This is a genomic window from Xanthomonas sp. WHRI 6108 (assembly GCF_040202385.2).
In the GTDB taxonomy this organism is placed as follows: Bacteria; Pseudomonadota; Gammaproteobacteria; order Xanthomonadales; family Xanthomonadaceae; genus Xanthomonas; species Xanthomonas arboricola.
The window spans coordinates 2053217-2283902 of sequence record NZ_CP168198.1; the positions used below are offsets into that span (position 1 = coordinate 2053217).

Consider the following 230686-nt stretch of genomic DNA (forward strand, 5'->3'; position numbering starts at 1 on the left):
CTCGCTGGTTACATCGGTCCTGTTGGCCGTCGCGTCTCAGACGGTATCGCCCGCCAGGCTGCGCAGCGCCGCGTAATCCAGGATCTGCACCAGATGCAATTGCGGCAGCGCGATCAGCTGCTGTTGCCGCAGCTTGGTGAAGGTGCGGCTCACCGTTTCCACGGTCAGCCCGAGGTGGTCGGCGATATCGCTGCGGCTCATCGGCAGGGCGACGGTGTCGCCGCTGGCGCCGGGCTGGGTGGAGCGGGCGGCCAGTCGCAGCAGGAAGTGCGCCAGCCGTTCGCCCGGTTGCAGGCGCGCCAGCAGCAGGCCGGTGTCCTGCGCGGCGGCCAGCTCCATGCTGGCACGCTGCAGCAGCTTGCGTTCCAGCTGCGGGTAGCGCTCGCGCAACTGGCGCATCTGTGCCAGCGGCGTGCGGCAGACCCGGCTGTCGATGATGGCTTCGATATCGTGGCGGTGCTGCGGGGTTTCGGTCAGCCCCACGTAATCGCCCGGCAGCACGAAGCCGGTGACCTGGCGGCGGCCGTCGGCCAGCGTGCGCACCATGCGCAGCGCACCGGAGGTCAGCGTATAGACGTGGTGGCGGGTGTCACCGGCGCGCACCAGGGTGCTGCCGGGCGCGTACGACTGGGCGCTGGTGGCCTGGTCGAGTGCGTCCATTTCCTGCGGCGACAGCGCCGCGCAGATGGCCCGGCCGCGGACCGCACACTGTGCGCAGTCGGAGCCGCGCGCATCGGTGCGCGTGGCCGCGCCGGGCGCCGGGCAGGTCGTGCTGGGGTCTGGAAGCTGCCGGTACATGAGTCACGCACTGCTGGAATGCGTGTGAATGATACGCCATGCGGTCAGCGCGGCCGGCAGCCGGTAGAATTGCGCGTTCGCCACATTGCCCTGCAGGAGTTTCGCTCGTGATCAAGCCCCGTACGCCGCCCGGCATCATGGAATTGCTGCCGCGCGAGCAGATCGCGTTCCAGCGCATGCTGGACGTCATCCGCCGCAACTACGAGCGGTTCGGGTTCCTGCCGGTCGAAACCCCGGTGTTCGAGCTGTCCGATGTGTTGCTGACCAAGTCCGGCGGCGAGACCGAGCGCCAGGTCTACTTCGTGCAGTCCACCGGCGCGCTGGCCAATGCCGCCGCGGCGGCAGACGAGGGCGGCGAGGGCGGCCTGCCGGAGCTGGCACTGCGTTTCGACCTGACCGTGCCGCTGGCCCGCTACGTGGCCGAGCACGAGCACGACTTGAGCTTCCCGTTCCGCCGCTACCAGATGCAGCGCGTGTATCGCGGCGAGCGTGCCCAGCGCGGGCGGTTCCGCGAGTTCTACCAGTGCGACATCGACGTGATCGGCAAGGATGCGTTGAGCATCCGCTACGACGCCGAAGTGCTGGCGGTGATCCACGCGGTGTTCGCCGAGCTGGGCATCGGCGCGTTCAAGGTGCAGTTGAACAACCGCAAGCTGTTGCGCGGCTTCTTCGAAAGCCTGGGCGTGGCCGAGGGCGAGCTGCAGCTGGCGGTGTTGCGCGAGGTCGACAAGATCGACAAGCGCGGCGCCGATTACGTGCGCGACACGCTGGTGGGCGAAGGCTTCGGCATCGCCGCCGCGCAGGTCGACAAGATCCTGGCCTTCGTGGCGGTGCGCTCGAACGGGCATGCCGATGCGCTGGCGCAGCTGCAGGCGCTGGAGGCCTCGGTCGCTGCGAGCGCGACGCTGGGCGAGGGCATCGCCGAGCTGCGCGAGGTGCTGGAACTGGTCAAGGCGCTGGGCGTGCCCGAGAGCGCGTACTGCCTGAACTTCTCGATCGCGCGCGGGCTGGACTATTACACCGGCACGGTCTACGAGACCACGCTGACCGACCACCCGCAGATCGGCTCGATCTGCTCGGGCGGCCGTTACGAAAGCCTGGCCAGCCACTACACCAAGTCCAAGTTGCCCGGCGTTGGCATCTCGATCGGCCTGACCCGGCTGTTCTGGCAGCTGCGCGAGGCCGGCCTGATCCAGGGCATTGCCGAGAGCAGCGTGCACGCGATGGTCGCGCTGATGGACGAGTCGCGCCTGGACGATGCGCTGGATATCGCGCGCCGGCTGCGCATCGGCGGCATCAATACCGAAGTGCAGATGGAGCCGAAGAAGATCGGCAAGCAGTTCCAGTACGCCGCACGCGCGGGCATCCGCTTCGTGGTGCTGGCCGGCGACGACGAGCTGGCGCGCGGGGTGGTGGCGGTCAAGGACCTGGTGCGCGAGCAGCAGTTCGACGTGGCCCGCGACGAGCTGGCCAGCACCTTGCTGGTGGAGTTGGAGCAGGCCAGGGCAATGCTGGTGGCCGGTAACGTCAACGGCGATTGACGCCTCCGGAAGCAGCGCGATGGCGCCGCCAGGGTGGTAAAGACGGGTAGCGGCGCTCACGCCTGCCAAAGCGTGCACAGGCCCACTGGCACCTTGGTGTCGGTGGGTCTGTCGTTTCTGGTCCGCCGCCACGGTCCGGGACTTCTCTGAACGCTTCGCCCATCGGGCTTGTCTCAGGGACTGCCTTTGCGTTAATGTGCTAACACGCTATTACATTAACGCAATGAAACAACGACCTGCCCCCCGTGAAAGTGCCGATGCCGCCGCCTCCCTCAAGATGCTGGCCGATGCGCTGGCGTGCCTGAAGGAACCCGGCGCGGTCGAGGCCTTTCTGCGCGATCTGTGCACGCCCGCCGAGCTGGAGGCCATGTCCGACCGCTGGCGGGTGGTGCCCTTGTTGATCAAGGGCGTGCCGTATCGCGAGATCCACGAGCTGACCCAGGTCAGCGTGACCACCATCGGGCGCGTTGCGCGCACCCTGGAACATGGCGCCGGCGGCTATGCCGAGGCCCTGCGCGAGCAATCGTCGCGCCCTGTCGAATCCCACTGAGAGAACAAGATGAGTGCTTCCACGGCAGCACCGGCACGTGACCGGTTGCGTATCGCCATCCAGAAGAGCGGCCGCCTGGCCGAACCGGCGCGCAGCCTGCTGGCGGCCTGCGGGCTGAGCTGGCGGCAGAGCCGCGACAAGCTGTTCTGCTACGGCGAATCGCTGCCGGTGGACCTGCTGCTGGTGCGCGATGACGACATCCCCGGCCTGATCGCCGATGGCGTCTGCGATCTGGGCATCGTTGGCCAGAACGAACTCGAAGAGCAGGCATCCGAGCGCCGCCGCAGCGGCCTGCCGGCCGCGTATCACGCGGTGCGCGGAGTCGGTTTCGGCCAGTGCCGGTTGATGCTCGCGGTGCCGGAAGAGTGGGACTGGCAGGGCGTGGCGCAACTGGCCGGCAAGCGCATCGCCACCAGCTACCCGTCAATCCTGGCCGACTGGCTGGAGCGCCAGGGCATCGACGCGGCGGTGGTGGAGCTGTCCGGCTCGGTGGAGATCGCCCCGCGCCTGGGCACCGCCGATTTGATTTGCGATCTGGTTTCCAGCGGCGCCACCCTGGCCGCCAACCAGCTCAAGCCGGTCGAGCTGGTGATGGAGAGCGAAGCAGTGCTGGCCGGTGCGGTGCGCGAGCCGGCCGACGCACGCGCCGCGCTGCTGGCGATGCTGTTGCGGCGCATGGACGGCGTGCTCAAGCTGCGCGACAGCAAGCTGCTGATGTTCCGCGCTGAACACGGCAACGTGGATGCGCTGCGCCGTCTGCTGCCCGATGCAGAGCCGCTGGTGCAGTTGCCCGACGATGGCAACGGCGCGTTGCGCCTGCAGACCATGTGTCATGGCGCGGTGACCTGGCAACGCTTGGAAGAACTCGAACGCGCAGGTGCGCAAGGTCTGATGGTGTTGACGGTGGAGCGCTCGCTGGCATGAATATTCTCGATTGGTCGCAACTGGACGCCGCTGCACGGACGCAGGCATTGACCCGCCCGGTGCAGACCGTGGCCACGCAGACGCGCGACGCGGTGGCTGCATTGATTGCCGATGTGCGCACACGCGGCGATGCCGCCTTGCGCGAGATCACCGCGCGTTTCGATGGCGTGGCGCTGGACAGCTTTGCCGTGAGCGAGTCCGAATTCGCTGCCGCCGAAGCGGCCGTGGCGCCGGAACTGCGTCAGGCCATGCAGGATGCGGTGGCGCGCATCGACACCTTCCACCGCGCCGGCATGAGCGACGGCTATGCGGTGGAGACCGCGCCGGGCGTGGTGTGCGAAAAGATCGTGCGGCCGATCGGCCGGGTCGGCCTGTACGTGCCGGCCGGCAGTGCGCCGTTGCCGTCGACTGCGTTGATGCTGGGCGTGCCGGCCCGTCTGGCCGGGTGCCGCGAGGTGGTGTTGTGCACGCCGCCACGCAAGGACGGCAGCGTGGATCCGGCGGTGCTGGTCGCCGCGCAGCTGACCGGCGTGCGCCGGGTGTTCAAGCTCGGCGGTGCGCAGGCGATTGCGGCAATGGCGTATGGCAGCGAATCGGTTCCGAGTTGCGACAAGCTGTTCGGCCCGGGCAACAGCTTCGTCACCGAGGCCAAGCAGCAGGTGGCGCAGTCCGGCGCGGCGGCCATCGACATGCCGGCCGGTCCGTCCGAAGTGCTGGTGATCGCCGATGCCGGTGCGCAGCCGGCCTTCGTTGCCGCCGATCTGCTGTCGCAGGCCGAACACGGCCCGGACTCGCAGGTGCTGCTGCTGTCCGACAGCGATGCGCTGATCGCAGCGGTGCAGGTGGAACTCGATGCCCAGCTGGCGCAACTGTCGCGCGCCGGGATCGCACGCCAGGCGCTGGCGCAATCGCGCCTGATCAAGGTGCAGACCCTGGACGAGGCGTTTGCGATCAGCAACCGCTATGCACCGGAACATTTGATTCTCGCGCTGCGCGAGCCGCGTGCGTGGCTGAGCCAAGTCGAAGCGGCCGGCTCGGTGTTTCTCGGCGATTACACGCCCGAAGCATTGGGCGATTACTGCAGCGGCACCAACCATGTGTTGCCGACCAGCGGCGCGGCGCGCGCCTACAGCGGCGTGAGCGTGGCCAGCTTCCAGAATATGGTCAGCGTGCAGGCCGCCAGCAAGGCCGGCATCGACGGCATCGGCGCATGCGCGCTGATTCTGGCGCGCGCCGAAGGCCTGGATGCGCACGCCAATGCAGTGGCATTGCGCATGGGAGTGGCAGCATGAGCACGTCATCGATTCTGGATCTGGTGCGCGAGGACCTGCGTGCGTTCGCCGGCTATTCGTCGGCACGCACCAGCGCCGTGCAGGGCGATGTGTGGCTCAACGCCAACGAGTCGGCCTGGGGCAATCCGGCCGACCCGGGCGCAAGCACGCGGCGGTATCCGGATCCGCAACCCAAGGGTTTACGCAGTGCACTGGCGGCGCTGTACGGCTGCGCGCCCGAGCAGCTGTTGATCGGCCGCGGCAGCGACGAGGCGATCGATCTGCTGGTGCGCGGCCTGTGCGCCCCCGGGCGCGATGCGGTGGTGGTGACGCCGCCGGTGTTCGGCATGTACGCGGTGTGCGCGCGCCTGCAGAACGCACCCCTGGTCGAGGTGCCGCTGGTGGACGGGCCTGCGGGTTTCCACGCGGATATCCCGGCGATCGTCGCGGCAGCGCTGGCCTCGCAGGCCAAGCTGGTGTTCCTGTGTTCGCCGTCCAACCCGGCGGGCTCGGCGATTGCCCTGGACGCGATCGAAACCGCCGTGCAGGCCCTGCAGGGCAAAGCGCTGGTGGTGGTCGACGAGGCCTACGGCGAATTCTCCGATGTGCCATCGGCTGTGAGCCTGCTTGCGCGCTACGACAATCTGGCGGTGTTGCGCACGCTGTCCAAGGCGCATGCGCTGGCAGCGGCGCGCATCGGCAGCCTGATCGCCAACGCCGAGCTGATCGCCCTGCTGCGGCGCTGCCAGGCGCCGTACCCGGTGCCGACGCCGTGCGCGGCAATGGCCGAGCAGGCCTTGTCGGCGCCTGCGCTGGAGGTCACGCGTCGGCGCATCGCCGAGGTGCGCAGCGAGCGCACGCGCGTGCACCAGGCGCTCGAGCAGCTTGCCGGTGTGCGTCAGGTGTATCCCTCGCAGGGCAACTTCCTGCTGGTGCGCTTCGACGATGCCGAGGCGGCGTTCCAGGCGCTGCTGGAGGCCGGTGTGGTGGTACGCGACCAACGCGCGGTTGCGCAGCTGTCCGACGCGCTGCGCATCACCCTGGGCACGCCCGAACAGAACGAGCGCGTGCTGAGCGCGCTGCAACGCAAGCAGGAGGCCGCCGCATGACCCCGATTCTTTTCGTCGACCGCGACGGCACGCTGATCACCGAGCCGGCCGATTACCAGATCGACGCCTATGAAAAACTGCGCCTGGTCGACAACGTGATTCCGGCGATGCTGAAGTTGCGCGATGCCGGCTATCAGTTCGTCATCGTCAGTAACCAGGACGGGCTGGGCAGCGACAGCTATCCGCGCGCGTCCTTCGATGGCCCCAACAACCTGATGCTGCAGATCTTCGCCAGCCAGGGCATCGTGTTCCGCGAAGTGTTGATTGATTGCAGCTGGCCGGCCGACAACGCGCCCACGCGCAAACCCGGGGTCGGCCTGATGGTGCCTTACCTGCAGGACCGCACGATCGACTGGGCACGCTCGGCAATGGTGGGCGACCGCATCACCGACATCCAGTTCGCGCAGAACCTCAATATCCGTGGCTTCCAGTTGCGCACCGACGAGTTCGGTGGCGAGTGGGACTGGCCCGGCATCGCGCACGAGCTGGCCGATGCGCCAAGGCGTGCGGTGGTTCAACGCAACACCAAGGAAACAAAGATCCGCGTCGAACTGGATCTGGACCGCGTGGCCGAGCCGAAGACCGCCACCGGCCTGCCGTTCTTCGATCACATGCTGGAACAGATCGGCAAGCACGGCGGCTTTGCGCTGGACATCCGTGCCGAAGGCGACCTGCACATCGACGAGCACCACACCATCGAAGACACCGGTCTGGCGCTGGGCCAAGCCTTGCGCGAGGCGCTGGGCGACAAGCGCGGCATCGGCCGTTACGGCTTCGATCCCGACGACAGCCCGTGGCGCGTGGCCGGCGACACCGCGCAGCATGGCTTCACGCTGCCAATGGACGAAACCATCGCCAGTGCCGCGCTGGATTTCAGTGGCCGGCCGTACTTCGTGTTCGAAGGCGAGTTCAAACGCGAACGTGTGGGCGACATGCCGACCGAACTGGTGCCGCATTTCTTCCGTTCGATCTGCGACGCCTCGGGTTTGAACCTGCACCTGAGCGTGCGCGGTGAGAACGATCACCACAAGGTCGAAGCCTGCTTCAAGGCCCTGGCGCGTGCGTTGCGCCAGGCGATCCGTCGCGAAGGCACCGCGTTGCCCACCACCAAGGGTGCGCTATGACCGATGTCGCGTTGATCGATGCCGGCGGCGCCAACCTGGGCTCGGTGCGCTACGCGTTGGAGCGGCTGGGCGTGGAAGCGCGCCTGGTACGCGATGCAGCCGGGTTGCAGGGCGCGCAGCGGGTGATCCTGCCTGGCGTCGGCGCTGCGCCCGAAGCGATGTCGCGCCTGCACGCACAGGGCCTGGTCGAGCCGTTGCGACAACTGCAGGTGCCACTGATCGGCATCTGCTTAGGCATGCAGTTGCTGTTCGAGCATTCCGAAGAAGGCGATGTCGATTGCCTGGGTCTGCTGCCGGGCATCGTGCGTCACATGACGCCGGCGCTCGGCATTCGCGTACCGCATATGGGTTGGAATCAGCTGGTGCCGATGCGCGCGTCCGCGCTGCTGGACGGCCTGCCGGAGCGTGCCAGTGCGTATTTCGTGCATGGTTATGCCGCGCCGGTGACGGCCAACACCGTGGCCGCCTGCGATCACGGTGGCCTGTTCACGGCGGTGGTGCAGCAAGGCCTGCGCTGCGGCGCGCAGTTCCACCCCGAGCGTTCGGCCGAAACCGGTGCACGCATCCTGCGCAATTTTCTTGAGATGAGCTTCCCATGAGTTTCACCGTTTACCCGGCCCTGGATATCCGCAACGGCCGCGTGGTGCGCCTGCTGCAAGGCGACTACGCACGCGAGACGCAGTACGGAGACGATGTGCTGCCGCGCGCGCAGGCGTTTGCCGATGCCGGCGCGCAGTGGATGCATCTGGTCGATCTGGATGCGGCAAAGGCCGGTGGTTACACCCTGGCCACCACACTGGGCGAGATCGCACGTGCCACCGGCTTGCGGGTGCAGACCGGTGGTGGCGTCCGCTCGCGCGAGGACGTGGCGCGTATCCTCGATGCCGGCGCCGCACGCGTGGTGATCGGCTCGTTGGCGGTGCGCCAGGCCGACAGCGTTATCGAATGGCTACAGGAATTTGGCGCCGATCGGCTGACCATCGCGCTGGACACGCGCCAGGACGCCGACGGCGTATGGCAGTTGCCGGTGCACGGCTGGACCGAGCCCGCCGAGGCCACGCTGGATCAGTTGGCCGTACGTTACGCGCAGGCCGGCCTGCAGCATCTGCTGTGCACCGACATCGCGCGCGACGGCATGCTGTCCGGCCCGAATATGGATTTGTACGCGCACCTGCGCACGCTGGCGCCGCAGTTGCAGGTGCAGGTGTCCGGCGGTGCGCGCAACCTGGCCGATGTCGCGGCCTCCAAGGCTGCCGGCTGCGCCGGTATCGTGCTCGGCAAGGCCTTGCTGGAAGGGCATCTGGCGTTGAAGGAGGCACTGGCATGCTGAGCCGCCGTATCATTCCGTGCCTGGACGTGCGCGACGGGCGCGTGGTCAAGGGCGTCAAGTTCCGCGACCACATCGACATGGGCGACATCGTCGAACTGGCGCTGCGCTACCGCGACCAGGGCGCAGACGAACTGGTGTTCTACGACATCGGTGCCAGCCCGGAAGGGCGCTCGGTCGACTACACCTGGGTCGAGCGGGTGGCGCGGCTGATCGATATCCCATTCTGCGTGGCCGGCGGCATCGGCAATGTGGAAACCGCGCGCGCGGTGCTGCATGCCGGTGCTGACAAGATTTCGATCAACTCGCCCGCGCTTGGCCGCCCGCAGTTGATCTCCGAGCTGGCCGATGCCTTCGGCGTGCAGTGCGTGGTGGTCGGTGTCGACTCGATTCGTGAGGACGATGGGCAGTGGAGGGTGCGTCGCTATACCGGCGACCCGAGCAAGACCCAGGCCTTGCCGATGCGCACGCTGGACTGGGTGGCCGAAGCGCAGCGCCTGGGTGCGGGCGAGATCGTGCTCAACTGCATGGACAACGACGGCGTGCGGCGCGGTTACGACATCGCGCAATTGCGTCAGGTGCGTGCACTCTGCAGCGTGCCCTTGATCGCCTCCGGCGGTGCTGGCGAGATGCAGCATTTTGCCGATGTGTTCGACCAGGCCGATGTCGATGGCGCGCTGGCGGCAAGTGTGTTTCACAGCGGCGCGATTCCGATCCCGGCACTCAAGCAATTCCTGCGCGCGCAACAGATCGAGGTACGTGATGGGCAGTAATGAGATGACAGCGGGCGACGCGCTCGCCGCGCTGGACTGGAGCAAGGGCGAGGGCCTGTTGCCGGTGGTCGTGCAGGACGCCGACAACCTGCGCGTGCTGATGCTGGGCTACATGAACGCCGAAGCGCTGGCGGTGACGCAGCAGTGTGGCGAAGTGACCTTCTTCAGCCGCAGCAAGCAGCGCCTGTGGACCAAGGGCGAGAGCTCGGGCAACGTGTTGCGGGTGGTGTCGATCGAGACCGATTGCGATGCCGACACGCTGCTGGTGCAGGCGCGCCCGCACGGGCCGACCTGCCATCTGGGCCGCACCAGCTGTTTCCCGGGCGCGCCCGGCCAGTTCCTCGGCAGCCTGGATGCCTTGATCGCCACGCGCGAGCAGGAGCGCCCGCACGGCAGCTACACCACCAAGCTGTTCGAGCAGGGCATCCGCCGCATTGCGCAGAAGGTGGGCGAGGAGGGCGTGGAAACCGCGCTGGCCGGCGTGGTGCAGGGCGATGCCGAGTTGCTCGGCGAGTCTGCCGATCTGCTGTATCACCTGATCGTGCTGCTGCGCGCGCGCGGCCTGGGCCTGGGCGACGCGGTGGCGTTGCTGGAGTCGCGGCACAAGTAACGTAGTCATGTAGGAGCGCACCCGGGCGCGACGGGCGTTATCGGTAATGCCCGTCGCGCCCGGGTGCGCTCCTACGGAAAGTGTCGGCGTCTCTTTCGCGCCGTGCGCCTGGCGAGGGCGGGTACAATTTCCGCTGATCTTCGCGCGGGAAAACGCATGCAGCTTCGCTTTGCTCTGTTGGCCCTGGGTGTGCTCGCGGGAAGCGCCTACGCGCGCGATGCCGTGGTCGATGGCACCGTCTACGAAGAACGCGACGGGCGCGCCGGGCGCAGCGCCGATGAGCCCGGCATTGCCGATGTAGCGGTCTCCAACGGCGAGCAACTGGTGCGTACCGACGCGCAAGGCCGCTATCGCCTGCCGGTGCGTGACGGGCAGACGGTGTTCGTGATCAAACCGGGCGAGCGCAGCTTCGTGCCAGCCGCCGACGGACTGCCGGGTTTCTGGCGTCACTACGCGCCCAAGGGCTCGGCCAAGCGCAAGTATCCAGGCATCGCCGCAACCGGGCGCAATACGCAGCACTGGGATTTTGCGCTGACCCCGCGCGCCAGTGCCGGCAAGGAAGGCTTCCAGATGCTGGTGTTTGCCGACAGCCAGACCGCCAGCCTGACCGACGTGGGCTACTACCAGCGCGATATCGTGGCACCGATCGTCGGCAAGACCTCGGCCAGGCTGGGCACCACGTTGGGCGATATCGTCAGCGACGATCTGAGCCTGTACCCGGCCCTGAACAAGGTGACCACCCAGCTCGGCGTGCCGTGGTTCCATGTGCCGGGCAATCACGATCTCAACGTCGACGCGGGCGACGATGCGCATTCGCTCGACAGCTGGCGTGCCGTCTATGGCCCGGACACCTATGCGGTGGAAGAGGTCAACGCCAGCTTCGTGTTTCTGGACGATGTGATCTATACGCCAGGCGGCAAACCGGCCTATGTGGGCGGCCTGCGCGAGGATCAGTTCACGTTCCTGCAGGCCTATCTGGCGCAGCTGCCGCGCGAGCGGCTGCTGGTGCTGGGCATGCATATTCCGTTGTTCGACGCGGCGCCGGGGCAGGAGACCTTTCGGCATGCCGATCGTCGCCGCCTGTTCGCCTTGTTGAAGGATTTTCCGCATGTGCTGGTGCTCAGCGCACACAGCCATACCCAGCGACAGGTCGATCACGGCGCTGACGAAGGTTGGCAGGGCGCCCGCCCGCTGCACGAATACAACGTCGGCGCGGCCTGCGGGGCGTTCTGGTCCGGTGCCAAGGATGCCGACGGCATTCCAGACGCGACGATGAGCGACGGCACGCCGAACGGGTACGCGGTGCTGCGGGTCGCGCCCGGCGGCGACTACACGCTGGCCTATCACGTCGCGCGTTCGGTCGATGATGCGCAACTGCTGCTGCACGCGCCCAAGGTGCTGCGCCAGGGTGCGTATGCGGCCTGGGGGATCTACGCCAATGTCTTCATGGGCCAGGACGACACCCTCGTCGAGATGCGCATCGACAATGGCGCATGGCAACCGATGAAGCGGGTGGAGCGCGCCGATCCGCGCCTGCTGGCCGAGAACGTGCGTGACGATGCGGCCGAGCAATTGCGCGGCTACGACCGCTCGCCCGAGGCAACGCCGTCCACGCATCTATGGCGTGGTGCGCTGCCGACCACGCTGGAAGTGGGCGAGCACGCGGTCGACGTACGCGCATCGCTGCCGACCGGGCAGTACAGCGCACGCACGGTGTATCGCTTGCAGCGCGCCGATCCCTGAAGAGGAGGCGTGTGTGGGGCGGGGGTTCTGGTGTGGAGCCCGTCGCGCATCAATGCGCTCCTACGGTGATTGGTTGTTGGTTCGTTGACGCTTGAACCCTATCGCCGGAAACACAAGCGCCTCCACGAGGGAGGCGTTTTGGGATCCGGGCTGGCAGGCGATGGCGCGCTGGCGGGGATCGATGCTGGCTGGCGTGAGCTGGCTGGCCGGGCGAGTGTAGCGAGGCTGCGCCAGCGCTGACGAAATGAGAATTAGTCTCAGTGCGTGGCAATCTTCATGGCGTCGCGGGTGGCGGCACGGGCGACGGTTTGCGCGGGCTGGCCGGTGCGGCCGGCACCTTAATCTTGGTCGGGTCGTCCAGCGACCTGCTATCGGGATCGGATTCCGGATCCTGGTCCTGCCCGGCGTCCGGGGCGGTCTCCAGCGGCGGATACGGGTAGGCTACGGCCGCGCCTGCATGTAGCCCTGCACGCCAGCGTGCCAGCACCGGCGCGATGCGCTTGCCGAGCGATTGCTGCGGCAACGACGGCAGTTCGCCTTCCTGCTTCTCACGCGCAGTGATCGCCGTCCTGGCCATATCGAACGCGGCCAGCGGGTCGTCGCTGCGGTTCATCGCATCGATCAGCCAGGCCTGGCCGAAGTAGGTTGCATTGGAGGTGTTGCCGCAGCCGAACGAGGTTCGGTCCGCGCGCGCGGCGGTGAGGATCAGCGTGTCGGGCGAACGCAGCGCCGGAATGAAGCCACCCGAGTAGCACGCCGACAGCACGATGATGCGATTGCCGATGCCAGCATCGTCCAATGCCTGGCGCAGATCCTGCGGGCTGATGAAGTCTTCCTCGTCCTGGTCCACCTGCACGTACAGCGTGTGGTCTTCGGTGCCATGGGTGGTGACGAACAGCAGCAGCGCGTCTTCCTTGCGATCCATGCGCTTGCCGATTGCGGCGAGCGTGTCGTACAGGTTGTCATAGGTTGCCAGCGGTGCGTACGGCTGCTCGCCCAGATTGTCGGGGTTGTTGACCAGCGTCACCACGCGGCCGCGCGCAGCGAAGCGTTGTTCGAACAGCTGCCTGAGGTAGAGCGTCTCGTTGCGAAACACATCGTCGCTGGCATCGCCGGCGAAGCCGACCACATACAGGTCGGTCACCCCAGGACGCTGTGGCTGCAGCGCGTTCAATGCCTGCGCAAGCGCCGCCTGGTCGACCGGGTCGACCTCATCCTTGCCTGCCGCCGCCTGCTTGGGCAGTGCGGCACCGGCATCGGGATGACAGCCGGCCATCAAGGCCACGATGACGATCAACAAGGAGAGTCGCCGCAGCAAGGCGTTCGGTCCAAAGGGGGAATGCAGCGACATGACAAACGCCGAGGTCTGGGAGGACGGGTGGAGCGCGGGGGCGCAGTGATCGCAACGCAGGCCATGACGTTGCACAACGTCCATCGATCCGCTTCAAGCACATCTTGCAGAACACGTTGCCTGCAGCAGGCCTGCCAAGTCTCGCCACTGCGCAGCGACAAGGTCGGCTGAGCCACGCCTGCAACCGCGCCGCGAGCCTGCCGTCAGGCGGGTGCGCACGGCGCGCTTGAACCGCAATGCATCAGGAGCGCATGCAACGCGGAGTAACGACTGCGCTCACCCGAGGATGAGCGCAGCGGACTTGCCGATCGCGCTTACAGCGCCAGCTCGGTGAAACTTTCCACGCGCTGGTGGCTGCCGATCTCGTCGGCCGAGCGTGGGGAGGGGTAATCCTCAAGGCGGTCCAGCAACGCGGTACGCATGCCGGCACGCTTGGCGGCGTCCAGCTCTTCGATCACGTCCGACAGGAACAGGATCTCGCCCGGCGGCACGCCGATGCGTTCGGCGATGCGGCGGTAGCTGGCGCTCTCGCGCTTGGGGCCGACCTCGGTATCGAACCAGTCGCTGATCAGCCCGCTCAGGTCGCCGGCATCGCTATGCGCGAAGAACAGCTTTTGCGCCGGCACCGAGCCGGACGAATACACATATAGCTGAATGCCGGCCGCATGCCAGGCCTGCAGCTGGATCGCCGCATCGGCATAGATGTGCGCGGTGAAGTCGGCGGTCTTGTAGCCGTCGCTCCAGATCATTCCCTGCAGCGCCTTGAGTGCGGTGTGCTTGCGATCCTCGTCGATCCAGGTCTGCAGGGTGCTGACCAGGACTTCGTCCGGCACGTCCTCGCCGATCTCGTCGGCCACCTGGTTGAGCCAGTGCCGCACCTGCGGGTGACCGCCGTGCTCCTGCACGTAAGCCGGCATGGCGCGGCGCGCATACGGAAACAACACGTCCTTGACGAACGAGATGCTGCTGGTGGTGCCTTCGATATCGGTGAGGATCGCTTGCGGTCGTGTCATCGTCAGCTGGCCTTTGGAGGTTTCTCGGGGGCGTAGCGGGGGAATTGTTGGGCGATTTCGGTGCCGGTGAAGTGGCCGACCCAGCCATCGGGCTCGGTGAAGAAGCGGATCGCCACGAAGTGCGGCTCCGGCCCCATGTCGAACCAGTGCAGGGTGCTGTCGGGCACGGCGATCAGGTCGTCCTTCACGCATTCGATCTCGTAGACCTTGTTGTCCACGTGCAGCGTGAACTGGCCCGAGCCGGCGACGAAGAAGCGCACCTCGTCTTCCTTGTGGAAGTGCTCGTCCAGGAACTTGGCGCGCATTTCCTCGCGCTTGGGATTGTCCGGCGCGATGCTGACCACATCGACGGTCTTCAGGCCGCGCTCGGCGCTGAGCCGCTCGATATCCTCGCGGTAGGCTGCCATCACCTGCTCGGGTGATGCGCCCGGCTCGATCGGCTGATTGGCCTTCCAGCGCTCGAAGGTCACGCCGATCTTGCTCAGCTCGGCGGCAATCTGCTCGCCGTCGCGGCTATCGAGCTGTGGCAGGTTGGGATCGGAATCGTTGTAGATGCGAAGTCGGCTCATGGCGATCTGGCTCACAAGGAAGGGGGGAGGTGGCGAGGACTCAGCGCGGGCCGCGCAGCTTCAGCAGTTCGAGTTCGCAATGCAGCAGGAATTCGAAGGCCTCCAGGTGACGGCGCGCCTCGGCCATGTTGCGGCCCCAGGCATACAGACCGTGTCCTTCGATGAGATACCCCCACAGGCTCTGTTTGTCCAGCAGGGCCTCGACCTGCGCGGCCAGCACCTGCATGTCCTGCGTATTGGCGAACACCGGCACGTCCACTGCCGTTTCATGTGTGGTGTTGCCTTCGAAGGCTTTCAACAGCTCATAGCCCTCCAGCCGGATCATGCCGCTGCCGGCGTACAGTCGCGAGGCAATGGTCTGCACCGGCGAATGCGTGTGCAGCACGCAGCCAATCTCGGGGAAGCGGCGATACAGCTGGGTGTGCAGCAGCGTTTCCGCAGACGGGCGCAACGGACGGCCAACCGCCAGGCCATCGAAGTCCACCACCATGATGTCTTCTTCGACCAGGCGGCCCTTGTCGCGGCCGGACACGGTGATCGCCGCGTGCTGTTCGTCCAGGCGATGGGAGAAATTGCTGCTGGTGGCCGGCGTCCAGCCGGCCTGGGCCAGCTCGCGGATATTGCCGATCAGCAGGTGCGCCAGCTCGTGCAGACGCGCGGCGCTATAGGGCAGGGGGGCAGTGGTCGCATTCATGGACCTATTCTACTGCCCCGCCGGATTACGGTCAGGTGCAGCGCAGCAGGGTTTTGTTCCTGCCAGGCCCGTACCCAGATCGGCCTACTAAACGTGAGGAGCGCGCGCCTGGCAGAGGTCAAATGCCTAGCTGGTCGGGAGCGCGGTGCCCTCACCACTTGCGGGACACGCCGTGAATCCGTCCATGGAGGCTCCTTGGCGGCATCCATGCCGCCAAGGGTCCCGCAACCGGCGAGGGCACCGCACCAGGAAGCTGATCGGTGGTCGTATGAAAAGCCGCTTGTCGCCCCCGTGTCGCACCTCAAGCCGGCGCACCAGTGTCGAACAACGCGCACTACGCACGGCGGTTACTGCTCTTCAACTGTGCATACCGCTCATCCCGATTGGTCCTTGCCCGCCCACCGTCGCGGGACCTTACGCGGCATGGATGCCGCGTAAGAGCCTACGAGGACGTACTTGCGGCGTGTCCCGCGCCGGTGGGCGGGCAAGGGCCCTGCAGCCAGGCCGCAGACCAGCACCCACCAACCAAGCTACAGATCAGCCCGCCCAGATCAGCCGCTCTGCGATAGACCGGCGCGCAGGCGTTCTATCAGCCGCTCTCAGCCCATGCGTGTGATCAACGACCGTCGCGCAGACGGCTGTGGCGGTAACCGTAGCCGAAATAGACCACCAGCCCGACCAGCGTCCACACCCCCATCAGCATCCAGTTGTGCAGGGTCATCGCCGACAGCAGCGCCAGGCAGCTCAACACGCCGGCGCTGCAGATCAGCCAGGCCACCGGCATGCGGAACGGACGCGGCAGTTCCGGGTGGGTACGGCGCAGGATCAGCACGCCGGCGCACACCGCGGCGAAGGCGATCAGCGTGCCCATCGAGGTCAGCTCGCCCAGCACATCCAGCGGGAACACCGCTGCCAGCAGGGCGATGCCCACGCCGGTGATCACGGTATTGACGTGCGGGGTGCGGTACTTGGGATGGATGCGGGTGAAGATCGACGGCAGCAGCCCGTCGCGCGCGATGATCATGAAGATGCGTGGCTGGCCGATGATCATCACCAGCACCACCGACGACAGCCCGATCAGCGCGCCGACTTCCACCACCACGCGCAACCAGGCCAGCTGCGGATGCGCCGCCACCGCGGTCACCACCGGCTCGTCGGTGCCGAGCAGGGTGTAGGGCACCAGGCCGGTCATCACCGCCGCCATGGCGATGTACAGCACGGTGCAGATGACCAGCGACAGGATCATGCCGATCGGCAGGTCGCGTTGCGGGCGGTGCGACTCCTGTGCCGCCACCGACACTGCCTCGAAGCCGATATAGGCGAAGAACACCATCGCCGCGCCGCGCAGCACGCCTTCCATGCCGTACTTGCCCGGACCTTCGTTGGCCGGAATGAACGGGTGCCAGTTGGCGGTATCCACGTACTTCCAGCCCACCGCGATCACCAGCAGGATCAGCCCGGTCTTGAGGATCACCATCGCCATGTTCATCGCTGACGACTTGCGGATGCCCACGTAGCACAGCCAGGTCAGCAGCAGCACGATACCGGCGGCAGGCAGGTTGGCGATTGCGCCGGTGCGCTGCAGCTTGCCGTCCAGCGGCGCGCTGACCAGGGCGGCCGGCAGGTGAATGTTGAAATGTTCCAGCAGGCTGAGGAAATAGCCGGTCCAGCTGACCGCCACCGCCGAGGCGGACACGCCGTACTCCAGCACCAGCATCCAGCCGATGAACCAGGCCGCCAGTTCGCCGAAGGTGGCATAGGTATAGGTGTAGGCGCTGCCGGATACCGGCACCATCGCCGCGAACTCGGCGTAGGCCATTGCGCAGAACGCGCAGCACACCGCGGCCAGCACGAACGACAGCATGATCGCCGGGCCGGCGTGGTCGGCCGCGGCCTGGCCGGTGATGACGAAGATGCCGCCGCCGATCACCGCCCCGATGCCCAGGGCGGTCAGCCCCCACGGCCCGAGTGCGCGTTGCAGGCCCAGCCCGTCGGCCGCCTCGTGGCTGGCGTGCGGGTGCTTGGTGGCCCAGAGTTGCTTGAACATGCAGCGGTTCCTGTTGAATCCCTGCACATGGCGGTGCGGGCGTGTGCGAGATGTGCGGGCTGTTGCGAGGGACTCGTGTCGTCAAATCCCCGCACACGGATGTGCGGGCTCTTGCGAGGGACTCGCAATCAAACCTTGCGGGCCAGCCGGCTATGGCGAATGCCATAACCGAAATAGATGACCAGGCCGATCATGGTCCAGCCCACGAACACCTTCCAGTGTTCCTGGAAGGCCTGGAAGAACAGGAACAGGCAGGCCAGCGCGCCCAGCGGGCAGATCAGCATCGCCAGCGGCACCCGGAACGGGCGCGGCAGATCCGGCTTGGTGAAACGCAGCACCATCACCCCGGCGCACACGGTGGCAAAGGCGAGCAGGGTGCCCATCGACACCAGTTCGCCCAGCACGCTGAGCGGGATCAACCCTGCCAGCAGCGCCGCGACCACGCCGACGAAGATCGTCCCGACATAGGGGGTATGGAACTTCGGATGCACCTTGCCGAACAGTCGGGGCATCAACCCATCCTTGGCCATGGTGTAGAAGATGCGCGGCTGCGCCATCAGCATCACCAGCACCACCGAGGACAGGCCGGCGATCGCGCCGATCTCCACCGCGGTCTTGAGCCAGGTCAGTTGCGGGTGCGCTTCCAGCGCGGTGGCTACCGGCTTGGCGGTGCCGAGCTGGGTATAGGGCAGCAGGCCGGTCAGCACCGCGCAGACGATGATGTAGATGACGGTGCAGACCGCCAGCGATACCAGAATGCCGATCGGCATGTTCTTCTGCGGATCCTTGGTCTCGCCAGCGGAGGTGGAGACCGCGTCAAAGCCGATATACGAGAAGAACACGATGGACGCGGCGCGGAACACGCCGTCCCAGCCGAACTGGCCCGGCCCGGTGTTCTCCGGGATGAAGGGATGCCAGTTGGCCGGGTCGATGTAGGCGATACCGAAGCCGACGAACAGGCAGATCACCACCACCTTGATCGCCACCACGATGGCGTTGGCGAACGCCGACTGGGTGACGCCCACGTAGCACAGCATGCTCACCGCAGCCACGATCAGCACGGCCGGCAGGTTGATGAGGTTGCCGGAGCTGACAAAGTTGTGGCCGTCCCAGGCCAGTGGCGCGCCGGCCAGCTCGGCCGGGAACGGCAATCCAAGCGTTCCGGTCAGGAAACTGATCAGGTAGGCGGACCAGCCGACCGCAACGCTGGAGCCGGCGAACAGGTATTCCAGCACCAGGCACCAGCCGATGAACCAGGCGATGCCCTCGCCGAGGGTGGCATATGAATACGAGTAGGCGCTGCCGGAGACCGGCATCATCGCCGCGAACTCCGCGTAGCACAGGCCGGCGAACGCACAGGCGATGCCGGCGAAGACGAAGGACAGCATCACCGCCGGGCCGGCATGGTTGGCAGCGGCCTGGCCGGTCAGCACGAAGATGCCGGCACCGATCACCGCACCGATTCCCAACATGATCAGGTGCTTGGCGGTCAGGGTGCGTTGCAGGGTGGCTTCGCCTTGCAGGCTGCCTTCGACCGGTTCGCCCCCGTCGACATGTCCAGCGGGCTCGATCGGTTTGACCCTCAACAGAGACTTCAGCATTCGGTACATCCCTAAGTGGCAACTAAGGCGCGCGCGCCTGGGCGAAGGTGGTGCGCCGCGTCCCGGTGGGACAGGCAAGCGGCCTACCTTGCCAAAGCTACACGCTCACGACAAGCGCGTACGCAGCATGAATGGCGATAATGGCCGCCTGGCCCGCAACGGGCGACCGGGAACGACAGATGGTGGATGCAACCCTGCAACAGCGATTGGCCGACTACCGCGCACGCTGGCCGGACGAAGCGGAGCTGGCCGAGCAGTTCGCTCAGCTGCTGGACGATGCCACCAACCCGTTCCTGCGCGAGCGTGTCGAAGGTCATTTCACCGGCTCGGCGTGGGTGGTCAGTGCCGATGGCACGCGCACGTTGCTGACCCATCACCGCAAGCTGCAACGCTGGCTGCAGCTGGGGGGGCACGCCGACGGCGACCGCGACCTGGCGCAGGTGGCCTTGCGCGAGGCGCAGGAGGAGTCCGGATTGACCGGCTTGCGCCTGGCTGACGCGGCCATCTTCGACCTGGACCGGCACTGGATTCCCGCGCGCGGCGAGGTGGCCGGGCACTGGCATTACGATGCGCGCTATGTGGTGGTGGCGGGAGCGGAAGAGGCATTCGAAGTCAGCGAGGAATCGCTGGCCCTGGCGTGGCGCCCGGTCGCCGAACTGCTTGCCGATCCGCAGCTGGATCCGTCGATGCGGCGCATGGCCGAGAAGTGGGTGGCGCGCGCGCATTGAGCAGCTTCTTAGCGCCCCTTTCGTCGGGGTAATAAGGCGCTGCTTGCGCGCCACTGGCGCTCGCGCCGCAAGCGCGGGCACTGCGCTTGTTAGTTGCCGGCTTCGGTGGGTGGCAGCAGCGCGGCCAGCGATCGGCTGCCCGGCTCGGTCAGACATCCTGTCTGACTCGCCGCCGCGGCACATCCGTGTGCCGCTCTCCGCCAATCCCCGGCCACGCTACTGCCTCGGCCATTCGCTGTCATGGCCTTGGAAGCATTGAGTGAGTGACGAGACGTTGTCTGACGCTTAGGTCTGCGAATCAAAGCCCTTCTCCCGTCGGGGCGAGCAGGCACAGCTTGCGCGCCACAAGCGCGGCCTGGCCTGTCGCTTAGCGGCTTCGGTGGGTGGCAGCAGCGCGGCCGGCGATCGGCTGCTCGGCTCGGTCAGACATCCTGTCTGACTCGCCGCCGCGGCACGTCCCTGTGCCGCTCTCCGCCAATCCCCGGCCACGCTGCTGCCTCGGCCATTCGCTGTCATGGCCTTGGAAGCAGTGGGTGAGTGATGAGACGTTTTTTCGTGCTCAGGTCTGCGAAAGCCCCTCTCCCGTCGAGACGAGCAGGCACAGCTCGCGCGCCACAAGCGCGGCCTGGCCTGTCGCTTAGCGGCTTCGGTAGGTGGCAGCAGCGCGGCCGGCGATCGGCTGCTCGGCTCGGTCAGACATCCTGTCTGACTCGCCGCCGCGGCACATCCGTGTGCCGCTCTCCGCCAATCCCCGGCCACGCTGCTGCCTCGGCCATTCGCTGTCATGGCCTTGGAAGCAGTGGGTGAGTGATGAGACGTTTTTTCATGCTCAGGTCTGCGAAAGCCCCCTCCAGTCGGGGCGAGCAAGCACAGCTTGCGCGCCGCCTTTGATCGCCCGCGCCGCAAGCGCGGGAGGGCCGCGGAGCGGAGGTTCGGGGTGAGGGAACGGGTGGCTAGAGTTCTCGAGTCACCCGTACCCTCATCCGGCCCTTCGGGCCACCTTCTCCCGATGGGAGAAGGAAAGGCTGCGCAGTTTTGTGCTGGCTTCCTTATTGGCGCGGGGCGACGCGTTTGCCATGGCAGACGCGTCGAAGTTGGCCGCAGCGCCCCTCTTCGGGCCACCTTCTTCCGTTGGAGAAGGGATCACCTCAGTACAAAGTCCGCTCAGTACAAAATGCGCGTCCGCAAGGTCCCTTCGATCAAGGCCAGGCCTTCCTTCAATGCGGTGGCCTGCGCCTCGCTGGCGCTGACGTCGATCACCACGTAGCCCACCTTGGGATCGGTGCGCAGGAACTGGCCGTCGATGTTGACGTTGTGGCGCGAGAACAGTTCGTTGATCTTGGACAGCACGCCGGGCACATTGCGGTGGATATGCAGCAGACGCAGGCTGTCGGGGTGCTCGGGCAGGGTGACCTCGGGGAAGTTCACCGCCGACAGCGTGCTGCCGTTGTCGCTGTAGCGCACCAGCTTGGCGGCCACTTCGATGCCGATATTGTCCTGCGCTTCCAGCGTGCTGCCACCCACGTGCGGGGTCAGGATCACGTTGTCGTGTGCGGTCAACTTTGATTCGAACGCATCGCCATTGCCCTTGGGCTCGATCGGGAACACGTCCACCGCCGCGCCGCCGATCTGGCCCGAGCTCAGCGCCGCGTCCAGTGCGTCGATGTCGATCACGGTGCCGCGCGAGGCATTGATCAGATGCGCGCCGTGCTTCATGCGCGCGATTTCCGCCGCGCCGATCATGTCCTTGGTCGACGGCGTCTCCGGCACATGCAGGGTCACCACGTCCGCGCGTGCCAGCAGGTCGTCCAGATCGATCGCCGCGCGCGCGTTGCCCAGCGATAGCTTGGTTTCGATGTCGTGGAAGATCACCTGCATGCCAAGCGACTCGGCCAGCACGCCGACCTGGGTGCCGATATGCCCGTAACCGACGATGCCCAGCACCTTGCCGCGCGTTTCGTGGCTGCCGGCGGCCGACTTGGACCACCCGCCGCGATGGCACTCGGCGTTCTTCTGCGGGATGCCGCGCAACAGGAGGATCGCCTCGGCGATGACCAGCTCGGCCACGCTGCGGGTATTGGAGTAGGGCGCGTTGAACACCGGGATGCCGGCCAGCTCGGCCGCGTCCAGATCGACCTGGTTGGTGCCGATGCAGAAGCAGCCCACTGCGATCAGCCGCTTGGCATGCGCCAGCACCTCGGCGCTCAACTGCGTGCGCGAGCGGATGCCGACGATATGCGCCTCGGCGATGCGCGCGATGAGCTCGTCTTCCGGCAAAGACTTGGCGTGCAGTTCGATCTGCGAATAACCGGCGGCGCGGAACACATCCACGGCCGTCTGGCTGATGCCTTCCAATAACAGGACGCGGATGTCCTGCTTGGGAAACGAGGTTCTCTTCGGCGACATGGGGGAGCGCATTGCAGCAATCGGGTCGGCAACTATGCCAGATGGGCCGCGCGATGGGGCGCCCGCAACGCAGTGTTTGCGCAGGCTAAGTCCTTGCGGTGCAACGGTTTCAGCTGAATCCAACGCCGTGGCGCCACCACGCCGTGCAACTGGACGCGCCTGGCGCGCACTGGCACGCTGTGCGGTTCCTACCGCAGCGCCGTGTGCCATGACCGATCCCCGCATCCTTTCGTTGCAACAGGCCGTGCCCGCGTTGCGTTTGAAGACCGAGCCGGCCGACCTGGAACACTACGGCCGCGACTGGACGCGGCGCTGGACGCCCAACCCGCTGGCGATCGCCTTGCCCGGTGCGGTGGACGAGGTGCAGGCGGTGCTGCGCTGGGCCAATGCGAACGCGGTTGCAGTGGTGCCCTCGGGTGGGCGCACCGGCTTGTCCGGCGGTGCGGTGGCTGCCAACGGCGAGCTGGTGCTGAGCCTGGAGCGCCTGAACAAGCCGCTGGAGTTCAATGCGGTGGATCGCACGCTCACCGTCCAGGCCGGCATGCCGCTGGAAGCGGTGCACAATGCCGCGCGCGAGCATGGGCTGGTGTATCCAGTGGATTTCGCCGCGCGCGGCTCGTGTTCGATCGGCGGCAATATCGCCACCAATGCCGGCGGCATCCGCGTGATCCGCTACGGCAATACCCGCGACTGGGTGGCCGGCCTGAAGGTGGTCACCGGTGCCGGCGAACTGCTGGAGCTCAACAACGCGCTGGTGAAGAATTCCAGCGGCTACGATTTCCGCCATCTGATGATCGGCTCCGAGGGCACGCTCGGCGTGGTGGTCGAAGCGACATTGCGACTGACCGACCCGCCGCCGCCCAGCAACGTGATGCTGCTCGCGCTGCCTTCGTTCGAGGTGCTGATGCAGGTGTTTGCCGCCTTCCGCGCGCAGCTGAGGCTGGAGGCGTTCGAATTCTTCACCGACCGCGCGCTCGAACACGTGCTGGCGCACGGCGCGCAGGCGCCGTTTGCGCAGGTGCATCCGTATTACGTGGTCACCGAATTCGCCGCCGGCGACGAGGCGCAGGAAGCCGCAGCGATGGCGGCATTCGAGACCTGCATGGAGCAGGGCTGGGTCAGCGACGGGGTGATCAGCCAGAGCGATGCGCAGGCCGCGCAACTGTGGCGGCTGCGCGAAGGCATCACCGAAGCGCTGGCGCGCTACACGCCGTACAAGAACGACGTGTCGGTGCGCATCTCGGCGATGCCGGCGTTCCTGGCCGAAACCCAGGCGTTGCTGCACGATGCGTACCCGCATTTCGATGTGGTGTGGTTCGGCCATATCGGCGACGGCAACCTGCATATCAACGTGCTCAAGCCCGATGGGACCAGCCAGGCTGATTTCGTGGCGGCCTGCGATCAGGTGACCAAGTTGCTGGCGCAGGCCTTGCAGCGTTTTGGCGGCAGCATCTCTGCCGAACACGGCATCGGCCTGGTCAAGAAGGCCTACCTGTGGAGTACCCGCTCGGCCGAGGAGATCGCCTTGATGCGCGGGATCAAACATGTGCTCGATCCTCATCTTTTGCTGAATCCCGGCAAGCTGTTCGAGATGGACGACGCGCCTGCCGCCACGCGTGCCGGTTAGTCTTTCACCACCTTCACATGGAATCGATACGCCAATGATGCGCTCCCTCGTGTTTTGCGCTTTGACGCTGCTGCCGCTGGCGGCCTTCGCATCCAGCCTGGCCGGAACCTCGGCGGGTGCATCGTCGGCCGGTTCGTCCAATTCCTCCGGCAGCAGTTCCGGCGACGACAAGGTGGTGGCCGACGCACGCGAAGATGCCGCCGGCTTCGTCGCCAGCGATGGCGCGATCCGCGGGGCGCGGCTGGAAGCGGCGCTGCTGCAGTTGCGCAGCCGTAGCGATGCGGCGCGGCTGTCCAGCGACCTGGAGCTGGCGCAGTCCATTCTGGCCCAGTGAGTTTTCCTCGCCGGTGCTGGTGGCTGTGGCTGGCCGCAGCGATCGCACCGGCGGCGCAGGCCGAATTACGCATCGATGTCGATCCGCAGGGCCTGTCTGCGGCGCAGATCGACGCCACGCACGCATTGGTGGAACAGGTGGCGCAGCGTCTGCCGCCTGCCTGGATGCAGCGCATCGACGCACCGATCCAGCTGCAATGGCGCACGGATTTGCCGGCACACGTGCACGGCCGCGCGATCGGCCGGCGCATCCTGCTCGATCGTGCGCTGCTGGATGCCTGGAGCGCGCAGGCGACGGCCACGCAGACTGACCCCGAGGCACCGGCCACGCGCGCGGCGATGGCCGCCGTGGTGCATGAACTGGCGCATGTGCTGGACCGCGGTGCGCACGGCGGCCTGTCGCGCGACCCGCGGCTGCGCGATCTGGCCGGCTGGCAGGTGCGTCCCTGGCGGATCGGGCGCGGCGCAAACCGGTTCAGCGATCGCAGCCCCGACGATTACGAGCGGCGCAGCCCAGCCGAATTCGTCGCGGTGAATCTCGAACACTACGTGCTCGATACCGACTATCACTGCCGGCGTCCGGCGCTGGCGGCCTGGTTCGCCGAGCAGGTCGGTGGCATGCCCGGTGCAACGCATTGCGAGACGACGCTACCGTACCTGCAGGCCGACAACGATGCCGGCGCGATGTCGCTGCTGGCACTGGATCCAGCGCGTGTGTACGCGGTGGACTACCTGCTGGCCGAGGGCAATGCGCAGCCGATGAGCCGCTGGGGCCACAGCATGCTGCGTCTGGTGATCTGTGCCCCTGGCCGCGCGCCCGGTCCCGATTGCCGTCTGGATCTGCAGTATCACCGCGTGCTGTCGTTCCGCGCCTTCGTCGGCGATGTGCAGATTTCCAGCTGGCGCGGGCTGACCGGTTCGTATCCCTCGCGGCTGTTCGTATTGCCGTTGAATCAGGTCGTGGACGAATACACCAAGGTGGAGCTGCGCGCGCTGTCGTCGGTGCCGCTGACACTGGCGCCCGGGGAGATCGCCGCGCTGCTCGCACGCGCAGCGCAGGTGCATTGGAGTTACGACGGGCGCTACTACTTCATCGGCAACAACTGCGCGGTGGAGACCTTCAAGCTCCTGCACGACGGCGTGCCGCGGCTGGCCGCGGCCCGGCTGTCGTCGATCACCCCGCGCGGCGTGAGGCAGCGCTTGCAGCGCGCCGGAATCGCCGACATGCAGGTGCTGGACGACCCTGCGCAGGCGATTCGCCAGGGCTATTACTTCGAGTCGGCGGCGGCGCATTACCAGACCATGTTCGAGGTGATCCGCCGCGGCCTGCCGGTGCCGCAGAGCAGCGTGGAGCAATGGCTGGACGCGCGCGCGGACGCGCGTGCGCAGTGGTTCGACCGCGGCGGTCTGCGCGAGACCGCTGCAGCGTTGTTGCTGGAACAGGCCGCGTTGCGCCGCCAGGAGTTGCTGGCACGCGATGCGCTCAAGCGCCTGCTGACACCCGGCGCGGCCGGGCGTGACTCGGTGCAGGGTCAGCTGCAGTCGCTGTTCGCGCGGCAGGCCCGGCTCAGTCATCCGGCCACGCTGTTGGGCAGCGCCGGCTACGGACTGCCGCAAGCAGACGAGCGGCAGGACCTGAGCGCGCGCGTGGCGCAGGAAACCGGCGTACTGGTCGACGGCTGGAAACAGCTACAGGCGCTGGGGCGGCAGCAACTGCCGGCCGACGTCCGCACTGGATTGGAGCAGGGCGAGGCGAATGTGCAGCGCCTGCGCGCACGCCTGCGCGAGCTAGCGCGCGGTGATGCGGCCGACGACAAACGCCTGCAGCGGTAAGTCCCAGTTCCCGGTGCTCCGGCCAGGGACGACGCATTGCACCAGCTGGCACCTGTCACACCAGCCGGCGCACCTCAGCCAGCCGGTTGCAGATCCGCCTGCACCGAATACTTGCGCAGCCAGTCGCTGACCTGCGCGTTGTTGCGGTACTGCTGCATCAGCTTTGCAAGCCGTGCTGGTGCCGGCGTGCAGAATTGCGCGATCGCCACTTCGATCTCGTGGCGACGATCGGCGTCGTACGGGTCCTCGCCCGCGAAGTGCTCGCAGGTGTCGTAATCCTCCACCAGCGTGCGTACGTCCTCCGGCATGCCGCACAGGCCGGGCGGATGTTGCAGCCACTCCTCGTCCACCTTGGCATCGGTGCAGGCCACCGGCGCAGGTGCGGGCGTGGCTGTCGGTGCCGGGGCTGGTTGCGCCGTGCAGGCGCCCAGCAGCCCCAGCGTCACCACAACGACCAGCTTGCGCATCAGTCGGCGCGGCCCGCGAATTCGCCGGTGGTGGTGTTGACCAGCACGCGCTCACCGTTGGTGATGTACTCGGGCACCATGATTTCCAGGCCGGTATTGAGCTTGGCCGGCTTGGGCCGCTTGGTGGCGGTGCCGCCCTTGAGTTCGGGCGGGGTTTCGACCACTTCCAGCGTCACCGTCTGCGGCAGTTGCACGGCCACCGGCTGATCGTCGATCACCTGCACGTAGATGCCGGTCAGCCCGTCGATGATGTAGCCGGCATCGGTGCCGATCACGTCCGCATCCAGCGTGTAGGGTGTGAAGTCCTCGTCGTCCATGAACACGAACGCCTCGCCATCCTTGTATGAGAACGTCGACAGGCGACGCAGCAACTCCACTTCCGGCAGGTTGTCGTCGGCGTCGAAGCTGGCGTCCAGCTTGGCGCCACCGGGTACGCTGTACATGATGAAGCGGAAGCGCACGTTGCCACCGCGGCCCTGCGGCGAGCTGCGCTCGATGTCGCGGATCTGGTAAATGCCGCCGTTGTATTCGACGACGTTGCCTTTCTTGATGTCGTTAGCTTTCATGGGAATCGGGAGTTGGGAATGGGGAATCGAAAAAGCCGGGGCCGGGGTGCTGAGAGTAGGGCGCCGTTACGATTCCCCATTCCCGATTCCCCATTCCCCGCTACTTGGGCGCCAAGCGCACGCCGCCGTCCAGGCGAATCACGTCGCCGTTGAGGTAGCGATTGCGCAGGATGAAGGCGACGGTGTCGGCGTATTCGTCGGGTTGGCCCAGACGCGAGGGGAACGGGATCGCCGCGGCCAGCGATTGCTGCACCGCCTCGGGCATGCCGTCCACCATCGGGGTCCAGAACACGCCCGGTGCGATCGTCATCACGCGGATGCCGAAGCGGGCCAGCTCGCGCGCCATCGGCAAGGTCATGCCGACCACACCCCCCTTGCTGGCGGCATAGGCGGCCTGGCCGATCTGGCCTTCGTAGGCGGCCACCGACGCGGTGTTGATGATCACGCCGCGCTCGCCGTCGTCGCCGGCGCTGTTGTGCTGCATCACGTCGGCCGCGGCCTTGGCGACATTGAAGCTGCCGACCAGGTTGACCAGCACGGTGGTGCGGAAGGTTGCCAGCGGCATCGGCGCTTCCTTGCCGAGCACGCGGCCCGAGCCCAGGATGCCGGCGCAGTTCACCGCCAGGTTGAGCCCGCCCAGCGCCTGCGCGGCCTGCGCCACGTTGGCGGCGACCTGCGCCTCGTCGGTGACGTCGGTGGCGAAATACTGCGCGTTGCCGTCACCGAGCAGCGCCAGCGCCGCCTCGGCCTTGTCGGCGTTGACGTCGAACAGGGCGACCTTGCCGCCGTCGGCCACGATGCGCTGCGCCACGGCCAGGCCCAGGCCGGAAACGCCGCCGGTGACGATGGCAAGAACAGAAGAAGACTGCATGCGGTGGTTCCTTGGAAATCCTGGAAGCCGGTGGATGCCGGCAGGCGAACGGGTGACGACGCAGCCGGCGATTCTAGCCGAAGCGTCCGTGTGACCGCCCTGGAAGATGCGCGGGCGTGGCGGCGTGCGGGGACTGAAATCTCAGCCGGCCGCCGCCAAGGCCTTGCCGACCTTGCTGCCGGTCTCGCGGCCCAGCAACTGCGCCAGCCAGCGGCCGGTACGGGCGAGGGCAGGCAGGTCGATGCCGGTCGACATGCCCAGCCCATGCAGCAGATACACCACGTCTTCGCTAGCCACATTGCCGCTGGCGCCCTTGGCGTAGGGGCAGCCGCCGGCACCGGACACCGCCGCATCGACCACGCGCACGCCTTGCTCCAGGCAGGCGGCGATGTTGGCCAGCGCCTGGCCGTAGGTGTCGTGGAAGTGCACGGCCAATGCCGGCATCGGGACCGCCTGCGCCACCGCGGCCAGCATCTGGCGTGCCTTGGCCGGCGTACCGACGCCGATGGTGTCGCCCAGCGAAATCTCGTAGCAGCCCAGTGCGTACAGCCGTTGCGCGACATCGACCACGTCGGCCACCGGCACCTCGCCCTGATACGGGCAGCCCAGCACGGTGGAGACGTAACCGCGCACGCGCACGCCGTCGAGCGCGGCCTGCTCCAGGATCGGCCGAAAGCGCGCGATCGATTCGTCGATGCCGGCGTTGGTATTGGTGCGATTGAAGGCCTCCGACGCCGCGGTGAACACCGCCACCTCTTGCGCACCGGCGGCGCGTGCGCGCGCATAGCCCTGCAGGTTCGGCACCAGCACCGGATAGGCGATGCCCGACGCCTGGGTGATGCCGGCGAACACCTCGGCCGCATCGGCCAGCTGCGGCACCCAGCGCGGGCTGACGAAGCTGGTCGCCTCGATGCTGCGCAGCCCGGTCGCGGAGAGTTGATCGATCAAGGCGATCTTGTCGGCGGTGGCGATCGGCGTCGCTTCGTTCTGCAGGCCATCGCGCGGGCCGACCTCGACAATGCGGACGAAGTCGCTCACGCCGCGCCCTCTGGCACCCAGGCCGGGCTGCGCTTGTCGAGGAAGGCGCCCAGGCCTTCCTGGCCTTCCGCGGAAACGCGCAGGCGCGCGATCCACGCGGCATTGGCAGCGTCGATGGCGTCGCGGTCGATCGGTGGCAGCACCGCGCGCACCAGCGCCTTGGCGCTGGCCGCGGCCAATGGGGCGGCCGCCAGCAACAGGCGGACCTGGCGCTCCACCGCGATATCCAATTGGTCGGCGGCGACCAGTTGATGCAACAGGCCCAGCAGCTGCGCGGTGGCCGCATCGAAGATCTCGGCAGTGGCGAACCAGCGCCGTGCCTGGCGCGCGCCGATCGCGGCGATCACATACGGTGAAATCACCGCCGGCAGCAGGCCGAGCTTGCTCTCGGTCAGGCCGAAGCGCGCCTCGGTGCAGCCGATGGCGATATCACAGCACGCCACCAGGCCCACGCCGCCGCCGAACGCCGCGCCGTTGACGCGCGCGATGGTCGGCTTGGGCAACTCGTCCAGCGTGCGCATCAAGCGCGCCAGGGCGAGCGCATCGGCCGCGTTGTCGGCCTCGCTGGCACCGGCCATGCCGCGCATCCAGTTCAGGTCGGCGCCCGCAGAGAACGCAGCGCCGGCACCGGTGATCACGACGACGCGGATCTGCGCTGCCCGGCCGGCCTGCTGCAAGGCGTCGGTGAGCGCGCCGATCAAGGTCGCATCGAAGGCGTTGTGCACCGCCGGGCGGTGCAGTCGCAACGTGCGGACCGCTCCCTGGTCCTCCACGATCAAGCCGGTGTCCTGCATTGCGTCAACGTCCATGAATGGGATGCGAACCATGATAGCGGCACGGGTCGGCTGAGCCATGACGCGGTGCGTCGATGCTAGAATTGAGAACCATTCCTAACAATCAGGCCGTCTTTGTGACGCTGTCCGACATGCCCTTGCATCGCGCCGCCATCGTGGATTCCGTGGAGGATCGCCTCCCCAACGACACGATCGCCCGGCGTCTGCGCGAACTGGGTTTTGTCGCCGGCGAAGAAGTCACGGTGCTGGCGACTGGGCCGGTCGGGCGCGAACCGCTGCTGGTACAGGTCGGTTACACCCGGTTCGCCCTGCGCCGCAGCGAGGCCGCACGCGTGCAGGTGCGCGTCGATGGAGCACAGGCATGAGCGCGGCAAGCGTTCCGTTGCGGCTGGCGCTGGTGGGCAATCCCAACAGCGGCAAGACCGCACTGTTCAATCAGCTGACCGGCAGCCGGCAGAAGGTCGCCAACTACACCGGCGTCACCGTCGAACGCAAGGAAGGGCAGTTCCGTGCGCCATCCGGGCGCGACTTCGCGGTGCTGGATCTGCCCGGCGCCTATAGCCTGCAGCCGGCCAGCCTGGACGAGGCGATCACCCGCGACCTGTGCCGTGGCTTCTATCCCGGCGAACCAGCACCGGACGTGCTGGTCTGCGTGATGGATGCGACCAACCTGCGCCTGCACCTGCGCTTTGCGCTGGAGCTGCGCGAGCTGGGTCGGCCGATGATCGTGGCCTTGAACATGGTCGACGCCGCGCAACGACGCGGCATCGTCATCGACCTGCCTGCGCTGGAACAGGCGCTCGGGGTACCGGTGGTGGAAACGGTGGCGGTACGCCGCGGCGGTGCCAGGGCGCTGGTCGAGCGCATCGACGCGCAGGCCGCGCGCCTGGCGGCACCGAGCGCCACGCCGCCTGCCGATGGCAACTACCATGCGCAGGTGCGACAGATCCTGAGTGCGGCTGTGACCATGCCGACGCGGACCTCGCGCGTGGACGATGCGCTGGACCGCTGGCTGCTGCACCCGCTCTGGGGGCTGGTCACGCTGGCGGTGGTGATGTTCCTGATCTTCCAGGCGGTGTATGCCTGGGCCAACCCAGTGATGGACCTGATCGATGCCGGCACTGCGATGCTGGGCGATTGGGCAGGCACCACGCTGCCGGAGGGCCCGCTCAACAGCCTGCTCAAGGACGGCATCATCACCGGCCTGGGCGGGGTGATCAAATTCCTGCCGCAGATCCTGATCCTGTTCGCCTTCATCCTGGCGCTGGAGGAGTCCGGCTACCTGCCGCGCGCGGCCTTCCTGCTCGACCGCATGATGTCTGCCGCCGGCTTGTCCGGGCGCTCGTTCATCCCGTTGCTGTCGAGCTTTGCCTGTGCGGTGCCGGGCATCATGTCCACCCGCAGCATCCAGGACCCGCGCGACCGGCTCGCCACCATCATGGTCGCGCCATTGATGACGTGTTCGGCGCGCCTGCCGGTGTATGCCTTGCTGATCGGCGCCTTCATCCCGCAGAAGACCGTGTGGGGCATCTTCAACCAGCAGGGCCTGATCCTGTTCGGGTTGTATGCCGCGGCCATCGTCAGTGCGCTGCTGGTGTCGTGGACAATGAAGAAGTGGCGCCGCGACAAGAGCGAGCATCCGCTGATGCTGGAGCTGCCTTCCTATCGCCTGCCGCATCTGCCCGACCTGGCGCTGGGGCTGTGGGAGCGTGCGCTGATCTTCCTCAAGCGCGTCGGCGGCATCATTCTGGCCCTGACCATCCTGCTGTGGTTCCTGCTGTCGTTCCCGGCCGCGCCGGCCGACGCCACCTTGCCGGCGATCGATTACAGCTTCGCCGGGCGCATCGGCCATGCGATGGCGATCTTCTTCGCGCCGCTGGGCTTCAACTGGCAGATCTGCATCGCGCTGATCCCCGGCCTGGCCGCGCGCGAAGTGGCGGTGGCCTCGCTGGCAACCGTCTACGCGCTGTCGGCTGCCGACGACGATGCCGCGGCGCAGGCCTTGTCGCCGCTGATCAGTGATGGCTGGTCGCTGGCCACCGCGCTGTCGCTGCTGGTCTGGTACATCTACGCGCCGATGTGCATCTCCACGCTGGCCACGATCAAGCGCGAAACCAACTCGTGGAAGCAAATGACGGTCAGCGCGGTGTACCTGTTCGCGCTGGCCTACCTGGCCTCGCTGGTGACCTACCAGCTGGCCGTGCTGCTGGGAGCCGGCTGAAGTGGATCTGTCGCTTACGCTGCAATACCTGGTCATCGCGCTGGCGGTGTTGCTCAGCCTGTGGGTGGTGATGAAGAAGCAATTTCCCGGCACGCTGCGGCGTCTGCGCGGCGCAGTGGCGATCGGCCTGCTGCGCGATGGGCGGCCTGCGTGGATGCGGGCGCTGGGCCGCCGCGTGGCGCCGCCGGCCGCGCAGAACGCCGCAGCCTGCGGTGGCTGCGACAGCTGCGGTCCGACCCCGCCACGTCGTCACTGACGCACCGCAGTTCTTCGGTAGCGCCACCGCAACCCAGGCGTGTGTCGTGACGCGTGGCGATGGTTGGCGCAGCGGCGATACCGCCACTGGACGGGTTGCGTCGTCGACGCTGCAGTGCACAGCGCGTCGGCCACTGGCCTTCGCTATGCTTGCGCGATGACGACCTCCTTTCAGATATCCCGACGTGCGCAGGCGCTGACCAGTTCGGCGATTCGCGAAATCCTCAAGGTGACCGAGCGGCCGGAGGTGATTTCCTTCGCCGGCGGGCTGCCGTCGCCGGCCACCTTTCCGGTGGAGCGCATGCGCGCGGCCAGCGATCAGGTGCTGCGCGATGCGCCGCAGGCCGCGCTGCAATACGGCCCCACCGAAGGCCATGCGCCGCTGCGCGAATGGGTGGCCGCACGCCTGAGCCGCGACGGCGCCAACATCCGGCCCAGCCAAGTGTTGATCACCACCGGCTCGCAGCAGGGCCTGGACCTGCTCGGCAAGGTCTTCATCGACGAAGGCAGCAAGGTGCTGGTGGAAACGCCGAGCTACCTGGGCGCGCTGCAGGCGTTCTCGCTGTTCCAGCCGAGCTTTGTCGGCATGCCCTCGGACGAGGACGGAGTGGTGGTGGACGCGCTGGATCCTGCAGTGCTGGCCGATGCGCGCTTTCTGTATTGCCTGCCGAATTTCCAGAACCCCACCGGTCGCCGGCTGCCGCTGGCGCGCCGTCAGGCCCTGGTGGCGCGCGCGGCGGAGGCGGGCGTGCCGATCGTCGAAGACGATCCGTATGGCGAGCTGTATTACAGCGGCCAGCCGCTGCCGAGCCTGCTGTCGCTCAACCCGGAGGGGGTCATCTACATGGGCTCGTTCTCCAAAGTGCTCGCGCCCGGGTTGCGGCTGGGCTACGTGGTCGCGCCCGAAGCGGTGCTGGGCAAGCTGATCCAGGCCAAGCAGGCGGCCGATCTACATACGCCCTCGTTCACCCAGCGCGTGGTCCACCAGACGTTGCAGGACGATTTCCTGGACGCGCATATCCCGCAGATCCGCGCGCTGTATGCGCGTCAATGCAGCCTGATGCTGGAGGCACTGGATCGGCATTTCCCGCCCCAGGTGCAATGGAATCGCCCCGAAGGCGGCATGTTCCTGTGGGTGACCCTGCCACCCGGGCTGGACGGCACCGCGCTGCTGGCGCGGGCGATCGCGCGCAATGTCGCGTTCGTGCCGGGCGCGCCGTTCTACGCCACCTTGCCGCAGGTCAATACCTTGCGGCTGTCGTTCGTCACCGTACCTGGCGACAGGATCGACGCCGGCATCCAGGTCCTGGGCGAGGTGCTGCGCGAGGCGCTGGCCGAATTGCCCGGGCAAGGCGCGTGAGCACGCAGACCGCTGGCGTGCAGGCGCCTGCGCTTGCGACCACCATCGACAGCGTCGCGATCGGCATCGCACGCGACTTCACCCGGCCCGGTAGCCGCAGCGCGATCGACAAGCGGGCGGTGGACGGCAGGGTGCACGTCGGTTCCGACGGTCTGCACGGCGACGAGCAGGGCGACCGGCGTGTGCATGGCGGGCCGGACAAGGCGATCCATCACTATCCACGCGATCACTATGCCGCCTGGCAGGCCGAGCTCGGTGCGCATGCGTTGCTGGAGACGGCCGGCGCATTCGGCGAGAACCTGAGCAGCCTCGGCCTTACCGAAGCCGAGGTCTGCCTGGGCGATCGCTTTGCATTGGGTACGGCGGTGGTGGAGGTGTCGCAACTGCGTCAGCCATGCTGGAAGCTGTCCGACCGTTTCGGCCTGCGCGACATGGCGCGCCGCGTGCAGGACACCGGCCGCACCGGCTGGTATTACCGCGTGCTGCAGCCCGGCGACGTTGCGGCCGGCGACATGCTGACACTGCAGCAGCGACCGCATCCACACTGGACGCTGTCGCGCCTGCAACAGCTGCTGTATGCGCGCGATGTCGATGTCGCCGCCATTACCGAGGTGCTGCAACTGCCGCTGGTGCCGTCATGGCAGGCGCTGTTCGAACGCCGCCTGCAACGCCGCGAAATAGAGAGCTGGAGCAAGCGCCTGCACGGCGCAGGCGACTGAGAGCCGCCAACACCATCGCGCGCGATCAAAGGCCGCAGCCGTGCTAGCTGCAGGGCTGAGATTCGGGAGTCGGGATTGGGGAATCGCGGTCACGAAGTCGGCAAACGCCACCTTCCAGGCGCCGCCATGATGGCCGTATGCCATGCGTCCTCATCGTCCTTACCAACGTACAGTGGCGCAGCCTTTACCAAGCCATGGCCGCTCGCGACGTTGTATGCCAACCACCACGCGCACCCCACGGACGCCACCAAGCCAAAGCGCCACAGCACGTAAAACGCGCACACCCGCATCCGCTCTCACGAGTCCCTGATCCCGATTCCCGGCTTTAACGACTCCCCAATCCCGACTCCCCAATCCCAGCTTTTACGATTCCCGATTCCCGATTCCCAGCTATCTTGTACAACCCCATCGCCCAGCTAGGCCTGCCGCCATGACACCGTCTCCTGTGAAAGTTCTGATCCACGGCGCCTCCGGGCGGATGGGCAAGGCATTGCTGCGCCTGGCTGCCGAAGACGAGGCGCTGCACGTCGTCGGTGCGGTGGTGGGGCGCTCGCCTTCGCAGCGCGTGGTGGACGGCGTGCCGTACTTTGCCGCCAGCGAACTCGGCGGTGCGCCGGCCTTCGATGTGGCAATCGACTTCAGCCTGCCGCAGGGCTTCGCACCGATCCTGGCGCTGTGCGCGCAGCGCGGCAAACCGCTGGTGTCCGGCACCACCGGTCTGGATGAGGCGCAGCGCGCCGCGTTGCTGGAGGCCGCGCAACAGATCCCGTTGGTGTGGGCGTCCAACTTCAGCCTGGGCGTTGCGGTGCTGACCGAACTGGTGGAGCGTGCCGCCGGCAGCCTGCCGGGCTGGGATTGCGACATCATCGAGGCGCATCACGTGCACAAGCAGGACGCACCCTCCGGAACCGCACTGACGCTGGGGGAGGCGGCCACCGGCAGCGGCGCGCAGCCGCGCTTTGCCAGCTTGCGCGCCGGCGACATCGTCGGCGAGCACACGGTGCAGTTCACCGGGCTGGGCGAGCGGGTGGAGCTGGTGCACCGCGCCACCAACCGCGACATCTTCGCGCGCGGTGCCCTGCATGCGGCCAAGCGGCTGCTCGGCAAGCCGGCCGGCAGCTATCGCGTGCGCGATCTGGTGCTGTAAGCCGGCGCATCGCCGCGCATGAATGGCGAGTGATCGCGGTGGCGCATTCATCCCGCCATTGCGGTGGCACTGCGGCGACTGGTGTTCTCCAGGCTGGCATGCCGGGGCACTTGCCTTTACAATTCTCGCTTGCCCGAACCAGCGTCGGACCGGTCCTCAGCACCGCGTCCGCGCTTTGCTGCAACCGGAATTTGGCCGGAAGCGCATCGGAGTCCCAGGCAGCCAGAGCGAGACCCCCACGTGACCCAACCCGCAATCCTTGTCCTCGAAGACGGCACCGTGTTCGAGGGCGAATCCGTAGGCGCCAACGGGCTTTCCGTCGGCGAAGTGGTGTTCAACACCGCCATGACCGGTTACCAGGAAGTCCTGACCGATCCCTCCTACGCCCGCCAGATGGTCACGCTGACCTATCCGCATATCGGCAACACCGGCTTTACCGATCAGGATGACGAGGCCAGCAAGATCTGGGCCGCCGGCCTGATCGTGCGTGACGTGCCGCGTCGCCCCAGCAGCTGGCGCAGCGAAGTCGCACTGCCGGAGTGGCTGCAGGCCCGCGGTGTGGTGGCCATTTCCGGCATCGACACCCGCAAGCTGACCCGCCTGTTGCGGCAGAAGGGCGCCCAGAACGGCGCACTGATGGCCGGCGAGATCGATGTCGCCAAGGCGCTGGAAGCCGCGCGCAGCTTCCCCGGCCTGAAGGGCATGGACCTGGCCAAGGTGGTTTCCACCGAGACCAGTTACAGCTGGCAGGAAGGCTCGCTGGATCTGAATTCCGACACCTTCGTGCGCGCCGAGTTGAAGCACAAGGTTGTTGCTTACGATTACGGCGTCAAGCTCAACATCCTGCGCATGCTGGCCGACCGTGGGTGCGACGTCACCGTGGTGCCGGCACGCACGCCGGTGGCCGAGGTGCTGGCGATGAATCCGGACGGCGTGTTCCTGTCCAACGGCCCGGGCGATCCGGAACCCTGCGATTACGCCATCAGCGCCATCCAGGAACTGATCGCCAGGCAGGTGCCCACCTTCGGCATCTGTCTGGGCCATCAGCTGCTGGCGCTGGCCGCCGGCGCCAGCACGGTCAAGATGACCACCGGCCATCACGGCGCCAACCATCCGGTGCAGGATCTGGACGGCGGGCGGGTGATGATCACCTCGCAGAACCATGGCTTTGCGGTCGACGAAAGCACGCTGCCGGCCAATGTGCGGGTGACCCATCGGTCGCTGTTCGATGGCACCAATCAGGGCATCGCGCTGACCGACGCACCGGCGTTCTCGTTCCAGGGCCACCCGGAAGCCTCGCCGGGCCCGCGCGATGTGGGGCCGTTGTTCGACCGGTTCGTGGAGTTGATGGCCAAGGATGCCAAGCGCGCATGAGCGCTCGTTTGATGGGTGTGCTGATCGTGCTGATGGGCGTTGCGCTGACATATTGGGGCGTGTGGATGCCGCTGGAGCAGGCACGCGCTGGCGCACAGTCGATCACGCTGCACGGCGGAATGAAGCTGGCCTTGCTGGTGCCGATGTGCTTCGTTTTCGGTGTCGGCTATGTGGTTGGAGGGGGATCCTTTCACCACCGCATGCAGAACACCGACCCGGACAAGGTACGCCGTTGGGGCAAGACCTCCGGGATCGGCTGGCTGCTGATCCTGGGCAGCTTTGCCGCGTCCTTCGGGCTGTATCAATGGATGCAGCACACCCTGCGCGCCCTCGGCTATGGATCTGCCGGATGAACCCGGCATTCGGCTCTGCCGAGCCGATGCACTATCACGCCGCGTCGCGATGCGATCGCCGCGGCCACTCTTCCGCACCTGCGGCTTGCCGCATGTTCCTAATCGAGTAAAGAAATGCCAAAGCGCACCGACCTAAAAACCATCCTGATCATCGGCGCCGGCCCGATCGTCATCGGCCAGGCCTGCGAGTTCGATTACTCCGGCGCGCAGGCGTGCAAGGCGCTGCGCGACGAGGGCTATCGCGTGGTGCTGGTCAACAGCAATCCGGCCACGATCATGACCGACCCGGACATGGCCGATGCGGTGTACATCGAGCCGATCAACTGGCAGACGGTCGAGAAGATCATCGCCAAGGAAAAGCCCGATGCCCTGCTGCCGACCATGGGCGGGCAGACCGCGCTGAACTGTGCGCTGGATCTGGCCGACCACGGCGTGCTGGAGAAGTACAACGTCGAGCTGATCGGTGCCAAGCGCGAAGCCATCCGTATGGCCGAAGACCGCGAGCTGTTCCGCGTGGCGATGGGCGAGATCGGCCTGGATTGCCCCCGCGCCGAAGTGGCGCACACGCTGGAAGAGGCGCTGGATATCCAGACCCGGGTCGGCTACCCGACCATCATCCGTCCCAGCTTCACCCTGGGCGGCAGCGGCGGCGGCATCGCCTACAACCGCGAAGAGCTGATCGAGATCGTCGGCCGTGGCCTGGAACTGTCGCCGACCACCGAAGTGCTGGTGGAAGAATCGGTGCTGGGCTGGAAGGAATTCGAGATGGAAGTGGTCCGCGACACCGCGGACAACTGCATCATCGTCTGCGCGATCGAAAACCTCGACCCGATGGGCGTGCATACCGGCGACTCGATCACCGTGGCGCCGGCGCAGACGCTGACCGACAAGGAATACCAGCGCCTGCGCGATGCCTCGATCGCGGTGCTGCGCAAGATCGGTGTGGATACCGGCGGCTCCAACGTGCAGTTCGGCATCAGCCCGACCACCGGCCGCGTGGTGGTGATCGAGATGAACCCGCGCGTGTCGCGCTCCTCGGCGCTGGCGTCCAAGGCCACCGGTTTCCCGATCGCCAAGGTCGCCGCCAAGCTGGCGGTGGGCTACACGCTGGACGAATTGAAGAACGAGATCACCGGTGGTCTGACCCCGGCCTCGTTCGAGCCGTCGATCGACTACGTGGTCACCAAGATCCCGCGCTTTGCGTTCGAGAAGTTCCCGCAGGCCGATGCGCGCCTGACCACCCAGATGAAGTCGGTGGGCGAGGTGATGGCGATGGGCCGCACCTTCCAGGAATCGCTGCAGAAGGCGCTGCGTGGCCTGGAAACCGGCAAGATCGGGCTGGACCCGACCGGCCTGGATCTGAGCAGCGAAGACGACATCGCCGCGCTCAAGCGCGAGCTCAAGGCACCGGGCCCGGAGCGTCTGTTCTATGTCGCCGATGCGTTCCGCGCCGGCATGAGCGTGGCCGATGTCTACGCGCTGTCGTTCATCGACCCGTGGTTCCTGGACCAGATCGAAGAACTGATCAGCCACGAGCAGCAGCTGGCCGACGATGGCATGGCCGCACTGGATGCACCGCGTCTGCGCACGCTCAAGCGCGCCGGTTTCTCCGACGCGCGCCTGGCCGAGCTGACCGGCACCAACGAAGAGTCGGTGCGCACGCTGCGGCGCGCGCTCAAAGTGCGCCCGGTCTACAAGCGCGTGGATTCCTGCGCCGCCGAATTCGCCACCAGCACCGCGTATCTGTATTCGACCTACGAGGACGAGTGCGAGGCGCTGCCGACCGACCGCGACAAGATCATGATCCTGGGCGGTGGCCCCAACCGCATCGGCCAGGGCATCGAGTTCGACTACTGCTGCGTGCATGCGGCGCTGGCGCTGCGCGATGACGGCTACGAGACCATCATGGTCAACTGCAACCCGGAGACCGTGTCCACCGATTACGACACCTCCGACCGTCTGTACTTCGAGCCGCTGACGCTGGAAGACGTGCTGGAAATCGTCGAGCTGGAAAAACCCAAGGGCGTGATCGTGCAGTACGGCGGCCAGACCCCGCTGAAGCTGGCGCGCGCGCTGGAAGCCAACGGCGTGCCGGTGATCGGCACCTCGCCCGATTCGATCGATCTGGCCGAGGACCGCGAGCGGTTCCAGCAGCTGGTCGACAAGCTGGGCCTGAAGCAGCCGCCGAACCGCATTGCCCGCAATGCCGAGGAAGCGCTGGTGCTGGCGCGCGAAATCGGCTACCCGCTGGTGGTGCGCCCGAGCTACGTGCTGGGCGGCCGCGCGATGGAAATCGTCTACGGCGAATCCGACCTGGCGCGCTATGTGCGTGACGCGGTCAAGGTCTCCAACGATTCGCCGGTGCTGCTGGACCGCTTCCTCGACAACGCGGTGGAAGTGGACGTGGACATCATTGCCGACAAGGACGGCAACGTGCTGATCGGCGGGCTGATGGAACACATCGAAGAGGCCGGCGTGCATTCGGGCGATTCGTCCTGCTCGCTGCCGCCGTACTCGCTCTCGCCCAAGACCCAGGCCGAGCTGCGCCGTCAGGTGGTGATGCTGGCCGAAGGCCTGAACGTGGTCGGCCTGATGAATACCCAGTTCGCGGTGCAGGTGAACGAGGCCGGCGACGATGTGGTGTTCTTGCTGGAAGTGAACCCGCGTGCCTCGCGCACCGTGCCGTTCGTGTCCAAGGCGATCGGCATGCCGCTGGCCAAGATCGCCGCGCGCTGCATGGCCGGCAAGACGCTGGCCGAGCAGGGCGCCACCAAGGAAATCGTGCCGGGCTATTACTCGGTGAAGGAGGCGATCTTCCCGTTCGCCAAGTTCCAGGGCGTGGACCCGATCCTCGGGCCGGAGATGCGCTCCACCGGTGAGGTGATGGGCGTGGGCCGCAGCTTCAGCGCCGCGTTTGCACGCGCGCAGGAGGCCGGCGGCATCAAGGCCCCGCCGGTGGGCAAGGCGTTCGTGTCGGTGCGCGATCCGGACAAGCAGCGCGTGTTGCCGGTGGCGCAGGCGCTGGTGGAGCGTGGCTATACGCTGGTCGCCACGCGCGGTACCGGTGCCTGGCTGCAGCAGAACGGGCTGAGCTGCGAGATCGTCAACAAGGTCGCCGAAGGGCGCCCGCATATCGTCGATTCGATCAAGAACGGCGAGATCGTGTATATCGTCAACACCACCGAAGGTCGCGCCGCCATCTCCGACTCGTTCTCGATCCGGCGTGAAGCGTTGCAGCATCGCGTGACCTATTCGACCACCGTTGCCGGCGCCAAGGCGCTGGTGCATTCGCTGGAATTCCGCGGCACCGGCCCTGTGTGGTCGCTGCAGGAACTGCACAAGGAGCTGGAAGCATGAGAGCACCCATGACGGCAAAGGGCGCGCAGCGTCTGCGCGAAGAGCTGGACCAGCTGAAGTCGGTCAAGCGTCCGGCGGTGATCAACGCGATCGCCGAAGCGCGCGCGCACGGCGATCTGAAGGAAAACGCCGAATACCACGCCGCGCGCGAGCAGCAGAGCTTCATCGAAGGCCGCATCAAGCAGCTGGAAGGCGAGCTCTCGCATGCCGAGATCATCGACATCACCAAGCTGTCGGCCGGCACCAAGATCGTGTTCGGTGCCACGGTGACGCTGGCCGACACCGAGACCGACGAAGAGAAGCGCTACCAGATCGTTGGCGATCTGGAAGCGGACATCAAGCTGGGCATGATCGCGATCTCCTCGCCGCTGGCGCGTGCGTTGATCGGCAAGCTGGAAGGCGACTCGGTCACCATCGATGCGCCGGCCGGCCAGCGCGAGTACGAAGTGGTCAGCGTTGCCTATCTGGACTGACGGGCCGGGATTGAACGACGCCATCGCCCGATGACCACCGCCACGCTGCTGCTGCCGGAAAAACGCCGCCTGCCCGGTGAACTGGGCGACACGCCGGTGGCGCGCGCGCTGGCGCGTGCCGACCAGCAAGGTGCCGAGCCCGGCGAAGTGGCGCAGTTGCAGCGCCACTTCACGCTGACGCCTGCGCACTGGCCGGTAGCCGCGTTGACCCGCCAGCTCGATGCCGGCGATGCGGCCGGTGCGACCTGGGTGCGTGCCGATCCGGCCTATGTGGTGCCGGATATGCAGGGCGCGCGCTTGATGGGCTACGGCGAGGCGCTCGGCCCCACTGCCGAGGACCTGGCGGTGTTGCTGCCCATCCTCAAGCCGATGTTCGGCGATGCCGGGTTTCTGCTGGATGCGCCCACGCCTGCGCGCTGGTATCTGCGGCTGTCGCCGGATGCCAAGTTGCCGGAGTTCGCGCCACCGGATCTGGCGATCGGCGATGACTTGTTCGAGCATCTGCCGGCCGGCGAGATCGGCCGGCGCTGGCGCGCCTTGCTGACCGAGGCGCAGGTGCTGCTGCATCAACACCCCTGGAACGAGGGCCGCGTGGCCAGCGGCAAACCGGCGATCAATTCGCTGTGGTTCTGGGGCGGCGGCGTGCTGCCGCATGCGGTGAGCTCGCCGCACCGTCAGGTACGCAGCCGCGAATCGCTGCTGCGTGCGCTGGCGCTGGCGGCCGGTGCCGATGCGCAGGGCGAACAACGCGTGGATGCGTTGGTGGACCTGCGCCATCTACGCTCGCTGCAGCAGTTCAGCGACGATGCGGTGGCGCCCTTGCTGGCGGCGATGGCACGTGGCGAACTGGATCGGCTGGTGCTGGATTTCCAGGACGGCGAAACCGTGTCGCTGACGCATGCGCAACGCTGGCGTTTCTGGCGCAAGCCGCGCGTACAGCTGGCGCAATGACCTCCACCCCGCGGATCGTCCGGCGCCCGCCCGGGCAGGCCGGCAGCTGGCCCGATGCCATGTTGCCGCTGCTGCGCCGCATCTATGCCGCGCGCGGCGTCACCGATACCCACGGCGCGCACCCGCGCCTGGGTCAGTTGCTGTCGCCGCAGTTGCTGCACAACAGTGACGTGGCCGCCGAGTTGCTGGCCGATGCGATCGCCCGGCAACGGCGCATCCTGGTGGTGGGCGATTTCGACTGCGATGGCGCCACCGCCTGTGCGGTCGGCGTGCGTGGCTTGCGCATGCTCGGCGCGCTGGATGTGCATCACGCGGTACCCAATCGCATGGTGCATGGCTACGGCCTGTCGCCGGCACTGGTGGAGGAACTGGCCGCATTGCAGCCGGATCTGCTGGTCACGGTCGATCACGGCATCGCCTGCCACGCCGGCGTGGCTGCGGCCAAGGCGCGTGGCTGGACGGTGCTGGTCACCGACCATCACCTGCCTGGCGAGGTATTGCCGCCGGCCGATGCGATCGTCGATCCGAATCTGGCCAACGATCGCTTCCCGAGCAAATCCCTGGCCGGGGTCGGGGTGATCTTCTATGTGCTGATGGCCTTGCGCGGTGTGCTGCGCGCGCGCGGCGCCTTCGCCGAACGCGCCGAGCCGGATCTGTCGGTATTGCTGGACCTGGTGGCAGTCGGCACCGTTGCCGATCTGGTGCCGCTGGACACCAACAACCGGGCGCTGGTGTCGGCCGGCCTGCGCCGCCTGCGCGAGGGCAAGGGTTGCATCGGCCTGCGCGCCTTGATCGATGCCAGCGGCCGCGACGTGGCGCGTCTGAGCGCCAGCGATATCGGATTTGCGTTGGGCCCGCGTCTCAACGCAGCCGGCCGGCTGGAAGACATGGCGCTGGGCATCGAGCTGCTGCTCAGCGAGGACTGGAACCGGGCGCGCGAGATCGCCGGCATGCTGGAAGAGATCAACGCCGAGCGCCGCGCGGTGCAGCAGTTGATGACCGACGATGCCGAGCAGGCCGTCACCAAGGTGGTGCTCGATGCCGATGGCGCGCTGCCGATCGCCGCGTGCCTGTTCGATGCCGACTGGCACCCGGGCGTGATCGGCCTGGTCGCCTCCAAGCTCAAGGACCGCCTGCATCGTCCGGTAATTGCATTGGCGCCGGCCGAGCCGGGTAGCAGCCAGCTGCGCGGTTCGGCACGTTCGATCCCCGGTCTGCATATCCGCGATGTGCTGGCGGCAGTGGATGCGCGCCACCCGGGCCTGATCCAGAAGTTCGGCGGGCATGCGATGGCCGCCGGGCTGAGTCTGGAGCATGCCGCGCTGGCGACCTTCGAACAGGCATTCCAGCGCCAGGTGCAGGCGATGGTCGACGCCTCGCTGCTGCATGCCGAATTGCACAGCGATGGCGAACTGGCCGCGCACGAACTCGATCACCTGCATGCCGAGGCGCTGCGCGTGGCCGGGCCGTGGGGGCAGGGCTTTCCCGAGCCGCTGTTCGATGGTCAGTTCGAAGTGCTGCAATGGCGCCTGCTCAAGGAACGCCATCTCAAGCTCACCCTGCGCTGCGCCGGCCGCGCCGAACCGCTCAACGCCATCCACTTCAACGGCTGGCGCGGCAGCGAGCCGGCACGCATGGTGCGGCTGGCGTACCGCCTGGTCAGCGACGACTATCGCGGCGGCACCGCAGTGCAGTTGATCGTCGAGCATTGCGAGCCGGCGACAGTCACTGGCTGAGCGCGCGGCTGTCAATCGCGGGCTTCGGCAGGGGCGACAGCGCGGCTCTGCAGCCAGGCTTCACATCAACCGCTCTGTACGGGACGGCGCACCCACAGCCGGCATGTACGTGGTGGTACATGCCGCAAGTAGCGCCTGCCTGATGATGGCGGCAAAGTAGTTTCGTTCGTCGCTCAAGGTGTCTTGCAAGACAGTGCAAGCGCACGCTCGCACCGTCCTCGCCCCGGTCAGGGCGCCTTCTTGACTTCGGTCACCAAGGTCGGCAATTCCCACGCCCCGCCAGCGGCCACCAGCCGGCACAGGCCGGAGGTGGATTTGGAGGTCGGCACAAAACGGCGGCCGTCCCAGGTCCAGCTGGCCTCGCTGTAGCAGTCGCCCAGGCCGCGGCCCTTCTGCGATTCAAGGATAGTGGAACCGTCGATATCGCTGGCGTGCGTGGTCACCAACGTCGGCGCGAACGGCGCGCGTGCATTGATGACCCAGAAACCGGTGCCGACGTTGTAGGCGCCCATCCAGCAGTCGGTCGAGACCAGCAGTTTGTCGCTGCTGAGCCGGGTAACCGTCAGCGGCTCGGCTGCATCGCCGGCCTGCAGCCCCTTGCATTCCTCATCGGCCGGCAAGCTGGCGCGCAGTGCTTGGTAGAGCGCCGGCAGCGTGCCCAGGCGCGCATCGGCCGCTTGCGTTACTGCGAGTTTGACCGCACGCACCTGGGGTGCCGGCACGGCCGGCAGCACCGCAGCGTCGTCGCGATCGCCCTTACGCACCAGTGCGCCGCGCGTGCCCAGCCGGCCCTGGAACTCGTCCATCTTCAGCAGCACCGCCGCGGCGCCGCGATCGGACAGCTGCCAGCGGCGACCATCGTTGCCGACCGCCACGATCTTGCTGCTGCGGGTCAGTGCGGCCAACAGCGCGGTCACCTGCGCGCTGGTCAGCGGTGCAGTGCCGCTGTCGCGATTCAGTGCCAGCTTGCCCAGGTCGCGCTGGTCGATGCGCAAGGTGAGCGATGCCGGCATCTTGAGCTCGTCGTACTGGCCCAGCACCAACTCGGCGGTGACCTGCTGCCCCGCACCGGCCTTGCGCGTCAGCAAGACCGACACAGGCGTGCTGCCGTCGTCATCCGGCTGATAACCGGCAGCGCGGCAGGTGCGGGTGTTGTCGCAGGCGATGGTCCAGTCCTGGTGATCGAAGGCGATGCCGACCGGCGCATCGGCAAGGGCGGCGACGGGTGCGAGCAACAAGGTGGCGGCGAGCAGGGTAGGGCGCATGGTGTCTTCGAAAGAGCGTATCCGGCGGGCATCTTGCGTTGCTGCCGACGGGCCGTCCAGTACGTCGCATGCCGAAGCGGGACACGCCTGCGCAACATTTTCATGACGGCACCGGCACGCTGTCGGTCTTGCCCGCCAGGCGCGGCCTGCGTGCACGCAATCCGAACAAGGGACGCAACCAGCGCACCCGGCGGATCGCAAACTCATGCAACGCCAGGCAGCCGATCACGGTGGCGGCGAGTACCAGCGCCGGCTCCAACCAGGCATTCAGATGCAGGGGCATCAGCCAGTACAGCGTCACGATGATCAGGCTCTGGTGCAGGATGTACCACGGGAACACCGCCTCCGTGCAGTACGGCAGCCAGCGGAACGGGCGATTCAATCGAAGCCTCGCCCAGCCAAGAATCGTCAGCAGCGCCAGCCAGGTGTAGGCGGCACGTGCGCTGTGTTCGATCGCCTCCCGCGGCAGCGCGGCCAGCGGTGCACCCAGGTGCGCAGTCTGCCCCTGGATGCTGGCATAGCGAATGCCCAGTTCGGTGCCGATCGCCACCAGCGCGGCGACCAAGGTGAGCCAGCGCAGTTGTACGGCCAGCTGCCAGAAGCGCTCGCGGCGTGCCAGCAGATACCCCAGGACGAACAGCGGGAACGATTCGGCGTGCACGAACCAGTCGCCAAACAGCGCGTGGGTGGGCGGATGCCGCGGCATCACCCACAGCACGCAGAACGCTTCCCACAGCATCGGCAACAGCAGCAGTGCCGGCACCGCCAGCGCGGCGGGCAAGCGCGGCCACGCGGCCAACCGCAGCGGTCGGGTCAGCGATACCAGCGCCATCAAGGCGATGGTGTAGGGCAGCAGATAGGCCAGATACCAGAGATGGTTCCAGGTGATGCCGTGCTGCCAGCCATCGAAGCTGCCGGCCGGCCATGGCCGCACCTGCCAGTAGCGCAACAGGAAGCTGCCGAAGCCCGGGCTGACCTTGCCGTTGCTCACACCCTGGCAATAAGCCTGCACCGCGACCACCACGAACATGCCGAACAACAGCGGCGGCAGCAATCGCCCACAGCGCTGCAGGGCGAAGCGCCAGGGCCTGGCCTGCGGCCGCGCCAGCCCGATCGCGATGCCGGAGATCATGAACAGCAGGGGCATCCGCCAGCGGTTGAGCACGATCATCGGCCATTGCAGCCACTGCGCGGTGTGCACGCTCTTGAGGTGGAAATCCCAGTCGGCCACATAGGCCATGCCCACGTGGTAGAGGATCAGCAGTGCGAAGGCGAAGACGCGCAAGGCATCGATATCGTGACGGCGTTCGGTCATGGTGGTGTCGGCAGGAGGCATACCCGCATCCTCGGCAACGCAGGCCCCAAGCAGCTGCGCCAAGGGCGGCAATGCCGTCCCCGAGTGACCAGTTGCGGTCCCACAGGGACGAACCGGGGACGGCAAACGGGCGGTTTGCATAGAATGCGCGGATGAATTCACCTGTGTCCGGGGCTATCGCACACCAGACCGACAGCGATGCCAGCGCGGGCAGGCGCTGGGTAGCGTTGATCTGGCTGCTGGTTTTCTATGGCAGTGCGCTGGGCAACACCGCGAGCACATGGCTGGCGGCACGGCGCGACGGTCAGCCGCTGCTGCTGTGGCAGGTGCTGACCTGGGAGCTGAGCAGCGCGACCGTCTCACTGCTGCTCTTGCCGCCGCTGATCTGGCTCTGCACGCGTTGGCCACTGCATGCCGATGTCTGGCGGCGGCGCGTTCCTCTTTATCTTGCGGCCGCACTCGTCTGGTGGCTGCTGCACGTGAGCGGCATGGTGCTGCTGCGCAAGCTGGTCTATCTGGCGGTCGGTGCGCACTACGATTTCGGTGCCTTGCGGTTGCAGTGGCTGTACGAACTCTCCAAGGATCTGCGCACCTTTGCCCTGCTGGTGGCGCTACGGCATGCGCTGGCATGGTATGGCCGGCGTCGGCAGGGCGAGGCACATCTGCTGGCCGCCCCGGACGAGGGCCCGCCGGTCGAGCCGCTGGACCGTCCGGAACGTTTTCTGGTGCGCAAGCTGGGGCGCGACTTCCTGGTCGCCACCGCCGACATCGAATGGATCCAGGCGTCGGGCAACTACGTCAATCTGCATGTGCGCGGCCACGATTACCCGCTGCGCAGCACGATGGCCGCGATCGAGGCCAGGCTCGATCCGGCCGTGTTCGTGCGCATCCACCGCAGCTATCTGGTGCAGCTGGCACGCGTACAGGCGATCGAGCCGCTGGAATCCGGCGACGCCCGCGTGCACCTGGCCGACGCCACCGTGCTGCCGTGCAGTCGCCGTTACCTGGCCGCGTTACGGGCGATGGCAGGGCAGGCGCCTACGCCGCAGCGTGTCGAGGCCGCACAGGGCTGACGGTTGTCCAGGCTGTCAGCCCTGCGATCGCACCGAGGGCTTTGCAGTGGCAGATGGGCCCAGGCGCTCGTCATCTGAGCCGCCTCCTGGCTGCCTTGTTCCGGTCTGAGCTTGCAGTGCTGGCCATGACGTCCACCGCCGGCACGAAACTGCGGCCCGTCACGATCGCCACCGCGTTCCGCCACCGTCGCCCGCTTGCTAAACTAGCCAGCTTGTTTGCCGGAAGTCCGTCATGATCGAAACCAATCCGATCCGCCAGCGCATCACCGATCTCAACGATCGCGTGCTCTCGCTCAGGGGGTATCTTTGACTACGACGTCAAGAAAGAGCGTCTAGAAGAAGTCAGCCGGGAGCTTGAGAGCCCCGATGTGTGGAACGACGCCGAGCGCGCGCAGGCCCTGGGCCGCGAACGCTCGCTGCTGGAAAAGACCGTCATCGGCATCGCCGATGTGCTGGCCGGCCTGAGCGATGCGGCCGATCTGCTGGAACTGGCCGAAAGCGAGCAGGACGAGGACACCGCGGTGGCGGTGATCGCCGATCTGGACAAGTACCAGACCCATGTCGAGAAGCTGGAATTCCAGCGCATGTTCTCCGGCCAGATGGACGGCGCCAACGCGTTCGTCGACATCCAGGCCGGCGCTGGCGGCACCGAGGCGCAGGACTGGGCCGAAATCCTGTTGCGCATGTACCTGCGCTGGGCCGAGTCGCGCGGCTGGAAGACCGAGCTGATGGAAGTGTCAGGCGGCGAAGTGGCGGGCATCAAGTCGGCCACGATCCGCATCGAGGGCGAGTACGCCTATGGCTGGCTGAAGACCGAGATCGGCGTGCACCGGCTGGTGCGCAAGTCGCCGTTCGATTCGGACAACCGCCGGCATACCAGCTTCACCTCGGTGTTCGTGTCGCCGGAAGTGGACGACAACATCGAGATCGACATCAACCCGGCCGACCTGCGGACCGACGTGTATCGCTCATCGGGCGCCGGTGGCCAGCACGTCAACAAGACCGAATCGGCGGTGCGCATCACGCATATTCCGACCAATACCGTGGTCGCCTGCCAGACCGGCCGCAGCCAGCACCAGAACCGCGACAACGCGATGAAGATGCTGGCCGCCAAGTTGTATGAGCTGGAAGTGCAGAAGCGCAACGTCGAGCGCGACGCGCTGGAAGCCACCAAGTCCGACATCGGCTGGGGCAGCCAGATCCGCAACTACGTGCTCGACCAGAGTCGCATCAAGGATCTGCGCACCGGCATCGAACGCAGCGACACGCAGAAAGTGCTGGACGGCGACCTGGACGAATTTGTCGAGGCCAGCCTCAAGGCCGGTCTGGCGGCAGGCTCCAAGCGCCTGGATGCCTGATCGCTGCAAGACCTCGCCGCGCCTGCCGCGCGGCGACGTGTTCCTCGCCCGCTGCGGCAGCTACAGCGCTACCGGCCCGGCACATCGTCACGCAGTCCCGTCGCGCCGTGCAGTTGTCACCGATACACCGTAAAACGCAGGAACCGGCCAGCCCGGTTCCGCATTCTCCACCGGGCACGCGCCCGACCTATCGCAGACCGATTCCCGCCATGACCGAGCAGACCCCCGCGCCGCAGATCCCCGCCGACGAGAACAGCCTCATCGCCGAGCGTCGCGCGAAACTGGGCGCGTTGCGCGGCCAGGGCATCGCCTATCCCAACGATTTCGTGCGCGAACACTTCGCCGGCGATCTGCAGGCCGAATTTGCCGATGCCGACACCTGGACCTCCGAGGCACTGGAAGCAAGCGGCCGTACGGTCAGGATGGCCGGCCGCCTGATGGCCAAGCGGGTGATGGGCAAGGCCAGCTTTGCGCAGATCCAGGACGAGTCCGGGCGCGTGCAGCTGTTCCTGCAGGGCAATGTGCTGGGCGATGCCTATGCCGCGTTCAAGGGCTGGGATGTCGGCGACATCGTGGCGGTGGAGGGCGGGCTGACCCGCACCAAGACCGGCGAGCTGTCGGTCAAGGCCAGTGCGTTGCGCCTGCTGACCAAGTCGCTGCGTCCGTTGCCGGACAAGTGGCACGGCCTGTCGGACGTGGAGCAGCGCTATCGCCAGCGTTACGTCGATCTGATCGTCACCCCGGAGGCGCGCGAGGTCTTCATCAAGCGCTCCAGGATCATCCGCGCGATCCGCGCCTGGCTGGATACGCGCCGCTTCCTGGAAGTGGAAACGCCGATGATGCATTACATCCCCGGTGGCGCCACCGCCAAGCCGTTCACCACCCACCACAACGCGCTGGATCTGGACCTGTACCTGCGCGTGGCGCCGGAGCTGTACCTCAAGCGGCTGGTGGTCGGTGGGCTGGAGCGGGTCTACGAGATCAACCGCAACTTCCGCAACGAGGGCGTGTCGACCCGGCACAACCCCGAGTTCACCATGCTCGAGCTCTACGAGGCCTATGCCACGTACCACGAGATCATGGACCTGACCGAGCAGGTGATCCGCGACACCGCGCAGTCGGTACTGGGCACCGCCCAGGTGAACTGGGACGGCGCCGCCATTGATCTGGCGCCGGCTTTCCGGCGCTGGCGCATGGATGAGGCCGTTCGTCACCACAATCCGGAGATCAGCGCGGCCGATTGCACCGATCGCGATGCGCTGCTGCGCCATTGCGAGCGGCTGAAGATCAAGGTCAAGCCGTCCTACGGCTGGGGCAAGTTGCTGCTGGAAATCTTCGAGGCCACCGTGGAACACACCCTGGTGCAGCCGACCTTCATCACCGACCACCCGGTCGAGGTGTCGCCGCTGGCGCGTTCCAGCGACACCGAGCCGGGGTACACCGACCGCTTCGAGCTGTTCATCAACGGCAAAGAGCTCGCCAATGGCTTCTCTGAGCTCAACGACCCGGAAGACCAGGCCGCGCGCTTCCAGGCGCAGGTGCAGGCCAAGGACGGTGGAGACGACGAAGCGATGCATTACGACGCCGATTACATCCGTGCGTTGGAGTACGGCATGGCGCCGACCGGCGGCCTGGGCATCGGTATCGACCGGCTGGTGATGCTGCTGACCGGCAGCACCTCGATCCGCGATGTGCTGCTGTTCCCGTATATGCGTCCGGAAGCCTGATCTTTTTTGTGCCGTCGGCGTGCCGACGGCACAGATACTGCATATGCTAGAGCGGAGCCCCGAATGGCGTATCGTCGGGGGAGTCGGCACAGCGGCCGGCGTCATCGCTTTTCCGTTCTCGGGATAGAGGAGCAACGGCTATGCAGGATGTTTTGGGTAATCTTGCCGGCGTATCGTCGGCGGATCCATCGGGAAGCTGGTCGGAAAAGGCGGATCTGGGATTGAACATCGTCATTGTCGATGACCAGATGTCTGCGCGGACGATGCTGCGCCACGTCATCGAGGACATCGCACCGGAGTTGAAAGTCTACGATTTCGGTGACCCGCTCGACGCGCTGGCGTGGTGCGAGGCCGGACGGGTGGATCTGTTGCTGCTCGACTACCGCATGCCCGGCATGGATGGGCTGGAGTTCGCCCGGCGTCTGCGCCGGCTGCCCAGCCATCGCGATATTCCGATCATCCTGATCACCATCGTCGGCGACGAGCCGATCCGCCAGGCGGCGCTGGAAGCGGGCGTGATCGATTTCCTGGTCAAGCCGATCCGCCCGCGCGAACTGCGTGCGCGCTGCGCCAATTTGCTGCAGCTGCGTCAGCAGAGCGAAAGCGTCAAGCAACGCGCACTGTCGCTGGAGCAGCGTCTGCTGGCCAGCATGAACGAGGTCGAGGAGCGCGAACGCGAGACGCTGTCGCGGCTGGCGCGTGCCATCGAGTACCGCGATTCGGGCACCAGCGCCTTCCTGGAGCGCATGTCGCACGTGGCCGGCCTGATCGCCGAGCAGCTCGGCTTGTCGGAAGAAGAAGTGCGCATCATCGAGATGGCCGCACCGCTGCACGACATGGGCAAGATCGCCATTCCCGATGCGGTGCTGCTCAAGCCGGGCAAGCTCACCGACGACGAGATGAGCATCATGAAGCGGCATCCGCGGATCGGCTACGAGCTGCTCAGCGGCAGCCAGAACCGCTTCATCCAGGTCGGCGCCCTGATCGCGCTGCGTCACCACGAGCGCTACGACGGCACCGGCTATCCGGATGGACTGGTGGGCGAGGCGATTCCGCTGGAAGCGCGCATCGTGGCGGTGGCCGACGTCTTCGACGCACTGTTGTCGCCGCGCCCGTACAAGGAGGCCTGGACCATGGACGCCGCGCTGGCTTATCTCTACGCACAACGCGGTCGCCTGTTCGACCCACGCTGTGTGGATGCGCTGCTGCGCGGTCGCGCGCAGCTGGACCAGATCTGCGGCGAATTCTCGACCGCATCGGCACGACCCGGGGTGTAAGGCTATGAATCCGTTCGGAAGGATCCGGCAGCGGTTGATGAATCGACCTGACAGCGAACATGGCCAGGCGATCGTCCGCATCGTTCTGATCAGCCTGATCCTGTCGTATGTCCTCGTGCCGAGCGTCCGGCACAGCTTGCCGCTGCACCAGCACACCGGTGTCTTGGTCATCGTGCTGACAGGCCTCGGGCTTGGCCTGGCGTTGTTTGGATGGCTGCTGTGGCGACCCGACCGCTCGGATGCGCGTCGCATCCTGGGCATGCTGGCCGATTACGGGTTGATGGCGGCCGGCATGATCCAGATGGGCGAGCCGCTGGCCTGGGTCTATGTCGTGGTGATGTGGGTCACCGTCGGTAACGGCCTGCGCTACGGCAACCGCTATCTGTATCTTGCGGTGGCAATGGCGGTGGTGAGCTTTTCCACGACGCTGTCGATGACCGAATATTGGCAACGTAACCAGCGCCTTGGGGTCGGGCTTGCGGTTGGTCTGGCCGCCGTTCCGCTGTATTTCTCAAGTCTGCTGCGGCAGTTGACCCGTGCAACCGCCGAGGCGCGCCGCGCCAGCGAGGCCAAGAGCCGCTTTCTGGCCAACATGAGTCACGAGTTTCGGACACCGTTGAACGGTCTGTCCGGCATGACCGAAGTATTGGCAACGACGCAGCTGGACGATGAGCAGCGCGAATGCCTGAAAACCATTCAAGCCTCCACACGCAGTCTGCTGGCGCTGGTGGAGGAGGTGCTGGACATCTCGGCCATCGAAGCTGGCAAGCTGCGGATCAACGCGTCCGACTTTGCAGTGCATGACACCTTGCAGGCAATCGGTCTGATCCTGGAGCCGCAGGCCAAGGCCAAGGGCTTGCGTTATCAGGCAACTATCGCTGCAGATGTCCCTCCCCGCGTGCACGGGGATGCGGGACATCTGCAGCAGATCCTGCTCAATCTGGTCGGCAATGCGGTCAAGTTCACCGACCACGGCAGTGTCCAGTTGAAGGTGGCGGCCACCGAGGCCAGTGGCCGCGCTGGTGTGCTGCTCCGTTTTGAAGTGCTCGATACCGGGATCGGTGTGCCGGTCGATATGCGTCCGCGTTTGTTCGAGGCGTTCGAACAGGCGGACACCGGACTGGCGCGCCGGTTCGAAGGCAGCGGCCTCGGAACGACGATCGCCAGGGGGCTGGTGCAGTCGATGGGTGGCGCGATCGGGTTTGAGGAAAATCCCGAAGGCGGCAGCTTGTTCTGGTTTGAACTGCCGTTCGGCCTGGCAACCGCCAAGCCTGCAGCTACTCCATCGCCTGTGCTGCATGAGACGGAGTCCACCACCATACCGGGCAACGTGATTGCGTTTGCCGATCCGTTCCTACGTCACCGTGCCCGCGTGCGTAGCATGCAGATCCTGGTGGCAGACGACCATCTGGCAAATCGCCTCGTGCTGCAGCGGCTGCTGCAAAAAGCAGGGCATCGCGTGACCTGTGTTGATGGCGGCGAAGCCGTTCTGGATGCGTTGGCCGAAGCCGACTACGACGCGGCCATCGTCGACCTGCACATGCCTGGTGTCAGCGGTCTGGACATGTTGAAGCAGCTGAGGGTCATGCAGGCCGGTGGTAAGCCGGGAACCCCGATCGTGGTATTGAGCGCTGATGTCACCCCCGAGTCGATTCGCAGCTGCGAACAGGCGGGCGCCTATGCATTCCTGGCCAAGCCGGTGGCGGCGATCAAGTTGCTGGATACGCTGGCCGAAATCGCCGTCAACCAGAAGCTGCGTCAGACCGATCTGAGCATTGGTACCCGTAGCGCGGCCCCAAGCGGCGCAGTCCTCGATCCTGCCGTGCTCGACGAGCTGGCGGAACTGGGGATGGGAAATGAGTTCGAACGCGAGTTCATTCAACAATGTCTCAGCGATGCTGCGGCATGTGTTGTCCAGCTCGGTAAGGCGGCGGCGGACGGAGACTGGGCACGTCTACGCGAGCATGCTCACGCGGTCAAAGGTGTTTCCAGCAATCTCGGGCTGGTGATGTTGGCCGAACAGGGTGGTGAGTTAATGCGCCTGCCGGAAGCGCAGCTGCGAGCAGAATGGAGTCAAAGACTGGAGCAGCTGAAGAATGGTTTGAAGCTTGGGCGCGAGGCGCTCGCCCAGCGTGCTCAAAATAAGTCCGACGGAGGCGTCAGCGGGAATGGCGACCGTGGGTAAGCGAAGCCCGGCAATAGGCCGGGCCTGATTCCCCCAGTATTGGATCCACCAAAATCAGGCGACTCCCGCGCCTGCGCGGCGGTTCTGTGCTTTGACCAAACGGTCCATCGTGCGCAGTGATTTCTCACTGAGTGCCAGGGCCGTGTCTACCCAGACTTCGGTGATGCGCAGCAATTCCTCGTAAGGCACCGCCTGCGCGAGGTTGCGTGCGGCGTTCATCGCCAGATAGGAGTGGGAGATGCGCTTTTGCTGGCGAATCAGCGTTTCTGTGGCAACCACGCCTTGGCCCTTCGGTACGAGTACGTCCACGATCCCCATCGCATGCATTTCTTCGCTGCTGTAAATGCGTCCATCGAGAATGATTTTTTCCGCCAGATGGGGCGAAACGCGACGGCACAGGAAGGAATACGCGCCCATGCCCGGAAACAGGCCGAACAGGACCTCGGGCAGTCCCATGCCGATGCCTTCCTCGGCCACGATGGTATGGCAGGCCAGGGCCATCTCCAGCCCGCCTCCCAATGCATCGCCCTGCAGCAGCGCAATGCTGCGCACGTCCCCACCGAAGCCGGTATGCAGGTGATGGACGCCTTCCACGCAGCGAATCGCATACCGCATGAGTTGCTCGCGATTCTGTTCGCGGATCAAGCGTGCGAACAGGTCCAGATCGCCACCGAGATTGAAGGCGTCCGCGTCGGAGGCGAGTACGAAATGGCGCAGTTCCCCGCTGCGTCGCTCATGCGGGGCGCGGGTGATGGAGCCCATGACATCCCAGATGTCTTCCAGTAACTCAGGACTGCAGCAGGGACGTATGCCAAAAGGCGCATCGGCATGCATGAACAACCAGTGGGTGCCGTCAGCAGCCGAAGAATCGACCCGAATGGTGGAGTGGGGACGACCGAGGGAAATCTTTTCAATCGTGTTCATGGGCGTGATCCTGGAAAAGCCCGCAGTGGGAGAGTGAACGCCGGCGGGCGCGCGCGATCCACTCCGAATCGATGCTACACCGGCACTATCTCCATGAACGCAGAGGGCTTCCTTTCTATCCGGTGAGCCCTATGACCTGAATCTTTCAGTGAATTTCCGCAAGCAAAAGTAGTTTATTGTGAATTGCACATTCTTGAAATTATGTGTTCCGTGATTCTGCGTTCCGGGTCCACCGAAGTACTCCCTGGGGGACTGGCATGAGCTTTAAAACGCATGGTATTTCCATGCATCGGAACGGCGCAGATAACCAAGTGCAAATCGGCCCTTATTCCGGCGCGCGCGTCGTCGCACGCTGGCCGTCCGAAACGAACGTTCCGTCCGAAGCGTGCAAAAACAAACGCCCGCAAGCCTGGCGGCAGTACGGGCGTTGGATGACAGCCGGGTGGCTGTCGATCTGCGCTGGCGTAGGTGGATTAGCCCTTGGGCGTATCCCGCAATTCGCGGCGCAGGATTTTGCCGACGTTGGTTTTCGGCAGTTCCTTGCGGAACTCGATCACTCGCGGCTGCTTGTAGCCGGTCAGGTTGGCGCGGCAGTGCGCCTTGACGGCGTCGGCGGTCAGGGCAGGGTCTTTCTTCACGATGACGGCCTTGACGATCTCGCCGGACTTCTCGTCCGGTACGCCGACGGCGGCCACTTCCAGCACGCCGGGCATCTCGGCAATCACGTCCTCGATCTCGTTCGGATACACGTTGAAGCCGGACACCAGGATCATGTCCTTCTTGCGGTCGACGATGTAGACGAAGCCCTGTTCGTCCATCCGCGCGATATCACCGGTATGCAGCCAGCCGTCGGCATCCATGACCTTGGCGGTTTCTTCGGGCTTCTTCCAGTAGCCCTTCATCACCTGCGGACCCTTGATGCACAGCTCGCCGATCTCGCCCAATGGCAGCGCCGCGCCGGCGTCGTCCTTGATGCAGGCATCGGTGGACGGAATCGGCAGGCCGATCGAGCCGTTGTAGTCCTTCAGGTCCATCGGGTTGATGCACGCGGCCGGCGAGGTTTCGGTCAGGCCGTAGGCCTCGACCAGGGTCAGGCCGGTGACTTTTTTCCAGCGTTCGGCGACCGAACGTTGCACCGCCATGCCGCCGCCCAGGGTCATCTTGAGCGAGGAGAAATCCACCTGATCGAAGCCGGGGGTATTGAGCAGGCCGTTGAACAGCGTGTTGACCCCGGTGAAGGCGGTGAAGCGGGTTTTCTTCAGTTCCTTGACGAAGCCGGGCATGTCGCGCGGATTGCTGATCAGGTGATTGCAGCCGCCGATCTTCATGAAGACCAGGCCGTTGGCCGTCAATGCGAAGATGTGGTACAGCGGCAGCGCGGTGATCACCACCTCGGCGCCTTCTTCCAGCTTGCCGGTGCCGGCAAGCCACTGATGGGCCTGCTGCATGTTGGCCACCAGATTGCGGTGGGTGAGCATCGCGCCCTTGGCCACGCCGGTGGTGCCGCCGGTGTACTGCAGGAAGGCGATGTCGTCGGGCTCGATCTGCAAGGTCGGCACGCTGTGCTTGCGGCCCAGCGCCAGTGCGTCGCGGAAACGGATCGCGCCATTGATGCGGTAATCGGGCACCAGCTTCTTGACGTACTTGACGACGAAATTGACCAGCGCCGCTTTCGGGAAGCCGAGCATGTCGCCCAGCCCGGTGGTGATCACCTGCTTGACCGGGGTGTCGGCGATGACCTGCTGCACGGTGGTGCCGAAGTTGTCGATCACCACCAGCACGCTGGCGCCGGAGTCGATCAGCTGATGCTTCAGCTCGCGCGGGGTGTACAGCGGATTGACGTTGACCACGGTCAGGCCGGCACGCAGGATGCCGAAGGTGGCGACCGGATACTGCAGGCAGTTGGGCATCATCAGGGCGACGCGGTCGCCTTTCTTCAACTGCAGTTCGCCAAGCAGATAGGCGGCGAACTGTTCGACCAGTTGGTCAGCTTCGCGATAGGTGATGGTCTTGCCGAAGCTGTGATACGCGGGGCGGTCGGCAAACCGCTTGACCGAGGTGGCGAACACCTCGGCCACGGTACGGAACTGCTCCAGATCGATCTCGGCGGCGACGCCGGCCGGATAACTTTGCAACCAAGGACGTGCCTGATTCATCTGCCCCCCTCCAGGGTATTCGGTACGTGACGCGGTGTGTTCCACGGCACTACAACAGCAGGCAGCATACCGTCATGGATGGAAAAGGCGAAGCGTGATGCAGAGCAGCATTCAAGCGTGGTGGCGGGTCGGGCTGGTCGCGATTTTGGTCGTGGCCCTGAGCGGTTGCACGCGTGCCGCACCGGAGCAACGGTTGCGCGCAACACTGGAGACGATGCATCAGGCGATCGAGGCGCGGCAGATTGGCGCGGCGATGGCGCCGGTGGCCGAGGATTTTGTCGGCGAACAAGGACTGGACGCAGCCGGCCTGCGGCGACTGATGCAACTGCAGATGCTGGGCAACCGCCGCATCGGCGTGACCCTGGGGCCGGTGGATGTGCAACTGCGCGACGACACCGCGCGCGTGCGCTTCACCGCGCTGCTGACCGGTGGCAGCGGACGCTGGCTGCCCGAGCAGGCACAGACCTATCAGGTAACCACCGGCTGGCGCCTGCAGGACGGCGACTGGCAGCTGACGCACGCGCAATGGGAGCCGGCGGGGCGCTGAGCACGGCGACTCCGGTGTGCGCATCGTCAGGCGAGCGCGGCCGGTGTCTGGTGGCAACGTATCTCCCCCGTTGCGCTGCGTCGCGTGCAGCGTCTTGCTGCCTCCGACGACGGTTCACCTGCCCGGCGTTGGCGAGTTCTGGCCACCCAAAACGACACTCCCGCCAGGCGGCGGGAGTGTCGTCGAGCTGATGGCGCAGCGCGCCTTGCGATCAGGCTGCCTTGCGTGCGGCCAGTTGGCGCAGCACGTACTGCAGCAGGCCGCCGTGCTTGAAGTACTCCACTTCCTTGGGCGTCAGCAGCAGCACCTTGACCTGGAACTGCTTGACGCTGCCGTCGGACTTTCTGGCATCCACGGTGGCACGGCGGCTGGCGCCGTCCTGCAGGCCGGTGATGTCCAGCACTTCCGAACCATCCAGGCCCAGCGTCTGCGCATTTTCGTTCTCCAGGAACTGCAGCGGCAGCACGCCCATGCCGACCAGGTTGGAGCGATGGATACGCTCGAAGCTCTCGGCGATCACCGCCTTGACGCCGAGCAGGTTGGTGCCCTTGGCCGCCCAGTCGCGCGAGGAGCCGGTGCCGTATTCCTTGCCGGCCAGCACCACCAGCGGCACGCCGTCGGCCTTGTACTTCACTGCCGCATCGTAGATCGCCAGTTTTTCCGGTGCCGCGCCGTCCTTTCCGTAGTACAGCGTGTTACCGCCTTCTTCGCCGCCGAACATCAGGTTCTTGATGCGGATGTTGGCGAAGGTACCGCGCACCATCACGTCGTCATTGCCGCGGCGACTGCCGTAGCTGTTGAAGTCGGCAGGTTGCACGCCGCGTTCCTGCAGGAAGCGGCCCGCTGGCGAATCCTTCTTGATGTTGCCGGCCGGCGAGATGTGGTCGGTGGTGATCGAGTCGCCGAACAGGCCCATGATGCGCGCACCGTGCACGTCCTCGACATGGCCGACCTGCATGGTCATGCCGTCGAAGTAGGGCGGGTTCTTGATGTAGGTCGAGGCCGCGTCCCATTCGTACAGCGCACCATCCGGGGAGGCGATGGTGTTCCAGCGGCTGTCGCCCTTGAACACGTCGGCGTAGTTCTGCTTGAACATTTCCGGGCCGACGGTGGCGGCGATGGTGTCGCCGATTTCCTTGTTGCTCGGCCAGATGTCGCGCAGGTACACCGGCTGCCCGTCGCTACCGGTGCCCAGCGGATCGGTGGTGAGGTTGATGTCGGTGGTACCGGCGATCGCATACGCCACCACCAGCGGCGGCGAGGCGAGGTAGTTCATCTTCACTTCGGGATGCACGCGGCCTTCGAAGTTGCGGTTGCCCGACAACACCGAAGACACCACCAGGTCGTCCTTGGCGATCGCCGCAGACACATCGTCCGGCAGCGGGCCGGAGTTGCCGATGCAGGTGGTGCAGCCGTAGCCGACCACGTAGAAACCGAGCGTTTCCAGATCTGCGAGCACGCCGGCCTTGCTCAGGTAATCGGTGACCACGCGCGAGCCAGGCCCGAGCGAAGTCTTCACCCACGGCTGCGCCTTCAGCCCCTTGGCCGCCGCGTTACGCGCGAGCAGGCCGGCGCCCAGCATCACTGCCGGGTTGGAGGTGTTGGTGCACGAGGTGATCGCGGCGATCACCACCGAGCCGTCGCGCAGCTGCCAGCCGGCACCGCTGTCGGTGGAACTCTCGGCCTGCGCTGCCTTGGCGCCGACTGCAGTGCCGCCGCCGCCTTCGTTCTTCAGCCGGTCTTCCTGCTTGATGTCGGTCAGGCGCTTGCTGCGCGCATCCACGAACGGCTTGAGGCTCTCGCGGAAGTTGGACTGCATGTCTTCCAGCAGCACGCGGTCCTGCGGGCGCTTGGGGCCGGCCAGCGACGGCTTGACCTCGCCCATGTCCAGCTCCAGCGTGGCGCTGTACTGCGCCGGAGGGGTGTTGGCGTCGTGCCACAGGCCCTGCGCCTTGGCATAGGCCTCGACCAGCGCGATCTGCTCCTCGCTGCGGCCGGACAGGCGCAAATAGGTCAGCGATTCGTCGTCGACCGGGAAGATGCCGCAGGTGGCACCATACTCCGGTGCCATGTTGCCGATGGTGGCGCGGTCGGCCAGCGGCAGATGCTGCAGGCCTTCGCCGTAGAACTCGACGAACTTGCCGACCACGCCGGCCTTGCGCAGCATCTGGGTGACGGTGAGCACCAGATCGGTGGCGGTGGCGCCTTCGGGCAGCTTGCCGCTGAGCTTGAAGCCGACCACCTGCGGAATCAGCATCGACGAGGGCTGCCCCAGCATCGCGGCTTCGGCCTCGATCCCGCCCACGCCCCAGCCCAACACGCCGATGCCGTTGATCATGGTGGTATGGCTGTCGGTGCCGAACACGGTGTCCGGGTACGCGATTTGTGTCCCGTCCTTGTCCGCGCTCATCACCACGCGCGCCAGATTTTCCAGGTTCACCTGGTGGACGATGCCGGTGTTGGGCGGCACCACCTTGAAGTTTTCGAACGCCTTCTGGCCCCAGCGCAGGAAGCCGTAGCGTTCCTGGTTGCGCTGGAATTCGATCTTGCCGTTGAGGTCGAGCGCATCGGCCGAGCCGAACACGTCCACCTGCACCGAATGGTCGATGACCAGCTCGGAGGGGATCTGCGGGTTGATCTGGTCGGCGTTGCCGCCGAGCTTGACCACGGCATCGCGCATCGCGGCCAGGTCGACCACGCATGGCACGCCGGTGAAGTCCTGCAGCACCACGCGGGCGGGCATGAAGGCGATTTCGATATCGGGCTCGGCGGTGGGGTCCCACTTGGCGACCGCTTCGATATGGTCCTTGCCGACGGTGACACCGCCGTCCTCGTGCCGGAGCAGGTTCTCCAGCAGGATCTTCATCGAATAGGGCAGGTGGCCGATATCGAAGCGCTCGCCCAGCTTCGGCAGGCTGTAGTACTCGTAGCGCTTGCCGTGGACCTCAAGCGAGGTGCGGGTGGAAAAGGAATCGCTCATGCATCACTCCTATGGCTGCAGGCTGTAGGTCTGTCTGGAACAGTGTGACCAATTCAGTGTGTACGTTCGGTTGCAGGACAGGGTATGTGGCCTTGAGTACGACAAGTCAAGTATGTAAAATCGGCGCATACTTTCTGCCGGGGTCACCTCCATGGAAGCCACAGTTGCCGAACGCGGACAGATCACGCTGCCCAAGGCCGTGCGCGATGCCCTGGGCCTGACCAAGGGCACCACACTCAAGATCGAGCTCGACGGCGGGCGCATCATCCTGCGCAAGGACGTCAGCGAGGCGCTGCGCAAGGTGCGCGGCAAGTTCAAGCTGGTCGACGGGCTGACCAGCACCGACGAGGCGATGCGCGCCATCCGCGGCCGCGCCCCCGGGGATCCGTTCGACCCATGATCGCCCTGGATTCATCGGTGCTGCTCGACATCCTGGTCGGCGATGCGGTCTACGGCGAGGTGTCGGAGATCTGCATCGGCGATGCGCTGGCGCGCGACGAGGTGGTGGTCTGCGATGCGGTGGTGGCCGAGGTGCTGGCCATGCTCGATACCCAGGTCGACCTGATGGAAACCCTGGCCTCGATCGGGGTGCGTTACGAAGCCACCCAGGAAGCGGCGGCGGTGCGCGCCGGCCATATGAACAAGCGCTTCCGCGCGCGCGGCGGCAAACGCGAGCGGGTGGTGGCCGATTTCCTGATCGGCGCCCACGCGCTGCTCCAGTGCGACGGGTTGATCACCCGCGACGAGGGCTTTTTCCGCGACTACTTCAAGGGTTTGAAGATCGTTGTTCCCAAACCCGCAAGCTGATCCACGTTTCGCGTCTACACATTCACTGTTGTCTTTCGGAGAATCCGCATGTTGGAAGCCTACCGCCACCACGTTGCAGAGCGCGCCGCGCTCGGTATCCCGCCGCTGCCGCTGACCGCGCAGCAGACCGCCGAGGTCATCGAGCTGCTGAAGGCTCCGCCGGCGGGCGAAGAAGAGTTCCTGGTCGAGCTGCTCAGCCAGCGCGTGCCGGCCGGCGTGGATGATGCCGCCAAGGTCAAGGCTTCGTACCTGGCTGCGGTGGCCTTCGGCACCGAGAAAACCGCGCTGATCAGCCCCACCCGTGCGACCGAGCTGCTCGGCACCATGCTGGGTGGCTACAACATCCAGCCGCTGATCGACCTGCTCGACAACGCCGAGCTGGGCGCCACCGCCGCCGAAGCGCTCAAGCACACCTTGCTGGTGTTCGACGCCTTCCACGACGTGCAGGAAAAGGCCGAAGCCGGTAATGCGCATGCCAAGGCCGTGCTGCAGAGCTGGGCCGATGCCGAGTGGTTCACCAGCAAGCCGGAAGTGCCGCAGAGCATGACCGTCACCGTGTTCAAGGTGCCGGGCGAGACCAACACCGACGACCTGTCGCCGGCTCCGGATGCGACCACGCGCCCGGACATCCCGCTGCACGCGCTGGCGATGCTGAAGAACAAGCGCGACGGCGCGGCCTTCGAGCCGGAAGAAGACGGCAAGCGCGGCCCGATCCAGGCCATCGCCGATCTCAAGGACAAGGGCCATCTGGTTGCCTACGTGGGCGATGTGGTCGGTACCGGTTCCTCGCGCAAGTCGGCGACCAACTCGGTGCTGTGGTGGACCGGCGAGGACATTCCGTTCATTCCGAACAAGCGCTTCGGCGGCGTGTGCCTGGGCAGCAAGATCGCCCCGATCTTCTACAACACGATGGAAGACGCCGGCGCGTTGCCGATCGAGCTGGACGTGTCGCAGATGGAGCACGGCGATGTGGTCGAGCTGCGTCCGTACGACGGCAAGGCGCTGAAGAACGGGCAGGTGATCGCCGAGTTCGCGATGAAGTCGGATGTGCTGTTCGACGAAGTGCGCGCCGGTGGCCGCATTCCGCTGATCGTCGGCCGCGGCCTGACCGCGAAGGCGCGCGAGTTCCTGGGCCTGCCGGCCTCGGACCTGTTCCGCCTGCCGATGGACCCGCCGGACACCGGCAAGGGCTTTTCGCTGGCGCAGAAGATGGTCGGCCGCGCCTGCGGCTTGCCGGAAGGCCAGGGCATGCGCCCGGGCACCTATTGCGAGCCGAAGATGACCTCGGTGGGCTCGCAGGACACCACCGGCCCGATGACCCGCGACGAGTTGAAGGACCTGGCTTGCCTGGGCTTCTCGGCCGACCTGGTGATGCAGTCGTTCTGCCACACCGCCGCGTATCCGAAGCCGGTCGACGTCAAGACCCACCACACCCTGCCGGAGTTCATCTCCACCCGTGGCGGCGTGTCGCTGCGTCCGGGCGATGGCGTGATCCACAGCTGGCTCAATCGCATGCTGCTGCCCGACACCGTCGGTACCGGTGGCGACTCGCACACGCGTTTCCCGATCGGCATTTCGTTCCCGGCCGGCTCCGGCCTGGTGGCCTTCGCGGCCGCCACCGGCGTGATGCCGCTGGACATGCCCGAGAGCGTGCTGGTGCGCTTCAAGGGTGAGATGCAGCCGGGCGTGACCCTGCGTGACCTGGTCAATGCGATCCCGCTGTATGCGATCAAGGACGGTCTGCTGACCGTGGCCAAGCAGGGCAAGAAGAACATCTTCTCCGGCCGCATCCTGGAAATCGAAGGCCTGCCGAACCTGAAGGTGGAACAGGCGTTCGAGCTGTCCGACGCCTCGGCCGAGCGTTCGGCGGCCGGTTGCACCGTGCACCTGGACAAGGCGCCGATCATCGAATACCTGACCAGCAACATCACCCTGCTGCGCTGGATGATTGCCGAAGGCTATGCCGATGCGCGCACGTTGGGCCGTCGCATCAAGAAGATGGAAGAGTGGCTGGCCGATCCGCAGCTGCTGCAGCCCGATGCCGACGCCGAGTACGCCGCCGTCATCGAGATCGACCTGGCCGACATCCACGAGCCGATCGTGGCGTGCCCGAACGACCCGGACGACGTCAAGACGCTGTCCGACGTTGCCGGTGCGGCGATCGACGAGGTGTTCATCGGTTCGTGCATGACCAACATCGGTCACTTCCGTGCCGCTGCCAAGTTGCTGGAAGGCAAGCGCGATATCCCGACCCGTCTGTGGGTTGCACCGCCGACCAAGATGGACGCCTCCGAGCTGACCAAGGAAGGCCATTACGGCACCTTCGGCGCGGCCGGTGCACGCATGGAAATGCCGGGCTGCTCGCTGTGCATGGGCAACCAGGCGCAGGCACGCGAGGGCGCCACGGTGTTCTCCACCTCCACGCGTAACTTCCCGAATCGTCTGGGCCGCAACACCAACGTGTACCTGGGTTCGGCGGAACTGGCGGCGATCTGCTCGCGTCTGGGCCGCATCCCGACCAAGGACGAGTACATGGCCGATGTGGGCGTGATCAAGACCAGTGGCGATCAGATCTACCGCTACATGAACTTCGATCAGATCCAGGAATACCAGGACGTGGCCGACACCGTCGCTGCCTGATCCAGCTGGTTGCTCACCTGTTCGAAAACGCCCGGCAACGCCGGGCGTTTTTCGTTATTCGGGCGATGACTTCGTTTTGGCTGCGTAATGTCGGAAGTTAAGGCAATCGCAGTTAACTCGTCTGTCGCATTGCAACAAAAATCTGAAGTCGGCAGGTCTAGAGTGGCGCCGCTCCCATCGCTCTGATTGATCTCCAATGCCTACTTGCACGATCGCTGGTCAAACGCTGCATTACGCACAATACGGTCAAGGGTTTCCGGTGTTGCTTGGCCACAGTTATCTCTGGGACGCGGCCATGTGGGAACCGCAGATCCAGGCGCTCTCGCCGCACTATCGGGTCATCGTTCCCGAGTTGTGGGGGCACGGGCAATCGGCGGCACTGCCAGCGGGCACGCAGACGGTGGGCGACCTTGCCAGGCAGATGCTGCTGTTGCTGGATGCGCTGGAGCTACCGCAATGCGCAGTGGTCGGCCTGTCGGTCGGTGGCATGTGGGGCGCCGAGCTGGCGCTGCTGGCACCGCAGCGTGTGCGCAGCCTGGTGCTGATGGATACCTTCCTGGGTGCCGAGCCGCAGGCCACGCAAACGCGTTATTTCGCTTTGCTCGATGCGATCGAAGCAGCCGGGCAGGTGACGCCTGCGTTGATCGAGGCGATCGTGCCGATCTTTTTCCGGCCCGGCATCGATCTGAATTCCGCGCTGCCGGCTGCGTTTGCGCAGCGTCTGGCGGCGATGTCGGCCGAGCAGTTGTGTACCTCGATCGTGCCGCTGGGCCGGCTGATCTTCGGGCGCGCGGATCGCCTGGAGGCGATGTCCGCGCTGAATCCGGCCAGCACCTTCCTGCTTGGCGGCGCAGACGATATTCCGCGCCCGCCTGAAGAGCTTTGGCTGATGGCCGAGGTGATCGGGTGCGACTACGAGCTGATCCCCGATGCCGGGCACATCGCATCGCTGGAGAATCCGGCCTTCGTCACTGCGCAATTGCTGGGTTGGTTGAAGCGCACCGTGGCATCGGATTCGATGCGGATGCAAAGGCGCGCGCTTGAAGACAACAGTCAGGCACAGGCATCGCTCTCATGATGTGCCGCTGATCTGGCGATCAGAACGACACCATGCGTTGCTTGCAAGCATGAGCACCGGCCACCTCAGTTGGCGCTGCTTGCAACCATGAGCACCGACCACCTCACTTGGTCTTTGCCCGCTCACCGTCGCGGGACCTTACGCGGCATGGATGCCGCGTAAGCGCCTACAAGGACTTACCTGCGGCGTGTCCTGCGAGGGTGGGCGGGCAAGGGCCCTGCACAGAACCACCAGATCAGATGCTTTGCCTTCTGGCAATTTGCTTCGACTTGCTGATGCGTGCGTAAAAACGCTATGAGAACAGCCTGACAAACCACGACATGGTTGTCGTGAGCCGCTCTAAGACTGCGCACCCAGCCAGGCTTCCAGTGCCGCCGCCGGCAATGGCCGCGAAAACAGATAGCCCTGCAGCACTTCGCAGCCGAGGTCGGCGAGGAACAGGCGTTGGGCTTCGTTTTCCACGCCTTCGGCAACCACGTGCTTGCGCAGATGCTCGCCGATGCGCAGCACCGAGGTGGTGAGGGCGCGGGCGTCTTCGCTGTGTTCGATGTCGCGCACGAAGCTCATGTCCAGCTTGAGCTCGTCGATCGGCAGGCGATGCAGGTGGCTCAGGCTGGAGTAGCCGGTGCCGAAGTCGTCCAGCGACAACGAGATGCCGGCTTCGCGGATGGCGTGCAGGTTTTCCAGGACGCCGGGTTGCCCGGAGAGCATCACGCTCTCGGTCATTTCCAGCGTGAGGTCGGAGGGCTGCGCGCCCATGTCGGCGATCAGGCGCAACAGGTCGCTGAGCATGCGCGGGCTTTCGAAGCTGCTCGCCGACAGGTTCACCGACACGCGCGACACCGGCACGCCACGCTTGCGCCAATCGGCGATCTGCCGGCAGGCACTGCGCAGCACCCAGTCGTTGAGCTGCGGCATCATGCCTTGCTCTTCGGCCACGGGCAGGAACCGCGCCGGCGAAATGGCGCCCATCTGCGGATGATTCCAACGCAACAGCGCTTCCACGCCGTATAGCGCGTGCGGTGCGGCGCTGTGCAACTGCGGTTGGTAGTGCAACTGCAGTTGATCGCGGTCGATCGCCTGGCGCAGCTCCGCTTCCAGCGCAACGCGTTCCTGCGCCATGCGGTTCATGTCGGAACTGAAGAAACGGAACCGCCCGCCGCCTTCCTGCTTGGCGCGGTTCATGGCCAGATCGGCATGCCGCAGCAGGATGTTGATGTCGCGCCCATCTTCGGGAAACATCGCCACGCCGATACTGGCCGACGGATGCACGGTCATGTGCCCGACCGGCAACGGCCTGGCGATGGTGCCCAGCACGCGTTCTGCGGCGGCACTGGCTTGCTCGGCACTGCATTGCGGCAGCGCGAGCGCGAATTCGTCGCCGGCCAGGCGCGCCAGCATGGCGGTGGCGGTCAGCTGTTCGCCGATGCGCAAGGCGATGTCGCGCAACAGGCCATCGCCGGCGGCATGGCCCTGGCTGTCGTTGATCAACTTGAAGCGGTCGATGTTGATGAACATCAACGTGGCCGGTTCGCCGGCGTATTCGGCCTGTGTCAGGGCTTGCTCGGCGCGTGCGCTGAACATGATGCGGTTGGGCAGGCCGGTCAGCGCATCGTAGAACGCCAGTTGATGCACGCGCTGGCGGATCTGTTCGCGTTCCAGCGCCAGTGTGCACAACTGCTGGCACAGATCGGTGAGGCGTACGTGCCAGGCATCGGCACGCTGCGCCTTGCGGTAGTACAGCGCGAAGGTACCGAGCACGCGTGCGCTGTTGGAGCGGATCGGTGTGCTCCAGCACGCGCGCAGACCCATCGGCAGCAGCAGTTCGCGGAATTGCGCAAACAGCGGGTCGGTGGCGATGTCTTCCACCATTACCGGGCGGCCGCGCCAGGCGGCCGTACCGCAGGCGCCTGCACCCGGCGCGATCTTCAGTCCGTTGACCGCATCGGCATATTCCGGCGGCAGGCTGGGCGCGGCCAGCGAATGCAGGCAGCCCTGGTTGTCCGCGCTCATGACCGTGGCCAGCACGTCCGGTGCGATGCGCTCGACCTCGGTGCAGATCAGCGTCATCACCTCGATCAGCGGCCGTTCCTGCACCAGCGCCTCGAGCACGCGGTGCTGCAGCACCTCATGCATCTTGGTGTCGGTGATGTCGGTCAGCACCGCCACGTAATGCGACGGCAGATGCTTGGCGTCGTAGATCGGATTGAAGTTGAGCGAAATCCACAGCGGCGTGCCGTCCTTGCGGTATACCAGCAGGTCGGCCTGGGTCTGCTGCAACGCATCGGCGCGGTCGCGGATGCGCGCCACCTCGTCCTGGTCGCTTTGCGCGCGGGTCAGCACGTCCGAGGGACGCTTGCCGACCAGTTCGGCCTCGGTATAGCCGAACATGCGCTGGAAGCCGTCGTTGGCGTAGAGCAGGCGCGATTGCAGATCGCAGATCAGGATCGCACTGCTGCTGCCGTCCAGCGCTTCGGCCAGCAGGCGCGAGCGCGTGGCATCGGGATGTTCGTCCGGCCTGCTCACGCCAGCGGTGATCGGGCCGACCTTGAACGTCCTGGGAAGGGGCGCGTGATCTGCCGGTGTCTCCGCCGTCGCCAGCGATGCGGTTACCGCGACGCCGGGAACCGCCGCCTGTTCAGCCGGATGCGGGGGACGAACGGTCATGCCGGATCAACGCGCCTGTGCCGACAGCGCGATCAGGCGCTCGGCAACGCGGCTCAGCGGCACCACTTCCTGCGCGGCGCCGAGCTTGTAGGCGGCGCCTGGCATGCCCCACACCACGCTGCTGGCTTCGTCCTGCACCAGCGTGGGCGCACCGGCCTGCAACATTTCCAGCAGGCCGCGTGCACCGTCGTCGCCCATGCCGGTGAGGATGGCGCCGACCGCATTCGGGCCGGCGTTGGCGGCGACGGAGCGGAACAGCACGTCCACCGCCGGCTTGTGGCGATTGACCGGCGGGCCGTCGTCGATGCGGCAGCGCCAGCGCGCACCGTCGCGGATGATGCGCAGGTGCTGGCCGCCCGGCGGCAGGTAGGCGTGACCCGGCAGGATCGCCTCGCCATCGCTGGCCTCGCGCACCGACATCGCCGAGTGGCGATTGAGGCGTTCGGCGAAGGCGGTGCTGAAGCTGGCCGGCAGATGCTGGGTCATCACCACCGCCGGGGCATCGGCGGGCATGTGTTCGAGCACCACGCGCAGGGCTTCGGTGCCGCCGGCCGATGCGCCGATGGCGATCAGGCGGTCGGTGGTGCGGAAGCGCAGCGCGCTGCCGGGAACCGGTGCGGACTGCATGTCCAGGGTGACCTTGGGCGCGCTGGGACGATTGAGCGCGCTGACCTTGGCCTTGGAGGCCATCTTGACCTTGCTGACGATTTCTTCCGCGTAGCCTTCCAGCCCGCGTGCGACGTCGATCTTGGGCTTGGAGACGAAATCCACCGCACCCAGCGACAAGGCCTGCAAGGTGGTGTCGGCGCCGCGCTCGGTCAGCGACGAAATCATCACCACCGGGGTGGGGCGCAGGCGCATCAGGTTTTCCAGAAACACCAGACCGTCCATGCGCGGCATTTCCACATCCAGCGTGATCACGTCCGGATTGAGGCGTTTGATCTTTTCGCGCGCCAGGATCGGGTCGGCGGCCGAGCCGATCACCTCGATGCCTGCATCGCGCGAAAGAATTTCGGTCAGCATCTGGCGTACGACCGCCGAGTCGTCGACGATCAATACACGCACAGGGGTTTCCAGCGTCATTCGAACAACTCCACTCCACCGGTAACCGGTGCTTTGGACAGACGGGCGCGCACGGCCGATTCGGCGGCGGCGACTTCGGCTTCGTGTGCATGCGGCAAGCGCTGCACGACCACGCGTCCGGTCGTCGGGAAGAACCACACCTTGCGCGGATGGATGCCGCACAGATCTTCGGCAATGATGGGAATGTGTTCGGCCTGCAGGTACTGGCGCACGAACTCGGCGTTGCGGGTGCCGACCGGGTTGCTGGTGAAGCCCTTGAGCACGTTGGCGCCGCCGAAGACCTTGGCTTCGATACGTTTGCGGTGCGCGCCGCGCTTGAGCATGTCGTTGATCAGCAACTCCATCGCATAACTGCCGTAACGCGCGGGTGCGCCATCGCCGACCTGGCCTTCCGGCAACAGGAAGTGATTCATGCCGCCGATCTTCAGGACCGGGTCGCGCAGGCAGGCGGCAACGCACGATCCCAAGGTGGTCGTCAACGCGGTGTCGTCGTCGACCACCAGGTACTGGGTGGGCAACAGCTTGGCGGTGATGGTCTGGAACCGCGAATCGCGGTAGCGCATGACATCGTCGACCTGCACGGCGGTACTCATGCAGACGCTCCCGCGCGCGGGCTGCGCCGATACAGCGTGCGCCCGCACGGCTGGATCAGATCGGCCGCGTGCAGGTAGTTCTCCGAATGCCCGGTGTAGAGCAGACCGTCGTCGCCCATGTGGCTGACCAGCCGCGACAGGATGCCGCGCTGGGTCGGTTTGTCGAAGTAGATCATCACGTTGCGGCAGAACAACGCCGCATACGGGCCGCCCACGTCGTAACGCGGTGCCAGCAGGTTCAGTTGGCGGTATTCGATGAGCTGGCGCAATGCCGGGATCACCCGGCACTTGCCCTCGTTGGGGCCGCTGCCGCGCTGGAAGTACTTGCGCTTGATCGATGCGTCCAGCGAGGCGACGCGGTCGATGGCGTAGACGCCGCGCGAGGCGGTCTCCAGCACCTGGGTGTCGACGTCGGTGGCGACGATGCTGACCGGCGGGGTCAAGGTGCCGAAGGCTTCGCAGGCGGTGATGGCGATGGAGTAGGGCTCTTCGCCGGTGGAGGCCGCGCACGACCAGATCTTCAACGGCGCCTGCGAGGCGCGCTTTTGCAGTTCTTCGCGCAGCTTGTCGAAGTGGTGCGGCTCGCGGAAGAACGAGGTCAGGTTGGTGGTCAGCGCGTTGGTGAACGCCTGCCATTCCTCCTCGTCGTTGCCTGCTTCCAGCTGGTCCAGGTAGTCGCGGAAGGAGCGCAGGCCGAGCACGCGAAGGCGACGCGACAACCGGCCATACACCATGTCGCGCTTGGCCGGAGCCAGGGCGATGCCGACACGCTGATAGATCAGGTCGCAGACGCGCTTGAAATCGCGGTCGCCAAAATCAAATTCGCGTGTGTCTGAAGCGGGAGTCGAGGTGGTCGTCATATCCATACGCGTCGTTAGCTATGACTGGATATCGGCCATGTGGTCATGCAACTGAAGCACCAATCGTGCATTGCAGACAGCCGGGTCCGCTGGCGGTGCACGGCGCTGCGCGGGCGGTGCGATCGCAGCCGGCGGCAGGGCAGTGCGCGCTGCGCCGGGGGCAGATACACAAAGCCCCGGCAGTGCCGGGGCTTTGTGGGGAGACAGCAGCGGCTTAGAACTCCTGCCAGTTACCGTCGGCCAGCGCGGCCTGCGGCTTGGCCGGGCGCGATGGGGTGGCTTCACGCGTCGCCGCCTTGGCTGCGGACTTCACCGCGACCGGGCGCGAGGCGACCGGGCGTACGCGCGCGGCCGGGGCGGCCGGCTCGTCCAGCTTGAACACCGACACCGCTTCGGCCAGGTGGCCGGCCTGTTCTTCCATCGAGCGTGCGGCCGCAGTGGCTTCTTCCACCAGGGCGGCGTTCTGCTGGGTGGTCTCGTCCATCTGGGTGATGGTCTGGTTGACCTGCTCGATGCCGGTCGACTGTTCCTGCGAGGCGGCAGAGATCTCGCCCATGATGTCGGTCACGCGCTGCACGCTGGCCACGATCTCGGCCATGGTTGCACCGGCCTTGCGTACCAGGGCCGAGCCCTCGGCCACCTTGTGCACGGAGTCGTCGATCAAGCCCTTGATCTCCTTGGCGGCACCGGCCGAGCGCTGTGCCAGCGTACGCACTTCCGAGGCGACCACGGCAAAGCCGCGACCCTGTTCGCCGGCACGGGCGGCTTCCACCGCCGCGTTCAGGGCCAGGATGTTGGTCTGGAACGCGATGCCGTCGATCACCGAGATGATGTCGGCGATCTTCTTGGACGAGGCTTCGATGCCCGACATGGTGGTGACCACCTGCGAGACCACCTCGCCGCCCTGCGAGGCCACGCCGGTGGCGCCGATGGCCAGCTGGTTGGCCTGGCGGGCGCTTTCGGCGTTCTGCCGGACGGTGGAGGTGAGCTCCTCCATCGAGGCGGCGGTTTCTTCCAGATTGGCGGCCTGCTGCTCGGTACGATGCGACAGATCGCTGTTGCCGGAGGCGATCTCGCCGGCCGCCGAGTTGATCGCTGTGGACGAGACCTTGATGCGCCCGACGATGTCGGCCAGCTGCTCGGCGGTGGCATTGGCATCGTCGCGCATCTGTGCGAACACGCCGCTGAATTCGCCATGCATGCGCACGGTCAGGTCACCGCGCGACAGCGCCGACAGCAATGCCGAGATCTGCTCCAGGCTGCCGGCATTGGCGTCCAGCAGGCCGTTGAGCTGCTGGGCCAGCTGCAGGAAGAAGCCCTGCTTGCCGTCGGTTTCCACCCGGCCGCTCATGTCGCCGCTGGCGGCGGCACGCACGATGCGGGCGACTTCTTCTTCGACCTGGACTTCGATGGTGCGGTCGCGCCACTCGCAGACCTCGCCGGTGCTTTCGCCGTGCTCGTTCTTGATCGAGGTGACGGTCTGGGTCACCACGAACTCGCCATAGCGCTCTTCGAAGCTGGTGATGCCGTCGCGTTCCAGTGCTGCGATGGCCTTGCGCACGGTCGATTCGGGCATGCCGAGATAGCTGATGTGCTGGCCGATGATCTTGTTCGCATCGAAGTCGGACGATGCCAGGCGGATGCTGCCTTCGTAATGCGTCACAATCTTCATGAACGCCTCGTTGGCGTAGATGATGGTGCGATCGGCATTGGTGATGAAGGTGCCGGTGGACGATTCGTCCAGCGCGGTGCGGATACGCAGGTTTTCGTCGGCGATCTTCTGATCGCGTTCGATGCGTTCCTTCAGGTCGCGCTGCATGCGGTGCATGGAGCGCATCAGTTCGCCCACTTCGTCCTGGCCCTGCACATTGATCTGGCCATCGAGCTTGCCGCTGGCGATTTCGGTGGCGGTGGACACGGCGCCGCGCATGCTCTTGACGATGGAGCGTGCGAACAGGAATGCCAGGCCCAGGCCACCGGCGATGCCGATCAACAGCACCATCACGGTCAGCGATACCGAGGTGGCATGGACCTTTTCGGCCTTGCTCTTGGCAGCCTGCGCCAGCTTGTTGTCTTCGACGATCAATGCGGCCAGCGAATACTTGGCCTTGTTGTGCAGGGTGCGGGTCTCGCCGACAAAGGTGTCGACGGCATCGTCGGGCAGATTGAGCTCGATCATTTCGTCGACGCTGGCGTAGGACGCGGCTGCCTTCTTCCAGTCGGCCACGAACACGTCGAACAGCTTCTTCTGCTGCGGGCTCTCGATCAGGCGGGGATAGCCCTTGATCGTGGCATCGATTTCACCATGGAGCCGCTTGGCGCGGACCTTGGCTTCCTGCTTGACCGAGTCGCTGGCGCGCACCAGATTTTGATAGGCCGCATTTCGATATTCGCCGAGCATGCCGCGCAGGTCGCCTGCTTCGCGCACGCTGGACATGGTGTTGCCGGCCAGGTCGCGGGTGACGTTATTGAGCGACGCCAGGCCCGCATAGGCGATGATGCCCTGCACCAGCATGATCAGCAGCACGATGCCGAACGCCAGCATCAGCTTGGGCATCAGTTTGAGATTGTTGATCCATTGCATTGACACGATTCCCCGATAGAAGTCAGTGCGCATAACCGCAAACGGCAGATCGCCACGCACGAGGGCGTGGCGATCTGCGGGGCGATTACTTGATGGTGGCCAGCTTCAGGCTGGCCGGCGAGCTGACTTCGATTTCGGCACGCGAGCTGTCGCGCTGGATCTTGCCGAGCACACAGACGTCCTTGCCTTCCAGGCTTTCCGGGGCAAAGCTGAACTTGCCGCGGTTGGCGCCGTCGATGCGGGCCGAGAAGGTGTGACGCGGGAACATGCCGCCCATGTACAGGAAGGTGGGTTCACCTTCCGAGCTCTGGGCGTACTTGGCCTTTTCGACCTTGCCGCACACCATGCCGTCCTTGCCGACGAAACGGGTCGCCATTTCCGGCGGAATCATTTCCTGCGACTGAGCCGACAGCGTGGGAGCAACAATCACGAGAGCAGCGACGGGGAGGAGCGAGAGCAGGAACTTCATAGGGATTCTCCAGAATCAAAAGTCGAACGGTGACCCGTTTGTGTACGCGGGCTTCTATTCAGCTATCGGCTAGCCGCCGTTCAACTTGAATCCGAAAAATGTGATTTCTATCTCACTTCAACTTCGTTGTGCGTCTCGTGTCGGGAAGCTCCCGACACCAGATGGTCTGAATCAGGCCGCTTCTTCGGCCAGTTGCTGCTGACCGAGCTCGGTGCTGTCCAGCAGGGTCTCGATATCCAGCAGGATCAGCATGCGATCGTCCTGGGTACCGATGCCCGAGATGAAGCGGGTGTCGACCGAGGCGCCGAATTCGGGGGTGGGGCGGATCTGGTCGTCGTTGAGCGGAATCACGTCCGAGACGCTGTCCACCACGATGCCGACGACGCGGTCTTCGACGTTGAGCACGATCATCACGGTGAAGGCGTCGTAGCGCGCTTCTTTCAGGCGCAGCTTCAGGCGCAGGTCGATCACCGGCACGATGGTGCCGCGCAGATTGATCACACCCTTGATGTAATCCGGTGCGTCGGGCAGGCGGGTGACCGAATCGTAGCCGCGGATTTCCTGCACCTTCAGGATGTCCACGCCGTAGTGTTCTTCGCCCAGGGCGAAGCTGAGGAATTCACCACCGGTGCCGGTGGTCGTGCTTTTGTCGTTCATGGAAACTCCGGGCGTTGCGGCTGAGTGTCGGATTGCAGCTATAGGAAAAGCATGCGGATGAGGATTGCCCTAGCAACATCGGCGCAGCGCAGGGCAACTTTAGCCGTGCGCCGCAGCTGGTGCGGGTGGGTTCAGAACACGCCGCTCTTGCGCGCATTGCGCTGGCGGTCGACCCGGAAGATATAGCGCTGGATGGTCTCGTCGGCACCGCGTGGCAGGTCGCTGAACTGCATGCCGACGCGGAAACCTTCGCTGCCGTTGGGCAGGGTCTGCTTGTACTGGCTGCACACCGTCAGCGGCAGGGTGATCGGCGCGGTGTCGGGCAGTTGCAGCGTGCAATTGCGGTAGGTGCGCTGCGGTTCGAGCAGAGGCATGCCATCGGTGAGCGAGACCGCCAGGCCGCCGCTGCTGATATCGATCACGCGCAGCTGCAGGTTGAGATTGCCGCCCTGTGCCTCGTCCTGGCGAATGATGCAGATGGGCGAGTCGGTGATCGGCGTTTCCAGCCGGTACGACTCGCGACGCTGCAGGTGATACATCGCCTCGGGCAGCTCGGCGCGGAAGGCGACGTGGATGTCGCGCTCCAGCCGCTCGGGCGTTTCCAGGCGGAAGCGGATATTGACCCGTTCCAGTTGTGCGTAGCACAGCAGGTACTTGGCGTCCTGGATGGCGCGGTTGGAGGCTTCGTTATGGCTGCCGTCCAGAATCACGCAGTCGTCGTCTTCGTCCACCTCGAGCACGGCGGTGGGCACGGCCATGTCGCGCCCGGCCACATGCATGGTCACGATGGCGCGCTGGTCGAGCAACTGGCGTAGCAGGCCACGGATCTGCCGTTTGTTGCGCAGCAGATAGCGCTCGTCACCTTCGGCGAGGTGGTCGGCGTCGTGGTCCAGCTCTGAGGTATCGCCTTGGGACATGGGCACAGGCACAGTAGATGCGGGAAGCCGCCGGAACGGTTGTCCCGGCGTCGCCTTGATATCGGCGGCAAAGCGAAATCTTTAAGAGCGGCTGACAAAAACTATTGCGTGAAGCGTTGGTTGCTTTGGGCGTTGTGTTCTCAGCGGCTGGATAGTGCACATGGATCAAGTGTAGAGCGCGTGGTGCTGCCGCTTGGCTGCAGGGCCCTTGCCCGCCCACCATCGCAGAACACGCTGCAAGTGCATCCATCTAGGCGCTGGCGCGGCATCCATGCCGCGAAAGGTCCCGCGACGGTGGGCGGACAGGGACCAGTGGAAATGGTCTGTGTGCAGGGTTCCAGGCCTCTTTTTTAGTTGCCGTGTTTCGATGGACTTGGGGAGTGCAGATATATAAGTCGCAGAGCGGGTGATCTGCGGGCTGGCTGCAGGGCCCTTGCCCGCCCACCATCGCAGGACACGCCGCAAGTACGTCCCTGTAGGCTCTTACGCGGCATCCATGCCGCGTAAGGTCCCGCGACGGTGGGCGGGCAAGGACCAGTGGAGATGGTCGGTGTGCACGGCAAGAGCAGTGCTTGATGCGCGTTGTTCTGATCTCGCGTCCCAAAATCTTCCCATTACAAGCCGAGCAACAAGCCTTTAAGAAAGCGGCCGACCAACTTCCTGGCGCGGTGTCCTTGCCGGTTGCGGGACCCTTGGCGGCATGGATGCCGCCAAGGCGCCTCCATGGACGGATGCACGGCGTGTCCCGCGAGCGGTGAGGGCACCGCGCACTCGACTCAACGGGCTTTTGATTCAATCAGCGGATCGCGCCTAAACGACGAGGCGCAGTCTCCACTGACGGATTGATGGCCTGTCCCGCAAGCGGCGAGGGCAGCGCGCCCTCGAATCAGATACTCGACGGGCGCGCCGTCGTCGTCTGTCGCATCAGGTGTAGGCGTGGCGTGCGTTGGCCAGCAAGGTGTTGAGTTGGTCCTGCTGTTCCAGGCGGAACACGGCCACTGCATCCACCAGTTGCGCGGCCTGGTCTTCCATCGCGCGTGCAGCCGCGGTGGCTTCTTCCACCAGCGCGGCGTTCTGCTGGGTGGTTTCGTCCATCTGGGTGACGGTCTGGTTGACCTGGGTGATGCCGGCGGCCTGCTCGCGCGAGGCGCTGGTGATCTCGCTCATGATGTCGGTGACGCGCTGCACCGAGCTGACCACCTGCTGCATGGTGCTGCCGGCTTCGGACGCCAGTGCGGCACCGTTGCCGATGCGGGTGACCGAGTCCTGGATCAGGTGCTTGATCTCCTTGGCTGCGCCGGCCGAACGCTGTGCGAGCGTACGTACTTCCGAGGCGACCACGGCGAAGCCGCGGCCCTGTTCGCCGGCGCGTGCGGCTTCCACTGCCGCGTTCAAGGCCAGGATATTGGTCTGGAAGGCGATGCCGTCGATGACGCCGATGATCTCGGCGATCTTCTTGGACGAGGTGTCGATGTCGGCCATGGTGGTGACCACGCGGCCGACCACATCGCCGCCCTGGGCCGCCACGCCGGCGGCGTCCAGCACCAGGCGGTTTGCCTGGTCGGCGTTGTCGGCATTCTGCTTGACGGTGGCGGTGAGCTCCTCCATCGAGGCGGCGGTTTCTTCCAGGGCCGCGGCCTGCTGTTCGGTGCGACGCGACAGGTCGCCATTGCCGGTGGCGATCTCGGTGGCGGCCGAGTTGATCGCCAGCGAGGAGTCCTTGATCCGGCGCACGATGCCGGCCAGCTGATCGGCAGTGGCATTGGCATCGTCGCGGATGGTGGCGAACACGCCTTGCAGGTCGCCATCCATGCGCGCGGTCAGATCGCCCTGCGACAACGCAGAGAGCAGGGCGGACACGCGCGACAGCCCGTCCGCATTGTTGTCCAGCAGCGCGTTGAGTTGCTGGGCGAGCAGCAGCAGGAAGCCCTGCTTGCCTTCCAGGCCGACGCGCTCGCTCAGGTCGCCGGCGGCGGCGGCCTGCACGATACGTGCGACCTCCTGTTCCACCTGGACTTCCTGGGTGCGGTCGGCCCATTCGACCACAAAGCCCATGCGCTCGCCGGCCGCGCCCAGCACCGGGTTGACCACCAGCCGCATGGTGCGGCCACCGACATGGATCTGCGCGGTGTGGGTGCCGGTGAGCTGGTCGAGCATGCGTGCCTGGTGCTCGGGCTTGCGATGGAACTGGTCGATGCTGGCATCGATCAGCGCATCGGCATCGAAGTTGGGCAGGTCGCGGCGCAGTTCGTCCTGCACGCTCTTGAGCATGCGTTGCAGCGGGCGGTTGACGTAGATGATGCGGCGATCGGCATCGGCGATCATCACGTTGGTGCTGACATCGTCCAGCGCGGTGCGCACGCGCAGCGCTTCGCTGGCGATCAGCTGATCGCGTTGCAGCCGCGCGCGCAGGTCGTCGCGCATGGCGCGCGCGTTGAGCAGCAGGCGACCGAGTTCGTCGTGGCGGTCGATCTCGATCGGGTTGTCCAGGCGCCCGGCAGCCACATCGCCGAGCACGCGTTCCACCGCCAGCAGCGGGCGGGTGACCATCTTGCGCGCGGCGATGAAGACCACTGCGATGCACAGGCCCAGCACCACCAGCGAGAACAGCAGCATGCTGCCCATCAGCTCGTCCAGCGGGCCGTCGATGGCACTGCGCGGCTGGGTGCCGATCACCGCCCACTGCCACGGCGCGTAGCGCTGGGCGGTGACTTCGAAGGCCTGGGCGTTGCCCTGGGCATCGCGCAACTGCAGGCTGGCGCTGGGCTGCTTGCCGTCCAGCACCGACTGCAGCAGCGATTGCTGCTCGGCCGGCACCAGCGCCGCCAGCGTGGCCGGTGTGCCCGGCGGTGCGGCGATGACCTGGCCCTGGTGCTCGCCCGGCGCCATGTCGACGATGAGGAAATAACCGTCCTGGCCCAGCTTGGTGGTGCTGACCTGCGCCTTCAGCGCGGCCAGGCCCTGGGTGTAGTTGCGCCCGACGAACAGTGCGCCGATCACCTCGCCGGCGGCGTTGCGCAGCGGCTGGTAATGGGTCATGTACTGCTCGCCGAACAGCTGCGCCTGGCCGGTGAAGGCCTTGCCTTGCGACAGTGCGGCGTAGGCCTTGCCCTTGCGGTCGAGCAGGGTGCCGATCACGCGCTCGTTCTGCTTGTTGCGCAGCGAGGTGGTGATGCGCACGAAGTCGTCACCGGTGCGCGCAAAGATCGTGGCGACCCCGCCGGCGGTCTGCGCGAAGCGATCCACGGCGTCGAAGTTGAGATTCAGTGCATGCTTGCCGGCACGCAGCGACGGCGTCTGCTGCGCGCCGATGGCGACGGTGCTGGCGGTGTCGAGAGTGCGCTCGCCGCTGGGGAGCATGGTCTCAAATACGCTGCCCAGGCGCTGGGTGCCCTCGGTCAGGGTGACGTCGTACATCGCCACCGACTGCTGCATCAACCGGGTGCTGGAGCGCAGCTCGGCCTTGACCTGGGATTCGATGTCGTCGGCGGACTGGCGGTAGATGGTCAGGGCCAGCAGGCCGAGGGAGAGCGCGATCACCACGGTCAGCAGCGCGGACAGCCGGGTGCCGACGGACAGGCGGTTGAAGGAGTGCATGAGGAATCGACCTTGCCCGGGGGAGGGCGTTACGGATGCGTGAAGTCGATAGCGGCCGTTTATGCAATTAATTGATGGTTTGTGTCGAAATCCGCACAATTGTCCAGTTCGCTTTCCCGATTGGGCCGCTGCGGCGATGTAGTAATTGTTAATTCTTGATGAAGTATGACGCGTCGCCTGACGCCCGCCGGCGGATGTCGACAGATTCTCGGAACAAAAAAAGGGCCGCTTCCCTCGCCAGGAAGCGACCCTCAAGATTCGTCACCGAATCAAACTGCGCTCGAATGGTATTTCTGGAGACTGCGGGTGTGACGCGTTGCGGTGGGGCTCAGAACTCCTGCCAGTCGCTCGGATCGGCGGTGGCTGCCACCGTCGTCTTGCCGGTGTTGCTGCGGCGCGGGGCCGCGTTGCTGCCGGCACGGGCAGCCGGGCGGGCGGCAAAGCGTGCATTGACCGGCGCAGCGACCATCGACGCGGGCTGACGTGCGGCCGGGCCCTGCTCGACGATCTTGAACACGGCCACCGCCTCGGTGAGCTGCTGGGCCTGTTCTTCCATCGCGCGGGCGGCGGCGGTGGCTTCTTCCACCAGCGCGGCGTTTTGCTGGGTGGCTTCGTCCATGTGGGTGACGGTCTGGTTGACCTGCTCGATGCCGGCCGACTGTTCCTGCGAGGCGGCGGAGATCTCGCCCATGATGTTGGTGACACGCTGCACGCTGGCCACGATCTCGGCCATGGTCTTGCCGGCCTGGTCCACCAGCTGCGAACCGTCGGCCACCCGCTGCACGGAGTCGTCGATCAGGCTCTTGATCTCCTTGGCCGCCGCCGACGAACGCTGTGCCAGGGTGCGCACCTCGGAGGCGACCACCGCAAAGCCGCGGCCCTGGTCGCCGGCACGCGCCGCTTCCACGGCGGCATTCAGGGCCAGGATGTTGGTCTGGAACGAGATGCCGTCGATGACGCTGATGATGTCGGCAATGCGCTTGGACGAGGCCTCGATGCCGCTCATGGTGTCGACCACCTTGCTGACCACCTCGCCGCCCTGCGAGGCCACGCTGGCGGCGCCGATGGCGAGTTGATTGGCCTGGCGTGCGCTTTCGGCGTTCTGGCGCACGGTGGAGGTGAGCTCCTCCATCGAGGCGGCGGTTTCCTCCAGGTTGGCGGCCTGCTGTTCGGTGCGCTGCGACAGATCCTGGTTGCCGGCTGCGATCTCGCTGGCGGCGGCGTTGATCGAGGTGGCCGAGTGCTGGATGTGCCCGACGATGCCGGACAACTGGGTCGCCGTGGCGTTGGCGTCGTCGCGCATCTGTGCAAACACGCCCTTGAACTCGCCGTCCATGCGTGCGGTCAGGTCGCCGGCGGCAATCGCGCGCAGGATGCCCGACAGCGACTGCAGGCTGCCGTCGGCGGTAGCCATCAACTGGTTGAGGCTCTCGACCATGACGCGGAAATCGAACTGGAACTGCGCCGCATCGCCGCGTGCACCGAAGTCGCCGTCGGCGGCGGACTGGGCCAGCTGCTTGATCTGCTGATTCATCGCCGCCAGGTTGGTTTTCACCTGCGCCATGGTGTCGGTCAGCCTGGCCTTTTCGCCGGGCAGCGCGTCCATGTCCTCGCTGAGGTCGCCGATGGCGTAGCGGCCCATGATCTGCGCCAGACGCAGCGTGACCTGGACGTGGCTGTCGACCAGGGCGTTGGTATCGCCGGCCATGCGGCCGTAGTCGCCCGGGAACGCGTCGGCATCCATGCGGAAGCTGATCTGGCCGTTGTCGTGGCGCTTGGCCATGTCAAGCTGCGCGGTGATCAGGTTGCGCACCTGCGACTGCATCTTGTCCATTGCCTGCAGCAGACGACCGGTTTCATCGCTGGCCTCGCTGTGCACTTGGTTATCGAGCCGGCCGTCGGCGATCGCTTCGGCGGCGCGGGTGGCGCGGTTCAACGGGCCGGTGAGGCTGCGGGTGATCGTCCAGGCCAGCAGGGCGCTCAGCAGCACCACGGCCAGGCCGCCGCCGATCAGCATGGCGCGGCCACGCGCCATCGAGGCATTGGCCTGGTCGTAGGCCAGCTGGCTGCTCTTGCGCTGCGCATCCGAGTAGGTGCGGATCGCATCCTGCCAGCGCTGGGTGGCCGGTGCGGCGCGTTCGAGCAGGATCGGCATGGCCTGGTCGACCTTACCGGCCGTGCCCAGTTCGCGCACCTGCTGGTTATGCGCCAGCGCCTGCTCGCGGGTCGAATCCAGCGCGTTGCGCAATTGCTGGTCGTGCGCGTCGGCGGGGAACGCGTAGAGTTTCTCGCGCAGTTCCTTGTAGCGGATGCGCTGGGCGTCGATCACGTCGCCGAACTGGCGATTCTGTTCGGCAGTGGTCGGCAGCACGATGTTGCGCAGGTTCAACGAGATGGTGGCATTGGCGTCCAGCATGTCGGTGGCGTACTGGATCATCGCCATGTTGCGGTTGACGATGGTGTCCAGGCGCTCACGTGCCTGGCTGAGCGTGTACAGGCCGGCGGCCACCAGCGCGCAGGACAGAAGGATCAACACGCCGAAGGCCAGGGAGAGGCGCTTGCCGACGTTGAAGCGGTGCAGAAAGGAATTCATTGGGTGACCTGAGCGAATGTGCCGTTAGGTGGACTGGCATGCGATGCACTACTGGAGCAGTGCGTCGCACGTCATGCCTTGTGTGATGCGTCGGTCAGATAACGGCGTTAGAACTGCTGTATTGAGGCAAGCCGGGCTGGCCGGTAAAGCCGGGTCTCAGGCACGTGACTGCCATGTGTACAAGGGGTAGGGAATTGGTGGGGGTGTGTCAGGAATTCCCCTAGAAAACACACGTTGAACGCGGTTTTGGAGGCAACGCGAGAGAGTCCGGGATGCACGATGTGAAGTGCGATTTCACGCCGGACGCGGTGTATGCGGGCCTGCGGGCAGCTGGTATGGTGCGCACAACGCAAAACGGCACCGCGTGTGCGGTGCCGTTGTGAACCTACTGCAGATGCGGATTGCAGGGCCGGGTGCTCGAGCGTGGTGTCGAGCGTGTGGATCCCGCGCACCGTGCACGCCGGTTGCGACAACTGGCGTGCACTGCTGTCGATGTGCTGACAGTGCTTGCTGCCGGTTTAGAACTCCTGCCAGTCGCCCACGTCGTTTGCCGTTGCCGATGCACCCGCGGTGCTGCGGCGCACGGGCGCGGCCGTGCTGGCGCGGGCGATCGGGCGCGGTGTGCTGCGGGCATTGGCGGGCGCATTGGCAATGGCCGACAACTGGCGCGCCACCGGTGCGTGTTCGGCAACCTTGAACACGGCGACCGCTTCGGTGAGTTGCTGGGCCTGTTCTTCCATCGCCCGCGCGGCGGCGGTGGCTTCTTCCACCAGCGCGGCATTCTGCTGGGTGGTTTCGTCCATCTGGGTCACGGTCTGGTTGACCTGCTCGATGCCGGAGTACTGCTCCTGCGATGCAGAGGAAATCTCGCCCATGATGTTGGTGACGCGTTGCACGCTGGCAACGATTTCGGCCATGGTGGTGCCGGCCTGGTCGACCAGGGTGGCCCCCTGGGTGACCTTGTCGACCGAGTCGTCGATCAGGTGCTTGATCTCCTTGGCGGCACCGGCCGAGCGCTGTGCCAGTGTGCGTACTTCGCTGGCGACCACTGCAAAGCCGCGCCCCTGTTCGCCGGCACGCGCCGCTTCCACTGCGGCATTCAAAGCGAGGATATTGGTCTGGAAGGCGATGCCGTCGATCACGCTGATGATCTCGGCGATCTTCTTCGACGAGCTCTGGATGTCGGACATGGTGGTGACCACCTTGGCCACCACATCGCCGCCCTGCGACGCCACTGCGGCCGCGCCGATGGCGAGCTGGTTGGCCTGGCTGGCGTGTTCGGCATTCTGCTTGACGGTGGAGGTGAGCTCTTCCATCGAGGCGGCGGTTTCTTCCAGGTTGGCGGCCTGCTGCTCGGTGCGCTGCGACAGATCCTGGTTGCCGGAAGCGATTTCGCCCGAGGCCAGGCCGATCGCGTCGGCAGCGGTCTGGATGCGGCCCACGATGCCGGCCAGCTGTTCGGCGGTGGCGTTGGCGTCGTCGCGCATCTGTGCAAACACGCCCTGGTACTGGCCACTCATGCGTGCGGTGAGATCGCCGGCGGCGATCGACTGCAGCAGGCCGGACAGCGACTGCAGGTTGCCGTCGGCGGTGGCCATCAAGGTGTTGAGGCTTTCCACCATGATGCGGAAGTCGAACTGGAACTGCTCGGCATTGCCACGCGCGGTGAAGTCGCCGTTGGCGGCGGCCTGTGCCAGCTGCTTGATCTCGGCGTTCATCGTCGACAGGTTCAATTTGACCTGATTCATTGCCGTGGTGATGGCGGCTTTTTCGCCCGGCAGCTGCGGCATGTCTTCGCTCAGGTCACCGATCGCATAGCGCTCCACCAGGTGGATGGTCTGCATCTTGACCTTGATGTGCGCGGCGACCAGCTCGTTGGTGTCCTTGGCCATGCGGCCGAAATCGCCCGGGAAGGCGCCGGCATCCATGCGGAAGCTGATCTGGCCGTCATCGTGGCGCTTGGCCATGTCCAGCTGCGCGGTGATGAGGTTGCGCACCTGGCCCTGCATGCGATCCATGGCCTGCAACAGGCGGCCGGTTTCGTCGTTGGACTGCGTGCGTACGTCGTTGTCGAGATTGCCGTTGGCGATCGCTTCGGCGGCGCGGGTGGCCTGGGTCAACGGGCGCACCAGGCTGCGGGTGATCAGGAAGCCGAGCAGGGTACTGAACAGCACCACCGCCACGCCGCCGCCGATCAACAGCGCACGGCCGCGGGCCATTTCTGCCGTCGTGGCCACATAGGCTTCCTGGGTGCGCTGACGCTGCAGATCCGAATACTCCGTCAACGCATCCTGCCATTGCTGCGTGCCCGGTGCGGCCTTTTCCAGCAACAGCTTGAGTGCCTCATCAGCCTTGCCGGTCAGGCCCAGCTGCACGACGGTGTCCCTGGTCTCGCGGGCCTGCTCACTGGCAAGGTCGATCCGCTCGCGGATCTGGGTGGCCTGGGGCGAGGCCGAAAACGCATACAGCTTGCGGCGCGTGTCTTCGTAGCTCTTCAGCTGGTTCTTGATGATGGCGTAGAAGCGCAGATTGTCTTCTTGCGAGGTCGGCAACACGATGTTGCGCAACTGCACGGCGATGACCGAGGTGGCGTTGGTCATGTCCTGAGCGTACTGCATGATCGTGATGTTGCGGTTGACCACCGTGTCCATGCGATCGCGGGCCTGCGCCAATGTATGCAGGCCGGCGGCGACAAGTGCGCACGACAACAGGATCAGCGTGCCGAAGGCGAAGCTCAGGCGCTTGCCGACGTTGTACCGTTGAAGAAGAGCGATCATTTGGGGGTCTCAAGGCAGTGGGACAAGAAGGAACAAGACGCGTCGGGTTGACGCGTGGGCGATGCGCAGTGACGGCGCAGCAGGCAGGCATCCAGCCGATCCATCGCCCGGGCCGTAGCGCGGCCCGGGCGATTGCAAGGCAGGTAGGCGTGCCGTTGTAGGTAACGGCCAGCGGCTATGGCACTGAACTGGTCAGCCCCGCTGCGTATGGGTGGCCGTCACCGAAGTGACGCGCATGTGCACAAACGGCCGAAAAATGCTGATGGGAGCGCTATCAACGCGCCTGCCCGCATCGGCGGATTCACATCTGTCTCACCCCATCGGGCGCGATGCGAAACGCCAGGCGCGAGCATGGCCGGGTGCAAGACACCGGCGGATGTAGCAATCCACCCGGCGATGCGACCTTGTCGCACCCGCGCGTAGAAGCAGGGCTTGGCCTGCGCCAGGCATCGAACGTGCCCTGCGCCGTGTTGACGCGGCAGCGGCGATCTCATGCCGCTGCATTGGTTTGGATCAGATGCAGCGCATTCTTACGGAACAGGGGCTGTCACGTTGCACGAGGGCCCCGTGCGCCGGCCCGCAGGTGTGCGACAGACCGCGCGGCGCGCACACGCACATCCGCATGCGACCGCGTCACGCGGCGCGCACGAGCCTGGCCGGCCTGGCGAGGCCGTGCAGTTGGAACACCGACACCGCATCGCGCAACTGCTGCGCCTGTGCTTCCATCGCACGCGCGGCGGCAGTGGCTTCTTCCACCAGCGCGGCGTTCTGCTGGGTGGACTGGTCCATCTGCGCGATGGTCTGGCCGACCTGTTCGATACCCTGCGACTGCTGCTGCGAGGCTTCGCTGATCTCGTGCATGATCTCGGTGACGCCGCGCACCGAATCGACGATGTCCTGCATGGTGCGGCCGGCCTGGCTGACCAGCACATTGCCTTGCTCGACCCGGTTCACCGAATCGTCGATCAGCTGCTTGATCTCCTTGGCCGCGCCGGCCGAGCGCTGCGCCAGGGTACGTACCTCGGAGGCGACCACCGCAAAGCCGCGCCCCTGTTCGCCGGCGCGTGCAGCTTCCACCGCCGCATTCAAGGCCAGGATATTGGTCTGGAACGCGATGCCGTCGATGACCGAGATGATGTCGGCGATCTTGCGCGAGGCGGCCTGGATGCCGGCCATGGTGCCGACGACTTCGCCGACCACCGTGCCACCTTGCGCGGCCACCGCGGCGGCACCGACCACCAGCTGGTTGGCGCGCCGCGCATGCTCGGCGTTGTTGCGCACGGTGGAGGTGAGTTCCTCCATCGAGGCGGCGGTTTCTTCCAGGTTGGCGGCCTGCTGCTCGGTGCGCTGCGACAGGTCCTGGTTGCCGGCGGCAATCTCGCTGGCGGCATCGTTGATCGTGTCGGTGGACTGCTGGATGCGTCCGACGATATCGGCCAGTTGCACCACGGTGGCATTGGCATCGTCGCGCATCTGCGCGAATACGCCGTGGAAGTCGCCATGCATGCGGGTGGTGAGGTCGCCGGCGGCGATGGCCCGCAGCACGCTGGATAGCGCGCCCAGATTGCCATCGGCGGTGGCCATCAGCTGGTTGAGACTTTCCACCATGGCCAGGAAGTCGTGCTGGAAGCGCTGGGTATCGCCACGCACGCTGAAATCGCCGTTGGCCGCAGCCTGCGCCAGCAGCTTGATCTCGCTGTTCATCGCAGACAGGTTGCGCTTGACCGCGTCCATGGTGTCGCTGAACACGGCTTTTTCGCCGGGCAGGCGGTCCATGTCCTGGCTCAGGTCGCCGATGGCATAACGCGACATGATCTGGGCGAGTTTCATCTTCACCGCGATATGCGAGCCGACCAGGGCGTTGGTGTCGCGCACCATGGTGGCGTACGCGCCCGGGAAGGTCTCGGCGTCCATGCGATAACTGATCTGGCCGGCGTCGTGGCGCTGGGCCATCTCGCTCTGCGCGGCCAGCACGCGCTGCAGCTGCTCCTGCATCCGGCGCATGTTGTCGAGCAGCTGGCCGGTTTCATCGCGGCTGGGCGCGGCGATGCGCTCGCCGAGCTGGCCTTGCGCGATATTGGCGGCCACCACAGCGGCGCGGCGCACATTGCGGGTCAGCCGCGACAAGGTGTACCAGCCCATCGCTGCGATCAGCACCGCCAGCAGCGACAACCCGGCAATGGCCTGCCACATCGCGTTGCGGGCATCGGCCAGGTGGCGTTCGGACTGGCGCTGCAGGGCCTGCAGCGAGACGCTGCTGAGCGCCTGCATGGCTTGGCCGAGATCGTCGAGCGCAGCGTTCCATTGGGTGTCGGCGTTGGCGTCGCTGCCGTCCAGCGCGGTGCCGAGCGCGGCCAGCGCTGCGGTTGCACGCGTGGTTTCGGTCCTGGCGGCATCGGCCAGGGCGGGGTCGGGTTGTTCCAGCAGGCCCATCGCCTTGTCCAGCTCATGCCGGAAGCGCGCATGGCTGCGAGCCAACTGGCCGAGCTGTTCGCGCAGCATGGCGCGGCTGTCGGCCGCCTGTGACGGATCACTGGCCGCATCCAGGCGGGTCAGCGATTCGGTGGCATCGGGACTGTAGATCAGGGTGGCCACCACCAGGTGGTAGCTCTCGATATAGGGGGTATAGACCAGCTGGCTGTCGTCGCGCAAGGCGTCGAGCGCAGCAAATGCCTGCTCGCTGATCGCGGCGTAGCCGTCTGCAGCGGCGCTGGCGACGTGGCGCTGCTGCAGGCCCAGCAAGGCCTTCTGGCTGCGTTCGAAGCCCGGCATCGTGGCGGTGGTGGCCAGCAGGTGTTGCAGATCGCGATCGGCGCGCGCGGCCGCGGCTCCGGCGGCGTCACCGCTGTCGACGTGGGCGGCGTGCAGGTCGGTGATCAGGCCCAGCATCTGCCCAAGCGGCGCATAGCTGCGCAACTCGTTGCTGCTGATGGCCACACTTTCGTTGAGCTTGCCGCTGTACAGCAGTACCGGAATGACCAGGCCGGCCAAGGCCAGGATGCCGATCATGCCGAGTTTCTTGGCGATCGCCAGATCATCCCAGCGGCTGCTCCAGCGCTGGTGAGAGGGTGGGGCGGTCTGCGGCGACAGCACGGGCGAAGTGGTCATGGAGGATTCTCGTAGGCGTACGCAGCCTATCGGCCCATAACAGTTATGCCTTGAGCCGGTCGGCATCGATGCCGACCGGCTCCATTCAGACTGTCGTGCTCGCTTGGCTCAGAACTCCTGCCAGCTGGCGTCGTTGCTTGGCGCGGTGACCACGGCGCGCGGCTTGGACGCGGCGGTGCGTCCGGCCGCGACCACCTTGGCCTTCAGCGCGGGAGTCACCACCGGCCGCGGCGCGGCGGTGCGCACCGGCGCCAGGGCATTGGCGGCATCGGTCTTGAATACCGCCACCGCGTCGGTGAGCTGGGTGGCCTGGTCTTCCAGCGCACGTGCGGCGGCGGTAGCTTCTTCCACCAGCGCGGCGTTCTGCTGGGTGGCCTCGTCCATCTGGGTGACGGTCTGGTTGACCTGCTCGATGCCGGAGGACTGCTCCTGCGAGGCGGCGGAGATCTCGCCCATGATGTCGGTGACCCGCTGCACGCTGGACACGATCTCGCCCATGGTCTTGCCGGCGCTGTGCACCAGCACCGACCCTTCGGAGACACGCTGCACCGAGTCGTCGATCAGCCCCTTGATCTCCCTGGCGGCCGCGGAAGAGCGCTGCGCCAGCGTGCGCACTTCCGAGGCGACCACGGCAAAGCCGCGTCCCTGCTCGCCGGCGCGGGCGGCTTCCACCGCCGCGTTCAAGGCCAGGATGTTGGTCTGGAACGAGATGCCGTCGATGACCGAGATGATGTCGGCGATCTTCTTGGACGAGGCTTCGATGCCGCTCATCGTCTCGACCACCTTGCTGACGATCTCGCCGCCCTGCGAGGCCACGCCGGCCGCGCCGATGGCGAGCTGGTTGGCCTGGCGCGCGCTTTCGGCGTTCTGCTTGACGGTGGAGGTGAGCTCTTCCATCGAGGCGGCGGTTTCTTCCAGATTGGCGGCCTGCTGCTCGGTGCGCTGCGACAGATCCTGATTGCCGGCCGCGATCTCGCTGGCGGCGCCCTTGATCGACACCGCCGAGGCCTTGATGCCGCTGACGATCTCGGCCAGCTGCGTGGCCGTGGCATTGGCGTCGTCACGCATCTGCGCGAACACGCCGCGGAAGTCGCCGCTCATGCGTGCGGTGAGGTCGCCGGCGGCGATGGACTGCAGCAGGGTGGAGAGCGACTGCAGGTTGCCGTCGGCGGTGGACATCAGGTTGTTGAGGCTTTCCACCATCAGGCGGAAGTCGTACTGGAAGCGCTCGGCATCGCCGCGGGCGCTGAAGTCGCCGTTGGCCGCCGACAGTGCCAGGTGCTTGATCTCGGTATTCATTGCACCGAGATTGACCTTGACCTGCGCCATGGTCTCGCTGAGCACGGCCTTTTCGCCGGGCAGTTTTTCCATGTCTTCGGACAGGTCGCCGATCGCGTAGCGGCCCATGATCTGCGCCAGGCGCATCTTCACCGCGATGTGCGAGCCCACCAACGTGTTGGTGTCGTGCGCCATGCGGCCGTACTCGCCGGGGAAGGCGGTGGCATCGATGCGGAAGCTGATCTGGCCGTCGTCGTGGCGCTTGGCCATGTCGGTCTGCGCGGCGAGCAGGTTGCGCAACTGCAGCTGCATCTTGCTCATCGCCTTGAGCAGACGGCCGCTTTCGTCGTTGAATTGGGTGTCGACGTCGTTATCCAGTTTGCCGCCGGCAATCGATTCGGCTGCGCGGGTGGCCCGGCTCAGCGGCTGGGTGAGGCTGCGGGTGATCAGCAGGCCCAGCACGCCGCTCAGCAGCACCACCAGCAGCGAGCCGCCGATCAGCAGCTTGCGCGAGTCGTCCATGGATTGCAGTGCGACCGCAGAGGCCTCACCAGCCAGCTTGTCCTGCAGGGCGATGTTCTCGGCGATCTTGTCCTGCCATTGCTGCATCGCCGGCGCGGCCTGGGTCAGCAGCAAGGGCAGCGCCTCGTCGCTGTGGCCGGTCATGACCAGATCGATGACCTTGTCGTTCAGTGCCTTGACCACGGCGCGCCGGCGATCGATTTCTGCGCGGATCTCACGTCCCTGGTCAGACGGTGGAGTCGCATACAGCGCTTCGCGTGCCTTGGAGTAGTCGGCGCGCGCCGCCTGGATGAGCTCGATAAACTTGACATTATCTTCGTTGCTGGTGGGCAGCACCACGTTACGGATCTGCATCGCAATGACGGAATTGGCACTCATCATGGCGTGGGAGAGGCGGATCTTCTCCATGTTCTGATGCACCAGATGGTCCACCAGCGCGCGCGCGGAAGTCAGGCCGCGGTAACCGATAAAGGCAATGAGGCCGGATAAAACGATCAGGACAGCAAAAGCCGCCGCCAGCCGAGGTCCGACGTTGTAGCGTTGGAGAAGTGCAGTCATGACAGATCCTGGAAGGCTTTATGCGATGGATGGGAGCGACCGGATAATGCCAGCCCGTATTTTGCGTGACGTGTCGCTATACGCAGTAACGGCGCGCGGCCGCAGTGCTGAATACCTCGATATCAAAAAATATATAACCCGGTCAGGCTTGTGAGGAATATAAGTCGCCAGAGATGGATTTAATCGGTTTTTGTAATCGCTACCAGTGGAAATAATGCCGAACTCGACAGTTTGAATATTGCTACATAAGTAAAAGGTTATTTTAAAGCTGTTTTATTGCCTATCGGGTTGATGTGTCTTTTCAAAAGCGATGCGGCAATAAAAAAGCCGCGCTCCCAGGAGCGCGGCTTGTGTCTTTTACAGCGGCCAGTGCGCGGCCGCTGCGGCGTTTCCTAGAACTCGGCCCAATCCGACTCGTTGGACGGTGCCAGCGCCACTGCGGCGCGTGCAGCGGGCCTGCCGACCGGCGGCTTGGTCGCCGCTGCGCTGGCGGCAGTGGGCCGCTTGGCAGCGATCTGGCGCACCACTGGCGTGGCACGCGTCACCGCTTCCAGTTCGGCCGACAGGCGGAACAGGGCCACCGCTTCGGTGAGCTGCTGCGCCTGTTCTTCCATCGAACGCGCGGCGGCGGTGGCTTCTTCCACCAGCGCGGCGTTTTGCTGGGTGGCTTCGTCCATGTGGGTGACGGTCTGGTTGACCTGCTCGATGCCGGCCGACTGTTCCTGCGAGGCGGCGGAGATTTCGCTCATGATGTCGGTCACGCGCTGCACCGAGGAGACGATCTCGCTCATGGTGGTGCCGGCCTGGTTCACCAGCGCCGAGCCTTCGGCCACCTTGCTGACCGAGTCGTCGATCAGGCTCTTGATTTCCTTGGCGGCGCCGGCCGAGCGCTGCGCCAGCGTGCGCACTTCCGAGGCGACCACTGCAAAGCCGCGGCCCTGTTCGCCGGCACGCGCCGCTTCCACCGCCGCGTTCAAGGCCAGGATGTTGGTCTGGAACGCGATGCCGTCGATCACCGAGATGATCTCGGCGATCTTCTTGGACGAGGTCTGGATACCGGACATGGTGGTGACCACCTGGCCGACCACGCTGCCGCCATGCGAGGCCACATCGGCCGCGCCGATCGCCAGCTGGTTGGCCTGGCGTGCGTGCTCGGCATTCTGCTTGACGGTGGAGGTGAGCTCTTCCATCGAGGCAGCGGTTTCTTCCAGGTTGGCGGCCTGCTGTTCGGTGCGCTGCGACAGGTCCTGGTTGCCGGCGGCGATTTCGCCAGCGGCGGTGTTGATGGCCAGGGTGGAGTGCTTGATGCGCCCGACGATGTCGGTCAGGCGCTGGGTGGTGGCATTGGCATCGTCGCGCAGGCGCGCGAACACGCCGTGGAATTGCCCATCCATGCGTGCGGTCAGGTCGCCTTCGGCCACGGCGCCGAGCAGCTGCGACAGCTTGCCCAGGTTGCGGTCGCTGACCTCCATCATCGAGTTCAGGTCCGCCACCATCACTGCGAAGTCGTACTTGAAGCGCGCCGCGTCGCCGCGTGCGCTGAAATCGCCGGCCGCTGCGGCCTGCGCCAGCTGCTTGATCTCGGTGTTGATCGACAACAGGCTGGCCTTGGCGGCATCCATGGCTTCATGCAGGATGGCGCGGCTGGCCGGCAGACGGCGTGCGTCCTGGGTCAAATCGCCCTGTGCGTACTGGTTGAGGATGCGCACCGCATCGGTGATGGCATCCAGATGCTCGAAGATCATCGTGTTGATGCCAGTGGCCAGGGTGCCGTACACGCCGGGGAAATCCTCCGGCATGCGGTGGGTGATGTCTTCGGCCGCGTGCAGGTGCGACATGCGCGCGGTTTCGTCGCTGAAGCGGCGCAGCATCTGCGTCATGCTGCCGGTGGCGTCGAGCATCTGGCCGATTTCGTCCTTGCTGGTCTTGCTGACCTGCACGCTCAGATCGCCACGCGAGACCGCCTTGATGGCGCCCAGCGCCTTGGACAGCGGATTGGTGATGCTGCGTGCGATCAGCCAGCCGAAGGTTACCGACAGCGCCGCCATCAGCAGCGTGCCGATCAGCAATACCGCGCTGGTCAGCTTGAACGAGGCGTCGCTGGCCGCGACCATGTCGCTCAGGGCCTTGGATTGCTGTGCATACAGCTTGTCGACCGAGGCGAACAGTTCCTTGCGGATCTCGCCGGACTGCTTGCGCGAAAATTCCATCGCCGCAGCGCGGTCGGGTTCTGCATAGAGCTTGCGCAGCTGCTGGTTGGCGGCAAAGTAACGCGTGCTGGCATCGCTCAGCTTCGCGTATTCGGCCTGCAGCGGCGAGCCGGCGCCGATCTTGGCGTCCAGCAGCTTTTGCGTCTCGACGTACTTGGCCTGGATCTCGTCCATGCGTTTGAAGAACATCGCATAGCGTTCCGGATCGTCCAGATTGACGAACTGGCCCACTTCATAGACGCGGAATTCGCCGGCAAAGCCACGCAGCTCGGATAGACGGCTCAGCACCGGCACCACGTCCTGGTTGATCAGGGTGGTCTGCCGCTGCATCTGCTGCATGCGCGAAAAACCGAGCCCGCCAAGCAGGGCGGTCAACACGGCACTCAGGCAAAAGGCAAACATCAGTTTGCGGCGGATCGGCCAATCGTTGAACTTGTTCATCAGTAACTCCGGGGCATTGCGCAGGAACGCTCTCCAGCACGCTAGCGGCTGCCCGGCATGATTCTTTATCTTTGAAGGATGAACGGTGCGGCGGCCGGCTCGCGGATGCCGCGATCAGGCCGCCGGCAACGCAGCCGCGGCGGCCAGGGCGGGCAGGGCGGGCACGCCGGTGGCGCGGCCGCTGCGCGGGTGCGGCCCAGGCGTGGGCCGCCTGCACGCGTGGCTCAGAAGTCCTGCCACTGCCCGTCGTTGCCGCTGGCAAGCACCGGCGTGGTTGCCGGCTTGCGTGCAGCCGCTGCGCCGGGGCTGCGCTTGGGCGCAGCCACCGCCGCTGTGGCCGCCGGCGCTGCCGCCGCCGGCGCCGGCGCCGGCGCATCGGCAAGGGTGAAGCGCGACACCGCCTGGGCCAGCTGGCCGGCCTGGTCTTCCATGGTGCGCGCGGCGGCGGTGGCTTCTTCCACCAGCGCAGCGTTCTGCTGGGTGGCCTCGTCCATCTGGGTGATGGTGAGGTTGACCTGCTCGATGCCGGCCGACTGCTCCTGCGAGGCGGCGGCGATCTCGCCCATGATGTCGGTGACACGCTGCACGCTGGCCACGATGTCGGCCATGGTGGTGCCGGCCTGCTGCACCAGCACCGAGCCTTCGGCGACCTTGCTCACCGAGTCGTCGATCAGGTGCTTGATCTCCTTGGCCGCGCCGGCCGAGCGCTGCGCCAGCGTGCGTACTTCCGAGGCGACCACCGCAAAGCCGCGTCCCTGTTCGCCGGCACGCGCCGCTTCCACTGCTGCATTCAGGGCCAGGATATTGGTCTGGAAGGCGATGCCGTCGATGACGCTGATGATCTCGGCGATCTTCTTCGACGAGACCTCGATGCCGGACATGGTGGTGACCACCTTGGCCACCACCGCACCGCCTTGGGAGGCGACGCCGGCCGCGCCGATCACCAGCTGGTTGGCCTGGCGCGCGCTTTCGGCATTCTGCTTGACGGTGGAGGTCAGCTCCTCCATCGAGGCGGCGGTTTCTTCCAGATTGGCGGCCTGTTGTTCGGTGCGCTGCGACAGGTCGTTGTTGCCGGCGGCGATCTCGCTGGAAGCGGTGTGGATGCTGCCGGCGGCTTGCTGGATGCGTCCGATCACCAGTGCCAGCTGCTCGGCGGTGGTATTGGCATCGTCGCGCATGCGGGCAAACACGCCGTGGAAATCACCCTGCATGCGCGCGCTCAGGTCGCCATCGGCCAGTGCGCTGAGCAGGCGCGAGACCTCGGCGATGCTGACGGCGTTGGCATCGAGCAGGGCATTGAGCTGCTGCGCCAACTGCAGGAAGAAGCCTTGCTTGCCGGCGCTGTCGATGCGCCTGGACAGGTCGCCGGCCGCGGCGCTGCGCACCACATCGGCCACGTCGATTTCCACGCGTGCCTCGGCGGTGCGGTCGCGCCATTCGCAGACAAAGCCCAGATGCGCACCGGCCGGGTCGCGGATCGCCGAGACATCCTGGGTGATGCATGCCGCGCGGTACTGCACCTGGCGTTGCGCCGAATCCTGGCGATCCAGGCGTTGATAGATCTCCGCATCCTGCGCATTGCCTACTTCCAGCATGGACACCGATTGGCCAATCAGGTTGCTGGAGCGGTCGAACGCCGGCGCGCAGGCGTGGATGTCGTCGGCATAGGTCTGGAGCAAGGTCCGCAGCGCGGTGTTGGCGTAGATGATGGTCAGGTCCGGGTCGGCGATGTACATGCCGGTGGACGCGTTGTCGAGCGCGGTGCGGATGCGCAGGTTTTCCGCAGCGATGCTGCGCTCGCGCTCCAGGCGTTCGCGCAGGTCGCGCTGCATGCGCGCCAGTGCGGCCATCAGGCTGCGCGTGTGATGTGCGGCCACCGGAATGGGCTGGTCCAGGCGACCTTCGGCGATGTGCTGCGCAGCGCTCATGGCCAGCTGCGGCTCGCCGCCGAGCAGGCCGAACACCGAGCGCAGGATCCAGCCGGCGGCCAGTGCCAGGCAGACGAAGGCGAGCACCACCGCGCCGCCTTGCTGCCACATCACCCGGTGGCTGTCCTGTTCGGCCTTGAGCCGATTGGCCTTGTTCAAGGCCAGGATGCGCTCGCTGATCGCGCCCATGCGGGTTTCCAGCTCGGCGAACTTGGCGGTGAAGTCGGCGTAGGCCGCGCCGCTGTCGGCCTGCGTCTCGGCCAGGGTCATGACCTGGTCGGCCGCGCCGATATAGGCCTGCAATGCCGGTGCCGCCGCGTCCAGATCGCTGCGCAGTGCCGGGTCCAGCGGCAGTTTGCGGTTGGCCTGCAGCGCCTGACGAAACTCCGTGGCGTGTTCGCCCAGTGCGCTGCGTGCTTCTGCGATCGCGGCGGCGTCCTGGCGCGAGGCGGCCAGCAGGGCGGCAGTGACGTCGCCACGCAGGGCGTCGTGCATCATGTCGGCCTGCATGTGGTTGCGCAGCGCATCGGAGGAGATGACCTGTGCGGCGATCGCGTCGAGCAGGCCGCGCTGGCCGTTGTAGCCGACGCCGCCCAGCGCGAGCAGCGCCAACGCTGCCACCAGCACCAGGATCCCCAGCATATGCATGATTTTCATTGTGCGGCCTGTTTCAGAAGCGGAAAGACAGACCCACGCCGAGCGCGTGATCCGGTGAGCGATCGTTGAGGCCGCGGCTGTACACCGCATCCAGTTGCACATCGTTGCTCAGCAGCCAGGCCGAGCCGACGTCGAGCAGTGCCACGGTGCCGCCGTCCTCGCTGTTGGCGACCTGCGGCAATGCCACTTCCACGAAGGAGCGCACGCGCTCGTTCCAGGCCTTGCCCAGCACCGCACCGAAGATGCCGGCGGTGTAGCGGTTGCCTTGCCCATCGTCGTCCCACACCACGCCGGGCATCACTCCGGCCGAGAGGCTGTCGCTGAGCTCCCATTCGGCCACCAGCCGCAACGATGGCCGTGCACCGTGCCCACGCAGGGCGCGGGCGCCGCTGGGCAGGTCCACATGCAGCAGCCAGGCCAGCGAGGCCTTGCCGTCGTCGGACCCGGCAAGATGGTGCTTGACCCCGAGCGCCACATCGGACATGCCGCTCACCTTGGCCTCGCCGGGTGCGTCGATGCGCTGCCAACCGTCGGTTTCCAGCCGCAGTTCCCAGCTCTGGCCGAGGCCGTAGCGAAACAGCGTGGGCGTGGAATATCCGTCGACCGAGGCATCGCGCTCCCAGGCGACGCTGGTTTCCACCTGCAGCCGGCGGTCGCCGACGGTGAGGCTGGACTCGACGAAATCAGGACGGTCGGTGGCGATCGGATCTTCGGCGCGGGCATGGCCGACGACGCAACACAGCACAATACAGCTGGCAACAAGGCATGGCTTCATGGCAACCCCTGGAACGCGCGAATCTCCGGGCGCATGCGCGGGTCTGGCGACCGGGCACATGCGCTGCTGGACCGGCTGCTACGGTGGGGGCGCAGGCAGTCGATGTCTTCCTCGCTAACGGCAACGGCGGCTGAATCTTTAAGCGTGGCCGATGGCCGGAGCCGGGCAGGGGAACGCGGTCGCGTGTCAGGTCCGCGATAGGACGATGTGGATGTGCTTCATCCTGTGTCGGCAGCTGCGCGCGTGCGCAGCTGCCGACACCGCACTCAGAAATCCTGCCACTGGCTGTCGTTGCCGGCGACACTGCCGGGCGACTTGCGGGTGGGGGGACGCGGCGTCACCGCCGCACGTTTCTTGTCGGTCGGCGCCCGTGTGGATGGCGCAACCGCGCTGACCACCGGTCTGGCGGCAGGGGCAATCGCCGCCGGCCTGCCGGCATGGCTGAGCTTGAACACCGCCACCGCCTCGGTCAGCTGGCCGGCCTGTTCCTCCATCGCGCGTGCAGCGGCGGTGGCTTCTTCCACCAATGCCGCGTTTTGCTGGGTGGCCTCGTCCATCTGGGTCACGGTCAGGTTGACCTGCTCGATGCCGCTGGACTGCTCCTGCGAGGCGGCGGAGATCTCGCCCATGATGTCGGTGACGCGCTGCACGCTGGCGACGATCTCGGCCATGGTGGTGCCGGCCTGCTGCACCAGCGACGAGCCCTGCGCCACCTTGCCGACCGAATCGTCGATCAGGTGCTTGATCTCTTTCGCCGCACCGGCCGAGCGCTGCGCCAAGGTGCGCACTTCGCTGGCGACCACGGCGAAGCCGCGGCCTTGTTCGCCGGCACGCGCCGCTTCCACTGCCGCATTCAAGGCCAGGATATTGGTCTGGAACGCGATGCCGTCGATGACCGAGATGATCTCGGCGATCTTCTTCGACGAGACCTCGATGCCGGACATGGTGGTGACCACCTGCGCCACCACCGCGCCGCCATGCGAGGCGACATCGGCCGCGCCGATCGCCAGCTGGTTGGCCTGGCGTGCGTGCTCGGCGTTCTGCTTGACGGTGGAGGTCAGCTCCTCCATCGAGGCGGCGGTTTCTTCCAGGTTGGCGGCCTGTTGTTCGGTGCGTTGCGACAGGTCGCTGTTGCCGGCGGCGATCTCGCTGGCGGCCGCGTTGATCTGCGTGGCCGAGGTCTGGATGCCCGAGACGATGCCGGTGAGTTGCGCCACGGTGGCATTGGCATCGTCGCGCATGCGTGCGAACACGCCCTGGAACTGCCCGTCCATGCGCACGGTGAGGTCGCCCTCGGCCAGCGCGCTGAGCAGGCGGGAGATGCGCTCCAGGCCTTGCGAGGTGGTTTCCAGCAAGCCGTTGAGCTGACGGCCGAACTCCAGATAGAAGCCGCGCTTGTCGTCCAGCGCAAGACGCTGGCCGAAGTCGCCCATCAGGGCCGACTGCACCAGCGCGGCGACCTCTGCCTGCGTGCTGACTTCGGCACTGACATTGCGCCACAGCAGCATGCTGCCGCTGCGATGGCCGTCGGCGGCGTAGAGCGGGGTCATGGTCAGATCCAGCGTCACCGGGCCGAAGGTGTAGCGCTCCAGCGTGGTGGACTGCAGTTGCTGCAGGCGCTGCAACCGCGCCTTGCCCTCGGCATCGCTGCCGAACACGTAGTCCAGCGGTTTGCCGACCACCGCGTCGGCGCTGAAGCCCTGCTGGCCCTTGGCATGAAATGCCGCTTCGCCACCCTTGAACGAGGTGTGCAGCGCCTCGGTGATGAACACGGCAGTGTGCTGCTCGTCGGCCAGCAGCACTTCCATTTCCGAATGTTCCAGCGCGGTGCGGATGCGCAGGTTTTCGTTGGCGATCTGTGCGTCGCGTTCAATGCGCTGGCGCAGGTCGGTCTGCATGCGCTGCATGGCGCCCATCAGGCGGCCCACTTCGTCCTGGCGCTGCGCGGCAATCTGGTTGTCCAGCTTGCCGGAGGCAATCGCATCGGCCACCTTGGCCGCGGCGTCCAGCGGACCCACCACCTGCCGCCGCAACAGTACGAACAGCGCCAGGCTGAGCACCAGCGCCGAGCCCAGCCCGACCGCCAGAATAGTCCACAACAGGCGATGTGCCTGCTGCATGATCGCCGCATACGGCACCACCACGCCCAGCGCAAAACGCTCCTGCGCCTGGCCGATCTGCAACGGCACATAGGCGCTGACCATGCCGGCGGCATCCGGCGTGAAGTCCAGATAGTCCTTGCCGGCCCTGGTGGCCGCCAGCATCGCGCGATAGTCGGCGCCGTCGGCCGGCTTGCCGATCCGCGCAGCGTCGCGCGAGGCCAGAATCACCCCGGCGGGCGAGATCAGCTCGACGTAGCCGTCGTCCATCGGACGCAAGGCACTCAGGCGCTTCTGCAACGCGGCCAGGGCGAAATCCACCGATACCACGCCCACATACTTGCCCTGATCCCGGATGGGCGTGGACAAGGTGGTCATCAGCACCGGCTTGCCGCCGATCTGGTACTCGTAGGGGCCGGCCACGATCTGCCTGCCCAGCTCGCGCGGTTTGAGGTTCCAGTCGCCGTCGCCGGGTTTTTCGTAACCGACCAGGGGTTCGCGGATCAGCGATTGCCCGTTGTAGGCCCAGTAGGTCATGAAGCGGCCGGTATTGTCGTGACCCTCGGCATCGACATAGTCGCCGTCCTTGCCGTCGAAGGCCTGCGGCTCCCACAACGTGCCCATGCCCACCCATTCGGGATGGTTCTGCAACTGGTCGTGCACGATCGCCGACGCCGCCTCGCGGCTCACCCCGCCGTGCGCACGCTGCGCCAGCAAGGCGCTGGCGACCGACTGGCCGGTGGTGAACGCCTGCCCCAGCTCGCTGCCGATCTGCTCGGCCTGATAGCGTGCCGCGTTCTGCATCGTGGTCTGTGCCGAGGCGATCAGTGCGCGGCTGCTTTGCCAGTAGCTGATCGCCGCAGTGAGGCCGAAGCACAGCAACGCAGCGACGGCGGTGCCGAGCATCAGGCGATACGCAAGACTGCCGCCGGAGCGGGGTTGCGTGGGGGACGAGGGCATGGGCGTGGCTTCGAAGTGAGGGAGGGAGTGCGGGAACGATCTGGCAGTCATCAGCTGGCGACGCGCAAGGCCTCCGCGCGCGCGGCAGCGCGGCCGCTGCCGCGCTGCGCCGACGAGGCAGCGCTCACGCGGAAGCTGGATACCGCCTCGTCAAGCTGCTGCGCCTGCTGCTGCATGGCGTTGGCGGCGGCGGTGGCTTCTTCCACCAGCGCGGCGTTCTGCTGGGTGCTCTCGTCCATCTGGGTGACGGTGAGGTTGACCTGCTCGATGCCGGCCGATTGTTCCTGTGAGGCGGCGGAGATCTCGCTCATGATGTCGGTCACGCGCTGCACCGAGGACACGATGTCGGCCATGGTCTTGCCGGCCTGATCCACCAGTGCCGACCCCTGCGCCACCTTGCCGACCGAGTCGTCGATCAGGTGCTTGATCTCCTTGGCCGCGCCGGCCGACCGCTGCGCCAGCGTGCGTACTTCGCTGGCGACCACCGCAAAGCCGCGGCCCTGTTCGCCGGCACGCGCCGCTTCCACCGCTGCGTTCAAGGCCAGGATATTGGTCTGGAAGGCGATGCCGTCGATGACCGAGATGATCTCGGCGATCTTCCTGGACGAGGTCTGGATGCCGGACATGGTGTCCACCACCTGGCTGACCACCTGGCCGCCCTGCGAGGCCACCGAGGCGGCACCGATCGCCAGCTGGTTGGCCTGGCGCGCGTGCTCGGCGTTCTGCTTGACGGTGGCGGTGAGCTCCTCCATCGAGGCGGCGGTTTCTTCCAGGTTGGCGGCCTGCTGCTCGGTACGCTGCGACAGGTCGTTGTTGCCGGCGGCGATCTCGCTGGCCGACCCGGTGATGGCACCGGCGGCCTGCTGGATGCGCCCGACGATGCCGGCCAGCTGCGTGGCCGTGGTGTTGGCGTCATCGCGCATGCGTGCGAACACGCCGTGGAACTGACCGTCCATGCGCGCGGTGAGGTCGCCCTCGGCCAGCGCGGCCAGCAGCTCGGACAGCTTGCCCAGGTTGCGGTCGCTGACTTCCATCATCGCGTTGAGGTCGTTGATCATGCGCGCCGAGTCGTGCTTGAAGCGCGTGGCATCGCCGCGCTGGCTGAAGTCGCCATTGGCCGCGGCCTGGGCCAGGCGCTTGATCTCGGTGTTGATCGCCAGCAGGCTGGCCTTGGCCGCATCCATCGCTTCGTGCAGCACCGCACGCGTGCCGGGCAGGCGCGCGGCGTCGCGCGACAGGTCGCCTTGCGCGTACTCGTTGAGGATGCCGATCGCATCGATGATGGCGTCCAGGTGTTCGAAGATCATCGTATTGATGCCGCCGGCCAGCTCGCCGTAGACACCGGGGAAATCGGTGGGCATACGGTGGCCGACGTCTTCGCCGGCGTGCATGTGCACCATCACCTTGGTCTGCGCGGAGAAGCGCTCCAGCGTCTGCACCATGTCGTCGGTGGCCTTGAGCATCTGGCCGATTTCATCGCTGCCGTGCTGTGCGGTGCGCACGCTCAGGTCGCCACGCGCCACGCCCTTGATGGCGGCGAGCGCACGCGACACCGGCTCCAGGATCGAATTGCCGATCAGCCAGCCCACCAGCAGGTTGAGCAGCACCAGCACGCCGCCGGCCAGGGTGACGACGCCGGTGAAGGCCAGCGCCTGCGACTGGGTGTCGTCCAGATATACGCCGGTGCCGATCACCCAGCCCCACGGCTTGTACAGCGCGGCGTACGAGGTCTTCTGCACCGGCTCTTTTTCGCCGGGTTTGGCCCAGGCGTAATCGACGTAGCCGCCGCCGGCCTGCGCCGCAGCGACGAAGGCCGGGAAAATCCGTTTGCCGTCCGGGCTCAGCACATCGTTGAGCGGCTTGCCGTTGAGATCCGGGCGGATGGGGTGCATCAGCATCACCGGCGTCTGGTCGGTGACGTAGATGTAATCCACGCCGCCACGTGCGCGCATGGTGGACAAGGTGTGCAGCGCGGCTTTCTTGGCGCTGTCCACGTCCATCTCGCCCTTCTCGGCGCGCTCGGCGTAGCCATTGACCACCGCAATCGCCATCTCGATCTGGCTCTTGAGCCCGTCGCGGCGCGTATCGGTGAGATCCACGTATTGCATGCGGGCGGCGATCACCGCCAGCGCGATGATGCCCAGCGCCACCAGTGCGGTCTGCGCCAGAAACTTGCGCTTCAGCGGAACGTTGGCCAGCGTGTTTGCAATCGTGGTCTTGAAGGTCATGGCAGGTATCCAGCAAAGGAATGTGACCGGGATAAGTCGAATAGCGACCTAATCCCCAAAATGTTGAGCACTGCGCGACAGCCGGTCCGACGGCGGCTTTTCAGCGGTTTTCGAGGCGGCGGTAGCTGTACGCCGGGCATGTCATCCGATTGCCGGGGCCGTGCGGCGATTGCGCGCACCCGTGCGCGCAGGGCATGCGGCACCGGGATCAGCCGGGCAGGGCAGGATGCACGCGCACCTGCGTGGCAGGCCGCGTGGTTTGGCGCAGCGCAGGGCTGGCTAACCGGGAATGCTGCAACGCCGCTGCGGCCACCGGGCTCGCAGCGCGGGCAGTGCTCAGTTGCGTTGCGTGTTGCCCACGCTGGCTACCGACTGCTGCAGTGTCTGCAGTTCGGTCCACAGCAGTTGGCGCGTGTCGCCGGCATGGCCCAGCGACAGGGCCTGCGCAGACTGCAGGTCGCCATCGTGCAGGGCGCGATTGGCCTGCCGATGTTGCGCCAGGTAGTGACCCAACTGCTGCTGCACCAGCGCGAACTGGCGCGCCTGTTCGCCCTGCGGCGCGCTGGCCTGGAAGTAGCCCGCATGCCGTGCAATGCGTTGACGCAGGTTGCCCAGGCGCTCGTCATAGGCCTCGATGCGGGCAGGGTCGTGCGCTGCGGCAAGCTGCGCCCGCTGGTCGTCGCGCAACTGCACCAGGTCGATGGCCAGCGACTGCAGCGCGTTCATCGGCACGTTGTCCAGCAGGACCGAGACCGGCGCGGCCGGCGCTGCGAAGGACGGCGGCAATGAGACGCTGGCAGCCAGCAGTGCGACGGCGAACACCGAGCCCAGCATGTGGCGGGCAGAGCGTGGTGAGTTGACGGTAGGCATGCGGACTTCCTTGGACGTAGCGCGGGCCAGGCAGCCCTCATTGCTCCTGGTATCGGCCGCCGAAGCTTGTGCTTGATCACCTTTCGACCAACGGCAGCATTGCCTGGCGATCGCAGGGGTGGTCTGGTGCGTCCGTGAGTCGCTGCCGCATGGCAAAACGCCCCGACAGGATCGGGGCGTTTCGGGTGTCGATGTAGAGGTGCCAGACCCGACAGCGCGGTTGCTTGTTACCGCGCACGACAGTGGCATGCAGTCCCTGGGGAGGGGACGAAGGCAGCCTCGTTTGGCTTAAACCACGGCCAGATGCCGCGGGGCGGGTTGGCGGCTTGCCGGCGACAGCGCAGCATGCGGCTGGATCTTGAAGATCGCCACCGCATCGGACAGCTGGCCAGCCTGTGTTTCCATCGTGCGCGCAGCGGCGGTGGCTTCCTCCACCAATGCCGCGTTCTGCTGGGTGGCCTCGTCCATCTGGGTCACGGTCAGGTTGACCTGTTCGATGCCGGCCGACTGCTCCTGCGAGGCGGCGGAGATTTCGCCCATGATGTCGGTCACGCGCTGCACCGAAGACACGATGTCGGCCATGGTCTTGCCGGCCTGATCCACCAAGGCCGAGCCCTGCGCCACCTTGCCGACCGAATCGTCGATCAGCTGCTTGATTTCCTTGGCCGCACCGGCCGAGCGCTGCGCCAGCGTGCGTACTTCCGAGGCGACCACGGCGAACCCGCGCCCCTGTTCGCCGGCACGCGCCGCCTCCACCGCCGCGTTCAAGGCCAGGATATTGGTCTGGAAGGCGATACCGTCGATGACGCTGATGATGTCGGCGATCTTCTTGGAAGACACCTCGATCCCGGACATGGTGGTGACCACCTGTGCGACCACGCTGCCGCCTTGCGAGGCCACTGCGGCGGCGCCGATCGCCAGCTGGTTGGCCTGGCGCGCATGCTCGGCGTTTTGCCGCACGGTGGAGGTGAGCTCTTCCATCGAGGCGGCGGTTTCTTCCAGGTTGGCCGCCTGCTGCTCGGTGCGCTGCGACAGGTCCTGGTTGCCGGCAGCGATGTCGCTGGCGGCCGAATTGATCGAGCCGGCGGCCTGCTGGATGCGCCCGACGATGCTGGCCAGTTGCTCGGTGGTGGCGTTGGCATCGTCGCGCATCTGGGCGAAGACGCCGTTGAACTGGCCGTGCATGCGTGCGGTCAGGTCGCCGGCGGCAATCGCCTGCAACAGCGTCGACAGGGAGCGCAGGTTGGCATCGGCGGTGGCCATCAGCTGATTGAGGCTGTCCACCATCGCGTGGAAATCGTACTGGAAACGCTGCGCATCGCCGCGCACGCTGAAGTCGCCGTTTGCAGCGGCCTGTGCGAGCAGCCTGATCTCGCTGTTCATCGCCGACAGGTTGTGCTTGACCGTATCCATGGTCTGGCTGAGCACGGCTTTTTCGCCGGGCAGGCGGTCCATGTCCTGGCTCAGATCGCCGACTGCATAGCGCGACATGATCTGCGCCAGCTTCATCTTCACCGCGATATGCGAGCCGACCAGACTGTTGGTGTCGTGCACCATGGTGCCGTAATCGCCCGGAAATGCGCTTTGATCCATGCGGTAGCTGATCTCGCCGGCCTCGTGGCGTTGCGCCATTTCCGATTGCGCCGCCAACACTGCCTGCAGTTGTCGCTGCATGTCCTGCATGCTGCGCAGCAGCTGGCCCGCTTCGTCGCGGCTGTCGACATGGATGGCGTTATCCAGCTTGCCTTGGGCGATGGCGCCGGCCACCCGCGTGGCGCGACCGAGCGGCCCGGCGATGCTACGGGCGATGAACCAGCCTGCGGACGCGGCCAGCAGCACCGCCAGCGTCATCGCTGCGAGCATGATGCGCACCGAGGTTTGATACGCCGCTTCGGCCATGGCGATTTCGGCATTCATCTGCGCGGTATTGAACTTGGTCAGCTCCACCAGCTTGGCGAACAGATCCCGACGTGCGGGGCGCGACTGCTCGTCGGACACGGTGTTGGCGGTGACCAGGTCGCCGGCACGCACGGCTGCGCCAAGCGCCGCGTTGGCCTTGTAGTAGTCGGCGAGCTTCTGCTTGACCGCCTCGTACAGCTCGGCCTCCTTGCCCGGCTGCGTGGTCCTGGCATACGCAGTCTGCGCGATCTCGACCTCGCTGCGGGCCTTGTCCATGCGCTCGAAGTAGTTCTGCACCGCCTTCGGGTCGTCTGCGTGCGCAAGTTGCGCGAGCTCGTAGGTGCGGAATTCGCCAAGCAGCGCGCGCATTTCGCTGAGCTGTTGCACCGCCGGTGCCCAGGTATAGCCGATCTCGCGCAGCAGATGCGCACTGGATTGCATGCGTGTCAGCGCGAATACGCCGAGGCTGAGCGTGATCAGGACGGTAATGGAAAAGGCAACGGCGAGCTTGCGGGCAACGGCGAGATTGCGGAACCAGTTCATCGAAGTCATCTCGTGCGTACAGAGATCAATGGGCAGCGTTGGCGTCTGCAAGCGGGCAGACGCGCCAGGACGGTCGCTGAGTCGGACATGGCCGCGGGCCAGGACACCCCGCGGGTCGTGCCCTGCCGCGCGGGTTCGGCGCTGCCGGCGGGCCCCAGACCGCCGGAAACATCACACCATGGTGTTGGATGTGTTGCAGGTGTTACAGGTATTGCAGGCGTTGCGATGCGGCGTCCGTGCCGCAGTTGTTGTACTGACTCAGGCGGCCTGCGGCACGCGCAGCGAGCGCACCAGCCCACCGATGTCCACGATCAGCGAGACCCGGCCATCGCCCAGGATGGTGGCGCCGGACACGCCCGGGATGCGGCGATAGTTGTTCTCGATGTTCTTGACCACCACCTGTTGCTGGCCGAGCAGTTCGTCCACTTCCAGCGCGATCTTCTGGCCATCGCCTTCGACCACCACCACCAGCGGTTCCTGCGAGGACTGCTGCCCGCCGAAGCCGTAGTAATCGGTGAGCGACAGGATCGGCAGGTATTCGCCGCGCACCCGCAGCACCCGGCCGTCGCCGGCCATCGAGCGGATGTCTTCCGGTGCCGGCTGCAGTGCTTCGAGCACATAGGCCAGCGGCAGGATCAGGGTTTCGCCGGCCACCGAGACAGTCATGCCGTCGAGGATGGCCAGGGTCAGCGGCAGGCGGATCAGCACGCGGGTACCGCTGCCGGCATTGCTTTCCAGCTGCACTTCGCCACCCAGGCCCTGGATGTTGCGGCGGACCACGTCCATGCCCACGCCACGGCCGGACAGGTCGGTGACGGCATCGGCGGTGGAGAAGCCCGGTGCGAAGATCAGGTCCCACACCTGCGCATCGGTCGGGTTGTCCGGCACGGCGATGCCGCGTTCGGCGGCTTTTTCCAGGATCTTGGCGCGATTGAGGCCACGGCCGTCGTCGCTGACTTCGATCACGATATGACCACCCTGGTGCGAGGCCGCCAAGGTGATCGTGCCGGTCTCGTCCTTGCCGGAGGCGCGACGCGCATCGGGCATTTCCAGACCGTGGTCGATCGAGTTGCGCACCAGGTGCACCAACGGATCGGCAATCTTTTCGATCAGGCCCTTGTCCAGCTCGGTGCCTTCGCCGATGGTGCGCAGGCGCACCTGCTTGCCGAGGCGGCTGGAGAGGTCGCGGACCAAGCGCGGGAAGCGGCGGAATACCGCATCCACCGGCAGCATGCGCACGCCGATGACCGCTTCCTGCAGGTCGCGGGTATTGCGTTCGAGCAGATCCAGGCCGGCGAACAGCTGTTCGGCATGCGCCGGATCCAGGCCGGTGGAGACCTGCTTGAGCATGGCCTGGGTGATGACCAGCTCGCCGACCAGATTGATCAATGCATCGACCTTGTCGACGCTGACGCGGATCGAGGTTTCTGCTTCGGCAGCGGCGGCCTTGGCCGGCGTGGCAGCAGCAGCGGCCGCAGGTTCGGCAGCAGCGGCAGGTGCCGCAGCGACAGCGACCGGCGCCGCGACAGTGGCTTCGACGGCCAGGCTCGGCGGCGGGCCGGGCACCGCCATCGGGCGGATGTCCAGCTCGCAATCGTCCACCACCCAGGCGAAGGTGTCTTCGATCTTGCTGCGCGGAATCTTGCCGATCAGGCCCAGATCCCAGGCCAGGTAGGCTTCCAGCGGGTCGATGTTCTCAAAGCCCGGCATGCGCTCCAGGCGTGCGGCAATCTGCAGCGGGCCCAGGTGCTCGAGCTCACGGATGATGCGCAGCGGGTCGTTGCCGCTCATGAACAGCGACGGCGCCGGGGTGAACCCGATATGCCAGGCCTCGGGTTCTTCTTCCTTCGGCTTGGCGACCGCCGCGGCGGTCGGCGCTTCGCCGGCCAGCACGGCGTTCAAACGGGTATGCACGGCCTTGACCGCGGCCGGGTCGGCCGGGGTGCCGTGTTCGGCTTCGCGCAGCAGGGCGCGCAGCACGTCGACCGAGCCAAGCATGGCATCGACCGCATTGGGTTCGAGCTGGCGCTTGTTGGAGCGCAGCTCGTCCAGCAGCGTCTCCAGCACGTGGGTCAGGCCGGCGACGGCTTCGAAACCGAAGGTGGCCGCGCCGCCCTTGATCGAGTGCGCGGCGCGGAACACCGAGTTGATGATTTCCGGGTCGCGGTTGCCCTCTTCAAGGGACAACAGCCCGGCCTCCATCGCGTCCAGCCCTTCGCGGCTTTCCTCGAAAAAGGTGGCGTGGAAACGTTGCAGGTCCATGCTCATGGGCGTGAGATCCGATGGTGAAGCGAGTAAGGATTAACCCAGAACTTTCTGGACGGTGGCGATCAGCTGTTCCGGATTGAACGGCTTGACCAGCCAGCCGGTGGCACCGGCGGCCTTGCCTTCGGACTTCTTGTCGGCCGCCGACTCGGTGGTGAGCATCAGCATCGGGGTGAACTTGTAGTCCGGCAGCTGGCGCAGCTCGCGGATCAGCGAGATGCCGTCCATGTTGGGCATGTTCACGTCGGTCACCACCGCATTGAAGCGTTGGCCCTTCGCGCGGCCCAGCGCAACGGCGCCGTCCTCGGCTTCTTCGACGGCAAAGCCGGCAGAGGTGAGGGCGAAAGAGACCATCTGGCGCATTGACGCCGAATCGTCCACCACCAAGATACGTGCGCTCATGCGGCGTTCTCCACAGATTTCAGGTTGTCATTGGATGCGGAAAGTCCGAGCGCGTCGGTGACGCCGAGCAGACGGGCCGCATCTCTAAAAGTGTCGTTGCAGCCATCGAATTCGGTATGCAAGCCCGCCTGGCGGCGGCTCTGCACAAAGGCGCAGAGCAACTGCACGCTGGCGGTATGGATGCGCCGGACGTCGCCGGCATTGAGCACCAGGTCGCCGTCCTGGGTCAGGAACGCGGCAAGCTTCTGCTTGAGGTCGGCGCTGGTCTCGATGCCGAGATCCTCACCCAATGTCACTGTGCTCATTGTTGCTCCGAACGGATGGTTCTATGCGTACTAACGGCGGGGGGCGGGAAAGCTTTAACGCTGAATCGTTGCGCGTGCAGGTGCGCGTCAGCTGCACGCTGGATCAATGCAGCAGATGGCTGGCATCGAGCAGGATCATCGGTTGATGGCCCAGCCGCGCGACGCCGCGGAACAGGTTGTTGGAAATGCGGCACAGGCGGGCGTTGTCCGGCGGCTCGATCTGCTGATCGGTCAGGCTGGTCACATCCTCCACCGCCGACACGCGCAGGCCCATGGTTTCGCCGTTTTCTTCCAGCACCACCACACGCGTCTGCAGATCCATGTCGATCGGTGCCGAGCCCAGATGCATGCCCAGGTCGATCACCGGCACCACCTGACCACGCAGGTTCATGATGCCGAGCATTGCGCTGGCGGTGCCGCGCAACGGCAGCAGCGGCACCGGCAGCACCACTTCCTGCACCTTGAGCAATTCCAGCGCGTAGGTCTGCTCGCCGCAGCGCAGGCGCAGCCAGCGCGTACTGCGTTCGCTGGCGCGCCGCTCGGCCTGGATGTGCTCGGCCTGGCCGGGCGCCAGCAGCGCCTGCAGGCCTTGCGGATAGATCGGCGACGGCGGTGCGCGGTGCGGTGCCGGTGCAGGGCGCGGCGGTGCAGGAGCGGGTGCCGGCGGGGCGGGTGCAGCATCGGCAAAGGCCGGGTCGGCATCCATCTCCGACAGCAGATCGGCCGCCAGCAGGTCCGCGCCGGCGGCAGCGGTGGCAAACGCCGGGTCGGCGTCCATTTCGGCCATCAGGTCGGCGGTGCTCATGAACGGGCTGGGTGCTGCGGCGGCAAAGGCCGGGTCGGCATCCATTTCGGCCAGGAAATCGGCAGCGATGTCCGCGGCGCTGGGCGCGGCGACCACCGGCGGCCCGAAGGCCGGGTCGGCATCCATTTCGGCCAGGAAATCGGCAGCGATGTCCGCGGCGCTGGGTGCGGCGACCACCGGCGGCCCGAAGGCCGGGTCGGCATCCATTTCGGCGAGGAAATCGGCAGCGATGTCCGCGGCGCTGGGCGCGGCGACCACCGGCGGCCCGAAGGCCGGGTCGGCATCCATTTCGGCGAGGAAGTCGGCAGCGATGTCCGCGGCGCTGGGCGCGGCGACCACCGGCGGCCCGAAGGCCGGGTCGGCATCCATTTCGGCCAGGAAGTCGGCGGCGATCGCGTCGGCGCTCAGCACCGCGGCAATCGCGTTGGACGTCGCCGCTTCCGACACAGCGGCGGCTTCGGGAGCCGCGGCAGCCTGTACCGGTGGCTCGGCCAGCGCGAGGTCTGCGTCCGCAGGCGCCGGAGTTTCGCTGGCAGCAGGGGCGGCAGTGGCCGCAGCAGCCGGGGCGGGGATCTCGACGCCGGCATCGTGCAACAGGCCTTCCAGATAGTCGTCCAGCTCACCGTTGGCGGTGTGGTTGCTCATGCAGCTTGCTCCATACGCATCGCGTCATCGGCCAGCACCCATTCCAGCGCGCGGCGATAGGCGGACAGGCCGCGGCCCTGGTAGTCGCCGCCGGTGGCGGGAACGGTCAGTGCGGCGGCATTGCAGATTCGGGTATCCACCGGCACCGCGTCTTCCCAGACGACGGCGCCATAGGTGTCCTGCATCTCCTTGAGTGTCTCGGTGCCGGCACGGGTGCGACGGTCGAACAGGGTCGGCAGGATCGACACCGGCAGCGCGCGGCGACGCGAGCGCTGCACCATGTCGGCAGTCCGCACCATGCTGGCCAGGCCATGCAGCGCCAGCGGCTCGGCCTGGGTCGGCACCACCACGCGGTCGCAGGCGGCCAGGGCGTTGATCATCAGCAGGCCGAGCGTGGGCGGGCAGTCGAGCAGGATGTAGTCGTGCTGGCCGGCATGCCGGGTCATCGCGTTCTGCAGCGCCAGGCCCAGGCCGGGCTGGTTGGCGCTGCGGCGTTCCAGCGTGGCCAGTGCGGCTTGTGCACACACATACGACAGGCCGGGGATGGCGCTTTCATGGGCCAGGCTGGCCAGGTCGCTCGGCGGTGTGCCAAACAGGTCCAGCACACCGCGCGGCGGCGGGTCGATCGCCACACCGAACGCGCGGGTGAGGGAGGAGTGCGGATCGAGGTCGATCAACAATACCCGGTGGCCGAGCGCGGCCAGGCCGCGACCCAATGCCAGCGTCGTGGTGGTCTTGCCGACGCCGCCCTTTTGGTTGGCGATTGCCCAGATACGCATCTCACTGCACTCCTTGAATTACGGCGGGGACGGAACTTGTGCCGCTTTCGGTGGTGACGGCCGTTTGGCCGCCGTCAGACTTGGGAAGCTTGGGCGCCCCGGCGGCGGTCGCATGCATCTGCGATGGCGGATCGGGTGCGAGTGAGCCAGCCGAGTCAGCGAGGATGATCAACACCACACGCCGGTTCGCATTCCGTCCCGCCTCAGTGCTGTTATCGGCACGTGCGCGGAATTCTCCATAGCCCACCATCGCCAATCGTTGCGGGGCGACGCCGTCGTCGGCAAACAGGTGCACCACGCTGGCGGCGCGCGCGGCCGACAGCTCCCAGTTGGAGGGGAACTGTGCGGTGGCGATCGGCTGGTTGTCGGTATACCCCTCCACGCGCACGCCATTGGGCGCATCGCGCAGCACCGCGGCCAGCGCCGACAGGGTGCCGCGGGCGCTGCCGGCCAGCGAGGCCGAGCCGGTGCCAAACAGGATGTCGCTGTTGATCTCCACCTCGATCCACAGGTCGTTGCGGCGGATGGTGATGAGTTTCTGCTCGATCAGCGGCGCCAGCGTCTTGCTCAGCTGCTGGGCCACCGCATCCATCTGCCGCTGCGCGCGCGCCAGCTGCGCCTGGTTGCGCAGCGACACCGGCATGCGCATCTGCGCGGCCATCGACGGCAGCAGGGTGGGGTCGGTCGGCCCGCTGGAGGCGGCCATCGGGGCGCCGGCCTTGATCACCGAGGGGCGGTCGTAATCGGCGCCCAGGGTCTGGGTCTTGCCGATCTGCACCGGGCTGGCGGCAGTGGACGAGCCGCCGAAGGCGGTGGTCAGCGCCTGCGCCATGACCTTGTACTTGCCCTCGTTGAGCGAGGAGATTGCGTACATCACCACGAAGAACGCCAGCAGCAGCGTCATCAGGTCGGCATACGGAATCGCCCACGCTTCGTGGTTGCCATGGTCTTCGTGATGTTTGCGACGGCGGGCCATGACGGGACTAATGCAAGTATCCGGCCAATTTCGACTCGATGTTGCGCGGGTTCTCGCCCTGGGCGATCGCGATCAGGCCTTCGATCGCCATTTCGCGCTCGTTGGTGCTGCAGTGGATGACGCTCTTGAGCTTGGCGGCGACCGGCAGGAACAGCAGATTGGCCGAGGCGATGCCGTAGATGGTGGCGGTGAACGCCGCGGCGATGCCATGGCCGAGCATGGCCGGGTCGGCCAGGTTCTTCATCACCGCCATCAGCCCCAGCACCGCGCCGATGATGCCCAGCGTGGGCGCATAGATGCCCATGCCTTCGAACACCTTGGCCGCGGCAAGATCCTGACGCTCCTGGTTGTCCATTTCGATCTCGAGCATGTGCCGCATGGATTCGGGCTCCACGCCATCGACCAGCATCTGCAGGCCCTTGCGCAGGAACGCATCGTCCTGGCGCGGGAGCTGGTCTTCCAGGCCCAGCAGGCCCTGGCGGCGGGCGATGTTGCTCCATTCGACGATGCGCGCCAGCAACTGCGGGCGGTCGCTGGCCGGCGGCTGGATCACCCAGCGCAGGATCTTGAAGGCGCGCCGGAAAACTGCCGGCGAGGTGTGCAGCAGGATCGCCGCCACGGTGCCGACGATCACGATCACGAAGGCAGCCGGCGACCACAGCGACGAAATGCCGGCGCCTTTCAACACGCTGCCGCCCACGATCGCCACGATCGCGAGCACCAGTCCGATGATGCTGAGTCTGTCCATGGAAGCGATATCGGCGCGAGCCCGGCGGACTTGATAGACGCACTCGGTCGATGCGCCAGAAAGTTGTCGTTTTGCGGCATGGGCCGCTTCCACGCTGGCGTCGATGCAGGGTTGACAGGTCATCGGCGCACGCGCTTCCGACCAAGGCGTGTCATCAATGCCGCAGCAGGCCCCGCCGCCCTTGCGCTTATACGCAGGCAACAAGCGCGCGCATGTTCGGTGTGGCGATCGCGTTGGCGATGGCCGCCAAGCGGCGTGTGGTGGGCGATGCCCCCACGTCGATCCAGTCTCTTGCTGAGCTCGGTTTCAAACAAGGTGTGTGCTGGCGCGTCGGCAAACCGCTTGCGTCCGGTTGCGGGCAAGGGTGCATTGCTTACAGCGATCACGCTGCTGCAGCCGGCAACGCGGCAGGCCGTGCCATGCCGCGTGCAAGCGTGGCGGGCCGGCCGGCCATCGTGGATGCCCTGCAATGCCGCGGGCCTGTTGCGGGGCAGAATGCGCTACCGCATGGGCTGTGCTACTTAGCTTTCCACGGTATTAGAACGATCTAATTGCATCTGCGTGGAAGCGGACGCAAGAGGAGGGGGGCGCAACGGCGCCGGATATTTTTGTGTCACTTCGCGCAGCGTTCTTGGCGGATCGTTGGATCGACAGGAATCGGCCGAAGCCAATCACTATTGGGAGAGCATGATCGAAATGAACTGCATGCCATTCGCACGCAACCGCAGCACGCTGTCTGCCGGTATCGCCATCGTCTTGTTCGCGAGCGCCGCCTCTACCACCGCTGCCGCCCAGCAGGCCGGCGTCACGCCGGCGCCCACCGGCCAGGCCGAGGTGCAGGCCACGGACCTGGATGCGGTGACGGTGACCGGCTACCGCTACGCGATCGAAAAAAGCCTGGAGCAGAAACGCAACGCCAACGCCGTGGTCGATGTGATCACCGCCGAGGACGTGGGCAAGTTCCCCGACAAGAACGTGGCCGATGCGCTGCAGCGCGTGCCCGGCGTGGTCATCAGCCGCGACGGCGGCGAAGGCAAGAACGTCAGTGTGCGCGGCCTGTCCTCGGAGCTGGTGCTGACCGAATTGAACGGCAACTACATTGCCACCGCCGAATCCAACGGCGACCCGACGCGCTCGTTCAACTACACGCTGCTGCCGTCGAACCTGCTGGGCAGCGCGGAGCTGTACAAGACCCCGGAAGCACGCATCGACGAAGGCGGCATCGGCGGCACGGTGATCCTGCAGACGCGGCGCCCGCTGGAACTGGAGCCACATTCCGGCTTCGTCTCGGCCGAGGGCACCTGGTCGGATACCAGCAAGAAGACCGACGGCCAGTTCTCCGGTTCGTACTCGTGGCACGACAAGGACAACCGCTTCGGTGTCTTCGTGGGCTACACGCAGCAGAAGCGCACCGCTCGCACGCTCAATGCCAGTACCGAGAGCTGGCAGTGGTACGGCCGCGACGAAGTCGGCCCGGCGGTCGACGTCAACGGAAATCCGTCGGACTTCAACGCCAACTGGTGGGGCGGTACCGGTTTCTGGGACCAGAACAGCAATTACTCCACCGGTTTCATGATGCCGACGGCGGTCAGCCTGGACGCCAAACGCGAGGAGCGCGAGCGCAAGGGTGGGCAACTGACCTTGCAGTTCAAGCCGACCGACGACCTGACGCTGACCGCGAACTACTTCCGCTTCGACCTGTCGCAGGACTCGCAGACCAATACCATCAAGATTCCCGAGTGGAACATTGCCCGCTATAACGGCGACGGCAACTGGCGCGGCGGCCGTCTACTCGACGGGCTGCAGTTCGATCCCAGCGGCACCATCGTCACTGGCGCCGCCTACAGCCTGCGTCCGGGCAAGACCTATTATTGCAGCGAGGCGCAGGCCGCCGCGGCCGGCCTGCCGCCGGGCGGCTGGGGCTCGGACGATTGCACCGTGCCGACCCCGCAGATCACCGGCAGCTACAACATCGAGAAATCGCAGTCGCAGACGGTGGACCTAGGCGGCGAATGGCGTGGCGAGCAGGTGGACGTGGCGTTCAAGGTCGGCCGCACCTGGGCCAAGGGCGGGCCGGAGCTGCAGTTCTCCCTGCCGATCAAGCCGCGCCTACAGAACGCCGACGGCAGCTGGACCAACGGCAACTTCGCCAGCGCCTGGGACCTGACCGGCACGCCGTCCATGACATTCTCGCCGCAGCTGATGCAGAACCTGCGCGACGGCATCCTGCAGGTCGACCTGGGCTCGACCGGCTCGTCCTGGACCCGCAACACCAATCAGCAGCAGTACGCACAGATCGATACCACCTGGCATTTCGATGGCGAGGTCGTCGACTCGCTGCAGTTCGGCCTCAAGCGTCGCGACGGCGGCATCCACCGCAGTACCGGCAACAACTACTGGGTGTGCCCGGGCACCGATCCGGGCGACTACGACAACCGCTACTGGAACGGACGCTGCAATGCCATCGCCACCCAGTTCTCGCCGGGCCTGCTGTTCGCGCAGGACAACCTGGCCGGTGGCGTCAACGCCAGCGCGTTCCCGGCGATCAACTTCCCGGGCTACATCGGCTACTTGAACCAGACCTACGGCGCGATGCAGACCCGCAGCGAAGACAACTTCGTCTACAACGTCGACGAGGAGATCTATTCCACCTACCTGCAACTCAACTTCCACACCGAGCGGCTGCGGGGCAACGTCGGCGTGCGGGTGGCGCGCACCGGCCAGCGTGCCGATTCCACCGACAAGGTGACCGCCTACAACGACTACTTCTTCGATGGCGCCGACGGCAATCCGCTGGCCTGCCAGCAGGGCGCCGCCATGCCCAGCGGCGCCCCGGCCGACACCTATTGCGGGACCGAAGGCTACTGGCGTTTGTCCGACAGCGTGCAACGCACCGAATCATTCGTGGTCAGCGGGCTGGACCGCAACTATACCGACGTGCTGCCGAGTTTCAATCTGGCCTACGACCTGACCGAGAACCTGCTGCTGCGCGCGGCAGCCGCCAAGGTGATCGCACGTCCCAGCTACAACGACATCGCCGCGCCCGGCAGCCTGGAGTTCTACAGTCCCGAGTACGTGGCCGACCGGCGCCTGACCGGCGGTGCCAGCGAGCAGGGTTGGTACGGCTCGGGCAGCAACAAGAACCTGGAGCCGTACAAGGCCAACCAGTTCGACCTGGGGCTGGAATGGTATTTCCAGCCGGGCTCGGTGGCGGGTGTGGGACTGTTCCGCAAGAACGTGGAGAACTTTGCGGTCGACGTCATCAGCGACGTCAACATGATGGTCGACGGGCAACCGGTCACCGTGCAGAACTACAGCACCCAGGCCGGCGGCCAGGATGCGGTCTCGCAGGGTGTGGAGCTCTATGCGCAGCACACGTTGCCATTCGGTCTTGGTGTGCAGTTCAACTACACCTACAACGATGCCAGCAAGGCGGCGGTGCGGCTGGAGGATGGCACCGAGGCCGGCAAGACATCCATGCCGGGCAGCGCCAGGAACCAGACCAACCTCACCGTGTTCTACGAGACCGACAGCCTGCTGCTGCGCGCCTCGTACAACCGTCGCGGCGAGCTGGTGCAAGGCCTGGTCAACGGGTTGAACGTCTTTGAGGAGCCTTACTACCAGGTCGATCTGAACGCGGCGTACAACATCACCCCGGCGCTCAGCCTCACCGCCTCGGTGCTGAACCTGACCAAGCAGGAGTCCCGCTCGCATCTGGGCGAGGACACCCGCGCCCGCTTCTACACCGGCGGCTACGCAGGCCGGTTGGCGTACCTTGGGCTGACCTACAAGTTCTAAGCGCCAGCGTGTCACGCCCATGCCTGCCGCGTGGCGGTATGGGCGCGATGGTTCGGTGACGGCCGGACTGCAGTGTTCGCTGTCCGCGACGACATCGTCGCGTGTGCGCGGTCGTTCACCGCAGGATCTCATCGCATGAGGTCTTTGCTGGTGCGAATGCTCTCCCTGTCCCCGGTGCCGTCGCTGGCCACGCCGACGCTGGCTGCCGCACCGCGGTCAAACCGTCGAGCGATGCGGCGATCTAGTCGGGCCTTGCTGAAAAGAAGTGGACCTGGGCCCGTTATTTCGACCCGTTATTTCGACACCACGGGCGACGACGCAGCGCCATTTCGTCGGTGATCCGGGTGATTCATCGGCGGCTTCTGTGGCTTGGTCGCAAACGGATTGCCACGCCCCCGCGCGGATGGCAACTTGCAGCGGCGATCACGTCGACCTGGAGCCCCGCATGACCCCCGTTGCCCTGTATTCGCCCGATCCAGCCCGCGGCTGGCTGCCCTGGGCCTGGGTGACGCCGATCCTGATGATCCTGTTCAACGCGGCACCAGCGATCGCGCTGGACGGGTGGATGCAGTCGCAGCATTGGTCGACGCCGCACGGCGATCCGATCGGCCTCGCTGGCTTGTATGCGCTGCTGTGGATCGGCTTCGTGCCGACGCTGGCGGCCGTGCTCGTCTGGGTACGCTTCGTCGAAGGGCGCTCGCTGGCGAGTATCGGGCTGACCGGTCCGGCGCCGCTGAAAACCTTCCTTCGCGGACTGGCCGCTGGATTCGGCACGATCGCGCTGGTCGTAGTCGCGATCTGGATGGCTGGCGGCATGCAGGCGGCGGGCTTGGGGCAGGCCTGGCGGTCGCCCGTCAGTCTGCTGCACATCAGTCTGCTGCTATTGAGTTTCATGTTCCAGGCAAGCGTGGAGGAAGTCATCTTCCGCGGCTGGATGCTGTCGGTGGTCGCGCGCAAGACCAATGTCGCGGTAGCAGTACTGCTGGTGTCGCTCGTTTTCTGCTTCCTGCATTTCAGTCCGCACCAGCCGCCCCGGGTCATGCTCGGCACATTCCTGTTCTCGCTGTTCGCCTGCGCCTGGGCGCTGCGGACCGGCAATATCTGGGGCGTGATGGGCTGGCACGCGGGGTGGAACTGGTTGCTCGCGACCGGCTTCGAACTGCCCGTCACCGGCATCGATGCGCACTTGCCGGCGCTGCTGGTGGCGCTACGCCCGCAAGGCCTCGACGCTCTGACCGGTGGCGCGCAAGGGCCGGAAGGCAGTTACCTGTGCAGCGTCTTCTTCGTCGCCGCGATCGCGTGGATCCAGTGGCGAAAGACGCGCGGAGCTCAGAACTTCTCGCCGACCAGCAGGTAACGCCACTGCCCGGGCGGCATCGCCCCGTCCGGGCCCTTGCCGATCGGATGCTGGTTCGCGCCGTACCGGCGACGACCACGCAATGGAGCGTCTGCTAGCGCTCGGTGGGCCGATCGACGCTCCGCTACGGGGCTTCTCGGTAGGGTAGGGGGACTGCTATCCAATACTAGAATTAGGGATGTTTATCGGGGGTAGGGCAGCTCCCGACCCTAAGCGGTCACTCAAGAGAACGGGCTCAGATTCACTTAAGGAAGTCGACCTGACCCTGAGGTTTCAGAACTACGGCACCCAGGCCGGCGGCCAGGACGCGGTCTCGCAGGGTGTGAAGCTGTACGCGCAGCACACGTTGCCATTTGGTCTCGGTGTGCAGTTCAATGACACCTACAACGATGCCAGCAAGGCGGCGGTGCGGCTGGAAGACGGTACCGAGGTCGGCAAGACCTCCATGCCGGGCAGCGCCAGAAACCAGACCAACCTCACCGTGTTCTACGAAACCGACAGCCTGCTGCTGCGCGCGTCGTACAACCGTCGCGGTGAATTGGTGCAAGGCCTGGTCAACGGGCTGAACGTCTACGAGGAGCCGTACTACCAGATCGATCTGAACGCGGCGTACAACATCACCCCGGCGCTCAGCCTCACCGCCTCGATGCTGAACCTGACCAAGCAGGAGTCCCGCTCGCACCTGGGCGAGGACACCTGCGCCCGCTTCTACACCGGCGGCTACGCAGGCCGGCTGGCGTACCTGGGGCTGACTTACAAGTTCTAGGTGTCAGCGTGTCGCGCCCATGCCTGCCGCGTGGCGTATGGGCGCGACGATAAAGAAGTGAATCTGGAACCGTTATTCGCCCAAAATAGCCGACCTTTCCAGCCTTCGGGATTGAAAGGTCCCGCCGGGGTATAGCGCAGTCTGGTAGCGCGCCTGCTTTGGGAGCAGGATGTTGGGGGTTCGAATCCCTCTACCCCGACCATTCCGAGCTCTTGACGGCGTGGGAATGCGAAGTTCGGTCCGGGCACCCGTAGCTCAACCGGATAGAGCACCGGCCTTCTAAGCCGGCGGTTACAGGTTCGAGTCCTGTCGGGCGCGCAATTAGTAGCAAGGGCTGAGGGCTATCTGAGGCTCACTCCCTAAATTTCTCCCTAAAATCCCAAATGTAAGAAGCCGCTTCGTAATCGCCAGCGGCTACTTAACGTTAATCATTCAGTTTGGATCGAGACTTCAACGTCGTTGACGGCGCTCTCTACGTAGTTGCCTAAGCTAGTTGCTACTGAGTCATAGATGGATCCGTCCTGACCAGTTGTGCCAGTTAAGGTCAGTACGAAGGCAACTTGGCTAGCTTCGATCTCCATGTTGTTTGTTATGCCAAATTGATATAGATCCCTGGCGAATATGCGTGCGCATACTCGCATAGTTGTTCCGCTGAACGACTTTCCGGTGGGAATATTTTCTGCGTGGTGGCGCACAGGGTTCCACTTCGCATGCTCCGAGCGAGCTTTCAACTCTGGATCAGTATCCTCTTTCATCGACCCGGCAAGGTTGCCCATCTTTCCTTTCGCAGTTGTGTACTGCAATGCAACCTGAAGTCGTGTTGAAAAGTAGTTGGCAGCACCGAGCTCCGATACCTTCGGGGTCAAGATTGCTGTTAAGCAGACACGGCCTTTAAGCTTTCCATTGAAGATCAGCTGGGGCGGAATTGGAATGTCTTCCCAGTAATACCACTGACCAGCCTTGAGCTCCGAGGTCCATAATAATGTCACGGAGTCATCGTTGCATTTCCAAGGTACGTCGTGGCTCATGCATGGAGATCCCCAGCCGAGCCTTGGCTCATAGGCATTTCTGTCTGCGGTATTGATTAGAAGTGCACGGACCAGATCGGGAGTTGGGGCTTTGAGATTGTGAAATGTGTGGGCAGCCAGGCTCGAGACTAGGGCAGTGGCAAAGCTGCTGCCGGTGAGCTGATTGCCCCCTAAGCCTCTGAGGGTGGAAAACCATGAGAGCTCTGGCTTCATCAATCCCTCGGGTCCTGGACCACCAAGGCAAGCCGGACAAGCGGTTCCAGGTAGATCGGCTTCGGCTATTCGCCCACCAACAGTTAAAGCTGCTTCACAGTCTGCGGGTGGACATGGACGCAGTTCAGAGCAGTGGTCTACGTTACCAACTGAAATAACAGGCAAAATTCCATACTCGCGTGCAATCTTATGGATATCATGGCCAAGAACGCTCATCTCATGAGGTGAGCCTGGTTCAACTGGTTCATTGAATGACAAATTCCATACCTTCGTGTCCCCATGATGGCGTGCGATGACCGAACGAAGGTAGCTCTGGAAAGCAAGCCTGGCCGGGCTGCCGGGATCCGAAGTAGCGATAGCTTGAGCTATGCCCAATCTGCACACTAAATCAGGAATTTTTAGATGTGTGTTCCAAGCTGAGCCGTGTACTACGAGTGACGCAATGCGGTTTCCATGGGCTCTATTTGCTGAGACATCCGCAACTAGTGAAGGGGCTTCCCAGGCAACCATAGGTTTATAGCTGTTCGCAAACAAACCGCCGTCTATAACCCCGACAATTGGCTGCCATTGCTCGTCGGGGATCGGTCGTTCTGGATCTGGAGCGGTGGGTGCCTGGGTGGCCTGGATCTGACGAATCGGATCTATTCTGAAAACGCTCCCGGATGCTATTAATGCATTGAGAGAATTGACGTCGCGAGCAGCAATATTCAAACGTGTGAAAGGGTTCTGCCGATATTCCCGTGTTGCTCGGGCAAGGCTGTTAGCTGAGTTGGCGGTTTGTATTTGAAGCTGATCAGCGTCTGATCCTGGTTCGCGTGTTATGCCGACAAGATCGTTAATCCCGCTTATTAAATTGTCTTCTTGCAACTTAGTTATGGATGCGACAACGCTAGTCCTAGCCTCTGCTTCAAAGAATGGTGCTAGCCAAACAGTAAACAGCCTCCCGCTATCGATCTGGGTTGCTACATCCCAAATGGAGTTGGTAGTTCGGCCACCCAGAACGTCACTATCGCCCAGCGACGTTACAGAGCTAATTCTTGAAACTGCAATACGTACATCAGTACGCGCACTTGTTTTGACAATTGTCGATATCGCTTCCGATGCGTTTAGATCAACTTCAGCAAGGTAGCCGCCGCGAAAGGGAGCAACAAGTTGGCTTCCCAAATCAGCGCGAAATAGAGCGTCGGGCTCATGCGAAGGTGCTAGTGAGTCGTCAAACATCTTGACGGCTACGAGAGACCGTCCGGCGTGTATACCCGTAGTTCGCCGAGAGATCTCCTCGAACTGCTCCCCCAAAACAATGCGTTGCTGATCCAGACGGTCGCTTTTTATATGTGCCTCAGTCGGACTCCGGCCGGTAACAGTCGCTCTACGTGGGTCGCGCTTGAGGGTGAGTACCGGATTGAGTACGGGTCTAATATCAGTAGCCACTTGATCATCCTTTCAGGTAGGCGGAGACTGTCTGTCTGCTGACTTTCAAAAAGCGTGCGACATCTGATTGTGCTGCTCTAAACCTGTTTACAAGTTCTTGGGTCAATAGCTTGCGAGCATCTGTTGCATTCGTTGCCGCTATATCACTATTTGCACGGTTCTCCTGCAGTGTACGTAAAGCTAGAGCCATCCAATCGATTTCCTTTGACTCGACCACCGCGCGTCGTCTTGACGCTAAAGCGAGCTGTTCGATATCTGCTCCAGTCAATCCCTCGGAGAGGTGGGCGAGTATATTCGCGTTCCCACTGAGGTCTTCGTTATCTCCTAAGAAGTAGGCCCATAATGCTTGACGTAGATCAAAGTCGGGGAGGCCGAAGTTTATTTTGTATGAGAATCGTCGCCATATTGCAGCATCAAGCATCTGAGGGTGATTGGTCGCCCCTATTACCACGGCCTCTGCATCTAAACTATCTATGCCTTGGATGACGGTGTTGACGACTCGCTTCAATTCCCCAAGTTCATTTCTGTCGTCACGCATTTTTGCTAGGGCATCTAACTCATCAAGAAACAATACCGCGTTTTTCCCGGCCACAAAGTCGAAGATGGCGCGGATGTTTTTGGCCGTGTCACCAAGCATGGATGAAATGACAGAATCTAACCTGGCGACGTAAAGCTTGCGGCCCATTTGGGCTGCTATTTGGCCGGCGATAAGTGTTTTGCCAGTCCCTGGTGGCCCTGATAATAGGAGGGATAAGCGAGAAGCAATACCCTTTGCTGCTAATAAAGAATAGTTTTCGGCATCACTTAGGAAGTTCTCATACTGCTCCCGAGCAGGTGGCGACAAAAAAGTTGGTGCGCTGGGCCAACTATGTTCTTCCACCAACGGCAGGCGAGACTTTGCATCTACCGGCAACATTTCAGTGAAGCCAGAGGCTTGAAGTGGCACACCCTTCTTGCTTAGTGCTGAGCGTAGACGGCGCGCTCCCTCTACATCGCAGGCGTCTAGCTCCCGAGCGAGTCTCTGACCCACCCTGCGGAGCCTTGTGTAGTCGGCCGCCAACGCGGCCTCTGCGAACTCTACAATTGCGTTTGAATCGACAACGTTCATCTATGTGCTCAAATTACGGGCGTGTATGTAAGGATGGAATAGTCACTAGCCAAGCGTACGGGCCAGTTTGTCACGTTTTACTGAGCATTTGTCAGTCAATTGTCGTCGGCGGGCTCGACGTGAGCAAGTTCGTGGTTATAAACATGAACCATTGCGTCTGTTCTGTGACCGCTCGCTAGCTTTTTGTCGCCCTTTGTATCGGTGACGCCGCGGTGCTTGAGTCCATGCATCGCAAACCGTTCTGCAACGGTAATCACCTCGTCCGCAATAGAGTTCTTCATCAGGCGCGGCCAAGAGGTGTTGAAGCCTGACCTGGTCAGCAAATCGCCATCTTCACCGACGAACAGTGGGCGATCCTTGGCGAGAAGTAACGGTTCCAGGTTCACTTCCACGCAGCATGGCCTCGACCGTGATGGGGTCAGGTGCACTTATCAGGCGACGGCGCTCGGCTTGCGTGGCTCGTATGGAACTGCGCCAGCGGCGCACAGAGCCGCGCGAGACCCGCCAGCGTGTATTGACACACCAGACCGTGCACTTGCAATCTAATCCCAAGGAGCGTCGAAACTCCTCACGTAGCGGTACCCACCTCCGTCAACCGGTGGGTTTTTTGTGCCTGCATCCTGCAGGTACAAGCCGACGCAATGCCTGCGTCGGGAGGGCGGCTAATACAACACCCGCAAGGGGAATATGCCCGCCGGCTACGTGCGGTTTCGAACCTCCCGACATCCCGTCGCCGTTGGCGGCGGTTCTTGGGTTGTTCCAGGAGGGCGTTGCCATGTCTACCGCACCATCCATGCCGGCATCTGTGCCGGTTGATCTGTTGCCAGCTTCCGCTCACTGCCTGCGGTGGGATGTGGGCGAGGTGCTGCGCCGACTCGTCGCACGCGCAGCTGTTGAGCAGGTGAGAGACCATACCGCGCATCCGCTGAGTTGCCAGCCCGCTGTTCTGCCGCACACCTCGCGCCGCCGGTCCGCACGCAGGGCAATGGCGCTGCAGCACTGCGTTGCCGCATCCATCACCCGCCACCAGCCGGAGGCGCCATGACACGCCGCCGCCCACCCACAGCATCTGCCAACGCACGGCCCACCGGCACACGTATGCGCCCCGCGCCGCCCAAGCGGGTGCAGTGGGTCGTTGTGGAACCCGACCGCACCAAGCTGCCGCCGATGCTGCCGCCCGACCCGGACGCCTCGCCGCAAGGTCCCGGCACGCTGCGCGCACCCCGCCGCGCCCGCCGCCCGCGCCAATGCACGGTCAGCTACACCCATTACCCCGGTGCCCACGACCACGCGGGCGACCAGCACGTGCCCCACGTCCGCCTCAGCGGCCTATGGCTGGAACAACTGGGCTTTGCCATCGGCACCAAGCTGCGCATCACCGCCAGTGAAGGACAGCTGCTGATGGAGGTGTTGCCGCCGGTGGAGGTGCCGGCCAGGGCGCGCAGCGTGCGGCGATGATGGTGCGGGTGACAGAGACCTGCGATTGACCTCAGTGCCGCATGCCACTAGCGTCGCAGCGACATCAGCGCACTACGGACGCTTCATGATCGCGCGCGCCCTCTACGCCTTGCTCGCCACCCTGGCTCTGGGAGCTTGCGCCCACGCGGCGGGCGGCGCAGCTCCGGCAGCCGTCACGGAGACATCTGCCATGCGTTCCTCATCCGAATCCGCAGTCACTCCCGCTGGCAGTGAACCTAGTGGGCCAATACGAACGGCAGAGGATGCGCTCACCCGCATGCTTGCGTTGATTCAAGCTATTGACGGACTGGACGATCTGACACCTGACCACCTGCAGTCAAAAATGGGGGTTCCGGTGACGCGTGCGGCAGCTGATTCCAAGCGTTATGGCGCCAGTGCTCCGCTTACCAGTGAGTGGGGTTACAGCTTTGGCATGGACCAGACGCCTACTGCGGGGCGTTGGTTCGAGTTCACTTTTATTCCAGCGCAAGCGGGTGCTTCTCTGCCCATGACGGAGATCTGCAGGATCGATTTCGATACGTTTACTAAGAAGCTGGAAACATCGGGTTTGTACGTCAACGCAACATGGTGGAAGACGGGCGATGGATGAGTGACTTCTTCAGCCGCCCGGGCATGCGCGTGGAGGTGTTTCCACGGGGTGAGTCAGATGCACCGCAGGAGCGGGTGGAGCACCACTGTGTTGAATGGATCTACATTCGTTCAAATAACGGTTCAAGGGTCACTTCCACGGCAGCTTGGATCGCGCCCATGCCTGCCCGCGTAGCGACATAGATCAACAGCGATGCTGGTAGTGAAACGACAACGGCCGCAGTACGCGGCCGTTGTCATTAGATCAGGCAACCACGATCGTCTTGACGATTCCCGATTCCCGATTCCCGATTCCCGATTCCCGATTCCCGATTCTCCCAATCCCGAATCCCGAATCCCGAATCCCGAATCCCCAACCTCAATGATCGCTGGAGCGCAATCCATCCACATCCAGAATCAGCGCCATGCGGCCATCGCCGATCAGGGTGGCGCCGGCATAGCCGGGCAGGCCGCGCAGGGCGCGGGGCAGGGGCTTGATCACCACTTCCTCGCGGCCGCGCACCTGGTCCACCACCAGGCCGAAGCGGGTTTCGCCGGCCTGCAGCAGCACTACCGTCAATAGCGGCGGCTGTTCGGCAGGCACGCCCAGCCAGCGGCGCAGGTCGATCAGCGGCAGGGTATGCGAGCGGCGATCCAGCACGGCGCGGCCGTCGAACCAGCCCAGCGAGGTCTGCGGGGCGTGCAGCACCTCGACCACGCGCGCCAGCGGCAAGGCGTAGACCGCTTCGCCGGCCTGCACCAATAGGGTGGGCAGGATCGCCAGGGTCAACGGCACGCGGATCATGAAGCGGCTGCCGCGGCCCAGTTCGGACTGGATCTGGATCTGCCCGCTGAGTTCGCGGATGCGCGATTGCACCACGTCCATGCCCACGCCGCGGCCGGAGATGTCGGTGACCTCGGCCTTGGTCGAAAAGCCCGGCATGAAGATCAGATGCAGGCACTCGTCGGTGCTCAGGCGGGCGGCGGCTTCGGCATCGATCAGGCCCTTGTTGCGGGCGATTTCGCGCAGGCGTTCCGGGTCGATGCCGGCGCCGTCGTCCTGGATCTCGATGCTGACGTAGTCGCCTTCCTGCTGCGCGGACAGGCGCACATGGCCGCTGCGCGGCTTGCCGGTGGCTTCGCGCAGGGCCGGCGATTCGATGCCGTGGTCGATCGCGTTGCGCACCAAGTGCACCAGCGGGTCGGCCAGGGCCTCGACCAGGTTGCGGTCCAGTTCCGTCTCGGCGCCGATCAGTTCCAGTTCCACTTCCTTGGACAGCGTGCGCGCAACGTCGCGGGCCACCTTGGGGAAGCGTGCGAACACCTTGCTCACCGGTTGCATGCGGGTACGCATCACCGCGGTCTGCAGGCGCGCGGTGGCGATGTCCAGGGTGCTGACCGCGCGGTCGAGTTCTTCGTCGCGCAGGCGGGTACGCAGGGTCTTGAGGCGGTTGCGCGACAGCACCAGTTCGCCGATCAGGTTGACGATGGCGTCCAGGCGCTTGGTGTCCACGCGCACGGTCTGCTCGGCGTCGGCCGCCTTGGCCGCCGCCTTGGGCGCGGCCTTGGCGCCCGGCGCAGCAGCGCCGTGTGCGTCATCGTGTGCGGGTGCTGCGGCAGCGGCCTTGGGCGCGGCCTTGACCGCCGGCGGGCCGCTCTTGGCGTCGAACTGCGCAATCAGCGAGGCCGGTGCATGCGGCACGGTTTCGCCCGAGCCCATCGCATCCAGCATGGCCTGCAGATAATCCAGCGACTGTTGCGCGGCATCGAAGTGATGCGCCTGCAACACCGCCTGGCCGGAGCGCGCCATGCCCAGGGTTTCCTCGGCGGCGTGGCAGAGCTCCACCATCGGTTTGATCGCCAGGAAGCCGGCGCCGCCCTTGAGCGTGTGGAAGCCGCGGAACACCGCGTTGAGCTGGTCGGCTTCGTCCGGTGCCTGTTCCAGCGACACCAGCTGTTCGCCGAGGCGATCCAGGATCTCCTGGGCCTCGACAATGAAATCGGCAGCAATATCGTCTGGAACAGCACTCATGGTTACAGCCCCAATCCGGACAGCAGGTCGTCGGCGTCGTCCTGCGACACCGCGTGACGGTCCAGGCCCTTGACTGCAGGACCGGCAAGACCGCCGTCGTCTTTCTTCGGCTCGGGATTCTTCGGCGGCAGGCCGAGTGCACCGAAGCCCTCGTGCACGCGCCGCACGATCCCGGCCACGCGACGGATGATCTGGCCGCTCAGGTCCTGGTAGCTCTGCGCCAGCGACAGCTCGGTCAGGTTATGGCGCATCTTGTCCATCAGCGCGCCCTGGTCCTGGTTCAGGCCACCGTCGCGCAGCTGGTTGGCCAGCTCGCGGCATTCCTCGACCAGGTCCAGCGTGCGATGGCTGGCCTTCTCGGTCATTTCCACCACGTGGTCCAGGCGCGAGCAGGCATCGTCCAGTTCGCCGGCTTCCTCGGGCACGGTGGGCAGCTCGCCCAGCGCCTGCCCGAGTTCGCGCGCGAGCCGGCTCAGGCTCTGCATCATCGGGCGCGTGCGCAGCGCGGCGAGGTGGTCCACCTCGCGCCGCCAGGCGACCTGGTCACCGCTTTCCAGTGCATCGAGCGCGTGCTGCAGGCGCTCGATCAGGGCGGCACGTTCGGCATCGGCTTCCACGGTGGCGTTCATCAGGCGGTCGCCGCCAGACGTTCGAACACCTTGCCCAGCTTCTCTTCCAGCGTCTGTGCGGTGAACGGCTTGATGATGTAGCCGTTCACGCCGCACTGGGCCGCTTCGATGATCTGCTCGCGCTTGGCTTCGGCGGTCACCATCATCACCGGCAGGTGCTTGAGCTTGGCGTCGGCGCGGATGTTGCGCAGCAGGTCGATGCCGGTCATGCCGGGCATGTTCCAGTCGGTGACCACGAAATCGAACGGGCCGGCCCGCAACGCCGCCAATGCGCTGTTGCCGTCTTCGGCCTCTGCGGTATTGGTGAAGCCCAGATCGCCCAACAGATTCTTGACGATACGTCGCATCGTCGAGAAGTCGTCCACGATCAAAATCCGCATGTTCTTGTTCACATCAAGCTCCTAACACTAAAAAATGCGCGAAAAAATCATTCGTCAATTTCGACACCGGCATCGGCCAGTTCGAAGACCTTGAGGCGGCCGCGCAGACGCACCACCGCCTGGCCATGGATCTGGCAGACGCGCGATTCGCTGACACCGAGCACGGCGCCGATTTCTTTCAGGTTCAATTCCTGTTCGTAGTACAGCGACAGCACCAGCTGCTCGCGCTCGGGCAACTGGCCGATGGCCTTGCCCAGCTCGCGGCCGAATTCGCCACGCTCCATCATCTGCTGCGGATTGGGGCCGCCCTTGGCGGTGGTGTCCAGCTCGCCGTGATCCTCGATCCGCGATTCCAGGCTCAGCACCTGGCCGCGGGCGGCATCTTCCATCAGACGCAGGTAGTCGGGCAGCGGCATCTCCATCGCGGCGGCCACTTCGGTGGCGGCGGCGGCGCGGCCGGTGTGCTGTTCGATCTTGCGCACGGCGGCGGCAGCATCGCGTGCGCGGCGGTGCACCGAGCGCGGCACCCAGTCGCCCCGCCGGATCTCGTCGATCATCGAGCCGCGGATGCGGATCGAGGCATAGGTCTCGAACGAGGCGCCCTGTTCGGAGTCGTAACTGCGCGAGGCTTCGATCAGGCCGATCATGCCGGCCTGGATCAGATCGTCCACTTCCACGCTCGCCGGCAGGCGCGCGGCCAGATGGTGGGCGATGCGGCGCACCAGGTCGGCGTGCTGGGTGACGATGTCGTTGGCGTTGTTGCGCTGCACGGCGCGGTACTGCGCGCTGGCCGTGGTTGCGGTAGCGGTGCTCATGCGGCCACTCCCCGTTGGATGATGCGTTCGACGAAGAACTCGACGTTGCCGCGCGGCACGGTGGGGGCCTGCCAGCGCGAGGTACGGCGAGCGATTTCTGCAATGGCCTGCGCCGACGGACTGGCGGGGTAGGCCTTGATGACCGGCTGCTGGCGCTGCACCGACAGGCGCAACCAGTCGTCCTGCGGCACGTGGCCCAGGTAGTTCAGCGACACGTCGCCGAGGAATTTTTCGCAGACCCGCGACAGCTTGTCGTACAGCAGGCGGCCCTCGTTGGGGTCGCGCACCATGTTGGCGATGATCTGCAGGCGGTCCACGCCGCGTTCGCGCGAGAGCACCTTGATCAGCGCGTAGGCGTCGGTGATCGAGGCCGGCTCGTCGCAGACCACCACCACGGTGTCCTGGGCGGCCTGGCAGAAGGTCAGCACGCTGTCGGTGATGCCGGCGGCGGTGTCGATGACCATCACGTCCAGGTCGCGCTCCAGCTCGGAGAACACGTTGACCAGGCCGATGTGCTGGGCCGGGGCCAGTTCGGCCATGTGGCGGCGACCGGAAGCGGCCGGGACCACCAGCACGCCGCCGGGGCCTTCGATGATCACTTCGTCCAGCGTGCAGCGGCCGGCGATCAGGTCGGCCAGGGTGTACTTGGGCGACAGGCCCAGCACCACGTCCAGGTTGGCCAGGCCCAGGTCGGCGTCCAGCAGCAGCGTGCGCTTGCCCATGTCGGCCAGCGCCACGGCCAGGTTGGCGGAGATGTTGGTTTTACCCACGCCGCCCTTGCCACCGGTCACGGCAATGGTGCGCACCGGGCCCAGGGGCTCGGGACGGGTCGCCGACAGGGGGAAGGCGTTGGTCAGCTTGGCGTATTCACGCGACTGCATGGTTGTGCTCCGGAGTACAGGGCTTATCGGCAGCGCGCCGCAAATCTTCAAGGCGAAGAACGAGACTGGCGGCATTGGCGCGGTGCAGGTCGTCGGGGACCCGCTGTCCGTCAGTCACCCAGGTGATGGGCATTTGGTGATCGACGACGACCGACAGCGCACTACCGAAGCGGCCGGTCTCGTCAAGTTTGGTCAGCACCACGCCCTGGGGCTTGGCGTGGGCAAAGCGGCGCACGACCTCGTCGAGGTCGGAAAAGTGCGCGTTGGCAGGCAGCACCAGCAGCGAGGTGACCTGGTGCGCGGCGCGCAGCCAGTTCAGCTGGGCGGCCAGGGCGCGGTCGCGCTGGCCCATGCCGGCGGTGTCGATCAGCACCAGCTTGTAGTCGCGCAGGCGCTCGAGCAGTTCCAGCAGGCTCTCGGCGCTGTCGGCCTCGTGCACGGCGATGCCGAGCTGACGGCCGTAGCTGTGCAGCTGCTCGCGGCCGCCGACGCGCTGGGTGTCGGTGGTGACCAGGGCCACGTCGCGCGGGGCGTGCTGGGCGGCGAAGCGCTGGGCGAGCTTGGCGATGGTGGTGGTCTTGCCGGCGCCGGTCGGGCCGACCAGGGCGATCACGCCGCCGCGTTCCAGCGGGTCGACCGGGGCCACCGGCAGGCGCTTGGACAGCAGGCCCAGCATCAGCCCGCGGCCGCGGTGCAATTCGGTATCGGCCGGAATCTGCAGTGCCACGTCGCGGATCAGGCCGGCGTCGAAGCCGTAGTCGTCCATCAGCTCCAGGGCCTGCGCGCGCACCGGCGAGCCACGCAGGCGCTCGTCGGTGAGGCGGTTCATTTCGCGCTCGATCATCTGCCGCATCAGCGCCAGCTCGCCACGCAACTGCTTGAGTTCTTCATCGTTCTGCGGCGCCGGGGCGGCGGCGACCGGCACCGCGGCCAGCGCCGGCGGGGCAACCACCAGCGGCGGCAACGCGGCCGGCGGCAGGATCTGCGGCAGCGCGTCCAGGTCGAAGTCGGCGTCGCCGTCCAGCGCGTCCTCGTCCTGGTCGTAGCCAGCCTGCACGGGGGCAGCGGCGGCGGCCATGATCGGGGTCGGGGCCTGCACCGGGGCAGCCTGCACGGCGGCGCGCTGCACCGGCGCGGTGGTCAGGAAATCGGCGAACAGCTGTTCCGGCACGGCCGACAGCGCGTGTTCCTGGCGCGGCGCGGCGGTCACCGCGACGGCGTGGGCCAGGGCCTGGGCGGCGGGCGAGGGGACGGCGGCGCTACGCACCGGTGCGGGCACCTGCGGCTGGCGCGGCACGTTGACCGGCTGGCGCAGCGCCATCGCGGCGATCATGTCTTCGGCGGCACTGGCAACGCGCTGGCGCTGGCTCGTGCCGGCATCGGCGGCCGGCTTCAGCGGTGCGTGGACCGGTGCGGCGGCGGCTTGCGGGGCCGGTGCCTGCGGGGCAGCTGCCGACGGGATCGGCGCGGCGGCAACGGCCGGCGTCTCGGAACGCGCGGTTTCCAGGGCGCGCTGCACGAGTTCTTCGTCGTAGTTGCTGGCAGCGACGATCTCGATGCCTTCGGCGGTGCGGCGATTGGACAGGATCACTGCGTCCGGGCCGTGTTCTTCACGCACCATGCGGAATGCGGTGCGCATGTCCGGGGCAACGAAGCGTTTGATTTTCATGCGAAGTGCCTCCAGGAACGGGACCCGCCGGACGCCGGACGGGTGCGCGATGAATGTGGGTGTGTTGCCAGCGTCATGAGTTGCCTGTCCCGTTCGGTTGTTCCAAGTGCTGCTCTCGCCCCGCAGCGGTGGCGCTGGCTGCGGTCTCGGCAGAGCTAATGCACGCGGCGTGCCAAAACGGGGTGCCGGGGTTCCGGCGCGGGGGCGCTGGTGTATCGGGACGGGGCGCGGCTGTGCGTACGGCCGGGTCCGAGCGCTTTAAGCCAATGGCGTGATTGACTTTTTTCCAGGGCGGCGATGCGCTGGCGTCGTCGTGCGGGCGGATGTGCTGGCGGGTCGGAGGTCCAGTCTGAGGCGCTCGGAACGCCTGGGAACGGCTAGCGCCATGCAATCGATTGGAGATCCGGACCAGTGGCGGCTTTCCGACGCCGGGTGCGCTCCTACCGTGGTGTCGGCGTCCGCGATGTGTTGTCGGATTACCTGGCCTGTCGTAGGAGCGCACCCGGGCGCGACGGGCTGTGCCGGTAACGCCTGTCACGCCCGGGTGCGCTCCTACCGTGGTGTCGGCGTCTGCGATGTGTTCTCGGGTTGCCTGGCCTGTCGTAGGAGCGCACCTGGGCGCGACGGGCTGTGCCGGTAAAGCCTGTCGCGCCCGGGTGCGCTCCTACGGTGGTGTCGGCGTCTGCGATGTGTTCCCGGATTGCCCGGCCTATCGTAGGAGCGCACCTGGGCGCGACGGGCTGTGCCGGTAACGCCTGTCGCGCCCAGGTGCGCTCCTACGTCGGCGGGCGGTTTCAGCTGATCGTGCCGACCAGCTTCAGGCGCTTGTCTTCGGGCACTTCGCTGTAGGCCAGCACCGACAGGGACGGGACGCTGTGGCGGACCAGGCGGGCCAGGGCGGCGCGGACCTGGCCGGGCACCAGCACGACCGCCGGTTCGTTGCGGGCTTCCTGCTTGCCGACGCAGTCGGCCAGGCTCTGGTGCAGGCGCTCGGCCAGGCCGGGCTCCAGCGCCACGCCGTTGCCGTGGGTGGACTCCTGCAGCACGCGCTCCAGCTGCGGGGCCAGCGTGTAGACCGGCAGCTCGGCCGACATGCCGGCGATTTCCTGCACGATGAAGCGGCCCAGCGAGGTGCGTACCGCGGCGGTGAGGGTGGTCGGGTCCTGGCTGTGCGGGGCGTGCTCGACCAGCGCTTCGACGATCTTGCGCAGCTGGCGCACCGGGATGCGCTCGATCAGCAGGTTCTGCAGCACGCGCACCACCACCGACAGCGGCAGCGCCTTCGGGGTGAGGTCTTCGACCATCTTCGGCGCGGTCTTGGCCAGGGTCGCCAGCAGCTGCTGCACTTCCTCGTGGCCGAGCAGTTCCGGGGCGTGTTCGCGGATCAGGTGCGACAGATGGGTGGCGACCACGGTGGCCGGGTCGACCACGGTGTAGCCCATCGATTCGGCATAGGCGCGTTGGTGTGGCTGGATCCAGGTGGCGTCCAGGCCGAACGCCGGGTCCTTGCCGGGGATGCCGTCGAGCTGGCCGAGCGCGCCGCCCGGGTCCAGCGCCAGTTCGCGATCGGGATAGATTTCCGCGGTGGCCACCGGCACCCCGTGCACCAGCAACCGATAGGCGTTGGCCGACAGCTCCAGGTTGTCGCGGATATGCACCGGCGGCACCAGGAAGCCGATGTCCTGGGTGAGCTTGCGGCGCACGCCCTTGATGCGCGCCATCAGTTCGCCACCCTGGTTCTTGTCCACCAGCGGAATCAGCCGGTAGCCCACTTCCAGGCCCAGCGGGTCGATCGGGCGCAGCTCGTCCCAGCTCAGCTCCGAGCTGGCCTGGGCGGCAGTGGCCGCGGCGGCGGCCTTGGGATCGGTGGCGGGGTCGCCGGTCGGCGGGATGACCAGGCTGCGCTTGTACATTTTCCAGGCGATCACGCCCAGGATCAGGCCCAGCGTCAAAAACGCGACGTTGGGCATGCCCGGCACCAGGCCGACCAGGCCCAGGATGGCCGCAGCCACCGCGAGGGCGCGGTGCTGGCCGAACACCTGGCTGATCATGGCGCCGCGCATGTCCTGCGCGCGCGAGGCGCGGGTCACCAGCAAGGCGACCGAGGACGACACCAGCAGGGCCGGCAGCTGCGCCACCAAACCGTCGCCGATCGACAGCAGGGTGTAGGTGGAGGCGGCATCCACAAAGCTCATGCCGTGCTGGAACATGCCCACCGCCATGCCGCCGACCAGGTTGATGAACAGGATCAGGATGGCGGCGATGGCGTCGCCGCGGATGAACTTGTTGGCACCGTCCATCGCACCGTAGAAGTCGGCTTCCTCGCGGACCTCTTCGCGGCGGGCCTTGGCTTCCTCGCGCGTCAGCAAACCGGCGTTGAGGTCGGCGTCGATGGCCATCTGCTTGCCGGGCATGGCGTCCAGGATGAAGCGCGCGGTCACTTCCGACACGCGCCCGGCACCCTTGGTGATGACCACGAAGTTGATGATGGTCAGGATCGCGAACACCACGATACCCACGGCGTAGTTGCCGCCGATCACGAACTGGCCGAACGCCTCGATCACCTTGCCGGCTGCGGCATGGCCGTCCTGGCCGTTGATCAGGATCACGCGGCTGGAGGCAACGTTCAGCGCCAGCCGCAGCATCGTGGTCATCAGCAGCACGATCGGGAAAATGGTGAATTCCAGCGGGCGCTGCACGTAGACGACCGCCAGCAGCACCATCAGCGAGATGGCGATGTTGAAGGTGAACAGCGCATCCAGTACCGGCGCGGCCAGCGGCACCATCAGCATGGCCAGCATGGCCATCAGCGCCAGCGGCGCGCCCAGGCCGTTGCGCAGCAGCTCCATGATGCGCCGGGCATTCATCGGGGCGGGTTGGGCGCTCATGCGCTGGCTCCCTTGCCGAACTCATCCACGTCCAGCGACGGCAATTCCGGCATCGGGCCGCCGTTCCAGCCACGCAGCTGGTAGACGTAGGACAGCACCTGGGCCACGACCGAATAGAGTCTCACGGGAATTTCCTTGCCGATTTGCGCTTCTCTATACAAGGCGCGTGCCAAAGGCGGGGCGGTGACGATCGCCACGCGGTGCTGTTCGCAGGCTTCGCGGATGCGGAAGGCCATTTCGTCCACGCCCTTGGCCACCACGATCGGGGCGCGCATCTTGCCGCCCTCGTACTTGAGCGCCACCGCGTAGTGGGTCGGATTCATCAGCACCACGTCCGCCTTGGGCACCGCTTCCATCATCTGGCGCTGCGACATCTGCATCTGCATCTGGCGGATGCGGCCCTTGACCTCCGGGCTGCCCTCGCTTTCCTTCATCTCGCGCTTGATCTCTTCGCGCGTCATCTTCAGCTTCCGCAGCCAGTTCCACTTCTGGTAGGGCGCGTCGATGGCGGCCAGCAGCACCAGCGCGCCGGCGGTGTAGAACAGCAGGCTCTTGGTGAAGTCCAGGCCGTTGCCTACCGCCTGTTCCAGCGGCTGGTTCACCAGCGAGCGCAGGCCGTGCAGGCCCTTGGAGATGCACAGGCTGGCGGCCAGGCCGACGAACAGCAGCCGCAGCACCGACTTGACCAGCTCGGCCAGGCTGTTGCTGCCCCACATGCGCTTGATCCCGTTCATCGGGTTGAGCTTGTTGAGGTCGGGCATGATCGCCTTGCCGGAAAAGCGCAGCCCGCTCATCAACAGCGGGCCGGCCAGGCCGGCGGCCAGGCAGATGCCGATCAGCGGCAGCATCACCCACAGCAGCTGCAGCAGCAGGTCGCCGAAATGGCCGAACAGCGCCATCGGGTTTTCACGCATCTTCGGGTCCGGGCTGAGCGCGGTCTTCATCCAGACGCTGGCGCCATCGCCGATGCCGCGGGCCAGGGCCATCAGCGCGAACACGCCGGCACCGAACACCGCGGCAGTGGACAACTCGCGCGATTGCGGGATGTTGCCCTGCTCGCGGGCTTCGCGCAGGCGTTTTTCGGTGGGAAGCTCTGTGCGTTCGCCGCCGTCTTCGGACTCGGACATGGAGGTGCCGGTGACTGGTCAGCCCTGTGTCATGCAAGTGGCGTTCCAGTCGCTGGGGGTGGGGAGTCGGGGTCGGGGGAGAGCTGGCCGAGAGGGGGCCGGCCTGAAAAAGTGGCTGATCGGGGCAGGCGGCGCTGTGGGGCCGCTGCGTTGGATGCGCCTGGCCTGCGCCCCGGGGCGCGGCTGCTCATGCCACCGAGGATTCGGGCTCTTCCGGTTCGATGCGATTGCGGCCATGCCGCTTGGCGCGGTACAGCGCCTCGTCGGCACGCGCCAGCAGCGTGGCGGCGTTGTCACCGCTCCGGAACCAGGCCACGCCGACCGAACAGGTCACCGGCAGCGGCCGGGCGGCGCCCACCTCGTACGGTGCCAGGCTGAGCTTTTCGTGGATGGCGCGCAGCCGGTGCTGGCTATGCTGCGACATGCCCGGCAGCAGCAACAGCAGTTCCTCGCCGCCGTAGCGGCCCACCTTGTCCGAGTCGCGCAGGCAGGCGGTCAGGCGCGCGCCGACCTTGGCCAGCACCGCATCGCCGACCAGATGCCCGTGTTCGTCGTTGACCAGCTTGAAGTGGTCCAGATCGATCAGCACCACCGCCAGCGGATGCCCGCCATGCGCGCAGGCCTGCAGTTCTTCGGCCATGGCTTCGAGCACGCCGGAGCGGTTGAGCAGGCCGGTGAGGGCATCGTGGCTGGCCTTCAGGGCCAGCGCCGCACGCGCGCTTTCCAGATCGCGTTTTTCGTGTTCCAGCTGATAGGTGCGCTCGGCCACCAGTTCGGCCAGCATGCGTTCGCGCGCGACCAGGTGGCGGTGCCGCCAGCGCCACAGGCCGGCCAGCAGCGCGCTGCCGATCAGCACATACAACGCGATCGCCGGCGGGCTGCGCCACCACAGCGGGGCCACCGCAAACGGCAGGTCGGCGATCGGCGAGGCGGTGCGGCGGTAGCGGTCCAGCACCTGCACCTGCAGCCGGAAATGCCCGGAGGGCAGCGGCGCCTGGTCGATCGACAGGTTGTCGCTCTGGATCCATTCGTTGTGCAGGCCGAGCAGGCGGTAACGCACGGTCAGGCGACTCGGGTCGTCGTACACCTCCATCGTGGACAGCTCGATATGCAGCGGCTGGTCGCTCCAGCCCAGCAACTGGCCGCGCTGCACCGGCACGCCGCCACGGCTGACGCTGTCGATGCGCACGCTGGGCTGGCGCGCATCGAACAGCCGCGCCGGGTCCAGCAGATGGCTCACCCCGCGCGAGGTACCGATCCAGATCGACCCATCCGGATCCTCGGCGAAGGCGGCTTCGGAGATGTCGTCCCACAGCAGGCCCTGCGATTGCGACAGATGCGCCCAACGCTCGCCGTCGTAGACCTCCACGCCGCGCGCATGGCCCACCCAGACCCGGCCGAGGCTGTCGCCGCGCATCAGGTAGACGCCGACATCGCGCAGCGCCTCGTCGCTGATCGCCTGCAGATCCAGCCGCTCGCCCAGCAACATGCCGTGCCAGAGACCGGGCCGATAGAACGCCAGCCACACCTCGCCGCTGTCGCTGATGTGGAACTTGCTGATCCACGGGTCCGAGGCGCCGCCATTGACCAGCACCTCGACCCTGGACCAGCGTGCGCCCTGCAGCCGGAACAAGCCGTTGGCGGTGGACACCCACAACGTGCCGTTGGCGGTCTGCTGGATGTCGGTATAGGCGATGGTGGGCATCTCCGGGACCGCTTCCATCGTGCCGCCCTCCAGCGGATGCCGGATCACGAACAGGCCGCCCGCGCTGAGCATCCACATCCGCCCCTGCCGATCGATCAGCAGGCGGCGTGCGGTGCGCGGCAGTTTGGCGATCTGCGCGCTGCGGCCATCGGGCCAGGTGCGGCGCAGGAAACCGGCCGAATTGAGCGTCCACAGGCTGCCATCGGCGCTGCGTTGCATGCCCACGATCTGGATCCCGGAGGCCTGCAGGGCCGGGACGAACCGGCCGCCCGGATCGACCTGGCGGCCGGTGCCGTGTTCGTTGCCGACCAGCAGCGCGCCCTGCGCGTCGCGGGCGATCGACCAGGTGGGCGCGGCCGGCATGCCCTGCGAGGCGTCCCAGTTCTCGATCCATTCGTAGCCGGCCCAGCGCACCAGGCCTTCGCCATCGACGGTCATCCAGACATCGCCATCGCGGTCCACCAGGATCGCATCGCTGCTGCCGGGCGGCAGCCCGTTGTCGGCGCCGAAACTGCGCCAGCGGCCGTTCTCCCAGCGCGCCAGCCCGTCGTTGCGACGTACCAGCACGCGTCCTTCGCGGTCCAGCACCAACGGCGCCTGTCGCCCGATGGTTCTGCCATCGAGCAAGGGCAGCGGCCGCACGCTGAATTTGCTGGCGCCCGGCGCGCGATAGAGCAGGTTGCCGGTGCCGCGGACCCACAGTGCGCCGTCGTGATCGCGCAACACGCTGTACCAGCGATCGTCCGGCACGCCTTGGTCCGGCCCGTACACCTGCACCTTGCGCTGCGCATCGATGGCGCACAGCCGCTTGGCGCAGCCGGCCCACAAGGTGTCGCCGTCCACCGACAGGCTCAGCACCTTGGACAGCTCGGGCACGCGCACCCGGGTGGCGGTATCCAGCAGCGGCTCGCTATGCCAGTGGCCGTTGCCGCGTGCGCTCAATCGTTCCAGCGTGCCGCCATTGGCCAGCACCGTGCCCCAGGAGGGACTGGCCAGCAGCATGTCTTCCTGCAGGTGTTCGGCCTCGTCGGGGGCCAGCTTGCGGAAGCCGTGCTCGTCGCCGACGAACAGGGCCTGGAAGCCGGCCACCCACAGCCGCCCGTCGGCGGCTTCGGCCATCGAGGTGATCGGTTCGTTGCGCAGGCCATCCAGCATCACCTGCTGGAAGCTGCGCCCGTTGTAGCGATACAGGCCGCTTTCGGTACACACCCACAGCAGCGTGGCGCGGGTCTGCAGCAGGCAGGTGCCGGCCAGCCCGAGCAAGCCCTGGTCGTGGGCGTAGCGACGAATGCTCGCGCTCTGCGCGCCGGCCAGATCGGCCAGCGACAGCAAGGCCAGCAGCAGCACCGCCAAGAACGGTGCACGCCGGCCTGACGACCTGCATTGACGGTACTCAACCCCCACGAGCGTTGCACTCTCCCACGCATCGGCGCGTGTGCTCCGCGCCCCTCGCGCGGGTGTCTCACGCTTGCCATGGGCGGCCCCCATAGCAGGCCGCAGTAAACCGACTAGCGGCTGTTCACGCGTGTTTCTTTAATGCTTAAGCAGGCATGGCGGCGTGAGTGCGCAGCGCGCACGGCCCTAGCCGGGCGCGTGTTGTTCCCTGGGCCGGACCCTGTCGCTGCAGGCGCGATCACGCCGATGGCTTGATGCCGGTCGCGCAACGGCTGCATGGCTGCCCGCACGCGGGCGTCGCAGCGGACACGTCTTTCCCGGCAAGGCGTCCGTGGGAGGCTACGTGCCCGGCCGGTTGGCAGATCGCAGCATTGGCGCTGTCCTTCGGCCTGCGGCCAGGCGCGGGTTCAGCCGCTGGACGCGGCGTCGTAGCGCACATGGTCGTAATCGATGCGGTTGCGTCCATTGCGCTTGGCGCGATAGAGCGCGGCGTCGGCACGCGCCAGCAGCTGTTCCAGGGTTTCGCCCGGCTGGAACCAGGCCACCCCGACCGAGCAGGTCACCGGCAGTACGCCACCATCGATCGGGTAGTTGCCGCAGATCCCTCGATGCAACGCCTGCAGGCGATGAGTGGACTGGGCACTGAGCCCCGGCAGCAGCGCCAGCAATTCCTCGCCGCCGTAGCGACCGATGCGGTCGTCGCCGCGCACCAGCGTATCCAGGCGCCGGCCGACTTCGGCCAGCACCGCGTCCCCGGCCAGGTGGCCGTGCTGATCGTTGACCAGCTTGAAGTGGTCCAGGTCGATCAACACCACCGCCAGCGGCCGCGCGCTGGTGTCGGCACGCGCCAGCATGCCGCGCAGCGCGTGCAGGATGCCGGCGCGATTGAGCAGCCCGGTCAGCTCGTCGTGGGTGGCCTTGAGCGCGAGCTCGGCGCGTGCCGCCTCCAGCTCGCGCTTGTCCTGTTCCAGCTCGGCAGTGCGCTCGGCCACCAGTTGCTCCAGTTCGCGTTTGCGCCGCAGCAGCTTGCGCGTGCGCCAGCGCAGCAGCGCGATCACTGCGGCAATGCCCAGCAGCACGTAGCCGGCCACTGCCGGCACGCCGCGCCACCACGGCGGGCGCAGCACGAAACGCAGCCGCGCGACCGGGCTGGCGCTGCGCTGGTAGGCATCCAGCGCCTGGACTTCCAGCGTGTAGGTGCCGGGTGGCAACAGCGGGTAGGTGAGGTGACTGAGCGAGGTCTGGGTCCAGCGTGCCTGGTGGCCCTCCACCCGGTAGCGGAAGCTGATGCGGTCCGGGCCGCCTTCGGCGCCGGGCGCGCTGATGTCTACATCCAGCGGCACCTGCGACCAGTCGACCTGCGCCCCCGGCGTGATCGCCTGGTTGCCACGCCGCACGCGCAGGATGTCCACGCGCAAGGGCAGTGCGGCGAACACGCGCAACGGATCGATCAGATGGGTGGCACCGCGGCTGCTGCCGAGCCAGATGCTGCCATCCCCGTCCTCGAAGAACGCATTGGCCGACATGTCGTCCCACAACAGGCCCTCGGTGCGCGTGGCCCGCGACCAATGGCCGTTTTGCAGCATGTCCAGGCCCTGGCTGCTGCCCAGCCACAGCCGGCCCTCGCGGTCGTGGCGCAGGATGAACGGCATCACCCGCGCCACCAGCGGATCGTCGACCGCGCGCAGCGCCAGCACGCCATCGGCCTGCAGGCGGCCATGCCACAGCCCGGTGTCGCGCAGCGAGATCCACAGCTCGCCATCGGGAGCAAAATCGATCAGGAAGAAATCCTGGCTGGGCAGCGCGCCACGCACCTGTACGCGCTGCCAGGCGCCGTCTGCCTGCCGCTTGTACAGCCCCTCGCGGGTGCTGGCCCAGAGCCGGCCCTGGGGATCGAGATCGACATCGCCCACGAACGCGGCCGGCACGCCCGGATCGCGGATGGCCTGGTATGGCGCGCCCGGCGGCATGCGATACAGGCCGCGCGGGGTGGTGATCCACAAGGTGCCGGCGGCGTCGAACAACAGCTTGTTGATCGGCAGGCCCAGCTGCAGCACGTCGACGGTCCGGCCGCTGCGCGGATCGCGCCGCGCCAATGCGCCGGACGAGCGTGCCACCCAGGCGGCGCCGTCTATCGGCGAGAGCGCCAGGGAGATCGACTGCAGCAGCGGCTGGCCGTCGTCCAGCGTCCAGGGCTGCATGCGCCCGCTGCGCGGATCCAGCACATTGGAGCCGGCATCGCCGCCGACCAGCAGCTCGCCGCTGGGCAGGCGCTGGATCATCCAGGTCGGCGCTTCCGCCAGGCCCTGGCTCTCGTCCCAGTGTTCGATGTTGCCGTAGCCCAGCCAGCGCTGCACGCCCAGGCCACGGGTACCGATCCATAGCTGGCCGGTGCGCTGCATCAGCAACGGGCCGACCATCGGGCTGATCGGCAGCCCCTGGTCGTGGCCGAAGTAGCGCCAGTGATCGCCTTCCCAGCGCACCAGGCCGCGATCGGAGCGGGTCAGCAGGCGGCCCTGTGCATCTTCGGACAGGGTGGTGGCGGCCGAGAGCGTGTCGAAGCTGGTGCCTGCCGGCGCCGCATGGTTGCGGAATACACGCTCGCCCGGCGCGCGCGACAGCACCAGGCCGCCGCCGCGCAGCCACAGGGTGTTCTGGTGGTCGCGAAAGATCGCCCGCCACTGCCGCTCCGGCACTCCGTCGGCTTCGCCGAGCAGCTCGGTGCGTCCGTTCTCGTCGATCCGGCAGACGTGCGGCCCGCAGCTGCTCCAGAGTGCCGTGCCATCGGCAAGTAACGCCTTGCCGGCCGGCAGACTGGTGCCATCGGCCAGCTGCAACGGCAGCGGGTGCACCGACCAGCCGCCCGTGTGGTCCGGGGAAAAGCGCAGCAAGGCGTTCTCGCTGACCACCACCATGCCGCCGGCATAGGCAGCCAGCACATTGCCGCTGTCGGCGCGGATCGGTTTGCCGTCGCGCAGCAGCTGCACGAACGCACCGCCGTCGCGCACGAATACGCCGTTGGCGCTGGCTACCCATAACCGTCCTGCGGCATCCAGCGCCAGGGCGCGGATATAGCGCGCATCCAGGCCACTCTCCTGGCCAACCGGGGTGAAGCTCTCGCGCTCGAAGCGGTGCAGGGCCAGCTCGGTGCCCACCCAGACCACGCCCTGGCGGTCTTCGAGCAGGCTGTTGACGGTCATGCCCTGCAGGCCATCGGCCTGGGCGTAGTCGCGGAAGCTGTAGGTCTGCGCCCGCGCGTGGCCGCACGCCAGCAGCACGGCAATCCAAAGACAGCCCCAGGCCCACCAGTGGCCGCGTCGTGACGCAATCGGAGCGAACAGCGCAGACACGTTGGGCATCGGTTCCCGCCGACTTTGGCGTGGGTGAGTGATGGCGATTGGCGGTATCAATCGTCCTGTGGCGTTGACGGCTGACCAGCGAAAAACTTGAGGCAGTTCACAGTTATGGATGTGTCCGCTAGGCAGTCAAATCCCTGGCGGCGTCGAAGGCGGTATCGAACATGCGTTGCACGGGCGGCGCGAATTCGCTGGCGAAGCTGGACAGCAGGAACAGCCCCAGCAACACCGTCAGCGGCAGGCCCAGCTGCATCGGATTCAGCGCCGGCGCGGCCTTGGCCAGCGCGCCGAAGGCCAGGTTGACCGCCAGCATCGCCACCATCATCGGCAGTGCCAGGGTGAGTCCGCCGCGCAGGATCTGCAGGAACAGGGTCGGCGCCACCTCGGCGAAGGCGGCGGCATCGGGAAGCGCGGTGCCGATCGGCAGGGCCTTGTAGCTGTCCACCAACAATGCGATCACCGCCAGGTGTCCGTTGGCCGCGAAGAACAGCAAGCCGAACCCGAGATAAAACCACTGCGCGATCACTCCGGAGGTGACTCCGCGCAGCGGGTCGGACATCTGCGCAAACGACAGGCCGGTGGACTGCGACACCAGTTCGCCGGCCATCGCGCCGGCCTCGAAGATCAGCTTGAGCATGAAGCCCATGCTGGCGCCCACCGCCAGCTCGCGGGCGACGCTGAGCACCGCCTGCGCGGTGAAACCGTCCCAGTCCGGCACCGGCGGCAGCAGCGGCGCCAGCACCATCGACAATGTCCCGGCCAGCATCACCCGCACCCGTCCCGGCACCGCGCGCGTGCCGATCAACGGCATCGCGGTCAGCAGCGCACCGGTGCGCAGCATGGTCCACATGATCGCCCCGACCATCGCAAACGCGCGCTGGCCGTCGATCACCATCTGGGTGGCAGCATCCATCCGGCCGGGTCCGCTAACCGATCAGATGCGGTATGCGCTGGAACAGCGCAATGGTGAACTCCACCAGATGCCCCAGCAGCATGCTGCCGGTGGCAAACAGGGTGGCCGTCAACGCTACCGCCTTGGCCACGAAGGCGATGGTCGGCTCGTTCAACTGGGTGGCGGCCTGCACCACACCGATCACGACACCGACGACCAGCACCGCCAGCAACATCGGGCCGGCAATCCACAGGACGGTGACCAGGCCACCACGCAATTCGGTCAGGGCGATTTCAGGGCTCATGGGTGTGGTGATGCAAGTGGGGTGCCAATGGATGGGATTGGGGATTGGGGATTGGGGATTGGGGAATCGGGAATCGGGAATCGGGAATCGGGAATCGGGAGGCTGAATATGGGGATGAGGTCTGAAGCTGGTGCGACGGTGTGGGCGGACTAAGCTACGGTCTGCAGAAACTCGCCCCTCTCCAGCGGGAGACGGTTGGGGTGAGGGTGCGAGGCGAAGCCACGCGTGTTGGGTGGCTCCGCTGGGGCATTGCTCAGCCGTGCGCTTCGGCGCTATCGGCTGCACGGGCTGGCGCGCTTGCTGTCTGCTCTGCGTCTGCTGCCCGACGTCGGGTCCATGCCGAAGCGGCAGGCCGGGTCGGCACGCTGGCAGGGCGGCAGGGCGGCACGCATGCAGACCTTGCGGCTACGACGCGTTGAAGCTCGCGGCCAGTGTGCCCACCACCAGTACCCAGCCATCCACCAGGATGAACAGCAGGATCTTGAACGGCGCCGAGATCAACATCGGCGACAGCATCATCATGCCCATCGACATCAGCACGCTGGCGACCACCAGATCGATGATCACGAACGGGATGAAGATCAGAAAGCCGATCTCGAACGCCGTCTTCAGCTCGCTGGTCACGAATGAGGCCACCAGCACCGGGAACGGCACCGCGTCCGGGCCGGCGTACTTGCCGTCGCCGGCCATGCCGGCAAAGGTCATCAGGTCGGTCTCGCGGATCTGCGCCAGCATGAAGGCACGCAGCGGCTGGGTGGTCAGCGTCCAGGCGGTCTGGAAATCGATCTGGTTGTTGAGGTACGGCGAGAGCCCGGCACCCCACATCTTCTGCCACACCGGCATCATCACCAGCGCGGTCAAAAACATCGACAGCCCCAGCAGTACCTGGTTGGACGGGGTCTGGCCGGTGCCCAGCGCCTGGCGCAGCAGGCCCAGCACGATGGTGATGCGGGTGAAGGCGGTCAGCACCAGCAGCATCGACGGCAGCAGGGTGATCGCCGTCATCAGCAGCAAGGTCTGCAGCGGCAGGCTCACCGGCTGGTCGCCGATGCGGCCGACGCTGACATTGGGCAACGACGGCAGCTGATTGGCGCCGGCCGGCGCGGTCGCCGGCGCGGCGGCGGGAGCGGCGGCCTGGGCCATGGCCGGCAATGCGGCGGGCGTGGCAGCGGCCAGCAGCGGGCAGCTCATCACCAGCAGGATCAGCACCAGGCGGAGGCTGCGCCCCCAGCGATTCCAACGACTTAACATGTCACGGGTCCTTGCGCAGCTTCTGTGCCAGCAGCTGGGCGAAATTGGGAAGTTGCTTGAAGTTGGGCAGGGTGGGAGCGGGCGCGGACGGCAGCGGTTCGGACAGGGTGTGCAAGGTGTTGATGCCGCCGGCGGTGACGCCGAGCAGCAACTGCTGGCCGTTCACCTCCACCACCACCACGCGTTCCTTGGCACCCACCGCCAGGCTGGTCACCACCCGCAGGCCCTCGGTACTGCGGAAACCGCTGCCGGGCATGCGCTTGAGCAACCAGCCCAGGCCGACGATCAGCGCCAGCACCAGCAGCAATGCAAACACCGCGCCAAACAGGCTGGGCGAGGACGGCGCCTGCGCGCCGACCTGGGTGGCCTTGGCCGCGACCGGGGCGGCAGCGGCCAGCAGGCCGATCACCGCAGCCTCCGGATCCGTTCGCTGGGGCTGACCACGTCGGTCAGGCGGATACCGAAGCGGTCGTTGATGACGACCACTTCGCCATGCGCGATCAAGGTGCCGTTGACGTACACGTCCAGCGGCTCGCCGGCGCCGCGCTCCAGTTCCACCACCGAGCCCTGGTTGAGCTGCAGCAGGTTGCGGATCGGGATGCGCGCGCGGCCCACTTCCAGCGACAGCGTCACCGGCACGTCCAGGATGACGTCCAGGTTGAGGTCGGTGGCATTCTGGTCGTGCTCGGCCTGCAGGCTGTCGAAGGTGGCAGGCGCGGCGTCGAGGATGTCGGAGTTGATCATTTGCTGGAGTCCTGGGAGGGAACGGCGCGTGGGGCTTGCACGCCGGGCGGGCGTACGGCGGTGATCTTGACGGCGTTGTTGCCATTGGAAACGCCGAATTCGCCGGTGAACAACGGAATGTCTTCCACGCACAGCGGCACCTGTGCGGGCAGGTCGATCGGCAGGATGTCGCCGATCTTCAGGCCGGTGAGCTGGCGCAGGCTCATGCGCTTGCTGGCCAGCACGCTGGACAGGGTCACCTCGGCGGTATCCAGCTGCTCGCGCAGCATCACGTTCCAGGAGTCGTCGCGGTCGTTGCGGTCGCTCTGGATGCCGGCATCGAGCAGTTCGCGGATCGGCTCCAGCATCGAATACGGCAGGGTGATGTGGATCTCGCCGCCGCCGCCTTCCAGTTCGACATGGAAGCGGCACACCACCACGTACTCGCGCGGGGTGACGATGTTGGCGAAGTGCGGGTTGATCTCCGAGTTGATGTACTCGAAGTCCACTTCCATCACCGGCGCCCAGGCTTCCTTCAGGTCGGCGAAGGTCTGCTTGAGCATCAGCTGCACCACGCGCATCTCGGTTGCGGTGAATTCGCGACCTTCGATACGGGTGTGGTAACGGCCGTCGCCCCCGAAGAAGTTGTCCACCACGGTGAATACCAGCGTGGGTTCGAACACGATCAGGCCGGTGCCGCGCAGCGGCTTGAAGCGGATCAGGTTGAGGTTGGTGGGCACATACAGCGAGTGCATGTACTCGTTGAACTTGACCAGGTCGATGCCGCGCACCGACAGGTCGGCCGAACGCCGGATCAGGTTGAACAGGCCGATGCGCCACAGCCGCGCGAAGCGCTCGTTGACCATCTCCAGGGTCGGCATGCGGCCACGGATGATGCGGTCCTGGCTGGACAGGTCGTACTGGCGCGCCTCGCCGGGCAGCGGCTCCGGCTCGGTATTGACCGCACCCGAATCCACGCCATGCAGCAGGGCATCGATTTCGTCCTGGGAAAGCAGATCGCTGACGCTCATGGGGCAGGCCTTACTGGGTGACGAAACTGGTGAACAGCAGTTCTTCGACGCACTTCTTGCCGGTCTCGCTGGTCATGACCTTCTGCGCTTCGGCCAGAGCGGCCTTCTGCAGCTTCTGCTTGCCGACCAGGTCGGCCACATCGGTGGCCTTAACCTGCGACAGCAGCATCAGCAGATGCGCGCGGATGGCCGGGGCGTTTTCGGTGATCAGCTTGAGGTCTTCCGGGTCGCGGGTGACCAGCTGCACTTCGACCTGCAGGTACTGCGGGCCGTCGCCGGGGTCGGCCAGGTTGACCACGATTGCCGGATCCATCGGGAAGTACTGCGCCGGCTTGGGCACCTCGGCCACCTTGGGCGCGGCGTGCTTGCCGTCTTTCTCCTCGCCCTTGTGGCCGAAGAAAAACCAGGCGCCGCCGCCGGCAGCGGCCAGCACCACGACCCCGACGGCGATCAGCAGAAGTTTCTTGCCGCCCTTCTTCTTGTCGCCCTTGTCGTCTTTGTCTTCGGTCTTCTTGGGTTTTTCCGCGGCTGCCACAGTCTGCTCCAGGGGGAATGCTCACCCAGTGGATGCAATTGGCATGCCAATCCGGCGACGGTTTCCTGGCGCGCGTGCAGCTTCAACGGGAAAACCCCCGCAGGCCTTGCGCTGCGAGGGTCGTGGGGTGCCGCACGAGCTTGCCGGCACCCAGGTTTCGGCCGCGCCGGGGCGCGCCCGGCGCGCACGCTCAGGCGTAGGCGTCCAGCAATCCACGCTGGCGTAACACCACCGACGGAATTCCGACGGGCGGGCTATCGTCCAGGCTGAGGCCAGTGCCGTCGCTGCCGCCGCCGTTGCGGTTGCCGGACTGGTTCTGCTGTTGCTGGCCGACATCGGCCTGGCCGAGCTGGAAGCCGTTCTGGCCGAGCATGTCGCGCAGGCGCGGCAGGCTCTGCTCCAGCGCCTGGCGCACGTCGGCATTGGCGGAGCTGAAGCTGGCATTGACCTTGTCGCCGTCCAGATGCAGCCGCACCTCGACCGGGCCCATCTCGTTCGGGGTCACCTTGATGTGGGCATGGCCGATCTTCTGGTCGGCCAGCCAGCTCAGGCGCGCGCCGATGGCGTCGTCGAAGGTGTCGCTGCCCATTTCCGGGGTCGGCGTGGGCGAGGCGCTAAACACAGGCGCCGGGTCCTGCAGGCGGCCGAGCGCGGCCGCCGTGGTGGTCGGCAGCACGAACGCCGGGGCGTCCGGCGCGGCCGGGCCGGCGCTGTCGTCGGTGCCCGGGTCCAGCGCCTTGGTCGCCATGCTCATCAGCGCGGCCGCCTGGGCGTCGCCGCTCAGGGCGGTGACGGAGGTGGGCTTGGCGCCTGCGGTGGCAGCCGGTGCCAGCGCGCCCAATGAGGGCAGGGCGGTGCCGGCGGTCGCGGGTGCAGTGGGTGCGGCCGCGTCGGTCGGCAGCGCGGTTGCCGCCGGCGTGGCGCCGGCCGCAGCGGTTACCCCGGCAGCCAGTGCCGCAGCCGCGGCCGCCAGCACATCGCCGCCGGGCAGCGCCTGCGCCAGCAGACCCATGCCGAAGCCGCCCAGGCCCGGCGGTGGCCAGCCGGTGTCGGTGGCGGTGGCTGCGTCGGCCGGTGCGTCTTCGCCGTTGCTCGCGGTCTTGCCGCCCTTGCCGGCCTTTGCGGTGGTGGCAGCGCTACTACCGTCGGCGGCAGCCGGTTCCTTGGCGTTGCCGGACTTGGCGGCCTTGGCATCGCCGTCCTGCGCGCGCGGGCGTGCAGTGGCATCGCCCGGCGCATCGTCGCCGTGGTCGTCGTCGCTGCGCTGCCTGTCGGGCTGGTTGGACTTGGGCGCAGCCTGCTTGGCCGGCACGCGCTCGGGCGCATGCGGCGGGGCCTGGTTCGGCGTGTTGGCCGGGTTGAGCATGCGCGCGAACTGGTCCTGGCCAGCGTCCGGCTCGGACGAGGGATCGCTGTAGCTGGATTTCTTGCCGGTGCCGGCGAGTGCGCCGAGGCCTGCGGCAAAAGCGGACAAGGGGTTCATGCGGATTCTCCGTGGGTATCTTCGCTGCGGGCCAGGCGCGAACGACGCGCGCCGAGGTCGTCCATCTCACGCTGGTCGCGGCGTTCGATCACCTTGTTCTCCTGCGCGCGGTAGCTGGCGGCCAGTTGCTCCAGTACCTGTTTCTCGCGGCTGGCCAGCAGCAGCCGAGTGCGCTCGGCTTCCACCTTGTTGCGGTTGGTTTCCACGGTCTGGGCCTGTTGCAGCACGGCGCTGTCGAGCCGGTCCAGGAAGGCGCGGCGGTTGCTCAGCGCCACGGCGCTGGTGCCGGCCATGTGGCTGTTGGCGTATTCCTCGGCGTAGCGGCGCAGTTCGTCCAGGCGTGACTGGTGGGTGTCCAGGACGCGCTGGCGCTCGGCCAGGTCGCGCGCGACCTTGTCTTCCTGTTCCTGGGCGCGGCGCAGCAGGGGGTCGATCCGTTTGGATTGCATCATGGATTAATTCTCCGGTTCCACCAGCTGCTGCAGCGCGGACAGGCTGTCGCTCAGAACCGATGCCTTGTGCACATCCTGGCCAAGGAATTCGACGATCTCCGGCCAGCGCGCCAGGGCTTCGTCGGTGGCCGGGTCGCTGCCGCGCTGGTAGGCGCCGATGGCGATCAGGTCGCGGTTGGCGGTGTAGGCGGACAGCAACCGCTTGAGCTTGCGGATACGCAGGCGCCAGGTGTCGTCGGCGATGTCCTGCACCACGCGGCTGACCGAGGATTCCAGGTCGATGGCCGGGTACAGGCCGCTGTCGGCAACCCGACGCGACAGCAGGATATGGCCGTCCAGGATGGCGCGCGCGGCGTCGGCGATGGGGTCCTGCGGGTCGTCGCCCTCGGTCAGCACGGTGTAGAAGGCGGTGATCGAGCCGCGCCCCTTGGCGCCGTTGCCGGCGCGTTCCACCAGCGCCGGCAATTTGGCGAACACCGACGGCGGGTAGCCGCGGGTGGTTGGCGGCTCGCCGACCGACAGGCCGATCTCGCGTTGCGCCTGGGCGAAACGGGTCAGCGAATCCATCAGCAACAACACGTTCAGGCCCTGGTCGCGGAACCATTCGGCGATGGCGGTGGCGCGGTAGGCGCCATGCAGGCGCGCCAACGGCGGCCGGTCGGCCGGGGCGGCCACCACCACGGCGCGACGCAGGCCTTCCTCGCCCAGCGTGGTTTCGACGAAGTCGCGTACTTCGCGGCCACGTTCGCCGATCAGCCCGACCACGATGACGTCGGCCGAGGTGAAGCGGGTCATCATGCCGAGCAGCGTCGATTTACCGACGCCGGAGCCGGCGAACAGGCCCACACGCTGGCCGCGGCCGATCGGCAGCATGGCGTTGATGGCGCGCACGCCCACGTCCAGCGAGGTGGTGATGGGTTCGCGCGCCAGCGGGTTGATCGACACGCCGGCCATGCTGACGCTGCCTTCGCCGCGGATCGGGCCCTTGCCGTCGAGCGGGGTGCCGTCGCTGTCGATGACGCGGCCGAGCAGGCCTTCGCCCACCTCCACGCCGCCACGGCGCCGCGAGGGCACCACGCGGGCGTTCGGCAGCAGGCCATGCAGTTCGGCGCTGGGCATCAGGTAGGTGCGTTCGCCGGCGAAGCCGACCACTTCGGCATCGACCCAGCCGCCGTCGACTTCGACCTTGCAGGTGGCGCCCATCGGTGCCTCGCAGCCGGTGGCTTCCAGGGTCAGGCCGACTGCCCGGCGCAGGATGCCTTCGCGGATCAGGGTGCGGCCGGCGCTCGGTTCCAGCCCGAGTCCGCTCAGGCGGGTGGCCAGGCGCAGGTTGCGCGCGTCCAGCCAGTCGGCCGGGGTGGCGCCCAGCAGGGCGCTCACAGGCCCGCTCCGGATTTGCGCATGACTGTCTCCAGCGCGGCCCGCAGGCGCGCGTCCAAGGTGCCGTCCACGCGCACGCTCTCGGCATGCACGCGCAGGTCGCCGCGGCTCAGGCTCAGGTCCGGGGCCACGCGGGTGGTGCTGCTGGGCGCAAGATGCGGCAGCAGCGCGGTGATGTCGTCCGGATGCAGGCGCACTTCCACCTCGCGGCCGGCGCCGCCGACCGCATCGATGGCCTCCTGCACCAGCTCGGCCAGCAGCTGCGGGTCGGCCTGGTAGGCACGCCCGACCAGCGAGCCGGCGATGCGCACGGCCAGCTCGCCGAGCGCGCCGACCACTTCGTTCTCCAGTCGCGCCAGCGGGCGGGTGAAGTTGTCCAGGATGCCGTCGATCTGCGCGGTCAGGCGGCGCACTTCGGACTGGCCCTGGGCAAAGCCTTCGGCATGGCCGCGGGCGTAGCCTTCCTGCTGGGCGGCGTCCTCGATCGCCTGGATCTCTTCCAGGGTCGGCGGACGCAGCACCGGCTCGAGCACGGCCGGCTCGTCGTACTCCGGCGCCGGCGGGGCCGGCTCCAGGTGCAGGTCGGGGGCCAGCCAGCGGGTGACGATGTCGTTCATACCATCGCCTCCGCACCGGCGCCGCCGAGGCTGATGGCGCCTTCGTCAGCCAGGCGGCGGACGATGGTGAGGATTTCCTTCTGCGCCGCTTCCACGTCGGCCAGGCGCACCGGGCCGCGCGCTTCCATGTCCTCGAGCAGGATCTCGGCGGCGCGCTGGGACATGTTGCGGGTGATCTTCTCGCGCACCTTGACGTCGGCACCGCGCAGGGCCAGGCCCAGGCGCTCGCCGGAGACCTCGCGCAACAGCGTCTGCAGACCGCGGTCGTCCAGGTCCACCAGGTTGTCGAACACGAACATCAGGTCCTGGATCTTGCCGGCCAGGTCGGCGTCGATCTTGCCGATCTCGCCCAGCACGCCCTGGTCGGCGCCGGTGTCGAGGAAGTTGAGGATGTTGGCGGCGACCTTGATGCCACCCACATTGGACGACTTGAGGTTCTGGTTGCCGGAAAACTGGCGCTCCATGATGTCGTTGAGCTCGCTCAGCGCATTGGGCGGGATGCCGTCCAGGGTGGCGATGCGCAGCAGCACGTCGGCGCGGGTGCGCTCGGGCAGCAGCTTCAGGGCCTCGGCGGCCTGGTCGCTGTCCAGATGCGCCATGACGATGGCGATGATCTGCGGGTGCTCGTTGCGCACCAGGTCGGCCACCGCGCGCGGGTCCATCCACTTCAGGGTGTCCAGGCCGGTGGTGTTGCGGCCGAGCAGGATGCGGTCGATCAGGCCACCGGCCTTGTCGGCGCCCAGTGCCTGGATCAGCACGTTGCGGATGTAGTCGTCGGCGCCCACGCCCAGCGAGGTCTTGCCGGCCAGTTCGCCGTTGAAGTCGTCCATCACCTTCTCGACCTGATCGCGCGAGATGCCGGTCATGGTGGCCATGGCGATGCCGATCTTCTGCACCTCCTTGGGGTCCATGTGCTTGAGCACTTCGGCGGCGTCGCTCTCCCCAAGCGACAGCAGCAGCACGGCGGCGCGCTGTACGCCGGTCATCGGTGGTGTATCAGGCTTCACTGGCGACCCATCCCTTCACGACTTGTGCGACACGTTTTGAATCGGCTTTGACTGCTTCGCGTGCAAGACGCATGCGTTCTTCGTAGGCGTCCGGCAGCGCGATCGGGTTCTTGCGGTCCTGACCGAGCTGGGCGGTGTCCTCTTCCAGGCGCGGCATCAGGTCGTCATCGTCGACCATCCGCACGTCGGCGCTCTGCGGAGTGCCATCGTTGCCGCCCTTGGCCTGCTTTTCCTTGATTGCGGTCACGCCGGTGAGCTGGCGCAGGGTGGGGCGCACCACGCCGAACAGCAGCGCCAGCACCACCACCGCACCGACCAGCAGGCGCAGACCGTTCTGCACGCGCGGGTCTTCCCACCACTTCGGACCTTCCTCGCCGGCCACCGCTTCGCGCACGAACGGGGCGTTCATCACCGACACCGTGTCGCCACGGGCCGCGTCGAAGCCCACCGCCTGCTTGACCAGGCCCTCGATGCGGGTGAGCTCGGCGGCCGTCAGCGGCTGCTCGACCATCTTGCCCTTGGTACCGGGGCGCGGGACGTTGTCCAGCAGCACCGCCACCGACACCCGCTTGATGCGGCCGGCCGGCTGGCGGGTGTGTTGCAAGGTCCGGTCCAATTCGTAATTGCGGGTGGCGCTCTTGGAACTTTCGGTCGGCGCGGCCGGTGCGGCGGCCTGGCCGTTGGCAGCGGCCGGGGTGCCCGGTGCGCCGGCAGTGGCGTTTGCGGCTGGCGCCGGCGGCTGGCCGGGGCTGTTGCTGGTGGCGCCCGGGGGGCCCTGCGGGCCGGTGGCGCTGGTGCTGGTGTCGCTGACCTGTTCGCTGCGCAGCTTGGCCGGTTCGCCGTTGTAGAGCTCGCGGGCTTCCTCGACCACCGAGAAGTCCATGTCCACGCTGACTTCCGGGTTGACCCGGCCCGGGCCGGTCATCGGCTCGAGCAGCTCGCGGATACGCTGGTTGTAGGAGCTTTCCTGGCGACGCACCTGTTCGAACTGGGCGGCATGCTGGGCGGCGTCGCTGTTGGGGTCGGCGATGGAGAGCATGCGGCCGCTCTGGTCGACCACGGTGACGCGCTCGGGGGTCATGTCCGGGATGCTGGAGGCGACCAGGTTGACGATGGCATCGACCTGGTTGCGCTCCAGGCCCTGGCCGCCGCGCAGCTCCAGCACCACCGAGGCGCTGGCCACGTCACGCTGGCGGGTGAAGGCGCTGGGCTTGGGAATGGCCAGATGCACACGCGCCTCGCGCACCGGGCGCAGGGTGCCGATGGTGCGCGACAACTCGGTTTCCAGGGCGTGCTGGTAGCGGGCGTTTTCGACGAACTGGCTGACGCCGAAGCCGGGATCCTTTTCCATCAGCTCGAAGCCGCCGCCGGTTTCCTTGCCGGTCAGGCCGGAGCCGGCCAGCTTCAGGCGGGCGTCGTACAGACGGTCCTGCGGCACCGAGATGGCGCCGGTGTCCTGATCGATCTTGAACGGGATCTGCGCGGTGCGCAGCAGGTCGGCCGCTTCGGCATTGCCCTTGTCGTCCAGGCCGGTGTACAGCGACTGGTAACCGGGCTTCTGCGACCAGAAGAACACTGCCAGACCCGCTGCCACCGCCACGGCGATCATCGCCATCATGGTCAGCTTGCGGGTGATCTGCAGGCTGCGGACACGGTCGAACCATTGCCCCGCCTTTTCGGCGTTCTGGTTCATGTTTTCTTTGGTGATCGCGAGAGCCATGTGTCGTCAACCCTTACAGCGGCATGTTCATGACGTCCTGATAAGCCTGGACGAGACGGTTGCGGACTTCCACGGTGGCGCGGAAGGCCACCTGGGACTGCTGGGAGGCGACCATGACCCGTGCCAGATCGGCACTGGGGTCGCCCATTTCAAAGGCCTTGGCCAAGGCGCCGGACTTCTGCTGGGCCTCGTTGACGCCGCCGATGGCGCCGCGCAAGGTCTCGCTGAAGCTCGGTGCCTGGGTGGCCGCTGTTCCCTGCGTGCCGGCCAGCCCCTGGATCTGATTGCCGCGCGCCGCATCGCCCACCGCGCCCATCGGGCCTTGGCCCATCTGCGTCTGGTAGCTGCGGATCTGCGAGAGGATGGAGGTAACGGAGTCGCTCATGGGTGCGGTCAGCCAGGGAGGCATCCACACCAATGCAAGCGGCGTGCCGAAACCGCGCCGGGATTCCGGCGCCGGGGCGCGGGGAGCGGCTTTAAGTCAGCCGCGGATGGGTCCGGCGCTGGGCGATGGCCCAGGAGTATTGGGTGCAGAGCGTCGGATCTGCGGCTTGGCTGCAGGGCCCTTGCCCGCCCACCATCGCAGGACACGCCGCAAGTACGTCCGCGTAGGCGCTTACGCGGCATCCATGCCGCGTAAGGTCCCGAGACGGTGGGCGGACAAGGACCAGGCGAGACGGTAGTGCATGCACCCGCGCCCTTGATCCACTAATCCGGCAACCACGCCTCACGCCACCGATCAAGATTGCTTCCGGTCAGCATCCAGTCGCGGTGCACCACGTCACGCAACCCCGCGCCCTTTGCCGCCGAAGCGGCCGGGTCGGCCAGATGCTCGCGGATCGCGCCGATCCAGTCGCGGTAGCGATTTTTCACCAGGGTCACCGGCAGGTTGCCCTGGTAGCAGCGCACATCGCTGGCGATCACCGGGTAGCCGCAGGCGCCGTATTCGAGCAGGCGCAGATTGCTCTTGCACTCGTTGAACAGGTTCTGTTCCACCGGCGCCAGCGCCAGATCCAGATCCAGCGCCGCCAGTGCCGCCGGGTAATGATCGATCGGCACGCCAGGCTGGAACTGATGGATGTGCTGGCGCAACGCGAACGGGTACATCCCCATGAACACCCATTCGACCTCGTCGGCCAGCTCGCGCACCACATCGGCGATCAGTTCCAGGTCGCCGGTGTGACTGACGCCGCCGGCCCAGCCGATGCGCGGCTTGCCGCCCTGGCGCTGCTTGCGTTCGCTGCCTGCGGGCAGGTGCTCCCACCAATGCGGCGGCAGGCGGTTTTCGGCCACGCGGATGTCGCCATGCAACCCGGCGAACGCCTCGGCCAGGGCAGGGGTGGACACCACGAAGCGGTCTACCATGCCCAGCCCGCGCCGCACGGTCTTGAGAATGTCCTTGGGCATGTGCTCGCGATGCGCGTTCTTCAGCGGCAGGTTGGGCAGGTAGTCGTCCAGCTCGTAGACCTTGAACGCGCGCGACAGCGCCTGCATCCGCCGCATCGCTTCCAGTCGCGGCTCGCCGACCTGGCGTTGCAGGATCACCACGTCGGGATCCTGGCGCGCCAGCTCGCTGATCTCCAGATAGCCGTTGAACAGCACGCCTTCGACCATGCCGGCCTCGCGCAGGGCGCGCAGCGGCTGGATTACCCGGTAGTGGCCGCAGCCTTCGATATCGGCGGGCAGGGCGATCATCGTCGGCAGCGGTCGCCACGACTGCAGCGGCCGCCAACTGGCGCGCGGGTCGGCCAGCTGGAAGCCGGCGCCGGGATCTAGCGAGAAGCCCGGGTTGTAGGCCGGGTCGTTGGCCATCACCGGCAGCCAACGCGCATACATCGCTTCTTCGTCGAGTGCAGTGGCGGGTGGCGCGTCGGGCGGGTCGATCAACAGCTGCGCGCGCGCGGCGTAGACATTGAGATAACCGGCCTGCTGCAGGCGCAGACACAGGTCGACGTCGCTCCATTGCGCCAATGCCGGTTCCTGCGCAAAGCCGCCGGCGTCCAGAAACAGCTGGCGCGGCAGCATCAGGCATTCGCCACTGAGCGCGCTATAGTTCTGATCCAGTTGCAGGCGCTGCAGATAGCCCGATTCGTCGAACGCCGCACCTGCGAAGGCGCGTGCTGCCGGTGCGCCCAGGCCCAGCAGCAGGCCGGCGTGATGCACGGTGCCGTCGCCGTGCAGCAGCTTGCCGGCCACCGCGCCGACCTCCGGTCGCAGCGCGTGGTTGAGCAGCTGCGCCAACCAATCAGCCTTGATCGCTGCCGCACCGGCCGCCAACCACAGCAACACCTCCCCACGTGCCTGTTCGGCTGCCGCATTGCAGGCCGCCTCGCGCGAGGGCGCACCGTCGAAGCGCAGAACGCGGATCTGCTGCAGGCCGAGGTTGTCGATGCCCGCCAGCCAGTCGCGCAACGCCGGCTCGGCGCTGTCGCCGCGATCCAGCAACAGCAGTTCGTAGTGTGGATAGCCGGTGTTGGCGAGCACGCTTTCCAGGCAGCGCTGCACCTGCGCCAGGCGTCCATCCACCAGCACCAGGATGCTGACCAATGGTTGCTGTGCATGACGGTAGTCCACCGCGTGCCGGCCGGGGCCGTTGCTGCTTACCACTGCGTCCACGTACCCGCGCGCGGCAAGATGGCGGCTGATGGCGCGCTGCTCGTCTTCGTCGCCATGCCGCGTGGTGGCCGATGCCACCAGCAAGGGTTCGGCGATGTGCTGGATGCAGGCCAGGCCGTAGCGTTCGACCAGCCCAAGCTGGTAATCCAGTTCGAAGGCGTCGCTCGTTTCGGTTGCAAAGCCGCCATCGGCCACTAGTGTCTGGTGCCGGAACAGCCAATGCCGCGACATCGTCGACGGTGAACTGAGCAACATGTCGAGATACAGCGCCGGCCGCATCGCCAGCCCCAGCTGACCGCCGTCCAGCGCGACCACTTCATCGGCGTAGATGGCCTGACACGTGTCCGGCAGCGCGAGCATCTCCAGCGCCAGCATCAGCAGGCCGCTGGCAGTAAAGATGCTGCCGGCTTCGACCAGCAGCACCCAGTCGATGGACTGCTGCGCGGCGATGGCTTGGTTGAGTGTCGCTGACAGGCCTTGCGGGCCGATCAACACGCCGCGCTCGCCGTGGTTGGCAGCTTGCTCCGGCGAGCTGCTGATCACCCAGGTCTGCTGGTTCCAATAACACGCCACCGCCGCCAGGCTGGCCTGGGTTGCGGCCACCGCTGCCGCACCGCCGTCGCTATCGACCACCATCACTGCGATCCGCGGGCCGCCCGCATGCGCCTGCAAGCGGGCCTCGATCAACGCGCGCTGCACATCGCTGGGATGGCGCACGCCCAGCCACGTGGCCGGCGACACGCGCTCGGCCATGCCGGCGCTTTGCATCAGCGCATTGACCAGATCCACCGACTTGAACACCCGCGCCTTGTGCGGGCTGAGCGGGGCGACACGCACCTGGCGGTTGTCGCCGCTGTCGCGTCGCCAGCCGAGTTGGCGGATGCCCTGGCGCAAGTCCTCATGGCCCTGGTCGCCGATGCCGGGCTGATCGCGGCCGGCCTGACTGAACTGCGCACTGGAGACGCGGAACTGCGTGAGCGGGCTGGACAGCAAGGCCAGGTTGCCGTGACGCAGCAGTTTGACGTAGATCGCCAGGTCGCCAACCCAGTGGATGGCCTTGCCGTTCAACATCATCAGCTCGCCACCCAGCGCCACCAGGTCGTCGCGCCGTGCAAGCACGCAACTCGGCTCGCCGATGAAGTTAATGGCGTGGTCGGCCAGAAACGACACCAGCTCGGGCCCGTCGATCAGCACATCCTCGGCAAACGGGAAGCTGGTGGCCAGGATGTCCGGCAACGGCGCACCGTCGTCGTCGATCCGCAGCCGGCGCGAGGACGCCAGCGCGGTGCCGGGGTTGCGTTCCATTGCGCCGACCAGCTGCGCGACGCAGTCCGGCTGCAGCACATCGTCGTCATGCAGGAACTTGACGTACTCGCCCTGTGCCAGGCCAATCCCCTTGACCGTGCTGCCGAGTTCGCCGAGGCGGGGGGTATTGCGGTGGTAGCGGATCGGAAATGGGGCGTCAGCCAGCCTCGACGCCAGCACCGCCTCGATGGCGCCATCGGCGTTGTCGTCGCAGATCACCAGCTCCAGCACCGTGTAAGTCTGCGCCAGCACGCTGTCCAGCGCCTGCGCGAAATAGCGTGGCTTGTAGGTCGGCATGACGATGCTGACCAGGGCGTTGGACGTCATCGGCGATCGATTGTCTTGAACAGTCAAAGGTGCATCCACGGCGCAGCAGCGGGGGGAGGGAAGAGGGCCTCACAGTGCACCGGAAGACGGCGAACCTGGGCGCGCTCAGCCTAGCCGAAGATGCAACAAGCGTGCCGTGGTGCGTGAAGTGGGACGAGCCGGTTGGGGCGTGCCGCCGCACCCTGGACTGCGAGGAAGGTCGCAGCTAGGCGGCGTCCTTGCGGTACACCACCTCGATCCAGTCGGTGCGCAGGCTCCTGGGGTTCTTGGACAGCTTGGCGATGTCCCATAGCGAAAAGCCGGCTGCCTGCATCAAGTTGACCACGTCGACGAAGCTGGTGGTCTTGCCGTAGAAGTCGTACAAACCGATTTCGATCACTGCGCAGTCGGTGTGCTGCAGGATCGCTTTCGCGCCCTCCAGGACCTGACGCTCGAGGCCCTGCACATCGATCTTGAGAATATGCGCATGGGAAATCCCTAGTTCCGCGCACGCGTTGTCTAGGGTGGTCTTGCGGACTGCAATCTGCTCGTTCGACGCCTGGCGCGCATATCCAAGAGAATCGATGGAATCCGCATTGATCGGCAGCAATCCACCCAGGTGCGAGATGCCTTGCCGGTAGTACTGACTGACCTCTTCCTTCTCGCCCAGCGCCAAGCACACGGCTTTGCCGCCGAACTGCGCGGCTACTTCTTCCAGCGCGGCGAAATTCTGCGGATCCGGCTCGAACGAATAAAGCTGGCAGTCCGGATAGATCGATTTGAAATACCGGATCGACTCACCGCGATGCGCGCCAACATCCAGCACAACCGGTGCATCCGTCGTCAGCAACTGGTCGAAGAACCTGCGAGGCGAGTACGCCTGAGCATGTTCCTCGTTTCTGAGATCGGACGCGCCACAGATTGGCGAGTGCATACCGGGCTGTGCGTTGGCTGTCTTGTCCTGGTTCATGGGGAGTTCTGCTCACCATGCCGTAGCGCAAGCAGCGCCGCTTCCACCCGAACCACATCCGCTGGTGTATCGACTGCAATCGATTGATTGCTCATCTGCACCATGCGCACTTCGAAGCCCAGTTCCAGAAAGCGCAGGATCTCGATGTCCTCAATCTCTTCCAACGTGGTCTTGCAAGACACCGAAGCGAACGCCTGCAATGCCTGTTTGGGGAACGCGTACGCACACACCTGCCGCCATGCGCGCCGGAACTCGCCTTGCTTGGTGACCGGGATCGCCGCGCGCGACATGTACAGCAGACGCCCATCCGGGCGAACCACCACCTTGGGCACGCTCGGATTACGGAACTCGTCGATGTTGGCGACAGGGCAGTAACCGTTGATGACATCATTCGGTGAAGCTGCCGCAGCGTCGATCAGCAGACGCACGTCCCGCGGATTGAATAGCGGATCGTCACCCTGCACATTGATATAGGTGTCCACATCGAGCTGCTGCGCGACCTCGGCAACACGATCGGTGCCGGTCAGGCAGTCGCTGGAGGTCATCAAGGTGCGGATGCCGGCCTGCTCGCAGGTACGTTGAATCACGTCGCAATCGGTGGCGACGAGAATGCGCTCGGCTGGCGCCGCCTTGGCGCATTGCTGATAGGTGCGCACGATCATGGGCACGCCGCCCAACTCGATCAGCGGTTTTCCGGGCAGGCGCGAAGAGTCGCGCCGCGCGGGGATGATGATGGCGTAAGTCATGGAAGCCTCCTGGCAACCGATGGCATTGAGTGGCGAGGACGGCTCAACCGACTTTGCCTTGCCAAAAATCTGTGGAGTTGAGATCCAGCCGGCTGACTGCCTCGGCAGCCTCCAGCACCGCATCGCTGTCGGTGAACATCCGGTTCCACAAATCTATCGAAAAACCGTAGCTATTGTCGCGAGCCACATTGAACAACGGGACGAACTTCAACGATGACCAGCTCAGATGCGGCTCCAGTGCCAGCAGCCGCGATTGCGCAAACCTGTAGCTATCGACCAGGGTCTCGGCCGGGAATCCAAGCCGGCGTGCGTAGTCTTTCCACAACGACGATTCGAAGGCGTACTGGCTGAGTTCTTGAAAATGCCGATTTGGCGCAAGTTCGTTCATTGGAGAGAATTCGTCATCCGCATAGCTTGCCGGTCGCGGATCTTCTGGCATCGACCACAATGCCTTCATGTCCTGCGTCCTACCAAGCATGGCTTTCTCGGTGAAAAGGAACGGGATGTTTCGACACCCTCCCGACAAAGAAATTGCGATCTTTCCCTGATTGCGCTTGCCTCTAAAATGCACATTGATGGCGTCGTGGGTTGAGCCGGTCAGTACATTGTCGCTACGGCAACGCACCGCAAACTCGATACCTTGCTCAGCAAGATGTTCCACGCCCAGGCGTGCGGAGCGTAGCACCGCATTACGGTATTGCAGACCTAGGTTATCCGGCTGAGGTACCAAAATCAGCTTATCCAGCCAGGGCCTGCAGCGATCCAGCAGCTCGCTTGGTTGGTGGTCCCAGGTCACCATGCACTGGTACGCCCAAGGGAAATGCAGGCGATTCCAGGCGAGTACCAAGGGAGTAAAGTCGAACGCGAGCCCCTGCACGAAGATGCCGGTATCCGCCTTAGTCAGTTGGCGCGAAAGTTGCAGTCCGGGCAACAAGCGCGAGAAACTCTGCAATTCCTGCAGTAGTGCAATGCTGCCCTGGTCGTAATCGACGGCACGTACCGTGCGGAAACGGCCATGTGCCTTTGCGATCTGGTTCATCACCTCTGCTGCGTGATTGGAGAAGATGACGATCAGTACATCATCGACCGATTCGTCCTCCAGCGCCGAAGGTGCTCTGACCGGCAAGCCATGGACAGTCGTTCCCTGATTCTCCGGCCGTGGGCAGATGGTGTACTGCAAGTTCAACTGCTGAGCGATGGCTGGATAGAAGTCGCGAAAAAATTGTCCCGCACCCCAGCCGATCAACTTAGTGTTGCGCGGATTCAGTCCTGGATATTTGATGGTGGCTCGCTCGATCGAGCCGATTGCTAACGCCATGACAGGGCTTCCTTGTGTGCTTTGCTCGTCTTGCTGTGTCATCGAATTCGGAAATGCGGTTGTTTTCTATCGAATAGCTCTGCGCCGGTTGCGATGGCGATCATCCAGCGCCATGTCGCGATCGAGTCGGCGAAATGGCGCTGGGCGCCTGACGGGTGCGTCGCATATGCGCTCATTTTCGGATAAGGCAGGTAGTGCGTATCGTGACAAGTTTTTTGATGCGTCCCGCGCAAACGTTCGGCCACCGGGAAGCCATAGGCCGCGATGCGGAGCGTGGCGTGATGGTGGAGCCCCCGCCAACTACGCCCGTCGTCGTGGTCCAGGCCGAAGTCCTGCTTCAACTCCTTGTGATCGCGTTCGATCCACCAGCGGGCCTTGATCGTGTTCACCAGTCCCTTGCGCAGCGTGTCTGCAGGAAGGTTGGACGAGAAGTAGGAAGAAAAACTTTGCGGGCGTCAGTCATCGCTCTATCTCTCCAAGCCGTGAATTTCCCTGGGCTTACTCCGCCCAGGGCGGTGGTGTGGCACCGGCGACGGGCGATGCATACAAAACGAGGTCGTAGTAGTGGCCGGGAGAGTGCTGGCGTAGACGGAAGTGATAGCCATCCACCAACTTGTCCAGTTGTTCCACGATATCCAGTAAATCCTGGGCGTAGTGGTACACACAGATAGCCATGCGGGGGCGCTGGGTGCGGATGAGGTGAGATGCGCCTTCGAGTGCCCTGGCTTCAAACCCTTCGATGTCCAACTTCAGTAATGTCAGTTTTTCCAATTCATCGTCAAGACGAGTAGTAGCAACGGAGATTCCGCCATCCGGCGACACATGGCTGGAAACAGTGCCGGTCTCCTCGAAGCGCAACGTCGTGTGTTCGTTGGAGATCGCTTTTTTGATGGCCCTGAAATTGTGTGGGGGAAGTGGGAGGGCGCTTGCGACGCCCTCCAATTTCTGGAAGTTGATATTGTCGGGTTCGAAGGCGGTGATGCTTTCGTAGCGATAGCGGGATGCTTCTAGAAACTTGTGGACGATGGGACCTTGGAAGGCACCGCCATCGCAGAAATGTTCACGCGTGCCCAGCTGGAACGTGCTGGTATCGGCGTATTCTGAAAAGTACTCGTTGATCGGCGTCGCCCAGCAGCCCAGCAGGAGGCTGGAATCGTAGGTCAGGCGGAACAACAGGTTGCTATAGAGCGTAAAGATGCTGAATTCGTCGTCCAGTCGATCCGCAAAACGCAGAAATTCTTCCAGGCGCAAAAGCGTCCGCTGACGGTATACCTGGGCAGGCTCGTATACGGCGAGCAGCCCACAGTGGGCAACGGCCAGGCAGGCATCTACCCTTTCAATTCCTGCTTGCTCGCAGAGCTCGCGGGCCAAGCCCGATTCTCCCGGGCTATAAGAAAAGTCGATGGCCAAAGCCTGGGGATGCTGGGCCGCTTGTTCGATGAACTGGCGAGAACTCCAGCGCGGCACCCCATGAACGGTGTCGCTGTCGCTGTCGCTTCGCTGATCATCAACGGCGGCGATTAAATGGCTGGCGTGCTGGACGATCTTTGAGCCATAAATGTTGCCAATGCCCGAGCGTGGATGGAGCAGAAAGAGGGGGCGCTGCTCGAAGTGTGGGATCAGCGGATCCAGGGAAGGCGCAACGCTCAGTTGCTCAATACCCGCGCTGGTGCACAGGTCATTTGCAAACGCCCGTCCGCGCGGGCTGCAAGAGAAATCGATAGCGATCGCATCGGCATACTGCCCCGCCTTGGCAAGAAACTCCTGACCGCTCCAGCGCGGCGCGCCGTGAATGCGGTCCTGGTGGATGCTTTGATCATCAATTGCAGCAATAACATTGCGCAGGTGGGCAACGACCCTGGGACCATGCACCATGCCTGCATAGGACTCGGGAGCGACGAGGAAGACAGGACGGTTGGCAATCGCGGGCAGGCGCGCAATGACATCCTCCAGCGCAGGGCGCTCCTGCTCCGCAATACGGAGAATCCGTTGGCGAAGCTGCTCATTTCTTGAGTTCATGAACGTCATCTCTCGTAGGTATGAATGGGGGCGTCGTAGCGGGCGTCGAAATAGGTCTTGGCCGGCACGTCCTCGCGGTAGATACGCGGCCAGCCAAGTTCGCAGCTTCGTCCCACCTTGACGCCCCCACTCACGATGGCGCCGGTGCGCAGGATGCTGTTGCCGCCGATCTCGACGCCCGCGCCGATTTGCACACCGTTCTCTATCCAGCATGACGATTTGACGCGGCATGCCGGCCCGAGGTGTGCGCCGGCGTGGATGACGGTGTTGTAGTCGATCCTGCACCCGTGCCCGACCACAGCATTGGCACCCACGAATGCGTTGAGCCCGATGACCGTGTCAGAGGCGATGGCTGCGCTGGAGTGGATGAAGGGCTCCAGCTTGAAGCCACGTTCCATCGCTGCCTGCATCAGTTCTAGGCGCTTGAAGTTGCCGAAGCGTTCGTCGAACGCCACGAACATGGCCCCAGCGGTCGGATCCAGTCCATCCAGCACGGCCAGATCGAATTCGTATTCCGCGTCTTGTGGCACATCGATCCTGATAACCGCCTCGTCCTGACGCGCCTGCTTCCAGGCGTGAAAGACCAGGTCGAGGTATACGCTGCTGCCGATGATCCACCTAGATTTCATGTTCGGTCTCCATCAGCACCGTGTACCAGCGTTCGACCAGGCGATTCATGGATTCGTAGGCACCCTGGGTGGGTAGCGGAGCATCCGTGTGTAATGCCGCCTGCACCCGCTCCATGATGTCCACGTCTTCGCCCACCACCACCTTGCTGCCGTGCATCTGTGCCAGTAGCACTTGGCCGGAAGAACCGTAAGGCTGTTTCCTGCGTGCGCTAAACCAATAGATTTCCAGGTCGGTCCGGTCCGGTGCGACGGGGATGTGGTGTTCCAGCGTGAAGGAATAGCCGCCGTTGGGACTGGCGATATGCAAGTTCGGGAAGGCCAGCCAGTTGAAGTAGGCATCCTGCTTGCCCCAGCGTTCCACTTTCTCGTGCCAGCCGAAATGCTGAAGCCTGGGGATGGGTGCTTCCGGTCCGCCGAAGCTGAAGCGACGCATTTCGCACCGCAAGGCTGCGGGCGATGTGTCCTGCAAGGCTCCCATGGACTCCTTGGCTTGTTCCTCGTTTACCTGGGGAACGAAGCTGACGCTCTTGGCCAGTGTCTTGGGGTGGACGAAGCGCGGGTGATTGGCATCCCGAAGATTTTCGTAAGCGAGTTTCCAGTTGTACCGGCCACGCCATGTGGTCACCATGACCTCGGTGTCATAGGCATTGGAACTGCTTTCCAGCAAGGCGATGAAGTCTGCCGAAAACTGTTCTTCGAGTGGCATCGGGTCGGGATCGAGGTTGACGAACAGCAGGTTGCCCACCTCGCGCAGCGCGAACTCGCGCAGCTTCAGACCGTGGCGTTCCTCATCGCCGAAGCCATAAAGGGCATCGCACTCGGGGATGTTCTCGACCTGGCCGTCGGCGTCGTATTTCCATGCATGGTAAGGGCAGACCAGCGGGCGCTTTCCCACCGCAGCGGTCTGTAGCAGCGCGCTGCGGTGCAGGCAGACGTTCTCGAACGCGCGCAGCCGGCCTTGGAAGTTCTGGATCAGTACCGGAATGCCGGCGAGCCTGCGGGTGATGAAGCAGTTGTTGTCGGGCAGCAGCATCTTCAGCCCGGCAAACAGCCAGGCTTTGCGGAAGATCTTGCGCTGTTCGCGGGCGAAGATGTCCGTGGACACGTAGTAGCTAGGGTGCATTCGCGATCGCATCGGCGCGGCTTCCTCACGAATCCTTGTAGTAGATGACCCGGGCCGGGTTGCCGAACACGCTGGCGCCCGCCGGCACGTCTTTCACCACGACCGTACCGGCGCCGACCACTGCGCCGTCGCCGATGCGGATGCCGGGCAGGATGGTGGCGTGCGGGTGAATCGTCACTTCGTTGCCAACCACCGCGCCGCCGCCGATGAAAACGAAACTGCCGATCTGTACGTAATCGCCGATGCTGACTTCGTGCGCGATGATGGACGTAGAGAGTACGGTAACGAACTCGCCGAGCCGGCTACCCGAACCAATGGAAACGCGCGAATCGAATACACCTCCGCGCCCGATGTAGCCGGCAGCGGCCTCGCGCGACGGCGGCGGATGAAACACGATAAAATCCGCACCCTTGTCGATCAGCGCACGGGAATAGCGCCGCCGCGCTGCAGGGTCTCCGATCGCGCAGATGAAGATATCGCCTTCGACGGGGTGATAGGTGGAGGGGTCTCCTACGATCGGCCAACGCGATGTGCCATGCAGATGCGTGCGGCTATCCAGAAATCCCTTGATGTCCCACTCAACCCCGTAGGCTGGATCTTCGTGATACGCCAGCGATGCGATATCCCGCCCAAAGCCACCGGCGTTGACGATCAGCAGATGGTAGGGCGGGGCAGGTGTATCGGCGGTCATGCGAATTCCACGCCTCCATCCATGCTGAAGGCCTGTCCGGTCACCTTGCTGCTCGCATCGGAAAGGAAATACAGACAGGCCAGCGCCACGTCGTCGGGCTGTCCGATGCCCAGCGGATAGCGCTTGCGGCTTTCTTCGAACCAGGCCTTGTCCTCATTGATCAACGAGGTCTCGACCAGGCCGGGGCAGAGCGCGTTCGCGCGGATCTTGCGGCGCGCCAGTTCCAGCGCCAACGGCCGTAGCGTGCCGACCAGTGCAGCCTTGGAGCCGGCGTAGGGCCCCACACCCACCGTGCCGGTGAGTGCGGCGATGGATGAAAGGAAAATCACCGAACCTCCAGGCTTCAGCGATTGCCGCGCCAACAGGTGGCGGGTCAGCATCACCGGCGCCAGATAGTTGATGTCCATGACCTCGCGCAGGAATTTTTCGCTCACCAGCTTCATCGGCGACAGCCCGCGAATGCCGGCGCTGTGCACCACACCGTCGACGGGCCCGCAATCGGCAGCGAGTTGTTGCACGACAGCCGCATCGCTCAGGTCGCCAGCAAACAGGCGATGGCCATCGCCGTGCAGCGATGCCAGCGTGGTTTGCAGACGTTCCGCATCGCGCCCGGTGACGATCAGGCGTGCCCCTGCCGCGGCGCATGCACGTGCGACCGCTTCACCGATGCCTTTGGATGCGCCGGTCACCAATACGGTCTTGCCGTGCAGGCCATATAGGTCGCGCAGCAGCGCGGAAACAGGATCTTCTGCTGCCATGGTAGTGTCAATGCTCATAGGCGGATGGGCAGGGAAATCCCGCCATCGATGGTCAAGGCGCTGCGGGTAATCCAGCGGCTGGCCCCCGATAGCAGATACACCGCGCCTTTGGCGATGTCATCCGGGTCGATGCGCCCCAGCGGCGTCAGTCCGATCTTGTCGTCCAGGTCTGCTGCGGCGCCCAATTTCTTCAGCATGGGCGTGTCCACGTAGCCTGGCGCGATGCAGTTGGCGCGGATGCCGTGTTTGGCCTGTTCGAGCGCCAGCGTGCGGACCGCAGCTTCCAGCGCTGCCTTGGATGCTGCGTAGCCGGCGGCGGCCTGAGGCGCCGCGCGTGCGGACAATGCCGAGATATAGACCAGCGATGCGCCTTCGCTCAGGCGGCGCTTGACCAGCAACTGCTGCGTCAGCGCGATCGGTGCCAGATAGTTCACCGACAGCATTTGTTGCAGATGCTTTTCTGCGGCCATGCGGAACGGCACCAGCGCCGCGATGCCTGCACAGGAAACCAGCCCGTGATACCGTTCTGCAGCGTTGATCAGACGTGTACGGGTGTCTTCTTCGGTCAGATCGCCGGCCACCACCGCATGCCCATTGCCCTGCAACGCGACTGCAACCGCGTCCAGTCGCGCGATATCGCGGCCGGTGAGCACCACCCTCGCGCCCAGACGCGCACACAACGTGGCGACTGCAGCGCCAATGCCCGACGACGCGCCGGTCACTAGAACGGTCTTGTTTTGCAGCCCGAACGCATCAGTGGTTGCTGCAGGTGTGGCCGTCATGACTCGATCAAATCAGGAAACACCGCGCCCTCGATATCCACCAGGCAGGTGCCCCACGACAGCCCGATGCCGAAGCCGCATAGCAGCACGCGCTTGCGGCCGGATTCCAGTTCCTTGTTAATGCGCGCGGTCATGGTCACCGGCAGCGAGGCGCCGCTGGTGTTGCCGAAGTCGCGCAGTGTCGAAGGCACCTTTTCCACCGGCAGGCCGAGCTTTTTGCGAATGGTCTCGTTGATCATGCGGTTGGCCTGGTGGAACACGAAGTAGTCTATGTCCTCCTTTGCCACGCCTGTATAGTCGAGCAGCGTCTGCACTGCCGGCGGGATGCGTTGGGTGGAGAAACTCAGCACTGCCACGCCGTCCAGGATCAGGTCCACGCCACGCTTCCAGGCACCATCCGCCTCGTCGCGATACGGCACCAAGTGCTGGATGCCGACTGGTTCGCGGTGACCACCCACCGGCAGGATGATGGCTTTGTAGCCGCTGCCATCGCTGTTGAGGTCGAAATACATCGGCGGCGCGTCGGCGCTGAATTCCAGCGCCGTGGCGGTGCCGGAATCGGAGAAGATCGGGTCTTCCAGATTGGCGCTGCGGTCGCCGACCAGCAGCAAGCCTTTCTTGACGCCGCCGGCGGCGATCATCGAGCCGAGCAGGTTGATGCCGAACGGGTAGGCCGAGCAGCCCAGGTTGACGTCGAAGGCGACCGTGGCATGCGATAGCCCCAGTCGGTCCTGCAGGATGATCGCGGTGGCCGGGATCGGGTAATCCGGCGATTGGGTCACCACGATCAATGCATCGATCTCCTCACGCTTCCACTGCAGACGCTCCAGCAGCACTTCGGTCGCATCGAAGGCCAGGTCGGAAAAGCACTGCCAATCCGAGGCCATGCGGCGTGTCTCGATGCCGATGTTGCGCACCAGGCGCTCGCGTTCGGAGCGGATCTGCGGCCGGCAGTCGGTGAGATTGGACACCACCCGCTTCGGCACGCAGGTCGCCATGCCGGCAAAGCGGACGTTGTGCAGCGTGGAGGTCGGCATGTTACGCCTCGGTCAGTTTGTAGAGATCGCCCACAGTGGTTGCGGCGGTGAGATCTTCGCCGGTAATGGTCTTGCCGTACTCCATGTCGAACATGACGATCACACCCAGCGCGGCCAGCGAATCCCACTCCGGCAATTCCAGCAGCACGGTGTCCAGCGTGACCTCCACCGGTTCCTGGAAGTCGGTGGCGGAGAGGAAGTTCTCGATAAATGTTGCCTGGGTCATGCGAGCTCGCCTGGTTGCCTGTTGAAGAGATGGGAGTCTGAAATGCAGCTGCAGCGTGTTGCGATCATGTTGCGTGTGCGCCGGCGATCAGATCGGCAATGGTATCGACCTGGTCGCGGGTCAGGCCAGGAAAGATCGGCAGACACAATACCTGTGCGGCCACCGAGCGCGCGACCGGCAGCCATGCCGGCGCCGAGGAGGGCAGGGCGCGATACATCGGGAAATCGCTGATCAACGGATAGAAGTACCGCCGCACCAGGATGCCGTGCTCGCGCATCACTTGGTACAGCGCATCGCGCGACAGCGGGTAGTCGTCCTGCACCAGGATCGGAAAGTACGCGTAGTTGGCACTGGCGTGATCGGGCCGCGCCACGCAGCGCACGCCGCGAACATCGCTCAATCGCTGCCGATACTGCGCATCGATGGCGCTGCGCTGGGCGATGGCGTGATCGATGTGCTTGAGCTGCAGCAGGCCGAAGGCTGCGCTGATCTCGTTCATTTTGCCGTTGATGCCCGGTGCCACCACCGTGGTCTCATCGACGAAGCCGAAATTCTTCAGATGGCCGATGCGCTGATAGGTTCTTTCGTCCGGGCAGACGATGGCGCCACCTTCGAAGGTGTTGAACACCTTGGTGGCATGGAAGCTCAACACGCTCAGGTCGCCATGACGCAGGATTGAGCCACCCTCATCGCGCACGCCGAAGGCATGCGCCGCGTCGTAGATCACCTTGAGGTTGTAGATGTCGGCGATGCGCGTGATGGCAGCGGTATCGCAGGCGGTGCCGTAGCAGTGCACCGGCATGATGGCGGTGGTCTGCGGGGTGATGGCCGCCTCGATCTTGGACGGATCCATGTTGAGCGTCACCGGGTCGATATCCACAAACACCGGGGTGATGCTTTTCCACAGCAGCGAATGCGCAGTGGCCACGAACGAGTAGGGCGTGGTGATGACCTCCCCGGTGATGCGCAGCGCCTGCAGCGCGGTAATCAACGCGGTGGTGCCGTTGGTGAGCAAGGCCAGGTGCGGCACGCCCAGGTACTCGCACAACGCGCGTTCGAACGCGTGATGCATGTCACCGCCATTGCTGAGAATGCGGCTGGACCAGATCTGCTCCAGATAGGGCAGGAATTCTTCCAGCGGCGGCAGCAGCGGACTGGTGACAGGGATGGGCATCAATGCCTCGGCAGGTGCTGGTGAATGTCGGGATCCCGCCGCAGCCGATGGCTGCGGACGGGGCAATCCTGCTGAAGCAAGCGCTATGCCAGCGGGCCGGGCGGGGAGGCCGGCCCGCTCAGTTCGCCAGCTCGGTCTGCTCGCGATCGATGCCGTACTTGCGCAGCTTTTCCACCAGCGTGGTGCGGCGCAGGCCCAGCAGCTGCGCCGCATGCGCCACCACGCCCTGGGTGCGTTCCAGCGCCTCGTTGATCAGCGCCAGCTCGATGTTGGCCATGTGGCCACGCAGATCGATGCCATCGTCGGGCAGGCTGGAGCTGGTCGCCGGCTCGGCATCGACTGACGTGGATGGCAGGGTCACCACGTTGCCCGGCAGCGCGATGTCCTCGACGGGGGCGGCAACCAGCGCCGGTTCGGGCGCAAGCTCGACCGGCACGGCCGCGGCAAAATCACCGCGGTAGCGCGCCGGCAGGTCCTGCACGCGTACCAGTCCGCCCGGATGCAGCACCGCCAGGCGCTCCACCAGGTTGGTCAGCTCGCGCACGTTGCCCGGCCAGTCGTAGCTACGCAGCGCCTGCAGGGCTTCGTCGGCGAAGCGCACTTCGCCGCGTCCGGTACGTGCCAGTTGCCCGGCGATGGTCTGCACCAGCATGGCCAGGTCGTCGACACGTTCGCGCAGCGCCGGCATCTCGATCGGGAACACGTTGAGGCGATAGAACAGGTCCTCGCGGAACTGGCCGTCGCTGATGCGGGTTTCCAGGTTGCGGTGGGTCGCGGCGATCACGCGCACGTTGCAACGGATGGTCTGGCCACCACCGACACGCTCGAAGCTGCGCTCCTGCAGCACGCGCAGCAGCTTGACCTGCATCGGCAGGCTCATGTCACCGATTTCGTCCAGCAGCAGGGTGCCGCCCTCGGCCATTTCGAAGCGGCCCTTGCGGGTGCTCAGCGCGCCGGTGAAGGCGCCTTTTTCGTGACCGAACAGCTCGCTTTCCAGCAGATCTGGCGGAATCGCGCCGCAGTTGATCGCCACGAACGGCCCGTCGCGCCGTGGCGAATGCTGATGGATGGCGCGCGCGACGACCTCCTTGCCGGTGCCCGATTCGCCCAGCACCAGCACCGTGGTGTCGAAGGCCGCCACCTGGTCGATCAAGCGACGCAAGCGGGTCACCGCCTCGCTGTTGCCGGTCGGGCCAGTGTCCTGCTGCACGCCGGCCTGGTGCTCGGCATCCAGGCGCTTGAGGCTGGCACGGCGCAGCAAGGCTTCCAGCTGCGTGTGCCGCAGCGGCGTGTCCAGCGTCCAGACATTGGCTTCGTGCAGGCCATGGGCCTGTGCGAACGCGCTCGGGCTGCCCTCCATCAGCAGCACCGGTGGCGGCAGCTTGGCATCGGCCAGCCAGTCGAAGAACTTGTCGGCCTGTGCAGCGTCCTGCGCCGAGCCCACCATCACCGCCATCCATTCGTCGTGGCGATGGCGGCCGGGATTGATGTCGGCGCCGTCGGTGACCCAGCGGGGATTGAAGTCCATGAACTCGAGCAGCGAGACCGTGCGCTCGGCGCGCACGGCATCGCTGTCGATCAACAGAATGCGGGACTCACTCATTCCTGGCTCCTTCCGTCAGGCCCTCCAGGATTGGCATGACTTCCTGGATATAGGACAGCTTGCTAACAAAATTGTCAGCACCCGCGCGAAGAGCATGTTCACGATGCTCTGCATCGTCAAAGTGGCTCGCGATGACAATATACGGCGGATCGTCCTGCGTCTTGATCAGACGCGTTGCCTGCAGCCCGCCCATCTCCGGCATGGCCAGGTCCATCAGCACGACATTGGGGCGCAGCGACTCAGAGCGCTCGATCGCTTCCAGTCCATTGGCGGCACTGCCCACGATATCGAGCCACTCCACTTTGCGAAAATGACGCATCGCAGCGTTGATGAAGCCCTCGTGGTCGTCGACCAGCAGCACGGTGAGTTTGCTCATAGTAGTCCTTATCCTGCCCGGGCAAGCAGCGGTTTGTTGGTGCGGCGGCGCTCGCGTGCCGGGGCGATGTCGAGTTGTTCGCGGTACTTGGCCACAGTGCGACGGGCAATATTAACGCCCTGGCGCGACAACAGCCCGGCGATGGCTTCGTCGGCCAGCGGCCGCCCGGCCGGCTCGCTTTCGATCAGTCGCCGCACCATCGCCTTGACCGCCTGGCCGGAGACGCTGGCGCCTTCCAGGCGCACCGCAAAAAAGTGCTTGAGCTCGAAGGTGCCGCGCGGGGTCTGGATGTATTTGCCGGTGGTAATGCGCGAAATCGTCGACTCGTGCATGCCGATCTCATCGGCGATTTCCTTCAGCGTCAGCGGTGCCATCGCTTCTTCGCCGCGCACCAGAAAGGCGGCCTGGCGTTCGACGATGGCGCGGGTGGCGCGCAGCAGGGTCTCGTAGCGCATCGACAGGCCGCGGGTCAGCCAGCGCGCTTCCTGCAGCATGTCACGCAGCGGCTGGGCGGCATCGCCGGCCTCGGCCAGTGCGCGCTCATGCACGGGGTTGATGCTCACCCGATGCGTGGTGGCCGGGTTCAATGCCACCCGCCAGCTGCCGTCGGCATGCCAGGCGAGCACGTCCGGAATCACGTTGGCGTTGCTTTCCTGCGACAGGTCATCGCCGGGGCGCGGCTGCAGCGACAGGATCAGCCGTACCGCTTCGCGCACATCGTCCAGCTCGGCATCGTGTGCGCGCGCCAGCACCGGATAGTCGTGGCTGGCCAGCAGGTCCAGGTCGCCGGCAAGGATGCGCGCGGCCAGATGGCGCGCCGGCACGCGGCCGGGCAGGGCGCCCAGCTGGGCCTGCAGGCACTCGCGCAGGTCGCAGGCGGCCAGGCCGGCCGGGTCGCCGTGCAGCAGGCGCTGACGGACCGCTTCCACTGCCTGCACGGTCATACCAAGACGGGTGGCACCGAGCTGCTGCAGCGTCGCCAGGGCCTCGCTCAGATAGCCGGCGTCGTCGGTCTGCTCCAGCCAGAACGCGGCGGCCCCCAATGCGGCCTCGTCCAGGTCCAGCGCCAGATCGCGCAGGATGCGCACGTGCGGGTCGGTGGATTCGCCGGCTGCCACGCGCTGCATGCGGTCGTCGTCGTCGCCGTTCCAGCTGCTGCTCTGCACGTCCCACATCGTGCTTTCCGGCAGTTCGTCGAAGGCGGCGACATCGGACGCGCCATCGTCACCGGTCGCGACGGCGTCGCTGTCGGCCAGTTCTTCCAGTTCCAGCAGCGGGTTGGTTTCCAGCGCTCGACGGATTTCCAGTTCCAACTGCATGCCGTCCAATTGCAACAGACGGATCGACTGCAGCAACTGCGGGGTCAGGTGCAGTTGCTGGCCAAGCTGGGCGGAAATGGTCGTCTTCATCGAAGCGCTTCCGGAAGGCGCCGCACGTGGCAGCGATGGAACGCATCTTGCAGGACAAGGCGACGGGTTTCTAATCAGGGAATCGCGTGAGGCAATTCGTGATTTTCCTGACAGCGCGTGGGGAATTCCCTGACGTTCAATACGGACTCAAGCGTGCCCGCCGGAATCCCGTCACTGTTTTCGTCGCTGGCGGCCATTTTCGGTCGGCGCAGCGGTTTGCTCAGACCAGTTCGTTGTGATGCTTGGCGGCCAGCAACACCAGGTCGTTGGCACGCCGGCAACCGAGCGATTCCATCATGCGCGCGCGATGGGTCTCCACCGTCTTGACGCTGATGCCGAGGTCGGCAGCGATTTCCTTGTTGCTCTGGCCGCGGCCGATCTCGCGCAGGATCTCGCGCTGGCGCGGCGACAAGGCAGCGATACCGACCGGTTTTTCCCGGCCCAGCATCGGCGCGATCATCTTGGACGAAATCTGCGGGCTCAGGAACACCTGCCCAGCTGCCGCTGCACGCAAGGCCAATTCCAGCTCGAGCGGCGCCGCATCCTTGACCACGAAGCCCACCGCGCCGCGATCGAGCGCATCGCGTACGTGCACCGGGTCGTCGTGCATCGACATCATCACCACATGCGTGCGCGGCGCGGCGCGCAACACATCGGTCATGGCATCCAGGCCGCTGCGGCCAGGCAGGGACAGATCCATCAACACCAGATCAGGCCGGTGCAGGGATGTCATGTCCAGGGCTTGCTGTGCGTTGCTGGCCTCACCCACGACATCGATGCCGGCGAAGGTTTGCAGCAGCCTGGACAGGCCGGCACGGACAAGGGTGTGATCGTCGACGATGATGACTCGCACGGCGCAGAAGAGACCTTTTTTCAGTAAAGGGCACCTTAGCCGACCCGGCGCCCCGCGCCAACAGGCGCTATCAGCGCTGGCGGCGGGCGTCGGCGATCTGACGGCGATGCAGACGGAACAGATGACGTTCCAGCGCCTCCTGCAAGCCTGGGGAAAGCGGCGCAAACCGCAGCCATAGCCAGTGATCGTGGCCATCGCTTGCGCTTGCCAGGACCTCGGCAGGAAGCTGTACCAGTTCAGGAAGCCAGTCGGAGGGTTGCAGGCAAACGCTGCCCAGGGTGCCCGGCGGGTGGCTGCTTGCGCAGCTCAGGCGGATTCCGCGCACCGACCAGTGCACGTTCGCCTGGATCAGTCCGGTGTCGCCTTTTTGCACCAGGCGGCCGATCAGGGCCAGCATCAGGTCGAGCTTGGCATCCATGCGCTGCACCAGCAGGGGCAGCTCGCCACGGTCTTCGCTGCTGTCTTCGCTGCGCAGGTCTTCCACCTGGCCCAGGCTGCGCAGCAGGGTCTCTGCAGCACTGTGCGAGCCGGCGTCGCTGCCGGCACGGAAGCCGGCCGGCAGGCGCACTTCGCAGCTGAGCGTGTCGGCGAACAGCGCGGCATCGGCCGATGGCGCGAGTGTGCCGAGCGCGGACATCAGATCCGTCCGACCCGTGCGTAGGCGCGGCTGGCCGTAGAGGACGTGCGCTGCGCGCGGATCAGATCCAGCAGCTTGCGTCGACGCTCGAGCATCATCCGCATCAGGTCCTGCTGCATCGCCTGCAACGTCTGCAACGCGTCGCGGTCCTGACTCAGGTCCGCCTGCTGCGCGTACTCGCGCAGGTGCAGATCGTGGGCATCCAGCATGAACGGCATCACCTCGAATTCCTCCTGCGCCATGGCCAGGCGGATGTCGGCAATTTCGGCTTGAAGGCTCTGCGCGCTATGCATGGTATGACTCACGAAGCGGCGGAAAGGCCGCGTTGGTCCAGGGGGATGGAATTCCACGCCGAGTCGATTTCGCTGAGCAGATCCAGCGCTTCGGTCAGCGCGGTTTCGTCGTTGTGCAGGTTGGCGGCAGTCAGCCGCTGCATCACGTAGTCGTAGAGCGCCGACAGGTTACCAGCGATCTCGCCACCGGCTTCGTGATCGAGCGATCCGTTCAAGTGGCCGACGATCGCGCAGGCTTCGCCGATGGCCTTGCCCTTGCGCGCCTGGTCGCCCTGCGCCAGGCAGGCCTGGGCCAGACGGATGCGCTGGCAGGCGCCGGCGAACAGCAGCGACACCAGCTTGTGCGGGTCGGCTTCGGTCACGCTGGTGGACACGCCGACCTTGCGGTATTGCTCGGCATACTGACGATTGGAACCGTACATGGATGACTCCTCAATGGGCTGACCTTCGTTGGTCCCGGAGCGCTGCGCTCCTGCGACGACGCTCCTGCCGGAAGGCAAGGCCGAAATCACGATAGGCCCTTCTTGTATCGGCAAGACCATTGCGGGACTTGAGGATCCTCATCACGGAAATCAGCTCGTCAGCAGGCTGCTGAGCGAACTGGTGCTGCTCTGCAGCTTGCTGATCATGGTTTCCATCGCGGTGAACTGCGCGGTGTAGCGATCGCTGAGCTTGGTCATGCGCGCGTCGAGGTCATCCAGGTCATCCTCGTAGCCCTTGATCTGCTTGTTCAAGCTGTCCGAACGCAGGGTCAGGGTGCCGTTGTTGGCGTTGACGTTGCTGTCGAGCAGCTTGGTCATGGCCGAGCCGAACTTGCTGTCCTTGCCGAGCACCTCGGCGGCGGCACCGCCGTCGGCGGCGATGGTGGTGTCGAACTTGCCGCCATCGAAGCTCATCACCCCATCCTTGTCGATGGTCAGGCCGAGCGACTTGAGTTCGGTGAGGTTGCCGCTGACCTGGCCGCGCAACTGCTGCTGCAGGCCGCGCACCAGCGAGTCGCCGGTCAACGCCGCGGCGGTCTTGGTGGTGGCATCGTAGGCGCTGCTCTTGGCCAGCAGGGTGTTGGCGGTGTTGTAGGCGGCCGCGTACGCGGTCAGATTGGCCTTGAGGCCGCTGGTGTCGGCCGCAACGCCCAACGTGACCTTGGTGCCTTCGGCGGCCTTGGTGAGGTTGAGCACCACGCCCGGCACGATATCGGTGACGGTGTTGGAACTGGAGGTGCGTTCGAAGCCGTCCACGCGCACCAGCGCATCGGTCGCGGCCACGGACTGGGTCAGGCCGCCGCTGACGCCGGGGCCATAGGTGAGGCTGCTCAGGCTGGGGTCGCTGGCGCTGACGGTCAGCGCGCCCTTGGTACCGGTGTCGACCGCGTTGAACACCAGGTGCTGGCCATCGTTGGCGGTCACCACGCTGGCGGTGACGCCCTTGCCACCGGCCGCCTTGTTGATGGCGGCGGCGATGTCGGTGAGCTTGTCGGTGCCGCTGATGTCCACGGTGATTTTTTTCTCGCCGTATCCGATCGTCAGCGTGCCGCTGCCGACAGTGGCATCGGCGACGAACGCGCCGGAGGCGAGCTTTTGCGCGCTGGCCAGCGAGACCACTTCCACCGAATAGTTGCCCGGCGCGGCCGAGCTGGTGGTGGTGGCGGTGAAGCCGGCATCGGTCGGCACCGTCGCCTTGTAGGCGTTGGTGTCGGCGCTGCTGATGACCTTGTCCAGCGCAGACTTGAGCGTGGTCATGCTGCTCTTGATCTGGCTGATCGCCGACAGCTGCGTGGTCGCGGCGGTCCCGGCCTTGTTGATGCGCGCCTGCTCCGGGTCTTTCTGCCGGGAAACCAGGGTGGACACCACAGTTGGGATGTCCAGACCGGAGCCGGAAGTGCTGATCACCGATGCCATGTTGCATTCCTCGTCTGGGCGTCCAAGCAAGGATGGACGCATGGGATTACGAGACGGGTATCGGCCGCATCCGCCAGGACTTTAGCGGCAGCGACCCCGTTTCGCTCACGAGTGTGGGTAGTGCAAGTTCCATGCCGGCGGGATGCGTCAAAAAACCTGCGCCAGCAAACCGTGCTGCGCATTCGCCCTCAAATCTCGGGCGAAGCAATCTGCGGCCACAAAAAAAGCCCCTCCGAAGAGGGGCTCTTGACTTGGTGCGAAGCGCTGCCGATTACTGCAGCAGGCTCAGCACGTTCTGCGGAACCGACTTGGCCTGGGCCAGCATCGCGGTACCGGCCTGCTGCAGGATCTGCGTGCGGGTCAGCTCGGCGGTTTCCTTGGCGTAGTCGGTGTCGCGGATACGGCTACGCGAGGCCGACAGGTTTTCCGAGGTTGCGCTCAGGTTGGCGATGGTGGAGGTGAAGCGGTTCTGCACCGCACCCATGTCGGCGCGCGAGGAGTTGACCGCGGTCAGCGCCTTGTCGACGATTTCCAGGGCCTTCTGTGCGCCGGAGAACGTGGAGATGTCCAGGGTGCTCAGGGTCGAGGCGGTGGAGCCGGAAGCGGCCGAGGCGGTGGTGATGCCGGCGCCGACGGTGATGCCTGCGGCGCTGGAAGTACCGGCGGTCAGCGAGGTGAAGTCCTGGCCAGCCTTCAGCGATTCGATCTGCACCGTACCGTCGGTCTTGATCGAGGCGTACATGCCGGTCTGGTCGAGCTTGTCGTTGATCGCCGCAGCCACCTTCTTGTTGACGTCGGCAGCGCTCTCGCCGACGCCGATCTTGACGTCCGCGATGGTGACGCTCTTGGCTGCACCGCTGGCGTCCTTGAACGACAGGCTCATGCCGCTGATCGAGCCCGATGCGGTGGAGGTGCCGGTCACGCCAGCGCCGGAAACGGCGGCAGCGAAGTTGGCCTTGCCCAGCGAATCGACGTTGGCGTCGACGATGCTGTTGATGCCGATGGTCTGGCCGGCGTCGGCGCCGACCTGGAACAGCGCGCCGGAGAAGTCGCCGTTCAACAGCTTGGTGCCGTTGAAGTTGGTCTGGTTGGCGACGCGGTCGATTTCGGCGGTGAGCTGCTTGACTTCGGAGTTCAGCGCGTCACGGTCGGTCGGCGAGTTGGTGGCGTTGGACGACTGCACCGACAGCTCGCGGATACGCTGCAGGTTGCTGCCGATTTCGACCATCGCGCCTTCGGCGGTCTGGGCCAGCGAGATACCGTCGTTGGCGTTGCGCGAGGCAACGTCCAGGCCGCGGATCTGCGTGGTGAAGCGCTCGGAGATCGCCAGACCTGCGGCGTCGTCCTTGGCGCTGTTGATGCGCAGACCCGAGGACAGACGCTGGATGCTCGTCGACATGCTCGCGCTGCTGGTGTTGAGGTTCCGCTGAGCGTTCAGCGACATTACGTTGGTGTTGATTACCTGTGCCATTTTGATTTCTCCTAAGCGATTTTTCCGGCAAGGGGGACTTGCCCGGAGCCTCCGCAGGGGGGCCATCAAGTTGGCCGTTGCCGCTGCTGAGATGAATAACGGCGTTGCGTCGGGAACCTTTAGCGAAATCCAGTGTTTTTTTACTGTCTTTCTGCTGCGGGACGAAATACGGAAGCGTTGTGTATCAAGGGGTTTGGTTTATTCGGCAGCACCCCGTAGATCTTTAGCGTTGGTATAACTTTCGACGAATAAACTCCGTCGGCCTGCGCAAGTGCTCGCGCGCAGGAGTGCAGAAAACGCGAGTTTTCTGCTGCAAATCAGCGGATCAGGTTGAACAACGACGACGACTGCATCTGCTGAAAAATCGTTTGAGCGGCCTGCAACGAGGCCTTCTCCAGTTCGTACTGACCAAGCGCCGAGGCGTAGTCCAGATCGCGGATCGACGACAGCGTGGTCTTGAGGGTGACCTCGTTGGATTCGAGCAATGAGTTGGCGTTGTCGATCGCCGACAGCTGCGCACCGCCGGAGGCGCGGGCATCGATCATCTTCGACGAGGCCTGTGCGATGTCGCGCATCGACGACTGCAGCGTGTTGATCATCGCCGCCTTCTGCGGCTGGGTCAGCGTGTCGGAGTTGAGCGCGCCGACCAGGTCGTCGATGGTGGAGAACACGTCCTTGGTGGTGGAGGCGCCGATCTGGAAACTGTCGCCCACCGCCGGTGCGCCGCTGATGCGCATGCGCACGCCGGCCGCGTTGATGTCCTCGCCATCCTTGTAGGTGCCGGTGCCGACCACCGTATTGGTGCTGTCGCGCACCTCGTAGGTGTCGGCGGCGGTGAACTGCACGCTGTAGCTGCCGCCGTTCCAGCTGCCGGTGCTGGAGTCGCGGCTGAAGTCCAGCAGCAATCCGGTGCCGGTGTTGGCAGTGTTGGGGTGCGCATCCACGGTGCCGTCGCCGGTGCGGATACGCATGAAGATTTCGCTGCCGGGCAGGGTGTCGCTGACGAAGGTGTCCGGCGCCACTTCGACCTGTTTCTGGGTCTGGTCGCCGTTGTAGGTGACGCCGCCGCTGCTCTTGATGAACGGTGCGCTGCCATCGGCGGTGCCGCCGAACAGGTAGCGCCCGGTGCCGTCGGTGCTGTTGGCCAGGCTGACCATGCTGTCGCGCAGGGCGGTCAGTTCCGAGGCGATCGCCTTGCGGTCGTCGGGGCTGAGCGAGGAGTTGTTGGCCTGCACCGCCAATTCGGTGACGCGCGCCATTTTGTCGCCGGCCTGCGACAGGGCGTTTTCCTGCAGGCCAAGGCGGTTCTGCACGTTGTTGGCGTTCTCGCCAAAGCGGGTGATCGCGGCCAGTGCGCGATCCAGGCCGACCGCAGTGCCGGCGGCGACCGGATCGTCCTTGGCGGTGACCAGGCGCTGCCCGCTGGCGAGCTGGGCCTGGATCTGGTTCAGCCGGGACTGCTTGGCCGTCATCGACGACACCGACTGGCTGTACATCATGCTGGTGGAGATACGGTCGGTCATCAGCGTACGGCACCCAGGATGGCTTGGAAGATGGTGTCGGCGGTGGAGATCATCTGTGCGGCGGCCTGGTAGGCCTGCTGCAGCTTCAGCATGTTGGCGGCTTCCTCATCGAGGTTGACGCCGGAAATCGAGTCGCGGCTGGCCTGCGCCTGGTCGTTGATGACCTTCTGCGCGTCCGAGGCATAACTGGCCGCACGCGCGGCCGAGCCGACCGAGGTGGTCAGGCCCGACAGCGCGCCGTTGAGCGTGACCGTGCCGCCGCTGAGCGCCTTGGCATCGTCGAGATTGGCCAGCAACTTGGCGTTGCCGTTGTCGCTGGAGCCGGCACCGGTGGGGCCGACGCCGAAGGTGTCGCCGGCCTTGGGCGCGCCGTCCAGCGCAAAGCTCCAGCCGTTGGCGCTGATGGTCTGGCCGGCGGTGTAGGCGAACGGGCCGGTACCGTCGATGGTGTACTGGTTGGCGTCGATGAACTCCACCGACGCCGGGGTCAGCAGCGCCGGGTTCTGCGCATTGGTAACCTTGACGTCGCTGATCTTGCCGGTGCCCAGGTTGGCGACCGTGGCGGTGGCCTTGACCGGGGTGGCCGCGGCAATCCGCGAGGGGTCGGTGATGGCCACCGACAGGGTGCCGGCCAGCCCGGCAGTGGGCTGCAGCAGGAACTTGTCGCCGTTGGCCGGGGTGCCGCCGACCACCAGGCTGACGCCGTTGAGCACCAGCGGATTGGCCGGGGTGCCGGTGCCGCTGAGCGGCACCGCCGAGCCGGTGCTGGCATTGGTGGCCTTCCACGCAGTGCCGTCGAAGCTGAGCGTGACGTTCTGCCCATCCACCGCCGCCATGTTGCTGAAGCTGGCGCTCAGCGACGCGCTGCCGGTGTTGGCGGGGTTGGCGACGGTGGTGGGCGAGCCGATGTTGAAGAAGTTGCCGCCCATCGCGCCGTACAGGTCCATGCCTTGCGCGTGACCGGCGTTGAAGGTGCTGGCCATGCCCACGGCCAGGCGGCCGAGTTCGGCCTGGGTCGGTTCCAGCACGCTGCTGCGGAACTCCAGCAGCCCGCCGATCTGCCCGCCCAGCGAGCTGGCGCTGAGGCTGACATTCTGGCCCTGGGTCTGCATTGCCACCTGCAGTTTGCTCGGCTGATACGGGTCGGCGACGGTGGTCAGCTTGGACGAGGTGGTTCCCACCACCAGGGCCTGGCCGCCGGAGGTGAAAACGTTCATGAAGCCGCCGTCCTGCATCACCGCGGTGCCGCCGGTGTAGCCGACCAGCTTGGACACCAGCGCGTCGCGCTGGTCGAGCATGTCCGGCGAGGCGCTGTCGATGCTGTTGCCGATGGTGCCGTTGATCTTGGCGATCTGCTGGGTCAGGCGATTGACCTCGTCCACCGCGGAGGTCAGGCCGCTGTTGACCTCGTTGCTCAGGCTGTCCATCTGCCCGTTGAGCTGCTTGAAGCGCGTGGCCAGCGAGTTGCCGCTGTCGAGCATGCTCTGCCGCTCGGCGGTGGACGAGGCATTGGACGAGACCGCGCTGGTGGAGTCGAAGAAGTTCGACCACAGCCCGGCCACGTTGGTGGCGGTGTTGGAGTACAGGCTGTCGACGCGGTTGGACAGCGAGGACAGCTGCTGCAGCCGCGACAGCTCGCCGCCGCTGTCGAGCAGGCGCGAGGTGGCCAGCTGGTCGGCCACCCGGCTCACGTCGGTGATCTTGGCGCCATTGCCCACGAACGCGTAGCCCATGTCGGTGGGCGTGCGCGTTGCAAATTCCACACGTTGGCGGCTGTAGCCTTCGGTATTGATGTTGGCGACGTTATGGCTAACGGTCGACAACGCCCGTTGGAAGGCGATCAGCGCACTGGTCCCGGTGGACATGATGGACATGGGCGTTTACCTCAACGACGAATGGTGCCGAGCCCAGCAGGCTCGGCGGTGCTGGCATAGCGGTTGGACAGGTCGGCCGCCGCGTTGCCGATCGCGGCTACTGCACGGTCGATGGTCGGACCGTTGGCGATCGCCGCAATCTTGGCTGCGTAGCCTGGATCGGTGGCGTATCCAGCCTGTTGCAAGCCGCGTGCAAAACCCTTGATATCGGTGCCGGCCTGCAGCGCGGGCTGGTAACGACTGTTGTTCTTCAGCAGCCGCACGTAGTCGGCAAAACTCTCCTCGGCCGAGCCATAGGCGCGGAAATCGGCGGTTTCGGTGGTCTTGACGCCATTGACGTATTCGTGGGTGCCGGTGGTGACCTTGTCGCCGCTCCAGCCGGTGGCCTTGATGCCGAACAGGTTGTTGGAGTCGCCGCCATTGCCGATGCCACGCCGGCCCCAGCCGGTCTCCAGCGCGGCCTGCGCGACCAATGCACGCGGATCCACGCCCAGTTCGCGCGCGGCCTTCTGCGCATGCGTCCAGATCTTGGCGACGAAGCCTTCCGGGGTACGCTCGCCCAGGCTGGCGGCGGCGCTGCTCGCCGCGCTCGCATTGACCGCGGCGTTGGCATCGGCGGCATCGCTGGCCGCCACATCGCTCCAGCGATCGTTGGCCGAGGGCCAGCTCAGCGCGGCCGCATCGTCGCTGCCGGCATCGCTGCTGCCGGTGCGCCCGGCGATCAGATCCAGCACCTGGCTCATGCCGATGCCGCGCAGGCCGCCTGCGCCGATGCCTGCAGCAGTGCCGGTGCTTGCGCCGACGCCGGTCGCCGCGCCATCGCGGCTCGGCAACGGCAACGAGGCGTCGCGCTTGCCGGCCACCAGCGAATAGGCCTTGGCGGCATCGGCGGTGCTCAGCGAGGTATTCAACGCCGGGCCGCCGGTGTCGCCGCTCAGCTGCTTGGAGATCATCGCCGACAGGCCCAGCCCCTTGCCATCGGTCAGCGCCTTGGCCATCTGCTGGTCGTACATCTCGCGGAACATCTGGTTTTCGCCCGGAAACATCGGGTCGCCAGAGCTCGCATCGCGCATGCTCTTGACCAGCATCTGCGCGAACTGTCCTTCGAGCTGACGTGAGACCTTGTCGATCTTGGCGGGATCGGCCTTGGTGCTCGGGTTGAGATCAATGGGCGAGGCTGCGATACGCATGTCAGATCACCTCCAGCTCCGCCGTGAGCGCACCGGCTTGCTTGAGCGCTTCCAGGATGGCCACCAGGTCGCCGGGAGCGGCGCCCACTTCGTTGACCGCACGCACGATCTGATCGAGCGTGGTGCCGCCTTCGAACTTGAACATGCGGCTGCCTTCGGAGGTGGCCGTGATCGTCGACTGCGGGGTCACCGCGGTGCGGCCGCCACTGAAGGCGCCCGGCTGGCTGACGTTGGTGTTCTCGCTGATGGTCACGGTGAGCGAACCATGCGCGATCGCCGCCGGCATCACCCGCACCAACTGGCCGATCACCACCGTGCCGGTGCGTGCATTGACCACCACCTTGGCCGGGGCATCGCCCGGAGACAGTTCGACATTTTCCAGCCGCGACAGCAGGCCGATACGCGCGCCGGGATCGGTCGGCGAGCGCACTGCCACGGTCACCCCGTCCACCGCACGCGCGGTACCGGCGCCGAAGCTGCTGTCGATCGCCGCGACCATGCGCGAGACGGTGGTGAAGTCGTTCTGGTGCAGGTTGAGGGTGATCTCGCCGCTGCCGGCAAACACGTCCGGCAATGCGCGTTCGACGGTGGCGCCGTTGGGAATGCGGCCGACGCTGGGAATGTTGACCGACACCCGCGAGCCGTCCTTGCCCTGCGCGCCGAAGCCACCGACCACAAGGTTGCCCTGCGCCATCGCATAGACCTGGCCGTCGGCGCCTTTCAGCGGTGCCATCAGCAGGGAGCCGCCACGCAGCGACACCGCGTTGGCGATCGAGGACACGGTGATGTCGATCGGCTGGCCGGGCTTGGCGAACGGCGGCAGTTCGGCATGGATGGCCACGGCCGCGACGTTTTTCAGCTGCGGATTGACGTTCGCCGGAACATTGACGCCCAGCTCGCCGAGCAGGTTCTTCAGGCTCTGCACGGTGAAGGGCGCCTGGCTGGTGCGGTCGCCGCTGCCGTCCAGGCCGACCACCAGGCCGTAACCGACCAGCGCGTTGCCGCGCACGCCGCCGACCTGGGCAAGATCCTTGATGCGCTCGGCCGAGGCCGGCGCGGCGATCGCGCAGACCGCCACAGCGGCAGCCAGCAGACGGAAGGGCAGGGAAGACAGGTTCATGGTCGCAGGCTCAGTAGGGCGACAGACGGGAATTGAAGAAGCGGCTCAGCCAGCCCATCGCATTGGACTGCGCGATCGCGCCGCGGCCGCCGTAAGCGATGCGGGCGTCGGCCACCTTGCTCGAGGGCACGGTGTTGTCCGGGGCGATGTCGGCGGCGCGCACGATGCCTTGTACCTGCACCAGTTCGTCGCCCTGGGTCAGGCGCAGGTTCTTCTGCCCCTGGATCACCAGATTGCCGTTGGGCAGGCGCTGCATCACGGTGACCGTGACGCTGCCCTGCATGCGGTTGCTTTGCGCGGTGTTGCCCTTGCCGTCGAAGCTGCGATCGCCGCTCAACGAGTTCTGCAGCACGTTCAAGCCACCGACGGTGAGTGGCGCTCCCAGCAGCGTCGGCGCGGCCATGGTGGTCGCGTCCTTCTTGCTGATGCTGGTATTGGCGGTGGACGAGGCGGTGGTGCTTTCCACCAGGTTCACCGTCAGCAGATCGCCGACATCGCGGGCGCGGCGGTCGCCGTACAGGTTCAGGCTCGGGCCGGCGGCGTAGATCGCCCCGGCGGTGGGCTGCGCCACCGGCGCGACCACCGGCACGATCGGCGCCAGTTCGGCGAACGGCCGCACATCGCCGGCCGCCACGCAGCCGCCCAGCAGCGCGCTGCAGGCAATGGCGAGGCACAGGGAGGAGAGAGAAGGCAGGCGGGACATGGCGTGGATTCCTGAGAGGGCAGCGACCGGCGGGCCGATCAGACGTTGTTGTTCAAGTAACCGAGCATCGAGTCGGTGGTGGAGATCGCCTTGGCATTCATTTCGTAGGCGCGCTGCGTTTCGATCATGCTCACCAGCTCTTCCACCGTGTTGACGTTGCTGCCTTCCAGCGCGCCCTGCACGGTGTTGCCCAGGCCGTTGAGGCCGGGGGTGCCGTTCTGCGCGGGGCCGGAGGCGGTGGTTTCGACGAACAGGTTCTCGCCTTTGGACTGCAGGCCCGAGGGGTTGATGAAGTCGGTCAGCGTCAACGCGCCGATTTCCTGCGCGGCGGCCTGGCCGGCCAGCGTCACGCTGATGGTGCCGTCGTTGCCGATGGTCAGCGACTGCGCGCCTTCGGGGATCTGGATGCCCGGCTGCAGCGGGTAGCCACTGTTGGTGACCAGCTCGCCCTGCGCATTGATCTGGAAGGTGCCGTCGCGGGTATAGGCCGAGGTGCCGTCAGGCATCTGCACTTCGAAGAAGCCGCGGCCGTTGACCATCACGTCGAGCGCGCGGCCGGTCTGCTGCTGGCTGCCCTGGTCGAAGCCCTTGAAGGTGGAGACCACCCGCACGCCGGTACCCAGCTGCAGGCCGGTCGGCAGCTGCGTCTGCGCGGAGGTGGAACCGCCCGGCGCACGCACCTGTTGGTACAACAGGTCTTCGAACGCCGCACGATCGCGCTTGAAGCCGGTGGTATTGGTATTGGCCAGGTTGTTGGAAATGACCGACATGCGCGTCTGCTGCGCATCCAGTCCGGTTTTGGCGACCCACAAAGCCTGATTCATGACCCGATTCCTCGTTAGACCCGGGGATGTGTTCCGGGTACGGGTGGGTATATGCACGTGCCGTGCCAAACCCGCGTCGGATTTTTGCCGGCTGTGCACTGGATCACGCGCAGCGGGCGCGACGTCCTGCGCTGGACGGGCTGGCGGCGGGCAGGTAGCGGCTAAGCGGAAGCGGTGGACACCTGCGCGGCAGATCAGGTGCGCTAGATCGTTCCCCGGTCAGCGATATGTGCGACGACGTGTGAACCCTTGGCGCTGCGTGCGGAAGGGTTCTTGGGAGCGCGCGGTGTCCTCACCGCCCGCGGGACACGCCGCAAGTACGTCCATGTAGGCTCGGTGGCGGCATCCATGCCGCCACACGGTCCCGCAATCGGCGAGGCCACCGCACCAGAGAGTTTGAAGGTTGCTTTCTTAAAGCTTGTCCATTGCTCGGCTTGCATTGAGAAGATCATTGGAAGCGCCGTTATCCAAGCAACCCACGTCAGGCATTGTTTGCACCATGCACGCCGACCATCTCGACAGGTCCTTGCCGGCCCACCGTCGCGGGACCTTACGCGGCATGGATGCCGCGTAAGCGCCTACACGAACGTACTTGCGGCGTGTCCTGCGATGGTGGGCGAGCGAGGGCCCTGCAGCCAAGTCACAAACCAGCCGCTCTGCAGCGAATGCCCAGATCAACAGCATTGCCAACCGCACACACCTGGTCGACAAACCATCGGTAGTCAGCGTCAAGCGCGTACAAACCACCTGCGAGACCGCAGGAGTCAGAGTCGAACGACATGTCACTTCGCTCGCGAGCCACGTCCCCCGGGCGGCCGCCATCCAGGTGCTCAGCAGCGCGGCAAGTCAACCGGCGGTGCGTCAATGGGCGCCAGTGACGCTTAGCCGCTGGCCCGCAGCAGCGAATTGGCCGACTGCGCGTTGTCGTCGCCGTTCTTGATGATCTTGACCTGCATTTCGAACTGCCGCTGCAGCTGGATCATCTCCACCAGCGCGCCGGCGGCATCCACGTTGCTGCCCTCCAGCATGCCGCTGTTGATGGTCTTGCCGGTGGCCACTGCAAACGCCTGCGCCGGGTCGGTGCTGGTGTTACGCATCAGCCCGTCCGGGCGCCGCGTCAAACGGTCGGCGGGGGCGTCGACCACCTTCATCTTGCCGACGATGGCCATGGTCTGCGGGCCTTCGCCCTGCGGAATGATCGAGATGCTGCCGTCGCTGCCGATCTCCATCGCCTGGTGCGGCGGGATCGTCATCGGGTTGCCGCCCTCATCCAGCACCGCATGCCCATTGGCGGTGACCAGCTGGCCATTGGCGGTGAGTGCCAGCTCGCCGTTGCGGGTGTAGGCCTCGCTGCCGTCGGGCGACTGCACCGCCAGCCAGCGGTCCTGCTGCAGCGACACGTCCAGCGGGTTGCCGGTGACCTTCTGGTGGCCCTGGCTGCGGTCGAAACCCTGGTCCACATGCAGCGCATCGATCCGCGACGGATAGCCCTTGCCCTGGATCTTGAACGCCTCGGTATTGGCCAACGCAGCCTTGAACCCCACCGTATCGACGTTGGCGAGATTGTGCGACACGGTGCCCTGCGCCTGCAGGGAGGCGCGGGCGCCGGTCATCGCAACGTAGAGAGCTTTGTCCATGAGGCACCGGGATTGGGGAGTCGGGATTCGGGATTCGTAAACGCGGGCTATTGCGACCTGGCAGAAGAGGGGGTAGGGCCGGTATCCGCTTGACGGAGTACCGGCTCTTGCCAATCCCTAATCCCCAATCACTCATCCCAGCCGTTAACGAATATTGATGATCGTCTGCGTGACCTGATCCTGGGTCGAGATCATCTGCGAGTTGGCCTGGAAGTTGCGCTGGGCCACGATCATGTTCACCAGCTGCTCGGTCAGGTCCACCGTGGACGATTCCAGCGAGCCGGATTCGATCTGGCCCAGGTCCGAGGTGTCCGGCGCGCCGGTGCGGGCGGCACCGGAGGTGTAGCTTTCGGCCCACATGTTGTTGCCCTGCGATTGCAGGCCCTGCGGGTTGACGAAGGTGCTCAGCGCGACCTGGCCCAGCGGCTTGTCGGCGCCGTTGGAGTAGCGCGCGAACACCACGCCGCTGGTATCGATGCTGATCTCGTTGAGCTTGCCGCTGGCGTAACCGTCCTGGCGGGTGTCACGCAGCGCGAAGGCTTCGCCGTACTGGGTCGAGCCGCTGACGTTGAGCTGCATGTTCAGCACGCCGGCGCCGGTGCTCGGGGTGAACGGGTCCATTGTGATGATGCCGTTGGCCGGGGTGGTCAACGCGCCGGTATCGGAGAACTGCAGCGTGGTGGGCGCGCCGACCGCGGCACCGTCCACGTAGTTGTGCACCTGCCACTCGTTCGGGTTGGCGGTCTTGACGAAGTAGGAGGTCTGCACATGGCTGACGCCCAGCGAATCGTAGACGTTGATGCCGCCGGTGGAGTGGCTGTAGGTCTTGTCGTCGGCCGGGCTGAACGGGGTCACCGACGGGGCGGTGGCATTGCCGGGCAGGGTGAAGGCCAGGTTGACCGTGGAGGTCGACTTGGGCGGGCTGTCGGTGGTGAGCAGCTGCAGGTCCGACAGGCGGCCGACGTCGAAGCCGTTGCCGCTCGGGTTGGGAGCGAAGACCTGCAGGCGCGCGCCCTGCGGATTGATCACGTAGCCGTTGGCATCGGTCTGGAAGTTGCCGGCGCGGGTGTACATCTTGGCGCCGTTGGAGGTCACGGTGAAGAAGCCTTCGCCGGAGACCGCCAGGTCCAGGCTGCGCCCGGTCGGGTCGATATTGCCCTGCGAGAACTGCTGCGCCACATTGCTGACGCGCACGCCCGAACCCACCGCGTTGCGCGACAGGCCGTAGCTGGTGCTCTGGAACATGTCGGCAAACTCGGCACGCGATTCCTTGAAACCGGTCGTGTTGACGTTGGCGATGTTGTTGGAGGTGACGTTCAGATCGGCATTGGCTGCGTTGATGCCGGACAACGAGGTATTGAAAGCCATGGATGAGGTCCTTTGAGTGTCGGTTGCCGGCTCAGCTGACGCGGAGCACGTTGGCGAGCGGGGAAGTGCCTAGCCCGGTCAGGTTGAGATACAGGCCGTCCGAGCCGATCGTGACGCTGTCCACCGGCGCGTCGACATAGGTGGACAACTTGCTTTTGGAACCGGCGGTGTCGGTCTGGGTGGCGGTCACGCCGTACTTGCCGGCGGCCATGCGGTTGCCGTTGGCATCGGTGCCGTCCCAGGCAAACGACACTTCACCGGCGGCGCTGGCCGGCACGCTGAGCTGTTTGACGAAGGCGCCGTTGGCATCGGTGATTTCGAAATTGACGGTGCCGGCCGAGGTCGCGGCGACCACGCCCTTGGCCGAATTAGTGGCATCGATGGCGAGCTGTGCGGAGGGCACCAGCACGTTGTGCCCGACCAGCGAGGCGCCCTTGAGCACCTGATCGCTGCTCTGCGCTGCCGAGAAGCTGCTGACCTTGGTATTGAGGTCGCCGATACCCTGCACGGTGGAGAACTGCGCCAGCTGGCCCAGAAACGCGCTGTTTTCCATCGGCTTGAGCGGGTCCTGGTGCTGCAGCTGCTCGGTCATCAACTTGAGGAAGTCGGCCTGGCCGAGCGATTCCTCCTTCTTCTTGGTCGCCGTGGCGCTGCTGGAGGTCAGCCCGAGGCTGGTGTAGAGGTCACTACCGATCGTGCTCATGTGAAAGGGTCCGTAAGGGAAGGGTCAGCTAGGAGGGTCAGCGACCCATGGTCAGGGTGGCGAGCGCCAGTTCCTTGGCGGTGTTGAGCATTTCCACGCCGGCCTGGTAGTTGCGCGAGGCCGAGATCATGTTGACCATCTGCGAGACCGGGTCCACGTCCGGCGAGAACACGTAGCCATCGGCATCGGCCAGCGGATGGCCGGGCTCGTAGCGACGGATCGGCGGAGCGTTGGTGGTGGTGATCTCCTTGACGTTCACCGAGGTCAGGCTGGGGTCCTGGCGACTTTGCTGGGCCTGGAAGATCGGCTCGATCGGCTTGTAGGTCGCCTCGGCCGAGCCAGCGACGGAGTCGGCATTGGCCAGGTTGGAGGCGATGGTGCTCAGGCGGACCGACTGCGCGTGCAGCGCCGAGCCGGCCACATCGAAGATGGGTAGATTGCTCATGACTTATTGGCCGGTGATCGCGGTGAGCATCGAGCGCACCTTGGATTCGAGGAAGCTCAGCGAGGCGCGGTATTCCAGCGCGGCGCGGCCGTAGGCAGCACGTTCGGCATCGGGATCGACGGTATTGCCGTCCAGGCTGGGCTGGTCGGATTCGCGGGTGATCTGGAACGGGTTGAGTCCGGCACTGCTGCCGATCTCGTAATGCTTGGCGTCGGTGGTCTGCAGCAGGGTGCCGTCGCGCACGCCTTCGGCCGATTTGAGCGCCGCCTCGAAATTCAGATCCTTTGCCTTGTAGCCAGGGGTATCCACATTGCTCAGATTGCTGGCAATGAGCTTCATGCGCTGCTCGCGTAGCGGCAGAGCATCGCCGTGGATGCCTAGAAAGGACGAGATGGAATTGGACACGGTGCTCTCCCGCGAGGTGTTACCAGGGAGAAAGCAATGTTTGTGCCAATCGAGGTGGTACGGGCCGCGGAACGCGGAGAACAATCGGAGCTGCCGACGAACGGCGGCTTGGCCGTCCGGGAGAAGCGGTGAACCTGCGTCCGTCGCGGAGCTGGTTCACTCAGGCGCGCCAGGCCGGAAGGTTCGGCACTAACCGAGGCGCGATCCGGCCACGTCCGGCGTCAGCGGATGTCACTTTAAAGCGGGTTGATGCACACCGCCCCGACTTCAATGCTGCCGGGCTCTTGGAAGCCCGGCGCAGCGCCTTGTCGCTGCCATCGGCTCCGACCCGGCAGCCGCCTGGCTTGCTCAGGCCGCTTCGGCGACCACTTTCAGGCGCGCCAGCACGTAGTCGGCCAATTCGTGGGCGCTGTACTTGGCCACGAAGGCATTGGCGCCCACCTGTTCGACCATGGCGTTGTTGAACACGCCCGACAAGGAGGTGTGCAACAGCACGTACAGGCCTTGCAGGCCCGGCGTGCGCCGGATTTCCGTCGTCAGCGTGTAGCCGTCCATGGCCGGCATTTCGATGTCGGAGATGACCATCGCATAGCGGTCGGCCGGATTCTCGCCTGATGCAGCCACCTGCAAGAGGTGGTCCAGCGCCTGGCGGCCGTCGGACAACAAGGTCGCCGAGACGCCGAGCTGGTCGAGCACGCTGCGGATCTGCTGGCGCGCCACGCGCGAGTCGTCCACCACCAGTACCTGGAACTGCCGGTCGTAGGCGACCAGCTGCAGCGAGGGATCCAGCTGCACGTCCTTGCTGACCTTGGCGATGTCGGCGAGCACGCTTTCCACGTCGATGACCTGGATCAACTCGCCCTGGAAGCGCGTCACCGCCGTCAAATAAGTGGCTTCGGCGCCCAGTTCCGGCGGCGGATGGATATCTTCCACCGCAATATTGACGATGCGCTCCACGCCGCTGACCAGAAAGCCCTGGACCGAGCGGTTGAATTCGGCCACCACCAGATAGCCGGGGCCGTTTTCCGAGTGCGCGTCGCGTTCCGGGTGGCCGATCGCCAGGCCCAGGTCCAGCACCGGCACCGAGCGCCCGCGCACGTCGGCCACGCCGGCGAACTCGGTCGGCAGGCCGGGCACCTGGAACAGCTCCGGGCGGCGCAGCACCTCCTGCACCTTGAACACGTTGACGCCAAAAAGCTGGCGCCCGCCCAGCCGGAACAGCAGCAGGGCCAGTCGGTTGTGGCCAGCCAGACGCGTGCGCTGGTCGATGCGGTTGAGCAGATCGTGGGTCATGGGGCAGATATCGACAGCGCCCTCGGAAAACTTGAGCGGTTTTAGCCTGGCGTGGGGGCGCTGTCGGGATTGGGGAGTCGGGATTCGGGATTGGCTCAAGCGCCGGGATCTGGTGATTTGGGATTGGGGATTGGCTCAAAGGCGTGAATGAGCGCGTTGGTCAGGCCGTTACTGCTTCTGCAGCCCTGAAGACTTCGGAGACAGTTGGTCGGATAGACGCGCTGGCTCAAAGGGCCTTGGCACCGGCCAAATGAATCACCCGCCAAGCCGCTTTTACAAATCCCCAATCCCAACTCCCCAATCCCGGCAAAAAACAGGCACGCCTCTTGCACTGCCTGTTCCGTCTCCCTCCGGATCTGGTCCCATGCGCCTGCTCCTGCTTGTCATCTTGTTGGCTGCCGCTCCGGCCTGGGCCCAGAGCTATCAGTCTGTCGATTCCATCCGCGCTGCGGCGCTGGCCACCGTTGGCCCGGATGCCGAGGCCGAGGCCACGCTCGATCCGGGCTTGCGCATGCCGGCCTGCCCGATCGCGCTGCAGGCGCAGCCGACCGGCACCAATACGGTGGAAGTGGCCTGCCCGCAGCCGGCCGGCTGGCGCCTGTTCGTGCCGCTGAAGGTGCGCCGCAACCAGGATGTGCTGGTGCTGCGCCGCGGCATCAGTGCTGGAGAAACCATCTCGCTGGCCGATATCAGTATCGAGAAGCGTGACGCCGCCCGCATCGTCGGTGCGGTGCTGGCCGATCCGGTGGCGGCGGTGGGCAAGACCGCCCGGCGCATCCTGCCGGCCGGCTCGCTGCTGTCGGCCAACGATCTGGTCACCCAGCGGCTGGTCCGGCGCGGCGATACCGTGCCGCTGGTGGCGCGCAATGGCGGGCTGGAGGTGCGCATGAGCGGTCGCGCGCTGTCCGATGCCGGCGAGAACGAGCGGGTTTCGGTGGAAAATTCCTCTTCGCGCCGGGTGGTGCAGGGGATCGTCGAAGCGAGCGGGACCGTTGTGGTGTCCAGATAGAAAATCGCTATAAAGTTTTTTTTTGGCATGCCGTTATCCCCTACGACCTGTAGAGGAGTTCCCGACATGAGCCAGAAAATCGAAGGCAATCTACCGACCGCTGCAACCCTTCGCACCGCGGCCACGAGCAGCAAGATCGCCTCGGCCGGTGAAGATCGCGCGTCCCCGATCGCCGCATTGCCGCCGACCGACAGCGTCAAGCTGACCGGTGAGGCGACCAACCTGCAGAACCTGCAGCGCACGCTGTCGCAGTCCTCGGCGATCGACACCGGTCGCGTCCAGGCAGTGAAGGATGCGTTGCAGAACGGCAGCTACTCCATCAACCCGGATGCCATCGCCAGCCGCATGATGGATCTGAATCAGCAACTGGCGGGCTAATCCCCGACCCAAAGGATGAACGTGAACGAGTTCCTGCAACGTCTCAGCGATGCGCTGGCCGGCGAACGCCAGGCATTACTCGAGAACGACATCGATGGGTTGATGCGCCATACGCAGGACAAGCTGTCGGCACTGCGCGCGCTGGAAGCGGCAATGCCCCAGGGCGAAGAAGAGCGGCTGCGCGAACTGGCCGAAGCCAATCGCGCCAATGGCGCGCTGCTGGCACGCCGGCGCCGCGAGGTGAACTGGGCACTGCGTCATCTGGGCCGCACCGAGAGTGCGCCCTCCTACGACGCCAAGGGCCAATCGAGCGTGCTGCGCGGCGGTCGTTCGTTGGCAGTGGCCTGAACCACCGCAGCGTGCCCGAGCGCACGCGCAGGCTGGACCAGGTGTTTGCGGCGCAGCTTTGAGCTGCCCGGCGTGCAAGAGCGTGGCCCCGCGCAATACGAGGCCTGGGCGGTTCGGCGTATATTGAAGTGTCCTCTACGCCGCCCTGTCCCGTGACTGCCAAGTTTTTTCTCAATCAAACCCTGTTACCGTCCTCGACCATGCTGCGCGCCTTCGGCGACCAGATGCTGGAGGGCGTGCTGCTGTTCCGCGCCGACGGGCAGCTGATCCTGGCCAACGCCATCGCCCGCCAGAGCCTGTGCAAGGAAGATCCTGCCGACGACCGCAATCTCGGCGAGCGGATCTCGCAGGTGCTGCCGTCGGATGCGCTGAATCAGGCGCGCAGCAAGGGCAGCTGGACCGGCAGCCTGCCGGTGGCCGATCGCGTGGTCATCGCGCATCTGTACTACAACGAGGAGCAGGGCGTCGGGCACTTCCTGGCGCTGTTCCACAACATCGAAGGCCAGCAGGACTACGAGCGCGAGCTGCAGCAGCGCCATGCCGAACTGCGGCAGGCCTATCTGCGTTTGAACGGCGCGCAGGACAAGCTGCTGCAGTCGGAAAAGATGGCCTCCATCGGCCAGCTGGCTGCCGGCGTGGCGCACGAAATCAACAATCCGATCGGTTACGTGCATTCCAATCTCGGCAGCCTGCAGGAATATCTGCGCAGCCTGTTCACGCTGATCGAAGCCTATGAGCGCGCACTGCAGGCGCCGGATCCGAAGGCGCTGATCCCGGAGATCGACGAGATCCGCAACCGCGCCGACATAGACTTCATCAGCCGCGACCTGCCGCAGTTGATGGCCGAATCGCGCGAGGGCATCGAGCGAGTCACCCGTATCGTGCGCGACCTCAAGGACTTCTCGTATTCGGACCGGTCCGAGTCGTGGAAGATGGTCGACCTGCATGCCGGTCTCGAATCCACGATCAACATCATCTGGAACGAGCTCAAGTACAAGGTCACGCTGGAGCGCAATTACGCCGAGCTGCCGTTGGTGGAATGCCTGCCGTCCGAGCTCAACCAGGTCTACATGAACATGCTGCTCAACGCCGGCCAGGCGATCGTCGAGCGCGGCACGATCACCGTCACCACCGGCCGCGACGAGACCGAGAATGTCTGGATCCAGTTCCAGGACAGCGGCGCGGGCATCGCCCCGGACCTGCTGCAACGCATCTTCGACCCGTTCTTCACCACCAAGCCGGTCGGCAGCGGCACCGGCCTGGGCCTGTCGATCTCCTACGGCATCATCAACAAGCACCACGGCCGCATCGACGTCGAAAGCGTCCCGGGGCAGGGCGCCAGTTTCCGCATCGTGCTACCGGTGCGGCAGCCGCGGTAGCGCTTCGCGCTGGGATTGGGGAGTCGGGATTAGGGGTTGGCAAGAACGGTTTTGCCGCGCTCTTGCCGTCTGCCTTGCTCAGCGAATCTCCGATTGCGGCTCAGGAATATCGCTGTTGGCTTTTGCTTTTACCAATCCCCAATCCCGAATCCCTACTCCCGGCCGTTACGCAGCTCATCATGCGTGCGAAATGCCTGACGAATGTGCTCGCGCAGTTCGTCGTCGTTCCAGGGCTTGGTCAGGAAGCGGTAGATCGCGCCGCGGTTGATCGCTTCGGTGACCGTGGCCAGGTCGGTGTAGCCGGACAGCACCAGGCGCACGGTGTCGGGGTAGAGCATCTTGACCCGGCCCAGGAACTCGGTGCCGCTCATGTCGCTCATGCGCTGGTCCGACAGGATCACCTGCACGTCGTTGGTGGCGAGCAGGTCGAAGGCGTCGCGCACGTTGCCGGCGGCCAGGATGCGGTAGCCATCGCGGCGGAACAGGCGCACCAGCGAGCGCAGCACGTTTTCTTCGTCGTCCAGCAGCAGCAGCGTGCGGTCGGGGCGGCTTTCGGCGAACGATTCCGGACGCAGGTAGCGGCGGCGTAGCGCCATGCCGGCCGACTCGGCCGACATTGGTTCGCCGAACAGGTAGCCCTGGAAGATGTCGCAATCGTTGCGCCGCAAAAAGCCCAGTTGCGCCTGCGATTCCACACCGTTGGCGATCACTGTCATGCCGAGCTGGTGGCCCATCGCGATGATCGCGCGCGCAATCGCCGCCTCGCGGCTGCCGGCCGGCGCGCTCTTGATGAAGCTGCGATCGATCTTCAGCCGGTCCACCGGATAGCGCACCAGCGCGCTCAGGCTGGAATCGCCGGTACCGAAGTTGTCCAGGCTCAGGCTGATGCCTTCGTTGCGCAGGTTGGCCATCGTCTCGTGGACGAAGTTGACGTTGTTGGTCAACGCGCTTTCGTTGATCTCCAGCGTGACGAACTGCGCCGGCACGCCGGCGGTCTGCAGCATCGCCATCACTTCGTTGAAGAAACCCGGGCGCAACAGCTGCAGCGTGGACACGTTGACCGCGATGCTGAAATCGTCGAAGCCCTGGTCGCGCCACAGCCGCGCCTGGCGCACCGCGTTCTGCAGCACCCATTCGCCGATCTGCACGATCACCCCCAGGCGCTCGGCGGTGCGCATGAAGCGCTCCGGCACCAGCATGCCCAGGGTAGGCGACTGCCAGCGCAGCAGCGCTTCCATGCCGACGATGCGGCCGTCGCGTGCGCTCACCAGCGGCTGGTAGCGCAGCCGCAGTTCGCCATGCGGGATCGCATCGACGATCTGCCGCGCAATGATGCTTTCGCTATGCGCATTGGTGGTCGAGTTGCGCGTGTACAGCCGCACCGTATTGCCGCCTTCGCGTGCGGCCTGGTAGCTGGCTTCTTCGGCGTAGTCGAGCAGGATCGACAGCGAGGTCGAGTGTTCCGGGCACAGGCTGATGCCGACCTTTCCGGTCATGAACAAGGTGTACGGCAGCACCGACAGCGGCAGCTCCAACTGCTGGCGGATCTCTTCGGCAAAATCCTCCGGCAGCGGGGTGTCTTCGCGACGCACCGCCACCACCACCATTTCATCGCTGCCATGACGCCACAACTTGCCGCGCGTGCCGAGAAAATCCTGCAGCCGGCGCGCCACCAGCGTCAGCGCCTGATCACCGACTTCGGCACTCATGTTCTCGTTGATCGAGGCGAAGTGATCGATATCGATGTGGAACACCATCAACGGCGGGCCGCCGGATGCGGCAGCGTCCACCAGATGCAGCAGTTCGGGATTGCCCGCGCCCAGGCGGGTGGGTTTGACGATTTCCAGTCCGGGCGGGATTACGGGGCTCCACATGACTTAACGTCCACCATCGTCGTGGACGGACTCGCCGACCGGGTGATAGGGCAGGCGCAACGTCACGCGCGTGCCTGCTCCGGGTGCTGATTCTATCGCGAGCGCACCGCCGACGGTTTGCGCACGCTCACGCATCACGATCAGCCCGAGCCCACGCGGGCCTTCCGGTTCGAAGCCATCGCCGTCGTCGCTGACTTCCAGGCGGAAGCTCTCGCTGTCGATCGAGTACAGCCGCATGTGCACTTCGCCGGCGCAGGCGTGGCGCAGCGCGTTGGTCAGGCTTTCCTGCGCAATCCGGAAGCACGCCTGCTCGATCTCGTTGCCCGGGCGCACGTCCAGTGCCTGGATGTCCAGCTCCAGCCGCACCGGCGATGCACGAAACAGCATCGAGGCCTGCCAGCGCAGGGCCGCTTCCAGGCCCAGCGCATCCAGCTGCGGCGGACGCAACAGCATCGACAGGTTACGCAGCTTGGTCACGGTGCTGTCGGCCAGCGACACCACTTCCAGCAGGTCTTCGCGGCGCGCGTCAGGATCCGGCTCGTCCAGCGCCGCATGCGCGGACAGCTTCATCGCGGTGATCGCCTGGCCGATGTCGTCGTGGAGATCGCGCGAGATCGCGCGGCGTTCGTCCTCCTGCAGCGAAAACAGGCGCTTGGCCATCGCCTGCAACTCGACATTGCTCTCAGCCAGCGCATCGCGCATGCGCTCGGGTTCGCTCAGGTCGCGTACCACCAGCAATTTGCAGCTGCGTCCGCCATAGCGGATATCGCCGGCCGATAGGCCGGCATAGAACGTGCTGCCATCGCGACGGCGCATCGCCCGTGCGCTGGACACCGGCTCGTTGCGATCGCTGCCCGCGCGCAGGTACTCGCGCACCACCGGCAGGTCGCTGTCGCCGACCAGCGTCTGCAGCGGCTCGCCCAGGATGGTTTCGCCCTGGAAACCGAACTGCACCGACCCGGCGGCATTGGCATACATCACGTGCTCGTCGGCTAGGATCAGCACGCCATCGGGCAGCACCCTGACCAGCTCGCGGAACTGCTCCTCGCGCTCGCGCAGCAAGCGGCGCGACTGCTCGCGCTCGCTGACGTCCTGCAGCGTGCCATGGATATGCCGGGCGCCGTTCGGGTTGGTGACGCTTTCGGCGCGCAGATGCACGGTGCGCGGCTGCGAATCGCCGCCGGTCAGCGGCAGCAGCACATCGATCTGCACGTCGCCACCGGTGCACATGTCCTCGATCATGCGTTCGATCCGCGCCTGGGTGGCTGTGTCCGAGGCGGTCAGCAGTTCTTCCAGCCGATGCTCGCGCCGATGCATCGGCACGCTGCGGCCGAGCAGGCGGTACACCGCCGGCGAGTAGCGCCCCAGTCCGGTTGCGCGATCCAGCTGCCAGGAACCCAGCCGCGCGATGCTCTGCGCTTCTTCCAGCCGCTGCAACGCCTCGTCGCGCAGATGCTGTGCCTGGCGTTCCTCGCTGCGGTCCACGGTGACCACCAGGCGGGCAGGGCCGCTGGCCAGATGCAGCTGGTTGCTGCGGATCTCGACATGGCGCGGGCCGCTGCGGGTCAGCAGATCCTCGTGCAGGGTGCAGGTGGCGTCGCCCTTGGCGCGGATCTGGGCGATGATTTCCTCCAGGCGCGCGCCGTCGGCGTTGGGCCAGATCGCCTGCAGTGTCTGCTGCAGGAATTCGTCGCGCTCCCAGCCGAAGAATTCCAGCGCTGCCGGGTTGGCATCCAGGATGCGCAGCGTGGCCAGGTCGTAGATCAGCGCCGGGCTGGGCAGGGCCAGGAACTTGGCCTGCAGCACCGCCTCCGATTGCGCCAGTTGCGCGTGCTCTTCCACGATCAACGCCACGAAACGGCGCAGCACCAAGTGGATCACCACGCTCGACACCAGCAGGAAGCTGGCGTCTGACCAGCGTTCCGGCATGGCAGCGCCGGCCAGGTGCAGCAGCCGGTTGCCCAGCAGCAGCCAGATCACCCCGACCAGCAGATACAGCCCGGTCAGGGTCCACAGACCTTGCTGCAGGCGCTCGGCGAGGCGAAGACGGGACACGGGAGCGGACGAAAACGCGGGCGCGGCGACAGGATGAGGCATGGGTCCGCGGACGACCTTTGGTGCTGGCGATGCAACCATCTTAGCCGCAACTCGTCCCGGTTCGGTCGAGCCCGAAACACGCGCCTCAACTAATCGGGGAAACGGCCGTTATCCATTGCGACTCCGAAGGCCGGGGTCGATTCTTCGGAGTGTTCCAGAGTGGACTCAGGCGTCATTGCAAGCATGCTGCAGCACCCGCTGACCTCGGCGGTGGTGTTGTTGGATGCGCATGGTCAGCCTCTGGCGGCCAACCGCGTTGCGCAATCGTTGGGATTGCCGGCCACCCTTGGCGCCTATGCCGAAGTCCTGGAAAGCAGTCGGGCCCAGGTGGCCAACAGCGGCGGCATGACCGCCTGCGTGCTGCCGGGTACTGGTGGCGGGCGTCTGGAGGGCTGGCTGCGCGCGGTCAGCGACGAACACGGCCAGGTCATGGCCTTCACCCTGAGCATTCCCGAGCCGATGGGCGCCGACGGTACCAGCCGCTGGGAAATTGGCCTGGACAGTGCCGATCACGGACTGTGGGACTGGGACATTCCAGCCGATGTGGTCTACCGCTCCGAGCGCTGGACCCGCATGCTCGGATATTCCGAACAGCCGTTGCCGAACAATCTCACCGCGTTGTCCGGGCTGATCCATCCCGACGACCACGCGCTGGTCAGTGCGGCCGTGCAGGCGCACCTGGACGGCCGCACCGATACCTATACCGCCGAATTCCGCCTGCGTCAGCACGACGGCCAATGGCGCTGGATCCTGGATCGCGGCCGCGTGGTCTCGCGGACCGCCGACGGCCGCCCGTTGCGCATGGTCGGCACGCATACCGATGTGCACCACCACAAGTTGCTCGAGCAGCAGCTGCGCGAGCAGCAGGCCCAGCTCGAAGAGGCCCAGCGCATCGCCAGCATGGGCAGCTGGAGCTGGGACACGCTCAAGGACACGCTGTGGGTGTCGCCGGATTTCCTGCAACAGCTCGGCATGACCCAGCAGCGCCTGCAGGGCATTCGCGACATCCTGCGCCTGCTGGGCCGGCCGTCGGTCGCGCATCTGCGCAGTGCCTGGCGCAAGATCAAGCACGAAGGCCTGCCGGTGCATTTCGAGCTGGAAATCAACGGGCTTGCCGGCGTCAATCCGCATCACCTACGGGTCTGGGCACAGCCGGTGTTCGACGGCAATGGCGGCATGGTGCGTCTGCTCGGCCAGTTGCAGAATGTCACCGAGCAGCGCCAGACCGATGCATTGATTCGCTGGCGCACCGAGCTGCTCAACCGCGTGTCTGCGCTGGGCAAGATCGGCGGCTGCGAGATCGAGGTCGACACACGGCGCATGCAGTGGACCGAGGAGTGCTACCGCATCCATGGCCTGCGCAAGGAAAACATCACCCTGGAGCAGGCGCTGTCGCTGTACACGCAGGATTCGCGCGACGCCTTCGAGGCGGCGCTGCTGCGTATCTCCGACGGCGGCCTGCCCGAACAGCTGGAGCTGTGTTTCTACCGCAACTCCGGCCAGCGGATCTGGGTACAGGTGCTGATCGAGCTGGATCGTCGTGAAGGCCTGCCGCCGCGGTTCGTCGCCTTGTTCCGCGACGTCACCCGCGAACGCGAAGCCAACGAGCGCATCGAGCTGCTGGCCCACTACGATCGCCTGACCGGTCTGCCGAACCGCTTCCTGCTGCGCGAGCAGGCAGAGAACGCGATCCGCGAAGCGCACGAGCGCGGCCAGGTGCTGGCGATGCTGCTGATCGATCTGGATGGCTTCAAGAGCATCAACGATTCCTTCGGTCACGCCACCGGCGACAATCTGCTCAAGCTGGCCTCCGCACGCCTGCACCAGCATCTGCGCAACAGCGACCTGTTCGGTCGTTTCAGCGACGACGAATTCATCGTGCTGCTGCGCGATCTCTCCGAACCGGAAGACGCCGGCCATGTTGCGCGCAAGCTGATCAGCGCGCTGGGCGAACCGCTGCGCAAGGATCACGTCACCCTCAAGCTCGGTGCCAGCATCGGTATCGCGCTACAAGGTGAAGGCCTCTCGGATTTCGATAGCCTGCTGCGCGCCGCCGATGCGGCGATGTATGCAGCCAAGGAATCGGGCCGCAATACCTTCCATTACTACAGCCAGGACGTGCTGATGCGCGCCCAGCGCCGCCTGGAGCTGGAACACGCGCTGCAAGGTGCGCTGGAACGCGAAGAGTTCACCCTGGTCTATCAGCCGCTGGTCAATACGGTGGGCGAATCCTCGCCGGCGATCGAAGCGCTGATGCGCTGGAATCGCCCCGGCCATGGCCAGTGCAGCCCGGTCGAGTTCATTCCGATTGCCGAGGAGTGTGGCGAGATCGTGCGCCTGGGCGAATGGGTGATCGGCGAGGCCTGCCGTCAGGCCGTGGTCTGGGACCGCGCCGGGCTCAATTTCAGCCGCATCGCGGTCAACGTGTCTGCAGTGCAGTTGCGCGAGCGCGGCTTTGCCGAGCGCGTACTGGAAATCTGCCGCGACAACGGCTGGTCGCCATCGCGCCTGGAACTGGAATTGACCGAATCGGCCTTGATCCGCGATTCCGACTCGCTGCGCCGCTGCTTCGAGCTGTTCGAACAGAATGGTGTGCTGTTGGCGGTGGACGACTTCGGCACCGGTTTCTCCAACCTGCATTACCTCAACCGCTTCCCGGTGCAGCGTCTGAAGATCGACCGCAGCTTCGTGCAAGGCATGCTCGACGACGCCAACACCGCCGAAGTGACCCAGGCCATCGTGCATCTGGGCCACGCGCTGGGCATGCAGGTGGTCGCCGAAGGCGTGGAAACGGTGCAGGAAGACGCATTGCTGCGCCAGCAGGGCTGCGACGAAATCCAGGGCTACTTCTACTCGCGGCCGCTGTCGCCGCGCGACATGGCGCAGTGGCTGCGTGAAGCCGAAGCCGGCATGCGCCTCGGCGCACGTCTGGTCCTTGCCAACTGACGCAAGCTGTCGCAGCGCCAGGCGTCGCCCGCCGCCCTATTGAAATGCGCCGCTCGAAAGCTCAGCGAGTCGAGGGCGCGATGCCCTCGCCACTTGCGGGACACGCCGTGAATCCATCCCTGGAGGCTCCTCGGGTTCCAGCAACCGGCAGGGGCACCGCGCCAGAGAGTTGGTCGGTGGCCAGACAAAAACACACATATTGCAAGGCCTTGAGACTTTGAGAAGTCCATAGCCTGCCTGTCGAAAGCCTGCCTGTTATTCGGCTTGCGTGAGGAAGATTTTCGGACGCAAGGTGATCCGAACAATGCACCTCATGCTCTGCTTGCAACCACACACACCTACCATCTCGACTGGTCCTTGCCCGCCTACCGTCGCGGGACCTTACGCGGCATGGATGCCGCGTAAGAGCCTACAAGGACGTACTTGCGGCGTGTCCCGCGATGGTGGGCGGACAAGGGCCCTGCAGCCACCTGCAAGCTGGGTGCTTTACACCTGATCCATCACCCGCCAGACGACCGAAAAGGTACACGCCGCGATTCTGAGCAGAAGTAGCGTCGTGCCGGCGCAGCCCGCTCATCATCGCGGGACCTTGTGCGGCATGGATGCCGCAGTAAGAGCATCGAGGGACGGATTCACGGCGTGTCCCGCAACGGTGGGCAGGCAAGGGCCCTGCTGCCAAGCTACAGAGCTAGGCGCTCTACACCCGACATGGTGTCGTGGAAGTCGTCGAGCAGACGGGCAGGGGAGACCTCACCCTGGTGCTGCAATCGCACGGCATTGCGTGTTCGGCGCCACGCCGGGTGGCACGGCCTGATGCACAAACGCCACAGGTCGGGCAGTGAATACAGCCAGCGGGGCGCCTGCCGAGGCACGCCCCGCTGTCGCACAGAAACGTCAGCGTCCGGATACGTCCACAGCGGCGCCATCCAGCCCCAGGTCCCAGGCCACGGTCGCGAACAGCAGTTCTTCTTCGCTGCAGCTGCGGCGCGGGTGCTGCATTGCCTGCACTTCCGCACGGGCGGCACGCTCCAGCCGTTCCAGCGCGGCCGGCATGCGCACGCTGCGCAGCGCGGGCCGGGCAGCGTCGCTTTGCGCAATGCGCTGGGCGTGTGCAGCCGCCAGCGCGGCTGATTCCAGCACGGCCGTGGGTGCATCGGTGGGCGGGGCAAGGAGCGTCATCAGCGGAATACCAGGTTGTTGCGGAACGACAAATCCCCGGAAGGCCGGGGAATGTCGGAAATCAGACAGTGCGTGGCATCGGTCTTAGAACAGCTCGACCGTACCGGCGCCCATGCCTTGCTGCGCCACCGGCTTGTGCGGCGGACGCTCCCATTCCACACGCATGTCGCGCAGGCGGTTGGACACCTTGGCCAGCGCGGCGACCAGATCGCTGTCGTACACGCCGCCATTGCGATGCAGCAGTTCCTGCAGCGCCACCGCTTCGCGGTTGATCGCGGTGAGGCGATCGAGGTGGGTGTGGATACCGCTCAGCGTCTGCGTGGCGATGTCCTCGAACTGCAGAGCACGCACCGCTTCGGCCACGCTACCGTCGATGGAGCGCGCGCATTCGGAGATTTCGCGCATGCCGTCGCCCAGCGAGGCGTTGATCTGCGCGACGTTCTCCAGCATTGCCGCCGATTCGTGGCGGGCTTCGCGGGAGCGATCCATGTGACGCGAGGCCAGTTGCGAGACCGTTTCACGCACCTTGGCGATCGATTCCTTGGAGCTGTGTGCCAGCTTGCGGATCTGTTCGTTGAAGGTGGTGGAACGCTCGGACAGATTGCGCACCTCGTCGGCGACCACCGCGAAGCCGCGACCGGCTTCACCGGCACGGGCTGCTTCGATGGCGGCGTTCAAGGCCAGCAGGTTGGTCTGGTCGGCGATCGACTTGACGTCTTCCAGCAGCGCGAAGATGCCATCCAGGTGCTGGGCCATCTCATCGATGTGGTGCACCGTGTTGGTACTCTGGCCGCTCACCTGTTCCAGCGCTTCAACCAGTTGCTCCATGCGGGAGCTGGCGTGCTGGGCGAAGCGGGCGACGTCGACACCGGCGCTGCCGTCGTCACCGGCACGGTCGACGATGCGGGCCAATGCCTGGCTTTGCTGGCGCGACTTGCGGTTCATCGCTTCGAAGCTGCCACCAAGACCGGACACGGCCTGGCGGATCAGTTCGCGGGCACGCTCAACTTCCGAGCGCGATCCGTCGACTTCGTTGCTGACGAACGTACGCAGTTCGTTGAGCAGTTGGTCCTGCTCGCGCAGGATGCGGGTCTGGTCCGGATGACGCCGGAACTGGGAGTAGGTCACCCAGGCAGCGAAACCGAGCCAGCTGAGCGTCATGGTCGCCAGGATCGCCCAGCGCACCGAAGCGGGCCAGTCGAATCCGACAGCGAAGGGAAACAGCAAGGTCAGGGCCAAAGGGGCGGCCAGACGGATAAGTGGACGTGAATACATGGGCGTTCTCGGCAGAGTCACGGTTGCTGTATCGGCCGTACCCCCTTTGTCTTTAGCGACGATCGCCACATCGTCTCGCCCGTTCAAGCTTTGTTGACACGCGCCAGCGACCGCCAGCGCGTGTAGCACACCGGGATCGTCAGTGGTTTAGCGCAGCGCGCGGTCCACCGCCTCAATCATTGCGCGCTTGGCAAACAGGAAATCCCACAGGCTGCCACCCATCTGCCGCCACAACACGGCCGAGCGGACCGCGGCCAGCAGCAGCGCGCGGATTTCCGCAACCACGCCGGCCTGCCCCAGGTAATGCGGATTGCCCTGCACCATGACCTTGGGGCGCAGGTGGCTGATGGTCTGCGCATACAGCCCGCCCAGCGAACTCAGCACGTCAGGGTGGCCGCTGTCGCCCAGGCTGTGCGCCTGCCGCGCCGCTGCCTCGATGCCATTGGAGACCGTGGCCACGGTGGCGGTGTCGCGCACGAAGCGGCGCTCCAACTGCAGCACTGCCAGCGCCAGCCGTGGCAGGACCTCGTCCTGGCCCTGGTTGTGGAAATAGTTGTGCAGCAGCCGCAGCCCTGGCGCCAGGTCCGCTGGCGAGCCGTACACGGCCTCCGGCGAGGACGCATCCACCCGGAACACGCTGTCCATGGCGGTACGCACCGTCGCAGCCTCCGAATGCCCGGTCTCGGCGATCCGCCGCACCTGTTGCAGGGCCTGGGCGACGCCAGCAAGCGCCAGCACGCGGTGATCCATGGAAGAACTCATCAAGCCACTACCTCAGGTGAAAAAGAAGATCCCGCCAGTTGGCGTTCCAGCGGCGCATCGGTGGCGGCAATGACTGCGCCACCCAGGCATTCCTCGCCGTCGTACAACACCAGCGACTGCCCGGGCGTCACCGCCCGCTGCGGCCGCTCGAAACGCACCTGCACGCTGCCATCGTCCTGCACCTCCACCGTGCACGGCTCGTCGGGCTGCCGGTAACGTGTCTGTGCGGTGCAGCCGAAGCTGCGCGCCGGCGGCGCCCCGGTGACCCAATGGGCCTGCTCGGACTGCAGCCAACGCGATTGCAGCAGCGGGCTGTCGCGGTCCTGGTCCACATACAGCACGTTGCTCGCTACATCCTTGCCGACCACGTACCACGGCGCGGCGGCACGCCCACGCACGCCACCGATGTTCAGGCCTTCGCGCTGACCGAGGGTGAAATAGAACACCCCCGGATGCTCGGCGATGCGCTGCCCCTGGGGGTCGCGGATCTCGCCGCTGCGCGCGGGCAGGTAACGGCCCAGAAACTCGCGGAAATCGCGTTCGCCGATGAAGCAGATGCCGGTGGAATCCTTCTTGGCATGGGTCGGCAGACCGGCGTCCTGGGCGACCCGGCGCAGCGTGCTTTTTTCCATATCGCCGATCGGAAACAGCGTCGCGGCCAGCTGGGTATGGCCCAGCTGATGCAGGAAATAGCTCTGGTCCTTGCTGCGGTCGGCGCCGCGCAGCAGGCGCCAGTGCCCGCCGCTGTGCGCCACCCGCGCGTAGTGGCCAGTGGCGATGCGCTCGGCGCCCAGCGCCTGGGCCGCCTCCAGAAAATGCTTGAACTTGACCTCGCGGTTGCACAGCACGTCCGGGTTCGGCGTGCGCCCGGCCGCGTATTCGGCCAGGAAGTGTTCGAACACGCCGCTCCAGTATTCGCCGGAAAAATCGCGGAAGTGGAACGGGATGCCCAGCACCCCGCATACCGCCACCGCATCGCGGCGGTCGTCCTCGGCGCGGCAATCGCCGCTGCCGTCGTCGGCCCAGTTCTGCATGAACAGCCCTGCGATCGACTCGCCCTGCTGGGCCAGCCGCCAGGCCGCCACCGACGAATCCACACCGCCGGAGACACCGACAACGATCCGCGGCGTACTCATGCGACGTGCCGCACCAAGGCCAGGGGATGGCGCTGGCCGGCCAGATAGTCGGCCACCACCTCCCACACCAGCGGGCTGCGCAGGCGCTCGCTCGCGCTGCGCAATTCGTCCGGCGTCATCCACAACGCGCGCACCACGCCGGTATCCAGGCTGCGCTCGGGATGGTGGGTCACGGCCTCGGCGACAAACGCAAACCGCAGGAAGCATTGGCCAGTCGGGGCGACCCATTGGTAGGTGCCGATGAAGTGGGTCAGGCGGACATCCCAGCCGGTCTCTTCCAGCGTCTCGCGCACCGCCGCATCGAGCAGGCTCTCGTCCGGTTCCAGATGCCCGGCAGGCTGGTTCAACAACAGCTTGCCGCCAATGGTCTCTTCCACCTGCAGGAAGCGCCCGTCGCGCACCACCACGGTGGCCACGGTGACATCCGGATGCCAACGTTGGTCGGAAGCACTCATCGCTGCGGGTCCTGCGTGATTGGGGCCGCGCTCGCGCTGGCGGCGAACCGTACGGTTTGAAGCCGGGTCAAGCGGCGCTGCGACCCGGCAAGGTGCACGGAGCTGGACAAGTCGGCAGTGAACGACGGCGCCAGCAACCGCGCGGTCAGGGAATCGGTCATCAAGGGCCAGCCATGGAATCGGAGACAAATTGTGCGGGGCGCGGCGTAAATCGTCCAATGCGTGCGGCGATGAACCGTATAATGCCCGGATGCCTCGTAAGACCTCACACGAACACGATCACGGCCTCACCGTCGAAGCCAGCAAGCCTGAAGTGGCGCCACCGCCGCGTTATCAGGTGCTTTTGCTGAACGACGACTACACCCCGATGGACTTCGTGGTGACGGTGCTGCAGCAGTTTTTCAACCTCGATCTGGAGCGGGCCACGCAGGTCATGCTGCATGTCCACACCCGTGGACGCGGCGTCTGCGGGGTCTACAGCCGCGAAGTTGCCGAGTCCAAGGTGGCGCAGGTCAATGAATTTTCGCGCATGAACCAGCACCCGCTGCTGTGCACGATGGAACAGACCTGAGGCGTCAATCCGATCATTCCAGCAGCGCAACACTGTGGCTGCAATCACATGCTAACGCCGTCTGAACATGCCTATCCGATAGGGTTGTGGTAAATCCCAACAAAAGCCGCATATTGTTGGCAACAGCCGTTCGGAGTTACCAATGTTCAGCAAAGACCTAGAGCAAACCATCGGCCAGTGCTACAAGCGAGCACGCGAGGCGCGTCATGAGTTCATGACCGTCGAGCACCTGCTGCTCTCGCTGCTGGACAACCCGTCCGCCCAGGCCGTCCTCAAGGCTTGCGGCGCCGACCAGGTGCGTTTGCACAACGATCTGGAGCAGGCGATCGAGGCCTCGGTCTCGCGCCTGGCCGAAGACGATGGCCGCGACACCCAGCCCACCCTGGGCTTCCAGCGTGTGCTGCAGCGTGCGGTCTATCACGTGCAATCCTCGGGCAAGAAGGAAGTCACCGGCGCCAACGTGCTGGTCGCGATCTTCGGTGAGAAGGATTCGCACGCGGTGTACTTCCTGAACCAGCAGGACATCACCCGTCTGGATATCGTCAATTACCTCTCCCACGGCATCGCCAAGCTGGGTGAAGACGGCGAGCAGCCGTCCGCCTCCGATGGCGAACCCAAGAGCGAGGGCGGGGAGGGCGAGGCCAAAGGCGATGCGCTGGCCGAGTTCGCCACCAATCTTAACGAGCAGGCCCGCAACGGCAAGATCGACCCGTTGGTCGGCCGTGGCGACGAAATCGAGCGCACCATCCAGGTGCTGTGCCGCCGCCGCAAGAACAACCCGCTCTACGTGGGCGAGGCCGGCGTGGGCAAGACCGCGATCGCCGAAGGTCTGGCCAAGCGCATCGTCGACAACGACGTGCCGGAGGTACTGGCCGATGCAGTGATCTTCTCGCTGGACCTGGGCGCGCTGGTGGCCGGCACCAAGTACCGCGGCGACTTCGAAAAGCGCCTCAAGGGCGTGCTGGCGGCGCTGAAGAAGGTGCCCAACGCGGTGCTGTTCATCGACGAGATCCATACCATCATCGGTGCCGGGTCGGCGTCGGGTGGCACCATGGATGCGTCCAATCTGATCAAGCCGGCGCTGTCGTCGGGCGAGCTGCGCTGCATCGGCTCGACCACGTTCCAGGAATACCGCGGCATCTTCGAAAAGGACCGTGCACTGGCACGTCGCTTCCAGAAGATCGACATCGTCGAGCCGACCGTGGGCGAGACCTTCGAAATCCTGCAGGGCCTCAAGCCCAAGTACGAGGCGCATCACGGCGTGACCTATGCCGATGACGCGCTGCAGGCGGCCGTAGACCTGTCGGTCAAGCACATCGGCGACCGCCTGCTGCCGGACAAGGCGATCGATGTGATCGACGAGGCCGGTGCGCGTCAGCGTCTGCTGCCGGAAGGCAAGCGCAAGGAACTGATCGATATCGAGGAGATCGAGACCATCGTCGCCAAGATGGCGCGGATTCCGGCCAAGCAGGTCAGCGCGACCGACAAGGACGTGCTGCAGCATCTGGAGCGCAACCTGAAGATGGTGATCTTCGGGCAGAACCCGGCGATCGAGACGCTGGCCGGTTCGATCAAGCTGGCGCGCTCGGGCCTGGCCAATCCGGAAAAGCCGATCGGCAACTTCCTGTTTGCCGGCCCTACCGGCGTCGGCAAGACCGAGGTCACCAAGCAGCTTGCGCTGCAGCTCGGGATCGAACTGGTGCGCTTCGACATGTCCGAGTACATGGAGGCGCATTCGATCAGCCGCCTGATCGGTGCGCCTCCAGGTTATGTGGGCTTCGATCAAGGCGGTCTGTTGACCGAGAAAATCGTCAAGACGCCGCACTGCGTGCTGCTGCTGGACGAGGTGGAGAAGGCGCATCCGGACATCTTCAACATCCTGTTGCAGGTCATGGATCGCGGCATCCTGACCGACACCAACGGGCGCGAGGCGAACTTCAAGAACGTGATCCTGGTGATGACGACCAATGCCGGCGCCACCCAGGCCTCGCGGCGGTCGATCGGCTTCACCAAGCAGGATCACTCCACCGATGCGATGGAGTCGATCCGCCGCGGCTTCACGCCCGAGTTCCGCAACCGCCTGGATGCGATCGTGCAGTTCCAGCCGCTGGGCTTCGATCACATCCTGCGGGTGGTGGACAAGTTCATCATCGAGCTGGAAATGCTGTTGCAGGAAAAGCATGTCTCGCTGTCGGCCACCCCGACTGCGCGCGACTGGCTGGCCCAGCACGGCTTCGATCCGTTGATGGGCGCGCGCCCGATGTCGCGTGTGATTCAGGAGAAGATCAAGCGTCCGCTGGCCGACGAACTGTTGTTCGGCAAGCTGGTGGAAGGCGGTCGGGTCAGTATCGACGTCAAGGATGGCGAACTGGTGGTGGAAGCGCACCCGGAACCGGAGCGTCTGCTGCCGGCAACGGTCGACTGACCGCCTTGCGGTCCTGAAACGAAAGAACCGCTCGAAAGAGCGGTTTTTTTTATGCCCTCAGAACTTGTGGCCCGAGTGAGGGGCGCGTAGAAACCGGGCGGCGATCGCGGCTCGCGAGGAGCAACGACAGCGCGCTTCCGGAGCTTGGGCAGGGTAGCGATCGAGGCGCAAGCGCCGGAGGCAAGGCAAGCGAAGACAGAAGCAAGCCGACACTGCCGAATCACCGCTGCCAACCCGATACGCAAATCTCGGGCACGACAAAAAGCGGCCATTGGCCGCCTCGCGTCTCACACCAGAACCGCTTACTTCATGCGGTAGGTAATACGACCCTTGGTCAGGTCGTAGGGAGTCATCTCAACTTTGACCCGGTCGCCGGTCAGGATGCGGATGTAGTTCTTGCGCATGCGGCCGGAGATGTGGGCGATGATTTCATGCCCGTTTTCCAGCTTGACCCGGAACGTGGTGTTGGGGAGCGTCTCGCTGACGCTGCCTTCGAATTCAATGGAGTCGTCTTTCGACATGTAATCCTGTGCAATCACGGCTGGCCCGGAAGGGCCGTAAGGGACGGCATTTTACGCCCCATCTCCCCGCGGTGCAAATTTTATGTTAAGCGGACTTCAGCAAGCGCGCTGGCAGGCCGCTCGCCGTAGCGCTCGGACCAACTGCCGGGTGCCGCCGCCTGGCCGACCTGCAGCCGCACCTGCTGCAGGAACTCTGCACGTGTCAGGCGTTGCGCACCCAGGCGCATCAGGTGCGGATTTTCCACCTGCGCATCGAGCAACGGCCACCCGCGGGAGTGCAGGTGCGCGGCCAGTGCCGCCAGCGCCACCTTGGAGCCGCCGCTGTCGGCACTGAACATGCTCTCGCCGAAGAACATCCGGCCGACCGCCACGCCGTAGATGCCGCCGACCAGGCGCGTGCCATCGAATACTTCCAGCGAATGCGCGTGGCCCAGCCGATGCAGTTCGATGTAGGCCTGCTGCATCGGCGTGGTGATCCAGGTGCCATCCTGGCCGGCACGCGGAATCGACGCGCAGGCATCGATCACCTGCGCGAAGGCGGTATCGGCGCGCACGATCCAGGGGCTGCTGCGCAGCTGGCGACGGAAACGCGAGGACAGGCGCACGCCATCGGTGCGAAACACCGTGCGTGGGTCCGGGCTCCACCACAGAATCGGCTGGCCTTCCGAGAACCACGGAAACACGCCACTGGCATAGGCGTTGAGCAGGCGCTGCGGCGACAGATCGCCGCCGATGGCGAGCAGGCCGTCCGGCTCGCGCAACGCGGACTCGGCCGGAGGAAACGGGGCGGCCGGATCGGCCGCCAGCAGGTAGGGAAGGGCGCGGGACATGCGCGCAGTGTAGAGCGTGTCGTACATGCTGCACCCAGTGCGACGACCATCGCCGGCATGCGACGGTCAGCGGGTGTGGTCGACACGCGTTGCGGCATGCGTCCGCAAGCACCGCGATGCTGGGCGCGTAGTTCGCACTCGCCAGACGAATGTTCTCTGGGTGGATTGGCCGCCTTGCTCCGACGTCCCCAATACGCCCGGCCGGCGATCAGCGGCGACTGCGCGCTACGTCGCCGCCGCGCGGCTCAGTCGCGAAACGGGCTGTGCTCGGACAGCTCGCGTGCATGCCGGGCCACCGCCTGGCGCTCGTCGGCACACCATTGCGCCAGCGGCTCGCGGAAGCCGGTGTCGGCGATCCAGTGGCGGCTGCGGACCAGGGTCGGCAGAAAGCCGCGCGCGATCTTGTGCTCGCCTTGCGCGCCGGGCTCGAAGCGGGCCAGGCCCTCGCGCAGACAGTATTCGATGCCCTGGTAGTAGCAGGTTTCAAAATGCAGCCCCGGAAGGGCTTCACCGCCCCAGTAACGCCCGTACAGCGTGTCGCGCCCGCGCAGACAGAGCGCGCCGGCGATCGGTTTCCCGTCCAGCTCGGCCAGAAACATTACCAGCTGGCGCGGCAGGTGCCGGGCCAGGTGATGCAGGAATTCCGGCGTCAGCGCGGGCGAGTTGCCGTATTCGTTGAAGGTCTTGAGATAGAAGCCGTACATCGCTTCCAGGTCGGCGTCGCTGGCTTCATCGCCATGCACCACGCGCAACTGCACGCCGGCTCGCTGCACCTTGGCGCGCTCCTGGCGGATGTTTTTGCGCCGTTTGTGGTCCATCGCCGCCAGGAAGCTTTCGAAATCGCTCCAGCCGCTGGCGTTGTGCCAGTGGTACTGCAGATCGTTGCGCTCCAGCCAGTCGGCGTCGAAGGCGCTGTCTTCGTCGGCCGGATGGAAGTTGACGTGCGCCGACGACAGCCCGCTGCGCTCCACCAGCGTGCGCATCGCCGCGAGCAACTGCGGGCGCCAGCGCGCTGCGCCCAGCAGGCGCGGTCCGGTCACCGGCGAGTAGGGCACCCCGCACAGCCACTTGGGGAAGTACTCCTGACCGTAGCGCGCATAGGCGTGCGCCCAGGCGTGGTCGAACACGAACTCGCCATGCGAGTTGTTCTTCAGGTACCCCGGCGCGGCGGCGACCAGCGTGTCGCCATCCCATAGTGTCAGGTGCAGCGGGTTCCAGCCCCAGTCCGGGCGCAGGCAGCCCTCCTGCTCCAGGCCTTCCAGGAACGCGTAAGAAATGAATGGGTGCGCGCCGTCATGCAGCGCGTCCCATGCACCGGCCGGAAGCTCGTCCAGCCGGCGGCACCAGCGGGCGGTGACGCTCATGCGCACGGTCCGCTGGTTTCGGCGCTGCCCGCGCGGCGCGGCCGGCGGTCAGCAGCCACCTCAGGCGCTCTTGTCGAGGTAGCGCTCGGCATCCAGCGCGGCCATGCAGCCGAAGCCGGCCGAGGTGATCGCCTGGCGGTAGTGCTGGTCGGCGACGTCGCCGGCGGCGAACACACCGGCCACCGAGGTCTCGGTCGCCGCGCCGTTGAGGCCGGAGCGGATTTCCAGGTAGCCGTTGTTCATCGCCAGCTGGCCGTCGAACAGTTGCGTGTTGGGATGATGGCCGATGGCAACGAAGAAGCCGTGCGCGACGATCTCGCGGGTGCTGCCGTCGAGGGTGGACTTGACCCGCACGCCGGTGACGCCGGCATCGTTGCCCAGTACTTCATCGATGGCGTGGTGCCAGACGGTTTCGATCTTGCCGGCGGCGACTTTGGCGAACAGCTTGTCCTGCATGATCTTTTCGGCGCGCAGCGTGTCGCGGCGATGCACCAGGTAGACCTTGCGGGCGATGTTGGACAGGTACAGCGCTTCTTCGACCGCGGTATTGCCGCCGCCGACCACCACCACGTCCTGGTCCTTGTAGAAGAAGCCGTCGCAGGTGGCGCAGGCGGACACGCCGCGGCCCTTGAAGGCTTCCTCACTGGGGATGCCCAGGTACTTGGCGGTGGCGCCGGTGGAGATGATCAGTGCGTCGCAGGTGTATTCGGCACCGTCGCCGGTCAGACGGAACGGGCGCTGCGACAGGTCGGCGGTGTGGATGTGGTCGAAGATCACCTCGGTCTCGAAGCGCTCGGCATGCGCCTGCATGCGGCTCATCAGGTCCGGGCCCATCAGGCCGTGGGGGTCGCCCGGCCAGTTGTCGACTTCGGTAGTGGTCATCAGCTGGCCGCCTTGCTGCAGGCCGGTGATCACCACCGGCTTGAGGTTGGCGCGGGCGGCGTAGACCGCGGCGGTCCAGCCGGCCGGGCCGGAGCCCAGGATCAGCAGACGGGAATGCTTGGCGGGACTGGCAGAAGAGGCGCTCATGTATACTCGCGATCTAGGAATTGGCAGGGCAGGCGGGTGAATTCGCGCCCCTGTGGCGGCATAGAGTGGCGGTCCCCACCCGGTGAATCAAGGCGGCGCGATGGAACTGCTTGAACCGCAGATGGCATGGTCCACCCAGTACGCGTAATCAACGCCGCCCCGTGCGGCGTTTTTTGTTGACCATCGCATGCCTGGGCAGGCGATGCGCATGCAACAGCTGAAACCGTGGCCTCAGTCGTTTATTATCAACCACTAACAGCATTTTTCTAAGGTCTGGCTACAGGTGGCAAAGCAGGTTCCCGAACGCAGCAAGCCCGCTGAGGGCAAGACGTCCTCGCGCAAGACAGCGGCGGCGGACAATCCGCGTCGGCAAAAGCTCTGGCGCGATCTGGCATTGATCGCGGTGGCGCCGCTGCTGCTGTATCTGCTGGCCAGCCTGTTCACCTATTCGAGCGCCGATCCGGGCTGGTCGCAGACCGGCAGCGTGGTCGCGCCGGTGCACAACATGGGCGGCCGCGTCGGTGCCTGGACGGCCGACGTGCTGCTGCAGCTGTTCGGTTATGTGGCCTTCCTGCTGCCGGTGGTGCTGGGCGCGGTGGCCTGGATCGCCTTGTTCGGCATGGACAAGGAAGGACAGGCCGAGGCCGACCTGGGGCCGGCATTGCGGCTGGTCGGCATGGTGGGTTTCCTGATCGCTTCGACCGGCTTCCTGCATCTGCGCCTGTTCAGCGGCGACGTGGCCGCCGCTGGCGGGATCCTGGGGCGGTTGGTTAGCAATTCGCTGAGCGCCGGGTTCGGGGCCTTGGGCGCGAACCTGTTCGTGCTGGTGCTGCTGCTGGTGTCGATCACCCTGGCCACCGGCCTGTCGTGGTTTGCGGTGATGGAGCGCATCGGCACCTGGGTGCTGGCGCTGGGGCCGCTGATGCAGCGCAAAACCCACCAGGCCACCGAGTGGCAGCAGACCCGTGTGATGCGCGAAGAGCGCGAGGAAGTGCGCAAGGTCGATGCGGTCAAGCAGGCCAAGCGCGAGCCGGTCAAGATCGAGCCGCCGCCGGCACCGGTGGTGGAAAAGAGCGAGCGCGCCAAGCGCGATACCCAGATCCCGATGTTCCAGGGCGTGAGCACCGACGGCTCCGACCTGCCGCCGCTGGCCCTGCTGGACGACCCCAAGCCGCAGGCCAAGGGCTATTCGGAAGAGACGCTGGAGACGCTGTCGCGGCAGATCGAGTTCAAGCTCAAGGATTTCCGCATCGAGGCGCAGGTGGTCGGGGCCTATCCGGGCCCGGTGATCACCCGCTTCGAGATCGAGCCGGCACCGGGCATCAAGGTCAGCCAGATCAGCTCGCTGGACAAGGACATCGCGCGCGGGCTGTCGGTCAAGTCAGTGCGCGTGGTCGACGTGATCCCGGGCAAGTCGGTGATCGGCCTGGAGATCCCCAACGTCAGCCGCGAGATGATCTTCCTGTCCGAGCTGCTGCGCTCCAAGGAATACGACAAGTCGGCCAGCCCGCTGACCCTGGCCCTGGGCAAGGACATCGCCGGGCGCCCGACGGTGGCCGACCTGGCGCGCATGCCGCACTTGCTGGTGGCCGGTACCACCGGCTCGGGCAAGTCGGTGGCGGTCAACGCGATGGTACTGAGCCTGCTGTTCAAGGCCTCGCACAAGGAACTGCGCATGCTGATGATCGACCCGAAGATGCTCGAATTGAGCGTCTATCAGGGCATCCCGCATCTGCTGGCGCCGGTGGTCACCGACATGAAGGAGGCCGCCAACGGCCTGCGTTGGTGCGTGGCCGAGATGGAGCGCCGCTACAAGCTGATGAGCGCGGTGGGCGTGCGCAACCTGGCCGGCTTCAACAAGAAGATCAAGGACGCCATCGACGCCGGCCAGCCGATGATGGACCCGTTGTTCAAGCCCAACCCCGAGCTGGGTGAGGCGCCGCGGCCGCTGGAGACGCTGCCGTTCATCGTGATCTTCATCGACGAATTCGCCGACATGATGATGATCGTCGGCAAGAAGGTCGAAGAGTTGATCGCGCGCCTGGCGCAGAAGGCGCGTGCGGCCGGTATCCATCTGATCCTGGCCACGCAGCGGCCGTCGGTGGACGTGATCACCGGCCTGATCAAGGCCAATATCCCGACCCGCGTGGCGTTCCAGGTCAGCTCCAAGATCGACTCGCGCACCATCCTGGATCAGTCCGGCGCCGAAGCGCTGCTGGGCAATGGCGACATGCTGTATCTGCCGCCCGGCACTGCGCTGCCGGACCGCGTGCATGGTGCCTTCGTCAGCGACGAGGAAGTGCATCGGGTGGTCGAGCATCTCAAGGCCAGCGGGCCGGTGTCCTACGTCGAGGGCGTGCTGGACGAGGTTCAGACCATGGGCGATGGCACCGTGGTCGGTGCGACCGGTTTGCCGGAAAGCAGCGGCGGTGGCGGCGACGAGTCAGACCCCCTGTACGACGAAGCCTTGCGCATCGTCACCGAAACCCGGCGTGCCTCGATCTCCGGCGTGCAGCGGCGCTTGAAGATCGGCTACAACCGCGCCGCACGCCTGATCGAAGCGATGGAAGCGGCCGGCGTGGTCAGCCCGCCCGAGCACAATGGCGATCGCACCGTGCTGGCACCGCCGCCGCCCAAGTAATCGGCGGCCGGCGACGCGGCGCGTATCGGCCTGGTCGACGCCGCGTTCCCTGCTGATGCGGAGTGTGCGCGCGTATGCACATGCGCATGGATGCGGCAATGTTGGAGGCCGGTGCCTGACGCTGCGGCACGCACCGGCTACCCTGTTGCACGAGGGCCGCTCCGGCCCGCCGCGATCAAGACCCATGCTGCGTCGTTCCGTGTTGCTGTTGCTGCTGCTGATCTCACTGCCATTGCTGGCCCAGGCCGAGCAACAGGCCGCGCCTGCTGCCGCTGCGGCGCGCATGCAGGCCGACACCAACTACAGCTTCGTGCGCTATCGCGCCGACTACGAAGTGCGTGCCGATGCCAGCAGCGTGGAAACCGACGAGTACGAGATCCTGCTCAAGACCAAGTCGGCGGTGGAACAGTTCAGCCAGGTGCGGCTGAGCTATAGCGAGAAGATGGAAACCCTGGAGGTGCTGCAGGCCTACACCGTCACCGCCGAAGGGCTGCGCCAGGATGTGGCGCCCGACAAGATCTACACCCAGGAAAGCTACTCCAGCGCGGCGGCGGCGATGTATGCCGACCGCAAGGTCAAGGTGGTGGTGTTCCCGAATCTGGCCCCGGGCGCGCGCATCGTCTATCGCGTGCGGCGTGCGCAGAACACCCCGTACTTCCCCGGCTACTTCAGTCTGTGGGAGACCTTCAGCGTGTTCGCGCAATACGACGATGCGGTGGTCACGCTGGTGGCACCGAAGGCATTGCCGATGCATTTGTCGGTGCGCGGCTTGCAGGGCGGGACCAGGCCGGTGGTGCGTGGCGATCAGGCGCGCTGGGAGTGGCGCTATCAGCGCACCACGCCGATGAAGAACCAGAACTGGAGCGCGGCGACCTGGGAGTTCAGCCCCACCTTGATGGCCAGCACCTTCGACAGCTGGGCGCAGATGGGCCTGGCCTATCACGTCAAGGGTGGCCGCGCCGCCGCGGTGACGCCGGCGATCCAGTCGCTGGCCGACGCGGTGACCCGCGGCATCGACGCGCCGCGGGCGCAGGCCGCTGCGCTGTACGCGTGGGTGGCGCGCAATATCCGCTACGTGGCGGTATACCTGGGCAACGGCGGGCTGGAGCCCAACAGCGCCGACAGCATCCTGGCCAACCACTATGGCGACTGCAAGGACCACACCGTGATCCTGGAAGCCTTGCTGGCGGCCAAGGGCATTGCCAGCACACCTGTGCTGATCGGTGCCGAAGGCGGGCCGACGCTGCCGCCAATTCCGGTGCTCGGCCGCTTCAATCACGCCATCACCTACATCCCGGCGTTCGATCTGTATGTCGATTCGACCAATCCGTACGCGCGCTTCGGCCAATTGCCGGCCGGCGACCTCGGGGCGCCGGTGGTGCATACGCTGGACGGCAAGGTCACGCATACCCCGCCCAACGACCGCAAGGTCAACCGCTACGTCGCGCGTACCGAGTACCGCTTTACCCCGCAGGGCGGGCTGCACGGCCTGACCACGCTCGACAGCGGACAGACCGGCGAGGTGGGGCTGCGTGCGATGTTCGTGCAGCTCAATGCGCAGAACCGCAATCGCATCGAGGAGTCGATCATTGCGCAGTCCGGCTTCGACGGCACCGGCGATCTGTTGATCCAGGGCGACCCGCTGGATCTGGATGCGCCGTTCAACTATCGCTACTCCTTCCAGGCCGAGGATGCGGTGGATTTTTCGGTGGTCGGCGGCATGACCTTGCCCGATATGCCCGGTGCCGAATCCACCCGAGGCATCTATACGACCACCTCGGCCGACGACAACCTGACCCCGTTCTACTGCAACGACAGCGTGCGCGAAGAAACCTATGTGGTGAGCTTCCCGGCGACGGTGCCGATCATCGCGATTCCGCGCAGCAGCCGCTTTCGCAACGCTGCTGGCGAGTACGCGGTCGAGTGGACGCGCCAGGGCCAGACGGTGACGGCGGTGCATCGCTTGCAACGCGCGGCAGTACGTGGGCCGCAGGCGCTGTGTCAGCCGCAGGATTACCGCGCGTTTCGTGAGCTCTACCAGCAGGTGCGGCGCGGCTTTCGCGGGCAGATCGTGTATGGCGATCTGTCCAAGGTACAGACGGCGCAGTGAGATGAATCGACTGGCGGCGGCCGCGATCTGAACGCCTTGTGCGATAGCGCTCGCCCATTCATCCAGGAAGTATCAGAATTCCCGCATTCCCTTTCTGGAACACCGCGATGCATCGCCAGCTCCGTTATGCCGTTCTCGCCACCGCCCTGTTCGCCGGCACCGCGTTTGCCGGTGCGCGCCAGGAGCTGGACACGTTCACACGCGGCCTGAAAGGCCTGGACGGGCAGTTCAGTCAGCAGGTCTCCGATGCCAACGGCCGGGTCAAGGAACGCGCGAGCGGGCGGGTGGCATTGTCGGCGCCGCGCCAGTTCCGTTGGGAATACGCCAAGCCCTACAAGCAGCTGATCGTGGCCGACGGCAAGAAGGTGTGGGTGTTCGACCCGGACCTGGAGCAGGTGACCGTGCGTGCGCAGGGCAGCGAAGAACAGAACAGCCCACTGGTTGCATTGATCGACCCGGCGCGCCTGGACAAGCAATACGACGTCAGCGAAGAAGCGGCGCCACGTGACGGACTGCAATGGCTGTCGCTGACGCCCAAGGTCGACACCGAAGCCAGTTTCCAGATGGCCTCGCTGGGGTTCGGCAAGGATGGCCTGGCCAGGATGGAAGTGGTGGATGCGGTCGGCCAGCGCACTGCGATCAGCTTCAGCGGCTGGAAGCGCAATCCGGCATTCGCGGCCGACACCTTCCGCTACACGCCGGGCAAGGGTGTGGACGTGGTCGGCGACGCGCAGTAAGCCGTTGCTTGCAGCAGTCGTGCAGCCAACGGCCGTGTTCGCAGAAGGTCGTTGGCTGACGCGATACAATGCCGCGTGGCACGAACCAAGCTCCCCATCACTCCCGAAGCCGATCTGCTCAGCGTAGACGGCGAGCACCTGCGCCCGCTGGCCGAGCGCATGCGTCCGCGCACCCTCGACGAGATGGTCGGGCAGAAGCGACTGCTCGCGCCCGACAGCGCATTGCGACGCGCGGTGGAATCCGGCCGCGTGCATTCGATGATCCTGTGGGGTCCGCCCGGTTGCGGCAAGACCACCCTGGCGCTGCTGCTGGCGCATTACGCCGACGCCGAGTTCAAGGCGATCTCGGCAGTGCTGTCGGGTTTGCCCGAGGTGCGCCAGGTGCTGGCCGAGGCTGCGCAGCGCTTTGCCGGCGGGCGCCGCACGGTGTTGTTCGTCGATGAAGTGCACCGCTTCAACAAGGCGCAGCAGGATGCGTTCCTGCCGCATATCGAGCGTGGCACGATCCTGTTCGTCGGTGCGACGACCGAAAATCCCTCGTTCGAACTGAATTCGGCATTGTTGTCGCGCTGCCGCGTGCACGTGCTGGAAGGCGTTTCGCCGCAGGACATCGTCGAGGCCTTGCAACGTGCGCTGCACGATCCGGAGCGCGGGCTGGGGCAGGAGAGCATCCAGGTCAGCGATGCCTTGCTGCTTGAAATTGCCAGCGCGGCCGACGGCGACGTGCGCCGTGCATTGACCCTGCTGGAGATCGCCGCGGAACTGGCAGGCGGCGAGGGTGGCCAGATCACTCCGCAGACGCTGCTGCAGGTGCTGGCCGACCGCACGCGTCGCTTCGACAAGAACGGCGAGCAGTTCTACGACCAGATTTCGGCGCTGCACAAATCGGTGCGCAGTTCCAACCCCGATGCCGCGCTGTACTGGCTCACGCGCATGCTCGACGGCGGCTGCGACCCGGCCTATCTGGCACGGCGGCTGACCCGCATGGCGATCGAGGACATCGGCCTGGCCGATCCGCGCGCGCAGAGCATGGCGCTGGAGGCCTGGGACATCTACGAGCGTCTGGGCAGCCCGGAGGGCGAGCTGGCGTTCGCGCAACTGGTGCTGTATCTGGCCAGCACCGCCAAGTCCAATGCCGGCTATGCCGCCTTCAACCAGGCCAAGGCCGAGGTGCGCGCCACCGGCACGCAGGAGGTGCCGCTGCATCTGCGCAACGCGCCGACCAAGCTGATGAAGACGCTGGGCTACGGGCAGGACTATCAGTACGACCACGATGCCGAAGGCGGGATCGCGCTGGACCAGACCGGCTTTCCGGATGCGATGGGCGAGCGGGTCTATTACAACCCGGTGCCGCGCGGGCTGGAGATCAAGCTCAAGGAAAAGCTCGACCGCCTGCGCGCCGCGCGCGAACAGGCGCGGGCTGACAAGGGCGGCAAGCCCACGGCATAATCGGCCGCACAGGAGATGGCATTCCTCCTTGAACCGCACGCACCCTGCGCGCTGATGATGCCTGCCCACCCCCGCCGGGGCGGCAGGTCTGTGCCCCGGCATCTTTTCTTGCTCAGAAAACGGATGATGCCGACATGCACGACACCTTGTTGAAACCCCCTTCGGCCGCCTGCGGAGTGCGCGCATGAACGCACCGGTGTGGTGGCAGCAATTGCTGCTGGCGATGACCGGCGGTGCGCTGGGCTCCGGCCTGCGCTTTGCCATCGGTGCCTCGTTGCTGCAGCGCTTCGGTAACGGATTTCCGTGGGGCACGCTGACCGTGAATCTGCTCGGCTCGTTCGTCGCCGGTGTGCTGCTGGTCTGGCTGGATGCGCGCGGCCCGGCGAGCTGGCCGTTGCGGGCCTTGCTGATCGTCGGCGTGATCGGCGGGCTAACCACGTTCTCGTCGTTGATGATGGAATGCCTGGTGTTCGCACGCACGGATCGGTCTGCGATGATCGGCGTGTATCTGGCCATCACGCTGATGGCCGGACTGGCGCTGGTGTTTGCCGGTGCGCGTGCCGGTCAGTGGCTGGTGGCGCGTTAGGCGCAGCTCTGCCGTGTAATCGCGGCAGTGAAGCCAAGGCCGGGATGCGGCGACGTTGCGAGCGTAGATACACGCCGACGATTGAATGGCTGGCATGGGTTGGCGCCGCCGGGCAACGGTCAACGTGCCATCAGGAGCCATGCTCGGACGCGACGCCTGGCCGCGTGCCTGTCGGGCGCGCCGACGGATGCTTGGTGTCGCTGGCATTCGCTGGCGACCGTTTGCACTGGCGCATAAAAAAGGCATGCTCGCGCACGCCCTGATTGACTGACAGCCTGGTCGGCGTTGCGGGATCGGCCCGACGGCCGATCCCGCAATGCATGACTTACAGCGCTTCGATGATGCCCGCCGCGCCCATGCCGGTGCCGATGCACATGGTGACCATGCCGTACTTCTGCTGACGACGGCGCAGGCCGTGTACCAGGGTGGCGGCACGGATCGCACCGGTTGCGCCCAGCGGGTGGCCCAGGGCGATGGCGCCGCCGAGCGGGTTGACCTTGGACGGATCCAGCTCGCTGTCGCGGATCACCGCCAACGCCTGTGCGGCGAAGGCTTCGTTGAGCTCGATCCAGTCGATCTGATCCTTGGTCAGGCCGGCCTGCTTGAGCGCCTTGGGAATCGCCGCGATCGGGCCGATCCCCATCACCTCCGGACGCACGCCGGCCACCGAGAAGCTGACAAAGCGCGCCAGCGGGGTCAGCCCGTAATCCTTGATCGCCTGCTCGGAGGCCAGCAGCACCGCACCGGCGCCGTCGCTCATCTGCGAGGAGTTGCCGGCGGTGACGCTGCCGCCGAACTGGCCGTTGCGGAACACCGGACGCAGCTTGGCCAGGCCTTCGAGCGAGCTGTCGGGGCGCGGGCCTTCATCGGTGTCGACCAGCCGCTTGCGCAGCGCGATGACGTTGCCGGCCAGGTCGGGCTGGTGCGAGAGGATTTCGTAGGGAGTGATCTCGTCGCGGAATTCGCCGGCGGCAATGGCGGCAATCGCCTTCTGGTGCGAAGCGAGCGCGAATGCATCCTGATCCTCGCGCGAGACCTTCCATTCCTCGGCCACTTTCTCGGCGGTGATGCCCATGCCGTAGGCGATCGCGACGTGGTCGTCGGCAAAGACGTTCGGCGACATGGCGACCTTGTTGCCCATCATCGGCACCATCGACATCGACTCGGTACCGCCGGCCAGCATCAGGTCGGCATTGCCCAGACGGATCTGGTCGGCGGCCATCGCCACGGCCTGGATGCCGGACGAACAGAAACGATTGATGGTCTGGCCGGCCACGCTGTTGGGCAGGCCGGCGAGCAGCACGCCGATGCGCGCCACGTTCATGCCTTGCTCGCCCTCGGGCATCGCGCAGCCGATGATGGCATCGTCGATCCGCGACAGATCGATGCCCGGCGCCTGCGCCACCACCGCACGCAGCACGTGCGCCAGCATGTCGTCGGGACGGGTATTGCGGAACACGCCCTTCGGTGCCTTGCCGACCGGCGTACGGGTGGCGGCGACGATGTAGGCTTCTTGAATCTGCTTGCTCATGGCTATCTCCGATAGCCGGGATTGGGGAGTCGGGATTGGGGATTCGCAACTGCGGATCCTGATTCCTGAATGGTCCTGCCCGGCGGATGAATTTGGTGGAAGCGAGAATGTTGGAGGGCAGGGGAGCCGCTGTTACGAATCCCCAAACCCGAATCCCGAATCTCAGTTCCTCAGCGGCTTACCCGTCTTGAGCATGTGCCCAATCCGCGCCTGGGTCTTTTCCTGCTGGGCCAGTTCGACGAAGTGCTTGCGCTCCAGCTTGAGCAGCCATTCCTCGTCGACCAGTGCGCCGCGATCGACTTCACCGCCACACATCACCGTGGCGATGCGGGTGGCGATTTCATAGTCGTAGTCGCTGATGAAGCGGCCCTCCAGCATGTTGACCAGCAGCATCTTGAAGGTGGCGATGCCGACGTCGCCGGCGACCTGGATGCGGCGTGCCGGCAGCGGGGCGCGGTAGCCGCCTTCAGCCAATGCGCGCGCTTCGGCCTTGGCGATGTGCAGCGCCTCGAAGCTGTTGAACACCACCTTGTCGGTGGCGCGCAGCAGGCCCAGCTCCTTGGCATTGACCGCCGAATTGGACACCTTGGCCATCGCGATGGTTTCGAAGGTCTTCTTCAGCTCGGCGAACACATCGCCGCCCGGACCTGCGGCCTGCGAGGCGCGCACGGCGATTTCCTTCAGGCCGCCACCGGCCGGCAGCAGGCCAACGCCAGCTTCGACCAGGCCGATGTAGCTTTCCAGCGAGGCCACGGTCTTGGCGCTGTGCATCTGGAACTCGCAGCCGCCGCCCAGCGCCAGCCCGCGCACGGCCGAAATCACCGGCACCTGCGCGTACTTGATGCGCTGGCTGGTGGCCTGGAAGTTGGCGACCAGCGCTTCGAATGCATCGACCTTGCCGGCCTGCAGCAGACCCAGCGCGCCGGCCAGATCGGCGCCGGCGGAGAAGGGCTCCTTCTGCTGCCAGATCACCAGCCCGGCGAAGTCCCTCTCGGCGCGGCCAACGACCTCCTGCAGGCCATTGAGCACGTGATCGGAGACGGTGTTCATCTTGGTCTTGAAGCTGACCACGGCGATGTCGTCGCCGTCATGCCACATGCGCACGCCGTCGTTTTCGAACACCGTCTCGCCCGGCGAGAACTGCTCGCCCAGCAGCGGATCGGGGAAGCGCTGGCGCTTGTACACCGGCAGTGCCGAGCGCGGCAGCTTGGCGTCGCGCGCCGGGCTGTACGAGCCTTCGGCCGCATGCACGCCGTCGCGGCCGTCGAACACCCAGTTCGGCAGCGGCGCGCTGCTCATGCTCTTGCCGTTGGAGATGTCTTCGGCAATCCACTGCGCTACCTGCTTCCAGCCGGCGGCCTGCCAGGTCTCGAACGGGCCGAGCGACCAGCCGTAGCCCCAGCGGATCGCCAGATCCACGTCGCGCGCGGTCTCGGCGATATCGGCCAGGTGATAGGCGCTGTAGTGGAACAGGTCGCGGAAGGTAGCCCACAGGAACTGCGCCTGCGGGTGCTGGCTCTCGCGCAGTTTGGCGAACTTCTCGGCCGGGTTCTTGATCTTGAGGATCTCGACCACTTCCGGCGCCGCGCTGCGATCGGCGGTTCTGTAATCCTGCTTCTCCAGGTCCAGCACCACGATGTCCTTGCCGACCTTGCGGAAGATGCCGGCACCGACCTTCTGGCCGAGCGCGCCCTTGCCGATCAGCGCCTCCAGCCACTTGGGCGACTTGAAGTACTGGTGCCACGGATCGTCGGGCAGGGTGTCGCCCATGGTCTTGATCACGTGCGCCATGGTGTCCAGGCCGACCACGTCCGAGGTGCGGTAGGTCGCCGACTTCGGGCGCCCGACCAGCGGGCCGGTCAGCGCATCGACTTCATCGAAGCCCAGCCCGAACTCGGCGGTGTGGTGGATGGTGGACAGGATCGAGAACACGCCGATGCGGTTGCCGATGAAGTTCGGGGTGTCCTTCGCATACACCACGCCCTTGCCCAGCGTGGTGACCAGGAAGCTTTCCAGTCCTTCCAGCACGGCCTTGTCGGTGCCCTTGGCGGGAATCAGTTCGGCCAGGTGCATGTAGCGCGGCGGATTGAAGAAATGCACGCCGCAGAAGCGGTGGCGCAACTGCTCGGGCAGCACGTCGGAGAGCTTGTTGATGCCCAGGCCCGAGGTATTGGAGGCCAGCACGGCGTGATCGGCCACGAACGGGGCGATCTTCTTGTACAGGTCCTGCTTCCAGTCCATGCGCTCGGCAATCGCTTCGATGATCAGGTCGCAATCGCGCAGCTGCTCCAGACCGCTTTCATAGTTGGCCGGCGTGATCGCCTCGGCCAGGGCCTTGCTGGCGAGCGGGGCAGGGCTGAGCTTGCCGAGGTTGGCGATGGCCTTGAGCACGATGCCGTCGGCAGGACCTTCCTTGGCAGGCAGGTCGAACAGCACGGTGTCGACACCGGCATTGGTGAGGTGCGCGGCGATCTGCGCGCCCATGACGCCGGCACCGAGCACGGCAGCACGACGGACTAGCAACGGATTGGACATAGCGATGAGCCTTTGGTGTGAGCGACTACGGTGTGGAATGGGTACGGAAACCGGGTTCCGCAAAACGAATCAATTCGCGCGCGGCGCGCGCGCGGTGGTCGGCCTCGCTGACCCCGGCCGGGCGCTTGATCAGTCCGAAATCGGCCATCGCATAGGTGAGCGCACCGGCCAGGAAATCCAGGCGCCAGTACAGCTCTTCCTTGCTCAGGCCCGGCACGCAGGCAGCGATGGCCTTGCCGAACTCGCGCAGCACATGCCCGTAGTGGTCGGACAGGAACTTGCGCAGGTTGTCGTTCTTTTCAGCATAGGCGCGCGCAATTACCCGCACGAACGCGCCGCCGCTCTGGCGGTCCTGCGCCATTGCCAGCGCCGGCTCGACGAAGGCCGCCAGCACCGCGGTGAGCTCGCCCGGCTGTGACTTCCTGGCCGCCTCCAGTTGCTGCAGGCGCGCGGCGGTCATCTCGTCCATGCGGCGACGGAACACCTCGTTGACCAGGTTTTCCTTGGACCCGAAGTGGTAATTGACCGCCGCGATATTGACGTCGGCCTGGGTGGTCAGCTGGCGCAGCGAGGTTCCCGCGAAGCCATGCTGGGCGAACAGCTCCTCGGCCGCGCCGAGGATGCGGTCCTTGGTGGAGAAGTGGGCGGGCTTGGGCATGCGCGGGGCGGAACTCAATCAAACGATTGTTTGAGTCTACGGGCTGGACGCTGTGGCGGTCATGCGGCAACGCAGCACGATTCAGGGGGCGGTGTGCAAATGCAGCGACGAAGGGATAGAATTGACCATCGCAAAGAAGCCTAAGCCCGCGTTTTGACGCGGGTTTTTTTCATGATAACCTCGGGCCTTCAGTGGCCCGCCCAACGGAGATCCTCCCATGGCGCTGGAGCGCACCCTGTCCATCATCAAGCCCGACGCCGTTGCCAAGAACGTCATCGGCGAAATCTACAGCCGTTTCGAGAAGGCCGGCCTGAAGATCGTGGCGTCCAAGTACAAGCAGCTGTCGCGTCGCGAAGCCGAAGGCTTCTATGCCGTGCACCGCGAGCGTCCGTTCTTCAACGCGCTGGTCGAGTTCATGATCTCCGGCCCGGTGATGATCCAGGCGCTGGAAGGCGAGAACGCCGTTGCCGCACACCGTGACCTGCTGGGCGCGACCAATCCCAAGGACGCTGCGCCGGGCACCATCCGCGCCGACTTCGCCGACTCGATCGATGCCAATGCCGCCCACGGCTCGGATTCGGTCGAGAACGCTATCAACGAAGTCGCGTATTTCTTTGCCGCCACCGAAGTGGTCTCGCGCTGAGGCCGAGAGAGTCGAATCGTGAATGAGGTCGTGATCCCCTCCGTGCTGCAGGACGTTCCCGTCCGTACCCCGGAACTGCGCAAGCAGAACCTGCTCGACCTCGATCGCGAGGGACTGGAGCGCTTCTTCGCCGACACGCTCGGCGAAGCGCGCTACCGTGCCCATCAGGTGATGAAGTGGATCCACCATCGCTACGTCACCGATTTCGATCAGATGACGGACCTCGGCAAGGCGCTGCGTGCGAAGTTGCACCAGCACGCCGAGGTCCTCGTCCCGAATGTCGTGTTCGACAAGCCGTCCACCGACGGGACTCACAAGTGGCTGCTGGCCATGGGTACCGACGGCAAGAACGCGATCGAAACCGTCTACATCCCCGACAAGGGCCGCGGCACGCTGTGCGTATCGTCCCAGGTCGGCTGCGGCCTGAACTGCACCTTCTGTTCGACTGCCACCCAGGGCTTCAACCGCAACCTCACCACCGCCGAGATTGTTGGGCAGGTGTGGGTGGCGGCGCGCCATCTGGGCAACGTGCCGCACCAGCAGCGCCGCCTCACCAATGTGGTGATGATGGGCATGGGCGAGCCGCTGATGAATTTTGACAACGTCGTGCGCGCGATGAGCGTGATGCGCGACGACCTGGGCTACGGCCTGGCCAGCAAGCGGGTGACGCTGTCGACCTCCGGCCTGGTGCCGATGATCGACCGGCTCTCGACCGAAAGCGATGTCTCGCTGGCGGTCTCGCTGCATGCGGCCAACGACACGCTGCGCGAAAGCCTGGTGCCGTTGAACAAGAAATACCCGATCGCCGAGCTGATGGAATCCTGCGCGCGTTATCTGCGCGGCAACAAGAAGCGCGATTCGGTCACCTTCGAATACACCTTGATGAAAGGCATCAACGACCAGCCCGAGCATGCGCGCCAGCTGGCCAGGTTGATGCGTCAGTTCGACAATGCGGTGCAGTCCAAGGACGCCGGCAAGGTCAACCTGATTCCGTTCAATCCATTCCCGGGCACGCGTTACGAGCGCTCGGGCGAGACCGAGATCCGCGCGTTTCAGAAGATCCTGCTCGACGCACAAGTGCTGACGATGGTGCGGCGGACCCGTGGCGACGATATCGACGCCGCCTGCGGGCAGCTCAAGGGGCAGGTCATGGACCGCACCCGTCGTCAGGCGGATTTCCTGCGCACCCTGGAAGGGCAGGCCGGTCGAGATGCGGCAGCGTGATCTAGCAGCCATGGCGGCTGTGGCGATCGCACTGTGCGCGGTCGGCTGCGGTGGTCGCAATGCCAAGGCCGGCTCGGTCCAGACGGTCGAGGAGGTCGCGCAGGTGCATTCGTTCCGCGACAGCACCGCGACAAAGAATCGTCTGGCGGTGCAGGAGAAGCTGGGCCTGGCCAATAATCGGCTGCAGACAGGCGACTACGCCGCTGCCGAAGAGCAGGTCCGTGCAGCCTTGAAGAAAGATCCCCAGTCGGTGGATGCCATTGGTCTGCTGGCGCTGATTCAAGGCGCCAAGGGCGATGTTGCCGGCTCCGGTGCGTCATACCGCCGAGCCGCGGAGCTTGCGCCGCAGCGCGGCGATGTCCTGAACAATTACGGCGCGTGGTTGTGCGCGAACGGCTCGCCGGCCGAATCGCTGATCTGGTTTGATCGCGCCCTGACCGACAGAAACTACGCATCGCCAGCCTCCGCGTTGGGCAATGCAGGTGGCTGCGCACTCAAGGCCGGGCAGCCGCAGCGGGCGGTCGGCGACTTGCGCAAGGCGCTGGAACTGGATCCGCGGAATCCATACGCACTCGAGTCGATGGCGCGCTCCGAGGTGACCAATCGCAATTATTTCGAAGCGCGTGCGTTTATTGAACGACGGCTTGCGGCTGCACCGGCAACCGCTTCCGTGTTACAACTCGCCATTCAGATTGAGCAAGGGCTAGGCGACAAGGTAGCTGCCAGCCGTTATCAACAGCGGTTGGTCAAGGAATTTCCTGACGCAGCGACCGCTAACCCCGGGGCCAATGCATTGTGATCAGTGATTCCAATCCGAACCCTTTCGAGCAGGAAAAGGGCTGCGGACAGCATTTGCGCGATGCGCGCGAAGCGGCAGGTCTGAGCGTGGACGAAGTCGCCGGCAAGCTGCGCATGCCGGCGCATGTGGTGCGCTCGCTGGAGCAGGAAGACTGGCAACGCCTGGGTGCGCCGGTCTTCGTGCGCGGTCAGTTGCGCAGCTATGCGCGCTTGCTGCATGTGGACCTGGAGCCGCTGCTGCAGCAGGCGGCGATTGCGCCGATTGAGCCGGTCAAGCTGGTCAGCCACACGCACACGCCGCGGGCACGGCGCATCCTGGAAAGCACTGCGCGCAAGGCGATGTATGTGGTGATCACTGGCGTGTTCGCGGTTCCGGTGTGGTACGCGACGCGTTCGCATCTGGATGGCAAGGCGCCCAGCACGGTATCGCTGGACAGCATGCCGGAAGCGCCCGGGACCGGCACCCCGGCCAACGCTGCCACGCAGCCGGCCAGTGCGCCGCGCGAGCAGCCGGCGCCGTACATCGCGTCGATGACGCCGGTGCCACGGGCCGCGCCCGAGGTCGAGACCCCTGCAGCCTCGGCCGCCAGTGGCGGCAGTTTGTCGTTGAGTTTCAGCGGCGACAGCTGGGTGCAGATTCTGGCACCGGATGGCAGCGCGGTCGAAAAGGCACTGGTGCGTGCCGGCGAGCGTCGCAGTTATTCGCCAGGGCAGGTGGGTCGCATCGTGCTGGGTAATGCGTCGGCGGTAGAGGTTCAGCAAGGCGGCAGTATCGTCGATGTGAAACCGTTCCAGCGCGCTAACGTGGCCCGTTTTGCGGTATCCTCCGACGGCTCCGTGGTACCTGCTTCCGAGTGAAGCGGACTGCGGTTTTTCATTTTTCCCTATTGATGTTCCGCGCCTCCGGGATGACGGAGCGAGAGTACGCATGGCGATCGACGATCTGCTGGACGAACACGAACAAGGCGAACGCGTTCGTTCCTGGTTGAGAAAGAATGGCGCAGGGCTGGTAGGCGGCGTCGTTGTGGGCCTGGCCCTGATCCTGGGCTGGCAGTGGTGGCAGAAGCACACCGCCACCCAATCGGTGGAAGCCAATACCCGTTACGAGGCGGTGGTCAAGTCCATCCAGGGCAAGGACCTGGACAAGGCGGCCAAGGACATCGTGGCGCTCGATGACGGCAAGGGCGGTGTCTACGCCGAACTGGCTGCATTGCGTCTGGCCAAGGCCCAGGTGGATGCCGGCAAGCATGCCGAAGCGATCAAGACCCTGCGCGACGTGCCCGCCGAAGGCGAGCTCAAGCAGATCGTGCAGCAGCGCCTGGCGCGTGTGTTGACCGAAAGCGGCAAGCCGGACGAAGCGATCAAGCTGCTGGCCGATGCGCAGGACCACACCAGCCTGGAGATCCGCGCCGATGCGCTGGTCGTGCAGGGCAAGCCGGACGAAGCGCGTGCGCTCTACGCCAAGGCCCTGACCACGGTGGACGTGGCCTCGCCGCAGCGCCGTTTGCTGGAAACCAAGCTGATGGATGTGGGCGGCAAGGTGCCCGATCCGGCGGAGCCGATTTGATGAAGCAGGTTGATATGTACAAGCGCATTGCATTGATCGCCCTGATGGGCGTGTCGCTAGCCGGTTGCAGCACCGTCAAGGGCTGGTTTGCCGGTAAGGACGCCGCCGCCAAGAAGGCGCAGGAACCTGCCGAGCTGGTCAAGTTCGAGCCGTCGGTCAAGGTCGACAAGATCTGGTCCACCGGCGTGGGCAAGGGCGAAGGCCATATCGGCGTGCGCCAGCGTCCAGCGGTGGCCGATGGCAAGGTGTACGCCGCGGCGATCACCGGCGGCGTGCAGGCGCTGGACCTGCAGACCGGCAAGCGCGTGTGGGAATACAAGCCCAAGAAGGAAGAGCGTAACGATCGCAAGTTCAAGCAGCGCCTGTCCGGCGGCCCCGGCGTCGGCGAAGGCCTGGTGGTGATCGGTACCCTGTCTGGCGACGTGATTGCCTTGAACCAGGCCGATGGCACCGAAAAATGGCGTGCCAAGGTGCCGAACGAAGTCATCGCCGCACCGGCGATTGCGCAGAACCTGGTGTTGGTGCGCAGCAACGATGGTCGCGTCAGCGCCTTCGACGCGGCCACCGGCGAGCGTCGCTGGTTCCATGCCGAAGAAGGCCCTACCCTGTCGGTGCGCGGCAATGCGCCGATCGTGACCGGCCCGGGCGTGCTGTTCGTCGGCAACGACAGCGGCACCTTGAGCGCCCTGGCGCTGCAGGACGGCCGCCCGTTGTGGGAACAGGCGATCGGCGTGCCGGAAGGCCGCACCGAGCTGGAGCGCATGGCCGATGTGGACGGCGCCCCGGTGCTCGATGGCACCACGCTGTATGCGACCAGCTTCAAGAACGAAACCCTCGCACTGGAAGGCCCGAGCGGCCGTCCGCTGTGGACGCGCGATCACGGCGGCGCCGGTGGCGTTGGCGTGTCGTCGGCAGTGGTGGTGGTCTCCGACAACGCCGGCTCGGTGTGGGGCCTGGACAAGAGCAGCGGGGCGGCGATGTGGTCGCAGGCCGCGCTGGCGCGTCGCTCCCTGACCGGTGTGGCCATCCAGGGCGATTACGCCGTGGTCGGCGATTACAAGGGCTATCTGCACTGGCTGAAACTCAGCGACGGTGCACTGGCCGCGCGCGCTCGCGCTGGACGCGACACGCTGCTGGCGCAGCCGATCGTCGTGGACGGCATTCTGTTGGTACAAAACACCGATGGCGATATCACCGCCTTCCGGTTGGCACAATAAGGACTTCGCGATGCTGCCCCTGGTCGCCCTGGTCGGACGGCCCAATGTCGGCAAGTCCACCATCTTCAATGCGCTGACGCGCACCCGTGACGCGCTGGTCCACGACCAGCCCGGCGTCACCCGCGACCGTAACTACGGGGTCTGTCGTCTCGACGAGGAACGTCCGTTCATCGTCGTCGATACCGGCGGTATTGCCGGTGACGAGGAAGGCCTCGCTGGCGCCACCGCGCGGCAGGCCCGCGCCGCTGCCGGCGAGGCCGATCTGGTGCTGTTCGTGGTCGACGGCCGCGAAGGCGCCTCCTCGCTGGACGACGAGATCCTGGCCTGGCTGCGCAAGCTGGCGCGGCCGACCGTGCTGGTCATCAACAAGATCGACGGCACCGATGAGGAAACCGTGCGCTCGGAATTCGCGCGCTACGGGTTCTCCGATGTGGTGGCGTTGTCTGCCGCGCATCGGCAGGGCATCGACGAACTACTCGAGGAAGTCGGCGCACGTCTGCCCGAGGAGGGTGCCGGCGAGCTGCTGGATACCGACCCGGCGCGTGTGCGCATCGCCTTCGTCGGCCGCCCGAACGTGGGCAAGTCAACGCTGGTCAATCGCCTGCTCGGCGAAGAACGCATGATTGCCTCGGAGGTGCCGGGCACCACGCGCGATTCGATCGCCGTGGACATGGACCGTGACGGGCGCCAGTACCGCTTGATCGATACGGCCGGCCTGCGTCGCCGCGGCAAGGTCGAGGAGGCGGTGGAGAAGTTCAGCGCGTTCAAGACGCTGCAGGCGATCGAGCAATGCCAGGTTGCGGTGCTGATGCTGGATGCCGGTGAAGGCGTCACCGACCAGGACGCGACCATTCTGGGCGCCATCCTGGACGCTGGCCGCGCCCTGGTGGTGGCGATCAACAAGTGGGACGGGCAGAGCGACTACCAGCGTGCGCAGGCCGAAGACCTGCTGTCGCGCAAGCTGGGCTTTGTCAGCTGGGCCGAGGCGGTACGGATTTCCGCGCTGCACGGCTCGGGCATGCGCGAGCTGTTCCAGGCGATTCACCGTGCACACGCGTCGGCCACGCACGAGTTCAGCACCAGCGAAGTCAACCAGGCGCTGGAAATCGCCTACGAGACCAATCCGCCGCCGAGCATCCGTGGCCACGTCTCCAAGCTGCGTTACGTGCATCCGGGTGGCGCAAATCCGCCTACCTTTATCGTGCACGGCACGCGCCTGAAGGTGCTGCCGGAATCGTACAAGCGCTATTTGGAAAACTTCTTCCGCAAGCGCTTCAAGCTGGTCGGCACGCCGGTGCGTTTCATCTTCCGCGAAGGTGCCAATCCGTACGAGGGCAAGAAGAACACGCTCACCGAACGGCAGGTGGCGCGCAAGAGGCGGTTGATGAAGCACGTCAAGGGCAAGTAAGCAGGGAACGGCCCGTGCCTGGCGAATGATCGTCAGGTGGGGGGGCGCAGCGGCTGCAACCGTGGTCGAGTGCCGCGAGCTACGCCAGAAAAGTGCAGTGATTCCTTCTGGCATCTGCACTGGCAGTGCCTGGCGTTCTGAGTCGTCGTGGCGCACTGGTATCCTGCGTGCCATGACCGACTATCCATCTCGCATTCCCTATGCACAGGCGCTGCAGATCCTGCAGGCCGTCGCCGCCAACAGCCGTCCGCCCGACGAGAACATCGCCACCTCGCGTGCCGACGGGCGGATCAGCGCTGCCGATCTGATCGCACCGATCGCGTTGCCCCCCTTTGCCAACAGCGCGATGGACGGCTTCGCGTTGCGGCATGCCGATGTCGCTGGCGGCGATGCGTCGTTGCAACTGGTCGGCGAGCAATTCGCTGGCGAGCGTTGGACCGGCAGGCTGAGCGCCGGCCAATGCCTGCGCATCACCACTGGTGCGCCGCTGCCAGATGGCGCCGATACGGTGATCCCGAAAGAGGATGCGCAGGAACGCGATGGCGTGGTGCGTTTCCATAGCATGCCTGCGCCGGGTGCGGCGGTGCGCCAGGCCGGCAGTGACGTGCGCGCGGGAGATCTGGTGGTACAGAGCGGCCAGGTGTTGACGCCTGCGCGAATCGGACTGGCGGCTGCGCTCGGCCTGTCGCGGCTCGCGGTGGCGCCGCGGCCGACCATTGCGGTGCTGGCCACCGGCGATGAGCTGGTGGAGCCGGGCATGCCATTGGGGCCGGGACAGATCTACAACAGCAACCGCGACATGCTGATGGCGCAGCTGCGGGCACTGGGCTACGCGCCGACCGCATGGCCGACCCTGCCGGACGATCCGCAACGTATCCGCACCATGCTGGAGGACGCGGCTGCGGCGTTCGATGTGGTGATCACCTGCGGCGGCGTCTCGGCGGGGGAAAAGGATTATCTGCCGCAGCTGATCGGCGAACTGGGCCGCATCCACTTCTGGCGCGTTCGCATGCGCCCGGGCATGCCGGCGGTGCTGGGCCAGATCGGCCGCTGCCTGGTGCTGGGCCTGCCGGGCAATCCGGTCTCGGTGCTGGCGACGCTGATCGCCTACGGCGTGCCGCTGCTGGATGGCCTGCAGGGACGTAGCGAGCCGCGCCCGCTGTGGCATGCGGCCCTGGCCAGTCCGTGGGAAAAACGCCACGAGCGCCTGGAGTTCCTGCGCGGGCGGCTGGAGTGCGGCGAAGACGGGCGTCTGACGGCATTGCCGCATCGTGGCGATGCATCGCACCTGCTGCGTGGCGCGGCCGACAGCAATGCCTTGATCGTGTTGCCCGAGCAGGCACGGCGTTTCGAGGCGGGCGAGAGCGTGCGGGTGATTCCTTACGCGCTTTGAGCGTTTGGTACAGCACGCGCGACAAACAACAGGGCCGCGCTCGCCGCCAGGCGGGCGCTATCGGATGCAGGCCGGTCCTTCGCGGCTTCGGCACTGAACGCCGACGGTGCGTGACGTGATGGCAGCCACGGAGGGCGCACGCAGTGGCAGACTGCCCCGTCCACGTCACGCGCAGGAACGTGGCGGCCTGATGCGAAGCGACAACCAGCGCCGATCGGTCGCGCTCAGCCGACGGCGCTGCCGCAGAAGGCGGCGTAATCGGCATATCCGGTGAATGCGGCACCGGGAGCACACACCGGGCAATGCGGGTCGGGCGGCAGCCGGATTTCGCGAAAGCGCATTGCCAATGCATCGAAGCTGAGCAGGCGCCCGGTAAGGGTCTCGCCGATGCCCAGCAGCAACTTGATCGCCTCGGTGGCCTGCAGCAATCCGATCACTCCGGGCAGCACGCCCAGCACGCCGGCCTCGGAGCAGCTGGGGGCG

The 230686-nt window shown here is 65.7% G+C and carries 180 protein-coding genes, 2 tRNA genes, 4 pseudogenes and 1 riboswitch (1 of these 187 only partly in view); of the genes and pseudogenes, 64 read left to right on the forward strand and 122 right to left on the reverse strand.

What is annotated here, in order from left to right:
* Positions 1-36: 36 nt before the first annotated feature.
* Positions 37-660, reverse strand: a complete 624-nt coding sequence (locus tag ABQ039_RS08870; RefSeq protein ID WP_054592468.1) for a Crp/Fnr family transcriptional regulator — start codon at positions 658-660, stop codon at positions 37-39.
* Positions 661-905: 245 nt separating this feature from the next.
* Here ABQ039_RS08870 and hisS point away from each other — a divergent pair, with 245 nt between their 5' ends.
* From hisS to ABQ039_RS08925, 11 genes are all read left to right on the forward strand, one after another.
* Positions 906-2339, forward strand: a complete 1434-nt coding sequence (gene hisS / locus ABQ039_RS08875; protein WP_104595543.1) for a histidine--tRNA ligase — start codon at positions 906-908, stop codon at positions 2337-2339.
* 223 nt (positions 2340-2562) lie between these two features.
* Positions 2563-2889, forward strand: a complete 327-nt coding sequence (locus ABQ039_RS08880) for a YerC/YecD family TrpR-related protein (protein ID WP_039521339.1) — start codon at positions 2563-2565, stop codon at positions 2887-2889.
* A 9-nt stretch (positions 2890-2898) separates the two neighbouring features.
* Positions 2899-3813, forward strand: coding sequence for an ATP phosphoribosyltransferase (gene hisG, locus ABQ039_RS08885; protein ID WP_349777848.1), 915 nt, complete (start codon positions 2899-2901; stop codon positions 3811-3813).
* Entirely contained in the window at positions 3810-5105 is a 1296-nt protein-coding gene (hisD, locus tag ABQ039_RS08890; RefSeq protein ID WP_349777847.1) for a histidinol dehydrogenase, read from the forward strand. Before hisG ends, hisD begins: the two co-directional genes overlap by 4 nt.
* Positions 5102-6193 (forward strand): histidinol-phosphate transaminase, encoded by a 1092-nt coding sequence (gene hisC / locus ABQ039_RS08895; protein WP_065032268.1) that lies wholly within the window; start codon positions 5102-5104, stop codon positions 6191-6193. Before hisD ends, hisC begins: the two co-directional genes overlap by 4 nt.
* Positions 6190-7317: a bifunctional histidinol-phosphatase/imidazoleglycerol-phosphate dehydratase HisB gene (hisB, locus tag ABQ039_RS08900; RefSeq protein ID WP_024937745.1), complete on the forward strand. Its 1128-nt coding sequence runs from the start codon at positions 6190-6192 to the stop codon at positions 7315-7317. The genes hisC and hisB overlap by 4 nt, the downstream gene beginning before the upstream one ends.
* Positions 7314-7916 (forward strand): imidazole glycerol phosphate synthase subunit HisH, encoded by a 603-nt coding sequence (gene hisH, locus ABQ039_RS08905; protein WP_349777846.1) that lies wholly within the window; start codon positions 7314-7316, stop codon positions 7914-7916. The genes hisB and hisH overlap by 4 nt, the downstream gene beginning before the upstream one ends.
* The gene (gene hisA / locus ABQ039_RS08910) at positions 7913-8647 is read left to right on the forward strand and encodes a 1-(5-phosphoribosyl)-5-[(5-phosphoribosylamino)methylideneamino]imidazole-4-carboxamide isomerase (RefSeq protein WP_349777845.1); all 735 of its coding nucleotides are present in this window, start codon (positions 7913-7915) and stop codon (positions 8645-8647) included. Before hisH ends, hisA begins: the two co-directional genes overlap by 4 nt.
* Positions 8641-9417, forward strand: a complete 777-nt coding sequence (hisF, locus tag ABQ039_RS08915) for an imidazole glycerol phosphate synthase subunit HisF (protein WP_046342440.1) — start codon at positions 8641-8643, stop codon at positions 9415-9417. The genes hisA and hisF overlap by 7 nt, the downstream gene beginning before the upstream one ends.
* Complete coding sequence (hisIE, locus tag ABQ039_RS08920; protein ID WP_047125464.1) at positions 9407-10027, forward strand: bifunctional phosphoribosyl-AMP cyclohydrolase/phosphoribosyl-ATP diphosphatase HisIE; 621 nt, start codon at positions 9407-9409, stop codon at positions 10025-10027. The genes hisF and hisIE overlap by 11 nt, the downstream gene beginning before the upstream one ends.
* Before the next feature lie 156 nt (positions 10028-10183).
* A complete protein-coding gene (locus ABQ039_RS08925; protein WP_349777844.1) occupies positions 10184-11770 on the forward strand; it encodes a calcineurin-like phosphoesterase family protein in 1587 nt (528 codons plus the stop codon).
* Between the two features lie 274 nt (positions 11771-12044).
* On the opposite strand, the gene ABQ039_RS08930 is transcribed toward ABQ039_RS08925, so the two are convergent.
* The 6 genes from ABQ039_RS08930 to ABQ039_RS08955 form a co-directional block, all read right to left on the reverse strand.
* Entirely contained in the window at positions 12045-13121 is a 1077-nt protein-coding gene (locus tag ABQ039_RS08930; protein ID WP_349777843.1) for a C13 family peptidase, read from the reverse strand.
* 314 nt (positions 13122-13435) lie between these two features.
* Positions 13436-14134: an acireductone synthase gene (mtnC, locus tag ABQ039_RS08935; protein ID WP_349777842.1), complete on the reverse strand. Its 699-nt coding sequence runs from the start codon at positions 14132-14134 to the stop codon at positions 13436-13438.
* A 2-nt stretch (positions 14135-14136) separates the two neighbouring features.
* Complete coding sequence (locus tag ABQ039_RS08940) at positions 14137-14703, reverse strand: acireductone dioxygenase (RefSeq protein WP_024937737.1); 567 nt, start codon at positions 14701-14703, stop codon at positions 14137-14139.
* Positions 14704-14743: 40 nt separating this feature from the next.
* Positions 14744-15397, reverse strand: a complete 654-nt coding sequence (locus ABQ039_RS08945) for a methylthioribulose 1-phosphate dehydratase (RefSeq protein WP_016904399.1) — start codon at positions 15395-15397, stop codon at positions 14744-14746.
* A gap of 616 nt (positions 15398-16013) precedes the next feature.
* Positions 16014-17444 (reverse strand): amino acid permease, encoded by a 1431-nt coding sequence (locus ABQ039_RS08950; protein ID WP_016904398.1) that lies wholly within the window; start codon positions 17442-17444, stop codon positions 16014-16016.
* A 128-nt stretch (positions 17445-17572) separates the two neighbouring features.
* Entirely contained in the window at positions 17573-19045 is a 1473-nt protein-coding gene (locus tag ABQ039_RS08955; RefSeq protein WP_024937736.1) for an amino acid permease, read from the reverse strand.
* Between the two features lie 140 nt (positions 19046-19185).
* On the opposite strand from ABQ039_RS08955, the gene ABQ039_RS08960 reads away from it, so the two are divergent.
* Positions 19186-19773, forward strand: coding sequence for an NUDIX hydrolase (locus ABQ039_RS08960; RefSeq protein ID WP_349777841.1), 588 nt, complete (start codon positions 19186-19188; stop codon positions 19771-19773).
* 1164 nt (positions 19774-20937) lie between these two features.
* Here ABQ039_RS08960 and serA read toward each other — a convergent pair.
* On the reverse strand, positions 20938-22179 hold the full coding sequence (gene serA / locus ABQ039_RS08965; protein WP_054592450.1) for a phosphoglycerate dehydrogenase: 1242 nt from the start codon (positions 22177-22179) through the stop codon (positions 20938-20940).
* A gap of 208 nt (positions 22180-22387) precedes the next feature.
* On the opposite strand from serA, the gene ABQ039_RS08970 reads away from it, so the two are divergent.
* Genes ABQ039_RS08970 through ABQ039_RS08980 form a run of 3 tightly spaced genes read left to right on the forward strand, consistent with a single transcriptional unit; the run spans position 22388 to position 25972 of the window.
* Positions 22388-23806 carry an FAD-binding oxidoreductase gene (locus ABQ039_RS08970; protein WP_039514391.1) on the forward strand — a complete coding sequence of 473 codons (1419 nt, stop codon included), beginning with the start codon at positions 22388-22390 and terminating at the stop codon, positions 23804-23806.
* A 34-nt stretch (positions 23807-23840) separates the two neighbouring features.
* Positions 23841-24140, forward strand: a complete 300-nt coding sequence (locus ABQ039_RS08975; protein ID WP_024937732.1) for a DUF2388 domain-containing protein — start codon at positions 23841-23843, stop codon at positions 24138-24140.
* Entirely contained in the window at positions 24137-25972 is a 1836-nt protein-coding gene (locus tag ABQ039_RS08980; RefSeq protein ID WP_349777840.1) for a DUF4105 domain-containing protein, read from the forward strand. The genes ABQ039_RS08975 and ABQ039_RS08980 overlap by 4 nt, the downstream gene beginning before the upstream one ends.
* A 74-nt stretch (positions 25973-26046) precedes the next feature.
* On the opposite strand, the gene ABQ039_RS08985 is transcribed toward ABQ039_RS08980, so the two are convergent.
* The 5 genes from ABQ039_RS08985 to ABQ039_RS09005 form a co-directional block, all read right to left on the reverse strand.
* On the reverse strand, positions 26047-26439 hold the full coding sequence (locus tag ABQ039_RS08985) for a hypothetical protein (protein WP_024937731.1): 393 nt from the start codon (positions 26437-26439) through the stop codon (positions 26047-26049).
* Positions 26439-27005, reverse strand: a complete 567-nt coding sequence (gene yeiP, locus ABQ039_RS08990) for an elongation factor P-like protein YeiP (protein ID WP_016904354.1) — start codon at positions 27003-27005, stop codon at positions 26439-26441. The genes ABQ039_RS08985 and yeiP overlap by 1 nt, the downstream gene beginning before the upstream one ends.
* A gap of 100 nt (positions 27006-27105) precedes the next feature.
* Entirely contained in the window at positions 27106-27876 is a 771-nt protein-coding gene (locus tag ABQ039_RS08995) for an SDR family oxidoreductase (RefSeq protein ID WP_104570108.1), read from the reverse strand.
* A gap of 141 nt (positions 27877-28017) precedes the next feature.
* A complete protein-coding gene (locus tag ABQ039_RS09000) occupies positions 28018-28914 on the reverse strand; it encodes a hydroxymethylglutaryl-CoA lyase (RefSeq protein WP_349777839.1) in 897 nt (298 codons plus the stop codon).
* Entirely contained in the window at positions 28911-29708 is a 798-nt protein-coding gene (locus ABQ039_RS09005; RefSeq protein ID WP_039521374.1) for an enoyl-CoA hydratase-related protein, read from the reverse strand. Before ABQ039_RS09005 ends, ABQ039_RS09000 begins: the two co-directional genes overlap by 4 nt.
* Before the next feature lie 116 nt (positions 29709-29824).
* On the opposite strand from ABQ039_RS09005, the gene ABQ039_RS09010 reads away from it, so the two are divergent.
* From ABQ039_RS09010 to recJ, 12 genes are all read left to right on the forward strand, one after another.
* Positions 29825-30073, forward strand: a complete 249-nt coding sequence (locus tag ABQ039_RS09010; RefSeq protein ID WP_016904358.1) for a FeoA family protein — start codon at positions 29825-29827, stop codon at positions 30071-30073.
* Entirely contained in the window at positions 30070-31929 is a 1860-nt protein-coding gene (locus ABQ039_RS09015; RefSeq protein WP_065032252.1) for a ferrous iron transporter B, read from the forward strand. Before ABQ039_RS09010 ends, ABQ039_RS09015 begins: the two co-directional genes overlap by 4 nt.
* A gap of 1 nt (position 31930) precedes the next feature.
* The gene (locus ABQ039_RS09020) at positions 31931-32185 is read left to right on the forward strand and encodes a DUF6587 family protein (protein ID WP_065032251.1); all 255 of its coding nucleotides are present in this window, start codon (positions 31931-31933) and stop codon (positions 32183-32185) included.
* Between the two features lie 156 nt (positions 32186-32341).
* Positions 32342-33544, forward strand: coding sequence for a PLP-dependent aminotransferase family protein (locus tag ABQ039_RS09025; RefSeq protein ID WP_349777838.1), 1203 nt, complete (start codon positions 32342-32344; stop codon positions 33542-33544).
* A complete protein-coding gene (locus tag ABQ039_RS09030; RefSeq protein ID WP_349777837.1) occupies positions 33541-34263 on the forward strand; it encodes an MOSC domain-containing protein in 723 nt (240 codons plus the stop codon). Before ABQ039_RS09025 ends, ABQ039_RS09030 begins: the two co-directional genes overlap by 4 nt.
* Positions 34264-34693: 430 nt before the next feature.
* Positions 34694-35410, forward strand: coding sequence for a 4-hydroxy-tetrahydrodipicolinate reductase (gene dapB / locus ABQ039_RS09035; RefSeq protein ID WP_102257034.1), 717 nt, complete (start codon positions 34694-34696; stop codon positions 35408-35410).
* Between the two features lie 240 nt (positions 35411-35650).
* On the forward strand, positions 35651-36784 hold the full coding sequence (gene carA / locus ABQ039_RS09040) for a glutamine-hydrolyzing carbamoyl-phosphate synthase small subunit (RefSeq protein ID WP_024937723.1): 1134 nt from the start codon (positions 35651-35653) through the stop codon (positions 36782-36784).
* Positions 36781-37137 (forward strand): hypothetical protein, encoded by a 357-nt coding sequence (locus tag ABQ039_RS09045; RefSeq protein ID WP_065032247.1) that lies wholly within the window; start codon positions 36781-36783, stop codon positions 37135-37137. Before carA ends, ABQ039_RS09045 begins: the two co-directional genes overlap by 4 nt.
* Before the next feature lie 114 nt (positions 37138-37251).
* Positions 37252-40494, forward strand: coding sequence for a carbamoyl-phosphate synthase large subunit (carB, locus tag ABQ039_RS09050; protein WP_046342459.1), 3243 nt, complete (start codon positions 37252-37254; stop codon positions 40492-40494).
* 8 nt (positions 40495-40502) lie between these two features.
* Positions 40503-40967, forward strand: a complete 465-nt coding sequence (gene greA, locus ABQ039_RS09055; RefSeq protein ID WP_024937720.1) for a transcription elongation factor GreA — start codon at positions 40503-40505, stop codon at positions 40965-40967.
* A 30-nt stretch (positions 40968-40997) separates the two neighbouring features.
* A complete protein-coding gene (locus ABQ039_RS09060) occupies positions 40998-41918 on the forward strand; it encodes a phosphoglycerate mutase (protein WP_104589248.1) in 921 nt (306 codons plus the stop codon).
* Complete coding sequence (recJ, locus tag ABQ039_RS09065; RefSeq protein ID WP_065032245.1) at positions 41915-43654, forward strand: single-stranded-DNA-specific exonuclease RecJ; 1740 nt, start codon at positions 41915-41917, stop codon at positions 43652-43654. Before ABQ039_RS09060 ends, recJ begins: the two co-directional genes overlap by 4 nt.
* A gap of 227 nt (positions 43655-43881) precedes the next feature.
* Here recJ and ABQ039_RS09070 read toward each other — a convergent pair whose 3' ends face one another.
* Together ABQ039_RS09070 and ABQ039_RS09075 are read right to left on the reverse strand one after the other, a co-directional pair.
* Positions 43882-44919 (reverse strand): DUF1176 domain-containing protein, encoded by a 1038-nt coding sequence (locus ABQ039_RS09070; protein WP_046342465.1) that lies wholly within the window; start codon positions 44917-44919, stop codon positions 43882-43884.
* Between the two features lie 100 nt (positions 44920-45019).
* The gene (locus tag ABQ039_RS09075) at positions 45020-46234 is read right to left on the reverse strand and encodes an acyltransferase family protein (RefSeq protein WP_349777925.1); all 1215 of its coding nucleotides are present in this window, start codon (positions 46232-46234) and stop codon (positions 45020-45022) included.
* A gap of 152 nt (positions 46235-46386) precedes the next feature.
* On the opposite strand from ABQ039_RS09075, the gene ABQ039_RS09080 reads away from it, so the two are divergent.
* The 5 genes from ABQ039_RS09080 to ABQ039_RS09100 all read left to right on the forward strand — a co-directional run bounded on the left by ABQ039_RS09080 (position 46387) and on the right by ABQ039_RS09100 (position 53854).
* Positions 46387-47307, forward strand: a complete 921-nt coding sequence (locus tag ABQ039_RS09080; protein WP_238601196.1) for a LytTR family DNA-binding domain-containing protein — start codon at positions 46387-46389, stop codon at positions 47305-47307.
* Positions 47308-47539: 232 nt separating this feature from the next.
* A protein-coding gene (gene prfB, locus ABQ039_RS09085) for a peptide chain release factor 2 (protein WP_102252050.1) occupies positions 47540-48665 on the forward strand; the annotation gives its coding sequence in 2 pieces (ribosomal slippage) (positions 47540-47614 and positions 47616-48665; 1125 coding nt in all).
* 209 nt (positions 48666-48874) lie between these two features.
* On the forward strand, positions 48875-50392 hold the full coding sequence (lysS, locus tag ABQ039_RS09090) for a lysine--tRNA ligase (RefSeq protein WP_046342469.1): 1518 nt from the start codon (positions 48875-48877) through the stop codon (positions 50390-50392).
* Between the two features lie 140 nt (positions 50393-50532).
* Complete coding sequence (locus tag ABQ039_RS09095; RefSeq protein ID WP_029219717.1) at positions 50533-51669, forward strand: HD-GYP domain-containing protein; 1137 nt, start codon at positions 50533-50535, stop codon at positions 51667-51669.
* A gap of 37 nt (positions 51670-51706) precedes the next feature.
* A complete protein-coding gene (locus ABQ039_RS09100) occupies positions 51707-53854 on the forward strand; it encodes an ATP-binding protein (RefSeq protein WP_231110660.1) in 2148 nt (715 codons plus the stop codon).
* A 54-nt stretch (positions 53855-53908) separates the two neighbouring features.
* Here ABQ039_RS09100 and ABQ039_RS09105 read toward each other — a convergent pair whose 3' ends face one another.
* Positions 53909-54778 carry a crotonase/enoyl-CoA hydratase family protein gene (locus ABQ039_RS09105; protein WP_024937710.1) on the reverse strand — a complete coding sequence of 290 codons (870 nt, stop codon included), beginning with the start codon at positions 54776-54778 and terminating at the stop codon, positions 53909-53911.
* 473 nt (positions 54779-55251) lie between these two features.
* A complete protein-coding gene (locus ABQ039_RS09110; RefSeq protein ID WP_166771266.1) occupies positions 55252-56934 on the reverse strand; it encodes a long-chain fatty acid--CoA ligase in 1683 nt (560 codons plus the stop codon).
* A gap of 97 nt (positions 56935-57031) precedes the next feature.
* On the opposite strand from ABQ039_RS09110, the gene ABQ039_RS09115 reads away from it, so the two are divergent.
* A complete protein-coding gene (locus ABQ039_RS09115; RefSeq protein WP_349777836.1) occupies positions 57032-57481 on the forward strand; it encodes a nuclear transport factor 2 family protein in 450 nt (149 codons plus the stop codon).
* A 211-nt stretch (positions 57482-57692) separates the two neighbouring features.
* On the opposite strand, the gene acnA is transcribed toward ABQ039_RS09115, so the two are convergent.
* On the reverse strand, positions 57693-60461 hold the full coding sequence (acnA, locus tag ABQ039_RS09120; RefSeq protein ID WP_039527487.1) for an aconitate hydratase AcnA: 2769 nt from the start codon (positions 60459-60461) through the stop codon (positions 57693-57695).
* Between the two features lie 151 nt (positions 60462-60612).
* Here acnA and ABQ039_RS09125 point away from each other — a divergent pair, with 151 nt between their 5' ends.
* The 4 genes from ABQ039_RS09125 (at position 60613) to ABQ039_RS09140 (ending at position 64986) form a co-directional block, all read left to right on the forward strand.
* Complete coding sequence (locus ABQ039_RS09125; RefSeq protein WP_016903180.1) at positions 60613-60861, forward strand: AbrB/MazE/SpoVT family DNA-binding domain-containing protein; 249 nt, start codon at positions 60613-60615, stop codon at positions 60859-60861.
* A complete protein-coding gene (locus ABQ039_RS09130; protein WP_024937706.1) occupies positions 60858-61268 on the forward strand; it encodes a type II toxin-antitoxin system VapC family toxin in 411 nt (136 codons plus the stop codon). Before ABQ039_RS09125 ends, ABQ039_RS09130 begins: the two co-directional genes overlap by 4 nt.
* Before the next feature lie 48 nt (positions 61269-61316).
* Entirely contained in the window at positions 61317-63908 is a 2592-nt protein-coding gene (gene acnB / locus ABQ039_RS09135; protein WP_024937705.1) for a bifunctional aconitate hydratase 2/2-methylisocitrate dehydratase, read from the forward strand.
* A 196-nt stretch (positions 63909-64104) separates the two neighbouring features.
* On the forward strand, positions 64105-64986 hold the full coding sequence (locus tag ABQ039_RS09140) for an alpha/beta fold hydrolase (protein WP_260297618.1): 882 nt from the start codon (positions 64105-64107) through the stop codon (positions 64984-64986).
* 339 nt (positions 64987-65325) lie between these two features.
* Here the strand turns inward: ABQ039_RS09140 and ABQ039_RS09145 are convergent.
* The 27 genes and pseudogenes from ABQ039_RS09145 to ABQ039_RS09275 form a co-directional block, all read right to left on the reverse strand.
* Positions 65326-67530 (reverse strand): annotated as a pseudogene (locus ABQ039_RS09145) (EAL domain-containing protein); the annotation flags it as partial.
* 129 nt (positions 67531-67659) lie between these two features.
* Positions 67660-68736, reverse strand: a complete 1077-nt coding sequence (locus tag ABQ039_RS09150; protein WP_104541965.1) for a chemotaxis response regulator protein-glutamate methylesterase — start codon at positions 68734-68736, stop codon at positions 67660-67662.
* Positions 68733-69329 carry a chemoreceptor glutamine deamidase CheD gene (gene cheD, locus ABQ039_RS09155; RefSeq protein ID WP_024937701.1) on the reverse strand — a complete coding sequence of 199 codons (597 nt, stop codon included), beginning with the start codon at positions 69327-69329 and terminating at the stop codon, positions 68733-68735. Before cheD ends, ABQ039_RS09150 begins: the two co-directional genes overlap by 4 nt.
* A complete protein-coding gene (locus tag ABQ039_RS09160; RefSeq protein ID WP_046342487.1) occupies positions 69326-70195 on the reverse strand; it encodes a CheR family methyltransferase in 870 nt (289 codons plus the stop codon). The genes cheD and ABQ039_RS09160 overlap by 4 nt, the downstream gene beginning before the upstream one ends.
* A 208-nt stretch (positions 70196-70403) precedes the next feature.
* Positions 70404-72773 (reverse strand): methyl-accepting chemotaxis protein, encoded by a 2370-nt coding sequence (locus ABQ039_RS09165; protein ID WP_349777835.1) that lies wholly within the window; start codon positions 72771-72773, stop codon positions 70404-70406.
* An 85-nt stretch (positions 72774-72858) separates the two neighbouring features.
* Positions 72859-73242, reverse strand: coding sequence for a hypothetical protein (locus ABQ039_RS09170; RefSeq protein ID WP_005993867.1), 384 nt, complete (start codon positions 73240-73242; stop codon positions 72859-72861).
* 171 nt (positions 73243-73413) lie between these two features.
* Entirely contained in the window at positions 73414-73899 is a 486-nt protein-coding gene (locus ABQ039_RS09175) for a chemotaxis protein CheW (RefSeq protein WP_016904902.1), read from the reverse strand.
* A gap of 131 nt (positions 73900-74030) precedes the next feature.
* Entirely contained in the window at positions 74031-74816 is a 786-nt protein-coding gene (locus ABQ039_RS09180; RefSeq protein WP_024937698.1) for a flagellar brake protein, read from the reverse strand.
* A gap of 924 nt (positions 74817-75740) precedes the next feature.
* A complete protein-coding gene (locus tag ABQ039_RS09185) occupies positions 75741-78413 on the reverse strand; it encodes a Cache 3/Cache 2 fusion domain-containing protein (RefSeq protein ID WP_349777834.1) in 2673 nt (890 codons plus the stop codon).
* Positions 78414-78741: 328 nt separating this feature from the next.
* A complete protein-coding gene (locus ABQ039_RS09190) occupies positions 78742-81006 on the reverse strand; it encodes a methyl-accepting chemotaxis protein (protein WP_349777833.1) in 2265 nt (754 codons plus the stop codon).
* A 518-nt stretch (positions 81007-81524) separates the two neighbouring features.
* Positions 81525-83783 carry a methyl-accepting chemotaxis protein gene (locus ABQ039_RS09195; RefSeq protein ID WP_184455820.1) on the reverse strand — a complete coding sequence of 753 codons (2259 nt, stop codon included), beginning with the start codon at positions 83781-83783 and terminating at the stop codon, positions 81525-81527.
* Between the two features lie 633 nt (positions 83784-84416).
* On the reverse strand, positions 84417-86891 hold the full coding sequence (locus ABQ039_RS09200; protein ID WP_349777832.1) for a methyl-accepting chemotaxis protein: 2475 nt from the start codon (positions 86889-86891) through the stop codon (positions 84417-84419).
* 108 nt (positions 86892-86999) lie between these two features.
* Entirely contained in the window at positions 87000-89249 is a 2250-nt protein-coding gene (locus ABQ039_RS09205; protein ID WP_349777831.1) for a methyl-accepting chemotaxis protein, read from the reverse strand.
* A 392-nt stretch (positions 89250-89641) separates the two neighbouring features.
* Positions 89642-91900, reverse strand: a complete 2259-nt coding sequence (locus ABQ039_RS09210; RefSeq protein ID WP_184610483.1) for a methyl-accepting chemotaxis protein — start codon at positions 91898-91900, stop codon at positions 89642-89644.
* 224 nt (positions 91901-92124) lie between these two features.
* Positions 92125-94485, reverse strand: a complete 2361-nt coding sequence (locus tag ABQ039_RS09215; protein WP_184610480.1) for a methyl-accepting chemotaxis protein — start codon at positions 94483-94485, stop codon at positions 92125-92127.
* 13 nt (positions 94486-94498) lie between these two features.
* A complete protein-coding gene (locus tag ABQ039_RS09220; protein WP_102257021.1) occupies positions 94499-95260 on the reverse strand; it encodes a transporter in 762 nt (253 codons plus the stop codon).
* Between the two features lie 266 nt (positions 95261-95526).
* Positions 95527-98319 carry a methyl-accepting chemotaxis protein gene (locus tag ABQ039_RS09225; protein ID WP_349777830.1) on the reverse strand — a complete coding sequence of 931 codons (2793 nt, stop codon included), beginning with the start codon at positions 98317-98319 and terminating at the stop codon, positions 95527-95529.
* A gap of 50 nt (positions 98320-98369) precedes the next feature.
* Entirely contained in the window at positions 98370-100547 is a 2178-nt protein-coding gene (locus ABQ039_RS09230; RefSeq protein ID WP_184612055.1) for a methyl-accepting chemotaxis protein, read from the reverse strand.
* Positions 100548-100883: 336 nt separating this feature from the next.
* A complete protein-coding gene (locus ABQ039_RS09235; RefSeq protein ID WP_184612057.1) occupies positions 100884-101417 on the reverse strand; it encodes a hypothetical protein in 534 nt (177 codons plus the stop codon).
* Between the two features lie 297 nt (positions 101418-101714).
* A pseudogene (locus tag ABQ039_RS09240) lies at positions 101715-103859 on the reverse strand (methyl-accepting chemotaxis protein); the annotation flags it as partial.
* A 258-nt stretch (positions 103860-104117) separates the two neighbouring features.
* Complete coding sequence (locus tag ABQ039_RS09245; protein WP_065046977.1) at positions 104118-106127, reverse strand: chemotaxis protein CheA; 2010 nt, start codon at positions 106125-106127, stop codon at positions 104118-104120.
* 33 nt (positions 106128-106160) lie between these two features.
* Complete coding sequence (locus ABQ039_RS09250; protein ID WP_002806565.1) at positions 106161-106526, reverse strand: response regulator; 366 nt, start codon at positions 106524-106526, stop codon at positions 106161-106163.
* The gene (locus tag ABQ039_RS09255; protein ID WP_024937684.1) at positions 106523-106831 is read right to left on the reverse strand and encodes a lipid asymmetry maintenance protein MlaB; all 309 of its coding nucleotides are present in this window, start codon (positions 106829-106831) and stop codon (positions 106523-106525) included. Before ABQ039_RS09255 ends, ABQ039_RS09250 begins: the two co-directional genes overlap by 4 nt.
* 103 nt (positions 106832-106934) lie before the next feature.
* Positions 106935-108281 carry a chemotaxis protein CheW gene (locus tag ABQ039_RS09260; RefSeq protein WP_374057848.1) on the reverse strand — a complete coding sequence of 449 codons (1347 nt, stop codon included), beginning with the start codon at positions 108279-108281 and terminating at the stop codon, positions 106935-106937.
* On the reverse strand, positions 108278-109060 hold the full coding sequence (locus ABQ039_RS09265; protein ID WP_024937682.1) for a ParA family protein: 783 nt from the start codon (positions 109058-109060) through the stop codon (positions 108278-108280). The genes ABQ039_RS09260 and ABQ039_RS09265 overlap by 4 nt, the downstream gene beginning before the upstream one ends.
* A gap of 1 nt (position 109061) precedes the next feature.
* Entirely contained in the window at positions 109062-110036 is a 975-nt protein-coding gene (gene motD, locus ABQ039_RS09270; RefSeq protein ID WP_039515497.1) for a flagellar motor protein MotD, read from the reverse strand.
* 7 nt (positions 110037-110043) lie between these two features.
* Positions 110044-110784, reverse strand: a complete 741-nt coding sequence (locus ABQ039_RS09275; RefSeq protein ID WP_026064871.1) for a flagellar motor protein — start codon at positions 110782-110784, stop codon at positions 110044-110046.
* Positions 110785-111426: 642 nt separating this feature from the next.
* Here ABQ039_RS09275 and ABQ039_RS09280 point away from each other — a divergent pair.
* The 5 genes and pseudogenes from ABQ039_RS09280 to ABQ039_RS09300 all read left to right on the forward strand — a co-directional run bounded on the left by ABQ039_RS09280 (position 111427) and on the right by ABQ039_RS09300 (position 117023).
* Positions 111427-114582, forward strand: a complete 3156-nt coding sequence (locus tag ABQ039_RS09280; protein WP_349777828.1) for a TonB-dependent receptor — start codon at positions 111427-111429, stop codon at positions 114580-114582.
* Positions 114583-115027: 445 nt separating this feature from the next.
* On the forward strand, positions 115028-115939 hold the full coding sequence (locus tag ABQ039_RS09285) for a type II CAAX endopeptidase family protein (RefSeq protein ID WP_349777827.1): 912 nt from the start codon (positions 115028-115030) through the stop codon (positions 115937-115939).
* 274 nt (positions 115940-116213) lie between these two features.
* Positions 116214-116705 (forward strand): annotated as a pseudogene (locus ABQ039_RS09290) (TonB-dependent receptor domain-containing protein); the annotation flags it as partial.
* A 125-nt stretch (positions 116706-116830) separates the two neighbouring features.
* Positions 116831-116907 (forward strand) — tRNA-Pro (locus ABQ039_RS09295).
* Positions 116908-116949: 42 nt separating this feature from the next.
* A tRNA-Arg gene (locus tag ABQ039_RS09300) sits at positions 116950-117023 on the forward strand.
* 110 nt (positions 117024-117133) lie between these two features.
* Here ABQ039_RS09300 and ABQ039_RS09305 read toward each other — a convergent pair.
* The 3 genes from ABQ039_RS09305 to ABQ039_RS09315 form a co-directional block, all read right to left on the reverse strand.
* Positions 117134-119377 (reverse strand): S8 family peptidase, encoded by a 2244-nt coding sequence (locus tag ABQ039_RS09305; RefSeq protein WP_349777826.1) that lies wholly within the window; start codon positions 119375-119377, stop codon positions 117134-117136.
* Between the two features lie 4 nt (positions 119378-119381).
* Positions 119382-120485: an AAA family ATPase gene (locus ABQ039_RS09310; protein WP_374057849.1), complete on the reverse strand. Its 1104-nt coding sequence runs from the start codon at positions 120483-120485 to the stop codon at positions 119382-119384.
* A 95-nt stretch (positions 120486-120580) separates the two neighbouring features.
* Complete coding sequence (locus tag ABQ039_RS09315) at positions 120581-120877, reverse strand: hypothetical protein (RefSeq protein WP_216636140.1); 297 nt, start codon at positions 120875-120877, stop codon at positions 120581-120583.
* A 649-nt stretch (positions 120878-121526) separates the two neighbouring features.
* Between ABQ039_RS09315 and ABQ039_RS09320 the strand changes: the two genes are divergently transcribed.
* Positions 121527-121943, forward strand: a complete 417-nt coding sequence (locus tag ABQ039_RS09320; RefSeq protein ID WP_349777824.1) for a SymE family type I addiction module toxin — start codon at positions 121527-121529, stop codon at positions 121941-121943.
* An 85-nt stretch (positions 121944-122028) separates the two neighbouring features.
* A pseudogene (locus ABQ039_RS09325) lies at positions 122029-122663 on the forward strand (hypothetical protein); the annotation flags it as partial.
* A gap of 247 nt (positions 122664-122910) precedes the next feature.
* Here ABQ039_RS09325 and ABQ039_RS09330 read toward each other — a convergent pair.
* The 59 genes from ABQ039_RS09330 to ABQ039_RS09620 all read right to left on the reverse strand — a co-directional run bounded on the left by ABQ039_RS09330 (position 122911) and on the right by ABQ039_RS09620 (position 188128).
* Positions 122911-124563: a chemotaxis protein CheA gene (locus ABQ039_RS09330; protein WP_016904945.1), complete on the reverse strand. Its 1653-nt coding sequence runs from the start codon at positions 124561-124563 to the stop codon at positions 122911-122913.
* Between the two features lie 2 nt (positions 124564-124565).
* Positions 124566-125192, reverse strand: coding sequence for a protein phosphatase CheZ (locus tag ABQ039_RS09335; protein WP_016904946.1), 627 nt, complete (start codon positions 125190-125192; stop codon positions 124566-124568).
* The gene (gene cheY, locus ABQ039_RS09340; RefSeq protein WP_002813536.1) at positions 125192-125584 is read right to left on the reverse strand and encodes a chemotaxis response regulator CheY; all 393 of its coding nucleotides are present in this window, start codon (positions 125582-125584) and stop codon (positions 125192-125194) included. Before cheY ends, ABQ039_RS09335 begins: the two co-directional genes overlap by 1 nt.
* A 35-nt stretch (positions 125585-125619) precedes the next feature.
* Positions 125620-126387 (reverse strand): RNA polymerase sigma factor FliA, encoded by a 768-nt coding sequence (locus tag ABQ039_RS09345; RefSeq protein ID WP_024937674.1) that lies wholly within the window; start codon positions 126385-126387, stop codon positions 125620-125622.
* Positions 126384-127268 (reverse strand): MinD/ParA family protein, encoded by an 885-nt coding sequence (locus ABQ039_RS09350; protein ID WP_010374294.1) that lies wholly within the window; start codon positions 127266-127268, stop codon positions 126384-126386. The genes ABQ039_RS09345 and ABQ039_RS09350 overlap by 4 nt, the downstream gene beginning before the upstream one ends.
* Entirely contained in the window at positions 127255-128937 is a 1683-nt protein-coding gene (gene flhF, locus ABQ039_RS09355; protein WP_349777823.1) for a flagellar biosynthesis protein FlhF, read from the reverse strand. Before flhF ends, ABQ039_RS09350 begins: the two co-directional genes overlap by 14 nt.
* Before the next feature lie 794 nt (positions 128938-129731).
* The gene (flhA, locus tag ABQ039_RS09360; RefSeq protein WP_024937671.1) at positions 129732-131804 is read right to left on the reverse strand and encodes a flagellar biosynthesis protein FlhA; all 2073 of its coding nucleotides are present in this window, start codon (positions 131802-131804) and stop codon (positions 129732-129734) included.
* A gap of 17 nt (positions 131805-131821) precedes the next feature.
* Positions 131822-132952, reverse strand: a complete 1131-nt coding sequence (gene flhB, locus ABQ039_RS09365; protein ID WP_024937670.1) for a flagellar biosynthesis protein FlhB — start codon at positions 132950-132952, stop codon at positions 131822-131824.
* A gap of 187 nt (positions 132953-133139) precedes the next feature.
* The gene (locus ABQ039_RS09370) at positions 133140-136061 is read right to left on the reverse strand and encodes a diguanylate cyclase domain-containing protein (protein ID WP_349777822.1); all 2922 of its coding nucleotides are present in this window, start codon (positions 136059-136061) and stop codon (positions 133140-133142) included.
* Positions 136062-136459: 398 nt separating this feature from the next.
* On the reverse strand, positions 136460-139411 hold the full coding sequence (locus ABQ039_RS09375; protein ID WP_349777821.1) for a diguanylate cyclase: 2952 nt from the start codon (positions 139409-139411) through the stop codon (positions 136460-136462).
* A gap of 118 nt (positions 139412-139529) precedes the next feature.
* Entirely contained in the window at positions 139530-140321 is a 792-nt protein-coding gene (fliR, locus tag ABQ039_RS09380; RefSeq protein WP_024937668.1) for a flagellar biosynthetic protein FliR, read from the reverse strand.
* Between the two features lie 13 nt (positions 140322-140334).
* Positions 140335-140604 (reverse strand): flagellar biosynthetic protein FliQ, encoded by a 270-nt coding sequence (locus ABQ039_RS09385; protein ID WP_005917968.1) that lies wholly within the window; start codon positions 140602-140604, stop codon positions 140335-140337.
* A gap of 405 nt (positions 140605-141009) precedes the next feature.
* On the reverse strand, positions 141010-141855 hold the full coding sequence (fliP, locus tag ABQ039_RS09390) for a flagellar type III secretion system pore protein FliP (protein ID WP_104568466.1): 846 nt from the start codon (positions 141853-141855) through the stop codon (positions 141010-141012).
* A 1-nt stretch (position 141856) separates the two neighbouring features.
* Complete coding sequence (gene fliO, locus ABQ039_RS09395) at positions 141857-142264, reverse strand: flagellar biosynthetic protein FliO (protein ID WP_024937666.1); 408 nt, start codon at positions 142262-142264, stop codon at positions 141857-141859.
* Positions 142261-142599, reverse strand: coding sequence for a flagellar motor switch protein FliN (gene fliN / locus ABQ039_RS09400; RefSeq protein ID WP_016904992.1), 339 nt, complete (start codon positions 142597-142599; stop codon positions 142261-142263). The genes fliO and fliN overlap by 4 nt, the downstream gene beginning before the upstream one ends.
* Positions 142596-143609 (reverse strand): flagellar motor switch protein FliM, encoded by a 1014-nt coding sequence (fliM, locus tag ABQ039_RS09405; protein WP_016904991.1) that lies wholly within the window; start codon positions 143607-143609, stop codon positions 142596-142598. Before fliM ends, fliN begins: the two co-directional genes overlap by 4 nt.
* A 10-nt stretch (positions 143610-143619) precedes the next feature.
* The gene (gene fliL / locus ABQ039_RS09410; RefSeq protein ID WP_016904990.1) at positions 143620-144144 is read right to left on the reverse strand and encodes a flagellar basal body-associated protein FliL; all 525 of its coding nucleotides are present in this window, start codon (positions 144142-144144) and stop codon (positions 143620-143622) included.
* Between the two features lie 190 nt (positions 144145-144334).
* The gene (locus ABQ039_RS09415) at positions 144335-145627 is read right to left on the reverse strand and encodes a flagellar hook-length control protein FliK (protein WP_349777820.1); all 1293 of its coding nucleotides are present in this window, start codon (positions 145625-145627) and stop codon (positions 144335-144337) included.
* Positions 145624-146079, reverse strand: a complete 456-nt coding sequence (gene fliJ / locus ABQ039_RS09420; RefSeq protein WP_054591189.1) for a flagellar export protein FliJ — start codon at positions 146077-146079, stop codon at positions 145624-145626. Before fliJ ends, ABQ039_RS09415 begins: the two co-directional genes overlap by 4 nt.
* Positions 146080-146082: 3 nt before the next feature.
* Positions 146083-147459: a flagellar protein export ATPase FliI gene (fliI, locus tag ABQ039_RS09425; RefSeq protein WP_046342558.1), complete on the reverse strand. Its 1377-nt coding sequence runs from the start codon at positions 147457-147459 to the stop codon at positions 146083-146085.
* Entirely contained in the window at positions 147456-148076 is a 621-nt protein-coding gene (locus tag ABQ039_RS09430) for a FliH/SctL family protein (RefSeq protein ID WP_046342559.1), read from the reverse strand. The genes fliI and ABQ039_RS09430 overlap by 4 nt, the downstream gene beginning before the upstream one ends.
* Positions 148073-149062: a flagellar motor switch protein FliG gene (gene fliG / locus ABQ039_RS09435; RefSeq protein WP_024939590.1), complete on the reverse strand. Its 990-nt coding sequence runs from the start codon at positions 149060-149062 to the stop codon at positions 148073-148075. The genes ABQ039_RS09430 and fliG overlap by 4 nt, the downstream gene beginning before the upstream one ends.
* 10 nt (positions 149063-149072) lie before the next feature.
* Positions 149073-150803: a flagellar basal-body MS-ring/collar protein FliF gene (gene fliF / locus ABQ039_RS09440; RefSeq protein ID WP_349777819.1), complete on the reverse strand. Its 1731-nt coding sequence runs from the start codon at positions 150801-150803 to the stop codon at positions 149073-149075.
* A 13-nt stretch (positions 150804-150816) separates the two neighbouring features.
* Positions 150817-151188 carry a flagellar hook-basal body complex protein FliE gene (gene fliE / locus ABQ039_RS09445; protein WP_024939591.1) on the reverse strand — a complete coding sequence of 124 codons (372 nt, stop codon included), beginning with the start codon at positions 151186-151188 and terminating at the stop codon, positions 150817-150819.
* Positions 151189-151511: 323 nt separating this feature from the next.
* The gene (locus ABQ039_RS09450; protein ID WP_349777923.1) at positions 151512-155021 is read right to left on the reverse strand and encodes a glycosyltransferase; all 3510 of its coding nucleotides are present in this window, start codon (positions 155019-155021) and stop codon (positions 151512-151514) included.
* A 235-nt stretch (positions 155022-155256) separates the two neighbouring features.
* The gene (locus tag ABQ039_RS09455; RefSeq protein WP_184612041.1) at positions 155257-156000 is read right to left on the reverse strand and encodes an FkbM family methyltransferase; all 744 of its coding nucleotides are present in this window, start codon (positions 155998-156000) and stop codon (positions 155257-155259) included.
* Entirely contained in the window at positions 155997-156869 is an 873-nt protein-coding gene (locus tag ABQ039_RS09460; protein WP_374057850.1) for a 3-deoxy-manno-octulosonate cytidylyltransferase, read from the reverse strand. Before ABQ039_RS09460 ends, ABQ039_RS09455 begins: the two co-directional genes overlap by 4 nt.
* Positions 156790-158064, reverse strand: coding sequence for a hypothetical protein (locus ABQ039_RS09465; RefSeq protein WP_184612037.1), 1275 nt, complete (start codon positions 158062-158064; stop codon positions 156790-156792). The genes ABQ039_RS09460 and ABQ039_RS09465 overlap by 80 nt, the downstream gene beginning before the upstream one ends.
* A 38-nt stretch (positions 158065-158102) precedes the next feature.
* Positions 158103-158453 carry a transposase gene (locus ABQ039_RS09470; protein ID WP_065049317.1) on the reverse strand — a complete coding sequence of 117 codons (351 nt, stop codon included), beginning with the start codon at positions 158451-158453 and terminating at the stop codon, positions 158103-158105.
* 109 nt (positions 158454-158562) lie between these two features.
* On the reverse strand, positions 158563-160092 hold the full coding sequence (locus ABQ039_RS09475) for an FkbM family methyltransferase (RefSeq protein ID WP_184612035.1): 1530 nt from the start codon (positions 160090-160092) through the stop codon (positions 158563-158565).
* Positions 160089-160712 carry a UDP-3-O-(3-hydroxymyristoyl)glucosamine N-acyltransferase gene (locus ABQ039_RS09480; RefSeq protein ID WP_184612033.1) on the reverse strand — a complete coding sequence of 208 codons (624 nt, stop codon included), beginning with the start codon at positions 160710-160712 and terminating at the stop codon, positions 160089-160091. The genes ABQ039_RS09475 and ABQ039_RS09480 overlap by 4 nt, the downstream gene beginning before the upstream one ends.
* The gene (locus ABQ039_RS09485) at positions 160702-161847 is read right to left on the reverse strand and encodes an aromatic ring-hydroxylating dioxygenase subunit alpha (RefSeq protein WP_184612031.1); all 1146 of its coding nucleotides are present in this window, start codon (positions 161845-161847) and stop codon (positions 160702-160704) included. Before ABQ039_RS09485 ends, ABQ039_RS09480 begins: the two co-directional genes overlap by 11 nt.
* Before the next feature lie 13 nt (positions 161848-161860).
* Positions 161861-162526 (reverse strand): acetyltransferase, encoded by a 666-nt coding sequence (locus tag ABQ039_RS09490; RefSeq protein ID WP_046342574.1) that lies wholly within the window; start codon positions 162524-162526, stop codon positions 161861-161863.
* On the reverse strand, positions 162523-163302 hold the full coding sequence (locus ABQ039_RS09495) for an SDR family NAD(P)-dependent oxidoreductase (protein WP_167707212.1): 780 nt from the start codon (positions 163300-163302) through the stop codon (positions 162523-162525). The genes ABQ039_RS09490 and ABQ039_RS09495 overlap by 4 nt, the downstream gene beginning before the upstream one ends.
* On the reverse strand, positions 163299-164066 hold the full coding sequence (locus tag ABQ039_RS09500; RefSeq protein WP_014090117.1) for an SDR family NAD(P)-dependent oxidoreductase: 768 nt from the start codon (positions 164064-164066) through the stop codon (positions 163299-163301). Before ABQ039_RS09500 ends, ABQ039_RS09495 begins: the two co-directional genes overlap by 4 nt.
* Positions 164063-165103, reverse strand: coding sequence for a ketoacyl-ACP synthase III (locus ABQ039_RS09505; RefSeq protein ID WP_184557601.1), 1041 nt, complete (start codon positions 165101-165103; stop codon positions 164063-164065). The genes ABQ039_RS09500 and ABQ039_RS09505 overlap by 4 nt, the downstream gene beginning before the upstream one ends.
* A 1-nt stretch (position 165104) precedes the next feature.
* The gene (locus tag ABQ039_RS09510) at positions 165105-165329 is read right to left on the reverse strand and encodes an acyl carrier protein (protein WP_024939600.1); all 225 of its coding nucleotides are present in this window, start codon (positions 165327-165329) and stop codon (positions 165105-165107) included.
* 64 nt (positions 165330-165393) lie between these two features.
* Positions 165394-166503: a DegT/DnrJ/EryC1/StrS aminotransferase family protein gene (locus tag ABQ039_RS09515; RefSeq protein WP_024939601.1), complete on the reverse strand. Its 1110-nt coding sequence runs from the start codon at positions 166501-166503 to the stop codon at positions 165394-165396.
* Positions 166504-166621: 118 nt separating this feature from the next.
* Positions 166622-168106 carry a sigma-54 dependent transcriptional regulator gene (locus ABQ039_RS09520; RefSeq protein WP_349777818.1) on the reverse strand — a complete coding sequence of 495 codons (1485 nt, stop codon included), beginning with the start codon at positions 168104-168106 and terminating at the stop codon, positions 166622-166624.
* On the reverse strand, positions 168099-168482 hold the full coding sequence (locus ABQ039_RS09525; protein WP_016904817.1) for a response regulator transcription factor: 384 nt from the start codon (positions 168480-168482) through the stop codon (positions 168099-168101). The genes ABQ039_RS09520 and ABQ039_RS09525 overlap by 8 nt, the downstream gene beginning before the upstream one ends.
* Positions 168483-168490: 8 nt before the next feature.
* Entirely contained in the window at positions 168491-169891 is a 1401-nt protein-coding gene (gene rpoN / locus ABQ039_RS09530; RefSeq protein WP_349777817.1) for an RNA polymerase factor sigma-54, read from the reverse strand.
* A 220-nt stretch (positions 169892-170111) separates the two neighbouring features.
* Positions 170112-170744 (reverse strand): response regulator transcription factor, encoded by a 633-nt coding sequence (locus ABQ039_RS09535; protein ID WP_003482986.1) that lies wholly within the window; start codon positions 170742-170744, stop codon positions 170112-170114.
* A gap of 70 nt (positions 170745-170814) precedes the next feature.
* Positions 170815-171381: a PilZ domain-containing protein gene (locus ABQ039_RS09540; RefSeq protein ID WP_154831968.1), complete on the reverse strand. Its 567-nt coding sequence runs from the start codon at positions 171379-171381 to the stop codon at positions 170815-170817.
* Complete coding sequence (locus ABQ039_RS09545; RefSeq protein ID WP_126966748.1) at positions 171381-171674, reverse strand: hypothetical protein; 294 nt, start codon at positions 171672-171674, stop codon at positions 171381-171383. Before ABQ039_RS09545 ends, ABQ039_RS09540 begins: the two co-directional genes overlap by 1 nt.
* Before the next feature lie 8 nt (positions 171675-171682).
* Positions 171683-172096 carry a flagellar export chaperone FliS gene (gene fliS / locus ABQ039_RS09550; protein ID WP_024939606.1) on the reverse strand — a complete coding sequence of 138 codons (414 nt, stop codon included), beginning with the start codon at positions 172094-172096 and terminating at the stop codon, positions 171683-171685.
* A gap of 150 nt (positions 172097-172246) precedes the next feature.
* Positions 172247-173572 (reverse strand): flagellar filament capping protein FliD, encoded by a 1326-nt coding sequence (fliD, locus tag ABQ039_RS09555; RefSeq protein WP_039521497.1) that lies wholly within the window; start codon positions 173570-173572, stop codon positions 172247-172249.
* 271 nt (positions 173573-173843) lie between these two features.
* Positions 173844-175043: a flagellin gene (locus ABQ039_RS09560; RefSeq protein WP_024939608.1), complete on the reverse strand. Its 1200-nt coding sequence runs from the start codon at positions 175041-175043 to the stop codon at positions 173844-173846.
* A 317-nt stretch (positions 175044-175360) separates the two neighbouring features.
* Positions 175361-176566: a flagellar hook-associated protein FlgL gene (gene flgL, locus ABQ039_RS09565; RefSeq protein ID WP_104542846.1), complete on the reverse strand. Its 1206-nt coding sequence runs from the start codon at positions 176564-176566 to the stop codon at positions 175361-175363.
* The gene (flgK, locus tag ABQ039_RS09570) at positions 176566-178440 is read right to left on the reverse strand and encodes a flagellar hook-associated protein FlgK (protein WP_349777816.1); all 1875 of its coding nucleotides are present in this window, start codon (positions 178438-178440) and stop codon (positions 176566-176568) included. Before flgK ends, flgL begins: the two co-directional genes overlap by 1 nt.
* Before the next feature lie 11 nt (positions 178441-178451).
* A complete protein-coding gene (gene flgJ, locus ABQ039_RS09575; protein ID WP_184612024.1) occupies positions 178452-179630 on the reverse strand; it encodes a flagellar assembly peptidoglycan hydrolase FlgJ in 1179 nt (392 codons plus the stop codon).
* A gap of 1 nt (position 179631) precedes the next feature.
* On the reverse strand, positions 179632-180750 hold the full coding sequence (locus ABQ039_RS09580; protein ID WP_039521506.1) for a flagellar basal body P-ring protein FlgI: 1119 nt from the start codon (positions 180748-180750) through the stop codon (positions 179632-179634).
* Between the two features lie 10 nt (positions 180751-180760).
* A complete protein-coding gene (flgH, locus tag ABQ039_RS09585; RefSeq protein ID WP_016901722.1) occupies positions 180761-181453 on the reverse strand; it encodes a flagellar basal body L-ring protein FlgH in 693 nt (230 codons plus the stop codon).
* Positions 181454-181491: 38 nt separating this feature from the next.
* Positions 181492-182277, reverse strand: coding sequence for a flagellar basal-body rod protein FlgG (gene flgG, locus ABQ039_RS09590; RefSeq protein WP_016901723.1), 786 nt, complete (start codon positions 182275-182277; stop codon positions 181492-181494).
* Between the two features lie 881 nt (positions 182278-183158).
* Positions 183159-183914: a flagellar basal-body rod protein FlgF gene (gene flgF / locus ABQ039_RS09595; protein ID WP_349777815.1), complete on the reverse strand. Its 756-nt coding sequence runs from the start codon at positions 183912-183914 to the stop codon at positions 183159-183161.
* 144 nt (positions 183915-184058) lie between these two features.
* Positions 184059-185282 carry a flagellar hook protein FlgE gene (flgE, locus tag ABQ039_RS09600; RefSeq protein ID WP_016901724.1) on the reverse strand — a complete coding sequence of 408 codons (1224 nt, stop codon included), beginning with the start codon at positions 185280-185282 and terminating at the stop codon, positions 184059-184061.
* A 31-nt stretch (positions 185283-185313) separates the two neighbouring features.
* Positions 185314-185985: a flagellar hook capping FlgD N-terminal domain-containing protein gene (locus ABQ039_RS09605; protein WP_016901725.1), complete on the reverse strand. Its 672-nt coding sequence runs from the start codon at positions 185983-185985 to the stop codon at positions 185314-185316.
* A gap of 37 nt (positions 185986-186022) precedes the next feature.
* Positions 186023-186430, reverse strand: a complete 408-nt coding sequence (flgC, locus tag ABQ039_RS09610; RefSeq protein WP_005914451.1) for a flagellar basal body rod protein FlgC — start codon at positions 186428-186430, stop codon at positions 186023-186025.
* 3 nt (positions 186431-186433) lie between these two features.
* Positions 186434-186835 (reverse strand): flagellar basal body rod protein FlgB, encoded by a 402-nt coding sequence (gene flgB / locus ABQ039_RS09615; RefSeq protein WP_024939612.1) that lies wholly within the window; start codon positions 186833-186835, stop codon positions 186434-186436.
* A 348-nt stretch (positions 186836-187183) separates the two neighbouring features.
* Positions 187184-188128: a chemotaxis protein CheV gene (locus ABQ039_RS09620; RefSeq protein ID WP_016901727.1), complete on the reverse strand. Its 945-nt coding sequence runs from the start codon at positions 188126-188128 to the stop codon at positions 187184-187186.
* A gap of 364 nt (positions 188129-188492) precedes the next feature.
* Between ABQ039_RS09620 and flgA the strand changes: the two genes are divergently transcribed.
* The 4 genes from flgA to ABQ039_RS09640 all read left to right on the forward strand — a co-directional run bounded on the left by flgA (position 188493) and on the right by ABQ039_RS09640 (position 191242).
* A complete protein-coding gene (flgA, locus tag ABQ039_RS09625; RefSeq protein ID WP_024939613.1) occupies positions 188493-189137 on the forward strand; it encodes a flagellar basal body P-ring formation chaperone FlgA in 645 nt (214 codons plus the stop codon).
* A 66-nt stretch (positions 189138-189203) separates the two neighbouring features.
* Entirely contained in the window at positions 189204-189515 is a 312-nt protein-coding gene (flgM, locus tag ABQ039_RS09630) for a flagellar biosynthesis anti-sigma factor FlgM (RefSeq protein WP_016901729.1), read from the forward strand.
* A gap of 15 nt (positions 189516-189530) precedes the next feature.
* Positions 189531-189863, forward strand: a complete 333-nt coding sequence (locus ABQ039_RS09635; protein WP_024939614.1) for a hypothetical protein — start codon at positions 189531-189533, stop codon at positions 189861-189863.
* Positions 189864-190015: 152 nt separating this feature from the next.
* On the forward strand, positions 190016-191242 hold the full coding sequence (locus tag ABQ039_RS09640; protein ID WP_039527359.1) for an ATP-binding protein: 1227 nt from the start codon (positions 190016-190018) through the stop codon (positions 191240-191242).
* A gap of 152 nt (positions 191243-191394) precedes the next feature.
* Here ABQ039_RS09640 and ABQ039_RS09645 read toward each other — a convergent pair whose 3' ends face one another.
* Positions 191395-193116, reverse strand: coding sequence for an EAL domain-containing protein (locus tag ABQ039_RS09645; protein ID WP_016901733.1), 1722 nt, complete (start codon positions 193114-193116; stop codon positions 191395-191397).
* 3 nt (positions 193117-193119) lie between these two features.
* Positions 193120-195252: a PAS domain S-box protein gene (locus tag ABQ039_RS09650; RefSeq protein WP_184612020.1), complete on the reverse strand. Its 2133-nt coding sequence runs from the start codon at positions 195250-195252 to the stop codon at positions 193120-193122.
* Positions 195253-195372: 120 nt separating this feature from the next.
* Between ABQ039_RS09650 and ABQ039_RS09655 the strand changes: the two genes are divergently transcribed.
* The gene (locus ABQ039_RS09655; protein WP_179465880.1) at positions 195373-198159 is read left to right on the forward strand and encodes an EAL domain-containing protein; all 2787 of its coding nucleotides are present in this window, start codon (positions 195373-195375) and stop codon (positions 198157-198159) included.
* 894 nt (positions 198160-199053) lie between these two features.
* Here the strand turns inward: ABQ039_RS09655 and ABQ039_RS09660 are convergent.
* From ABQ039_RS09660 to ABQ039_RS09680, 5 genes are all read right to left on the reverse strand, one after another.
* Entirely contained in the window at positions 199054-199338 is a 285-nt protein-coding gene (locus ABQ039_RS09660) for a hypothetical protein (protein WP_047128680.1), read from the reverse strand.
* Positions 199339-199422: 84 nt separating this feature from the next.
* Positions 199423-200700 (reverse strand): methyl-accepting chemotaxis protein, encoded by a 1278-nt coding sequence (locus ABQ039_RS09665; protein ID WP_180968744.1) that lies wholly within the window; start codon positions 200698-200700, stop codon positions 199423-199425.
* Between the two features lie 60 nt (positions 200701-200760).
* Positions 200761-201375 carry a high frequency lysogenization protein HflD gene (hflD, locus tag ABQ039_RS09670; protein WP_024940108.1) on the reverse strand — a complete coding sequence of 205 codons (615 nt, stop codon included), beginning with the start codon at positions 201373-201375 and terminating at the stop codon, positions 200761-200763.
* Positions 201375-202511, reverse strand: a complete 1137-nt coding sequence (mnmA, locus tag ABQ039_RS09675; protein ID WP_184612014.1) for a tRNA 2-thiouridine(34) synthase MnmA — start codon at positions 202509-202511, stop codon at positions 201375-201377. Before mnmA ends, hflD begins: the two co-directional genes overlap by 1 nt.
* The gene (locus ABQ039_RS09680; protein ID WP_024940110.1) at positions 202508-202966 is read right to left on the reverse strand and encodes an NUDIX hydrolase; all 459 of its coding nucleotides are present in this window, start codon (positions 202964-202966) and stop codon (positions 202508-202510) included. The genes mnmA and ABQ039_RS09680 overlap by 4 nt, the downstream gene beginning before the upstream one ends.
* Positions 202967-203216: 250 nt before the next feature.
* Here ABQ039_RS09680 and clpS point away from each other — a divergent pair, with 250 nt between their 5' ends.
* Both clpS and clpA read left to right on the forward strand, forming a co-directional pair.
* Positions 203217-203537 carry an ATP-dependent Clp protease adapter ClpS gene (gene clpS / locus ABQ039_RS09685; RefSeq protein WP_016901748.1) on the forward strand — a complete coding sequence of 107 codons (321 nt, stop codon included), beginning with the start codon at positions 203217-203219 and terminating at the stop codon, positions 203535-203537.
* A 142-nt stretch (positions 203538-203679) separates the two neighbouring features.
* A complete protein-coding gene (gene clpA, locus ABQ039_RS09690; RefSeq protein WP_039527343.1) occupies positions 203680-205962 on the forward strand; it encodes an ATP-dependent Clp protease ATP-binding subunit ClpA in 2283 nt (760 codons plus the stop codon).
* Positions 205963-206264: 302 nt separating this feature from the next.
* Here clpA and infA read toward each other — a convergent pair whose 3' ends face one another.
* From infA to trxB, 4 genes are all read right to left on the reverse strand, one after another.
* A complete protein-coding gene (infA, locus tag ABQ039_RS09695; protein ID WP_002813418.1) occupies positions 206265-206483 on the reverse strand; it encodes a translation initiation factor IF-1 in 219 nt (72 codons plus the stop codon).
* A gap of 80 nt (positions 206484-206563) precedes the next feature.
* The gene (gene aat / locus ABQ039_RS09700) at positions 206564-207313 is read right to left on the reverse strand and encodes a leucyl/phenylalanyl-tRNA--protein transferase (protein ID WP_184612012.1); all 750 of its coding nucleotides are present in this window, start codon (positions 207311-207313) and stop codon (positions 206564-206566) included.
* Between the two features lie 245 nt (positions 207314-207558).
* Positions 207559-208677 (reverse strand): GNAT family N-acetyltransferase, encoded by a 1119-nt coding sequence (locus tag ABQ039_RS09705; RefSeq protein WP_184612010.1) that lies wholly within the window; start codon positions 208675-208677, stop codon positions 207559-207561.
* Between the two features lie 60 nt (positions 208678-208737).
* Complete coding sequence (gene trxB, locus ABQ039_RS09710; RefSeq protein ID WP_016901755.1) at positions 208738-209706, reverse strand: thioredoxin-disulfide reductase; 969 nt, start codon at positions 209704-209706, stop codon at positions 208738-208740.
* Positions 209707-209989: 283 nt separating this feature from the next.
* On the opposite strand from trxB, the gene ABQ039_RS09715 reads away from it, so the two are divergent.
* The 5 genes from ABQ039_RS09715 (at position 209990) to crcB (ending at position 217229) form a co-directional block, all read left to right on the forward strand.
* Entirely contained in the window at positions 209990-212347 is a 2358-nt protein-coding gene (locus ABQ039_RS09715) for a DNA translocase FtsK (RefSeq protein WP_104574548.1), read from the forward strand.
* 184 nt (positions 212348-212531) lie between these two features.
* Positions 212532-214457, forward strand: a complete 1926-nt coding sequence (locus tag ABQ039_RS09720; RefSeq protein WP_184612008.1) for a DUF3857 and transglutaminase domain-containing protein — start codon at positions 212532-212534, stop codon at positions 214455-214457.
* Positions 214458-214564: 107 nt separating this feature from the next.
* Positions 214565-215194 (forward strand): outer membrane lipoprotein chaperone LolA, encoded by a 630-nt coding sequence (gene lolA / locus ABQ039_RS09725; RefSeq protein ID WP_016901760.1) that lies wholly within the window; start codon positions 214565-214567, stop codon positions 215192-215194.
* A gap of 159 nt (positions 215195-215353) precedes the next feature.
* Positions 215354-216643: a replication-associated recombination protein A gene (locus tag ABQ039_RS09730; RefSeq protein ID WP_260298196.1), complete on the forward strand. Its 1290-nt coding sequence runs from the start codon at positions 215354-215356 to the stop codon at positions 216641-216643.
* Positions 216644-216645: 2 nt separating this feature from the next.
* A riboswitch (Fluoride riboswitch) is annotated at positions 216646-216714 on the forward strand.
* Positions 216715-216827: 113 nt separating this feature from the next.
* Positions 216828-217229: a fluoride efflux transporter CrcB gene (crcB, locus tag ABQ039_RS09735; RefSeq protein ID WP_184612004.1), complete on the forward strand. Its 402-nt coding sequence runs from the start codon at positions 216828-216830 to the stop codon at positions 217227-217229.
* 325 nt (positions 217230-217554) lie between these two features.
* Here the strand turns inward: crcB and ABQ039_RS09740 are convergent, their stop codons facing one another.
* From ABQ039_RS09740 to ABQ039_RS09750, 3 genes are all read right to left on the reverse strand, one after another.
* On the reverse strand, positions 217555-218760 hold the full coding sequence (locus tag ABQ039_RS09740) for an acetyl-CoA C-acyltransferase (RefSeq protein WP_024940117.1): 1206 nt from the start codon (positions 218758-218760) through the stop codon (positions 217555-217557).
* A 162-nt stretch (positions 218761-218922) separates the two neighbouring features.
* The gene (locus ABQ039_RS09745) at positions 218923-221295 is read right to left on the reverse strand and encodes a 3-hydroxyacyl-CoA dehydrogenase/enoyl-CoA hydratase family protein (protein WP_102256772.1); all 2373 of its coding nucleotides are present in this window, start codon (positions 221293-221295) and stop codon (positions 218923-218925) included.
* A 25-nt stretch (positions 221296-221320) separates the two neighbouring features.
* The gene (locus tag ABQ039_RS09750) at positions 221321-221953 is read right to left on the reverse strand and encodes a TetR/AcrR family transcriptional regulator (protein WP_024940119.1); all 633 of its coding nucleotides are present in this window, start codon (positions 221951-221953) and stop codon (positions 221321-221323) included.
* A gap of 217 nt (positions 221954-222170) precedes the next feature.
* Between ABQ039_RS09750 and ndk the strand changes: the two genes are divergently transcribed.
* The 8 genes from ndk (at position 222171) to glp (ending at position 230203) form a co-directional block, all read left to right on the forward strand.
* Entirely contained in the window at positions 222171-222596 is a 426-nt protein-coding gene (gene ndk, locus ABQ039_RS09755) for a nucleoside-diphosphate kinase (protein ID WP_184612002.1), read from the forward strand.
* 18 nt (positions 222597-222614) lie between these two features.
* Positions 222615-223820, forward strand: a complete 1206-nt coding sequence (gene rlmN, locus ABQ039_RS09760) for a 23S rRNA (adenine(2503)-C(2))-methyltransferase RlmN (RefSeq protein WP_039527310.1) — start codon at positions 222615-222617, stop codon at positions 223818-223820.
* 10 nt (positions 223821-223830) lie between these two features.
* Positions 223831-224619 (forward strand): type IV pilus biogenesis/stability protein PilW, encoded by a 789-nt coding sequence (gene pilW, locus ABQ039_RS09765; protein ID WP_102256770.1) that lies wholly within the window; start codon positions 223831-223833, stop codon positions 224617-224619.
* A complete protein-coding gene (locus ABQ039_RS09770) occupies positions 224616-225476 on the forward strand; it encodes a RodZ domain-containing protein (RefSeq protein ID WP_349777814.1) in 861 nt (286 codons plus the stop codon). Before pilW ends, ABQ039_RS09770 begins: the two co-directional genes overlap by 4 nt.
* Before the next feature lie 70 nt (positions 225477-225546).
* Positions 225547-226185 (forward strand): tetratricopeptide repeat protein, encoded by a 639-nt coding sequence (locus ABQ039_RS09775; protein ID WP_024940124.1) that lies wholly within the window; start codon positions 225547-225549, stop codon positions 226183-226185.
* A complete protein-coding gene (bamB, locus tag ABQ039_RS09780) occupies positions 226185-227402 on the forward strand; it encodes an outer membrane protein assembly factor BamB (protein ID WP_039521550.1) in 1218 nt (405 codons plus the stop codon). Before ABQ039_RS09775 ends, bamB begins: the two co-directional genes overlap by 1 nt.
* 10 nt (positions 227403-227412) lie before the next feature.
* A complete protein-coding gene (gene der, locus ABQ039_RS09785) occupies positions 227413-228810 on the forward strand; it encodes a ribosome biogenesis GTPase Der (RefSeq protein WP_016904421.1) in 1398 nt (465 codons plus the stop codon).
* A gap of 172 nt (positions 228811-228982) precedes the next feature.
* On the forward strand, positions 228983-230203 hold the full coding sequence (gene glp, locus ABQ039_RS09790; RefSeq protein ID WP_349777813.1) for a gephyrin-like molybdotransferase Glp: 1221 nt from the start codon (positions 228983-228985) through the stop codon (positions 230201-230203).
* A gap of 224 nt (positions 230204-230427) precedes the next feature.
* On the opposite strand, the gene moeB is transcribed toward glp, so the two are convergent.
* Positions 230428-230686, reverse strand: the final stretch of a protein-coding gene (moeB, locus tag ABQ039_RS09795) for a molybdopterin-synthase adenylyltransferase MoeB (protein ID WP_184611999.1). The gene runs 884 nt beyond the window's last position; 259 of the gene's 1143 nt are visible here — the last part of the coding sequence; its start codon lies beyond the right edge, outside the window; the stop codon is at positions 230428-230430.

Bases quoted from the DNA above. Each gene is read 5' to 3' on its own strand.
- ABQ039_RS08870 (WP_054592468.1), bottom strand. From the start codon at position 660: ATGGACGCACTCGACCAGGCCACCAGCGCCCAGTCGTACGCGCCCGGC.
- ABQ039_RS08880 (WP_039521339.1), top strand. From the start codon at position 2,563: ATGAAACAACGACCTGCCCCCCGTGAAAGTGCCGATGCCGCCGCCTCC.
- hisG (WP_349777848.1), top strand. From the start codon at position 2,899: ATGAGTGCTTCCACGGCAGCACCGGCACGTGACCGGTTGCGTATCGCC.
- hisD (WP_349777847.1), top strand. From the start codon at position 3,810: ATGAATATTCTCGATTGGTCGCAACTGGACGCCGCTGCACGGACGCAG.
- hisC (WP_065032268.1), top strand. From the start codon at position 5,102: ATGAGCACGTCATCGATTCTGGATCTGGTGCGCGAGGACCTGCGTGCG.
- hisB (WP_024937745.1), top strand. From the start codon at position 6,190: ATGACCCCGATTCTTTTCGTCGACCGCGACGGCACGCTGATCACCGAG.
- hisH (WP_349777846.1), top strand. From the start codon at position 7,314: ATGACCGATGTCGCGTTGATCGATGCCGGCGGCGCCAACCTGGGCTCG.
- hisA (WP_349777845.1), top strand. From the start codon at position 7,913: ATGAGTTTCACCGTTTACCCGGCCCTGGATATCCGCAACGGCCGCGTG.
- hisF (WP_046342440.1), top strand. From the start codon at position 8,641: ATGCTGAGCCGCCGTATCATTCCGTGCCTGGACGTGCGCGACGGGCGC.
- hisIE (WP_047125464.1), top strand. From the start codon at position 9,407: ATGGGCAGTAATGAGATGACAGCGGGCGACGCGCTCGCCGCGCTGGAC.
- ABQ039_RS08925 (WP_349777844.1), top strand. From the start codon at position 10,184: ATGCAGCTTCGCTTTGCTCTGTTGGCCCTGGGTGTGCTCGCGGGAAGC.
- ABQ039_RS08930 (WP_349777843.1), bottom strand. From the start codon at position 13,121: ATGTCGCTGCATTCCCCCTTTGGACCGAACGCCTTGCTGCGGCGACTC.
- mtnC (WP_349777842.1), bottom strand. From the start codon at position 14,134: ATGACACGACCGCAAGCGATCCTCACCGATATCGAAGGCACCACCAGC.
- ABQ039_RS08940 (WP_024937737.1), bottom strand. From the start codon at position 14,703: ATGAGCCGACTTCGCATCTACAACGATTCCGATCCCAACCTGCCACAG.
- ABQ039_RS08945 (WP_016904399.1), bottom strand. From the start codon at position 15,397: ATGAATGCGACCACTGCCCCCCTGCCCTATAGCGCCGCGCGTCTGCAC.
- ABQ039_RS08950 (WP_016904398.1), bottom strand. From the start codon at position 17,444: ATGTTCAAGCAACTCTGGGCCACCAAGCACCCGCACGCCAGCCACGAG.
- ABQ039_RS08955 (WP_024937736.1), bottom strand. From the start codon at position 19,045: ATGCTGAAGTCTCTGTTGAGGGTCAAACCGATCGAGCCCGCTGGACAT.
- ABQ039_RS08960 (WP_349777841.1), top strand. From the start codon at position 19,186: ATGGCCGCCTGGCCCGCAACGGGCGACCGGGAACGACAGATGGTGGAT.
- serA (WP_054592450.1), bottom strand. From the start codon at position 22,179: ATGTCGCCGAAGAGAACCTCGTTTCCCAAGCAGGACATCCGCGTCCTG.
- ABQ039_RS08970 (WP_039514391.1), top strand. From the start codon at position 22,388: ATGACCGATCCCCGCATCCTTTCGTTGCAACAGGCCGTGCCCGCGTTG.
- ABQ039_RS08975 (WP_024937732.1), top strand. From the start codon at position 23,841: ATGATGCGCTCCCTCGTGTTTTGCGCTTTGACGCTGCTGCCGCTGGCG.
- ABQ039_RS08985 (WP_024937731.1), bottom strand. From the start codon at position 26,439: ATGCGCAAGCTGGTCGTTGTGGTGACGCTGGGGCTGCTGGGCGCCTGC.
- yeiP (WP_016904354.1), bottom strand. From the start codon at position 27,005: ATGAAAGCTAACGACATCAAGAAAGGCAACGTCGTCGAATACAACGGC.
- ABQ039_RS08995 (WP_104570108.1), bottom strand. From the start codon at position 27,876: ATGCAGTCTTCTTCTGTTCTTGCCATCGTCACCGGCGGCGTTTCCGGC.
- ABQ039_RS09005 (WP_039521374.1), bottom strand. From the start codon at position 29,708: ATGCAGGACACCGGCTTGATCGTGGAGGACCAGGGAGCGGTCCGCACG.
- ABQ039_RS09015 (WP_065032252.1), top strand. From the start codon at position 30,070: ATGAGCGCGGCAAGCGTTCCGTTGCGGCTGGCGCTGGTGGGCAATCCC.
- ABQ039_RS09025 (WP_349777838.1), top strand. From the start codon at position 32,342: ATGACGACCTCCTTTCAGATATCCCGACGTGCGCAGGCGCTGACCAGT.
- dapB (WP_102257034.1), top strand. From the start codon at position 34,694: ATGACACCGTCTCCTGTGAAAGTTCTGATCCACGGCGCCTCCGGGCGG.
- ABQ039_RS09045 (WP_065032247.1), top strand. From the start codon at position 36,781: ATGAGCGCTCGTTTGATGGGTGTGCTGATCGTGCTGATGGGCGTTGCG.
- carB (WP_046342459.1), top strand. From the start codon at position 37,252: ATGCCAAAGCGCACCGACCTAAAAACCATCCTGATCATCGGCGCCGGC.
- greA (WP_024937720.1), top strand. From the start codon at position 40,503: ATGACGGCAAAGGGCGCGCAGCGTCTGCGCGAAGAGCTGGACCAGCTG.
- ABQ039_RS09060 (WP_104589248.1), top strand. From the start codon at position 40,998: ATGACCACCGCCACGCTGCTGCTGCCGGAAAAACGCCGCCTGCCCGGT.
- recJ (WP_065032245.1), top strand. From the start codon at position 41,915: ATGACCTCCACCCCGCGGATCGTCCGGCGCCCGCCCGGGCAGGCCGGC.
- ABQ039_RS09070 (WP_046342465.1), bottom strand. From the start codon at position 44,919: ATGCGCCCTACCCTGCTCGCCGCCACCTTGTTGCTCGCACCCGTCGCC.
- ABQ039_RS09075 (WP_349777925.1), bottom strand. From the start codon at position 46,234: ATGACCGAACGCCGTCACGATATCGATGCCTTGCGCGTCTTCGCCTTC.
- ABQ039_RS09080 (WP_238601196.1), top strand. From the start codon at position 46,387: ATGAATTCACCTGTGTCCGGGGCTATCGCACACCAGACCGACAGCGAT.
- lysS (WP_046342469.1), top strand. From the start codon at position 48,875: ATGACCGAGCAGACCCCCGCGCCGCAGATCCCCGCCGACGAGAACAGC.
- ABQ039_RS09095 (WP_029219717.1), top strand. From the start codon at position 50,533: ATGCAGGATGTTTTGGGTAATCTTGCCGGCGTATCGTCGGCGGATCCA.
- ABQ039_RS09100 (WP_231110660.1), top strand. From the start codon at position 51,707: ATGAATCGACCTGACAGCGAACATGGCCAGGCGATCGTCCGCATCGTT.
- ABQ039_RS09105 (WP_024937710.1), bottom strand. From the start codon at position 54,778: ATGAACACGATTGAAAAGATTTCCCTCGGTCGTCCCCACTCCACCATT.
- ABQ039_RS09110 (WP_166771266.1), bottom strand. From the start codon at position 56,934: ATGAATCAGGCACGTCCTTGGTTGCAAAGTTATCCGGCCGGCGTCGCC.
- ABQ039_RS09115 (WP_349777836.1), top strand. From the start codon at position 57,032: ATGCAGAGCAGCATTCAAGCGTGGTGGCGGGTCGGGCTGGTCGCGATT.
- acnA (WP_039527487.1), bottom strand. From the start codon at position 60,461: ATGAGCGATTCCTTTTCCACCCGCACCTCGCTTGAGGTCCACGGCAAG.
- ABQ039_RS09125 (WP_016903180.1), top strand. From the start codon at position 60,613: ATGGAAGCCACAGTTGCCGAACGCGGACAGATCACGCTGCCCAAGGCC.
- ABQ039_RS09130 (WP_024937706.1), top strand. From the start codon at position 60,858: ATGATCGCCCTGGATTCATCGGTGCTGCTCGACATCCTGGTCGGCGAT.
- acnB (WP_024937705.1), top strand. From the start codon at position 61,317: ATGTTGGAAGCCTACCGCCACCACGTTGCAGAGCGCGCCGCGCTCGGT.
- ABQ039_RS09140 (WP_260297618.1), top strand. From the start codon at position 64,105: ATGCCTACTTGCACGATCGCTGGTCAAACGCTGCATTACGCACAATAC.
- ABQ039_RS09150 (WP_104541965.1), bottom strand. From the start codon at position 68,736: ATGACGCTGGAAACCCCTGTGCGTGTATTGATCGTCGACGACTCGGCG.
- cheD (WP_024937701.1), bottom strand. From the start codon at position 69,329: ATGAGTACCGCCGTGCAGGTCGACGATGTCATGCGCTACCGCGATTCG.
- ABQ039_RS09160 (WP_046342487.1), bottom strand. From the start codon at position 70,195: ATGGATATGACGACCACCTCGACTCCCGCTTCAGACACACGCGAATTT.
- ABQ039_RS09165 (WP_349777835.1), bottom strand. From the start codon at position 72,773: ATGCAATGGATCAACAATCTCAAACTGATGCCCAAGCTGATGCTGGCG.
- ABQ039_RS09170 (WP_005993867.1), bottom strand. From the start codon at position 73,242: ATGAAGTTCCTGCTCTCGCTCCTCCCCGTCGCTGCTCTCGTGATTGTT.
- ABQ039_RS09175 (WP_016904902.1), bottom strand. From the start codon at position 73,899: ATGAACGACAAAAGCACGACCACCGGCACCGGTGGTGAATTCCTCAGC.
- ABQ039_RS09180 (WP_024937698.1), bottom strand. From the start codon at position 74,816: ATGTCCCAAGGCGATACCTCAGAGCTGGACCACGACGCCGACCACCTC.
- ABQ039_RS09185 (WP_349777834.1), bottom strand. From the start codon at position 78,413: ATGCACTCCTTCAACCGCCTGTCCGTCGGCACCCGGCTGTCCGCGCTG.
- ABQ039_RS09190 (WP_349777833.1), bottom strand. From the start codon at position 81,006: ATGAATTCCTTTCTGCACCGCTTCAACGTCGGCAAGCGCCTCTCCCTG.
- ABQ039_RS09195 (WP_184455820.1), bottom strand. From the start codon at position 83,783: ATGATCGCTCTTCTTCAACGGTACAACGTCGGCAAGCGCCTGAGCTTC.
- ABQ039_RS09200 (WP_349777832.1), bottom strand. From the start codon at position 86,891: ATGACCACTTCGCCCGTGCTGTCGCCGCAGACCGCCCCACCCTCTCAC.
- ABQ039_RS09205 (WP_349777831.1), bottom strand. From the start codon at position 89,249: ATGACTGCACTTCTCCAACGCTACAACGTCGGACCTCGGCTGGCGGCG.
- ABQ039_RS09210 (WP_184610483.1), bottom strand. From the start codon at position 91,900: ATGAACAAGTTCAACGATTGGCCGATCCGCCGCAAACTGATGTTTGCC.
- ABQ039_RS09215 (WP_184610480.1), bottom strand. From the start codon at position 94,485: ATGAAAATCATGCATATGCTGGGGATCCTGGTGCTGGTGGCAGCGTTG.
- ABQ039_RS09220 (WP_102257021.1), bottom strand. From the start codon at position 95,260: ATGAAGCCATGCCTTGTTGCCAGCTGTATTGTGCTGTGTTGCGTCGTC.
- ABQ039_RS09225 (WP_349777830.1), bottom strand. From the start codon at position 98,319: ATGCCCTCGTCCCCCACGCAACCCCGCTCCGGCGGCAGTCTTGCGTAT.
- ABQ039_RS09230 (WP_184612055.1), bottom strand. From the start codon at position 100,547: ATGACCTTCAAGACCACGATTGCAAACACGCTGGCCAACGTTCCGCTG.
- ABQ039_RS09235 (WP_184612057.1), bottom strand. From the start codon at position 101,417: ATGCCTACCGTCAACTCACCACGCTCTGCCCGCCACATGCTGGGCTCG.
- ABQ039_RS09245 (WP_065046977.1), bottom strand. From the start codon at position 106,127: ATGAGCATGGACCTGCAACGTTTCCACGCCACCTTTTTCGAGGAAAGC.
- ABQ039_RS09250 (WP_002806565.1), bottom strand. From the start codon at position 106,526: ATGAGCGCACGTATCTTGGTGGTGGACGATTCGGCGTCAATGCGCCAG.
- ABQ039_RS09255 (WP_024937684.1), bottom strand. From the start codon at position 106,831: ATGAGCACAGTGACATTGGGTGAGGATCTCGGCATCGAGACCAGCGCC.
- ABQ039_RS09260 (WP_374057848.1), bottom strand. From the start codon at position 108,281: ATGAGCAACCACACCGCCAACGGTGAGCTGGACGACTATCTGGAAGGC.
- ABQ039_RS09265 (WP_024937682.1), bottom strand. From the start codon at position 109,060: ATGCGTATCTGGGCAATCGCCAACCAAAAGGGCGGCGTCGGCAAGACC.
- motD (WP_039515497.1), bottom strand. From the start codon at position 110,036: ATGGCCCGCCGTCGCAAACATCACGAAGACCATGGCAACCACGAAGCG.
- ABQ039_RS09275 (WP_026064871.1), bottom strand. From the start codon at position 110,784: ATGGACAGACTCAGCATCATCGGACTGGTGCTCGCGATCGTGGCGATC.
- ABQ039_RS09285 (WP_349777827.1), top strand. From the start codon at position 115,028: ATGACCCCCGTTGCCCTGTATTCGCCCGATCCAGCCCGCGGCTGGCTG.
- ABQ039_RS09310 (WP_374057849.1), bottom strand. From the start codon at position 120,485: ATGAACGTTGTCGATTCAAACGCAATTGTAGAGTTCGCAGAGGCCGCG.
- ABQ039_RS09320 (WP_349777824.1), top strand. From the start codon at position 121,527: ATGACACGCCGCCGCCCACCCACAGCATCTGCCAACGCACGGCCCACC.
- ABQ039_RS09330 (WP_016904945.1), bottom strand. From the start codon at position 124,563: ATGAGTGCTGTTCCAGACGATATTGCTGCCGATTTCATTGTCGAGGCC.
- ABQ039_RS09335 (WP_016904946.1), bottom strand. From the start codon at position 125,192: ATGAACGCCACCGTGGAAGCCGATGCCGAACGTGCCGCCCTGATCGAG.
- ABQ039_RS09345 (WP_024937674.1), bottom strand. From the start codon at position 126,387: ATGAGCACCGCTACCGCAACCACGGCCAGCGCGCAGTACCGCGCCGTG.
- ABQ039_RS09350 (WP_010374294.1), bottom strand. From the start codon at position 127,268: ATGCAGTCGCGTGAATACGCCAAGCTGACCAACGCCTTCCCCCTGTCG.
- flhF (WP_349777823.1), bottom strand. From the start codon at position 128,937: ATGAAAATCAAACGCTTCGTTGCCCCGGACATGCGCACCGCATTCCGC.
- flhA (WP_024937671.1), bottom strand. From the start codon at position 131,804: ATGAATGCCCGGCGCATCATGGAGCTGCTGCGCAACGGCCTGGGCGCG.
- flhB (WP_024937670.1), bottom strand. From the start codon at position 132,952: ATGTCCGAGTCCGAAGACGGCGGCGAACGCACAGAGCTTCCCACCGAA.
- ABQ039_RS09375 (WP_349777821.1), bottom strand. From the start codon at position 139,411: ATGCCCAACGTGTCTGCGCTGTTCGCTCCGATTGCGTCACGACGCGGC.
- fliR (WP_024937668.1), bottom strand. From the start codon at position 140,321: ATGGATGCTGCCACCCAGATGGTGATCGACGGCCAGCGCGCGTTTGCG.
- ABQ039_RS09385 (WP_005917968.1), bottom strand. From the start codon at position 140,604: ATGAGCCCTGAAATCGCCCTGACCGAATTGCGTGGTGGCCTGGTCACC.
- fliP (WP_104568466.1), bottom strand. From the start codon at position 141,855: ATGTTAAGTCGTTGGAATCGCTGGGGGCGCAGCCTCCGCCTGGTGCTG.
- fliN (WP_016904992.1), bottom strand. From the start codon at position 142,599: ATGATCAACTCCGACATCCTCGACGCCGCGCCTGCCACCTTCGACAGC.
- fliM (WP_016904991.1), bottom strand. From the start codon at position 143,609: ATGAGCGTCAGCGATCTGCTTTCCCAGGACGAAATCGATGCCCTGCTG.
- ABQ039_RS09415 (WP_349777820.1), bottom strand. From the start codon at position 145,627: ATGAACCCCTTGTCCGCTTTTGCCGCAGGCCTCGGCGCACTCGCCGGC.
- fliJ (WP_054591189.1), bottom strand. From the start codon at position 146,079: ATGATGCAATCCAAACGGATCGACCCCCTGCTGCGCCGCGCCCAGGAA.
- ABQ039_RS09430 (WP_046342559.1), bottom strand. From the start codon at position 148,076: ATGAACGACATCGTCACCCGCTGGCTGGCCCCCGACCTGCACCTGGAG.
- fliG (WP_024939590.1), bottom strand. From the start codon at position 149,062: ATGACCGGCGTACAGCGCGCCGCCGTGCTGCTGCTGTCGCTTGGGGAG.
- fliF (WP_349777819.1), bottom strand. From the start codon at position 150,803: ATGGCTCTCGCGATCACCAAAGAAAACATGAACCAGAACGCCGAAAAG.
- fliE (WP_024939591.1), bottom strand. From the start codon at position 151,188: ATGAGCGACTCCGTTACCTCCATCCTCTCGCAGATCCGCAGCTACCAG.
- ABQ039_RS09450 (WP_349777923.1), bottom strand. From the start codon at position 155,021: ATGCCGACCTACAAGCCACGCTATTTCGCGCAGGCGCTGGACAGCGTG.
- ABQ039_RS09455 (WP_184612041.1), bottom strand. From the start codon at position 156,000: ATGAACCAGGACAAGACAGCCAACGCACAGCCCGGTATGCACTCGCCA.
- ABQ039_RS09460 (WP_374057850.1), bottom strand. From the start codon at position 156,869: ATGCGGTGCTGGAGGCTGCCGAGGCAGTCAGCCGGCTGGATCTCAACT.
- ABQ039_RS09465 (WP_184612037.1), bottom strand. From the start codon at position 158,064: ATGGCGTTAGCAATCGGCTCGATCGAGCGAGCCACCATCAAATATCCA.
- ABQ039_RS09475 (WP_184612035.1), bottom strand. From the start codon at position 160,092: ATGACGTTCATGAACTCAAGAAATGAGCAGCTTCGCCAACGGATTCTC.
- ABQ039_RS09480 (WP_184612033.1), bottom strand. From the start codon at position 160,712: ATGAAATCTAGGTGGATCATCGGCAGCAGCGTATACCTCGACCTGGTC.
- ABQ039_RS09485 (WP_184612031.1), bottom strand. From the start codon at position 161,847: ATGCGATCGCGAATGCACCCTAGCTACTACGTGTCCACGGACATCTTC.
- ABQ039_RS09490 (WP_046342574.1), bottom strand. From the start codon at position 162,526: ATGACCGCCGATACACCTGCCCCGCCCTACCATCTGCTGATCGTCAAC.
- ABQ039_RS09495 (WP_167707212.1), bottom strand. From the start codon at position 163,302: ATGAGCATTGACACTACCATGGCAGCAGAAGATCCTGTTTCCGCGCTG.
- ABQ039_RS09500 (WP_014090117.1), bottom strand. From the start codon at position 164,066: ATGACGGCCACACCTGCAGCAACCACTGATGCGTTCGGGCTGCAAAAC.
- ABQ039_RS09505 (WP_184557601.1), bottom strand. From the start codon at position 165,103: ATGCCGACCTCCACGCTGCACAACGTCCGCTTTGCCGGCATGGCGACC.
- ABQ039_RS09510 (WP_024939600.1), bottom strand. From the start codon at position 165,329: ATGACCCAGGCAACATTTATCGAGAACTTCCTCTCCGCCACCGACTTC.
- ABQ039_RS09515 (WP_024939601.1), bottom strand. From the start codon at position 166,503: ATGCCCATCCCTGTCACCAGTCCGCTGCTGCCGCCGCTGGAAGAATTC.
- ABQ039_RS09520 (WP_349777818.1), bottom strand. From the start codon at position 168,106: ATGAGTGAGTCCCGCATTCTGTTGATCGACAGCGATGCCGTGCGCGCC.
- ABQ039_RS09525 (WP_016904817.1), bottom strand. From the start codon at position 168,482: ATGAGCAAACTCACCGTGCTGCTGGTCGACGACCACGAGGGCTTCATC.
- rpoN (WP_349777817.1), bottom strand. From the start codon at position 169,891: ATGAAGACGACCATTTCCGCCCAGCTTGGCCAGCAACTGCACCTGACC.
- ABQ039_RS09540 (WP_154831968.1), bottom strand. From the start codon at position 171,381: ATGTCCGCGCTCGGCACACTCGCGCCATCGGCCGATGCCGCGCTGTTC.
- ABQ039_RS09545 (WP_126966748.1), bottom strand. From the start codon at position 171,674: ATGCATAGCGCGCAGAGCCTTCAAGCCGAAATTGCCGACATCCGCCTG.
- fliS (WP_024939606.1), bottom strand. From the start codon at position 172,096: ATGTACGGTTCCAATCGTCAGTATGCCGAGCAATACCGCAAGGTCGGC.
- fliD (WP_039521497.1), bottom strand. From the start codon at position 173,572: ATGGCATCGGTGATCAGCACTTCCGGCTCCGGTCTGGACATCCCAACT.
- ABQ039_RS09560 (WP_024939608.1), bottom strand. From the start codon at position 175,043: ATGGCACAGGTAATCAACACCAACGTAATGTCGCTGAACGCTCAGCGG.
- flgL (WP_104542846.1), bottom strand. From the start codon at position 176,566: ATGACCGACCGTATCTCCACCAGCATGATGTACAGCCAGTCGGTGTCG.
- flgK (WP_349777816.1), bottom strand. From the start codon at position 178,440: ATGTCCATCATGTCCACCGGGACCAGTGCGCTGATCGCCTTCCAACGG.
- flgJ (WP_184612024.1), bottom strand. From the start codon at position 179,630: ATGCGTATCGCAGCCTCGCCCATTGATCTCAACCCGAGCACCAAGGCC.
- ABQ039_RS09580 (WP_039521506.1), bottom strand. From the start codon at position 180,750: ATGAACCTGTCTTCCCTGCCCTTCCGTCTGCTGGCTGCCGCTGTGGCG.
- flgH (WP_016901722.1), bottom strand. From the start codon at position 181,453: ATGTCCCGCCTGCCTTCTCTCTCCTCCCTGTGCCTCGCCATTGCCTGC.
- flgG (WP_016901723.1), bottom strand. From the start codon at position 182,277: ATGAATCAGGCTTTGTGGGTCGCCAAAACCGGACTGGATGCGCAGCAG.
- flgF (WP_349777815.1), bottom strand. From the start codon at position 183,914: ATGGACAAAGCTCTCTACGTTGCGATGACCGGCGCCCGCGCCTCCCTG.
- flgE (WP_016901724.1), bottom strand. From the start codon at position 185,282: ATGGCTTTCAATACCTCGTTGTCCGGCATCAACGCAGCCAATGCCGAT.
- ABQ039_RS09605 (WP_016901725.1), bottom strand. From the start codon at position 185,985: ATGAGCACGATCGGTAGTGACCTCTACACCAGCCTCGGGCTGACCTCC.
- flgC (WP_005914451.1), bottom strand. From the start codon at position 186,430: ATGAGCAATCTACCCATCTTCGATGTGGCCGGCTCGGCGCTGCACGCG.
- ABQ039_RS09620 (WP_016901727.1), bottom strand. From the start codon at position 188,128: ATGACCCACGATCTGCTCAACCGCATCGACCAGCGCACGCGTCTGGCT.
- flgA (WP_024939613.1), top strand. From the start codon at position 188,493: ATGCGCCTGCTCCTGCTTGTCATCTTGTTGGCTGCCGCTCCGGCCTGG.
- flgM (WP_016901729.1), top strand. From the start codon at position 189,204: ATGAGCCAGAAAATCGAAGGCAATCTACCGACCGCTGCAACCCTTCGC.
- ABQ039_RS09635 (WP_024939614.1), top strand. From the start codon at position 189,531: ATGAACGTGAACGAGTTCCTGCAACGTCTCAGCGATGCGCTGGCCGGC.
- ABQ039_RS09645 (WP_016901733.1), bottom strand. From the start codon at position 193,116: ATGTGGAGCCCCGTAATCCCGCCCGGACTGGAAATCGTCAAACCCACC.
- ABQ039_RS09650 (WP_184612020.1), bottom strand. From the start codon at position 195,252: ATGGTTGCATCGCCAGCACCAAAGGTCGTCCGCGGACCCATGCCTCAT.
- ABQ039_RS09660 (WP_047128680.1), bottom strand. From the start codon at position 199,338: ATGACGCTCCTTGCCCCGCCCACCGATGCACCCACGGCCGTGCTGGAA.
- hflD (WP_024940108.1), bottom strand. From the start codon at position 201,375: ATGAGTTCTTCCATGGATCACCGCGTGCTGGCGCTTGCTGGCGTCGCC.
- mnmA (WP_184612014.1), bottom strand. From the start codon at position 202,511: ATGAGTACGCCGCGGATCGTTGTCGGTGTCTCCGGCGGTGTGGATTCG.
- ABQ039_RS09680 (WP_024940110.1), bottom strand. From the start codon at position 202,966: ATGAGTGCTTCCGACCAACGTTGGCATCCGGATGTCACCGTGGCCACC.
- clpS (WP_016901748.1), top strand. From the start codon at position 203,217: ATGCCTCGTAAGACCTCACACGAACACGATCACGGCCTCACCGTCGAA.
- clpA (WP_039527343.1), top strand. From the start codon at position 203,680: ATGTTCAGCAAAGACCTAGAGCAAACCATCGGCCAGTGCTACAAGCGA.
- infA (WP_002813418.1), bottom strand. From the start codon at position 206,483: ATGTCGAAAGACGACTCCATTGAATTCGAAGGCAGCGTCAGCGAGACG.
- aat (WP_184612012.1), bottom strand. From the start codon at position 207,313: ATGTCCCGCGCCCTTCCCTACCTGCTGGCGGCCGATCCGGCCGCCCCG.
- ABQ039_RS09705 (WP_184612010.1), bottom strand. From the start codon at position 208,677: ATGAGCGTCACCGCCCGCTGGTGCCGCCGGCTGGACGAGCTTCCGGCC.
- trxB (WP_016901755.1), bottom strand. From the start codon at position 209,706: ATGAGCGCCTCTTCTGCCAGTCCCGCCAAGCATTCCCGTCTGCTGATC.
- ABQ039_RS09720 (WP_184612008.1), top strand. From the start codon at position 212,532: ATGCTGCGTCGTTCCGTGTTGCTGTTGCTGCTGCTGATCTCACTGCCA.
- lolA (WP_016901760.1), top strand. From the start codon at position 214,565: ATGCATCGCCAGCTCCGTTATGCCGTTCTCGCCACCGCCCTGTTCGCC.
- ABQ039_RS09730 (WP_260298196.1), top strand. From the start codon at position 215,354: ATGCGTCCGCGCACCCTCGACGAGATGGTCGGGCAGAAGCGACTGCTC.
- crcB (WP_184612004.1), top strand. From the start codon at position 216,828: ATGAACGCACCGGTGTGGTGGCAGCAATTGCTGCTGGCGATGACCGGC.
- ABQ039_RS09740 (WP_024940117.1), bottom strand. From the start codon at position 218,760: ATGAGCAAGCAGATTCAAGAAGCCTACATCGTCGCCGCCACCCGTACG.
- ABQ039_RS09745 (WP_102256772.1), bottom strand. From the start codon at position 221,295: ATGTCCAATCCGTTGCTAGTCCGTCGTGCTGCCGTGCTCGGTGCCGGC.
- ABQ039_RS09750 (WP_024940119.1), bottom strand. From the start codon at position 221,953: ATGCCCAAGCCCGCCCACTTCTCCACCAAGGACCGCATCCTCGGCGCG.
- ndk (WP_184612002.1), top strand. From the start codon at position 222,171: ATGGCGCTGGAGCGCACCCTGTCCATCATCAAGCCCGACGCCGTTGCC.
- pilW (WP_102256770.1), top strand. From the start codon at position 223,831: ATGGCGGCTGTGGCGATCGCACTGTGCGCGGTCGGCTGCGGTGGTCGC.
- ABQ039_RS09775 (WP_024940124.1), top strand. From the start codon at position 225,547: ATGGCGATCGACGATCTGCTGGACGAACACGAACAAGGCGAACGCGTT.
- bamB (WP_039521550.1), top strand. From the start codon at position 226,185: ATGAAGCAGGTTGATATGTACAAGCGCATTGCATTGATCGCCCTGATG.
- der (WP_016904421.1), top strand. From the start codon at position 227,413: ATGCTGCCCCTGGTCGCCCTGGTCGGACGGCCCAATGTCGGCAAGTCC.
- glp (WP_349777813.1), top strand. From the start codon at position 228,983: ATGACCGACTATCCATCTCGCATTCCCTATGCACAGGCGCTGCAGATC.